Source organism: Paramagnetospirillum kuznetsovii (assembly GCF_003284725.1).
Classification (GTDB): domain Bacteria; phylum Pseudomonadota; class Alphaproteobacteria; order Rhodospirillales; family Magnetospirillaceae; genus Phaeospirillum; species Phaeospirillum kuznetsovii.
Genome location: NZ_PGTO01000001.1, coordinates 229,530 through 455,372 on the forward strand (window position 1 = coordinate 229,530; position 225,843 = coordinate 455,372).

The window sequence follows — 225,843 nt, forward strand, 5'->3', positions numbered from 1 at the left end:
GCTCCATCTTCGAGGGTCTGCCCAAGGACATGCAGGACGTGATCATGACTGTGGGCGCCGAGATGGAGAAATTCGGCACCGAGGCGGCCAAGGTGGACGATCAGGACGTCGCCCGGATCTACGCCAAGGCGGGCGCCCAGGTCAGCGACCTGTCGGCCGACACCGTCAAGCGCTGGCAGGACATCGCCCGCGAGACCGCCTGGAAGGACTACGCGGCGCGCAGCGACAGTTGCGCCAAGATCCTCAAACTGGCGGAGCAGGCCCTGTGAGCCACGCCGCGCCGCCGGAGGCGGCGCTCGATCCGACCGGTCCGGGCCTTCTGGCCCGCACCGCCCGGCTGATGGCCTGGATCAACAAGGCGGTGATGGGCCTGTCCATGCTGGCCATCGTCGCCGCCGCCCTGATCCTGACCGGCAGCGTGGTGCTGCGCTATTTCCTCAAGATTCCCACCGATTGGCAGGATGAGGCGGCGGTGTTCCTGCTGGTGGGGCTGACCTTCATGTGTGGCGCGGCGGTCCAGGCGGGGCGCGGCCATATCGGCATCCAGGCCTTGGCGGGCCTGCTTCCCGCCGGGGTCAACCGGCTGCGGCTGCTGGTTTGCGACGCCGCCTCGGGCGGGTTCTGCGCCTTTTTTTCCTGGAAGTCGTGGACCTTGTTCCACGAGGCCTTGGCGGACGGCCAGACCACCTCGTCCAGTTGGGGGCCGCCGCTGTGGATTCCCTATGGCCTGATGGCGACGGGGATGACGTTGCTGTCCTTGCAGATCGTCCTGCAGGTGGCCGCCGCCCTGGCGGCTTGGAGGCGGCCATGAGCGCCACCCTGGTCGGTAGCCTTTACGGCGTGGCCACCCTGCTGTTGATGTTCTCCGGCATGCCCATCGCCTTCGCCCTGGGCGGCGTGGCGGTGGCCTTCATGTACTTCTTCATGCCGGGGGCCTCGCTCGACACCGTCACCCAGAACGTCTACGAGGAGATGGCCAGCATCACCTTGCTGTCCATTCCGCTGTTCATCCTGAAGGGTGCCGCCATCGGCAAGTCGCGGGCGGGCGCCGATCTCTACGGCGCCATCCACGCCTGGATGCACCGCATTCCCGGCGGCCTCGGCATCGCCAATGTCTTCGCCTGCGCCGTCTTCGCCGCCATGGCGGGGTCCAGCCCCGCCACCTGTTCCGCCATCGGCAGCGCCGGTATTCCCGAAATGCGCATGCGCGGCTATTCGCCCGGCTTCGCCGCCGGAATCATCGCGGCCGGTGGTACCCTCGGCATCCTGCTGCCGCCGTCCATCACCATGATCCTGTTCGCGGTGGCGGCGGAACAGTCGCTCGGGCGGCTGTTCCTGGCGGGAATCTTTCCCGGATTGCTGCTGGTGGCGCTGTTCTCGGCCTATGCGGTGTGGAAGTTCAAGCGGGAATACGCCGCCGCCCTGGCCACCTGGCACGGCGGCGGCCATAAATCGGCCTATCTGGACGAGATGACCCTGACCTTCGCCGAGAAGACGCGGCTGCTGCCCCGGGTGATGCCCTTCGTCATCCTGCTGACCGGCGTGATGGTGGCGCTGTATGGCGGCTATGCCACGCCGTCGGAGACCGCCGGACTGGGCGGCATCCTGGCGCTGGTGCTGATCGCCTCCATCTACGGCATGTGGCGGCCCCGCGATCTGGCGCCGATCTTGGCCAGCACCATCCGCGAATCCACCATGCTGATGTTCATCATCGGCATGAGCTTGCTGTATTCCTATGTGATGAGCTATCTCCAGATCAGCCAGTCGGCGGCCCAGTGGATTGTGGGCATGCACCTGTCGAAATGGGTGCTGCTGACCGCCATCCTGGTGCTGGTGGTGGTGCTGGGCTTCTTCCTGCCGCCGGTTTCCATCATCTTGATGACGGCGCCCATCATCCTGCCGCCGCTCAAGGCGGCCGGTTTCGATCTGGTGTGGTTCGGGGTGGTGATGACCATCGTCATGGAGATGGGGCTGATCCATCCGCCGGTGGGGCTCAACATCTTCGTCATCAAGAACGTCGCCCCCGATATTCCCCTCAAGGACGTGTTGTGGGGGGTGATGCCCTTCGTCGGCCTGATGATCCTGGCGGTGGTCCTGCTGTGCCTGTTCCCCGGCATCGCGGTATGGCTGCCCGACGCGGTGATGGGGGCCAAGACGGTCTAGCCTATCTTTATGTCCCTCTGCCTGAGCGCCGCCTCCGGCGGCTTGGCCGCGGCCGCAATGGCCGCAGATCGTGCCGTGCGTCATAGTTGACGCACGGCACTCTAGAAAACGCAGCGCTGGGCGGGAAATTCCACCGTGATGGTGGTGCCCTTGTCCTTGGTGCTGTCGATGGCGAGGCGGCCGCCATGGGCCTCGGTCAGGGCCACCGCCAAGGGCAGGCCCAGCCCGATTCCTTCCTGCAAGCGGCTTTGGCTGTTCTCCACCTGGCAGTATTTGCTCAGGGCGCGCTCCATACCCGCCTTATCCATGCCGATCCCGGTATCGGCGACGATGAAACGGCCGGTGCCGTCCGATGCCAGATGGGTGGAAACGAGCACACGGCCACCATCGGGGGTGAATTTGACGGCATTGCTGACGATGTTGAGCAGAATCTGCCGCAGCCTCAGATCGTCGCCCCGCATGCGCAGGAAGGCGCCGTCGATCTTGGTCATCAGGGCGATGGACTTGGCGGTGGCCTTCAGCATGACCATGTGGCGCACCGCCTCCACCAGGGCGGCAATATCGACCTCCTGCTCGGCGAGTTCCAGCTTGCCCGCCTCGATCTTGGAAATGTCGAGAATATCCTCGATCAGCAACAGCAGGTGCCGCCCCGAGGCGAGGATATCCTTCACATAATCCTTGTAGCGCGGATTGTCCGGACCCAGGGCCTCCTGGTCGATCACGTCGGCGAAACCGATGATGGCGTTGAGCGGCGTGCGAAGCTCATGGCTCATATTGGCCAGGGCCTCCGACTTCTCGCGACTGGAGGTCTCGGCCCGCACGCGCTCATCGTTCAGCCGCTCGCTGACCAGCAGGGTGAAGGAGAAGGTCCAGCCGATGACGAAGATCAGCTGTCCCAGCACCACGGCGGCGTTGATGGCGCTGGGGGAAAAGATCTGGGCGGCGTTGGTCTGCGACAGCGCCGCCGCCGCGATGAGCGTGAAGGTCAGGGACAGCAGGCCGATGAACAGGGCCGCCGCCAAATGCGATACCAGGCGAACCTTTCGGTATTCCTGCAAAATTATGAATAACGCGAATGCCATGACGGCCGCGTAGTAAATAAGATAGAAGAACAGTCTTATATTATACTGGTTATTGACCATGAAATAATAGGTGAATTCAAAAGAATAACAAATAATGGCAATACATAAAACCGTGTTGCTGACGCGTCTCCTAAAGAATTTCCCAACCCCGTGGAGGATCAGCGTATAGCCGATGCAGACGATGATATTGGCGACGACGAAGGACAGGATCGGCGGCAATACGGCCCGTAGGGCGATCAGGGTGAGGCCGATGAATAGGAACGTATTGGAAAAGGCGAAGGAGCGGATGCCGGGAATGGAATGATGACCGATGGACAAAAACCAGACGAACATAGCCGCCATGGCGGCGACCACGACGAGGAGGGTGAAAAGAGTGGATATGTCCAAGGTCATAAGGCCTGAAAATCAATCAAATTGGCGCTAGTTTGGAATCACCCTAACCGAACCGGCCGATACTTCCAAGTACGGGTATCCGTAAGGGAATAAACCGAACGGAACCCCTACACGTTCCCCGGCACTTGATTACATATGCATGACGGAGGCGGGAAAGCGGGGACTGGCCGGTGCGACATGATTTCTCCATCACGTATTGGTGCGGGGTATTGGCCTGTCTGGCAATGACGGTGGCCGTTGGCGCTTGCCCGGATGCCGTCGCGGCCGACACGCTGACCATCGCGGTGGCGGCGCCCATGAGCGGCGGCGGCAAGCATATCGGTCCCGAGATCGCCAATGCGGTCCAGCTGCTGGCCGACGAGACCAATGCCGTCGGCGGCATCGGCGGGCGCTTGCTGACGGTGCGCCTGTTCGACGACGCCACCAGCGCGGACGTCGCGAAGACGATCGCCGCCGAGATCAGCGCCGGTCCCGCCCTGGCGGTGATCGGCCATGCCCACAGCCCGGTCGCCCTGGCCGCCGCGCCTATCTATCGCGATGGCGGCCTCGCCACCTTGTCCAGCGCCGCCGAGGGGGCCTTGACCAAGGATTTCGCCACCTTCTTCCGCATCATTCCGGCGCTTGACGCGCAAGGACGCGCCGCCGCCATCTATGCCCTGGAAGAATTGGGCCAGACCCGGACCACCATCGTCTATCGCGACGACAATTTCGGGCGCTCGCTGCTGCACGCCTATTCTGACCAGTTCACCAAGGGCGGCCGCGGCCGTGTTCGCGCCATGCCCTTGCCCAAGGGTCCGGTGGACTGGGCGGCGGTGGTCACGGATCTGGCGGCCGATCCGGGGCTGATCGTCATCGCCATGCAGGACTTCGACGCCAAGCATTTCCTGGCGGAAAAGCGGCGGCGCGGCAACGAAGCCCCGGTGCTGGGCTCGCAGGCCTTCGCCCGCGACGTCTTCATCACCCTGTTCAAGGACGAGCCGGAGGAAGCGGCGCGGCCGGGATACTTCGCCGAGGGCCTTTACGCCATGGCGCCGACCATCCTGGACACCGCCAACAAGGACACCTTGGATTTCGCCTTGGCCTACCGGGCGCGGTTCGGCGCCTCGCCCGGCTGGATCGGGGTCAAGTATTACGAGGCGGCCCGCGCCGTGGTCCAGGCCTTGGGGCGTGCCGCGATCGGCAATACCGCCCAGAGCCGGGACAAGGACCGCGCGTCGGTACGCCAGGCGCTGGCGGCGATGGACTCGCCATCCACGGCGGTCGGCGGCCTGACCGGGCCGATCCTGTTCGATGCCGAGCGCAACCGGGTGGATTCGTTCCGGGTCGGCCGCTTTCAGGGCGGCCGTTTCCTCTCGGCCCCGGTCCAACTGGTGCCGGTGGCCGATCCCCGCTCGGTGGACCTGCCCCGTGCCATGGCGGCCGATACCGTCCGCAAGATCGGCCAGGAGCATTTCTGGCGGCAAAGAATCGTCTATACCGGCATCCAGCCGGTCTCCATCGACAAGATCGAGACCAAAGACGGGTTCTTTTCCGCCGATTTCTATATGTGGATGCGCTTCGTCGAGCGCGAGGGAATCACCGCCGTCCAGTTTCCCGACATGATCCGGGGCGGCTACAATCCGGCCCAGCCGGTGGCGAGCCGCAAGGCCGACGGCATGACCTATCTGCTGTATCGGGTGAAGGGAGATTTTCGCAACGAATTCAACCTCGCGGATTATCCCTTCGACCAGCAGCAGCTGATCATCCGGCTGGCCAATACCCATCTGACCCGGGAAGAGGTGGTCTATGCGGTGGACGCCCTGCCGTCGGGGCGGGCCGATGCCGGGTCGTGGCGCATGCCGGGGCAATGGGATGGCCGCCAGGTGGACCGGTTCCGCGACGATCTGGTGTCCAAGGGGGCGCTGGGCGATCTCGACGCCATGCAATCGGGTCGGGCGCTGGAATTTTCCGGCTTCAAGGCGGTACTGATGGCGCAGCGCCAGGTCATGGTATTCCTGCGCAAGAACCTGCTGCCCCTGGGGCTGCTGACCCTGGTGGTCTATTCGACCCTGTTCTATCCGGAAAGCATGCTGAAGGAGCGCCTGACGGTGCCGGTGGCCGCCATGCTGGCCGCCTCGGTGCTGCTGTCGGGCGTCCAGGCCCGCCTGGGCGACATCGGCTATACCACGGCGGCCGAAGTGATCTTCTACATCTTCTTTTTCGCCGGCCTGATGGCCATGCTGTCGGCCCTGGTGGAGGAACGGTTGCGGCTGAGCAACTGGCCCCGCCTGATGATCATCGTGCGGCGGGGATCGCATATCCTGTTTCCGCTGACCGTGCTCGCCACCTGGATGGCGCTGTTCGTGCAGTATCGCGACCGCTTCTGAGCCGTCGCCCGTCCGGTGTCAGCGCGCGACGGCGCTGTCCTGATCGGCCATCCAACCGGTCACTTCGGCGCCCGGCATGGGCCGGGCGATGCCGTAGCCCTGGGCGACGTCGCAACCGGCGCGTTTCAGCCAGCCCAGCTCGGCGTCGGTTTCCGCACCCTCGGCCACCACCTTGAGCCCCAGCGCATGGCCGAGCGCGATGGTGGAGCGCACGATCTCGGCATCCTTGCCCGATTCCATCAGGGAGAAGATGAAGGCCTGATCGATCTTCAACTCGTGGACCGGCAGGGATTTGAGATAGGCCAGCGAGGCATGACCGGCGCCGTAATCGTCGATGGAGAGACGAACTCCAGACTCAGCCAACTGATTGAGGGTTGCCAGCGCCAGATCGGGGTCGTCCATCAGGGCGCTTTCGGTGATTTCCAGGCAAAGCTGCCCAGGGGGCAGGCCACTGGAAGCGAGCAGGCGCTTCACCAGCGGCGCCAGGCCGGAATGCAGCAGATCCAGGGTGGACAGATTGGCCGACACCACGAGGTTCAGGCCCTGGGCCCGCCAAGCCGCCGTGCGCGCCACCACTTGGTCCAGCAGCCAGGGGGTGATCTCGCGGATGAAGCCGGTCTGTTCGGCGAAGGGTATGAACTGCGCCGGGGGGATCAGGCCGCGGCTTGGGTGGCGCCAGCGCAGCAGCGCCTCGGCGCCGGTCACCCGCCCGCTCGCCAGATCCAGTTTGGGCTGATAGAACACCTCGAATTCCTGGCGGAGCAAGGCATCGCGCATCTCGCCGATTAGCGACAGTTGCTCATGAGGCGGCCCGGCGCCGATCTCCGACGCCAGGGCATAGCCGCGAAACTGCCGCTTGGCCTCGCGCACCGCCAGTTCGGTGCGCTGGAGCAAGGTATTGGAATCGGCGGCGTCTTGCGGCCAGAAACCGATGCCCAGGCTGCCGCCCACGTCGATTCGCTGGCCGTCCAGCAAGATGGGCTCCTGCAAGGCCGCGTGAATGGTCACCGACAGAGCGATGGCCGCCTCGGTATCGGTGCCGTCACGGACCACGGCGAATTCATCACCCCAAAGACGGCAGACCCCGATGCCTGGGGCGACGGTGGCGACCAGCCGGTCGCCCACCAGCCGCAGCAGGCGGTCGCCCACCGCATGGCCCAGGGCGTCGTTGATCAGCCCGAAGCGATCGAGATCGAGGATGAGCACGGCGCAGGGCGGCGTTGGGCCGGTTCGTCCCAGCCGATCCAGCAGCCATGTGCGGTTGGGTAGGCCGGTCAGACCGTCCTCATAGGCCAGCCGCAGGATCTTTTGCTCCCTGGCGGCGATGCCTTGGCGCATGCGGTCGAAGCTGGCCGCCAGTTGACCGATCTCGTCGGCCCCGGAATCCGGGACCGGCTCGTGATAATCGCCCGCCTCGATGCGCCGAGCCGCTTCGGCCAGGGTATTGACCGGCCGGGCGATGTGGCGGGCCAGCCGCAGGCTGCCCAGGATGAACAGCACTGCGCCGCCCAGGGCGATCACCGCCAGCGAGCGGTGAAGATCGCGAAACACCGCCTCGGCCTGATCGAGCGACAACAGCAGCACCGCCGTCGCCCTCTCGCTCATGGGCCGCGCCATGACGTGATGGCGCTGACCGTTCAGGGACATCAGGATCGGGATATCTGGCGGCGGCAGGGCCGAACGCTCGCCCAGGGCATCGCGCAATTCGGCGCTCAACGAACCGGCCGGCACCACGGTGCGGCCGTCGGATTCGGCCAGGACGGCGATGCCCAAGCCGCTCATGGCGGAAAAGCTGCGGGCCCAGGAATCATCCACGTTGAAGCCCATGGCGACCCAGGCGATCTGGCCCGGCGCCATGATGGGCACGATGGCGATCTGATAAAGGCGGCCGTCCATCTCGTCGAATCCGGCGCTTTGGCCGGTCGCCTGGGCGGCGCGCAACAAGCCGTCGAACGGCGCGGGTCGCGGTTTGCCGCCGGGGGCCAGGGTGTCGGCCATCACCATGCCGTCCAGCGACACCACCATCATGAAACCGGCGCCGATGCGCGATCCGTGATTGCGCAGCACCGACAGAACGGTGGCGCGATCCTGGGTGGCGATGGCTTCGCGGAAGCTGAAATCCCGCGCCAGCACCGAGGCGGCGGTTTCCATCTGGCTCTGGCTATAGGCAACCAGATAGTCGAAGGTTCGCACCCCGGCGCCCAGGCGGCGCTCGGATTCCCCGGAAACGACGCGGTCGTTGCTTTCGATCACCAGCAGCAGGGTCAGACTGGTCACCAAGGCCAGCAGTCCGACGAAGACCGCCACGATGCGCCGCTCGATGGATCGGAACACCATCAGTAATCGTCCTTGTCGGCCGGTGGCTTGCGCCGGGCCGTCCGTGGCGAAACCTCCATGGTCGCGTCGATTCGAATGGAGTCGGCCCCGTCCAGGACAAGCGGCCGCTCCGCGACGGCTTGCCGTTGCAGCGGATGCCACAGCCGCAACCGATGGCGCCCGGCCGGAAGATCGGCGATTTTCGCGCAGCCGTCGGGGCCGGTCTTGGCGAAATAGGGGGACTCGACCACCAGCACATAGGCTTCCATCCAATCATGGATGTTGCAGCCGATGGCGATGTCGCCGGTCTTGTCGAACAGCACCGGGGCGGCGGGCTTGCCCGCGTAAAGCTTGATCTCGAAGGGTTTGGCGGCGGAAAACGAATAGACGTGGTGCTTCAAGGGGTCGCGATTGGGAAATTCGATCTCGGTTCCCTGGCGCACGATGGTCAGAAACGGCACGAAGTCACGGTCGATCTGTTCGATGGCGGCCAGCGGCCTGGGCATGCGGGGATCCACGGTGGCGCCCTCGACCACCACCGCCGCGTCCGGGATCGGGCGCCCGGTGGGGCCGGTCACGCATGCGCTCAGCTCGGCGGCCGACGCTTCGGTGGCGCATGCCGCCAGGGCAAGGACGAAAAGTACCGTCCGGCGATGGATCATGGACCCGCTTTTATGGTTGGGTCGATCTGCCAGATTTCGGTGGCCAATTCGCCATCGCGATAGACCATCACATGCCAGACCTTCACCGGCGCCTTGCCGCCATATTCCGCCGAGGCCTCGATGGAGGCGCCCTTGGGATTGGCATAGGCATGCGGCTTGCTGAATTTGGCGGGACGCGGCTGGCCGTCGTTGTTGGCGATGAACTTGGTCCACACCGCCTGGATCTGCTCCTTGCCCCGATAGCGGCCGTCTAGACCGCCGCCCACCCAATCCATATAGGCGTCGGCGCTGTAATCACGCATCAAGACATCCAGGTTACCCGCGGCGACGGCGTCCAGATGCTCGACTGCCTTGCGCTCGTCCAGTGGTCCGGCGTCGGCCGGAACAGCGACGAGCAGAGCCAGGATCGCCAAGGCCGGGATCGTGACGGATCGTCTCATGACACTCTCCTCCTTCGCCAAAAGCTGACAGTTCCGGGGAAAATCCAACGGAAGGCAGCAGGGAGTTTCAACCTTGGTTCATCCAACCGTCAAGGGTGCTGCACATTAGATGATACCAGGGCGCGAGGTTTCAACACAGGTTCCTTGATCATCCCGATGATTGGCGGGATGACATGGCATTCTATGGCTTGGCGGGCGGGCAATGGGCGGCGAAGGAGGCTTCGCTGTCGGCCAGCGAGCGGACATAGCAGTCGTCGACCTTGGCGTTGCCGAGGGCGAGGGCGTCCAGATAGGCCCACAGGATGGCCTTGGCCTCCTGGCGGCTTAGGCCCGCCTTGGCGAGGGACGGATCGGGCATGGAGCCCGCCTTGGCGATCTTGTCCCAGCCCGGCGGCGAGGTCACCGAGACCATGGCGGTGGGGCTGTCCAGATTCTTGTAGGACCAGAAGCTCCAGCCGAAGCCGAATCGCTCGTTCAGGGCGCGGAAGGCCCGGTTCCACTGGTTGTTGAACTCGCCCGCCTCGCCCAGCAGGATCGGCACCCGGTGCAGCAGCGAGAAGTTGATGTAATCCTGGATGGCGTCGCGCTCGGTGGTCGACCAGAATTCGTGGAAGACATAGACCAGATCACGGGTGAAGGGCGGGCCGAACACCCCCATGTTCTGGCCCCATTGGGGCGAGGCCAGGAAGATCAGGTGGTTGGGATCGACCGCGCGGACCGCCTCGGTCAGCTCGCGGTAATAGGTTTCCAGGTGGGGATTGAGGACGTCCTCGTCATTATAGGTGGAAATGGGCTCGTTGAGCAGTTCGTAGCCCAGCACCGTGGGGTCGTCGCGGTAGCGCCGGGCGATCTCGCGCCATAGCTCTTCGGTGCGGCGGCGTTCGCGCGGGACGTAGAACACCAGCGGAAAGCCGGTGCTGTCGTCGTGATTGATGCCGGTCTGGCCGCCCGGCGCGGCATGCAGGTCGATGAGCACCTTCAGGCCGTCCTCGCGGCACCAGCCGATCAGGCGGTCCAGCAGGGCCCAGCCCGGACCTTCGAAGCTGGTCGGCCGCAGGCTGTCGGCGCCCAGGGGGTCGTTCTGGCCGAGGAACAACCCGTAATGCAGCGGCACCCGCACGGTGTTGAGGCCGGATTGCTTGATCAGGCGGATGTCGTTGCGACCCACATAGCGGTCGCGGAACAGTTCCCAGAACCGCTCGGCATCGTCGTGTCCGACCAGGGTCTCCACCAGGGCCGAGATCTGGCGCGGCGCCTTGGCCTTCTTGAACTTGAACATATAGCCTTCGGTCATCAGCCAGTTGCCCAGGCCGATACCCCTGATGGCGAACTCATTGCCGGACTCGTCTGCCAGGACGCGGCCTTGGGCATGGATGAATCCCTGCTGGGCCGCCGCCGGGGCCGCCCACAGGCACAGAGCGGCCATGACGCCGATGACGGAGTATCCTATTCCCATGGCAGACCTTGAAAACCGGAGGTTCCATCCTCGAATAAGCTTTCCCATGCCCAGGCGCAATGATAATAGCCAATCACGCAATCTCAGCGGATGGGGGGCGTCTTCTTGCCGGAAATGAAGGCCTTTTACCTGTTGGTCGTGATGGTTCTCGCGGTGATCGCCGCCGAGAAATACCGGGCCATGCCGTTTCTCGTCCTGGTCCTGGCCACCGGGATCTACGGCGTGGCGCAAGGCGGTTCGCTGCCCTGGACCGGCAAGGAATTCAATACCGGTTTCGGTCAGACCATGGCGGCGGCCGGTCTGGCTCTGGTGGCGGGCGCCATGGTGGCCCGGCTGGGCGCCGCCTCGGGCGGCGTGGCCTGGTGGCGACGGCGCGCCACCCGCCTGGGACTGCCGGGCATGGCGGTCCTTGGCGCCCTGGCCGGTCTCGGCGGCACCCAGCTCGGCGCGCTGGCGGTGCTCAGCCCCGTGGTGCAAGGCGCGCGGTCTCGCGCCCGCATCGGTCTCATGGCTTGCTTCGCCGTCAATGCCGGTCATGGCTGCCTGGTTCCCTCGCCCATACTCATCGCCGCCCTAGCCATTCTCGGCGGCGATTGGCGCCAAGCCCTGCTGTTCGGACTGCTGGTGGCGGGGGCGCAGTTGGCGGTCGGCTTGGTTCTGGCACGGCGTTGTTATGATATCGAAACAACTCCGAAAGACGAGGAGGCCCCGCCATCCGGCCGCGCCGGGCTGGGCCTGGGCTTAGCGATCGTGGTGATGATCGGCCTGATCATCGGCCAAAGCCTGGGCCAGATTCCCACCGAGCCGTTGGGCGGTGGTACGATCCGGGAGAATTATCTCGGCCTCGGCCGACCCATGATCCTGATCCTGGGCGGTTTGGGGGTGGCGTTGCTGGTGATGGGGCAACTGGGCCGCCACGCGCTCTCCGATGACGGTTGGGTCGGCCAGGGCGCCCGCTCCTGCGCCGGAATCCTGTTGGCCCTCGGCGCGGCGGGCGGCTTCCAGATGGTGCTGCACAACAACGGCATGGCCGATATGCTGGCCGAGCGGCTGCTCGACCTGCCGCCGGGTCTGGGGGTGGCGGTGCCTTTCGCGGTGGCGCTGGTGAACCGGGCCTTGCAGGGTTCGCCCTTGACCGCCGCCATCACCGCCGCCGGCATGATCCAGCCGCTATTGCTCCCGCTGGGCCTCGACGGCACGCCGGGACGCGCCCTGGCTGCCCTGGCGGTGGGGGCGGGGGTCACGGCGCTGCCCCATGTCAATGACGGCTATTTCTGGCTTTCCTCCCATCTCGCCGGGCTGCGGCCGCTGGAAGGATTACGGCGGATCACCCTGGGCTCTTTGCTCCAGGCCCTGGCCGGTCTGGCCACGCTGTCGCTGCTGGCGGCAATTTCATAAAATTTGATGCAGTTACAACAGAATAAATCTTTTGCCTCTGTGGGATATCTCACAGAGTAGGCCAAGTCTTGGTGGTAATGTTTGGTCATAGAGTTGAGGGGGCGGGAAAAACCGAAGTAAGCCCCAGTTCAGATCAAATAAAATGTCGCTCCCAATAGTGTGACGCGGCATGACAACCAAGGAGAGCCATCATGTTGAAGTCCATTCGCAGCCTGACCAGCAAGTACATTCGCAGCGAAAACGGCGCCACCGCCATCGAATACGGCCTGATCGCCGCCCTGATCTCCATCGCCGCCCTGACCGCCTTCCAGGCCATCGGCCCCCGTCTGCTGACCACCTTCGGCACCGTGAGCACCGGCCTCCAGTAAGCCCAACAGCAGTGCAAGACAACGAACGCCCCCCGATCCGGGGGGCGTTTTCATTCCTGGGTCAACGCGGTCCAGAAAACGCGAAAAGCCGCGGTTTCCCGCGGCTTTCATCGTGGTCCGATTGGAGCGGGCGAAGGGATTCGAACCCTCGACCCCAACCTTGGCAAGGTTGTGCTCTACCCCTGAGCTACGCCCGCTCAATTCGGCGTCTCCGAGCACCCGTGGGCGTCGGAGGCCCGGATAATACGAAAAGTCGCTGGCGACGCAAGACCTTTTTTGCCAAACCCGCCGTCAAAGGCGCCGAGTGGCTATATTCGCGGGTTTGCACTTGCCAGTGGGCGGGCGACGGTCCATCTATGACGGGTCGAATCGCAGACTACGGACGAGCAGCAGTCATGGATCTCATGTTCAATTCCGGGGCCAAGGGCCAGGGCGGCGGAACGCCCGGATCCGCTGGGGATCTGATCAAGGAAGGCCGCGCCGCCACCTTCGTCGCCGATGTGATCGAGGCCAGCCGCAAGACGCCGGTGATCGTGGATTTCTGGGCGACATGGTGCGGCCCCTGCAAGCAGCTGGGCCCCATGCTGGAAAAGGCGGTGCTGGCGGCCAAGGGCGCGGTGCGCATGGTCAAGATCGACGTGGACAAAAATCAGGAATTGGCGGGACAGCTCCGCGTCCAGTCGGTTCCCACCGTCTATGCCTTCAAGGACGGCCGTCCGGTGGACGCCTTCGCCGGCGCCATCCCCGAAAGCGAGATCAAGGCCTTCATCGCCAAGCTGACCGGCGGCGAGGCCGGCCCCAGCCTCGACGACTACGTGGCCGAGGCCAAGCAGATCCTGGCCGAGGGCGATGCCCAGACCGCCGCCGGTATCTTCCAGCAGGTGCTGCAGCATGATCCCGACAATGCGCCCGCCATGGCCGGGCTGCTGCGCTGCCTGATGGCGGTGGGCGAGCTGGATCAGGCCGAGGCCATGCTGACCCAGGTGACCCCCGACATGGCAAGGAACGCCGAGATTCAGGCGGTCAAGACCGCCCTGGAACTGGCCCGCCACGCCGGTTCGGTGGGCGAAAGCGCCGGTCTGCGCCGCCGTCTGGCCAATGATCCCGACGACCATGAGGCCCGCTTCGACCTCGCCTTGGCCTATTACGCCGCCAACGAGACGGAAGCGGCGGTGGACGAGCTGCTGGAACTGTATCGCCGCAACCGGACCTGGAACGAGGAAGCCGCCCGCAAGCAGCTGGTCAAGATCTTCGAGGTGCTGGGCTTTGCCCATCCCCTGGCCAAGTCGGGCCGTTCGCGCCTGTCCACCATGATGTTCGCCTGACATGGTCATGGCCCTCAAGCGACACATCAAGGCCGAGGAATTGCCCGGCACGGTGCCGGTCTTCGCGGTGTCGGGCGCCATCTTGCTGCCCGGCGGCACCATGCCGCTGATGGTGTTCGAGCCGCGCTACCTGGCGCTGGTGGACGACGCCCTGGGAGCGGGGCGCCTGCTGGCGCTGGTGCAGCCGCGCGACGACGAGGCCGGGCAGGCCTCGGGCCTCCACGATGTGGGAACCCTGGGTCGCATCACCGCCTTTGGCGAGACCGGCGACGGCCGCTATCTGATCACCATGGCGGGCCTCAGCCGTTTCAGGGTGGCGGGCGAGGTGGATATCCGCTCGGGGTATCGCCGGGTGCTGGCCGATTACAGCGACTTCCCGGCCGATCTGGCAGGCACCGACAAGGGTCCGGTGGATCGTCGGTTGTTGCTGGCCATGGTGCATACCTATCTGGCGGGACTTGGAATGGCCACCGACCTTGCCCAATTGGAGAAGGCGGACGATGCCGAACTGACCATCCGCCTCGCCATGGCCTGTCCATTCCGGCCCGAGGAAAAGCAATCCTTGCTGGAGGCCGCCGGTCATGCCGAGCGCTGCCGCCTGATGACCGCCTTGATCGAGCGGGAGCTGCTGCTGGAAAGCGCCGGCTCCTCCATTCACTAGGAGACTCCCATGCCCGAACGCGCCAGTACCTTTGACACCAAGCTGTTGGAGATCTTGGTGGCGCCCGGCACCCATGCGCCGCTGCGCTATGATGCCGAGGCCCAGGAACTGATCGACGACAAGGCCGGTCTCGCCTATCCCATCCGCGACGGCATTCCCATCATGCTGGCCGACGAGGCCCGCAGCCTGGACCAGGGAGCAACCCCATGAGCGAGGCGAAGCCCTGGCCGGAAGAAATCAAGGTCGATAAGGCGGCGCGGACCCTGACGGTGGTGTTCTCCGACGGCAAGACCTTCGTGCTGCCGGCCGAGCTGCTGCGGGTGGAAAGCCCGTCGGCCGAGGTCCAGGGGCACAGCCCCAGCGAAAAGAAGGTGGTGGCGGGCCGCATGCATGTGGGCATCATCGGTGTCGAGCCGGTGGGCAATTACGCCGTCAAGCTGGTGTTCGACGATCTGCATGATTCCGGCATCTATACCTGGGAATATCTCCATGCCCTGGGCGAGCAGCAGGATGCCGTCTGGGCCAATTACCTGGCCGAGCTGGAGGCCGCCGGTCTGTCGCGCGATCCGGTCCTGTCCAAGGCGCCGCCGCCCAAATCCGGCGGTTGCGGTTCGGGCAAGGCGGCGGGCAGCTGCGGCTGCAGCTGAGCCTATAGCGGCTCGCCCCGCAGCAGTCGGGGCAGGTCGCCCACCAGTCCCATGGCGTGGCGCATGAAGAAGCGCTTGGCGTCGGGCAGGCGGTCAACGGCGGCCAGGCCCAGGCGCCGGGCCAGTCGCAGCGGCTCCACGTCATTGGAGAACAGACGGTCGAGTCCGTCGGTCAGCCCCAGCATCAGAAGGGTGTCGAAGCGCCGCCAGCGCTGATAGCGCTCCAGCACGTCGGGACCGCCGGGGTCGAGACCCAGACGCCGGGCATCGACGATCACCTCGGCCAGGGCCGCCACGTCGCGGATGCCCATATTCATGCCCTGGCCCGCGATGGGATGCATGCCATGGGCGGCGTCGCCCACCAAGGCAAGGCGGTGGGAGATAATTGCGTCAGCGAAATGAAGCGTCAGCGGGTGGTGGAAGCGGGGACCGTCCAGCCTGATCTCCCCAAGGAATCCGCCGATCTTGCCAGCCAGTTCGGCGCGGAAGTCGGCGTCGCTCTGGCCGCAGATGGCGGCGGCGACGTCATTGGCCTCGGTCCACACCACGCCGGTCCGATTGCCTGCCAGCGGCAGCAAGGCGAAGGGCCCGGCGGGGAGGAAGCGTTCATGGGCGATGCCGTGATGGGGCTCGGAATGCTCGATGAAGCAGACGATGCCGCTGGCCCGATAATCGCGCCGGGTAATCTTGAGTCCGGCTCCGTCGCGGGTCTTGGAGCCGCGCCCATCGGCGGCGACCACCAGGGAGGCGCGCAGGATGCGGCCGTCGTCCAATTCCGCCTCGACCCGCCCGGCGGTGCGTTCCAGGCGGGCGACGCGGCGGGGCGCGAACAGCTTGGCGCTGGGCGAGGCCCTCAGACCGGCGGTGACCGAACGGCGGATGGCGGGATTGGGCACGATCCAGCCCAGCGGCTCGTCGCCGATATCCAGGTGATCATAGTGCAGGAACAGCGGCGAGGCATTGTCGGTGACGCGGATTTCCAGGATGGACCCGGCCTCGTCCCTCATGCCGTCCCAGGCGCCGGTGGCCTGGATGAGTTTCTGGGCGCTGTAGGCGATGGCGATGGCGCGGGCGTCGGAGCCGGGCCGCGCCAGGGCCTCGGGCGGGGCAGCTTCCACCACCGCCACGGTGACGCCCGCCTGGGCCAGCGATACCGCCAACAGACCGCCCACCGGCCCACTGCCGATGATCAGGACGTCGAAGGAAGTCGGTTCGGTCATGCTAGAGATTCAGTTTGGGCTTGGTGAATTTGGGGTCCTTGAACTCGAACAGCTTGGGATCGAGGCTCAGACCGCTTTGCGCCTCGAACAGCGAGACGGTGGTGATCTGGTTCTGAGCGTCCTTGACCTGCCACTGGCGCAGCAGGAAGGGGCGGTCGGAGAACACCAGGGTGATCTCGCCCGCCGCCGGATCCTCGACCCCCACCAGGGATACCCGCACCACGCCGGGCATGCGGGTGACGCGGGTCACCGCCACGTCGCCGCCGGTCAGCTTGACATTGGGCCGCACCAGAACCCCGGCCGGGGTGGAATTGAGCGGCAGCCAGCTCGGCTCGCCCAACTGGCTGTCATGAACGATCAGGAAGGTGCCGTCCGCCACCACCAGCAGCGGGCTGGGCGGATCGTATTGCAGGCGCAGCTTGCCGGGCCGTGACAGATAGGCGTCGCCCTCGACGCTGGCGCCGTTGGGCGAGACCTGCAGGAAGCGGGCCTTCAGGGTGGTGACGGCGTTCAGATAGTCCTCGGCGCGGGCCACATCGGCCTTGTCCGCCTCGGAGAGGGCGGCGCGCTTGGGCTCGGCCGCCTGGGCGGTCACGGCCCACAGGCCGAGAACCGCCGCTATCACCACTTTCATAAATCTGCTCATGGTCACTGGATCCTAGGCTTTATCGACAGTCGGGGAATGCGACCGATTTCGGGCCGGAACGCCTCTCCGGCGAAAATTTCAGCCACAGATGAACACAGATGGGCACAGATTTTCCTTATATCTGTGTCCCGCGTAGCGGGGATCCGTGTTCATCTGTGGCCCATTTCCCTAATACTCGACCCCGGTGCGGGCGAGAACCTCGCGTTTGCCCACATGGTTGGGCTTGCTCACCACGCCTTCGCTTTCCATCCGTTCGATGATGCGGGCGGCGCGGTTATAGCCGATCTGAAGGTGGCGTTGCACGAAACTGGTCGACGCCTTGCCCTCGCGGCAGACCAGGGCGACCGCCTGATCGTAGAGCTCGTCGCCCGAGCCGCCCGAATCAGAACCGGGCAGGCCGAATTCGCCGCCTTCCTCCTCGGTGACCGCCTCCACATAGGAGGGCTCGCCCTGGGAGCGCAGATGCTCGACCACCTTTTCCACCTCCTCGTCGGAGACGAAGGGGCCGTGGACGCGGGTGATGCGGCCGCCCGCCGCCATGTAGAGCATGTCGCCCTGGCCCAACAGCTGTTCGGCGCCCTGTTCGCCCAGGATGGTGCGGGAATCGATCTTGCTGGTCACCTGGAACGAGATGCGGGTGGGGAAATTGGCCTTGATGGTGCCGGTGATCACATCCACCGAGGGGCGCTGGGTGGCCATCAGGATATGGATACCGGCGGCCCGCGCCATCTGGGCGAGTCGCTGGACGGCGGCCTCGATGTCCTTGCCCGCCACCAGCATCAGATCGGCCATCTCGTCGACGATGACCACGATGAAGGGCAGCGCCTCCAGCGCCAGGGTCTGGTCCTCATAGGTGGGCTTGCCGGTGTCGGGATCGAAGCCGGTCTGCACCGTGCGGGTCAGCACCTCGCCGCGGGCCTTGGCCTCGCCCAGGCGCTGGTTGTAGCCGGCGATGTTGCGCACCCCCAACTGGCTCATGGCGCGATAGCGGTCCTCCATCTCGCGCACCGCCCATTTGAGGGCGACGACGGCCTTGCCCGGCTCGGTCACCACCGGGGCCAGCAGATGGGGGATGCCGTCATAGACGGAGAGTTCCAGCATCTTGGGGTCGATCATGATGATGCGGCACTCTTCCGGGGTCAGCCGGTAGAGCAGCGACAGGATCATGGTGTTGATGGCCACCGACTTGCCCGACCCGGTGGTGCCCGCGATCAGCAGATGGGGCATGCGGGCGAGATCGACCATGACCGGGCCGCCGCCGATATCCTTGCCCAGCACCAGGGTCAGCTTGGCGGGCGCCTTCTCGAACTGCTCGGCGGCCAGCAATTCGCGCAGGTAAACGGTCTCGCGCCGGGAATTGGGCAGCTCGATGCCGATCACCGAGCGGCCGGGAATGGTGGCGATGCGCACGGAGAGCGCGCTCATGGAGCGCGCGATGTCGTCGGCCAGACCGATGACCCGGCTGGTCTTGGTGCCGGGCGCCGGTTCCAGCTCGTAGAGCGTCACCACCGGGCCGGGCCGCACCTTCAGCACCTTGCCGTTGACTCCGAAATCCTCCAGCACCGATTCCAGCATCTTGGCGTTCTGGGCCAGGGCGTCCTGGTTGATCCGCACATTGCCCTGGTCGGGGGTCGGCGCCAGCAGGGTCAGCGGCGGCAGCTCGTAGCCCAGGCCGGGCGCCGTGCCCAGATCCAGGCTGCCCTGGCGGGCGGCGCGCTCGCGCTTGCCGGGCACGGCGGGCGGCCGTTTGGGCTGGACCAGGGAACCGGGGGGAGCGGGCTCGTCCTCGGCGGTCAGCGGCGGCGGAACGAAGGCGTCGTCATCGCCATCGTCATCGCTATCGTCGTGGAGGATCGCCGCCGCCGCAGGTCGCGGCCGCATGATCGGCTCGCTTCGCATGGGGCTCGGTTCCGCCTCGTCGGGGCCGTGGCGGCGCAGCATGGACGCGGCATCCACGGTGGCCGTCGCTATTCTCAGCGACCGGCGCCCCAGGCTGGCCCATTCTCCGCCGGTCAGGCCAAGGGCGAAGACCAAGGCGACCACACCGAGCACCGCCGCCGCCGGTCCGGCGATCCAGGCGATTTCGGGGGGCAGCGCAACTCCGATTCCCTCCACCATCAACTGGCCCAGGGCGCCGCCGATTCCGGCGGGCAATGCGGGCGCTCCCGGCAGCGGCAAGGCCGCCAGGGCCAGCGCCACCAAAATCATGGCGGGCGGCAGGGCGGCCAAACGCCAGGGCCACAGGCCCGGCGGCCGGATGCGGATCAGCACCAGCAAGCCCCAGGTCAGGCCCAGAAGGCCGGGCAGGACGGCGCCGCCGCCCACCGCCTGGAACAGGAAATCGGCCAGATAGGCGCCTGGCGCGCCCATGGCGTTGCCGATGGGGTCATCGGTGGCGTTGTTGAAGCTGCGGTCGTGGGAATCGGCGGTGATCAGGGCGGTCAACACCGCCAAGCCCAGCAGCAGGATCAAAAGCCCGCCCGCCTGGATCAGACGGCGGCGGACGAACTCCACCGCGCCCCGGGGCAGGAAGCCGTTGTTTATCTTGGCTTTGCGCGACGGTGCCGCCATCAGCCCCCCAGGACCGAAACGATCGCCTTCAGGGCGGTTTCGGTGGTGGCGAGGTCATGGACCAGGGCGACCCGGATATAGGGCTGGCCGGGATTGCCGTCCTCGGAATCCTCGGCCGCCAGATAGGCGCCGGGCAATACCCGGATATTGGCTTCGCGCCAAAGCTTGATGGCCGCCTGTTCGCCGTCGCCCACGTTCAGCCACAGGAAGAAGCCCCCGGCCGGACGGGTGAAGCCGAAACGGTCGCCCAGAAGTTTTTCCGCCATGTCCAGCTTGGCGCGATAGAGATCGCGGCTTTCCACCACATGGGTCTCGTCACCCCACAGGGCGGCGGCGGCGGCGGCGATGGGCAGCGGCGTGGCGGCGCCGCCATAGGAGCGCAAGCGGGAAAAGGCGCGGATCACCGCTTCGTCACCGATGACCACGCCGGAGCGCAGGCCGGGCACGCTGGATCGTTTCGACAGCGAGTTGAACATCAGGACATTGGCGAGGCCGTCGCCCAGGCTGGCGCAGGCGCCCAGCACGCCGGGCGGCGGCGCCTTGTCCCAGATCTCGGAATAGCATTCGTCCGAGGCCAGCACGAAGCCGTGCTTGCGCGCCGTCCGCACTTGCCGTTCCAACAGTTCGGCATCGGCCACCATGCCCTGGGGATTGGCGGGGGTGCACAGATAGGCCAGCGCGGTGCGGTCCAGCGCCTCGGCGGGCAGGGCGGAAAAGTCGGGCTGGCTGGCCGGTCCGGCGCTTCCCGGCACGAAGACCGGCTCGGCCCCCGCCATCACCGCCGCCCCGGCATAGACTTGGTAGAAGGGATTGGGCAGCAGCACCAGCGGGCGCTGGCCGCCACGGTCGCCGCATACCGTCTGGGCGATGAGATAAAGCGCCTCGCGGGTGCCCGCCACCGGCAGGATGGCCTTTTCCGGGTCGATCAATCCGTCGGGAAGGTCATAGCGCCGCTTGGCCCAATCGGCCACCGCCTGGCGCAGCTCGGCCGAGCCGTTGGCGGGCGGATACTTGCCCCACAGCGGCGCATTGGCCGACAGAATGTCGGCCACCACGGCGGGCGGCGTGTGCTGCGGCTCGCCGATGGACATGACGATGGAATCCGCGTTGGGCGGCGCGCCCAACAGCTTGGCCAGCCGGGCGAAGGGATAATCGGGCAGGGTGTCGAGACGGGCGTCGAGATTGGGCGGAATGATCATGTGGGTCGCGGCGGCCATGGGACAATTCATCGGGAAACTTTTGAGTTTTACCCCATTCCCCGCTTCGGCCCCAGGGGGAAGTTGCAAATCGTCAAACGGCGCCCGAGGGACAGGGATGGGATAAGACCAGTCGACATTCCGGCGTATAGGCCAGGACATGGGCCACAGATACACACAGATCCCCGCTGCGCGGGACACAGATGCAAGAGGATCTGTTCGCCTGAGGGACAAAGCAGGGAGCGCAGCGACTGGCGCATTGTCTTTAGACCCGGGCGGGCAATTGCCCGCAGGGAGCGCCCGCGCCTCGTGGCGCGAAAGCCAAGCTGCCGGAGGCAGCGCCCGGCGCCTGCGGGACATAAAAAAGGGCGCCGGGGTTTCCCCGGCGCCCCAATTTCGTCCCCCGCGCTGGCGGGAGAAGGCGGTCAGTGGACCGTTTCGCCGTGCAGGGCGAGGTCGAGACCCTCGCGCTCTTCCTCGGCGGTGACCCGCAGACCCATGACCATGTCGATCACCTTGAGCAGGATGAAGGACACGACGGCGGTGTAGACCAGGGTGATCAGGACGCCATAGACCTGGGTCATGACCTGGCCGCTATTGCCTTCCAGCAGACCGGCGGTGCCGCCGATCTTCTCGACCGCGAAGACGCCGGTCAGGATGGCACCGGTGATGCCGCCGATGCCGTGCACGCCGAAGGCGTCCAGCGAGTCGTCATACTTGAGGGCATGCTTGAGGCCGGTGGCGCCCCAGTAGCAGACCACGCCGGCGATCAGACCGATGATCAGGGCGCCCTTGGGATCGACGAAGCCGGAAGCCGGGGTGATCGCGACCAGACCGGCGACGGCGCCGGAGATGATGCCGAGGGCAGACGGCTTCTTGCGCAGGATCCACTCGGCCAGCATCCACGACATGGCGGCGGCGGCGGTGGCGATCTGGGTGACGGTCATGGCCATACCGGCACGGCCGTCGGCGGCGACGGCGGAACCGGCGTTGAAGCCGAACCAACCCACCCACAGGAGCGAGGCGCCGATGATGGACAGGCTCAGGTTATGGGGAGCCATGTTGTCGGTGCCATAGCCCTTGCGCGGGCCGAGAACCAAGCAGGCCACCAGACCGGCGACGCCTGCGTTGATGTGCACCACGGTGCCGCCGGCGAAGTCGAGAACGCCCATCTTGGCCAGGAAGCCAACGGCGCCGCCCTTCTCGTCGAGCATCCACACCCAATGGCAGATCGGCGCGTAGACGATCAGCAGCCACAGGGCCATGAACACCAGCATGGAGGAGAACTTCATGCGGTCGGCGAAGGCGCCGGTGATCAGGGCGGGGGTGATGATGGCGAAGGTCATCTGGAACATCATGAACACCGATTCGGGAACCGGGTTCGGCAGCGCCAGGGCTTCCTTGGTCAGGCCGTTCAGCAGGAAACGATCCATGCCGCCGACGAAGGCGCCCTCGCCGGTGAAGGCGAGCGAGTAGCCGATGACGGCCCACAGAACGGTGACGAGGCAGGTGACGGCGAAGCTCTGCATCATGGTGGCCAGCAGGTTCTTCTTGCGGACCATGCCGCCGTAGAACAAGGCCAGACCCGGAATGGTCATCATCAGAACCAGGGCGGTCGAGGTCAGCATCCAGGCGGTGGCGCCGGTGTCGAGCACGACGGGAGCCGCGGCGGCGGCGGCGGGCGCGGCGGCTTCCTCGGCCCAGGCCGCCGTGGCGGCAAGCGTAAGGCCGAGCGCCGGGCTTACGCTGGAAAGGATGGTCTTCAAACGATTGCTCATATTTACCCCCGAAGCGGCTCAGCGAGAGGACGTGCCAACCAAAGTCGGTCGGCTTGGCCCTTCCAGTAACAAGAACCGTGCCAACCACACGATTTCCAAGGATTCCCGAGGATTTACATCCCCAAGCCCAACCCACCGGCTCGGGGCCGCCGAGTCCATGACCTATTTTTAATCAGCCGATCCGGTGAGTGAGCAATTTTTGAGCAAATGCGAAAGCCCGCCATTCGGGCCCAAGGCTCAGACATGCAAGAGCCCGGATGGCATGCGCCATCCGGGCCCAAGGTTCAGATATGCAAGAGCCCGGATGGCATGCGTCTTCCGGGCCCAAGGTTCAGATATGCAAGAGCCCGGAAGACAACCGTCTTCCGGGCTCGGGGCTTGCACCGAAGGAAAGGGTCTTACAGCGCCTCGGCGTTGCTTTCGCCGGTGCGGATGCGGAAGGCCTGCTGGATATCGGTGACGAACACCTTGCCGTCGCCGATCTTGCCGGTGCGGGCAGCGGTCTGGATCGCCTCGACCACGCGGTCGGCCAGCTCGTCGTTGACCGCCACTTCGATCTTCACCTTGGGCAGGAAATTCACCACGTATTCGGCGCCACGGTAGATTTCGGTCTGCCCCTTTTGGCGGCCGAAGCCCTTGACCTCGCTCACGGTCAGGCCTTGAACTCCCAGCGGGGTCAGGGCCTCGCGAACTTCGTCCAGCTTGAAGGGCTTGATGATGGCCATGATCATCTTCATCTCTGGTCCCCATGCAATTCCATGGGCCCTACCTCCCGGTGCGGAACCCGCCGAGACTGTTCGGCGGGCCAGGAGATGGACCACGGTTGATCGGTCGCAAGCCGTCTTGCGAATGTTCCGCGCAGTTTCCCTTTCAAGGACCGTGCCGGATTGGCCAAACCACGCGTCTTCCGGGGATTTTTTCGTCAAGCCGTCCTTTTGGACAGCTTTGGGGCGGGGGGCGCTGCTCGATTTCTAAGCTGGAATCCCCCTGGTTTGCCTGTTTCCTGCGCTGGCGCCCCAGCCATGCGATAGGCGCATGGCTGCAATGCGTTGGCGTCGCCTGTCATGGAGGGGGGGTATGCCCCAAATCATCAGGAGGACGGCGGTGACCGCAACGGTCGCGCCGGTGGGGCGGTCTCCCCTGCCAGCCCCACGCTCCTCACGGAGCCAATAGAGCGCCCGGTTACCCCCCTGACCGGGCGCTCTTTTCGTGCTTAGTATGTCCCTCAATCGCCGGGCGGGCCACTTCCGTGGCCCTTGGCTCTCGCGCCACGCGGCGCGGCGGGCTTTGCCCTTGCCTCCGGGCTGGGTCGCCCGTCGGACGTGTTCGGAGTCATTCCCCTTGCGCCTTGTCACCTGGAACATCAACTCCATCCGCCTGCGCATGGGTCTTTTGCGCCAACTGACTTCGGTGATGGCGCCCGACATGATCTGCCTGCAAGAGATCAAGGTGGACGACCCGCTGTTTCCCCTGGCCGATTGCCAGGAACTTGGATATCCCCACGTCGCCTTCAGCGGCATGAAGGGCTATAACGGCGTCGCCATTCTGTCCAAGCTGCCCTTCGAGGACGTGACCAGCCTGTCGCGCTGCGGCCGCGATGATCGCCGCCATTTGGCGGTCAAGCTGGCGGGCGGGGTCCAGGTCCACAGCCTGTATATTCCGGCGGGCGGCGACATCCCCGATCCCGAGCAGAACGATAAATTCGCCCACAAGCTGGATTTCCTGCGCGACATGGCGGCGTGGTGCGCGGCGACGATCGGACCCGAGGACAAGGTGATCATCGCGGGCGATTTCAATGTGGCGCCGCTGGAAAACGATGTGTGGTCGCACAAGCAGATGGTGAAGGTGGTCAGCCACACACCGGCGGAGGTGGAGCTGCTGGAGCGCTTCCAGGCCTCGGCCGATTTCGTCGACGCGATGCGCCATTTCGTGCCGCCGTCTGAAAAACTCTTCACCTGGTGGAGCTATCGCTCGCCCGACTGGCAAAAGAACGATCGCGGCCGCCGCCTGGACCATGTGTGGGTGACGCCCGCCTTGCGCGCCGGTCTGCGCTCCACCCTGGTCGCCCGCGAGGCCCGGTCGTGGACCCAGCCGTCGGATCATGTGCCGGTGATGGTGGATTTGGACCTATAAGACCAACCGATAGCCGCCGTTTTCCGACAGCAGCAGGGCGGGCGCGCCCTTGGGTTCGATCTTGCGGCGCAGGCGGTAGATATGGGTTTCCAGCGTATGGGTATCCATCCCGGCACCATAGCCCCACACCTCGGCCAGCAGGGTCTCGCGCGCCACCGCTTGTCCCGCCGCCTGGGCGAGGCGGACCAGGATGGCGGTTTCCTTGTCGGTCAGGCGCAGCTTGCGCCCATCCGTCGCCACCAGGACGCGGCGACCGCAATCCACCAGCCAGGGCCCGATGCGCATTTCCTCCGGCTCGGCGCGGCGGCTCAGCAGCTCGGTGATGCGACCCGCCAGGGCCGATAGGCGCAGCGGCTTGGCCAGCACTCCATCGGCGGGGCAGCCGACGGGAAGCGAGGCCGAGGCGCTCAACAGCAGCAGCGCGGCGGCGCTGCCGTGGTCGCGCAAGGTCCGGCACATGGGCGCGAAGGCATCGTCGACCACGATCAGGTCGTGACCCTCCGCCTGGGCGATGCCGTTTTCCATGTCCTCGGCCTGGGACGCCGACATGGCGGCGGCGGTCTCCAGATGCTCGGCCATGGTCTGGCGCAGCATGGCATCGGCGACGACCAGAAGGATCCGCGAAGGGCCGGTCATGGGAAGGCTTTCGGAAACAGAACCCGATCCACCATATACGAACGGCGGAATGCGGCAAAGCGATGGCGGCCCGACTGCTGCCTCTTTTGCCCCCGTGGGAAAGCCTGTATGGTTCGGCCCTCGATTTTCCAGGATTCAAGCGTAATCAATGACGCGCCATCTCGACGTAACGCCAAAGCCGGAAGCACCGGCGCCCAAGCCCCTGGTGGCGGTGGACCGGGCCATCACCGAGCTGCGCCGGGGCGCGCCGGTGCTGGTGCGCTCGCCGGTCGGCCGGGTGCTGATGCTGGCGGCCGAGGCGGTGGGCGACGAGACCCTGGCGCGCCTCAAGGCCGATGCGGGTTCCGAGCCGATGCTGGCGCTGACCGGGCGGCGCGCGGGCGTGCTTGGCCTGACCGAGTCCGAAACCGGCGTGTTCCGGGTGGCCGCGCTGGATGGTTTTGATACGGAAACGATAGCTTTCCTGGTGGATCCCTGCGCCGCGAGCCTGGGTTCGCCCGACCTGAATCGCCTTCAGGTGGCGGCCGCCTCGGGCCTCGAGCCCGCCTGCGTGGCGCTGACCAAGCTGGCGCGGCTGCTGCCCGCGGCGGTCATGGCCGAGGCCACCAGCCATGCGCCTTTCGACGTGGTTCAGGTGGAAGCCGACGATATCACCGCCTATCAGGTCACCGCCGCCCAGACCCTGCGTCAGGTCAGCGAGGCCCGGGTGCCGCTGGAAAACGCCGAGAACGCCCGCATCGTGGCGTTTCGGCCCTCCGACGGCGGTATCGAGCATCTGGCCATCATCATCGGCGAGCCCGATCCCGATCAGGCCATCTTGACCCGGCTGCATTCGGAATGCTTCACCGGCGATCTGCTGGGTTCGCTGCGCTGCGATTGCGGCGACCAGCTGCGCGGCGCCATCGCCGAGATCGCCCAGCGCGGCAGCGGTGTCTTGCTCTATCTGGCGCAAGAAGGGCGCGGCATCGGCTTGGTCAACAAGCTGCGGGCCTATCAGTTGCAGGACGAGGGCTTCGATACCCTGGATGCCAATCTGCAATTGGGGTTCGACGACGACGAACGCATCTATCTACCGGCGGCGCAGATGCTGCGTCTGCTGGGCATCGGCCGGGTCAGGCTGCTGACCAACAATCCCGGCAAGGTGGAGTCCTTGGCCCGCCATGGCATCGAGGTGGCGGAACGGGTGCCCCATGTCTTCCCGTCCAACGACCACAATCAGGGCTATCTGCGCACCAAGGCCACGCGGGGCGGGCATTTGTTCTAGGCTGTATCGACAGTCAGGGAATTCGGCTGATTTTGGTTTGGAACGTCTGTCCAGCAGGAATTTTAGCCACAGATGAACACAGATAAGCACAGATGAAGTGAGAGATTTCCTTATCTGTGTCCCGCGCAGCGGGACTCTGTGTGCATCTGTGGCCCATGTCCCATCTATCCGCTTGAATGTCGATTGGCCCTGGCTTTCCGGGGCCTAATTTCACAGCAATCCGCCAACCGCAGCCAAGCCGCAGGCGCTGCCCTGGGGCAGGCGCATGGCCGTCTTTCCGTTCATTCCCCCCAAGGCCAGCACCGGCAGGCGTGCGCGGCGCGTCCAAAGACCAAAGCGAACCGGCCCGATGGGCCTCGCGCCGGGATGGCTGGCGGTGGCGAAGGCGGGCGACAGCAGGGCGGCATCCGCCCCTAACGCCTTGGCGCGGCCCAGCGCCCTGGCTGAATGACAGGCCACCGACAGCAAGACCGCCTTGCGGCGTCGCCATGCCAGGGCCGGGGCCAGGACGCCCCGGCGAGCCAGTCCCTCGGGCAGATGCAGCCCTCGCGCCCCCAGCCGGGCGGCCAGCCGCCAGTCGCCCGCCACCAGCAAGATCAAGCGCTTGCGCCGGGCCAGGGCGGCCACGGCCAGGGCCAGGGCGTCGCGGTCGGGGTGATCATAGTGACGCAGAAGAACGCCGCTTCCCGGCGCCAAGTGGGCGATGGCGGCCAGGGGATCGGGCAGCCGTTCGGAATCGGTGACCAGCAGCAGGGCTGGTCCCTTCCAGACGCGGTCGGACGTTGATTTCAGACGGCGGGCGGCCAGCGCCAGGGTCATTGCGATTCGGAAACGGATGCGGCGGAGCTTTGGCCTATTTTGGCATTGCGCTCGTATTTGCTCAATCCTTGCATCATGGCGCCGCTGAACCAATCACCCGAGGCGGCATTGGCCGCATTGGCGCTGGACTGGGCCTGGGCCATTTCCTGCACCATGGCGGGCGTGACCGGGGCGCGGTTGGGCCGGGCGCCGGTGATAGGGGTATTGGAGCGCATGCCGCCTTGCGAGATGGCGGTTCCCACCGCCGGTGGCGATTGGGTGGCGACGGGGGTGTTGCGCGACGGCACCGGCATCAGGCGCGGCTGGCGATTGCCCCATAGCGGCATGGCCTTGCCCTCGGCCGCCTCGACGGGCAGGGCGGCCACTTGTTCCGGCTTGGCAGTGGCCTGAACGGACTGGGCCACCGGGGCGGCTGGGGTCACGGGCGCCAAGGGCGCCGCCAAGGGCAGCGGCGGAGCGGCGGCGGCCAGGCTGGCGTCGTCACCCGCCATGTCGGGCAGCATCAGCGGTTTGGCGGCCGATAGCTGATCGGACAGAGGTGTCTTGGACGAATCAATCGCCTCGGCGCCGGGATTGGGCGCCTGCGCCGAGGCCAGGGCGGTGCCCGAGGACGGGGCTTCGTCATCCTTGAACAGCGCGATCAAATGGCCGCCCGCATCCTTGCCGGTGGCTTCTTCCAAGGTGGCGTTCAGCGCCGCCCCGATCAGGCCGATGGGCCCGCCGAACAGGGCGCCGCCCGCCAGACGGGCGCCGACGCCGATCTTGTCGCCGGTCAGCTCGCGGTAGATGTCGTTGACGATGGGGATGTGCTGAAGCGGATTGATGACATCGAGAAAGTCCTCGAAGGACGGCGAGTCGTCATCCGCCCCGAACATATGAAGATGCTTGGAACCGGGAGTGGACGGCGTCGCGAGTTCCGAGGGCAGCCGCGGCACAAGGGAATCGGGCGATTCGAATTGCAAGACGTTGGATACGGCTGAGACGGACATTGACGTCACCTCGGGTATGGACACAAGCTCCCACGCAATCGCCGTGCCAATGGCACCTCATTGATTTTCAAATGTTTTTTGGCCAAGCGACCCGGCAGAATCCGGTCTGTCGGCACCGAACGGGGAAAATTGTGCCCATGGACCCCGGTCATGTCTGACGATAGGCTGCCTCGGGATCAGAGTTGGAGGTCTGTGTGCTGCCCACCATCGACGAGGTGCTCGCCCGTCATCGCGCCGGGATGCTGCCCGAGGCGGAGCGCCTCTATCTACAATTGCTGGAGGCCGAGCCCCATAACCCGCTGCTGTTTCACCTCCTGGGCGTGGTGGCCTATCAGACCGGCCGCAAGGAACTGGCGGCCGAGCGCATCGCCCGGGCGGTGGCGTTGAAGCCGGATTTCGCCGAGGCGCACTCCAATCTCGGCAATGCCCTGAAGGATTTGGGCCGGATCGATGCGGCCATGGCCAGTTATGGCCGCGCCACGGCATTGAAGCCGGACTTTGCCGACCCCCATTTCAATCTGGGCAACGTGCTCCATGAACTGGGGCGCAAGGACGAAGCGGTGGTCTGCTACCGCGAGGCCATCCGGCTGCGTCCCGATTACGTGGATGCGATCTCGAACCTTGCCATGTGTCTGCGCGATCTTGATCACACCGACGAGGCGGTGAATCTGCTCCACCGCGCCATCGGGCTGCGCCCTGATCATGCCGACGCCTTGTCCAATCTCGGCCTGATCCTGCTCAAGCAGGAACGATTTTCCGAAGCCGTCACCATTCTCCGCCGAACGTTGGCCGCCCATCCCCGCCATGTGCGGGCAAGCGCCAATCTCGGCCTGGCGCTGGAGGGGCTGGGCGAGACCGAGGAAGCGGCCGCCTGTCACGAGCGGGCCATGGCGCTGGACCCGAATTTTGTGGAACCCTTGCCCAATCTGTCCCATTTGCGGCGCAAGATGTGCCGATGGGAGCGCTTCGCCGAGGACGACGCCAAACTGCTGGACGCGGTGAGAAGCCGCCGCTTCCGCATCGCGCCCTTCATGGTGCTGCATGCGGCGGGGGCCACCGCCGCCGACCATCTTGGGGCGGCGCGCCGCTGGGCCTCGGAGATCGCGCCGCCGCGCGGCCAGGCCTTCCGGCACCGGCCGGGTCCGCCCAAGCCCCGGATTCATGTGGGCTATCTGTCCGCCGATCTGCACTGCCATCCGGTGGGCTTCCTGTTGGGTGAGCTGATCGAGCGCCATGACCGCGCCCGCTTCACCGTCAGCGCCTATTCCTACGGCGAGGATGATTCCAGCCCCATGCGGCGGCGCCTCGAGACCGCCTTCGACCAATTCGTCCATATCCGCGATCTGGACAACGCGACGGCGGCGACCCGCATTCGTGACGACGGGGTCGACATCCTGGTGGATCTGACCGGCTATACCAGCGGCGCCCGCACCGCCATCCTGGCGGCGCGGCCCAGCCCGATCCAGGCCAATTACCTGGGCTTCGCCGGTTCCATGGGGGCCGACTTCGTGGATTACATCATCGCCGATCCGGCCATCGCGCCCATGGACCAACAGGGCTGCTTCCACGAGCGCATCGTCCATCTGCCCGGCAGCTATCTGCCCTTCGATACCCGCCGCGCCGTGGCGGAACGCACGCCGAGCCGGGCGGAATGCGGCCTGCCCGAGGACGGGCTGGTGTTCTGCTGCTTCCACAATTCCTTCAAGATCACACCGCCCTTCTTCGATGCCTGGATGCGTCTGCTGAAGGCATTGCCCGGCAGCGTGCTGTGGTTGCTGGATTCGGCCAAGACCACGGCGGACAATCTGCGCCGCGAGGCGGTGGCGCGTGGCGTCGATCCCGAGAGGCTGGTGTTTTCCCAGCGGCTCGAGGTCGGCGACTATCTGGTGCGCCACCGGCTTGCCGACCTTTATTTGGACGTCCTGCCCTATAACGCCCATGGCTCGGCCATGGATGCATTGTGGATGGGGCTGCCGGTGCTGACCTGTAGCGGTCCGACCTTTCCCGGTCGGGTGGCCGGGCGGTTGCTGGAATGCCTGGGGCTGGACGAGCTGGTGACCCGCTCGCTGGCGGATTACGAGGCGACGGCGCTGGATCTGGCCCGCGATCCCGCCCGGCTGGCCGGGTTGCGGCAACGGTTGGCGGCGGCTCGCGACACCTCGGCGTTGTTCGACATGAACGCCTTTACCCGCCAGTTGGAAGCCGCCTATGAGCGCATGTGGGAGACCTGGAGCCAAGGCTGCCCGCCGGAGGGCTTCGCCGTCAGCCCTTGGGGGCCTTCACCGGCACCTTAGCCGGTCCCCGGAACAGGTAGCGGCTGGCCATGGCGTAGCCGTGCCCGTCTGTGGCTCTGTTGAATCAGCTCGTTGGCGCGCCACCCGCTCGACGTTCCCTCGGATTCGCGCTAAGAAGAACCCCATGAAACAGGTCATTCAAAGCGCCAAGTCGGGCAAGCTTTCGCTTCGCGAAGTCCCAGAGCCCCGCGTGCGCGCCGGGCATCTGCTGGTGGAAACCCGCGCCTCGCTCATCAGCGCGGGCACCGAGCGCATGGTCATCGACTTCGCCAAGAAGAGTCTGGCGGCCAAGGCCCAGGCCCGGCCCGATCTGGTGCGCAAGGTCATCGACAAGGCACGGCGCGACGGTCTGGTCTCCACCTTCAAGGCGGTGATGGCCAGGCTCGACGAGCCGCTGCCGTTGGGCTATTCCGCCGCCGGGCGGGTGGTGGCGGTGGGGTCCGGCCTGGAAGGCCTCTACCGGGTCGGCCAGCGGGTCGCCATGGCGGGGGCCGGTCTGGCCAATCACGCCGAACTCAACGTGGTGCCGCGCAATCTGTGCGCCCCCATTCCCGACGATGTTTCCGACGATGAAGCCGCCTTCGGCACCTGCGGCGCCATCGCCCTTGCCGGGGTGCGCACCGCCGGGGCGCAATTGGGCGACGTGGTGGCCGTGCTCGGCGTCGGATTGATCGGCCAATTGGCGGTGCAGCTGCTGTCCTTGCAGGGCGCCCGCGTCGTCGCCATCGATGTCAATGCGCAACGACTGGCCCTGGCCAAGGCCTTGGGGGCTGAATTGGTGTGGAGCCTGGGCGAGCCCGGCCTGATGGAGGCGGTCGCCGCCCTGTCCGGCGGTCTGGGCTGTGACGCGGTGGTCATCGCGGCGGCCACCGAGTCGTCGGAGCCCCTGGCGCTGGCCGCCGAGCTGGCCCGCGACCGGGCAAAGGTGGTTCTGGTGGGCAAGACCGGCACCGAATTCGACTATGCCGCCTATATGAAGAAGGAGCTGACCCTGACGGTGTCGCGCTCCTACGGGCCGGGCCGCTATGACGAGGAATTCGAGTCTCGCGGCGTCAAGTATCCGGTGGGCTGGGTCCGCTGGACCGAGACCGAGAATCTGCGCGAATGCGTCCGCCTGATGAGCCCGTCGCTGCCCCGCCGCCTCGATGTGGGGGCCTTGATCAGCCATCGTTTCGGCTTCGACCGGGCGGAGGACGCCTACCGGCTGGTGACCGAGGGCGGCGAGCCCCATCTCGGCGTGGTGCTGCGTTATGAGGGCGTCGCCCCATCCGCCGCCCCATCCGTCGCCAAGGTGTTTCCCGCCCCCAAACCCGCCACGGGAAAATGCGTGCTGGGGGTCATCGGCGCCGGAAATTTCGCCCGCACCGTGCTCTTGCCCGAACTGGCCCGCATTCCCGGCGTCGAGATGCGCACCATCTGCACCCAGCGGGGCGCCAGTGCCGAGCACGGCCAACAGACGTTCGGCTTCGCCCAAGCGGTGACCGACGCCGAAGCGGTGCTGAACGATCCCGCCATCAACGCGGTGCTGGTGGCGACCCGTCACGGCAACCATGCCGAAATGACGGCCCGCTGCCTCGCCGCCGGCAAATCCGTGCTGGTGGAAAAGCCGCTGGCCTTGGACCGCGCCCAACTGGCGCAGGTGGAAGACGCAAGGGCGGCGTCGGCCGGATTCTTCACCGTCGGCTTCAATCGCCGCTTCGCCCCCATGACCGTCAAGGCTTGCGCCCATCTCGCCCGCCATGCCGGGCCCAAGGTGCTGATGCTGCGCGTCAATGCAGGCGCGCTGCCCGCCGAAAGCTGGATCAATGCCGTCGAGGAAGGTGGCGGACGCATCCTGGGCGAGCTGTGCCATTTCGTCGATCTCGCCCGCGCCCTGGCCGGCGCGCCGATCCTGACCGTGCTGGCCGACGCCGCCCGCGTCACCCATGGCGGCTGCGACGATCTGTCGGTCTCGCTGACCTTCGCCGACGGCAGTCTGGCCACCATTGTCTACACCGCCCAAGGCGATACCGCCGCCAGCAAGGAGCGCTTTGAGTGTTTCGCGGGCGGAACGGTCGTTGCGCTGGACAATTTCCTTAGTCTGTCGGTCACCCAGGGCGGCAAGACCAAGGTGGAAAAGGCGCTGGGCCAGGACAAGGGCCATCGCGCCGAGTTGGAAGCCTTCGTCAAGGCGGTTGCCTCGGGAGGCCCCGCCCCCATCCATGAGGCGGAGCTGTTGGAAACCGGCCTTGCCACCGTCGCCGTGTTGGAGTCCCTGGCGGACGGGCGGCGGGTCAGCCTGAGGGACTAGCGTGGAGATCGCCCTCGCCTTCGCCCTCGCGACCCTGATCGCCAGCGTGGCGGCCACGCGAGGGGTTCTGGCCTGGCTGCGTCATAAGCAGATACTCGACCATCCCAATGAACGGTCCAGCCACGCCCTGCCGACGCCGCGCGGCGGCGGGCTGGCGGTGACGCCGGTCATGGCCGCCGGTCTGGTGCTGGTGGCCTTCGTCGCGCCGGGCTATGTCACCGTGCTGGCGGCGGGCGCCCTGATCCTGATGGCGGTGTCCTGGCTGGACGACCGCCGGGGGCTGCCGCCGCTGCCCCGATTCCTGCTGCAAGCCGCCGTCATCGCCGCCACCCTGCTGGGGCTGGACACCCATATTCTGGCCTTTTCCGGCCTGTTGCCGCTGTGGGCCGACCGCCTGTTGGTGGGGTTGGGCTGGCTGTGGTTCGTCAATCTGTACAATTTCATGGACGGCATCGACGGTATCTCCGGGGTGGAGACCGGCGGCATCGGCATCGGCATCGCACTGGTCGCCCCCAATCTGGCGCCCCAGGCCCTGATCGTGGCCGCCGCCGGGCTGGGTTTCCTGGCCTGGAACTGGCATCCCGCCCGTATTTTCCTGGGCGATTCGGGGAGCATTCCGCTGGGCTATGTGCTGGGCGGCTTGCTGGTCATGCTGGCCGGGCAGGGGGAATTGGCCGCCGCCCTGATCCTGCCCGCTTATTACGTGGCCGATTCGACCATTACCCTGCTGTGGCGGCTGAAGGACGGCGAGAAGATCTGGCAGGCCCATCGCCGCCATTTCTACCAGCGCGCCGTCCAGGGCGGCAAAAGCCATTCCCAGGTCTCGCTGGCCATCGCCGGGGGCAATATCTTGTTGATGGGCTGCGCACTGGTGGCCGGGTCCGGCTGGATCTGGGCGGGAGCGGTGCTGGCCGTGATAGTGGTGGCGGGAATGCTGGTCCTGTTGACGCATTGGGCGCGGCCATGAAGATCCTGGTCACCGGCGCCAATGGCTTCGTGGGCCGTCCGCTTTGCGCCCGGCTGCGGGATTTGGGCCATGGGGTGGCGGGCGCGGTGCGGCCCAACGCCGTCCTGCCCGAGGGCGTCGAGCCGCGCAATGTCGCCGGATTGACCCCTACCACGGATTGGAGCGCGGCCTTGGATGGCTGCAAGGCGGTGGTGCATCTGGCCGCCCGCGTCCATGTCATGCATGACCGCTCCCATGATCCGCTGGCTGAATTCCGCGCCGCCAATGTGGCGGGAACCCTGCGGCTGGCCGAGCAGGCGGCGCAGGCGGGGGTGGGGCATTTCGTCTTCATGAGCAGCATCAAGGCCAATGGCGAGGAGACTTTCGGCACCCCCTTCGGTCCCGACCATGCCGCTCCGGTGGATGCCTACGGCATCTCCAAGCGGGAAGCCGAGCAAGGCTTGGCGGAGATCGCCGCCCGGACGGGCATGGCGGTCACCGTGCTGCGGCCGCCGCTGGTCTACGGGCCGGGGGTGAAGGGCAATTTCCGCTCCTTGATTTCCCTGGTGGCTCGCGGCGTGCCGCTGCCGCTGGGCTTGGTGGACAATCGCCGCTCGCTGATCGGCATCGGCAATCTGGTGGACGCGGTCCGTGCCTGCCTGGATCGCCCCGCCGCCGGACAAGCGCGCGTCTTCACTCTGTGCGATATCGAAACGGTGTCGACGGCGGCGCTGGTACGGCGCTTGGCGGCAGCCCTGGGCCGTCCGGCGCGGCTGCTTCCCATTCCGGTGGGTCTGATGCGTCTGGCCGGGCACTTGGTCGGCAAGGCGGCGGCGGTGCAGCGGCTGACCGCCTCGCTGGAGGTTGATTTGACGGCCATCTCCGACACAATCGGCTGGACACCGCCCGACAGCTTGGAGTACGGCCTTGAATTGACCGCCCGGTGGTGGCGCGACAGGGAGCAGGACTTATGACCCAAATCACACCGGTTATTCTATCCGGCGGCGCCGGAACCCGGTTGTGGCCGCTGTCGCGCGAGCTGATGCCCAAGCAGTTGCTGAAGCTGACCGGCGAGCGCACCTTGTTGCAGGAAACCGCCTTGCGGGTCGCCGAGCCGTCGGTGGTGGTGTGCAATCACGAACACCGTTTCATCGTCGCCGAGCAACTGCGCGAGGTCGGCTTGGAGCCCAAGGCGGTGGTGATCGAGCCGGTGGGGCGCAACACCGCCCCGGCGGCGGCGGTGGCGGCGCTGATGCTGGCCGAAACCGATCCCGGCGCCCTGATGCTGCTGATGCCGTCCGATCACCTGATCGCCGATTCCGAGGCGTTCCGCCGTGCCGTGGCGGTGGCGACGCCGCTGGCCCAAGATGGCCGCATGGTGACCTTCGGCATCCAGCCCACCGGTCCCAATACCGGCTATGGCTATATCAAGGCGGGTGCCGCCCTGGGCGGCGGCTTCACGGTGGAGCGCTTTGTCGAGAAGCCCGACCTTTCCACCGCCGAGACCTATGTGGCCTCGGGCGCCTACACCTGGAACAGCGGCATCTTCCTGCTGCCGGTGGGGCTGTTCCTGGCGGAACTGGACCAGCACGCGCCGGGCATGGTGGCGTCGTGTCGCGCCGCCCTGGCCAAGGGCCGCAGTGATCTGTTCTTCTTTCGGCTGGATGACGAGACTTTCGCCGGACTCAAGGGCCAGTCCATCGACTATGCCGTCATGGAGCATTCCGACAAGGTGGCGGTGGTGCCCGTCGACATGGGCTGGTCCGATATCGGCTCGTGGTCGGCGCTGTGGCAGGAATCGACTCGCGACGAATTCGGCAATGCGGTCAAGGGCGACGTGCTGGCCATCGACACCCGCAATTGCTATCTGCGCAGCCAGGATCATCTGGTGGCCGCCGTCGGCCTGCGCGATCTGGTGGTGATCGCCACCGACGACGCGGTGCTGGTGGCCGATAAAAGCCGCGACCAGGAGGTCAAGGCGGTGGTGGAGGCCTTGAAGCGCGACGGGCGTCCCGAGGCGACCCAGGGCACCCGTGGTTGGCGCCCCTGGGGCTGGTTCCAGACCATCGAGCAGGGCGAGCGCTTCAAGGTGAAGCAGATCCATGTCGATCCGGGGGCGAAACTATCCCTGCAAAAGCACTGGCATCGGTCCGAGCATTGGGTCGTGGTCAAGGGCACCGCATTGGTTACCCGTGGCGAGGAGTCCTTCGTGCTGCGCGAGAATGAATCCACTTTCATCCCCGCCGGGACGGCCCACCGGCTGGAAAATCCCGGCAAGGTGCCGCTGCGCCTGATCGAGGTACAGTCGGGCGAATATGTGGGCGAGGACGACATCGTCCGGCTCGAGGACGTCTACGGGCGGTGAACCCCGTGGGAGCGCTACTCTTGGAGCGCGGCCGTCCCGGCCGCATTCCACAAGCGTCTTCTCATCGGCCGAGCGGACCTATTCCTTCTTGGGCCGGTTGGCCAGATAGTCGCTGAGTTCCTTCAACTTGGCCTGCCATTCGTTTTCTTCGTAGCGCTCGCGGTCCAAGATGTCGGGGTGCTCGCGCGCTTGGCGCAGATAGCGGATGGTATAGGGGATGTGCTGCTCGCGCTCGGCCTCGCTGCGTCCCAGATTGCGGGCGAAATTCTCCAAAAAGCCGGTGGTGATGCGCGGGAACACCCGGTGGCAGGCCAGCACCATGAAATCCACCCATTCCGGCGGAAATTTGGTGAAGGCGTTGAGCAGATTGTCGCGGAAGGCGCCTTCGCGGGCCTTTTGCTGGAAGATGCGGGGGTCTTTTTCCTGCTCGTAGAGATCGTGGCAGATGCGCCAAGCCCGCTCCAGGTAGTCCCACCAGTCGTTGGTGGGATCCAGCAGCGACTTGAAGGTATCGATCTCGCGATTGGTGATCTTGGGAATGTCGTAGGCCGAAGCGCTGGACGGGGCCAGCATCTCGCGCAGCGCCTTGGTGTTGTCCTTGACCTGGAAGACCTTGAGTCCGTCCTTCTTGGTCTCCACCAGCTTCAGATCGTCCCAGCCCTGGGTCCAGCCTTGCAGGATGCAAGCCTCCAGCGGCCGAGTGACATGGGCCCAGAAGCTGTCGGTGTCCTCCTCGGCCCAGGCGAAGCTGGTGGCCAGCACCCGGATCTGGCGGCTTTCCCAGATGACCGGAACGATGAACTTGGCGATGGCCTGGTGGAATTTCTCGGCGAATTCCGGTGAAGCCAGGAAGAAGGTCGGCAGTTCCAGGTTCAGCTCGGGATTATGCCGCTGGAAGAACACCAGCACCTTGTCGACCCGGCCACAGATGGCGGCTTCGACGAATTTCTCGAAGCTCTCGAATCCCTTGGCGGGCTGTGGCAGCTGCGGCACCACGTATTCGATGCGCTTGAGCAGATGGGCCAGATTGGGCGGCAGGTCGTATTCGACGTCCTTGTTGCGCGCGTCCATGCGGGCCTTGCGCTCGGCCGCCAATTCGGCCTCGGTCGGTTGCGGCAGCCCCATCTGCAGGTCCGATCCCGCAGGCGGCGCGGGCGGCGGCGCCTTCTTGGGGATCAGCGGCTTGAACTTCATGTCCTGCTTCAAGATATGATCGATCAGCCACTCGTTCAGCACCTTGATCAGCACCCCGCCGCAGGTCTTGCGGCCGTCGTCACTGGTGGCGGTCTTGAACTTGTCGTGCAGCAGCTTGGCCTTCATGGCCAGCGCTTCGTGATGCTTCTTATGGGCCTCGGCCTCGGGGAATTTGATGGCGGACTGCACCGCTTCCTCGCGGGCGAAATGGTCGCGCACATAGACCAGCAGGTCGGTGATCACCGCGCCGACCTGCGGCCAGCTTTCACGGCTGACCCATTCCTCGGCGAGGTTGAGCAATTCGATCAGTTTTTTATGGTCGGCGTCGAGGGCCGGGGAGCCCACCGACATGGCGTCGCGCCACGAAATCATAACCAGCCCCTTCCCGGTACGCCCCATGCCCGTTCGAAAGGCATAATCCTTCTAGATTGAGGTCTTCCCGCCCGTTGTCAACTCCCAAACCAAGGTCATATCACTGGTTATCGGCGAGTATCGTTCCGGCCAGGTACAGGCTACCGCAAACGAGGATGCGGGCAGGGCCTGAATTGGCGGCGATCAGTTGGCGTATGGCGACCTCGACGCCGGGCGTCGGCTTGGCGTCCAGGCAGAAATGCCGGGTGGCGGCGGCAGCGGCGTCTTCCGCCGACAGGCTGGCCGTCTCGCCGGGAATGGCAATGGTGCGCAAGGTGTGAAAGCGGGCCGCCAGCGGTTCGAGAAAGCCGTCCACATCCTTGGTGGACAAGATACCGAACACCCCCATCAGCGCCTTGTCGCGCCAGCTTCGCGTGTGTTGGGCGATGGCCTCGGCGGCATGGGGGTTATGGCCGCCGTCCAGCCAAAGCTCCCAACCCTCGGGCAGCAGATCCACCAGCGGTCCCTTGCGCAGGCGTTGCAGCCGGGCGGGCCATTCCACCGAGCGAATGCCCAGGGCAAGGGCGCCATCGGGAAAGCCGGGGAAGACCGGCGGCGTCTCGATCCGCGACAGCCGTTCGACCGCCGCCAGGGCCAGGGCGGTGTTGCGGGCCTGGAAGCTGCCGACCAGATTGGGGGCGGGCAGGCTCCATTCCACCGTCTTGCCGCGATAGATCAAGCCGCCGTCGGCGGCGGTGCGAACGAAGAAGTCCTCGCCCTCCCGGATCAGCGGCACGCCCAGCTCGCCCGAGCGGGCCTCCAGCACCTTGATGACCTTGCGGCCCTGCTTGGCGGTGATGCAGGCGATTCCCCGCTTCATGATACCGGCCTTCTCGGCGGCGATGGCCTCGATGCGACCGCCCAGGAAGTTCTGATGATCCATGGCGATGGGTGTCAGGATGGTGAGCGCCGGTCGCGCCACCACATTGGTGGCGTCCAGCCGCCCGCCCAGGCCGGTTTCCAGGATGCAGACATCGGCGGGGCTGCGGGCAAAGGCCAGCAAGGCCGCCGCCGTGGTGATCTCGAAGAAGGTGATGGGGGCGCCGCCGTTGGCCGCCTCCACCTCTTCCAGCAAGGCCAGCAGCTCGGCATCGTCGGGCAGCGCGCCGGCGATGCGGATCCGCTCTGCGAAACGCACCAGATGGGGCGAGGTGTAGACATGCGCCCGCAGACCGGCCGCCTCGAAGATGGCGCGAAGGGTGGCGACGGTGGAGCCCTTGCCGTTGGTGCCCGCCACATGAATGACCGGCGGCAGCTTGTCCTGGGGATTGCCCAACGCGTCCAGCAACCGCAGCACCCGATCCAGCGACAGGTCGATGACCTTGGGATGCAACCGGGTCAGGCGCTCGAGAATGGAATCGATCAATCCTGGTCCACGTCGTCGGGGGTGTCGATGGGCAGGGCGACCAGCTCACCCGCCGGGGCGCGGTTGCGCAGCAGCGACAGCACCCGGATCATGGTGGCGCGCAGGTCGCGGCGCGGCACCACCATGTCGATCATGCCGTGTTCCAGCAGGTATTCCGCCTTCTGGAAGCCTTCGGGCAGCTTCTCGCGGATGGTGCTTTCGATGACGCGGGCACCGGCAAAGCCGATCACCGCGCCCGGCTCGGCGATGGCGATGTCGCCCAGCATGGCGAAACTGGCCGAGACGCCGCCGGTGGTGGGGTCGGTCAGCAGCACGATATAGGGCAGCCGCTTGTCCTTGACCTTGTCCACCGCCACGGTGGTCCGGGCCATCTGCATCAGCGACAGGATGCCTTCCTGCATGCGGGCGCCGCCCGAGGCGGGAATGACGATCAGCGGCGCGTCCTGCAACACCGCCAGTTCGGCGGCGGCGACGATGCCCTCGCCCACCGCGATGCCCATGGAGCCGCCCTGGAAGTCGAAATTAAAGCAGGCGACGACGACGTTCAGCCCGCCCATGCGGCCATGGGCGACCACGATGGCGTCGTGCTCTCCGGTCTTGGAACGGGTGTCCTTCAAGCGGTCGCTATAGCGCTTCTGATCCTTGAACTTCAGGGGGTCGTCGACGACCTTGGGCAGCTCGATTCGCTGGTAATGGCCGTCGTCGAACAGCATGCCGAGGCGCTTCTTGACCGTGAGGCGCATGTGATGGCCGCAATGCTGGCAGACGTTCAGCGCCTTATCCAGATCGCGGTGGAAGATCATGTGACCGCAGCCCGGGCATTTGTGCCACAGATTGTCGGGCACCTCCTTCTGGGTGACCAGACCCTTCAGCTTTTCCTTCAGGCTGGGACGGACGAAGTTGGAAAGCCAGTTCATAGAGAGTCCCCACGATCAACGAAGAATATATTGGCCACAGATGAACACAGATGGGCACAGATAGCTGTCACAGAACCAACCTTTTGTATTCGATCCGGGGCTTGCCGAAATTGAGGAGCAGCCCCGTCTTGAGCCCACTGGCCCTGAGATAATTCAGGCATTGCGCGGTATGAGCCGGATTAAGCGCTTCCACGGATTTGAGCTCAACCACAACCTGTTCGTCGACCACCATATCGGCGATATAGGTTCCGATATCGGCACCCTTATAAATCACCTTGAACACTTTTTCACGATCGACGGTCATGCCCGCGAGGATCAATTCATGGACCAAGGCCTTCTGATAGACGACCTCAAGAAATCCATGACCCAGGGAATTGGACACTTCGAAAGCAGCGGCCAGAATCCGGTGCGTTAGGGGATCCTTGCCGTCCATGCCGCTCATCTGTGCCCATCTGTGTTCATCTGTGGCCCAAATACCTTACCTCCGCGCCTCCCGAACGCCGACCGCGAGTTCCTTGACCAGGGCCAGCGGCGCTTCTGCCGACTTGGTTTCGGCCAGCACCGAGACGATGGCCGAGCCCACCACGGCGCCTTCGGCCAGCCGTGCCACCTCGGCCGCCTGATCGGGCGTCTTGATGCCGAATCCGACGCAGACCGGCAGGTCGGTATGGTGGCGGATGCGGCTCACCGCTTCCTCGATGGCCGATTTGGTGGCCGAGCCGGTGCCGGTGATTCCGGCGATGGAGACGTAATAGACGAAGCCCGATGCATTGGCGAGCACCACCGGCAGGCGGGCGTCGTCGGAGGTGGGCGTGGTCAGCACGATGAAGTCGATGGCGGCCGCGCGCAGATGGGGGACCAGTTCCCCCGCCTCTTCCGGCGGCAGGTCGACGATGATCAGCCCATCGACCCCGGCCAGGGCGGCGTCACCGGCGAATTTCTCCGCGCCCCAGGCATAGATGGGGTTGTAGTAGCCCATCAGGATGACGGGGGTGTCCTTGTCGGTCTTGCGGAACTCGGCCACCATCTCCAGCGTGCCCCTGAGCGAGCCGCCCGCCGCCAGGGCCCGCTGCGCCGCCAATTGAATGGCGGGGCCGTCGGCCATGGGATCGGTGAACGGCATGCCCAGCTCGATGAGATCGGCACCGGCGGCGGGCAATCCGTTCAGAACCCGCTGGCAGGTGGCGCGGTCGGGATCATTGGCCATGATGAAGCTCACCAGACCGGCGCGGTTCTCGGCCTTCAGGGTAGCGAAGCGCTTGGCGATACGGCTCATGGCATCGGCCTCCGGACAACCCCTCTCCCAGCGGGAGAGGGTGCCCGTAGGGCGGGTGAGGGAGAATGGTCGCCAAGGGCGTGGATGGCCGACATCCCCCCCTCACCCCGACCCTCTCCCTCGAGGGAGAGGGGGAATCGCCGAATCTCGCTCATACCAGCCCCCCCAGATGCACATCGCCCAAGGCCTTGGCGATGGTGGACACATCCTTGTCGCCGCGACCCGACAGATTGATCACCATCAGGTGGTCCTTGGGCAGGTTGGGCGCGATCTTGCCCGCATAGGCGATGGCGTGGCTGGATTCCAGCGCCGGGATGATGCCTTCCAGGCGGGTGCACTGCTGGAAGGCTTCCACCGCCTCGTCGTCCTTGATGGAGACGTATTCGACCCGGCCGCTCTCGTGCAGCCAGGAATGCTCCGGGCCGATGCCGGGATAGTCCAGCCCGGCCGAGATGGAATGGGCCTCGGCGATCTGGCCGTCGCCGTCCTGCAGCAGATAGGTGCGGTTGCCGTGCAGCACGCCGGGCTTGCCGCCGGTCAGCGAGGCGGCGTGCAGCTTGTCCAGCCCGTGACCGGCCGCCTCGACGCCGATGATGCGCACCGACGGCTCGTCCAGGAAGGGATGGAACAGGCCCATGGCGTTGGAGCCGCCGCCGATGCAGGCCACCAGCGAGTCGGGCAGGCGGCCTTCGGCGGCCATGATCTGGGCGCGCACTTCCTCGCCGATCACCGACTGGAAATCGCGCACCATGGCGGGATAGGGATGCGGCCCGGCGACGGTGCCGATCAGGTAATAGGTGCTGTCCACGTTGGAAACCCAATCGCGCAGCGCGTCGTTCATGGCGTCCTTCAGGGTGGCGGCGCCGCTGGTCACCGGCTTGACCTCGGCGCCCAGCAGCTTCATGCGGTAGACATTGGGCATCTGCCGCTCGATATCGGTGGAGCCCATATAGATGACGCATTGCATGCCGAACAGGGCGCAGACGGTGGCGGTCGCCACGCCGTGCTGCCCCGCGCCGGTCTCGGCGATGATGCGCTGCTTGCCCATGCGCCGCGCCAGCAGGATCTGGCCGATGCAGTTGTTGATCTTGTGGGCGCCGGTATGGTTGAGGTCTTCGCGCTTCAGGAAGATCTTGGCGCCACCGAACGCCTCGGTCAGGCGCCGCGCGAAATACAGCGGATTGGGACGGCCCACGTATTGGGCCAGCAGCTCGCGGAACTCGGCCTCGAAGGCAGGATCGGCCTTGGCGGCGGCATAGGCCTTCTCCACCTGGAGAATCAGCGGCATCAGGGTCTCGGCCACATAGCGGCCGCCGAAAATGCCGAAATGGCCGCGCTCGTCCGGTCCCGCGCGGTAGGTGTTCAAGCTTTGCATCTGAATCCGATGATCGGTGGCGCGAAAGGCGGTCAATAAAGCACGAAGGCGGCCATTAATCCATTCCCTCTTGCCGCTCGCGTCCCACCGGCCGAGGCGATAAGCTGGCGCCATGGATACCGTGATCGAGCCGGGGATGGAAATCCGGGTCGAGGGCCTGTGCAAGGCGTTCGACGACCGCGCGGTGCTGCGCGGAGTCGATCTCGCCATCCCGTCGGGCAATTTCGTCGCGGTGGTCGGAGGCTCCGGCTGCGGCAAGACGGTGCTGCTCAACCATGTGCTGGGGCTGCTGCAACCCGACCGGGGCCGCGTCCTGGTGGCGGCTCCCGATCTTCCGGGCTGTCCGCTGGTGGATCTGGCCGATCTCGGTCCCAACGATCTCGACGATCTTCATACCCATTGGGGAGTGGTGTTTCAGCGCAACGCCCTGTTCTCGGGCACGGTGCTGGACAATATCGGCCTGTGGCTGGAAGAAGTCCGCCATCTGGGCGAGGCGGCCATCGCGGACATCGCCGCCGAGGTGCTGGGCGCGGTGGGCCTGCCCGCCGGTCGCGACTTCCTGGACAGCCGGGTCGACAGCCTGTCGGGCGGTATGGCCAAGCGCATCGCCATCGCCCGCGCCCTGGCCATGAACCCGCGCTGCATGTTCTTCGACGAGCCCACCACCGGGCTGGACCCGGTCACCGCCGCCCAGATCCAGGATCTGCTGCTGTCCACCCATGGCGATGCCGCCTCGGGCCTGCGCACCACGGTGATCATCACCCACGACAAGGACTTGCTCAGTCGCCTGCGGCCCAGGGTGGTGATGCTGCACGACGGACAGGTGTCGTTCGACGGCCCGTTCGAGGCGTTCGAAGCCTCCGAATCCCCCATCATCCGCCCCTATTTCGAACTGATGCCGGTGTTGCACCAGCGGGGGGCGGGGGGATAGGGGGCGAGAAGCGATCTGGGGCAAGGAAAGCGGCGGGCGAGGAGGTGTAGAATGCCCACACGGAGAGTATCACACCCAAAGGCAGCCCGACGGCCATGAGAACGACCATAGAGCGCATCGAAGCGGGGCGGCTGCTGCCGACAGAGGATTTGCTGCGGCTTGGGCTTGCGCCGCGCCGCGTGCTGCGGGTCATCCTCGAGACCGTCGATGACGACGACGAGATTTCGATCACGCAGATGAACGCCCAAGGCGGGGCTTTCGCGCATCTTACCGATGAGCCCGATCTCTATAGCGAGTCCGACCTGATCGAACGCAATGAAGATTGATATTACAATATCACCCACCGGGGTGGGACTGGCGTATTCGCGTCTCAAATAGGCAGAAAAGGTTCTGAGCAACACGCCAAAACATTGACATCGTAGCAACAGCCAAAAAAATCCACGAAGATACAAGATAGTTTGTTAAAGAAAATTGCTCATAAGGCAGAGGCTTTATTATCATAAATGGGATCGTATATATTGCAAATACAAACCCGTATATTATACCATGCTTAATGTACATTAAAAATGTATCGAATGTAGTTGAGCCACGTATTTTTTGTATGAATCCCTCCGTGATAGACTGGACTGTCCCATAAAATCCAGCCAAAAATCCTGTTGTTATTGAGCAAAACCCGAACATTGATTCGAAGATTTTTGCAAACTCGCAAAGAACGTCGCGCCCACAATAACTGGCAAACTCGTGGCCGAACGCTAACCAACTCAGCGCTGCAGCTGAGCCGAGAACGAACGGATATGACCGTTGCCAAGTAAGTGCAAAGTCCATTTTAGATTACATAGCAGCCTGATCGTATAGCCGTCGAAGAACATCGAGATGATCACGATAGACTTGACGTACGAAAGCTTCGCGGATAGCAAAATTCCTATCTGGGTCATCCGGGGGAAGGTCAAGCGTTTGATTTCCCCCAAGATGGTAGCTTAGCAGATTGAGCCACCGAGCCGAACTGCCATCTTCAATAACCTTAGCCCCCAATTTCGAAATGCCGCCTCGGTCCTCGGAACGTTCCCGCCATAGCCAGCGCATAATATTTAATGCACTGCGGTTGTCCATATCATGATCTCCACGCCCCATACCGAACGTCGCCTCAACGTATGTGGTGTCTACAGCCGCTTTCATCGCCTGCAATCCATCCTTAATGGTGGTGTGACGAGGTTCTACGGCAACTAGGTTAGCGGGACTCGCGACACGTAATAGAACAGCTCTTACATTGCCTCGTTGCAATGCAGCCCAACCCTCTTCCGTTGGGATTGGGTAGCTTTGATACCCGGAAAGATTTAAAATATTAGACACGTAGAGCATGACCCTCATGGGTGTCACGCCGTTTCGCGCAAGCTGAAGCGCAATAATCGACAAATCTGGATTGTAAGCAAATGCGGTTGAGTGGCCGATTGAGTCTACACCTAGCCTTGAAATGGGTTCGCCATGAGGAGCTCTTGAGGGCAAGTTTTGAGTCTGTCGACGTACAAACTCACCGCTGATCATTCCTCGCTCATCTCTCAACTTTTCCAGGCGAAGGATTACTTCTGGCTCGACCTCTAACTCCCTGTTAGCGAGGTCCATGATTCCTGCAATTTGCCGCAGAGCGTCGCCGAATCTAATGGCGTTGTTTCCTGAGCGCTCAACTGTAAAAAAACGGACACAAATATTTCGATCCATAATAAACCCCTCGGCAGATAAATCGCCAAAAAGTTTATGATGCTATGGTCGATTTGTCCATGCGGACTCTTATTGCCGTAGCTTTCAACACCACGAAAATGTGAGGTCCACGAAACCGGTAGGAAAGCGGGGCGGGGTCAGGGGCTACGTAACGGCACTTGCCTATGAGCCTAGGCATCACCACCATGAACGGCATCTCCGTGAGTTTACAGTTTCGGGCGAAGGATAAAGTGCGGCGGATTTCCATCTCATTCGTCATGCGCGGGCTTGTCCCGCGTATCCACGCTCATCCGCCTGAGCCAGTGTTTCCAATGACATTCATACCGATCCGCGTGGATGGCCGGGACATAGCCCGGCCATGACGATTGAGTGGGAGAGATTGGGAGCCCCCCTAATCCATCCCCACCAGCGATTTGGCGAAGGCGTCCGCCTCGAAGGGGCGGAGGTCGCCCGCCTGTTCGCCGACGCCGATGGCGTGGACCGGCAGGCCGAATTTCTCGGCGAGCGCCACCAGCACGCCGCCCCGCGCGGTGCCGTCCAGCTTGGTCAGCACCAGACCGGTGACAGCGACCATGTCCTTGAAGATTTCCACCTGGGAATGGGCGTTCTGGCCGGTGGTGGCGTCGAGCACCAGCAGCACGTCGTGGGGCGCGGTGGGATCGATCTTCTTGATGGAGCGCACGATCTTGGCCAGTTCGGCCATCAAATCGGCCTTGTTCTGCAAGCGCCCGGCGGTGTCGATGAACAGCAGGTCGCAGCCCTGCTTCCGGGATTCGGCGATGGAATCATAGGCCAGTCCGGCGGCATCGGCGCCGTCTTCGCGCCAGATCACCGGACAGCCGGTACGCTCGCCCCAGACCTTGAGCTGCTCGACGGCGGCGGCGCGGAAGGTATCGCCGGCCGCCAGGGTGACCGACAGCCCGGCATCCTTGTTCTGCTTGGCCAGCTTGCCGATGGTGGTGGTCTTGCCCGATCCGTTGACGCCCACCACCAGCACCACATGGGGCTTGCGGCTGGGGTCGATCACCAGCGGCCTGGCCACCGGTTCCAGGATGCGGGTGATTTCCTCGGCCAGGGTCTGCTTGATATCGGCGGAATCCACATCCTGGCCGAAGCGGGTCTTGGCCAGATGCTTGGTGACCTTGGCGGCGGTGGCGACCCCCAGATCGGCGGTGATCAGCAGGTCTTCCAGATCCTCCAGCGCCTCGTCGTCCAGCTTGCGCTTGGTGAACAGGTCGCCCAACCCTTGCGTCAGCTTGGAGGAGGATTTGGACAGGCCGGATTTGAGGCGGCCGAACCAGCCCTGCTGCTCCTCGGCCACGGGAGGGGGGGCGGGAGGGGGAGAGGGTTCGGGGGCATTCTTCTTGCCGAAACCAAAGAGGCTCATATCACGTCACCCATCAACACGCCGTCCACGATCCCGGTGATGCGCACCGCCAGGATGGTCCCCGGCTCGGCGGCGCGGCCCGTGATCCGCACCGGCAGATAATGCCCGCAATGGCCCTGGCCGTCTCGCTCCATCAGCACCCTGGCATCCTTGCCGATTCGGCCGGTCATGAAGGCGGCCAGGGCGGCCTCGCCCTTGGTGCGCAGCGCGGCGGCGCGGGATTTGACCACCTCGCCGCGCACCTTGGGCATCTTGGCCGCCGGGGTACCGGGCCGGGCCGAGAAGGGGAAGACGTGGAGATGGGTGAGGCCCGCCTCGTCCACCAGATCCAGCGAGCGGGCGAACATGGCGTCATCCTCGGTGGGGAAGCCGGCGATGATGTCGGCCCCCAGGGCGGCGTCGGGCCGGAGATCGCGGATGCGATCGGCCAGTGTGATGACGTCGGCGCGCAGATGGCGGCGCTTCATGCGTTTCAGGATGGTGTCGTCGCCCGCCTGGACCGACAGGTGGAAATGGGGCATCAGCCGCTCTTCCTCGGCCATGGCGGCCAAAAGCGCGGCATCCACCTCCACCGGGTCCAACGAGGACAGCCGCAGGCGGGGCAGTTCCGGCACGGCGGCCAGCAGGCGGCGGACCAGTTGTCCCAGCCCCGGCTTGCCCGGCAGATCGGCGCCATAGGCGGTGACATCGACGCCGGTCAGCACCACCTCGTTATAGCCCGATGCCACCAATTCCCTGATCTGGTCAACCACCCGGCCCATGGGCACCGAGCGGTTGGGGCCGCGCCCGAACGGGATGATGCAGAAGGTGCAGCGGTGGTCGCAGCCTTGTTGGACCTCGACGAAGGCCCGCGCCCTGCCCTCGAAGCCGGAGACGAGGTGCGAGGCAACCTCGCGCACCGCCATGATGTCGCCCACCACGATCTTTTCGAGCGGCGGCGCGGCGAAGATGTCGGGGCGCATCTTTTCGGCATTGCCCAGGATCTGGTCCACCTCGGGCATGGCATCGAAGGTCTCGGGATGGGCTTGCGCCGCGCAGCCGGTGACGACGATGCGGGCGTCGGGGCGTTCGCGGCGGATCTTGCGGATGGCCTGGCGGGCCTGGCGCTCGGCCTCGGCGGTGACGGCGCAGGTATTGACGATCACCGTCTCGATTCCGGTCTCGGCAGCCTTGGCGTGTTCCTTCATCACCTCGGATTCATAGGCATTGAGCCGACAGCCGAAGGTGAGAATCTGGGTTGTATTCGTTTGTCCCTCAAGCGCCGGGCGGGGCCTCGCGGCCCCTTGGCTCCTCCGCTGAAGCTCCGGGTCGCTCAACGCTCCCGCGCTTACCTTCGGCTCGCTCATGGCAGTAGGGTCGGGTCCAGCGTCCCGGCGAAGCTGGTGGCCACCGGGCCGGTCATCAGCACATGGTTGTCGGGCAGCCATTCGATGGTCAGCGTGCCGCCGTCCAGCACGATCTCGGCCTTGCGCGGGCTTAATCCCCGCCGCGCCGCCGCCACCAATGTGGCGCAGGCGCCGGTGCCGCAGGCCATGGTGATGCCGGTGCCGCGCTCCCACACCCGCATGCGGATGCGGCCCAGGGCGGCGTCGGGGGACGACAGCATCTGCGCCACCTCGATATTGGCGCGTTCGGGGAACAGGGCATGGTGTTCCAGCACCGGCCCCACGGTGGAAAGCTCCACCGCCTCGGCGTCATTCACGAAGAACACCGCATGGGGATTGCCCATGCTGACGCCCACCGGGTCGGTCAGCGCGCCAACCTTGATGCCGAGATGCAGGGTATCCACGGCCTGGGCCAGCGGAATCTCGCGCCAGTCCAGGCCGGGGCGGCCCATATCCACCGCCACCAGCTGCGCGCCCCGGCTCTCGGCGTCCAGCAGACCGGCGCGGGTCTCGATCACCGCCGACTCGGCGCCGGATTCCGTCATCAGCAGCCAGGCGACGCAGCGGGTCGCATTGCCGCAGGCCGCGACTTCCGAGCCGTCGGAATTATAAATCAGCATGGTGGCGTCGCTGACCTGACCGTTGGGCGGCGCGATCACCACCAGCTGGTCGCAGCCGATGCCGGTGCGGCGGTCGGACACGGCGCGGATGCGCTCCGGCGTCAGGGTCAGGGCACGCGACCGGGCATCGAGGACGACGAAGTCGTTCCCGAGGCCATGCATCTTCACAAAGGGCCAGGCGGTGCCGTGGGTCATGATCGGGTTATATGGGCCGCCGGGGCTGGGAGTCCAGCCTGGATCACGAAAACAGAATTTCCCGGATGTTCCGGCGCAGAGCCTCGGGATCAGCGGACTCCAGGCGACCGAGGGTCCGGATCACCAGTCCCTGTTCCAGGGTGGCGAAGATCGGCTTGATGACCGAGGGCTTGAGCAGTCCCGCCGACTGCCAGTCGCCGATGCCGGTTTCGCGAAAATCCGGCACGGGTCTGAGCTGACTTGTCACGGCCATCAGGACCAGATCGGGCCGCGCTAAATTGTAACTCCGCGAACTGACGACCACGGCCGGTCGCTTCTTGGAGGCCGCATGGCTGGTGAAGGGAAACGGGACGAGGACGATGTCGCCGAACTCAAAGGGCATCGTAGGCATCGTCCTCGGGATTGTTCCACACGGCGGCGAAACTGGCGGCGCTGGCTGAAGCGGCAGCCCGGACAATCACTGAGTCGCTTTCCCGTTGGCGGATAAAATCGACGAAATCCTCCACCTCGGCCATCCGCTCGGCGGAAAGCGAGGTGATCTTGGCGAACAAGGCTTCGGCGTTCATCGTCATGACGGGCGGCCCGGAAAAGAGCGGATCAGGGTGATCCTATCATGATCTTGGAGGTTTTGTCCCTCGGTCCCGGTTCAGAACAGCGCGTACTGATTGGCCGGGGTCGGCTTGGCGCGGCTGGCGGCGCTGTGGGGGGCGGCGCGGCGCGGCGGCGGCGCTTCGACCTTGGATTTTGCTTCGATTCTGGCCATGGGCTCGGGCCGGGCGATGGAATCGGGGCGCAAGGTGGGGGTGGGCAGGGGGTGAATGCGGTCGGCCATGCGCTCGTCCAGCTCCGCCTTCACGGCCGAGGCCACCAGGGTCAGGCGGCGATTTTCCGCTTCCAGCCGGTCGTTGCGGCTTTTGATCTCGCCGTATTGCTCGGTCAGCCGCTCCATGGCGGCGATGGCCTGGGTGAGGTCGGCCCGCAGCGCCAGTTCGGCCGCTTCGGCATCGGCGCGGTGACGGGCCAGGGTCTGGCGCGCCGTGTCCAACTCCACTTGCAGGCGAAGCGTCGCGGCGGCATCGGCCAGATTGGGGGCAGCGGGCGCCGCCACCGGCTGGCCCTGGCGCAGCCTCTCGTTCTCGGAGCGCAGATGGCGGATTTCGTTGCGCAGATCGAAGACGGCGTCTTCCAGATCCTCCACCCGCGACGACGAGGTCATGGGACCGGCGGCCGACATGCGCTCGGCCAGGGCGACGAAGTCCAATCCGGCATTGTCCAACAGGCGCTTGGCGGTGCGCACGGCATGCAGCGCCTCCGCCTCGTTGTCCGAGGCGGCCATGGCCAAAACTTTCGCGAGTCGTTGAACATCCATGCGCGACCCCTTGGAATCGCGGGATTCTGACGCAAGCGGAGTCCGGGGGCAAACTATATTTTGTGGTAACGGATTGAAATTACCCCAATTTGGCCTGTTTGCCGGATTGGGGGGCTTCGGGGTCGCGCAGCACATAGCCGCGTCCCCACACCGTCTCGATATAGGATTCGCCGCCCGTGGCGGTGGCCAGCTTCTTGCGCAGCTTGCAGATGAAGACGTCGATGATCTTCAGTTCCGGCTCGTCGATGCCGCCGTAGAGATGATTGAGGAACTGTTCCTTGGTCAGGGTCTGGCCCTTGCGCAGGCTCAGCAGTTCCAGGATGCCGTATTCCTTGGCGGTCAGATGCAGCGGGTCGCCGGACACCGCGACGGTGCGGGCATCCAGGTTGACCGACAGCTTGCCGGTGTCGATCACCGACTGGGCGTGGCCCTTGGAGCGGCGCACGATGGCCTGGATGCGGGCCACCAATTCGCCCTTGTCGAACGGCTTGGTCAGATAATCGTCGGCGCCCGAGCCCAGGCCCTTGATCTTCTTGTCGGGCTCGGTCAGCCCGGAAAGGATCAGGACCGGCGTCTCGATGCGGGCGGCGCGCAGGCGGCGCAGCACCTCGTAGCCGTCCATGTCGGGCAGCATCAGATCCAGCAGGATGATGTCGTAATCATACAGCTTGCCGATCTCCAGGCCGTCCTCGCCCAGCGCCGTGGTATCGACCACCATGCCCTCCGCCTTGAGCATGGTCTCGATGACCTTGGACATCATCTTGTCGTCTTCGACCACCAGCACGCGCATGGCAAGGTTCCCAGCCCATCCCGTCTCTACGATATATTAACCATAAGGGGGTATTCTGACCAGTTCAAGGCGGCTAGACTCTTAATCGGTCGAAAGTCGGGGAGAGCCCTTGCGTTGAAATTCCTGGTCCGCAACCTGATCAATGATATCGAGCGTGTTTCCAATATCCAGGTTTACGGCCGGATTGCGGCGGTCCAAGGCATGCTGCTGGAAGCGGGCGGCATCCAGAAGACCATCTCGGTGGGCGATCGCTGCAACGTGGTGGCCCGCGACGGCCGCAAGGTAATCTGCGAGGTGGTGGGCTTCCGCCAGGGCCGCGCCCTCTTGATGCCGTTCTCCGCCATCGAGGGAATCGGGCTGGGTTGCCGCACCGAGGTTCAGGATGCCGAGCCGGTGATCTATCCCGACATGGGCTGGCTGGGCCGCTGCATCAACGGCTTCGGCGAACCGGTGGACGGGCTGGGGCCGCTTCCCAGCGGCGATACCGCCTTCCCCATCCGCAATCCGCCGCCGCCCGCCCATTCGCGCTCCCGCGTGGTGGGCAAGATCGATCTGGGGGTCCGCGCGGTCAATTCCTTCCTCACCTGTTGCCGTGGCCAGCGCATGGGCATCTTCGCCGGGTCGGGCGTCGGTAAATCCTCGCTGTTGTCCATGATGGCCAAGAACACCTCGGCCGATGTCTCGGTGATCGGGCTGATCGGCGAACGCGGCCGCGAGGCCCGCGAATTCATCGAGGACGATCTGGGCCCCGAGGGCATGAAGCGCGCCGTGGTGGTGGTGTCCACCTCGGATGAAAGCCCGCTGATGCGCCGCCAGGCAGCCTACGTGACCCTGGCGGTGGCGGAATTCTTCCGTGACCAGGGGTTGGACGTGCTGTGCATGATGGATTCGGTGACCCGCTTCGCCATGGCCCAGCGCGAGATTTCGCTGTCGGCGGGCGAGCCGCCCGCCTCCAAGGGCTATACCCCCACCGTGTTCGCCGAACTGCCGCGCCTGCTGGAACGCGCCGGTCCGGGGGTGGGCAAGGGCTCCATCACCGGCCTGTTCACTGTCTTGGTGGATGCCGACGACCACAACGAGCCCATCGCCGATGCGGTGCGCGGCATCCTGGACGGTCATATCGTGCTGGATCGCGGCATCGCCGAACGCGGCCGCTATCCCGCCATCAACATCCTGCGCAGCGTGTCGCGAACCATGCCCGCCTGCAACAACGAGCAGGAAAACGACCTGATCCGCCGCGCCCGCGCCCTGCTGTCCACCTACGAGGACATGGCCGAGCTGATCCGCCTGGGCGCCTATCGGCGCGGCACCGACCCGGCGGTGGACGAATCCATCCACTATTACCCGGAGCTTGAGGCCTTCCTGGGCCAGCGCAAGACCGAGGCCAACGATCTTGCCGCCTGCTATGCCCTGCTGGCCGAAATTCTCGGCATGCCATTCGATGGCGACGGCATGGGCCGCCCGCCGCCGCCCGCGCCGCCCGCTGAGGACGTCGCCTGATGGCCCAGAAAGGCCTGAAGACCCTGATCCGCCTGTCCAAATGGAATGTGGACGAGAAGCAGCGCATCCTGGTGGCGCTGCAGGGTCGCGAGGACGAGATCCTGTCCTGGATCAAACAGTCGGAAGAGCAGTTGAAGGAGGAACAGCGCATCGCCGCCGAAGATTCCACCGGCATCGGCTTTTCCTACGGCAATTACGCCAGCGCCTGGCTGAACCGGCGCGAGCAGTTGCTGGCCATGCTGGACATGGTGCGCGCCGAAATCGTGCGCGCCCGCGACGATCTGGCCGACGCCTTCAATGAGCTGAAGACCTACGAGATCACCCAGCGCGAACGCGATCGTCGCGCCCAGGCCGAGCGCGACAAGAAGGAACAGACCTTCCTCGACGAAATCGGTCTGAACATCCACCGCAGACGGGAAAAGCAACCCAATTAAGGGCCGACGAGGATCCCGCCTTCTGATGGGTGGGATCCTCGTCGCCCGTGGCGGCTTCGCGCTCCAAATGGGGGGAGGGGCGCGCGAAAACCGGCCTTTGCGCCGCCGTCTCCCTGAGATTGGAGGGCGGGCGATCAAGAACCGAATCGGCGGAGTGGGGGGGAGCCGAGGCGGTTGCTGACTGCGGCCTAGAATAGTTCAACATCAAAAAATCAGCAAGATTTTTGAACTGTTCTAATACCCACATAATCTATGTGGACCTATGTCCAAATGCAGGTGGTCGGCATGCAGTCGATTGTGGTTCGGAGTCAGCACCACGTTGAAATGATCGCAGGACGCCCGCGCCACCTCCTGCAGGAAGTCGCTGCGCTTGCCCGCGCCGCGCCAGTCCTTCTTGACCGAGATGACGGAGCCATCGGCCAGTTCGAAGCCGCCGATATCGATGGCTTGGCCCTTGGCATGCTCGGACAGGCGGCCTCCGGCACTACCATTTTTATTGCCATTGCCCGCCGAGGCGGTGGTGGTCTCGGTGCGGCGGGTGCGGCAGTCGAAGGTTCCCATATGGACAAGGCGCACCACCCGCTGGCCGAGAATCCTGGCGGCGGCGGGCGCCACCACTTGGGATTCGAAACGGTCCACCGTGCGCGCCATGGCGCAGGACATCACGCCAGGCCGGTTCCAGTTGGCTTGCGAATCACCCGAGACCTTGACCGGATTGGGGACGCTGCACGCGCCCGGCGGGCTGGGCGCTTGCGGCTCGAAGGCGACGTGGCGGTCGCGCAGATCCTTCAGGCAGGCGGCGTCGGGGTCGAGAATGGGCGGCGGCGCGGCAACCTTGGGCGGCGGCGGCGCGGCGCAGGCCGCCAGCAGCAACAGACCGAGCAAGGTGATGAGAGATCGAAAGGGCACGGCCGCGATTCCGCTGGTACAAACCTTATCTATCTAGCGGAACAACAGTCAAAAAGTCACTATTTTTCTGCGAGTTATGCGGAAATACTAAGCTTGGGAATTAAGAAATCCTTAACTAGCCCAGCTTGACGGCGGTGCCATTGGCCGAGACGATCAGCATGGTCTTGTGATCGCCGCCCACCACTTCGTAATCCAGGTCGATCCCCACCACCGCGTCGGCGCCCAGTTCGGCGGCGCGGGCCTTGAGATCGGCCAGGGCGGCGTCCTTGGCCTCGGCCAGCAGCTTTTCGTAGGAGCCGCTGCGGCCGCCGACGATGTCGCGCACGCTGGCCATCATGTCGCGGAAGATGTTGGTGCCCATGACGGCGTCGCCGGAGACGATGCCCAGATAGGCGGCGATGGCGCGGCCGTCGATCGCGTCGGTGGTGGTGATGATCATCACGGGTCTCTCCAGCAATGGATCGCGCATCATAGCCTTGACCGGAGCGGTTGGCTGTCCCCAAACTCGCGCCCCCGCGTGAAATTTTTTAGGACGCCCGCCATGACCCAGTCCGTGCCCCCCAATCCCGTGCCGATCGGCATCGTCACCATTTCCGACCGCGCCAGCCAGGGCGTCTACGAGGACAAGGGCGGCCCCGCCATCCATGCCGAGCTGACCCGCTTCCTGTCGACGCCGTGGCGGCCGGTGGCCCGCGTCATCGCCGACGAGCAGGCGGTGATCGAGGCGACCTTGACGGAACTGGCCGATGTGGAGGGCTGCGCCCTGATCGTGACCACCGGCGGAACCGGCCCGGCGCCCCGCGACGTGACCCCCGAGGCCACCGAGGCGGTGTGCCAGAAAATGATGCCGGGCTTCGGCGAGCTGATGCGCACCGAAAGCCTGAAGGTGGTGCCCACCGCCATCCTGTCGCGCCAGACCGCCGGGATCCGGGGCCAAAGCCTGATCGTCAATCTGCCGGGCAAGCCGTCCGCCATCGCCGATTGCCTGGTGGCGGTGATGCCCGCCATTCCCTATTGCATCGACCTGATCGGCGGGGCCTTCATCGACACCGATCCGGCGGTGTGCAAGGCCTTCCGCCCCAAGGCGAAGTAGGCTTGACGGGGCTCAAGGCGCCAGTGGGGGCGGGCGGCTTTGATGCGGGCAACCGAAGGAGCCCCGCGCCATGACCATCCAGACCCCCATTCTCGCCAGGACCGAGCTGCTTGATCTGATCCATGAGGCGGTCGCCGCCCATGCCAATGTGGTGCAGGTTCGGCTGGACGCCGACAAGGCGGTGGTGGAGACCCTGGCCGCCGGGCGTGTCGCCGCCAGCCGCGACTGGTCCCTCGACCATTGCCCCCAGGCTTTGGCCTCTGCTTTCGCCCTGTGCGACGGTCCCGACGATTATCAATACGGCAGCTCGCGCAGCGGCCGCATGACCGGCGAGAAGGCGGAACTGCCCAAGGGTGTCACCATGGTCTTCGTGCAATTCTTTCCGCCTCGCGACGGCCAGCGCCATCTGGTGGCGCGCATCACCTACGATTCCGATACCTGCTGCGGCACCTGCGGGGGGTAATGCCGTTCGTTATTTGACGTGACCCGTCCGGCGGGCGAGACGCCCGCGCTCCCAATGGTGCGCTATTTTCGGAGCGCGGCCGTCCCGGCCGCTTTCCACGCGAGTCACTTCATTGGTCAAGCGCCTTAGGCTACTTCTTGACCACGAAGGGGGGAACCCGGCCGAACAGGGCTTCCAGCATGACCAGTTCCTCGTCGGTATGGTTGGCCATCTGATATTTTTCCATCACCGGGCCGTTGGGGCCGGGACGGACGATCCTCGGCGTTTCGTGATGGTGGTTGTTCACCTCCTCGCTTAGCTGGGGGGCACCAACGGGCGTCATCACGGCGCGGCCGTAGCAGACGCACATATTCATGGAGTCCGGCCCGCTCTCCAGATAGGCGGCGGTACCCCGGATGCTCACATTGGCATGGGGGGTCTTCAGGGCGATCTCCTTCTTGCCGAAGACGGCGAGGACACGACCGCTTTCCAGGTCCATCTCGCGGGTCATGCCGCCGCCTTCCATCTCGCGCATGGCGTCGCGGATGACCACCTGGCTGTTGGGCCGCAGCAGGAAGCCGTCGTCGCCCACCACGAAGATGGCCTCGCCGTCCGTGCCGGTGGAAACCCGGTCGCCAAGCGCCACCGGCGTTCCCACTTCGGCCGCGATGCCGTTGATCATGACCAGCCCCTTGCTTTTGTGAAGCGCGCTGTCCGGCAGGCCCGGCGTGGTGGATTGCATGGCTTGCGCCGGTCCGCCGCGCCACAGGCTTGCCGCCACGCCCGCCAGGACGAGGCGGCCCAGCCAGATCCGGCGGGCCCAATTCACCTTGGTGCGAAATGTCATGGCGATTTCCGATTCACCAGCCAGATGCCGACGCTGACCAGCAGCATGGCGAGGCCCAGCATGGGGGTTATGCGCTCGCCCAGCAAGAGCGCTCCGAACAGCATGCCGAACAGCGGCGTCAGGAACGAGAAGGCCGACAGCTTGGTGGCGGGATAGCGGGTGATCAGCCAGAACCACGCCAGATAGGAGGCGAAGGCGACGCCGATGGTCTGGAAGGCGAACAAGGCCCAGGTCAGCGGGGTGGGATCGGTGAAGCCCGTCTCGCCCAGTGCCAGCGAGGCCAGCGGCAGGGCCACGGCCGAGACCGCCAGCTGATAGAACAGCGTTTTGTTGGCGCTGATCGCGGCGAGGCGTGATTTGCGCACCAACACGGTGGTGGCGCCCCAAGCCAAGGCCGCGCCCAAAAGCATGGCATCGCCGATCCATTGGCGGCCGGTGGGTAGCGTCAGGGTCTCGCCGAAGGCGGCGATGATGCCGCAAAAGGCGGCGACCAGCCCCAGGGTCTGGGCGCGGTTCAGCCGTTCGGCGGGAACCAGGACATGCATGCCCACGGCCACCACGAAGGGCGCGGTATAGAGGAAGACCACGGCGCGCGATGCCGGGGTATAGGTCAGCCCCCAGAAGATCAGGGCGAATTCAGCAGCGAACATGAGCCCCGCCGCCAGACCGCGCCACAAGGTGCCGTCCCGCTCGAACAGGGGAATTCCCCGCCATGCGGACCACAGCCACAGCAGCGGCGCCGCACCGGCCGAGCGTAACCCCGCCTGAAGGACCGGCGAAATCCCGGCATTGGCCAGCTTGGCCGCCACTTGATTGAGGCCCCAGACGGCGCACAGCCCCACCATCAGGGTCATGGCCAGGGTGTCGAGATGGGTGTGGCGTTGGGTCATGGGGCAGATGCGGCCGGGACGGCCGCGCTCCGGGCTGGCTTGTCTTGGAGCGCGGGCGACCTCGCCCGCATGCTTACGCCACCTCCAGATCGAAGGCGGCGGCCATCAGCGCCTTGGTATAGGCGGTCTGGGGGCTATGGAACAGGGCGTCGGCGGGGCCGGCCTCGACCACCTTGCCGTCCTTCATCACCATCAGCTGGTCGGCCAGGGCGCGCACCACCCGCAGATCGTGGCTGATGAACAGATAGGCGATGGCATGCCGCGCCTGGATATCGCGCAGCAGATCGACGATCTGGGCCTGGACCGAGACGTCCAGCGCACTGGTGGGTTCGTCGAGGACGATGAATTTGGGCTTCAGCACCAGGGCGCGGGCGATGGCGATGCGCTGGCGCTGGCCGCCGGAGAATTCGTGGGGATAGCGATGGCGCGCGGCGGGGTCCAGACCGACCTCCTCCAGGGCGGCGACGATGGCGGCGTCGCGCTCGCCGGGGCCGGTGGCGAGGCCGTGCACCTCCAACCCCTCGCCGACGATCTCGCCCACCGACATGCGGGGCGACAGCGAACCATAGGGGTCTTGGAACACCATCTGCATCTCGCGGCGCAGCGGCCGCAGTGCCCCGGCCGACAGGGATTGGATGGCGGTGTCGCCGAACACGATGGCGCCCTCGCTGCCCAGCAGGCGCAACAGCGCCAGCCCCAGGGTGGTCTTGCCGGATCCGGATTCGCCCACCACTCCGATGGTGCGGCCGCGCCGCACCGCCAGGCTGACGCCGTCCACCGCCTTGATATGGCCGATGGTCTTGTGGAAGAGACCGCCCTTGATGGGGAACCAGACCTTCAGGTCTTCCGTCGCCATCACCACCGGCCCGTCCGCCTCGGCATGGGCGGGGCGGCCCTTGGGCTCGGCCGCCAGCAGGCGCTGGGTATAGGGATGGGCGGGGGCGTCGAACACCCGGGCCACCGCACCGGATTCGACGATCGCGCCCTGGCTCATGACACAGACCCGGTCGGCCATCTTGCGCACGATGCCCAGGTCGTGGGTGATGAACAGCATGGCCATGCCGAAACGGGCCTGCAAATCCTTGAGAAGCTTCAGGATCTGCGCCTGGATGGTGACGTCGAGGGCGGTGGTGGGCTCGTCGGCGATCAGGATATCGGGGGTGTTGGCGAGCGCCATGGCGATCATCACCCGCTGGCGCTGGCCGCCCGACAGTTCGTGGGGCAGGGCGTCCAGCCGCTGGGCGGCGTTGGGGATGCCCACCAGATGCAGCAGCTCCAGCACCCGGGCCTTGAGCGCGGCTCCGCGCAGTCCTTCGTGGATCTCCAAGACCTCGCCCACCTGCTTCTCGATGGAGTGCAAGGGGTTCAGCGAGGTCATGGGCTCCTGGAACACCATGGCGACGCGGGCGCCGCGCACACGGCGCAGCACCGGCTCGGGGGCGCCCACCAGCTCGACTCCCTCCAAGGCGATGCTTCCCCGCGGATGATGGGCGCGGGGATAGGGCAGCAATTGCAGGATGGACAGCGCGGTGACCGACTTGCCGGAGCCGGATTCGCCCACCAAAGCCAGGGTCTCGCCCCTGGCCAGGGTGAAGGAGACGCCCTTGACCGCGTCCACGGGTCCAAAGCTGACCGCGAGGTCGTCGACGACCAGGAGGGGTGCGTTGTTTTCCATCATGTGGTTTTCCTGGGGTCGAAGGCGTCGCGCACCGCCTCGCCGACGAAGACCAGCAGCGACAGCAGGGTGGCGACCACGATGAAGCCGGTCAGGCCCAGCCAGGGGGCTTGCAGGTTGTCCTTGCCCTGGCGCAGCAGGTCGCCCAGCGAGGCCGAGCCCGGCGGCAGGCCGAGCCCGAGGAAATCCAGGGCGGTCAGCGACACGATGGAGGAGTTGAGGATGAAAGGCATGAAGGTCAGGGTCGCCACCATGGCGTTGGGCAGCACATGGCGGAGCATGATGCGGGAATCGCTCATGCCCAGGGTGCGCGCCGCCCGCACATAGTCGAAATTCCGCGCGCGCAGGAATTCGGCGCGCACCACGCCCACCAGATTGGTCCACGAGAACGCCACCAGCACCAGCAGCAGGCTCCAGAAGCCCGGCTTGATGATGGAGGCGATGATGATCAGGATCAGCAGTTCCGGCAAGCCGCCCCAGATTTCCAGGAAGCGCTGGAACAAAAGGTCGGTCTTGCCGCCGAAATAGCCCTGCACCGCCCCGGCGGCGACGCCGATCACCGTGCTGACCAGGGTCAGCGCCAGACCGAAGGCGATGGACAGCCGCAGCCCGTAGATCAGCCGCGCCAGCACGTCGCGGCCCTGATCGTCGGTGCCCAGCCAGTTGGCGGCCGATGGCGGCGCCGGATGGGGCCGGGTGCTGTCGTAATTGATGGCCTTGTAGTCGAAGCGGATCGGTGGCCAGACGGCCCAGCCGTGCTCGGCGATCTTGCCCAGGATGTAGGGGTCGCGGTAGTCGGCATAGGTCTTGAAGTCGCCGCCGAAGGTCACTTCCGGGTAGTTCTTCACGATGGGCGAATAGAGCGCGCCGTCATAGCGGATCAGGATGGGCCGGTCGTTGGCCACCAGTTCGGCCGCCAGGGTCAGTATGAAGACGGCCAGGAAGATCCACAGCGACCAGACGCCACGGCGGTTGCGGCGAAAGGCGTCCAGACGGCGTTGGTCCAGCGGCGTCAGGCGCATGGAGCCCTCCATCTTTCGCCGTGCCTGCGGACTCGACGGGCTTGAACCACGAAGGCGCGAAGGCACGAAGGAGTCGTGAAGACGACGGAGGTGACGGCTCCGGTGGAAGCGGAATGGTCGGCGTTCCTTCCTCCCTCTTCGTGTCTTCGTGCCTTCGTGGTGAAATCCATCGTCTGGACCAGCACAAGCGCGGAGGATCTTGAGAGAATCATCCCCCCCTCCCTTCGAAGTCGATGCGGGGATCGACCCAGTGATAGGTGAGGTCGCTGACCAGATTGAGCACCAGGCCCAGCAGGGAAAAGGCGTAGAGGGTGCCGAACATCACCGGATAGTCGCGGTTGCTGACCGCCTCGAATCCCAGCAGGCCGATGCCGTCCAGCGAGAAGATGATCTCCACCAGCACGGAACCGGTAAACAGGATGCCCACCAGGGCGCGGGGGAAACCGGCGACGATCAGCAGCATGGCGTTGCGGAAGATGTGACCGTAGAGCACGCGGGACTCGCTCAATCCCTTGGCCCGGGCGGTGACCACGTATTGCTTGTTGATCTCTTCCAGGAAGGAGTTCTTGGTCAGCATGGTAAGGGAAGCGAAGCCGCCCACCACCAGGGCGGTGACCGGCAGGGCCAGATGCCAGGCGTAATCAAGCGCCCGCGCCCCCAAAGACGCGCCCTCCATGCCCGAACTGGTCAGTCCGCGCAGCGGAAACCACGCCAGATACTGGCCGCCCGCGAAGACAACGATCAGGGCGATGGCGAACAGGAAGCCGGGCACCGCATAACCGATGATCACCGCCCAGCTCGTGGCGATATCCAGCGTCGATCCGTCGTGGCGCGCCTTATGGATGCCGAGCGGGATGGAGACCAGATAGATGATCAGGGTGCTCCACAGCCCCAGCGAGATGGAGACCGGCATCTTCTCCATCACCAGACCCACCACCGAGACATCACGGTAGAAGCTCTTTCCGAAATCGAAACGAATATATTGGCCCAGCATCTGAAGGAAGCGCTCGTGGGCGGGCTTGTCGAAGCCGAACTGGCGCTCGATCTCCTTGATGAAGGTGGGGTCGAGCCCCTGGGCGCCGCGATAGGCGCCCTGATTGCCCTGGTTGGAATTGGCGCGGGCAACCTTGGGGGCGGCGGTCTCGCCGCCAGCCCCGGAAATGCGGGCGGCGGCATCCACGTTGGTGCCCTGCAGCTTGGAGATCATCAGCTCCACCGGCCCGCCGGGGGCGAACTGCACCACGGCGAAATTGACCAGCATGATGCCCAGCAGGGTCAGCGGGATCAGCATCAGACGGCGCAGCGCATAGGCGATCATGGCTTGACCCACCAGGTCAGGAACTGGGTGCCGTTGGACGGCGAGACCTTGGGGCGGCCGAATTTGTCCCACCAGACAAGCCGGTCGGTGCCCAGATGCCAGTGAGGAATGACGTAGTGCCCCCATAGCAGCGCCCGGTCCAGGGCGCGGGTACGCGCCACCAGGGCATCGCGGTCGGGTGCGCTGATCACCTGATCGATCAGGGCGTCGATGGCGGGTGACTTGATGCCGGCCAGATTCTGGCCGCCGGGCTGGTCGGCGGACTCGGAACCCCAGAAACTGGCCTGCTCATTGCCCGGCGACTGGGACTGGCCCCAGACATGGACAATCATATCGAAATCATAATGATCAAGCCGGTTCTTGTATTGGGCGGTGTCCACCGTGCGCACATTGGCCTCGATGCCCAGCCGCGCCAGGGCGCGGGCGAAGGGCAGGGTGATGCGTTCCCACACCGGCTGGACCAGCAGGATCTCGAAGACGAAGGGTTGGCCGTCCTTGACCAGCTTACCGTCCACCACGTCCCAACCGGCCTCTTCCAGCAGTTTCATGGCGGCGCGCAGATTGGGACGGATATTGCCCTCGCCGTCGGTCATCGGCGGCCGGTAGGCCTCGGTGAAGACCTCGGGCGGCAGTTGGGCGCGCAAGGGCTCCAGCACCGCCAATTCCAGCGGACCCGGCAGGCCCTCGGCGGCCAGTTCCGAATTGGCGAAATAGCTGGCGGTGCGCTTGTACTGGCCATAGAACAGGGTCTTGTTGGACCATTCGAAATCGAAGGCATAGGCCAAGGCGCGCCGCACCCGCACGTCCTGGAACAGCGGGCGGCGCAGATTATAGGCATAGCCCTGCATGCCCGCCGGTCGGCGGTGGGGAATGGCCTCCTGCCTGCCCCGGCCGTCCTTCAATCCCTGCCAGTCCTTGTAGCCGGTGGCCCATTTGCGGGCCTCGTTCTCCAGGCGCCAGTCGTATTCGCCCGCCTTGAACGCCTCCAGCGCCACCGTGGTGTCGCGATAGGAATCGTAACGGATACGGTCGAAATTGTTCATGCCCCGGCGCACCGGCAGATCGGCGCCCCAATAGTCCTTCACCCGCTCATAGGTAATGCTCCGTTGGGTCTCGAACGTGGCGATCTTGTAGGGGCCGCTGCCCAGCGGCGGCTCCAGGGTGGTCAAGCCGAAGTCGCGGCCCTGCCAGTAATGTTTGGGCAGGATGGGCAGCTGGCCGATGATCAACGGCAATTCGCGGTTGTCGCCCGGCTTGAAGGAGAATTTCACCCGCCGCTCGGCCAGTTTTTCCACCTTGTCCACCGCCGCGTAATAGAAGCGGTAGCGGGGATGGCCCTTGGCCTTCAGGATCTCGAACGAGAACACCACATCGTCGGCGGTGATGGGCTTGCGGTCATGCCAGCGGGCCTGGGGCCGCAAGGTGTAGATCACCCAGGAGCGGTCGGCGGGAGTCTCCACGGTTTCGGCGATCAGCCCGTATTCGGAAAAGGGTTCGTCGGCGGAACCGGTCAGCAGGGTCTCGAACGGCAGGTCGGACCCGGCGGCGGCCTCGCCCTTGACGATGAAGGGGTTGAGCGAGTCCCAGCCGCCGATCTCGGCGAGGCGCACCTCGCCACCCTTGGGGGCGTCGGGGTTCACATAGTCGAAATGCTTGAACCCGGCGGGATATTTCAAGGCGCCGTGCATGGCCAGCCCATGCCCGGTCTCGGCCAGGGCCGGAAGGCTGAACAGCAGGCAGAAGATGAAAAGTAGGGCATGCATCACGTCGGAGTGTGGCGGGAACCGCGGCCGGGGGCAAGGGGCGGTGTTCCATCTCGCGATTCAGCGGATTTTCATTGCGCCTTGCCCGCGCTATAATGAAAAAGGGGAATGGGCTCTGGTCCGGGGAGAGGTAAAGAGTGCGCAAGATGGTCTCCAAGAAGATTGGGGCCTCTCGGTGGCGGCTGGTCGCCCTGCTGCTCTTCATCAACGCCGCGATCCTTGCCCTCGTTTGGCTCTCTTTGGATTCCAGCTACCGCCAATACGTCGATCGGGCAGCGGCGACGTCACGCAATACCAACCGCCTCGTCTCCCAAAGCATCGCTGGCGATATCGATCTGGTCGACATGGCCCTGCGCGCCGTGGTCGAAGAGGCCGAGCGCCTGCGTGGCGCCCGGGAGAGTCTGGACTCGCGGAGTCTGGACCCCTTCCTGACCCGCCTTCAGGCGCGCCTGCCCATGGCCGACGGCCTGCGCTTAACCGACAGGGACGGAATAACGATCGCGGGCTCTGGCGGCGTGGCGCCGGGCATCAGCATTTCCGACCGCGACTATTTCCGCCGGTTGCGCGAGGACGCGAAATCGGGGCTGGTCATCTCCGCGCCGGTCCTGGGGCGCATCAGCGGCAAATGGGTGCTGATCTTCGCCCGCCGCCTGACTCTCGCCGACGGCGGTTTCGGTGGGGTGGCATATGCGGCGGTGACCATCGAGTGGTTCGAGCGGAAGTTCAATGATCTGGAGGTCGGCCCCAAGGGCACCGTGGTCATGCGCGGCGACGCCAGCCGGAATTTCGACCTGCTGGCCCGTTTCCCCCATGCCGGATTCGTCGGCCAGACCACGGTGTCGGACACCTTCAGGGCACGGATCACCGCCAACCCCCAGGGCGGCACCTATGAGGCCTCGGCGGGGGCCGACAATATCCACCGTACCTTCTCGTATCGGCCCATCGCCGACTATCCGCTGATCACCCTGGTGGGCATGGCCACCGAGGATTATCTCGGCGAATGGCGGCACGAAGCCATCAAGGTCGGGGCGCTGGCCGCCGCCTTTATTCTTGTCACCACCCTGGGCGGACTCGGCATGCTGAGGGCTTGGCGGGACTTGGAGAATCGCACCGAGGAGCTGGGGCGCTCCAACGCCGATCTGGAACAGTTCGCCTATGTGGCGTCCCACGATCTCCAGACCCCGCTGCGCAATATCGCGGGCTATGCCCAATTGCTGGCGCGCCGCTACAAGGGTCGTCTGGACAGCGACGCCGACGAGTTCATCGATTATATCGTCGGCGGGGCCAAGCATATGGCGGCCATGATTCCCGACCTGCTGGATTATGCCCGCGTCTCGACCAGCCCGCCGGAACTGGGGCCGGTGGATCTCAACCGGGTGCTGGATGCCGTCCTCGCCAGGCTGGGCCCCGACATCAAGGCGGTGGAGGCGCAAATCAAGGCCGCCACCCTGCCGGTCATCCTGGGCGAGGAACGCCAGGCCGAAAGCCTGCTGCAAAACCTGATCGAGAACGCCCTGACCTACCGCAATCCCGACCACGCCCCCCATATCGAGGTCGACGCCCAGACCGATGACGACGGCTTCTGGCGCATCACCGTCCGCGACGACGGCATCGGCATCGAGCCCAGCTATTTCGACAAGATCTTCATCATCTTCCAGCGGCTGGAACCCATGAAGTTCCCCGGTGGCACCGGCATCGGCCTCGCCTTGTGCCGCCGCATCGTCGATCGCTTCGGCGGCACCATCTGGGTGGAATCGGAACCGGGCCGGGGTGCCTCGTTCTTCTTCACCCTGCGCGCCGCTTCGGCCGTGACGACCTGATCCCCCACGAAAAAGCCCCCTCCCGTCGCCGGGAGAGGGCTATGTCGGCTACGGATTTTAGTAGCGGTAGGTATCGGGCTTGAAGGGGCCTGCCACCGCCACGCCGATATAGTCGGACTGCTTCTTGTTGAGCGTGGTCAGCTTGACGCCCAGCTTGGCGAGATGCAGCGCCGCCACCTTCTCGTCGAGATGCTTGGGCAGCACATAGACCTTGCGCTCGTACTTGCCGGGATTGCAGAAGATGTCCAGCTGCGCCAGCACCTGATTGGTGAAGGACGCGCTCATGACGAAGCTGGGATGGCCGGTGGCGCAGCCCAGATTCACCAGACGGCCCTCGGCCAGCAGGATGATGCGCTTGCCGTCGGGGAACTCGACCTCGTCCACCTGCGGCTTGACGTTGTGCCACTTGAAGTTCTTCAGGCCCGCAACCTGTATTTCGCTATCGAAATGACCGATATTGCAGACGATGGCGCGGTCCTTCATGGCCCGCATGTGATCGACGGTGATCACGTCCACATTGCCGGTGGTGGTCACGAAGATGTCACCGCGCGGCGCGGCCTCTTCCATGGTGGTGACCTCATAGCCTTCCATGGCGGCCTGCAGGGCGCAGATGGGGTCGATCTCGGTGACGATGACGCGCACGCCCTGGGAGGCCAGCGATTCGGCCGAGCCCTTGCCCACGTCGCCGAAACCGGCGACCACGGCGACCTTGCCGGCCATCATGACGTCGGTGGCGCGGCGGATGCCGTCCACCAGGGACTCGCGGCAGCCATACTTGTTGTCGAACTTGGACTTGGTGACCGAGTCGTTGACGTTGATGGCGGGCCACAGCAGGGTGCCCTTCTTCTCCATCTCGTAGAGACGGTGCACGCCGGTGGTGGTTTCCTCGGTCACGCCCTTAATGGAGGTGCCATTGCGGGTGTAGAAGGTCTTGTCGGTTTCCAGCTTCTTCTTGATGGAGGCGAACAGGACTTCCTCTTCCTCGCAGGTGGGGTTGGCGAGGACCGAGAGATCCTTCTCGGCGCGCATACCCAGATGGATCAGCAGGGTGGCGTCACCGCCGTCGTCCAGGATCATGTTGGGGCAACCGCCGTCGGCCCATTCGAAGATGCGGTGGGTGTAATCCCAATACTCCACCAGGCTCTCGCCCTTATAGGCGAAGACCGGGATACCGGCGGCGGCGATGGCGGCGGCGGCGTGGTCCTGGGTCGAATAGATGTTGCACGACGCCCAGCGGATGTCGGCGCCCAGCGCCTTCAAGGTCTCGATCAGCACGCCGGTCTGGATGGTCATGTGGAGCGAACCGGCGATGCGCGCGCCCTTCAGCGGCTGCTTGGGGCCGAATTCCTCGCGGATGGACATCAGGCCGGGCATCTCGATCTCGGCGATGGTCAGTTCCTTGCGGCCCCAATCGGCCAGCTTGATATCGGCAACGTGAAAGTCGGTCATGATCGCCCCTTAGGCAATGAATGGCGTTTGGCAGGGTGCTGTGTAACAGCCTGTCGCGCAAAACGCAACATGATATAAAGATATCTTTATGTGGGCATGAGGTTTGCAATTTGACTTTGATAGGGCAGCGCCCCAAATTCCTCTAATGAGAGGAAGACAAGATGCTTGTTTTGATCGATGAGAGTGGCTGTTCCGGATTTAAGCTCGAAACTGGATCTACAAAAATTTTTGTCGTGGCGATGGTGGTTTTCACAGATTTTATCGAAGCGGAAAAGACAAGTGCCGCCATTGCGGAGCTGCGCAACAAGCAAAAAGTGAAGCCAGAGTTTAAATTTTCAAAATCATGTGACAATGTAAGAGATCATTTTTTCGACGAAATAACTAGGCATAACTTTACCGTCAGAGCACTTGTCGTTAAGAAAAATATAATTCATTCTAGACGGTTAGTTACAGACTCTGCAAGCTTCTATAATTATTTTGTAAGGTCTCTTATGAGCCACGATGGTGGGCGCCTTGAGCACGCTCGCATAAAAATTGATGGATCAGGCGACAAGGAATTTCGGCTTGCGCTTGATGCTTATCTGCGCAAGCAAATTGAACCTGGGAAAATCCACAGCATTCGTTTCGCGGATTCTCGCCGGGATAATTTGGTTCAACTCGCCGATATGTGTGCCGGAGCGATCGCACGATCCTATAACAGTGAAACCCGCGGCAACGCGGACCGCTGGCGGGCCAAGCTCAGGCCGAGAATAGAAAATATTTGGGAATTCAAATGAAGGGCGCTCCCGCGGTCTAGTCTGGGGACCAGACAAGCACACCCTACGGAGACGATTCGATCCGCAGGAGCTATGTGGATCCAGCCTACGAATATTCCACAGCCTTGTCAAGCAACAAGAACAAACAGGGAATCACCCATCGATCTTGAACCCATCCACCAGGGCGGCGATGCGGCCGCCGTCGTTTTCTTCCATGATCTGGCGGGCCAGCGCGGTGACGGCGGCGAGATCGATGCCGCGCACCTGGCTCTTGACCACGGGAACATTGGAGGTGGCCATGGACAATTCCCGGATGCCCAGGCCCAGCAGCAAGGCGGTATAGCGGGGGTCGCCCGCCATCTCGCCGCAGACGCAGACCGGGATGCGGGCCCGCGTCGCCGCCTGGACGGAGAACTGGATCAGGCGCAGCACCGCCGGGTGCAGCGGGTTGAACAGATGGGCCACCGCTTCATCCGAGCGGTCGATGGCCAGGGTGTACTGGGTCAGGTCATTGGTGCCGATGGCGAAGAAATCCGCGTGCCAAGCGATGGAATCCGCCGATAGGGCGGCGCCTGGGATCTCGATCATGGCGCCCAGCGGCGGCAGGGGATCGGCCAGGACGACATCTTTCTTGCGCAGCCTGCGGATGACCCGGTTCATGACCTCGCGGGTGGCGCGCAGTTCGCCCACCGTGGCGATCATGGGAATCAGGATGCGGATCGGCCCATGGGCGGAGGCGCGCAGAATGGCGGCCAGTTGGGCTTCCAGCAGATCTTGGCGGGCCAGCCCCAGACGGATGGCGCGCAGGCCCAGGGCCGGGTTGGGACCGATGGCGCAGCCCAGGGCCGGGGCCAGCTTGTCGCCGCCCGCATCGAAGGTGCGGATCGTGACGGTGCGGCCGCCCATGCGTTCGACCACGCCGCGCAGAATGGCGTATTGCTCGTCTTCCGACGGCATGTCGGGGCGGTTCATGAACATGAACTCCGAGCGCAGCAGGCCGATGCCCTCGGCGCCCGATTCCAGGACGGCCCCCACCTCGTTGGGCAGTTCCATATTGGCCTGCAGCGAGATGCGGGTGCCGTCGCGGGTGACGGCGGGCACCTCCTTCAGGCGGCCCAATCGCCGCCGGGTCTTGAGGAAGGCGGCCTTTTCCCGGCGATAGAAGGCCAGGGTCTCGGGCAGCGGATTGACCACCACCAGGCCGTTGGAGCCGTCGATGATGGCCGTCTCGCCGCCCTTTATGCGCCCCAGCAAATCGGCGATGCCCAGCACCGAGGGCAGGCTCAGCGAACGGGCCATGATGGCGGTATGGCTTTCGGCGCCGCCCACCACGGTGGCGAGCCCGGCCACGGTGGTCGGGTTCAGCAAGGCGGTGTCCGCCGGGGTCATTTCCTCGGCGAAGATGACCGCGTTCCTGGGCAGGGCGGTGAAGGGCCGGTAATCGGCATTGGTGAGGTTGCGCAGCAGGCGGCGCCCGATATCGCGGATATCGGCGACGCGAGCGGCCAGATAGGCGTCGTCCATGGCCTCGAAGCCGCGCACGATGTCGTTGATTTCCTGCTGGACGGCGGCCTCGGCGTTGATGCGCTCGCCTCGGATGCGGGCCTCGACACCCCGGATCAGGCGCGAGCCGTGCAGCATCTGGCGATAGGCATCCAGCAGATAGCCCAATTCCTCGCCAGCGGAACCGCCCAGCTCGCCCGCCTTGGCCTGCAGCAGCTCCACCTGCCGGATGGCCTCGCTCGCCGAGGCCTGGAAGCGGCTGCATTCGGCATCCAGCCCGTTGGCGGCAAGGCGACGCTCGCGCACCACGATGGTGCCGGAATCATGGAGATAGACGGTGCCGATGGCGACGCCGCGCGAGACCCCCAACCCGTCGAGAACGATCTCTCCCCGGCTCTGCCCGGAACAGGTCCGGTGGCCGTGGGGATGGTTCTGTCTATGGCCGGCGCGGGAGGTCAATGGTCACCTCGGCATGGTCAAAACAGCGCTACGCTCAGTCTTCGTCGAATTTGCGGTCAACCAGATCGCATAGGGCGTCCAGCGCCTCGACCGCCTGGGTGCCGCTGGCCTTCAATTCGATGCAACAGCCGGGCGCCGCCGCCAGCATCATCAGGCCCATGATGGACAGACCCGAAACCTCGGTGCCGCGATGGCCGACCAATATCTGGGCGTCGAAGGTGGCGGCCAGCTTGACGAATTTGGCCGCGGCGCGGGCATGCAGGCCGCGGCGGTTGGCGATGGTGGCGTCACGGCGCAGGCCGCCGTCATCCATATGGTCGGGTTGGGGATGGGCGTCCGTGCTCATTTGCGGTCCTGGGTCAATAGCTTGGAGGCCACGTTGATGTATTTGCGCCCCGCCTCCTGGGCGCTGGCCACCGCGTCGGCCAGGGGCTCGGTATGGCGCACGCTGGCCAGCTTGATCAGCATGGGCAGGTTGACGCCCGCGATCACCTCGACCTTGGCCTTGTCCATGATGGAGATGGCCAGATTGGACGGCGTGCCGCCGAACATGTCGGTCAGCACCACCACGCCCGAACCGTCGTCGCATTTGGCGACGCTGGCCAGGATGTCGTTGCGCCGCTGCTCCATGTCGTCGTCCGGCCCGATACAGACGGACCCGACGCTGGGTTGCGGCCCGACCACATGTTCAAGCGCGGCGACGAGTTCATCGGCGAGCCGCCCATGGGTCACGAGAACCAGTCCGATCATCTCAATCCCCTCATCATGATCCCCCTTCGTCGAGTTCGCGGTGGCGCAACTCGACGCGGCTGCCGTGCTCCCTCAGCCAGCCTGCGATGCGCTCGGCGATGGCGACGGACCGGTGGCGGCCGCCGGTGCAACCGAAGGCGATGGTCAGATAGCTCTTACCCTCGGCGGCGAAACGCGGCAACAACGGTTCTAACAAATGGGTCACGGAGTCCATGAAATTCGCGAAGGCGGGATCGGCGGCCACGTAATCGGCCACCGCCTGATCCTTGCCGGTCAGCGGCTTCAGCTCGGCGACATAATGCGGATTGGCGAGAAAACGGGCGTCCAGCACCAGATCCGCCTCGCGCGGCAATCCATTACGATAAGCAAACGATGTCACGAAGACCACCAGACCACGGTCGCCCTCCAGTCCGAAATGGCCGGTCAGCACCCGCTTGAACTCGCCCGGCGGCTGGCTGGTGGTGTCGATCAGCAGGTCGGCGCGGGCCCGCAGGGGAGAGACCAGGGTGCGTTCGTGGTGAATTCCGTCCAGCAGTGGCCGGTCGGCCGCCAGCGGGTGACGTCGCCGCGTCTCGGTGAAGCGGCGGCACAGCACGTCGTCGTCGCAATCAAGGAACAGCAGCCGCACATCCAGGCCGCGTTCCGCCATCAGCCGGTCGATGGCCGCCAAAACCGATTCGACCCCGAAATCACGGGTGCGGATATCGACGCCGATGGCGAGCGGGCGCGGCACCCCCTCGCCGGGGCGGACCAGACTGCCCACCAGCGACAGCGGCAGATTGTCCACCGCCTCCCAGCCGAGATCCTCCAGCGCCTTCAGCGCCAGGGTCTTGCCTGCGCCCGACATCCCGGTGACGATAACCAAGCGGTTGCCGCCGCCGACGGAAGCGGCCGGAATCCGGTCAGGCCTCGAAGTGGTGCGATCAGTCTTCACGAAGACATTATATCCCGCTTTGCCGAAGCCACCGCAAGGCGAACCTTCGCTGCCGCCGAGACCTGGAAGGGGGCAAGGTCGAGGCGCGGAAGCGCCACCCCGAGAAAGTGGGCATAGGCCGGTTCGGGCAGGCGTTCGATACGGCTTTCGTCCACCAGATCCACCACCAGCGCCAGCGGCGCCCAGGATCGCGGCACGACCTTGACGATCCCAAGCCCCCGGACTTCCAGCAATCCGGCGATGGTGTCGGGAGCGCGGGCGACGATCTGGTCATCTTGCAACGACAATTCGGTCTGGTCGTCGGCCACCAATTGGGCGCCGCCATCCAACAGGCGCAGTGCCAGATCGGACTTGCCGCTGCCCGAGGGGCCGCGAATCAGCACTCCCTGGCCGGTGATCTCAACCGTGGTGGCATGGACGAGAAGCATGGAAAAAGCGTGGCGGCGCGCGGCGCCGGTGTCAATCAGTTCCTGGGGTAGTCCAGGGCAACCGGGCTGACTTTGGACCTGACGGACTCCTTGCTCCGACCATGGATCACCGCTTTCGCGGGGATGACGAGAGGAGGGGCGGCACCGTCGATCAGTTCTTGCCCGACGTCTTGCCCGACTGGGGATCCTGGCCGAGATAGCGCGGCCATTCGCCCGAGGCCACCGCCTCCAGGGTATCCGAGCCTTGGCCCAGGCGGCTCTGATAGACCCAATAGCTGCTCATCACCCGCTGGACGAAGACGCGGGTTTCCCGCGACGGCAGGCTTTCGGTGAACAGCAGCGGATCGTCGCCGTGGCGGATATTTTGCAGCCAGCGTCCCAGATTGCCGGGTCCGGCGTTATAGGCGGCGGCCATCATCATGACATTGCCGTTGACCGGCTCGTCGGCCAGCAGCCGGGCGACATAGCGTTGCCCCAGGCCAAGATTGACTTCCGGATTGCTCAGCCTGTCGCGGGCCAGTCTGCCGCCGGCGACGGAAGCCGCGGTGGACGGCATCAACTGCATCAGGCCGACGGCGCCAGCGCCGCTGCGTGCCGTGGGATTGAACGAGGATTCCTGACGGACCAGGGCATAGACCAGCGCCTTGTCGATCTGCCAGCCGCCCTGGGGCGTCCAGTCGGGCACCGGGAAGGCGGCGGCGTCGTGGACGCGCCCGTTCTCGCGGGGCAGCGAGCCGCCCAGCCGCACCGCCAAGGCGGGCATCCGGCCCGCATAGGCCAGCGCCAGCATGGACTGGCGCAGCGCCTTGCTGGCGTTGGGGTAGAGGCGGCGCAGCTCGTCCTCGGCGGTCTGGGCGTCGCCCAGTTGCAGCAGGGCAAGGGCGCGCCGGGCACCGGCCACCCGCATCAGCAGCTCGGTGTCGCCCTCGGTGAAGGGCGGGGTTTCCCACGAGAATTGGGTCTGATAGCCCAGCTCGGCGCGGGCCAGCATGCCGTAGAAGGTGCGCGAATAGGTCGAGGCCACTTCCAGCCAGTGATTGACCGCTTCCGGCCGCTTGACCACCAGATTGGCGCGGGCGGCCCAGAAGGCTCCGGCGGAGGCGAGCCAGTCCTGGCCCTCGGGGGCATTGGCGGTGGCCTCGAAATGACGGCGCGCCTGTTCGGGCTTGCCCATGCGCCACAGGGCGAGGCCGCTGATCCAATGGGCGGCGGTCAGCTGATCGCCCGAGCGTTCGGCCGAGGCGGAGGCCAAGGCGGCGGCGGGCTCGTCGCGGCCGCCCGCGAAATGATCGGCCGCCACCATCAACCGCAGCCGGTCGAATTCCAGCGCCGTCATGGCCTGGGCCTCGGGGCTGGCCAACATGGCTTCGGCCCTGGCGCTCTCGTCGTCGCGCAGCGCCTGGCGCAGCTTGGCCTTGAAGGCGCGGACCCTGGTCGACGAATCCTCGGCGTTGAAGGCGACTTCTTCCCACATGGCGCCATCGGCCTCGGTGTCGATACCGGTGCCCTTGAGGGTGCCGCGCTGTGGCGCGCGCAGGCCCTTGGCCCCCTTGGCCGAGGCCGCCAGCTTGTAGACCGCTTCCGCCTGGGGCAGGTCGGAATAATCGGCCAGCCAGGCCTTCAATTCCTGGAATTTCGCCTTGGAGCCCGAGGCCAGCAGGCGTTGCGCCAGCACATGGCCCTTCAACAGCTCGTCCTTGACCTTGCCCAGCTCGCGGTCGGCGGCGGCGGTCTGGCCCTGGGACTGAAGATGGAGAACCCGCTTGTACACTTCGAGATCGGAGGCCGACAGCGGCTTGGGAAGTGCTGCGACATGGGCCTCGCGATTGGAACCGGGCAGGAGGGCGGCGGTCATCTGACCGTCGGCGGCGGCCACTTGCACCGCGGCGCCGCGCGGCGCGTCGCCCGCCAGGGCGGGGGATGTCGTTGCCAGGACGGCCAGCAGGGCGGCCGGAAGGAGTCTGTCGCGCAAAGCCATTCTCCCGCCTGGGGTTATCGACAAAACCAATCACGGTCCCCGGTTTTATAAATGACCTGAGGTTCCCGGGGCAACCAAAAAACATCCCCCTGTTACAAAAAAGTTTTGTAAATACAATATAAAACAATGAGTTATGGAGAGTCATCTAAGCCAATCTGGCATCAAAACCCCGTAAGGTTCATAATGTGGCAATGATCGTCTCCGCCAGTTATCGCACCGATATTCCCGCCTTCTACGGACGCTGGTTCATGAACCGGTATCGGGAGGGCTGGGCCAAGGCGGTCAATCCCTATGGCGGCCGCGTCTCCACCATCCCTTTGCGGGTGGGGGTGGACGGCTTCGTGTTCTGGACCCGCAACGTCGCTTCCTTCCTGGATGGGCTGGCGGAGATCCGGCGCGGCGGCACCCCGTTCGTCGTCCAGTACACCGTCACCGGCTATCCCCGAGTCCTCGAACCCTCGGTGGTGGAGGCCGAGCGTTCGCTGGCCATGATCCGTCATCTGGCCAAGATCTTTGGGCCGCGCGCGGTGGTGTGGCGCTATGATCCCATTCTCGCGACCTCGCTGACGCCCGCGTCCTGGCATCGGGACACTTTCGCCCGACTGGCAGAGCGGCTGGAAGGCGCGGTGGACGAGGTCTCGGTGTCCTTCGCCAATATCTACCGCAAGACCGGGCGCAATCTGGCCGCCGCCGCCCGCGCCCACGGCTTCACCTGGAGCGATCCCGACCCCGAGGAGCGCCGAAGCCTGATCCATGGTCTCAGTGAATTGGCCGCCCAACACGGTATCACGCTGACCGTCTGCGCCCAGACGGACTCCCTGGCCGGTGCCGCCCTGCCGTCGCGCTGTGTCGATGCCAGACGGCTGGAAGACGTGGCCGCCGCCTGGGGCCTGCCCCGACCGGTTGTCGCCAAGGAGAAGGGCAACCGCCCCGGCTGCCTGTGCCACGAAAGCCGCGATATCGGCGATTACGACACCTGCCCCCATGGCTGTGTCTATTGCTATGCCGTCTCCACCCGAGGGCGGGCCAAGCGGCGTTACGCGGCCCATGACCCGGATTCGGAATTCCTCTTCGCACCGACCGGGCCTGCCGAGGAGGCGGGGCCACAGACCCAAATGTTCATGAAGAGTTGAAGACTCTCGTGGACTCCGGCTTGACCATCACGGGGCGGAACATCACATAACCACTTGTGAAAGGTGCGTTTTTGCGGCGCACAAATATTTGTGCATTGCAATAAAACCGAGATGGTCAAGGGCCTGATACCAATGCAAGTCTGTCAAATCTTTCGTTTATGCTGTAGGGTGACTCTTATGACGTCATCAGGATGGGCGACATCCTCTAGACTAGGGGGGCATCATGGGATCGAGCGTGGTTTCACCTACCCCTGACCGCAGCCAGTTGCGCGACGTGGCACGCCGCGCCGTCATTCATGCCGCCAATATGATGAACGTAAATCCCCGTTCGCTGTTCGCCGACAACGCGGAACCCCCCTTGGACGAGGTCATGGGAGATCCCATGGTCCGCGATCTGATGGCGCGCGACGGCGTCGCCGAGGATTCCCTGCGCGTGCTGATCGACAGCGTCCGCATCCGCCTGCGCTAAGGTTTCAACACCCATGAAAAAGCCCCCGCGAGGGGGCTTTTTTGTTATCGGCGCGATGACGGCGGGCTGAGCGGTTCCGACCGGATGCCGCCCGACGGCGCCGAGCGCGGCATGGGCGAGGAGTCGTAGCCGCCGCCGGATGTGATGCCGGGATCGGACTGCTTGGGGGCGACGGTGACCGAGACGGTGGTGCCGTAGACGGTGCGGCGCTCCACCTGGACGGTGGCGGCGCGGTCGCCGCGCAGATAGGTCAGCACGCTGGTCTCCGAGGTCACGCTCATCATGGGCTGCCAGCCGAAATTGGGCATCTGCGACTGGTAGAAGGCGGTGACCTCGTTGGCGGAATTGGACAGCGTCATCACCACCCGGCCGGTCCAGCGGTCGCGGTCGGACAGGATCAGCGAGCGGTCGTTGTCCATGGTGGCGCCGGTGGGAATGGGGATATCGGTCACCAGCTGGAAATTGGCGGGCTGGTCCGACGCCGCGCTGGAATTGGCGGGCAGCATGGTGCCGCGCGAACAGGCGGCCAGCGCCAGACCGGCGATCACGGGAAGGGCAAACCGGAAGAGCTGCGGCATCATGGGTCAGAAAATACTGTGAAGCCGACGGGCGAACAAGGGAATGTTCAGATTAGGGGTGTCGGCCCCAAGGGATAGCGTTCCAGCACGTCATATTCGGGGCCGTCGCGATGGAGCACGCTGCGGAACAAGGCGAAGTCCGAGATCGGTGTTCGCGCCCGGAACACCGGAGCCTCGGAAATGAAGGATTGCAGGCGGGCCGGATCGGCCTCCTTCAACCGCGCCAGACTCACATGGGGGGAGAAGCGGCGCGGTTCCGGCTTGCACCCGGCCCGGACCACCGCGCCGTCGACCAGGCGGGCCAGCAGGCCCAGCGGCTCCGACGTCTCCACACCCAGCCATAGGGTATGGGCGCGGCGGCTGTCGCCGAACAGGCCCAGCCCGGTCAGGGTCAGGTCGAATCCGGGAACGTCCAACCGGGCCAATCCGTAGTGGATCTCCTCGGCGGTGTCCTCGTCCACCTCGCCGATGAAGCGGAGCGTCAGATGCAGATTGCGGGCGGGCACCCAGCGGGCGCCGGGCAGGCCGACGCCCAGCGCGGCGATGCGCTCGTCCAACGCGGGCGGCAGGTCCAGGCCGACAAACAGCCGGATCATTTATAGAGCCCCTCAATCGCCGGGCGGGCGCTTCCAGCGCCCTTGGCTTTCGCGCCATGTGGCGCGGCGCGCGTTGCGCTTGCCTCCGAACGCATATCTGCGTTCGTCGGATTCATTCGTCCCCTCCGGGAATGACCGTCAGCACGCCGGTGAAGCCGTAGAGCCGGTCGCGGCTGATTTCGCCATTGGCGAAGAAGCCGAGCAGCGGGAACTCGCCCAAGGTCTCGCGCAGCAGGGCGGCCTCGGCGCCCTCCTCGCCGAACATGTGGGCGCCGCGCCCGGTGCACGACACATAGATGCCTGCGCGGATGGGGCGGTTGCCCAGCCGGGCCTTGATATCGGCCAGCATGCGCTTCAGATCGGCCTGGGCGGAATTGGCGTCGCGGCGCACGAAGATCAGCGGATCGCCCACATCGGGGCGGTCGCCCATGGCGATCCAGCCATGGGTGGGGTCGATGCCGATCAGGGTCCGCACCTGATAGTCGGGCGTGTCGGAATCGGTCACCGGCAGGCCCACATGGATATATCCGGCGATGCGCCGCAGGTCGCGGGCCAGCAATTCGCCCACATCCTGCTTCAGCACCTCCAGGGCCGGGCGGTCGTCCAATCGCATCACCACGCCGTCCCAGACCTCGGTGACGGTGTGGACCGGTCCGATGGGGCTGCAGCCCTGGGTCATGCCGGTCAGCGCCGGGATGCCGGACTCCAGCAGGATGCCGCTCAATCCCCCCGCCATGACCTGATCGGCCAGTTGGGCGGGCGGACCGCTGGCCGACAGCAGGCCGCCCGCCAGGAAGCCGGCACAAGCGGCCAGATCCTCCACCGAATCCATCAGGCCGGGATCGCGGGGGTCGCCGTGGACCAGACCGAGGCTGGGAAAGTGCTCCTTGGGCCAAGTTCCCCAATCGCCGCCGAACACGTGGAAAAGTTCGGGCGGCAGATGGCCGACCATCACGCCGAGGGCGCCGCCGGTGCCGGGGAAATCGCCCCGATATTCCGATCCGTCGACGAAAATTCCGGGCGCCACGCCGCCCACCCAATGCGCGATGCGGGTGGTCTCGCGCAGGAAGGTGAGGATGGACGACAGATCGGCGGAAAAGCCCTCGTTGGCGTAAAGGAAGCCCAGATTGGCGGCGGCGGGGGCGTTCCCCAGTCCGTCGAGGCAGGCCTTGGCCGCCAGGCCCCAATGACTGGCGCGGGCGTGCGCGGTGGTGAAGGGAGCATCACTCATGGCTTTTTCTCCGGCCGGGCGCGGCGGTCCAGAAGGGTGCGGACCGAGGGCAGGATGCGTTGGACGATGACGTCCACCCCCTTGGCGGCGGGATGCAGGCCGTCGGCCAGATTGAGGCGGGCATCGCCAGCGATCCCATCCAGGAAGAAGGGGTAGAACACCACGTCGTGATCCGAGGCCAGCCGAGCGAAGGCCGTCTTGAACTCGGCCTGATAGGCGGGACCGTAATTGGCGGGCGCCAGCATGCCAGCCAGCAGGACGCCGATGCGGTCCTGCTTCAGCCGCTTGAGGATGGCGTCCAGATTGGCGCGCATCAATTGGGGGTCGAGACCGCGCAATCCGTCATTGGCGCCCAGCTCGACGATGGCCAGATCGGGCTTTTCCGCCAAGGCCCAGCCCAGCCGCGCCAGACCGCCCGCCGTGGTATCGCCCGAAACACCGGCATTGATGACGCGGACGTCGCGGCCCTCGGCGCGGAGCGCCGCCTCGAGGCGGGCGGGAAAGGCCTCCTCCGCCTTGAGGCCGAAACCGGCGGTCAGCGAGTCCCCCAAGGCCAGAATTCGGACCGGCGCGGCCATGGCGTCCCCTATGATGGCGTTGACAAGCAGCAGCACTGCCCCATATCGCAGAACGACCCTGAAGAGGAATTCCATGCAGCCCAGCCCTCTCGTCCCCGAGCCCCTCGTCCGATTGGAGGCGCTCCATCTCAAATTGGCGAGCTTGGCGGGCGAGGTCAATGTCCTACGCGGCGTCGATTTGACCGTCGGTGTCGGCGAGACCCTCGGCGTGGTCGGTCCCTCGGGGTCGGGCAAGTCCACCTTGCTGATGATCATGGGCGGGCTGGAACGGCCCAGCTCGGGCCGCGTCGTGGTGGCCGGCCGCGATCTGGCCGGTCTCGACGAGGACGGACTGGCCCGCTTTCGCCGCGACAGCGTGGGCATCGTCTTCCAGAGCTTTCACTTGATTCCAGCCATGACGGCGCTGGAAAACGTGGCGGTGCCGCTGGAACTGGCCGGTCGCGCCGATGCCTTCGAAGCGGCGGAAGAAGAACTGGCCGGGGTCGGTCTCGGCCACCGGCTGCACCACTATCCCGGCCAATTGTCGGGTGGCGAGCAGCAGCGGGTCGCCCTGGCGCGCGCCTTCGTGGCGCGGCCCCGGCTGTTGCTGGCCGACGAGCCCACCGGCAATCTGGACGGCGCCACCGGCCGCGCCGTGATGGATCTGCTGTTCCGCCTTCACCGGGATTACGGCACCACCTTGGTGCTGGTCACCCATGACGACGGCCTGGCCGGTCGCTGCGGTCGGCTGGTCCGGGTGGAGGATGGGCGGGTCGGGGATGGGCGGGTGGCGACGTGAGCGACAACACATCATCTCGTCACCCCCGCGAAAGCGGGGGTCCATGGTGGGACCAGTTTATGCCCAAGCCGCTGAAACTGGATCCTCCGGACACATGGATTCCCGCTTTCGCGGGAATGACGATGGGAGAGAGGAATGCCTAATCTCTCTCTTGCTGTCCGCCTTGCCCGGCGGGAATTGCGCGGCGGGTTGAAGGGCTTTCGCATCCTGGTGGCCTGCCTCGCCCTGGGGGTGGCGGCCATCGCCGCCTCGGGCAGTTTGCGCGCCGCCGTGGATCAGGCCCTGCACGAAGATTCCCGCGCCCTGCTGGGCGGCGATCTCGATCTGCGCCAGTCGCATCATCGGCCCGAACCGGACCAATTGGCCGCCTTGAAGGCCATGGGACGGGTGACCGAAGGCGTCGAGATGCGGGTCATGGCCCATCTGGACGGCAATCGCGACCGTGCCCTGGTGGAACTGAAGGGAGTCGATGGCGCCTATCCGCTGGTGGGACGGCTGGAGCTGTCGCAGCCCGGGGGCGATGCCGTCTTCGCCTTCCGCGACGGCGCCTGGGGGGCGGTGGCCGAGGCCAATCTGCTGGACCGGCTGGGCCTTGGAGTGGGCGGGCGGCTGCGGGTGGGCGAGGCGGATTTTGAAATCCGCGCCGTCATCGTCAAGGAGCCCGACCGGGTCGCCACCGCGCTGTCCTTCGGTCCCCGCCTGATGACCGCCACGGAGGGCGTCGCCGCCACCGGCCTGATCGCTCCGGGCAGTCTGGTGCGCTACACCGTCCGGCTGGCGCTGGACAACGGCATGAGCGCCGCCGAGGCCAAGGCCGATCTGGCCAGGCGTTTTCCCGACGCGGCCTGGCAGATGCGCGACACCTCCGACGCCGCGCCGGGCGTTGGACGTTTCCTCGATACCCTGGCCGCCTTCCTGACCCTGGTGGGGCTGACGGCCTTGCTGGTGGGCGGCATCGGCGTCGCCAACGCGGTGAAGGCCTATCTGGACGGCAAGATCGCCACTATCGCCACCCTGAAATGCCTGGGCGCGCCTGCGGGGCTGGTGCTGCGGGTCTATCTGCTGCTGGTGGGGTTGCTGTCGGCGGCGGGCATCGTGATCGGACTGGCGCTGGGGGCGGCGCTGGTGCCCGTGGTGATCGGGCTGGGCGGCGACGGATTGCCGCTGCCCGCCCGGTCCGGCCTGTTTCCCACCGCCTTGCTGAACGCCGCCGGGTTCGGGGCGCTGGCGGCCCTGGTCTTCACCCTGTGGCCGCTAGCCCGCGCCCGTATGACGCCGCCCTCGGCCCTGTTCCGCCATCTGACGGTGACGGCGGCGGGCAGGCCCGACGCCGCATCCCTGGCGGTGCTGGCGCTGGCGGCTTTGGGTTTGGCGGCGCTGACCATTTTGTCCTCGGGCAATCGGCCCCTGGCCGCCTGGTTCGTCGGCGCCGCCGTGGCGACCCTGATTCTGTTCCGTGCCCTGGCCTGGGGCCTGTCGCGATTGGCCGCCCGCTTGTCCTTGCATCACGGCCGCGCCGTCGGCCCCGCCTGGAGGCTGGCCCTGGCCAATCTCCACCGGCCCGGCACGGCGGTGGTCAGTCTGGTGCTGTCGCTGGGTCTGGGCCTGTCGGTGCTGGTGACCATCGCTTTGGTCGAGGGCAATCTGGCCGCCCAGTTCGGCGAGCGTCTGCCCGCCCAGGCGCCGTCTTTCTATTTCATCGACGTGCAGCCCGATCAGGTGGCGGCGCTGGACGAGGTGGTGCGCGCCACCGATCCGGGCGCCACCTTGGAGCGCGCCGCCATAGTGCGCGGCCGCATTTCCTCCATCCGGGGCGTCAGGGTGGGCGAGGCCAGGATCGCCCCCGAGGCGGAATGGGCGGCGAGGGGCGACCGCGGCCTGTCGTCCGCCGCAGCCCCGCCGCCGGGCTCCAAGCTGGTGGAGGGGCAATGGTGGCCCGAGGATTACCGGGGGCCGCCGCTGGTTTCGGTGGATGCCGCCGTGGCCAGGGGGTTCGGCCTCAGGCCCGGCGACCGGCTGGGGCTCAACGTGTTGGGCCGCGAGATCGAGGTGAGCGTCGCCAATCTGCGCCAGATCGACTGGTCCAGCCTGTCCATGAATTTCGCCTTCCTGCTGTCGCCGGGCGCCCTGGACGGCGCGCCTTATACGGTGATCGCCACGGTGCGGGCCGAGCCCCGCTTCGACGCCGCCCTGGAAAAGGCGGTCACCGACCGGCTGCCCAATGTGTCCTCCATCCGGGTCAAGGAGGCGCTGGAATCCGTGCGTGCCATCATCGCGCAGGCCGATCTGGCGGTGCGTCTGGCCGGTATGGTGACCCTGGCGGCGGGGGCGATGGTCCTGGCCGGAGCGGTCATGGCGGGGCATCGCCGCCGGGTATGGGAGGCGGTGGTTCTCAAGGTGCTGGGCGCGGTGCGCGGCCAATTGTGGCGGGCCTATCTGGCCGAGTTCGCGGTAATCGGCCTTGTGACGGGCTTTGCCGCCGCCGGGGTCGGCTCGCTGGCGGCCCGCGCCATCCTGCTTTACGTCATGAAAGCGGAGTGGGTGTTTCTCCCCGGAATCACCGCCGCCACCCTGGCCGCCTGCGTGGGGGCCAGTTTGGCCGCCGGTTTCGCCGGGACATGGCGGGCGCTGGGTGTCAAATCGGCGCCGTTATTGCGCGGCGAATAACCACGCCTAAAATACGGTAACTTGATTCCTTCCAGGACTGCTCCATATTGATGTCAGTCTTCCCCTTACCGAGTCAGAGGAACCATCATGGCTTTCGGATCAGACCCCAGATACATGACCGCCGCCCAGGCCGAAGCGGCTCATATCGACGTGGGCCTGCGGCAGTACATGCTCAGCGTCTACAATTACATGGCCTCGGCCCTGGCGCTGACCGGCATCGTCGCCTGGGTCATCGCCAGCGTTCCGGCCTTGACCGCCATCGCCGTCTATTCCCCGCTGAAATGGGTGTTCATGCTGGCTCCGCTGGGACTGGTGTTCTTCATGGGCGCCAAGATCGACAGCATGCGGGCCTCGACCGCCTCGACCCTGTTCTGGGTCTATGCCGGTCTGATGGGCGCTTCGTTGGCCTCGGTCTTCCTGGTGTTCACCGGCGCTTCGGTCGCCCGGGTGTTCTTCATCACGGCGGCGGCTTTCGCGGGCCTCAGCCTCTACGGCTACACCACCAAGAAGGATCTGTCGGGCTTCGGCAGCTTCCTGATCATGGGCGTGTGGGGCCTGATCATAGCGGGCATCGTCAACATCTTCCTCGCCAGCCCCATGCTGCATTTCGTGATGTCGGCGGCCGGCGTGCTGATCTTCGCCGGCCTGACCGCCTATGACACCCAGTCCATCAAGCAAATGTACTGGGAAGGCGACGACAGCGAAGTCGCCGCCAAGAAGGCGGTGTTCGGCGCTCTTCAGCTCTACATGGACTTCATCAACCTGTTCATGTTCCTGCTGCAGTTCATGGGCGTGCGCCGCGACGACTAAGCGGCTGTTGAAACGAAGAAGATCCCCTCGCGAGAGGGGGTCTTTTTGTTTGTAATACGGTGATTAATTAAGCATAGAGACTATTTTAATTTCTTAGGCGGGCTTGTTATGCCTGACTTAAGGCGCCGCCCCACTTTTGCAATGTCCTCGGCCGGAGGTAAATTCTCTGGCATTGTTCCGCCCAGTTCGGCAATTGCTTTTCTTACAGTACGTCCGACATCATAGTGGGTGGTGTTGGCGGCAATCTTTCCTTTCACGTTATCCCGGCGTAATTTTTCCTCTGTCTGAGTGGCTCGGAAAAGGTTTGCAGCAAGCTCGGTGCTTCCCATGTGGTCGAGAATAGGCTGTTGTGCATTCAATCCTTTCTTTCGCTGAATTCCCGCACGGTCAAGGCCACCATACAGTCCCTTATAGCCATGAGTTTGAAAGATAGCATAGTCACGAGGCTCGATGACTCCTGCACCTTTGGCGGCACTGGCAAGGTTCTTGTTGTGCTCTTTGATCTCTTCCCGCAAGAGGACGCGCTTTTGATCTTCGGAGAGAGGAACATACTGGGACGATTCATCGTCGATTATCTCTTGACGACGCGTTTGGATTGCAAAGTATGTTTGTGCGAATGCAACAGATTTCTTCCGGGGATCTCCATTTTGTGCAGTAAGATAGCACGCATAACGTGTCAGGCGTATGTCGTCGACTTCGCGCTCGGCCCCTTTGCCAATTTCGATCATATCGGTGACGTCAACGAAATGATCGGGCACCTCCTGACCGCTATTGGTGCAGGCGCTTTTCGCCTTCTCGACAATGTTTGAGAAGTTTCTATAGTCTGAATACTCCAATAGTCGAGCAAGATCTCTGGCGCTCCAGAACGGCGTCCCATTTTCATCGGATCGTCCTGCATCCTCAAATGCGGCAACCAATTGCTCAATGGCTCCATCTTGCACGGATAAGTTAGGGGGCGCGGCCTGTGCGAGAGCCTTCTTAAAAGCCATTTCTGCTAATTTTGAAGAATTGCTCGGTTTATCGTTCATGTGCTTGGTACCTTTGAATATATCGGTTGGCCCCGGTCTCATATTGAAGAGAGCCATTCATACGCCGATCAAGGCATCCCATTGGCCGAGTATAGTTGAAAATTAACTTGCTTGGGTCGCATTTTATGGCGACACGCTTTCTCAAGAATCATATCAATTCATTAACCGATCAACGGTGTGTTCCCCTACAGCAGATCGCGCAGGAACTGCATGGCCTGATTGAGCTGGCTCATGCGTTCATGGTCGCCGTGATTGCTGTCGGGATGGTGGATGGTGGCCAGCATGCGGAACTTTGCCCGCAGCGTGCGGGCGTCGGGGAACTCGCCCGGCGCGAAGCCGAGGACATGAAGCGCGTCGGCGCGGGTCTGGATACCTTCGGGCAGCGGCTCGAAGGCCAGCACGCTGATGATGGCCCGCAGCCGGTCGATTTCCTCGCTGACCGCTTGAAGCTTCTGGTTCTGCTCACGGGTGCCGCGACGGCGTTCCACCTTGGGAAAGGCCTCTGCGGCCGGTGGTGGTGGTGGCGGCGGCGGTGGCTGGGGCGGCGGCGGCGGTTGCGGTTGCGGAGGTGGGGCCGAGGGGTCTTCCAGTCGGACCCGGATGGCGCCTCGGTCCAGGGATAGCGCCAGCCCCAGCGCCCGGCGGATGCTGTCCACCTCGTAGCCTGGCGCCATGCGCACCTGCAGCCGGGGCTTGCGCCGCCACGGTCGCCCCTGGGCCGGTCCCGACTTCAAGATGACGGTCTCGCGGTCGTCCGGGGCGGGCTCGCCGGGATCGGGGTAGGCGGAAATGGTGTCGCCCGGTACCACCAGCAGCACCGAACGGGCGATATCGCCCACATTGACCTTGCGGCGTTCGGCCAGCCGCTCGACCGCGTCGCGGAAGACGCTGGAGCAGGGCACCGTATAGGAGTGCTTGATGGTGGTGGTGCCGGATTCGGCGGTGTCTCTCATGGGGCGCGGCCAAGCTGTCCGGGTTTCGAAATGGGCGAACCGCCCATGCTTTCAAAACGAATAAGCCCAACCGCCGGATTCAGTCAACTGCCAATGTTGGCCGTTGAGAAGAAACATCAATAACCAGGATCGAACGCATTGAAATAACGACGAAACTATGACGGGGTCGCCATCATCCAATTGGGTGTCAAAGGCTTCAGATCCATGCGGCGGCGTTCGCTCAGCATCTGTCCCATGGCCTCGGCCGGCAATGGACGCGAGAAGAAATAGCCCTGGATCTGATCGCAGCCCAGGGTGCGCAGGAAGTCGAGATGTTCCTGATTCTCGACGCCCTCGGCCACCACCTTCAGCTTCAGCGCCTTGGCCATGGCGACGATGGCGTCGACGATGGCGGCGTCGTTGGGGTCGGTGGTGATGTCCATGACGAAGGAACGGTCGATCTTCAGCTTCTGAATGGGGAAGCGCTTGAGCACGGACAGCGAGGAATAGCCGGTGCCGAAATCGTCGATGGAACAGCCGATGCCCATTTCCTTGAGCTGATTGACCACGGCAATGGCGTTGTCGGCGTCGCGCATGGCCGAGCTTTCGGTCAATTCCAGTTCCAGCCAGTGGCTGTCCAGATCGGTGACGGACAAGATGCGTTCGCAGGCCGACAGCAAGCGCCGGGCATATTGGAATTGGCGGCCCGAGACGTTGACAGCCACCGGAATGGTCATCAGCCCCTGCTTCTGCCACTCCTTGTTCTGGGTGGCGCAAACGTCGAGCATGAATTCGCAGATGCCGTCGATCAGGCCGGATTCCTCGGCGACAGGGATGAAGTCGGCTGGCGAGACCATGCCCAGATCGGGGCTGTTCCAGCGGACCAGCGCTTCCATGCCGATGATTTCGCCGCTGCCCAGGTCCACCTGGGGCTGATAGTGGGCGGAGAGCTCGCCGTGGTCGATGGCCCGACGCAGCCGGTTTTGCAGCGACAGGGTCTTGGCGGCCCGGGTGCTCATTTCCTTGTTGAACATCTGAAGGGTGGCCGGTCCCTGCGCCTTGGCCCGCTGCAAGGCGGCGTCGGCGTTCTTGATCAGGGTTTCGGCGTCCTCGCCGTCGCGGGGGAAGATGGAGACGCCGACGGCGGCCGAGATGTCGAATTCCTGGCCATCGACGCTGACGGTGGATTGGGCGCTCTGATGCAGGCGGTCCAGCGCGTCCTGAAGATCCTTCTTGGCCTCGAAGCCGGTCAGCAGCAGCAGGAAGCGGTCGCCCGAGGCCCGCGCCATGACGTCGGCGGCGCCGATGGCGGCGCGCACCAGATCGGCGGCGGCCATCAGCACCTGATCGCCGATGGCGTGGCCCATGGTGGCGTTGATCATGCCCAGACGGTCGATGCCCATGCTGACCACCGCCAGCAGGGTGGCGCGGCTTCTCGCCCCCTCGGCGGCGAAGGCAAAGCGTTCCAGGAAGGCGACCCGATTGGGCAGGCGCGTCAGCGGGTCGTGGAAGGCCAGGAAGGACAGGCGCTGTTCGGCGGTCTTGCGCTCGGTGACGTCCAGCATGACGCCGTCCCACACCACCACGCCCTCGGCGCGCAAGGTCGGGCGGGACTGGCCGCGCAGCCAGCGCCGACGGCCGTCGGGGCCGGGCACCGACATTTCCTCGTCGAACGGCTCCATGGTGCGGGCCGAGCGTCCCAGGGCGGCCAGGAAGTCGCGGCGCTCCGTGGGCGGCAGCATGGCGAGAAAACGGTCGGAATCGGCCATCAATTCCTGTGGCCCGATCCCCATGATGGTGCGGCAGCCTTCGCTGACATAGGCGAATTCCAAGGTGCCGTCGGGACGCAGCACCCGCTGGAACACCATGCCCGGCATGTTGGCGGCGATGGCGCGCAGCCGTTGCTCGGTCTCGCGGAGCGCCGTCTCGGTCTGGCGCCTGCGCGTGATGTCGCGGCCGATGCCGACGAACAGGCGCTGGCCTTCCAGCCGGACCTCGCTGGTGGAGAGTTCCAGATCGAAGGTGGTGCCGTCCTTGCGCAGGCCGGTCAATTCGCGGGGGCCACCGCCCACCAGCGAGCGCGCCGAGCTTTCCGGCGCGTCGAGCAGATCGTCGTGACGCAGCTCGGCGGGCAGCAGGATGGCGAAGGGCTGGCCGATCATCTCGGCGGCGGCGCGGCCGAACAGATGCTCGGCGGCGACGTTGACGGTGTCGATACGGCCCATGGCGTCCAGCACCACGATGGAATCGTCGGCATGGTCCATCAGCATGTCCAGCCGCAGCTCGGCGCGGCGGCCCTCGCTGACATCGACGATGACGCCGTCCCAGATGACCGTACCGTCGGCAAGGCGACGCGGGCGCGACGCCCCGCGCAGCCACCGCACCTCGCCGCTGGCGGTAATGGCGCGGAATTCGTCGCGACAGGTGTCCAGCGCCTTGGCGGAGCGCAGCACTTCCTCCATATGGGTGTCGCGGTCGGCCCAGTGGATGACGTGCAGGCAGCCCTTGGCGTTGACCTCCATGGCCGAGGCGGAAAAGCCCAGCAGGACGGTGACGCTGTCGCTGATCCAGGGATAGGCGATGACGCCGTCGGGGGTCATGCTTCTTTGAAAGATGAAGCCGGGCAGATTGGCCGATAAGCCGTTCAGGCGCGCTTCGGCCTCGATCAGCCGCGGCAGCACGTCATCAGGCGCGCAGGGCACATGCGTCGCCGCCCCTTTGGTCGGCAACGGCCCGGTGCCGTGTTCTGAGGAAAGGGTATCGTTTGTCACACTCTGAATTTCCGACCTCACGCAGGCCTCCCCCCGGGTGCCTATGCACGTCGATAGTATCGGCAACACCCATCCGAGGCAACCGCTCGCGGCTTCGCGGCCACAAGAAATCACAAGCGAGACGTCGGACTGGAATATGGCGGAAATTGCCTTACATTCGTTGCCGCCGTCACCACCTAGCCGAGGTTCTTCGCCATGGAATGGCTTTCCAATCCCGATATCTGGCTCAGCCTCGCGACATTGTCGGTGCTGGAAATCGTTCTCGGCGTCGATAATCTGGTCTATCTGGCCATCGTTTCCAACCGCCTGCCCGAGGCCATGCGGCCGCTGGGGCGGCGACTTGGCCTGGCCTTCGCCCTGGTCACCCGCATCGCCCTGTTGGGGTCCATTAGTTGGGTCGCCGGTCTGGTGGATCCGGTTTTGGTGGTGTGGGATCACCCGGTCAGCTGGCGCGATATGATCATGATCGGCGGCGGCGTCTTCCTGGTGGCCAAGGCCACCCACGAAATCCACGCCAGTCTGGAAGGCGAGGGCGCCGACATGTCGGCGGACGCCAGCGCCCCGGCGGCTCCGACGGTCCAGGCGACGCTGGGCGCCGTCATCGCCCAGATCGCCGTGCTCGATATCGTGTTCTCGTTGGATTCGGTCATCACGGCCGTGGGCATGGCCAGCAATCTGTGGGTCATGATCGCGGCGGTCATCCTGGCCTCGGGCGTCATGGTGGTCGCGGCCGATCCCCTGTCCGCCCTGATCGAGCGTCACCCCACCATCAAGATGCTGGCGCTATCCTTCCTGCTGCTGGTGGGCATGACCCTGGTGGCGGACGGCACCGGCTTCCACGTTCCCAAGGGCTATCTGTATTTCGCCATGGGATTTTCGCTGGGCATCGAGGTGCTCAACCTGCTGGCGCGGCGTTCGCGCCGCGCTCCGGTGAAGCTGCGCAGCCCGGCGCCATGAAATTGGCGAGGGAATATCCCTTTTGGGACTAGGGTTGAGCCCGCACCGGGGCTGTGGTATCGCTTCGGCCGGAATTCCGCCCAGGCGGTTGTAAAAGGATACTGGAGAGAGGCATGGCCTACGTCGTCACCGAGAACTGCATCAAGTGCAAATACCAGGATTGCGTCGAAGTTTGCCCGGTGGACTGCTTCTACGAGGGTGAAAACTTCCTGGTGATCAATCCCGACGAATGCATCGATTGCGGCGTCTGCGAGCCCGAATGCCCGGCCGAGGCGATTTTCCCGGATTCCGACCCCAAGGCCGCCGACTGGGCCGACGCCAACCGCAAATACGCCGCCGACTGGCCCAACATCACCCGCAAGGGCGACGCTCCGGCCGATGCCGACGCGTGGAAGGGCAAGCCCGGCAAGAAGGATCTGCTGTCGTCCAAGCCCGGCCGCTGATCCCGGTTTCCCCACCCACGCTGCATTGCGGCATGGGTGGGATTTTCTCTGTTCTTCACGGAAGCTCCTGTGCTATACAGGGCACGTCCGTCGAACTGTGCCGACGGGCGGCTTTTTGGCAAAAGGCCATTCCGGGCGGGGTTCGCCCACCAAGACAAGCAGTCGAAATTAGCCGGCCCACGTGAGAGCGTGGCTGGTGGAAATTTTGCGCTCGCCAGGGAACGCAACGGGCAACACCGTCGGCGCCGTCGATACTCAGTCGTAGGGAATTCGAAAAGATGACGATCGTTTCATTCACCCAGGGCGATTATGTGGTCTATCCCACCCACGGAGTCGGCCAGGTTGTTGCCGTCGAGACCCAGGAAATCGGCGGAATGAAGCTTCAGCTGTTCGTCATCACCTTCGATCGCGACCGTATGACGCTGCGCGTTCCCGTCACCAAGGCGCAGAAGTCCGGCCTTCGCAAGTTGTCGCCCCGCTCCGTCATGGACACGGCGCTGTCAACGCTGAAGGGGCGCGCCAAGGTCAAGCGCACCATGTGGAGCCGCCGCGCCCAGGAATACGAGGCCAAGATCAATTCCGGCGACCCGGTGTCCATCGCCGAGGTGGTGCGCGACCTGCATCGCAACGCCAACCAGCCCGACCAGTCCTATAGCGAGCGCCAGATCTACGAGGCGGCGCTGGAGCGTCTGGCGTCGGAACTGGCGGCGGTGGAACGCATCGACACCCAGGCGGCGACTGAAAAGCTGCAAGGATTGTTGGAAGCGGCCTGATCATCCTGTTATTGACGTTCCCCCCCACGGCTGCAACCATGTGCGCCCGGCGGGAAACCCGAGCAGCAAGATGAACGCGGAAGCCGACAGGCCGTCCACCAGCCAAACCGAACCCAATATCTTCGCCACCCTGCGCGGCGGCGGACGCATCTGGGCGGTCGCCGCCATTCGCGGCGAGCATGGCCGCCTGCATGCCCTGCACGGCCGTCTGGCCGCCGAGTGCAAGCCCGGCGATCAACTGGTCTATCTGGGTGATTATCTCGGCTATGGCTCGGCGGTGCTGGAAACCGTCGATGAACTGCTGAGCTTTCGCCGTCGCTTCATTGCCATGCCCGGGGTCGAACTGGACGACGTGGTCTATCTGCGCGGCGCTCAGGAAGAGATGTGGCAAAAGCTGCTGCAACTGCAATTCGCCCCCAATCCGGCCGAGGTGCTGCGGTGGATGGTCGATCACGGCATCGGCTCCACCATCGCCGCCTATGGCGGCAATGTGGACGAAGCGCTGATCTGCGTGAAGGAAGGCATCCTGGCGCTGACCCGCTGGACCGGGCAATTGCGCCAGAACATGCGCGCCTATGATGGTCACACCACCTTGATGAGCGTGCTCAAGCATGCCGCCTTCACCGACGACAGCCAGTTGTTGTTCACCCATGCCGGGCTGGACCCGACCCGGCCGCTGTCGGCGCAGATGGACGCGTTCTGGTGGGGATCCTCGGACTTCGCCGACATGGCGGAGCCTTACCCCGGCTACAAGCTGGTGGTGCGCGGCTCGGACCGCCGCCATCGCGGCGTCGTGCTCGGTCCCCATATCGCCACCCTGGATTCCGGGTCGGGCCAAGGGGGCGCGCTGACCGCCGCCTGTTTCGGCTCCGACGGCAATATCCTCCAACTGCTCGAGGCTTGATCATGTCCCATGCCGTGAAAGCCGTCGCCATTGCCGCGACGATGATGCTGGCCGCCCCCATTTTCGCCCCCTCCGTTCAGGCTCAGGGCGGGCTGATGGATCTGGGCAAGGGCATGCTCAAGGACCAGATGGAGCAACGGGCGGGCGGCGGCGGTTCGGCCGGGTCGCTGGGTGCCGGCCTGTCCACCTCGGAGATCGGTTCCGGTCTCAAGGAGGCGCTGCGCACCGCCGCCGAGAAGGTCACCGGCCAATTGGGCCGCGCCGACGGCTTCAACGCCGATTCCTTGGTGCATATTCCGCTGCCCGACAAGCTGCAGACGGTGAAGAAGGGCCTTGCCATGGCGGGCCAGTCGGGTCTGGTGGACGATCTTGAGCTGAAGCTCAACCGCGCCGCCGAGGCGGCCACCCCCCAGGCCAAGCAGATCTTCTTCGACGCGGTCGGCAAGATGACGCTGGACGACGCCAAGGGCATCCTCAATGGCCCCAACGATGCCGCCACCCAGTATTTCAAGAAGACCATGACGCCCGATCTTAAGACCGCCATGCGGCCGGTGGTGGATCAGACCGTCTCCCAGTCCGGCGCGGTGCAGTCCTACAACGCCATGGCGGGGGCGGCGAAGACCCTTCCCATGATCGGCGGCGCCCTGCAATCGGGACCAGGCATGCTGACCGACCATGTTCTGGAAAAGGCGCTGGGCGGCATTTTCAGCTATCTGGGTCGGGAAGAAGCCGATATCCGGACCAACCCGGCAAGCCGGTCCACCGATCTCCTGAAGAAGGTGTTCGGGAAGTAATAAAGCCCATAAAATTTTATGGAAATACAATTAAAACAAATATAATTAGGCCGTTGGTCTAGTTGTGTGACGTTGTTCATTGTGTCTTCATTGCTGGGACGACCTCAGGATGATATGCCATGATGTACAGCGAGATCAGGGCGCTTGTTATCGACGACAAGCCATTTTCGCGGACGATGACCGTCAGGGTGTTGCGGGCCATGGGAATCCGCAAGATCGCCGAAGCGGTCGACGGCGCCGCCGGGCTGGAATCCTATGCCTCCCTTTGGCCCCATGTGGTGATCTGCGAACCGGAGATGCGGCCGGTGGACGGCATGGTGTTTCTTCAGACCCTCAACGCCGAAAGAAAACATCTGGTGCGTGTCGCTCCGGTGATCTTCCTGTCCGCCGAAGCCAACGAGAGCCTTGTCGCCCAGGCGAGTCAACTGGGCGCGGCGGGCTTTTTGCGCAAGCCCATCTCGGCGTCGTCCCTGCAACGGCATGTGGACAAGGCGCTGACGCAGCACGGCGATATTTACGGTCAGACCATGCAGCCCACCGACATGGCGGCGCAGGCCATGACCTCCGCCCAGCCCCACCGCTGATCCGGTTTATGTTTGTCCCTCGGCCGAGAGAGCCGCGCGTCATACGTGACGCATGTCTAGGAAAATAGATAGGGCACGAAGCTGCGGTTGTTCTCGTCGACGCTGATATGGCTGCCGATGGGGGGAAAGGCGCGCTGGCGGCAATTGTCGCGCTCGCAGATGCGGCAATTGACCCCAATGGGCACGGCGGCCTGTTCGTGGGCGAGGTCCAGGCCGGCGGAATAGACCACCTCGTTGGCATAGGCGATCTCGCAACCCAGGCCGACGGCGAACTGGCGGTCGGGCTTCAGGTAGGATCCGCCCCGCTTTGACGCGGTGCGCGCGATGCAGATATAGGAAATGGCGTCGGGCATGCGGGCCAACTGCACCAGGATCTTGCCGGGCTGGGCGAAGGCCTCGTGGACGTTCCACAGCGGGCAGGCGCCGCCGAATCGGGTGAAGTGGAAGCGGGTGGCCGAGTGGCGCTTGGTGATGTTGCCCGCCATGTCGACCCGGACGAAATAGAACGGCACGCCGCGGGCACCGGGGCGTTGCAGGGTGGACAGCCGGTGGCAGACCTGCTCGAAGCTGGCGCCGAAGCGGCTTTGCAACTGTTCGATATCGTGGCGCAAGGCCCGGGCCTGTCCGGCGAAGGCCATATAGGGCATCACCAGGGCACCGGCGAAATAATTGGCCAGACCGACCCGGCAGATGGAGCGCGCGTCGTCGGAGGCCAGCTTGGCGCCGGTCACCACCTCCTCGATGGCATCCTGATAGGCCAGCAAGGCCACCTGATGGGCCAGATGGAAGGTGCGCGACGGCACCGACAACAGCGCCGACAGCGACAGCGAGCCGCTGACGGGGTCGAAGGTGCGCATGCCGGTGCCTTCATCCTCGGCATTGACCCGGACCCGGACACCGTGGCGGCTTTCCAGATAGGCCACCAGATCGTTGTGCATCTGGCCGAGGCGGAAGCCTTCCTTCTCCACCAGCTGCTCCGCCGCTTCGTCCAGACCGCCGAAATAGTTGTTGCAGTAGTAGAAGAAGTCGCGGACCTCCTCGTAGGGGAAATGGGGATTGCTGCCCCGCTCCTCGCCGGTGGCCGCCGACAGGTTCTCGGTCAGCGACTGCAGGCGCTCGTCCAACTGGCGGAAGGCCTGATACAGGGTCAGCACCCTTTTCGCCAGTTCCGGCGAGGCCGAGGCGGCATTGCGCAATTCCGACAGGCCGATATTGCCGCTGCCGAACACCGGATCATTCATGGCTTCCCGCAGATCGGCCACCAGACGGGATTCCTCGTCCTCCACCAAGGTGGCGAGATCCACGTCCAGCACCTTGGCGATGCGCAGCAAGACCGGCACCGTCAGCGGCCGCTGGTTGTTCTCGATCTGATTGAGATAGCTGGGAGAGACCTCCAGCAAAACCGCAAGGGCCGCCTGCGAAAGCTTCTTTTGCTCCCGCAGGCGGCGCAGCTTATAACCGAGAAACAGCTTCTTGCTCATGGCCTTAGGCTTATACAGCCCCCCGGCCCCCTTCGCAAGATTCGCAAATTCACAATGCGACGTTGCGAATCCGTTCGCATCACCGCCCTTTTCCAGCGGCTTGTTGTTGCTTCCCAGGGGGCTTTGCGAATATGACAGCATCGACCTGTTAGTCGTCCCAATCGGAGGTATGCTGAAATGCACGAGATCATTCGCCAGCTTGAGGAGAAGCGGGAGCGCGCCCGGCTTGGCGGCGGCGAGAAGCGGATCGCGGCGCAGCATTCCAAGGGCAAGCTGACGGCCCGAGAGCGCATCGAGCTGCTGCTGGATCACGACTCGTTCGAGGAATGGGACATGTTCGTCGAGCATCGCTGCCACGACTTCGGCATGGCGGAGCAGACGACGCCGGGCGACGGCGTGGTGACCGGTTACGGCACCATCAACGGTCGCCTGGTTTTCGTGTTCAGCCAGGATTTCACGGTGTTCGGCGGCTCGCTGTCGGAAGCGCATGCGGAAAAGATCTGCAAGATCATGGACAAGGCGGTCCAGGTGGGGGCGCCGGTGATCGGTCTGAACGATTCGGGCGGTGCCCGCATCCAAGAAGGTGTCGCCTCGCTGGCCGGTTATGCCGAGGTGTTCCAGCGCAATGTGGACGCCTCGGGCGTGGTGCCGCAGATTTCCATGATCATGGGCCCCTGCGCCGGCGGCGCGGTGTATTCCCCGGCCATGACCGACTTCATCTTCATGGTGAAGGACTCGTCCTACATGTTCGTGACCGGTCCCGACGTGGTCAAGACGGTGACCCACGAGACGGTGACGGCGGAAGAGTTGGGCGGCGCCATCAGCCATTCCACCAAATCCGGTGTCTGCGATCTGGCCTTCGAGAACGATGTGCACGCGCTGTTGCAGCTGCGTCGCTTCATGGATTTCCTGCCCGCCAGCAACCGCGAGAAGCCGCCGTTCCGCCCGACCTCGGACAATCCCGAGCGCATCGAGATGAGCCTGGACACGCTGATCCCCGACAACGCCAACAAGCCCTACGACATGAAGGAGCTGATCCTCAAGGTCGTGGACGAGGCGGATTTCTTCGAGGTGCAGCCGGGCTATGCCGGCAATATCATCGTCGGCTTCGCCCGCATGGAAGGCCGCACGGTGGGCATCGTCGCCAACCAGCCCATGGTGCTGGCGGGATGTCTCGATATCGCCTCTTCCATCAAGGGCGCGCGCTTCGTGCGCTTTTGCGACAGCTTCAACATCCCGATCCTGACCTTCGTGGATGTGCCCGGCTTCCTGCCCGGCACCGCCCAGGAATACGGCGGCATCATCAAGCACGGCGCCAAGCTGCTTTACGCCTATGCCGAATGCACCGTGCCCAAGATCACGGTGATCACCCGCAAGGCCTATGGCGGCGCCTATGACGTCATGAGCTCGAAGCATCTGAAGGGCGACGTCAACTTCGCCTGGCCGACGGCGGAGATCGCGGTCATGGGCCCCAAGGGCGCGGTGGAGATCATCTTCCGGGGCGATATCGGCGATGCCGACAAGATCGCCGCCAGGACCGAGGAATACCGACAGAAATTCGCCAATCCCTTCATCGCCGGGCATCGCGGCTTCATCGACGACGTCATCATGCCCCATTCGACCCGCAAGCGGATCTGCCGCTCGTTGGCCATGCTGAAGGACAAGAAGCTGGAACGGCCGACGCGCAAGCACGGCAACATTCCGTTGTAATGGGATTTATCCACGAATGAACACGAATAGATAAGACATCATCTGTGTTCATTCGTGGACTTAAAATAAACTCTTCGCGCCGGGCGCGGCTCTCCAATGAGGGGATAGACTGATGTTCAAGAAGATTCTGATCGCCAATCGCGGCGAAATCGCCTGCCGGGTCATCAAGACCGCCCAGAAGATGGGCATCAAGACGGTGGCGGTCTATTCCGATGCCGATAAGGACGCGCTGCATGTGTCCATGGCCGACGAAGCGGTGCATATCGGTCCGGCCGCTTCGGCGCAAAGCTATCTGGTGATCGAGAAGATCGTCGCCGCCTGCGTCGCCACAGGGGCCGAGGCGGTTCATCCCGGCTATGGCTTCTTGTCCGAGAAGCGCGACTTCCAGGAAGCCCTGGCCAAGGCGGGCGTCAAGTTCATCGGCCCCGACGCCCATGCCATCTTCGCCATGGGCGACAAGATCGAATCCAAGAAGCTGGCCCGCGAGGCGGGCGTCAACACGGTTCCCGGCTATCTGGGCGTCATCAAGGACGCCGACGAGGCGGTCAAGATCGCCAAGGAGATCGGCTATCCGGTGATGCTGAAGGCATCGGCGGGCGGCGGCGGCAAGGGCATGCGTCTGGCCTGGAACGACGCCGAGGCCCATGAGGGCTTCACCAGCGCCACCAACGAGGCCAAGACCAGCTTCGGCGACGACCGGGTCTTCGTGGAAAAGTTCATCGAACAGCCGCGCCATATCGAGATCCAGGTGCTGGCCGACGGCCAGGGCACCACCTTGTATCTGGGCGAGCGCGAATGCTCGATCCAGCGCCGCCACCAGAAGGTCATCGAGGAGGCGCCCTCGCCCTTCCTCACCCCCGAAACCCGCAAGGCCATGGGCGAGCAGGCCTGCGCCCTGGCCAAGATCGTGAACTACAAGTCGGCGGGCACGGTGGAATTCATCGTCGGCGGCGCCACCGGCGAGTTCTACTTCCTGGAAATGAATACCCGCCTGCAGGTGGAGCACCCGGTCACCGAAAAGATCACCGGTCTCGATCTGGTGGAACAGATGATCCGCGTCGCCTATGGCGAGAAGCTGTCCATCACCCAGAACGACGTCAAGCTGACCGGCTGGTCCATGGAAGCCCGCGTCTATGCGGAAGACCCCTTCCGCGGCTTCCTGCCCAGCACCGGCCGCCTGACCCGCTATCAGCCCCCCACCGAAACCAACCATGTGCGGGTGGATACCGGCGTCTATGAAGGCGGCGAGATCAGCATGTTCTACGACCCCATGATCGCCAAGCTGATCACCTACGGACCCACCCGCGAGGCCGCCATCGCCCATATGCGCCAGGCGCTGGACGAGTATTACATCCGCGGCGTCACCCACAATATCCCGTTCCTGGCCTCGCTGTTCGCCAAGGACCGCTTCGTCAAGGGGGCGCTGACCACCAATTTCATCGCCGAGGAATATGCCAACGGCTTCTCGTCGGATGATCTGCCGTCGGACGATCCCACCACCTTGATCGCGGTGGCCGCCGCCATGAAGCGGCGCATCGTCGAGCGCAACCACAAGATCTCCGGCCAGTTCCCTGGCCACGAGATGAAGCCGAGGGTGCACTGGACGGTGCTGCTGGGCGGCGTCTATCACGACGTCGACATCCATCCGGCCCCGGGCGGCTATGCCGTGGTGGTCGGCGGCGAGGCCATCGAGGTCAAGACCGACTGGCAGATCGGCGATCCGCTGATCCGCGCCAATGTGGATGGCCGCATGGTCTGCGTCCAGGTGGACCGTACCGGCGTTTCCTTCCGCCTGTCCCATTCGGGCGTCCAGGCCGAGGTGTGGGTGCTGACCCGCCGGACCGCCGAGCTGCACCGCCTGATGCCCTTCAAGGCGCCGCCGGATATGAGCAAGTATCTGCTCTCGCCCATGCCCGGCCTGCTGGTCAAGCTGCTGGTCGAGGAGGGCCAGGAGGTCAAGGCCGGTGAATCCATCGCCGTCATCGAGGCCATGAAGATGGAAAACATCCTCAAGGCGGAACGGGATTCCAAGGTCGCCAAGATCCACGCCGCCGCCGGTGATTCCCTGGCCGTCGATCAGAAGATCGTCGAGTTCGCCGGATGACCAAGGTCTTCGGGGTCGATCGTCTGCTGGCCAATAACCGTGCCTGGGCCGAAGAGGTCGAGCGCACCAAGCCGGGCTTTTTCGCCCATTTGGCCCAGCAGCAGACCCCGGGATATCTTTGGATCGGCTGCGCCGATTCCCGCGTTCCCGCCAACGAGATCGTGGGATTGGAACCGGGCGAGCTGTTCGTTCATCGCAATGTGGCCAATCTGGTCCAGCATGGCGATTTGAACGGGTTGTCGGTGTTGCAATTCGCCGTGGACGTTCTGAAGGTGAAGCATATCATCGTTTGCGGCCATTACGGCTGTTCCGGCGTGCGGGCCGCTCTTCAGGACATGCGTCTGGGGGTGGCCGAGCACTGGATCAGGCCGGTGCGCGATGTCTGCGAGCGTCATCGTCATGAACTGGACATCCTGCCCACGGAATCGGCGCGGGTGGACCGGCTGTGCGAGTTGAACGTCATGCAGCAGGTGCGCAATCTGTGCCGGACGCCTATCCTCCAGGACGCCTGGCGGCGGGGCCAGAAGTTGGCGGTGCATTCATGGGTCTACGGCCTGGAAGACGGGCTGGTGCGGCCGCTGGGACCGGTGGTGGCCGGGTTGAAGTCGTTGGATGAGCTGGGCGCGTCCTATCTGATGCGCGGCGCGTTTTAGCGCTCCAGCGGTTGATGGTATGTGGAATTGGAGCGCCGCGACTGGGCCATTGAGGCCCCGCGAGCGCGTGCGAGCGAGAGCCAAGCCGCCGGAGGCGGCGCCCGGCGATTGAGGGCAATAAAGGAGATAAAGATGAGCGAGTTTCCCAAGAAGACCCTTGCCGACTGGGACGCGCTGGCCTCCAAGGATCTCAAGGGCGCCTCGCCCGAGACGCTGAGTTGGGAGACGCCGGAAGGCATCAAGGTCAAGCCGCTCTACACCGCCGCCGATCTGGAAGGCCTCGACCATCTGGGCAGCCTGCCCGGCTTCCCGCCCTTCACGCGCGGGCCGCGCGCCACCATGTATTCCTTCCGGCCCTGGACCATCCGTCAGTATGCGGGCTTCTCCACCGCGGAAGAGTCCAACAAGTTCTACCGCGCCAATCTGGCGGCCGGGGGACAGGGCCTGTCGGTGGCCTTCGATCTGGCCACTCATCGCGGCTATGACAGCGACCATCCCCGCGTGGTCGGCGACGTGGGCAAGGCCGGTGTCGCCATCGATTCGGTGGAAGACATGAAGATCCTGTTCGACGGCATTCCGCTGGACAAGATGAGCGTGTCCATGACCATGAACGGCGCCGTGCTCCCCGTGCTGGCCGGTTATATCGTCGCCGCCGAGGAACAGGGCGTGTCCCAGGATAAGCTGTCGGGCACCATCCAGAACGACATCCTGAAGGAGTTCATGGTCCGCAACACCTATATCTATCCGCCCGCGCCCAGCATGCGGATCGTGTCGGACATCATCTCCTACACCTCGAAGAACATGCCCAAGTTCAATTCCATCTCCATCTCCGGCTACCACATGCAGGAAGCCGGGGCGACGGCGGTCCAGGAACTGGCCTTCACCCTGGCCGACGGTCTGGAATATGTCCGCACCGCCCTGGCCAGCGGGTTGAAGATCGACGATTTCGCCGGGCGGCTGTCGTTCTTCTGGGCCATCGGCATGAACTTCTTCATGGAAGTGGCCAAGCTGCGCGCCGGGCGCCTGCTGTGGGCGCGCATGCTCAAGCAGTTCAATCCGACCAATCCGGCCTCCATGGCGCTGCGCACCCATTGCCAGACCTCGGGCGTCTCCTTGACCGAGAAGGATGCCTATAACAACGTCATCCGCACCACCATCGAGGCCATGGCGGCGGTGCTCGGCGGCACCCAGAGCCTGCACACCAACGCGCTGGACGAAGCCATCGCCCTGCCGACCCCGTTCTCGGCCCGCATCGCGCGCAACACCCAGTTGGTCATCCAGGAAGAGACCGGCATCACCCATGTGGTCGATCCGCTGGCCGGATCCTATTACGTGGAAAGCCTCACCGCCAGCCTGGCCGAGGAAGCCTGGAAGCTGATCTGCGAGGTCGAGGAACTGGGCGGCATGACCAAGGCGGTGGAATCCGGCATGCCCAAGATGCGCATCGAGGAAGCCGCCGCCCGCCGCCAGGCCCGTATCGATCGCGGCGACGAGGTGGTGGTCGGCGTCAACAAGTACCAACCCAAGGAAGAGACCGCCATCGAGATCCTGGACGTGGATAACGCCATGGTCCGCGAGGCCCAGATTGCCCGTCTCAACCAGATCAAGTCCTCGCGCGATGCCGCCAAGGTGACGGCGGCGCTCGCGGCGCTGTCCGACGCCGCCGCCTCTGGCACCGGCAATCTGCTGGAACTGGCGGTCAATGCCACCCGGGCGCGGGCCACGGTCGGCGAGATTTCCGACGCGCTGGAAACCAGCTTCACCCGTCACCGCGCCGTCAACCGTACCATTTCCGGCGTCTATGGCGGCGTTTATCAGGGCGACGAGGGCTTCGCCAAGCTGAAGGCCGATATCGACGCCTTCGCCAAAACCGAGGGCCGCCGCCCCCGCATCCTGGTGTGCAAGATGGGCCAGGACGGCCATGATCGCGGCGCCAAGGTGATCGCCACCGCCTTCGCCGATCTCGGCTTCGACGTGGATATCGGACCGCTGTTCCAGACCCCGGAGGAAGCCGCCCGCCAGGCGGTGGAAAACGACGTCCATATCGTGGCGGCGTCGTCGCTGGCGGCCGGCCACAAGACCCTGATCCCCGCCCTGATCGCCGATCTCAAGGCGCAGGGCGCCGGTGACATCCTGGTGGTGGCGGGCGGCGTCATTCCGCCCCAGGATTACGACTTCCTCTACAAGGCGGGGGTGGCGGCGGTCTATGGCCCCGGCACCAATATCCCGACGGCGGCGGCCGAGATCCTGGAACTGTTGAAGAAGCGCGGCAAGGCCGCCTGATCCGAGCGCGGAAGCGAGGCGGCGCCCGGCGTTTGAGGGACATGAAACCGACGAGCCCATGGGCTCGGAGTTGCGGGCAAAGCCCGGCGCGCCCCATGGCGCGAAAGCCAAGCCGCCGGAGGCGGCGCCCGGCGTTTGAGGGACATGAATAACTCAACTCAATCCCCCGGAGTTCTCTCCGGGGGATTTTCTCATTCACCACCGCCGTAGAAGCTTTGGAACACGCTGAGACCGTTGTTGAGCATATTGGGGTCGAGCAGGTTGGACGAACCACGCGCGCTCGATCCGCCCAGGGAATTGCGATCCATCCGGAACTGGGCCAATTGGTTACCGGCGTTGATGGAATCGGCGGCGTTCTGGGCCATGCCCTGCAAGATGGCGTCGGATGATCCGCCGTCGCCGCCAACGCCCCAGGCGCCCATCTGGGCCCGCGCCGTGGCCTGCTGCTGGTCCAGCAGATCGCGTTGCTGCTTTTCCTGCTGTTCCTGCTGGGCGGCGATCATCTGATTGCGCCGCTCGACCGCCTGATCCTGGGCATCGGCGGCGTCGGAGGCGGCATTGTCCTTTTGAACGGAACTGGCGATAGAGCTGGCGGCAGCCACCGCCATGGGAATAAACGCTGCAAATCCACCCATGATATTCTCCTGTGGTTGGGGGCCGCTCACAGCAGCCCGAGATTGGAGCCGAGGCTCCGGGTAAAGTCGGTGGGGTCGGTGGTGTCCATGACCTGGGCGAAGGACTCGGTGGTCTTGGGGCCGATCCAATTGTCTTCCGTCAGGGGCGGCCCACCGTTGCCGCCCAGCTTGTTCAGCGTCGCCTGCAACACCCCGTTGGGGGCGTCGGAGCCGTTGTAGAGCGGTCCGAAGACATCCTTGGTGGCCTGATCCAGACCGTCGGCGGAGCCCTTGGCCTTGGCCTCCTTGGCGAAGATATCGAAGCGCCCCAGCGCCATTGCGTCATCGGCCTTGGCGGCGCCATGGCGGGACAGCACGTCCTTGAGGGCGAAATCGGTCTTGGGGCCGTAATCGCCGTCCTCGGCCAGGGGCGGCTGTTTGGTGTAGTCGCCCCAGGCGGGCGAGCGTTCCGGCAACGGATTGGCGTCGTTGAGCAGGTTGAGGCCGCGCTGCAGCCCCTTGACCGCCTTGCCGTAGCCATCACGCTCGGCGGCCTTGGCCAGTGTGTCGCCCATGCGGGCGGAGGCCTGCCACAGATCCTCGCCCTGGGGCGTGACGGGGGCGAAGGACTCGTCGGGAATGGGGCGGATCGCCCGCGGTTCCACCGGCTTGCCGCCGTCATATTGCTGCTCGCCATCGCCGTAATGGGTGGTGTGCCAGTCCTGGACCCGCTCGTACAGATGGGCCTTCAGCGGATCGCCCGACTTCCAGCCGGTGAAATCCTCCCCGGCGGAGCGCAGCACGTCCTTCATCTCGCCCTCGGTCCAATTCTCCACCGGCTTCAGCAACACTGAGCGGGCAGGGTCAAGGATGGGCGCGGCGGCCCGCTCGCGCAGGGCGGCGATGCGGGGGTCGGCGCTGGCCGTTTGTTCCGCTTCGTTGGCGAGGCCGCCGATGGATGGGTTCTGGTCCATATCCGAGGCATCGGAGGTTTTGTCGGATGGTTTGTAGCCGGGACGCAGATTGCCGTTTTTCAGATCGGCATCCACCGAACGCTTGGCGTCCGCTTCGGAAATGCCCTGGGCCTCGGCGCGGTTACGGGCGAGGCGCTTCGTGTTGTAAGTCCACCGCTCCTGATCATCCTTGCTGTGAAAATCGACGTTCTTGCCGATCACCTCGGCATTGCCGTCCTTGATGGCCTGTTTCAGCTTGGGAAACTCCGCCAGGCTGCCATTGGCGTAATGCACGTCGAGCACGGCGGTCTTCTGGCCATCGGACAGACGCTCCCAATTGGCGGCGCCGACCTCGGTCTTGATCTTCGCCTCGCGGGCGGCGATCTCCGAGGCCAGTTTGCTATCCATGTCGGATTTGGTCAGGATGAAGGCTTTGCCATCCTTAACCTCACCATCCAGTTGTTTCTGGGGAAGTGAGTTGATGCGGTCAAATTCGGCCCGTTTCTCATCCTCGGTGGCGGGCCGCATCTCGCCGCTTTGGCCGTCCCGGACCTGGAAGGGCAGTTTGGCGAAGGTGTCGGCATTATCGACCTTGAATCCGTAACCGGCGGTGAGCAGTCCGGCGCTATCGCGATAGGAGGCGGGACTCGTGCCTTCGTTTAAGATGATGTGCTGACGCATGCGCTGAAAGAGATTGGCATCCATGATATTCTCCATTGGTTGATCTGATGGGGAGACAAGCCAATGCGATGGCTCGTGGTGTTGGTGGCAATCCTGGTGATCGCCGCCAGTCCTGCCTGGACGGCGGAGTGGGATAAGCCGGGTAGTTCCGATTGGCCGCCTATTCCCGGCAATGTCGGCATGACAGGCTTCCTGGGGGAGTGGGACCCCCAGTGCAATAATGGGGCGTATCTAGAGAATGGGCGGATGACCGTGCATGCCGATGGGCGGATCGGCTACGCCCTGAAAAATCCCTATCTTCCCACGCAATACCGGCTGATCGAGGAAACGGCGTATTATGTGCTCTTGATGGTGCGGTCGCCGCCTGTGGGCAAATATGGGGAAAGCTTCGGCTTCGCCATATTCCGTCCGGAAGGGAAGTTTGGCGATCCCATCCCGCTCCGGCTTCATACATGTTGGCCAGAACAGAAGGAGCTGAGCGGCTTTTCCTGGAATGATGGCGACCAGGGCGCCCGTCGGGTTTGGCAGGGGTCCAAGTCCTGCAATCCCGCACTCAGGAAACTGACCGAGCGTGAACCGTTTTTCGGTGAGGGCGTGCGCGGCTGGGACCAGCCCTGTAATTATGATCGGCCGATCCGATAACCCATCCGCTGGAAGAGATTAGCATCCATGATACTATCCTTTGATTGTCGTGGCGGTGGAGGCAAGCCAATGCGATGGCTCGCGGTGTTGACGGTGGTTTTGGTGCTCGCCGCAGGGCCTGCCTGGACGGCGGAGTGGAATAAGCCGGGCAGTTCCGATTGGCCGCCTATTCCCGGCAATGTCGGCATGAAAGGCTTCCTGGGGGAGTGGGATCCCCAGTGCAATGATGGTCTGTATATTGAGGAAGGGCGGATGACCGTGCATGCCAATGGCCGGATCAGCTATGCCCAAAAGAATCCCTATCTCCCCACCTTCTATCGTGTGGTCGAGGAAACGGCATTTTACGTACTGCTGATGACGCGAGCCGCGCCCAGGACAATAGACGGCCACCGCTATGACGAAGACTTCCATTTCGTCTTGTTGCACCCCGAAGGGGGCTTTAGCGATAGAGATCTATCGGCGTTCCGGCTTCACAAATGCTCGCCTGACAAGAAGGACGTTGCAGGCTTCTCCTGGGATGACGACGACCAGACCGCCCGACAAATTTGGCGAAATTCCAAATCATGTAATCCCACATTCAGGACATTGACCGAGCTTTCGCCATTTTTCGGCGAGGGTAGTCGCTTTTGGAGTCAGCCATGCAACTATTGGCGGCCGATCCAATGATGTGACCGCCCCCTCACGCCACCCAATCCGGGGCGACCTTCTCCGTTTCCGTCAGGACCCTCCGCCAACCGAGTTACAGATCGAACTCCGCCGGGGCGACGACACCGCCGGTTCCGGGGCGCCAGTCGGCCTCGCGGGTCTGCCTGGCCAGCGGCCGCGACAACCGCACCGGCTGGGACAGCAGACAACCGGCGACGGCATCCAGACCATCGTCGCGGCATTTGTTCCCCGGCCGCCATTCGCGCATTTCGGCGATGAAGGGGGTGGTCCAGACGCTGCGGTGGGCGTGCAGCGCTCCGGCCGCCAGCACCGCGTCGAAGGCGTCGACGATGCGCTGGTCCTTGGCCCGTTTCGATGTGATCTCGATCACAGCGCAGCTCACCGCCGCCGCCGCCAGTTCGCGCCGCAGCAGGCCGGGCAGGAAGCGGCCCAGGCCATTGGTTTCCAACTGCACCGCGGGCAGATGCAGCTCGGCGGCGAATTGGGCGACCTGACGGCACAGCTGGGTGGCCTCGTCGGTATCGGTGCGCGCCGGGTCGTGTTCCAGATAGCGGATTCGGTGCAGCCAGTAGAAGCCCTCGGCATCGGTGAACAGGGCGGCCACCACCGAGGAATCGCCCTTGCCCGGCGCGCCATAGGCGGGATCCCACCAGCAAGAGACCGAGACCATGCGGCGCTCGCCCAGGCTCAGCAGCGGCACGCCATTGCCCTCGGCATAGGCCAGCTCGGTCTCGTAGAAGCGCAGCCGGTCGGGGTCCAGGCGGCCATCGGCGATATTGACCGGGCGCAGCATCATCTGGCTGTCGAACTTGTTGGGGCCGGACCGCTTGCGAATGGCGCCGATGCGTTCAAGGGGAAACCTCTCGGGCCAGGCCGAACGACCCTTGCCGTCGATCAGCGGCAGTTCAAGGCGGGAAAAACCGTCGAGGAAAGGACGGGTCTCGCCGCTTTCCAGCCGGGGGCGGTCGGCATAGATGGTGTAGAAGGAATGCGGCGTGCCCACGTAAAGCTGGGTGCCACCCGGCACCATCACATAGTCGATCTCGCCCAGCCTTTCGCGCAGATCGGCGCGCTTTGGCGCCGAATCGCAGGTATTGGGAACCTCGACGTCGTCGCAGATGACGATTTCGGCCCGCGAGCCGGTGATATTGGCGCCGATGCCCTTGGCCACCATGGACGGGTCGCGCAACTCGCCCGGCCGGTTGACGGTGAACTGGTCGGCGGCCCATTGGTCGCGCCGCTTGGGCTTGAGGCCGGGAGTCAGGGGGTGGCGCTCGATGATGCGCTTGACGTTGCGCACCATCTTCTTGGCCAGGGCCAGATCGGCGGCCAGCACCATGATGCGCAGATCAGGATCGCAGGCCAGCACCCAGGCGCAGAACAGGCCGACGATGGTGGACTTGCCGGAAGCGCGGAACGCCATCAGCAGCAGTTCACGCTCGCGGCCGTGCCAGCGGGCCGCCAGCCAGCGCGCCATGCGCAACTGATGGTGCGGCGTGCCGAGGCCTTGGCGCTGGTTCCACACCCAGACGAATTCGGGAAAATTGGCGGTCTTCATGTCTGCTCCTCCGGCTCGTCGTCGTCCAGGGCGTCCAAAGCGGCGCGGGCCTGGGACAGCAGGCGCTCGACCCCGTCGCCGTCCTCGGCGGAGTCGGACGATCCTTCCGCCCAGCGCGCCAGCTTGACCAGCAGATCCACATGGGCCAGCGCCGCCTTGGCGGCGGCATGCCAGGCGGCGAAACCCTTGGCGTCGCTGGGCGGCTCGGCGCCGGTGAACTCCTCGTAGCCCGCCAGGGCGGCGGCGATGCGGCCGGGCAGGCTGGCGGCCAGCCGGTGGCGCAGACCGGCGAGATCCTCGGCCATGCTTGGTCTCCTGTGATGAGGGGGGCAAAAAAACCCCCGCCGGTCGGGATGACCGGCGGGGGGAAGGGGTGGTTAGCGGGCAATCTTGTAGACGGACACTGAGCCACCGGCCATGGTGGTGCCATCCAGATAGAAGCGGAGTCCCGTGACGGCAGAGGCGCTGTTGTAGAAAAAGCGGCCACTTCTCGTGTCGAAATACGACCCACCATAATACTGAGCTGAGTCGTAATACCCGGTCGCATAGCCGACTGCCGGATTGGTGATGCGGAACCGACCGCTGACGCCATTCTGAGCAGAGAAATAGACCGGCTGCCCAATCTGGATATAGGTGTTCGGGCTTCCGTCCACGGTTCGATTTTGCATCATGCTGTGGCCGGAATAGTCAGTGATATACAGGGCGTCGTAGGTGTACCCGGATGTGACCCAGGTCGATCCGCCGGTTTGCAGCCGGATCGCGACATAACCCTGGGTGCTCGACGCATAGACGTGATCGAACACCAACTCGTAGTCATAACCGGCGACAAGGCCCGTCACGTCGAAGGACGATCCGGAAACCGTGCCGCTGCTGATCAGCGTCATGGCGCCGGTGCTGGCCACCACCGAAATGCCGGAGGCTCTCTGATAGCTGGTGCAGACCCAATTGCCCGAGCCCAGGGAAACGAACTCGGCGATGTCACCGGCAGCCGCGACAATGTTGGCCGAACCGGGCAGGATCAGGCTGGTGGCGTTGTGGGTCAGAGTCGGCGTTCCGGTGAACTGGACGATGCGCCGGGTGCCCGATTGAACCGTGCCCAGGCCGGTGATGGTGGTGGTGCCGGTGACCTTGACGAAATTGCCGGTGGCCGCCCCGATATCGGTGGTGGTCGCGGCGGCGATATCACTGCCCTGGGCTTCGTTGAGGGCGCCGCTCAGGGCGCCGCCGGTCCTGGCCAAGGCATAGGCCTTGACCGCCTTCTGGCTGGCGATCTTGGAGTCGCTGTTGGCGGCCAGGGTGGTGTCGGTATCCACATCCAGCGCGGCGGCGGTGCCCAGCATGGGCTTGCCCGACAGATCGGCATAATTGCCGCTGGTGGCGACGGCGGCCAGACCGGTGACATCCGAAGCCGACGGCTGGGCCGCCACCGGGATGCCGTCGGTGCCGATGCCGGTGAGGAACTTATGGGTCTGCGGCGCGAAGGATTCGACGCCACCCAACGAACTGGCGCTCGGATTGGGCAGACGGGCGGGGCTGATGGTGCCGCTGGTGATCTTGGCGGCATCCAGATTGGGAATCTGCGAGGCCTGAAGATTGATCAGCTGCGAGGCATCCACGGCGGGCAGCTTCGCACTGCCGTCCAGTTCCACCACCTGATTGGCGCCGGTGCCCACATCCAGGGCGGCGGCGGTGCCCAGCGTGGGCTTGCCCGACAGATCGGCATAGTTGCCCGAACCGGCGACGGCGGCCAGGCCCAGATTGGTCCGCGCCTGAGCCTTGTCGGCGAGGTCGGCCAGATTCTGCGACTTCAGCAACACGTTCGACGTATCCACCTGGGCGATATTGACCAAAGCGTCGGCGGACCCGTTCCAGCCCAGCAGTTTGCCGGCTTCCGGGTTGGGCAGGTCGAGAGCGACGGCATGCGCCAGATCGGCCGACAGTGGCCGCTTGATGGCGCGGTTGATATCCTCCGCCAGTTCCTGGATGGCGGCGACGGTCTGATCGACGGCGTCATTCAGTTCATGGGGGGTGGGGGCGCGTTCGTCGACAAAGCCGTCGTCGCGGGCATAGACCTGCTTGCGGCGCAGGGTGACGCGCGCACCGCCGCCGGGGGCGGTGGCGAACACCACGGCGCCGCCCTTGGTAGAGCCCGCGCCGAACACGGTAAAGCCGCTCATCATGGCGGTGGAGCCGACCAGCACCTCCACATCGCTGTCGCGGAAGATGGGGAAGGGAAAGGCGAAAACCTTCTGGCCGGTCTCGGCGGTGACCTGGATCACCGGGCTGATAGCGGGAATACGGGGGTGGGAAATCATGATGCTGTTCCTTTTCAGGCATGAAAAAACCCGCCGGTCGGAATGACTGGCGGGTCGGGGTTTCCCTTTGGGGGAATGGGTTGCGGGCTTACTTCCACTGCATCCAAAGGCCGTGGACGCGCTGTTCCTTGGTGTTGAAGGTCTTGATCCTCCATTTGAGGCTGGTGCCCGACGGCTGACCCGCCGCCGAGGCGGAGCCCTTGAGGACGCGGGCGCCGGAAATGGGGCTGGGACCGAAGTCGGTCATGGTGACGGCGGTCCAGGTGGTGCCGTTGTCGCGGCTGACCTCGAAGGTGATGTCGGTGTTGATCACCGCCGTTCCGCTGATGTCCTGGTATTCCGCCACCAGCGAAAGGGTGGAGGGAGCGGACTGGGCGGTATAGGCGTTGGATGCCACCGTCATATTCGGCGGGTTCGCGACTTCATAGAATCGCGCTTCGGCACACCGGATCTCGGATCCCGAGACGGTTGGTACCACGTAGAGCCTGACATAGCTGTAGGCCGTTGCCGTATCGCCGCTGGTCACGGTTACGCTGGTCGGGTAAGTCACCGCGCCGTCGGCGCTGCCCAAAGTCGTCCAGCTTGATCCGTCGTTTGAACCCTGAAGATAGACCGTTGATGCGGTCGGGCCAGCAACCATGTTGCCGTCAGCTGGAACGTAGTAGATGCCCGAAGCGATACGATGCCCGGTACCCAGGTTTTTACCAATATAGGAATTGGTGGCGCTGCTCTTGGTGGCACTGGCCGTGACAGACTGGCTTGTCACGCCATCGAAAGCCCCCGCCAATCCTCCGCCTCCCGTCATGTCCCCAATGGCGGTGCCGGTGGCCTGCGCGATCATGGAGGTGCTACCCGGATTGCTCAGATACCCACTCGATACCGTGCCACCGCCCAGGCTGGCGATACCCGACGCCGCATCGAATTCGTCGGCCACTTGGGTGCCGCCCACATTGGGGCTGGTGGGGGTGTCGAGACGGGCCACCGCCAGATAGAGCTGACCCACATCGGGGGTCAGATCGGGGCCGGAATTGGCCGCCACATAGGCCTTCACCGCCTTCTGGCTGGCCAACCTGGAGTCGCTGTTGGCGGCCAGGGTGGTGTCGGTATCCACATCCAGCGGCGATGCCGTTCCCAGGTTGGGCCTGCCCGACAGATCGGTATAGGCGCCGCTGGCCGCCACGGTGGCGAGGCCGGTCACCGAAATGCGCAAACTCTCATCGGCGCCGGGATTGAGCACCGTGAGCGCGATGTTGCTGCCCGCCGTCAGGGTATTGGACAGATAGGCCGAGGTCGTGTCGCTTCCCGAGACCTTGACGGCGCCGCCCGAAGCGGCGGCCGAGGCGACGGCGGCACTGGCGGCGGCGGCCACTTCGCTGGCATGGGCGGTGGTCGCCGAACCGGCGGCGGCGGCGGCACTGGCGGCGGCGGCGGCGGTGTTGGTGGCCACGGTGGCTTTGTCTGCGGCCACGGCGGCGCGGTCGGCGGCGGTGGCGGCGGCATCGGCGTCGCAGGCGGTTCTGGCCGTGGCGGCGGCGGCGGCGCTGCTCGCGGTGGCGAGCTTGTCGCTGGCCACCGTGGCTTGGTCGGCCGCGACGATCGCCTTGTCCAATACGACGGCGGCGCGGTCGGATGCGGTGGCGATGGCATCGGCATCGCAGGCGATCTTATAGCCGAACGCCTGGGTGGCGCTGGCCTGGGCGGTCGCCGCCTGGGTCGAAGCGGTCGCGGCGCTGGCGGCGGCCTGGGCGGCCTGGGCGGTCACGGTGGCGGTGCAGGCGGCGAATTCGGCGGGATCATTGGTCAGCCCGCTGCCGTCGGCATTCCAGCCGATGGCTTTGCCCGGTTCCGGCTCGGGCAGGGTGAGGTCGGCGGAACTGGCGCTGAGGAAGGAGCGCTTGGCGGCGCGTCCGACATCCTCGGCCACCTGCTGCAGGGCGGCGGTCTGGTAATCCAACTCGTCGTTCAGCACCTTGGCGCGGATGATGCCGTCTTCCTGGTAATCGGACGTCCGGGCGATGGAAAGGCGGCGGCGAAGGGTTACCAATGCCCCCGGCACCGGCGGCGCGGCGAAGAGCACGGTGCCGCCGCTGGAGATTCCCACACCCGAAATGGAATAGGCGGGCGTGGTCTGGCGAGTCTGGTCCAGCCAGACCTCCAGATCGGCGGCGGTGAAGACGGGAAACGGAAAGGTGAAGGCGGTCTGGCTGCCGCTGGCCGCGTATTGGATGCGCGGCGCCGCGTCGCCGACCTGGATATGGTCGGTCATGATGGGAACTCCTGGGATTGAGAGACGGTTGGGACGGATTTGTCATCCCGAGCGGTTGCGAGGGATCTCCGTCTGGAACGTTGGTGTCCGTTCTGAAAAGCCGCGTCAGGACGAGATCCCTCCGTCCGATGGACGTCGGGATGACAGGTCGGTTCTATTCGGCGGTCTTGATCTGGGCCGAGACCGACAGGATGGTGCAGGGCATGGGCACGTCCTGGCTGATACGCCACAATGGCCGCATGGGGTCTCGGCTCCAGCCGATGGCGCGCACGCGGACATCGCCGGAAAAGCTGGGAGGCTCGGCGCCGAACCGGTCGGAGCCGAAGCGGCGGAACGGAATGGGGATGGCCCCGCGTCCGGTATCGATGTGCAAGGCCTTGGTGTCGAGCACCCGAAACGTCGCCTGGACCAGCCGAATCAGTTGGCCTGGACCGGATTGGCCGCCCAGCGGCGGCAGCGGCTCGATGACATGGACATAGGGCAGTCCCACCTGGATGGTCTTGGCCGGTTGGGCCAAGGTGACGTGGCCGTCCGCGACCGAATGGTCGGCGACGGCGCCGCCATCGGCCAGAACGCGGACCGTGCGTCCGTCCAGATGATCGAGTCCGTTCCAATTGGCCGAGGCGGTCTCCTTCGCGCCGGTCAGGGCGCAATCCAGGTTCAGCGAGTCGTCGAAGCGCTCGATGAACACTTGGCCGTCGCGCTCCACCAGGACGAAGACCTCGCCCTCCATGGCGGCCACCGCCAGGAAGCGTCCGGCGGTCTCGATGACGCTCCAGGCGGTGACCTTTTCCGAGCGGTAAATGGTCAAGGTCGCCAGCGACCCGTCCTCCATGACCACGTGAAACAGCCGGTGGACCGAGTCGTAGTCCTGATCCACCGGCCCTGTCATGACATGCTTGGCGATCATGGCCAGATCGGCGGCCTGATAGGCCTGCTCCACGTCGGCATAGAGGAATTCACGCAGGTCGCGGAGATTTCGCGAGATGAAATGGGTGGCGCCGTCCACGTCGCGGGGCGGGATCATGCGGAGGGTGGGCGAGCCGATGCGGGTCTGGCGGGTGACCTGGATCTTGGTCGGCGTCAGCGGCGTGCCGGTGACCATGTATTCGGCGCCCGAGGTGAAGACCTGGAGATGACGGCCGGAAAACACGGCGCGGACGGCGTTGACCTGATCGGACAGCATGGAAAACTCGATGGCCTCGTCGTCGAGCCCGGTGCCCAGATCGAAATCGAACAAGTCCATGCTCTTGGACAGCCACAGCCGGTTGGGCAGGTCGCGACTACCGCCGATCACCAGGCGGCCCTGGTGAAAGCAGACCGAAACCGGCCAGCCGCGCAGGACGGAGAAGCTTTGCTCCTCCCAATCACTGGTGGCCTCGGTGCCGGTCAGGGTCTCCTTGACCTCGGCGCTGGCCGAACTGGCGGAGGCCACGGCGGTGATCAGCACCTGCTTGGCGGCCAGGCGGAAGCGCAATCCCACATGACCGGCCTGGAACACGGCGGCCGAGGCGGTCAGCGTGATGGTGCCCGATGTGCCGCTGGCGGTCAGGGTGACCTCGTCGGCGGCGAATTTGTGGTGGGGCAGATAGAGGATGCCATCCTCCTCGTGGAAGCTCCACTCGGCCATGCTCCAGCCGTCGCCCGTGCGGGTGATCTTGCGTGGAGGAACGTCGGGATGGACCACCAAAAGCGTGTCGGCGCTCTGGGTCCAGGCCAGTTGCGGGATTTGGTCGGCGGTCCACGGCGTGTCCAGATGGGCGACAGGACTATCGTCGGCATAGATGTCGAGATGAAGATGGCTCACCACCATCAGATAGGTCTGTTCGGTGTTGAACTCGAAGGCGATCAGGCGGCCGGGACCACGGGCCTTGTCCACATAGCGCAATCCGGCCCGGCGGCCGACGCCGCCGGTCGGCGCCACGATGACGTTGCGCAGGCGCCGCGCTCCGTTGGCGAAGGCGCCGAGATCGCCGCGCCCCAGCATGGCGGTGTCCAGCTCGCCCGCGGTGAAGCTGGTCTTGGTGATGGTGACGAGGCCGCTCATGACCGCACCTCCACCAGGGGGAAATCGGAAATGGCCGGCGGCGTGTGCTGCTGGCCGTCGATCAGCTTGGCGCGGCGGAATTCGTCTTCCGCCAGGCGAAACAGGAACTGCGCCCGCGTGGTGCTCTCGGTGATGGGAATGCAGAACTCGGCGGTGAGCCGCGCGATCAGCATCTGGTCGAAGAACGGCGGGAAGCCGCTCTCGTCCGGGCGGAAGACATAGGTCAGCACCACCTCGTCGGCGTCGCACAGCAGGCGGTTCTCGGCGATGCGATAGGTCAGGCCGTGGCCGCGACCGCTGGGGCCGGCCGACAGCACGCGCAGGAAATCGGCGGGCAGCTGATAGGCATGGCCGTAATCGGCCAGGGGCTCGCCCGCCAGCCGGGGCAGGGTTGCCTGCGCGGTGGCGAAGCTCCACGGATGCGAGCTCAGCACCGCGTCGCGCAGCGGCGGATACAGATTGGCGGCCACTTCCGATTCGGCGGTGCCGTCGTCGAAACTGGCGATGGTGGTGGCTCCGACACGCAGCAAGGCACGCGAACAGAGCGCGATGGCGGACAAGGCCATGACGGTTACTCCTGATGGGGTGGGGGTGTGAAAAGACGGACTGATAAGGAGGGGCGAGGGCTACAGCAGCCCCATCTCCGCGCCGAAGTCTTGGCTGAACGCGTCGGGGTCGGCCGCCTCGCGGGTGAAGATGTTGAAGCGCCCCAAGGACAAGGCCTTGTCCACGTCCTCGGTTCCGTGCCGGGTCAACGCGGCTTTCAGGGCGAAGTCGGTCTTGGGGCCGTAATCGCCGTCCTCGGCCAGGGGCGGCTGTTTGGTGTAGTCGCCCCAGGCGGACGAGCGTTCCGGCAACGGATTGGCATCATTGAACAGGTTGAGGCCGCGTTGCAGCCCCTTGACGGCGGTGCCGTAGCCATCACTCTCGGCGGCCTTGGCGATCTTGTCGCCCATGCGGGCAGAGGCCTGCCACAGATCCTCGCCCTGGGGTGTCACATGGGGCGAGGCCTGTTCGGGAATGGCGCGGATGGGACGGGGCTCCACCGGCTTGCCGCCGTCGTATTGCTGCTCGCCATCGCCGTAATGGGTGGTGTGCCAGTCCTGGACCCGCTCATACAGATGGGCCTTCAGCGGATCGCCCGACCTCCAGCCGGTGAAATCCTCCCCGGCGGACCGCAGCACGTCCTTCATCTCGCCCTCGGTCCAATTCTCCACCTGCTTCAGCAACACTGAGCGGACCGGATCCTCGATGGGCGCGGCGGCCCGCTCGCGCAGGGCGGCGATGCGGGGGTCGGTGTTGGCTGTTTGTTCCGCCCCGTTGGCGAGGCCGCCGATGTCGTGGTCGCCATCGGGACTATCCCGGGATGCGGAAGCAGGCTCATCACGTGGATCCGCGCTGGTGGCAGCGACGATATCCGGGGCCGTCATGATCAAATTTTGGATCTCACCCTTGAGTGTTTCGAGATGTTGCGACAGGTCGTTATAATTTTGGATCTCTCTGTCCTTGGCTGGGCCTTCCGGCATATTCTCTATGCGACCCTTCATCTTACTCAATTGGCGTTGAATTTGATCGCGGACTTGGCTGAAGTTGCGAATTTGACCATGTATCTGATCGACGCTATTTCGATCCAAGCCTTTCCTGCTTGGAAATATCCCGATATCCCCTGGCGATGGAACCGGGCGGATAATCTCGGAATCGACCGTCCAAGTGTCGCTCTTTTTGGAATTTGGCATGACAGGACTCTTTCGTGTTTGAGTTCATTTCCGACTTATTGAGGTGAGACATGCGGTTTGCATGGTCTGTGGCGGTGGTTTTATTGGTGTCCTGGTTCGCTTCACCCAGTACGGGCGCGGCCGCGGATCCCTGGTCGCGGATGGAATCCAATCCGGATATCCTCGCCTTGGAAAAGAAGGCGTGGAGCGGTGATTATCTCGCACTTCGCGATCTCGGCTTGGTCTACCGCAACGGGTTAGGTGTCGAGCGCAGGCCGGATGTGGCGAACGTCTTCTTCGACATGACGGAGCGTCGCTATCTCGAAATCGCCGAGCGCGTTGGGGAGAAAGAGGACGAAGCTGAATTCGCTATTGGCCAGCTTTTCTACTCTTTGGAGAATGCGCGGGGTGAGAATGCCCGCGCCGCCCACTGGTTTGCCCTGGCGGCTGAAAAGGGCAACGTCAATGCCCAGTATTACCTCGGAGGTTTGTATGCCTCCGGTGATGGTATTGCTGCCAACCCCGACCTAGCGGCTCGATGGATACTGGCAGCGTTGAGGCAAGGAGAAAGGAACGCCCACGAACTTTACTGCCGTTGGATAGGGCAAGGTAAGGTAACGCGCGATGAGGCAGAGGCGTCACGCTGGTGTTCGCCGTCGCCCAATAAGCCGTGAAACGGGTCGTTCAACACGGAAATGAATTCAAAGACGGTATCTCCCACAGCCCCCCAACGATGAAATCGGGCCAGTATTCAATTTATTCTGGTTCTGGTTGCTGGAGATTATCCATTCCCCGCCCCCGCCATGGAAGGGGACATGGCGGAGGCGGGGCGGCGGCCAGCGCTCGAGGGCGAGGCGAGGGGGAAACTCGCCCAAGCGCCGGGGCCGAAGGGGAAACGGAATCAATGAAAATGGGATGGGGCGGAAGCGCGTCCCCTCTCTCTCGTCACCCCCGCGAAAGCGGGGGTCCATGGCGAGGCCAAGGCCTTGCATCCCGCGTGGAGCGGGAACGCGGATGCATGGAGTCCCGCTTTCGCGGGACTGACGAGACAGACGGAGAACGGCGTTAGCGCGTATCGGCGGACCCGATCTGGGTCATGTCGTTGACATCGACCACGCCGCCGGAATTGGCGGAGACCAGGAACATTCCGCCTTTCAGGGCGCCTGCCGTATCGACGTTGGCGACGATGATGTCGCCCAAGCGCAGCATGGTGGACGCGGCGTTGAAATAGCCGCTGGTGTCCACCGTGGCGGCCACATCGGCGGTGGTGTAGTGCCACAGCGTGAAGCCGTTGGCATAGGCCAACACGCTGAGATCCTTGGACTGATAAGCCATGGGGGCCTCCTTAGGATTCGAGGCAGCGCATGGAGACGATGCCGGCGGCATCGACCAGTACACTGCCCTGGGACATGAAGTTGTTGATGAACCAGGCGGCGCGATCGCCCTGATAGGTGATCTCGGTCTTGACCTCGGCGCCGCAGGCGTGGCCGATGGCGGTCTTGTGGTACCAGTAGCAGTAACGGACGCTGCTGCTCTTGGTCAGGCCCGAATGGGGCATCCACAGGGTGCCCAGCCACTTCTTGGCCTGGGTGCCCTTCCACGGCAATTCGTCCGGGCCGACATAGTCGGCATGGGCGAATTCGGTGATGTTCATCAGGTCGGACCACTGCTTCCAGCCGACCACGGCATAGCGCTCGCCGTCATCGGGGACATCGGCGTCGCCCAGCATCTCGAAGGCGTCCAGCACCTTGGCCTTGGTCAGGCCGGTGGTGCCGTCCAGCGCATAGTTGGTGGACTTGTCCAACTCGGCGATGATCAGCTCATCGGTCTTGCGGCCCAGCGCATAGGCCCCGGCATTGGTGAGAACGGCGCGTTCGTTGTGCTCGATCTTGAGGTCGTCCAGCTTGTCGAGCCAGTCGCCCGCATAATAGTCGAACAACTGGCATTCCACCGCCGCGTGATCGACGTTCATCACCGGCACCTTGCCGTGGCGGGCCTTGGTGCTGGCGGTGCCCTTGCCGACCTTCTGGAACACCGCGATGGCGCCCTTGACGTCGTTGCGCACCCGCACGGTGTTGCGCAGCTTGGTGCCCATGCGCTGATAGGCGTCATGGACCTCGTGGCCATACTGCTTCGAGTAGGCGTTGATGACACTTGTGGACATGATTTGTTCCTTTTGTGGTGATGGGTCTGGAGGGAATGGCGCCCGCCATCGCGGTTATGATCGGGTCATCGGCTTGGATGCCCATCGCCGGACGAAGCAGGCGCAAGCCCTTGGGCCGGATTTTGACCGGTTGTCCTTCGGGCATGACTGTGGTGTGGGTGATAAGAAACTAACCCTATTATAGGAATAACGTCAAGATAAAAATTGAGGGTGGCTTTTAATATCCCAACTCAGGGCGGCGAAGGCCGGGTGGCTTCTTGACCCGAGGCTATCCGCGCCGCCATGCCGAATATGGGATGCGAAATTCACGCTGTCAGAGGATTGGAAAGTCGCTATCATCTGGCCGTTTCCAGTTCCGCGCGCTGATTTCGGGGGTGTCTTGTCCATGAATCTGGTGTCGACTTCGGGGCGCGCCCAGACCTTGCGCACCGACCGCATCGAAGCCCGCGCCAATGGTCTGCTCGGTGATTGCCGCCGGGCCTTTCACGCCTTCGGCGACTTGGACGAACTGGCCGAGAACCTGCGGATTCTATCTTTGAACGCTGAACTGGCGGCCGGGCGGGCCGGTGATAAGGGGCGCGCGGTGCGGGCGCTGACCCAATACACCCGCGAACTGGTCAACCGCCTGGCCCAGATTCAGGGCGAGATGAATACCCTTCGCGGCCACACCTTCGCGCTGTCATCGACCATCCTGCGCGGCATGAGCCAGTTGGCCCTGTTCGAGCGCGCCTGCGAATTGATCAATGACGGCCAGCACGATTCGCGCGCCTGTTCCATGGCCGATCGCGCTTTCAACGACATCATGCGGATGCTGGTCGACACGCTGGATTCCATGGCTGGCGCCGTCAAGGATCTGGCGCGGCGCACCCATGGGGTGGAAGAGGTGGTCAGTCAGTCCGATTCCATCGCCACCAACATCGCCATCGAAGCCGCCGCCGCCGGTGTCCACGAAAAGGAATTCCGCACGGTGTCCGATACCATGCGCCGTTATGTGGACGATCTGCGCACCATGATCGACGAGGCCTCGGATGCCGTTCGGCGGGCATCGGAAAAGGGCGATGCCCTGCGCAGGCTCGGACTCGACAGTCTCGACGACAGCGAATTCAACGGCTAGAGAGCGACCCATGAAGTGCGTCACCCTATTCCGCGACAATGATCATTGCTGGCAGGCCTTTGGCCAGGATCCGGACAAGCCGGCCAATGTGATCGACACCAACCAGTACATGATCCGCTCCGGCGATTCGGCCATCCTGCTGGACCCCGGCGGCATGGAGGTGTTTCCCGCCATGCTGTCGGCGCTCAGCCGCGAGATTTCCGTCGACGACATCAAGATGCTGTTCCTGTCCCATCAGGATCCGGATATCGGCTCGTCGCTGCCGCTGTGGCGGCGGGTATGCCGGTCGGATGTGAAGATCTATCTGTCCTGGCTTTGGGCCGGTTTCACCGCTCATTTCGACCGCGACGCCGCCTTCACCACCATTCCCGACGAGGGCATGGAGATCGCGCTTTCCCATGACGTGAGGCTGCGCTTCGTTCCCGCCCATTACCTGCACTCCTCTGGCAATTTCAATGTCTATGACCCCAAGGCGCGGATCTTGTTTTCCGGCGACATGGGCGCTTCGCTGGTGCCGCCCGACAAGACCAACGGTTCCATGTTCGTCAGCGATTTCGCTGGCCACATCCAATACATGGACCTGTTCCATCGCCGCTGGCTGGCCTCGACCCGGGCGCGCGACGCCTGGGTGGCGCAGGTCTCCAAGCTGGATATCGATATTCTGGCGCCACAGCACGGCTTGATCTTCAAGGGCGACGACGTCAAGCGCTTCCTCGACTGGATCGCCGGTCTGGAGATCGGCACCGGCGTCAACGCCATGAACCGCTGATCAAGACGGCTTCTCGAACGCCTCCGGCGGCTCATGCCGCCCGATCCGAGCGATCTTCCTTGGTGTCTTCTGGAATAGCCGGGCGAGCGGAGGCACCGCCGGGGGGTGGATCGAGATCGGGTTCGGCGCAGGGATCCGTGGGAACAACGCCGGGCACCGCGCGGCGATAGGCGGCCATGGCGTCGGCCTTGTTGGCCAGCAGGCGCTGCAGCGCCGCCTGATCCGCCGAATTCCAGATGCTGGGATGACCGCAGGCAAGTCGGGCTTCGGCCAACCGCCGCCAGGCGATGCCGGGACGGGCGGCGCCATTGCTGGGCGGATTGGTGTTGCAGGCGATTTCGAACCACAAGGTGGCGCGCTCGCCGCTCACCAGGGCGCGGCTGGCCTTGGGCGTGGGGCGGCCGATTCCGATGTTGAAGCGTACCGAGGCCAGTCCCACCTCCTGGGCGGAATGGACGTAACCGGCCGCGATACGCTTGGCCTCGTCCAGGCCATAGCCCTGCGCCGTGGCCTCGGCCAGGATGTCGCCGAGCACGGCGCGGCGGGCGGGCTCCCATTTGGTCAAGGCCATGGCCCGCATGCGGGAATCGTCCAAGGTGAAGCCGAAGCGGTTGCGATCAGGGGTTTCCCGGCGGGAATCGAAGGGCGGGATCAGCGCCTGGGCACCCGGCACGTCGCCTTGGCCGAGGGCGCGCAGGCATTGAAGCAGGCGCTGGCGCTCCTCCAGGGTGAAGACATAAGGCTGGGCGGAATCGCCGCTGATCTCCGCGCCAATCTCGCCCCAGGGGCGCAGGCGCCAGCCGGCGGGACCGCTGACCGCCAGGGCGATGCCGGTGCCCATGGTGGGGACACCCTTGCAATCGGTATAGATGCGGCCGATCACGCCTTCGAACCGCTTCAGGTGCTCCCAGACCAGCCGGTCATGGCGATCGGCGGCGATGGGGATGGGGGGCAGGGGGCTGGACATGTGGGATCTCCCATGAAAAAGCCCGCTCCCTCGCGGGACGCGGGCGTGGTGATCGTAAGCAAACTGCAGCGACGGCTTGCCACCCGGCGCGGATGGGGTAACAATACAGCCGGATCGGCATGCCCTAATTCGGTACTCCAATACCGAATTAAATCTTGACGTGCCGGTCCCCCGCCGATACCCTTTCGACCCACTCCGATGAAGCATTCAAGAGGCGCAGATGGGCTATTCCCTGGCAGAATTCCTGGCACATGCGATCGCACTCGAGCAGGAGGCCGCCGAGCGCTATCTCGAACTGGCCGACATGATGGAAGCGCACAACAATCTGGAAACCGCCGAGGTCTTCCGGGACATGGCGCGGTTCTCCACCATGCATGGCGACGAGATCAAGAGCCGCGCCCGGGCGATGGAACTGCCCAAGCTGCTGTCGTGGCAGTACCGCTGGAAGACGCCGCCGGAAGTGGGCGGCGACGACGAGGTCCACTACCTGATGACCCCCTATCACGCGCTGCGCTATGCCCGCGACAACGAGGTCCGGGGCATGGAGTATTACCGCGAGGCGGCCGCCAACAGCGCGGACAACGAGGTCAAGCGCCTGGGCAAGGATTTCGCCGACGAAGAGGCCGAGCATGTGGTGGCGCTGGACAAGTGGATCGAAAAGACTCCACGTCCCTCCATCACCTGGGCCGAGGACGCCGACGAGGCCCAGAGCGTCGATTAAGTTTAAGGTTTGATGCCTGACTTCAGCATGGCCAGCGGTCCCTCCGAAAGGGGGGCGCCGCTGGCCAAAGCTTTGTCATGGCTGCGCTTGACCACCGACACGCCCAGCACGGCCAGGGCGATGCCCCAGATGGGCGAGGTGTTGACCAGGGCGGCGATGATGGAGGGTGCCTGGGCGGGCTGTGCGACGATGGCCCAGGACACCGACGCCATGGTGGCGGTCCAGGTGATGGCCATGGCATAGCCGAAGGTGGGTCGCCAGCGGCGCACATAGGCATCCTCGGCCAGGGCTTCCACCCGCATGGTGGCGTTGATCTCGGCCAGTTGACGCGATTCCTCTTGAACCAGGGCCAGTTCGTGGCCCATCCAGGCCTGTTGCAGTTGAAGCGCCAGGGCCGGGTCGGCCTTGACGGCGGCCAGGGCGTCGGCGCCGGTCTGGGTGCCGGTCACCGCCTTGGCGAGGCCGACCACCTGATCGGCCACTTTCGCCGCCTTGGCGTCGTCGTCGCCGGAAATCCAGCGGATCAGGCCGGGCACCACTTGGGCGAGACCGAGGGCGATGGTGATGGGGTCCATGATGGGCTTCTCCTAAGATTCCGTCCGAGGCACGCGCCCGGCGATTGGGGGCATGATTTATTTTACGCAGCCCTGGCAGCCGTCCAACTTGGCTTCGATGCGGACCAGGTGCTCGGTCAGGCGGTGCTCCACATCCTTGAGATAGCCGGTGGTGGCGTAGCTCTTGGCCACTTCCAGCTTATAGGCCGACAGGGCGTCGCGGGCCTGGCCGAGGCCGATTTCCAGCCGGTGCTCCAATTCATCGACGCGGTGATCGGTCTCCTGGCGGGTGCGCCACAACAGCATGGCGAGGCCGCCGAGAACCGGCAATTCCACGGCGGTCGTCCACCAGCCGGGATCGAAGACGGTATGGTCCATGTCAGGTCTCCTGATGGGGCGCTTTCAGTCGCCCGAGATTGGAGCCGAATCGACGGCGGTTCGGGGTGGCCGCCTTGGCCACCCCGTTCCCAATTCAGCCCTCGCCGTAGAGACGGGCGAAACCGGCGGTCACCTTGGTCATGAAGGCGGGGTCGCGGGTCTTCCAGTAGCGGGGATCCTGGATCATCTTCTTCAGACTCTCCTCGGTGGGGGCCTCGTCGGCGGCGCCGGTGGCGGGGCCGAGATTGGGCTCGCCGCCGGCCATCAGGCGGTGCAGCGCCTTGACGCCATCGGCGGACGAGGCCAAGGCCTTATAGGCGTCCGGAGGCAGGTTCTTCTTGCCCCAGGCGGCCAGTTGCGGAGCGATCACCCGCCAGCGGGATTCGCCGCCGAAATGCTGGCACAACTGATCCATATGGGCCTTCTGGTCGGACTGTCCGGCCAGATCCTGCAACAGCGGCAGCAGGCATTCATGGGCCAGGTCGTAGACCAACTGGGCCTGATCCTGGCTGAATCCGGCCGCGTGCAGGCGCTGGTTCACCACCGGGCTGCCGACCAGCATGGGATGACTGTGGTCGATCCGGTAGAGTTCGGGCGAGGCGGGAATATCGGACGGCTTGGCGGGCACGAAGGCGCGGCGTTCCAGATCGCGATAGGCGCGCAACAACGCCTCGACCCGGATTTCGCCCTTGGTGGGATCCCAGAATTTCTCGGGGACATTGGTGGGACGCGGGGCTGACACGGGGGCGGCGGGCGCACCCAAATCGGCGCCGGTATCCTTGGAATCTTCGTAATGCATGGTGGTCTCCTTTAGGGATGATAGGCGGGCTAGATTCCAGTCCGGCCGCGGGCGACCAGGGTCTGGAGGTGGAGGACGAGGTGGCGCTGGCCTTCCAGATGGCGCAGCGCGGCGTCGCCGCTGTCGGGGCCAAGGCAGCGGTCCAGCGTCATCTCGCGGAGATGGGCCAGAACCGCCTCGCCGTCGGCGGTGGCGAACAGCCGCGCCGTCTGGCGGGCCAGGGTGAGGCCGGATTCGTCCTCGGTCGGCCGGGCGGCGGGGTCGAACCAGGTCCAGCCGGTTTCAAGGCGTGGCATGTTCGGTCTCCGTCGCGGCGGGTTGGGGGTGTTCCGGCCGCATGATCTCGGCGGGAACGTTGAAGGTGCGCCCCAGCCAGCGGGCGCAAGCGACGAGGTCGATGGCCTCGGTCGCGGCGGGGCCTAGCTGGTTCAGCGAGCCCAGCCAGGTCAGCACGTTGCGGGCGTCGCGCTGGGCCTGGTTCTGGGCCAGCGGCGAGCGGTACTGGAGATCGACGGTATGGCCGTCCACCACCAGATCGGGAAGCTCGCCGCGACGGCGCAGGATATGGACGGCGCGCATGACCAGCGGCGTCAGCAGCTCGCTTTGCAGCCGACCATAGGTCGCGCCCAGCAGCCGCGCCATCTGGGCGGAGCGTTCCAGCACCTCGGTGGCCGTCATCTTCGGCGTGTCCACCTGCGCCAATCGGTCGGCCATCAGGGCATGGCGGATGCGGCCGCGCAGATCGTCGAGCACCAGTTGCGAGGTGTCGAAGCGGCCCGGCGCGGAAAGCGGCTGTAAACCGGCCGAGCCCACCGCCTTGGGGATGATGGTTCCGGGCACCAGCTTGATATTGGCGGGATTCAGCACGCCGTCGTCATCGGCCTGCCAGATGCCGGTCACCGCGATGGTGGCGTTCTTCAACACCAATTCCACCACCTTGTTGGCGGTTTTGATATCGGGCAAGGCCTTCATGACCGGCGAACGGCCATAGACTTCGCCCGGCGCCTTCAACCACCGGAAATTGATGAAGGGCGACATCTCGAAGCGGCCCGAGGCCAGCACGGTGCCGTCGCAATCGGCATCGAATTCCAGCACGGCGGCATAGGAATAGCCGTGCTCCAGCGGCGTCACCGCCTCGATCACGCCAAGGCGCAGATCAGGATCCTCGGCGGCCGCCTTGACGAGCTCTTCCGGCGGCAGGGCGGCGGGAAAGCGCGATCGCAAGGCCGCCCAAGTCACCTCGGAGCGGCGAAAGGTCACGTCGGGGCGGCCTTGCGGCCCTTCCTCCAGCACCACCTGGCCCAACGGTACGGCGGTGAAGCGGAAGGCGGAGGCCTCGCCCGGCGGCGCTTCCTCGAACAGCAGCGAGGCGGTGCCGCCGGTCACCACGTCCAGATAGCACTGATGCATCTCGACGGCGAAGTTGGAGCGGTCGAAATGGGACTGGACCACGGCGCCGAACCGCTCCAGCGCCGGGGCGGCCCGCTCGCGCTCGTCCTGGGGCAGATGGTCGCTGGCGGTCAGGCCGAACCATTGCGCCCAGGGCGGCGTCAGTTCCGACAGCAGGCTGGCGGCAAGCTGATCCACCGCGTCGGGGGCGGTGCCGTCGAACAGGCGGTCGGCCTTCTTTTCTCCCGGCGTGCCCTGGCCCAGGATGCCGTCGCGCAGCGGCAGGGCATAGTCGTAGCATTCCTGCCAGTGGGATTCCCACACGGCACGGCGTTCCTTGGCCTTGCGGTAGCGCTTGACCAGGGTGGCGGGATCGTCGTTGGCGGGGCCGAGCGGCTGTTCGCCTCGGGCCGCCGCGTCGGCGTCCTCAATGGGGGGGGATGGCATGCTCAGTCTCCCAGCAAGGTTTTTCCGGTCGAGGTGGCGGGCTGCAAGACCCCCGCCTCGGAGGTGGCGATGGTGCCGTATAGGCCGCGACGGTTACGCTCGATGGTTTCCAGGCGTTGCTGGGCGGCATCGGCTTGGGTGTCGATCACCGGGGCCGGGGGCGGCGATGGTGGCGGGCTCGGCGGGTCGGGGGCGAAAAATCCACCCATGGGGCTCTCCTGTGCTTGAGGGTTGGTCATGTTTTGTTCTTGTGGTGTCACGCAAAAATCCGCCGGTTGGAAGCGGCGGGATGCAGGCGCAACTGTGGTGTGGGTGAACGTGACCCTACGCGACCAAGCCGGGCGGCGTCAAGGATTATTTTCTGCATTGCCGCAAAAACCGGTATAATTGCCAGGGAGTGAGGATGGTACGGGCTGTGATTCCTAAAAGACGTTTGACCTCCTCGACGCAGGTATAGGGTCGCCAGCCCAGCGGCCGTCGAGGTGGCTCCACCGGCTTGGTCGCCACCGTGATCAACCCTTGGCTGTGATACCAACCGGCCAGATCGAACTCGGCCGTAATGGGCAGGACCGAGACTTCGGTGCGATGAGCCATGGGATTGACGCAGATCCAGCCGCCATCGCCGCCCAGCGCCACGAAGCAATGGCGGAATCCGGGGCGCAGCAGACGAAGCCAGCCGAGATCGGTGGCGCCGGAAAAGACCACCAGGGCACGCTGCCATGTGGCTGTGTCGACACCGGCCGGGCTCATCCGACGATTCCCTTGTTGCGCAAGGGGGTCGTCAGCCGGTCCAGCGCCTCGTCCCACAGGATCGCCTCGCCTTGGCCATCGCCGCCATGGGGGTTGGGGGGCGTCAGCTGACGGCCGAATCGGCCGAGAACCGTAAGATGGGACCGGCGCAACACGCGGACCCGGTATAATCGCTGGACCTCGCGGACGATGTCGTCCGGTTCGCACGGCCGGGCGACATCGCCCCTGCCCAAATGGAAGCGGACGCCGTCGTCACGGGCGATCTGACAGCGGGCATACCACAGCCATGCCTCCTCGGCGGTTGTAAACGGTTCGGTGTCGCCGACGGTGGAAATTCGGCTGGTATATTTAATGCGGGCCATGTTTGTTCTCCATAAATAGGAACGAACGCAGCACAGCTTTGCCGAATTGCGGAACAAATGTCAATGGTTGCGGCTTATTTTCCTGCTGCGGCGAGGCGCGAATTGCGAGACAATCTTCCCATGCTGAAGCATGCCGACATCTGGGCCGCTATTGACGCGCTTGCCCGAGACAATGGGTTGACGGCCTCGGCGCTTGCCCGCAAGGCCGGGCTTGACCCCACCACATTCAACAAAAGCAAGCGCATTACCCGCGAGGGCAAGGCGCGTTGGCCATCCACCGAAAGCGTGGCCAAGGTCTTGGAGGCCACCGGTGCCACCATGACCGCCTTCGTCGGCTATATCGAAGGCGTCGCCGGCGGCCTGCCGGTGTCGACCATCCCGTTGATCGGGTTCGCCCAGGCGGGGGATCGGGGATTCTTCGATGACGCGGGCTATCCCGCCGGGGCCGGCTGGGATGAAATCCCCTTCCCCGAGGTCGGCGATCCCCACGCCTATGCCCTGGAAGTCAGCGGCGATTCCATGGAGCCGCTCTATCGCGACGGCGACATCGTCATCGTGTCGCCCACCGCCAATGTGCGCCGGGGCGACCGGGTGGTGGTGCGCACCACCGAGGGCGAGGTGATGGTCAAGCAGCTGGTCAGGCTGTCGGCGCGCCGCATCGAATTGGCCTCGGTCAATCCGGCCCATTCCGGCCGGTCTTTGGCCTCGGAAGAGGTGGGTTGGATGGCGCGCATCCTATGGGCCAGCCAGTAGCGGAATAAATTCCTTGACGAAGTGTTCCTGTCATGTTCCTCTGGCGCGAGGAGGATGCCATGCAGCCGTCATGGGCCGGTGTCGGCCGGGACAATGATGAACGCCGCTTCGACGGACCCATCGCCAACGACGATCCGGCCGCCCGGCCCTTGGGTCTTGCCCAGGGGCGGGCCCGGTTGTTCCAGCGGCTGGCGCAGGCGCTACGCCACGACCTGGCCGTGGTCCGCCGCGGCATGACCTGGGGGCAGGCCATGGCCGACCGCAGGCTGACGCGTTGGCAGCGCGGTCTTGTCTTTTATCGTGATCACGGAGTTTGGTGGTGGAAGGAGCGGCGGAATTGACCCGCCGCTCCCTCGAACCCTCAGCCCACGATGTGGGCGCCGCCGTCGATGAATAAGGTGGTGCCGGTCACCGACTTGGCGAGATCGCTGACCAGATAGGCGGCGAAGGAACCGCAGTCGTTGATGTCGGCCAGCTGGTGGGTGGGGGCCTTGGAGGCCGCTTCTTCCATCAGCTCGTCGAAGCGGTCGATGCCCGACGCGGCGCGGGTCTTCAACGGACCGGGCGACAGCGCCAGCACGCGGATGCCCTTGGGGCCCAGTTCATGGGCGAGATATTTGGTGGTGCTTTCCAGCGCCGCCTTGACCGGTCCCATGACGTTGTAGTGCTCGACCACCTTGCGGCCGCCATAGAACGAGACCGTCATCAAGGTGCCGCCATTGGTCATCAGCGGCTCGGCCAGCTTGGCGCAACGCACGAAGGAGAAGCAGGAAACATCCATGGCGAGCGAGAAGCCGTCGCGCGAGCAATCGACCACCCGGCCGTGCAGATCCTCGCGATTGGCGAAGGCGATGGAATGGATGACGAAATCCAGGCGGCCCCACTTTTCCTTGATGGCGTCGAACACCGCCTCCAGCTCACCCTCGTTGCGAACGTCGCAGGGCATCACGATGGGGGCATGCATGCCCTCGGCCAGCGGGCGGACGTATTTCTCGCCCTTCTCGTTGAGATAGGTGATGGCCAACTCGGCGCCGTAGGCATCGCAGTGCCGGGCGATGCCATAGGCGATGCTCTGCTCATTGGCGATGCCGATGATCAGGCCCTTCTTGCCGCGCAGGTCGAGAAGCTGCAGGGGGGCCTTGGTGGGGGCATTGACGGTCTGGTCCATGAGTCACGACTCCGAAGAAAATATTGCGCTGCAGCATAGACCATATTTTTCTGGAGTCTCAAGCGGTATGACCAATAAACATGCCGATTTCGTATTTCGGTCACATTCCAAATTTAGCATGTGCGAGGCCGGATCGGATCGGTCTTGACGCTCGGCGCGGCGGGGCGCTATGAATTTTGCGTGGTGATTTGTCCGACCGGATTGCGGCCACGTTAAACAACCCGCTAAAGAGGTTCGCGCTCGACCCCTCCGAGCCCCGGCCCCTGTTGCGAGGTTGGGGCTTTTGTGTTTTCAGGAGACGAGAGATGGGCAGCGACGATTCCAAGACGACCCGGCCCAACGCCGCCCAGCCCAAGATGGCGGGCCAATGGCGGCCCCGCACCCGGGCGGTGCGCGCAGGCCTTGCGCGCACCGGCTTCAGCGAGACCTCGGAAGCCCTGTTCCTGACCTCGGGCTATGTCTATGGCAGCGCCGCCGAGGCGGAGGAAAGCTTCGACGGCACCCGCGACCGCATGGTCTATTCCCGCTTCAAGAATCCCACCATCGCCACGTTCGAGCAGCGTCTCGCCCAGTTGGAGGCCGCTCCCGCCGGTTTCGACGTTGGCTGCCGCGCCACCGCCTCTGGCATGGCGGCGGTGCATGCCGCCCTGCTGTGTCAGTTGAAGGCGGGCGATCGGGTCGTCGCCTCGCGCGCCCTGTTCGGGTCGTGCCAGTGGATCATCAACGAACTGCTGCCCCGATTCGGTATCGAGCGGGTCTTCGTGGACGGCCCCGATCTGGAGGCCTGGGCCAAGGCCTTGTCCAAGCCCACTGCCTGCGTCTTCCTGGAGACCCCGGCCAATCCGACCCTGGAAATCATCGACATCGCCGCCGTGGCGGACCTCGCCCACAAGGCGGGGGCCAAGCTGGTGGTGGACAACGTCTTCGCCACTCCCATCCTGCAAAGCCCGCTCATGCTGGGCGCCGATATCGTGGTCTATTCCGCCACCAAGCATATGGACGGCCAGGGCCGCTGCCTGGGCGGCGCGGTTGTCGCCGATCAGGCCTTCTGCCAGGACGTGCTGGGGCCGTATCTGCGCAATACCGGCCCGACGCTCAGCCCCTTCAACGCCTGGGTGCTGCTCAAGGGATTGGAGACGCTGGATCTGCGGGTGGAGCGCCACTGCGCCAACGCCCTGAAGGTGGCCCGCTTCCTGGAATCCCACCCCAAGGTCGCCCGCGTCCTCTATCCCGGCCTGGAAAGCCATCCCCAGCACGCCCTGGCGGCGCGGCAGATGTCGGGCTGGGGCTCCATCCTCGCGGTGGAGCTGAAGGGCGGCAAGCCGACCGCCTACAGCTTGTTGGACCATCTGGAGCTGATCGACATTTCCAACAATCTGGGCGACGCCAAAAGCCTGATCACCCATCCCTGGACCACCACCCACCAGCGGCTATCGCCCGAGGACAAGCTGGCCATGGGTATTTCCGAGGGAATGCTGCGCCTGTCGGTGGGCATCGAGGACGGCGACGATCTGGTGGAGGATCTGGACCGGGCGCTGGGCGGCTAAATTTTGGAATCCTTTTAATTCCGCCGTCGCCATCCTAAGATGATGGCCGCAGAAACGAGGTTTCGAGGTCTGTCGCATGTATAGCCAAACCACCCGCGACATCGTGGTCACGGTCAAGCCGTTCTATCTGGACGACCAATCGTCGCCGACCGACAACCATTATGTCTGGGCCTATCGGGTCAGGATCGAGAATCGGGGCGGCCGCACGGTGCAGCTGATGAATCGGCACTGGATCATCACCGACGGCATCGGCCGTGTCCAAGAGGTCAAGGGGCCCGGCGTGGTGGGGGAACAGCCGGTGCTGCGCCCCGGCGACGGCTATGAATACACCAGCGGCACGCCGCTGCCGACACCGTCCGGCATCATGCACGGCACCTATGAGATGGCCGACGAGGACGGGTCCACCTTCGACATCGTCATCCCCGCCTTCTCCCTCGACAGCCCCCACGACCGCCCCAGGCTGAACTGATTCCCTTGCATTTGGTGCGATGCGGCGCCAAATGGCGTAGGGTTGATCAGAGTGAGGTGACGCCGTGACCACCAAGGACGCCAGCATGACCCTGCCCAAGGAACTGGTCCCCGACGAGCTTTCAGCCCGCGTTCGCCCCTCGCGCTCGGAGGCCGAGGCCGCCGTTCGGACCCTGCTGCGTTGGGCGGGCGACGATCCCGACCGCGAGGGACTGATCGGCACGCCCGACCGGGTGGTGCGGGCCTATGAGGAATTCTTCGCCGGTTACGACCAAGACCCCACCGAGATCCTGCACCGCACCTTCGAGGAAACCGACGGCTACGACGAGATGGTGCTGTTGCGCGATATCCGGCTGGAAAGCCATTGCGAGCACCATGTGGTTCCCATCATCGGCAAGGCCCATGTGGCCTATCTGCCCGACCGCCGGGTGGTGGGCATCTCCAAGCTGGCCCGGGTGGTCGAGATCTATTCCCGCCGCTTGCAGATCCAAGAGAAGCTGACCGCCCAGATCGCCAATACCATCAACGACGTGCTGCAGCCCAAGGGCGTGGCGGTGGTGATCGAGGCGGCCCATCAGTGCATGACCACGCGCGGCATCCACAAGCCCGGCGTCACCATGGTGACCAGCCGCATGCTGGGCGATTTCCGCGACAATCCGGCGACGCGGCGCGAATTCATGGCCCTGATCCACAACCAGCACAGCGGCGGCTTGTCCAACGTGTGAGGCAGGCCCTGTAAATTGACGGGTCTTCCGCTATTTCCCCTCCCTCACCCCATCATGGTGTCGGCGCCCAGCAGCTTGTCCGACAGCAGGGGATAGCGGTCGCGGGCCAGCGGCAGTTGGTAGTGCCACCATTCATGTCGGTTGTACTCCCATCCGGCGGCGGTCATGAGTCCCAGCAGGACGAGCCGGTTGCGCTGGGCCTCCGGCGACACATCCGTCCGGGCGTGATGGGAGCGGGGCGTGAATTCGTCGAAGCCGGTGCCCATGTCCAGCACCGCGCCGCCCGCCATCTCCATCAGGTCGAGATCCACCGCCACGCCGCGCGAATGGGCCGACCCCGATCTTGGATCGGCGAGGAATTCGGGATCGGGCGTATGGGCCCACAGCGCCCATTGCGCCTCGGTCGGGCGATAGGCATCCAGCAGCCGCAGCCGAAGGCCCAGCGGATGGGCAAGCTCCACCGCCCGCGTCAGCGCCCGGGCCGCGTCGCCGTGCAGCCAGCAGGCGGCATCGGGGCGATAGACCGGTCGTGTGGTGAAATTATCGGCACTGGCGTAGGCCAGGGCGACCTCGACGCCGAAGGCCTCGGCTTGTATTCGGACCAGCGGGAACATCTTCTTACTTTCCTTTATGGAACCCTCGCAGTATAGCGGCCCCATGATCGTTCTCGCCATGGACACCTCGACCTCTGCCTGCTCCGTCGCCTTATGGCGGGACGGAACCGTTGTCGCGCACCGGCTGCGCCGGATGGCGCGCGGCCAAAGCGAGGCCTTGATGCCCATGGTGGCCGAGGTGATGGCGGAAAGCGGCCTTGAATTCGCCGGTGCGATCAGCGGCCATTGCGGCCGCGGCCAAGCCGCCGGAGGCGGTGCCCGGCGAGGGGCAAGGATAAGCCTGGACCTGCTGGCGGTGACGGTGGGGCCGGGGGCCTTCACCGGATTGCGCATCGGACTGGCCGCCGCCCGTGGGCTGGCGCTGGCCTCGGGCCTGCCGCTGGCGGGCGTCTCGACGCCGCTGGCGGTGGCGGCCGCCGTGCCGGGGGAAGAGCGACGGGGGCGCACCGTGCTGGCGGTCATCGATTCGCGGCGTGACGAACTTTGGGTCCAGGCCTTCGCCGAGGATCTGACTCCACTGGGCGAGGTGGCGGCGCTGCTGCCCGCCCAGGCGGCCCGATTGGCGGACGGCCCGGTGGTGGTGGCGGGCGACGCGGCTTCCGCCGTCTTGGACCATTGCGCCGACGGGGTCGCCTCCTTGTCACCCGGTTGGCCGGACGCCGCCGTGGTGGCCGCCTTGGCGGCGGAACAATGGGCGAAGGGGACTTCGCTGGCGGCCGAACCGCTTTATCTGCGCCCGCCGGATGTCACGCTGTGAGCGGCATAGAACTGCTGCCCGCCGGCTTGGTGCATGCCGAGCTGCTGGCCGGAATGCATGCCGTCTGTTTTGCCGAACCGTGGAGTGCTGCGTCCATGGCCGATGTCTTGGCCATGACCGGCGCCCAGGGATTGATCGCGGTCGGTGACGGCGACGGCCCGCCCGGTCCGGCCGGGCTGGTTCTGTGGCGGGCGGTCCTCGACGAATCGGAGATCCTCACCATCGCGGTTCTGCCGCCTTGGCGCCGCCGGGGGCTTGGCGAACGGCTGCTGGGGGCGGCCATGATTGCTGCCGCCGAAGCCGGGGCATCGTCCATATTCCTCGAGGCCGCCGCCGACAACGGCCCCGCCCTCGCGCTGTACGGGCGCTGTCAATTCCAGCAGATAGGCCTGCGTAAGGGATATTACGGAGGTATCGACGCCGTCGTCATGCGCCGAGGACTTGACGCCACGGCAATTCCCACCGCGTGACAAGAAATATCCACGGTCCGGGAAAGACCCTATTTCTTGCGAACCAGGAGACGATGGATGCCGTCGGCTCCTTCGCCGTCCTCGCGGACGGTCGAGATGATTTGGTGCCCCAGTTCGGCCAAGGATCTGGGAACATTGGCGAGCGGTTCGGCGCCTTTGAGTCGGACTTCAACCATCTCTCCAGACGGCATACGTTCCACTAGTAACTTTGTCTTGACGAAGGTCATTGGGCAGACCTCCCCAGTGATGTCAAGGCTGTAGTTTGGCTTCTCAGTCATGCGATTTTTGTCACTTTCAGTCTAACTAATGGTTATTGCCACGGGGGATTGAAAGTTTTATATAGGGCCATCCGTTGAATAGGGAGGCATGCTCTAAATGTCGGAGCGCTCGAGCACCAGCGACCTGCTTTCGCTTACCACTGAAATCGTGGCTGCGCACGTCGCCAATAACAGCGTGGCGGTCAGTGACCTCCCCCATCTGATTCAGGAGGTCTATCGGACCTTGTCGTCCGTTGGCAATGTGCCGGTCGCCCCCGAGCGCCCGCAGCCCGCCATCGCGGTGAAGAAGTCGGTGACCCCCGATTACATCATCTGCCTTGAAGACGGCAAGAAGCTGAAGATGCTGAAGCGTCACCTCAAGACCGCCTACAATATGAGCCCGGAAGAGTACCGCGACCGCTGGGGTCTGCCGGCCGATTATCCCATGGTGGCCCCCAACTACGCGCAGCATCGCTCGACCCTGGCCAAGAAGATCGGTCTGGGCACCAAGCCGCGCAAGCGCAAGCGGACCGTCTGAGTGTATTTAATGCTCGGGTCGGCGTCTTGCGGGGCCTTCGGGTCGCGTGACTCCGCCGACCCGGAAATCCCGTTCTCTCCTCGTCCGCTGATGGATTGACCATGGTTTCCCGCATCGAGCAGCGTTGCATCGACAAGGGTATGAAGATGACGGACCAGCGCCGGGTGATCGCCCGCGTGCTGTCGGAATCGGTCGACCATCCCGATGTGGAAGAGGTCTATCGTCGCGCCGCCGCCATCGATCCCCATATCAGCATCGCCACCGTCTATCGCACCGTTCGCCTGTTCGAAGAGGCCAACATCCTGGAGCGTCACGACTTCGGCGACGGCCGCGCCCGCTACGAGGAAGCGGCGGGGGATCATCACGACCATTTGATCGACATGCATTCCGGCAAGGTCATCGAGTTCAGCAGCACCGAGATCGAAGCCTTGCAGCGTGAAATTGCTCGGCGCTATGGCTTCCGGCTGGTGGGACATCGGCTTGAACTGTATGGAGTCCCGTTGACTTCCGGTGATAAACCGGAAGACAAATAGGCTTGGCGGCCCGCCTGACGGGCTGGTGTTACGGAACCAAGGGAACCATGCAACCCGCTCCCCTGACCGGCGAGGGTTCGGACGGCCTGGAAGTCAGGCTGGCGGAGTCCGCCCAAGAAGTCGCGGCAGCCCAGGCGCTGCGCTATCGGGTATTCTATGACGAAATGGGGGCCAAGCCGTGCGAGGCCATGCGGGCGCGGACCTCCGATTTCGATGAATTCGACGAAATCAGCGACCATCTGCTGGTGATCGACCGCGCCAAGGGCAAGGGTGCCGCCGGGGTTGTCGGCACCTATCGCCTGATCCGCCGTTCGGTGGGGGAAGCCTTCGGGCGGTTCTATACGGCTGGCGAATACGACATTTCCAATATTCTCGCCAATGGCGGCAATTTCATGGAACTGGGTCGGTCCTGCGTCGATGCCGATCACCGCACCGGCGCCACCATGAAGAAGCTGTGGGACGGTATCGCCGTCTATGTCTTCGATCACGGCATCGAACTGATGTTCGGCTGCGCCAGCCTGCCGGGAATCGATCCGGCACAACTTTCGCCCCATCTCAGCTATCTTCACCACAATCATTTGGCGCCAATGGAATTGCGGCCCCGGGCCTTGCCCGAGCTTTATGTCACCATGGACCGGGCGCCCAAGGACAGCCAGAACCCCAGACGGGCCTTGGCGGAATTGCCGCCGCTGATCAAGGGTTATCTCCGCCTCGGCGGTTTCGTCGGCGACGGCGCGGTCATCGACCACCAGTTCAATACCACCGATATCTGCGTCATGGTCAAGACCGACCTGATCACCGCCAAGTATCGCGCCCATTACGACCGCGCGGCGCGCGACCCTTCCGCCGAGGACCAGTCCGCCTGATGATCATGATTTCCCCCGCTCTCGGCATGGCGCGTTTTGCCGGATTCGTTGTCTGGACCTTGCTGGCGCTGCTGCCATTCTTGGCGCTGCGGGTGATCCGCGACGATCTGTCCTCGGCCTATACCCGAGGATACTGGGCGGTGGTGATGCGCCTCATCGGCTATTCGGTGCGGGTGCGTGGCGTCCCCCTGGAAGGCCAGGGACCGGTGTTGTTCCTGCCCAATCACGCCAGTTATCTGGATATCATCGTGCTGGGAAGCCTGCTGCGGGCCTTTTTCGTGGCCAAGGGCGAGGTGGCTGGCTGGCCGGGTTTCGGATTTCTGGCGCGCATCTCGCGGACGGTGTTCATCGACCGCCGTCCCGGCGCCTCGGCGCGCGAGCGCAATCATGTGCGCGAGCGGCTCGATGCCGGGGATTCGCTGGTGCTGTTCGCCGAGGGCACCAGCAACGACGGCAATCGCGTCCTGCCGTTCAAGAGCGCCTTGCTGGCGGTGGCCGAAGGCGAGGTTGGCGGTCGGCCGCTGCCGGTGCAGCCGGTCACCATCGCCTATAGCAAGCTGGACGGCTTTCCCATGGGCCGGGCGCTCAGGCCGTTCTTCGCGTGGTATGGCGACATGACCCTGGCCGGGCATCTGATCGCCGCCCTGGGGATCGGACGCGTCACCGTCGAGGTGGAATTCCATCCGCCGGTGACCCTGGCCGAATGCGGCTCGCGCAAGGAGCTGGCCATTCACTGCAACCGCGCGTCGGCCAACGGCCTGACCCGCATTCTGGCGGGGCGGTAGAATCTTTCATGTCCCTCAGGCGCCGGGCGCCGCCTCCAGCGGCTTGGCTTTCGCGCCACGAGGCGCGCCGGCCGTCGGCCGCCACTCCTCGCTTCGCTCGTCGGCTTCGTCGCTCGGGTTCTATTCCGCCGCCTTGACCGCCGCCGCGACCGGCGGCTCCAGCGCCTTCAGCAAGATGGCGCGAATCTGTTCCAGCTTGCGGTCATGCTCGACCTTATGGCCGAACACATCCTTCACATAGAACACGTCGACCACCCGCTCGCCATAGGTGGAGATATGGGCCGAGGAGATCTGTAGGCCCAGATTGGTCATGGCGTTGGTCAGATCATAGAGCAGGCCGGGGCGGTCGCGGCCATTGACCTCGATGACGGTGTGCGAGCGCGACGGCGTGTTGTCCACCAGGGCGCGCGGCGGCACCTTGAACACATGGGCGCGACTGGGCAGCTTGCCCTTGCGGGCCGCCAGTTCACGGTCGAGGCGCATGCGGCCCGACAACACCTGCTCGATGCAGGCCGACAGCTTGGCCAGCTTGGCCGGGCTGTCGAAGGCGCCGCCTTCGGAATCCTGGATGCAGAAGGTGTCCAGCGCCATGCCGTTGGCCAGGGTGATGATCTTGGCATCGACGATATTGGCCCCCGAAACGGCCATGGCCCCGGCGATCTGCGAGAACAACCCCGGATGGTCGCCGGTATAGACGGTGATCTCGGTGACGGCGCGGTGGGTATCGACCCTGGGTTCCACCGTCAGGGGGGCGCGCACCGCCTCGGCCTCGCGCACCAGGCGGGCATGGCGCATCTGGATGGCGGTATCGTAGGTGGTCCAATAGCTGGGATAGCCGCGGGCCAGATGGGCCTCGATCTCCTCGGCGGGCCAGCCGTGCTTGGCCAGTTCGGCGCGCAGCTTGGCCTGGGACGCCTTGACGCGGGTGGAATGGGCCACGCTGGACAGGCCGCCGGTCATGACGTCGAGCGCCCGCTGGTACAATTCGCGCAGCAATCCCGCCTTCCAGGCGTTCCACACCGTCGGCCCCACCGCCCGGATATCGGCCACCGTCAGGCACAGCATCAGCTTGAGGCGTTCCGGCGATTGGACCAGGGCGACGAAGTCCTGGATGGTCTTGGGATCGTCGATATCGCGCTTGAAGGCGATGCGGCTCATGGACAAATGCTCGCGCACCAGCCAGGCGCTGGACTCGGTTTCCTCGTCGGTCAGGCCCAGGCGGGGGCCCAGCTTCATGGCCACGTCGGCGCCCAGGGTGGAATGGTCGCCGCCGCGTCCCTTGGCGATGTCGTGCAGGAAGGTGGCGACGTAAAGCGCCCGGCGCGAGGCGACCTGATGGATGATATCGCTGGAGGTGGGGGCCTCCTCGGTCAGCTTGCCCGCTTCCAGCGAATGCAGCACGCCCAGGGCCTGGACGGTGTGCTCGTCCACGGTGAAGACGTGATACATGTCGTACTGCATCTGCGCCACCACCCGCCCGAAATCGGGAATGAAGCGGCCCAGCACGCCCGCCTCGTTCATGTGGCGCAGCGCCACTTCCGGGTTCTTGCGCGACGTCAGCATCTCCATGAACAGGCGGTTGGCCTCGGGATTGTTGCGCAGGCCCGCGTCGATGCGCTTCAGCGAGCGATGCACCCGGTCCAGCGCCTTGGGGTGGATGTCCACCTCGTGGTGCAGCGCCGTGTGGAACAGCCGGATCATGGCGACCGGATCGGTCTCGAACTGGTCCTCGGTGGTGACGTCCAGACGGCCGCCGTCCAGGATGAAGCCCGCCACCGAGGTGGGGCGCGAGAACAGTCGGCTCAGATTCAGTCGGCGCGGCTTGCGCTTGTGCTGTTCCTCGGCCAGGGCACAGAACAGGCGGGTCAGATCGCCCACATCCTTGGCGATCAGGAAGTAATGCTTCATGAAGCGCTCGACGCCGCGCGCGCAGGGACGGTCGGCATAGCGCATGCGCACCGCCATCTCGGGCTGCACGTCGAAGGTCAGGCGGTCCTCGGGCCGGTCGGTCAGGTAGTGGAGGTGACAGCGAACCGTCCACAGGAAGTTCTGCGCCTTGACGAAGCGCCGCGCCGCCTGGCGCGAGATGATCCCGGCAGCGGCCAATTCGCCGATATCGGTAATGCGATACATATACTTGGCGATCCAGTACAGGGTGTGCAGATCGCGCAATCCACCCTTGCCTTCCTTGACATTGGGCTCCAGCACATAGCGGGAATCACCCATCTGGGAATGGCGCGAATCGCGCTCGGCCAGCTTGGATTCGACGAATTCCACCGCCGTGGTCGCCATGATCTCGTTGCGGTAGCGGTTGCGCAGATCGGCGAACAGCCCCTGATCGCCCCACAGCCAGCGCGCCTCCAACAAGGCGGTGCGGATGGTCAGATCGCCCTTGGCGTTGCGGATGCACTCCTCGGCCGAGCGAGTGGAATGCCCGACCTTGAGCCCCATATCCCACAGCATGTAGAGGATGTATTCCACCACCTGTTCGTGATACGGCACCCGCTTGTAGGGCAGCAGGAACAACAGGTCGATGTCGGAATGGGGTGACAACTCGCCGCGGCCATAGCCGCCCACCGCCACCAGACTCAAGGCCTCGCCCGAGGTACGCACACCTTGCTGGAACTCGTGATCGGCGGCGAAATCGTGGACGAGGCGCACCAACTGGTCGATCAGGAAACAATTTTCCCGCACCGCCTGGGCGCCATCGCCCTTTTCCTCGAAGCGGCGGCGGACCTCGGCGCGGCCCAGGGTCAGCAATTGCTTGAACAATTCCAGCACTTTGGACCGGCGCTTGTTCTTGGGCAGATCCTCCGCCGCCAGCTCGGCCAGCCGCGCGATGACCGCCCGGCGGTCGATGATGGCGCGTTGATTGGTGATTTTTGTCATGGCGGCGGGCACGCGATCAAAAGCGACGGGAGAAGGAGAGTATGGCGGCGGCGGCGGCGCATCGCCAGACCAATTCGATAAAGCTTTGGGCAGATCGGCGAGTTGCCCGATCCTTGCGCATTCAGAACTCCACCCCCTTCTGGGCCTTGATGCCGTCGCGGAAGGGGTGTTTCAGCATGGTCATCTCGGTGACCAGATCGGCGGCCTCCACGATGGCGGGCAGGGCGTTGCGGCCGGTCAGCACCACATGCTGGCCCTCGGGGCGGGCGCGGACGGCGGCCAGGACGGTCTCCACCGGCAGGTAGTCGTAGCGCAGCGCCACGTTGATCTCGTCCAGGATCACCATGGCATAGGCGGGATCGGCCAGCAGGGACGAGGCTAGCTCCCAGGCCTTGGCGGCGGCCTCCATGTCGCGGGCGCGGTCCTGGGTCTCCCAGGTGAAGCCCTCGCCCATGGCGCGAAAGGTGACCAGATCGCCGAAGCCTTCCATGACCCGCCGTTCGGCGGTATCCCAGGCGCCCTTGATGAACTGGATGATTCCCACCTTCATGCCGTGGCCGACGCAGCGAATGGCCATGCCGAAGGCGGCGGTGGACTTTCCCTTGCCGGCGCCGGTATGGACCAGCATCAGCCCCTTGGCTCCGGTTTTCCTGGCCATCAGCTTATCGCGCGACGCCTTTTTCTTGGCCATTTTCTCCCGGTGGCGCAGGTCGGTCTCTTCGGTCATGCTGTCTCTCTTCGCGGGCTTAGGGTGCTTGAGGGTAATATGGGAGGTGGCGAGGGAATTCGCCACGACACAAAAGCTTCATCCTTTTTAAATTGCGTATGCCCCGAGCCCGGATATAACCGGGCTCGGACTCCCAGGGAATTCATCATGCCAGACGCCAAGATGACCGCTCGTAGCCTCAGTGTCCGTTACGGCGACAAAGTGGGCTTGAACGAGGTCGACCTCGACCTGCTGGCGGGGCAGGTAACCGCCTTGATCGGGCCATCCGGCTGCGGCAAGTCCACTTTCCTGCGCTGCCTTAACCGCATGAACGACACCATCGATGGCGCCAAGGTCAGTGGTCAGGTGGCCCTGGATGGTCAGGAGATCTATGGGGCGAGCGGCATCGATCCGGTCTTGCTGCGGGCCCGGGTCGGCATGGTGTTTCAGCGGCCCAATCCCTTCCCCAAATCCATTTACGACAATATCGCCTTCGGGCCGCGCCTGCATGGGCTGGTGGCCGAGGGCGCGGCCATGGACGAGGTTGTCACCAAGAGCCTGGAACGCGCGGGCTTATGGAAAGAGGTCAAGGATCGCCTGGGCGAGCGCGGCACCGGCCTGTCGGGCGGCCAGCAGCAGCGCCTGTGCATCGCCAGGGCCATCGCGGTCGAGCCGGAAGTGATCTTGATGGACGAGCCGTGTTCGGCGCTGGACCCCATCGCCACCGCCCGGATCGAGGAACTGATCGACGAGCTGAGTCACAGCTTCACCATCGTCATCGTCACCCACTCCATGCAGCAGGCGGCGCGGGTCTCCAACTTCACCGCCTTCTTTCATCTTGGCCGCGTGGTCGAGGTGGGCGCCACCGAGCAGATCTTCACCGCGCCCAGTCATGAACTGACCCAGGGCTACATCACCGGCCGATTCGGCTAAAGAGCGAGGAGCTGCCGTCATGCCGCATATCGTCAAGTCATTCGACGTCGAACTGGGAAAGCTGGAAGAGGGTCTGGCCCGCATGGGCGGCATGGCCGAGTCCCAATTGACCGGGGCCATCCAGGCCCTGGAGGGCCGCGACAGCGAACTGGCCGGTCGGATCATGGCCGATGACGACAAGGTGGACGGTTACGAAACCTTCATCAACGAGCAGGCCATCAAGCTGCTGGCGCTCCGGGCGCCGGTGGCCGATGATCTCCGCATGGTGCTGGCGGCGCTGAAGGTGGCGGGCGAGATCGAACGCATCGCCGATCTGGCCGCCAATGCCGCCAAGCGCTCCCTGGTCCTCAATCAGTTGCCATTGGTGGCGCCCATGCGCTCGCTGATCCGTCTGGGGCGGCTGGCGCAGATCATGGTCAAGGATGTGCTCGACGCCCATCTCGGGCACGATGCCGAACGCGCCTTGGCGCTGCGTGACCGCGATCAGGAATTGGACGACGTCTATTCCGCCCTGTTCCGCGAGATTCTCACCTATATGATGGAGGATCCGCGCACCATCACGTCGTGCACCCATCTGATGTTCATCGCCAAGAATCTTGAGCGCATCGGCGACCACGCCACCAATATCGCCGAGCTGACCCATTACCGGGTGACCGGAAAGACCGTGCTGGAAGCGCGCACCAAGCGGGATGTGTCATCCTTCATCGGTGTCGGGGGCGATTTACCAGATCCAGGTTGAGATGCCGTAGAACAGCGCCCCGATGGAGCCTGCCGCCGGGATGGTGATGACCCAGGCGATGACGATGTTGGCGGCGATATGCCAACGCACTCCGGACACCTTGCGCACCATCCCGACGCCGATGATGGAGCCGGTGATGGTATGGGTGGTCGAGACCGGTATGCCGAGATAAGTGGCGCCGAACAGGGTGACGGCGCCCGAGGCATTGGCGCAGAATCCGTGGATCTGCTTCATATCGGTGATCTTCGAGCCCATGGTCTTGACGATGCGCCAGCCGCCGAACAGGGTGCCCAGGCCCATGGCAAGCTGGCACAGCACCGCCACCCACAAGGGCACGTGAAAGTCGCCTTCCATCAGTCCCTGGCTGTAAAGCAGGGCGACGATGATGCCCATGGTCTTCTGGGCGTCATTGCCGCCATGGCCCAGGGAATAGGCGGCGGCGGAGAAGATCTGCAGGAAGCGGAAGCGGCGATCGACGGCGAAGGGCGAGGTGCGCCGACACATCCAGGTGACCACGAAGATCAGAATCACGGCCAGCACAAGGCCGATCAAGGGCGACAGCACGATGGCCGAGCCGGTCTTGATGAAGCCGACGGGAACCAGCGCGGAAAAGCCCGCCTTGGCGATGCCGGCGCCCGCGATGCCGCCGATCAGCGCATGCGAGCTGGACGACGGAATCCCCAAGGCCCAGGTGATGACGTTCCAGGCGATGGCGCCCATCAGGGCGCCGAAGATCACATGGGTATCCACCAGACCGGGCTCGACGATGCCGGTGCCGATGGTCTTGGCGACGCCGGTGGTGAAGAACACCAGGGCGATAGTGTTGAAGAACGCCGCCCAGGCCACCGCGTATTTGGGTGACAGCACACGGGTGGACACCACCGTGGCGATGGAATTGGCGGCATCGTGCAGGCCGTTCATGAAATCGAACACCAGCGCGACGACCACCAGGAAGATGATGATCGGCAGGGCGACGGAACCGTCCATGGCCAGTGCCCCTAGACCTGTTCGATGACGATGGTCTCGATGACGTTGGCCACGTCGTCGAAGCGGTCCGAGACCTTCTCCAGCCGCTGATAGATCTCCTTGCGGGTGATCAGGGTGACGGGGTCTTTTTCACTGGCGAACAAGGTGCGCAGGCCTTCGTGCTGGCGCTTGTCGGCGGCGCTCTCCTGGCGGCCGATGGCGTCGCACAGCTCGTTGATGGCACCGGCATTGCGGCTGACTTCGCGCAGCAGCGGAATGGATTTGGTCAGCAGATGGGCGCATTCAACGATGCCGGTGGCCAGCGCCCGCATGTCGGGGGTGAAGGTCCGCACTCCGTACAGGTCGATGCGCTGGGCCGCTTCCTCGATGCTGTCCACCGTGTCGTCCATGGTGGTGATCAGGCGATGGATCTGGTCGCGATCGAATGGGGTGATGAAGCTGCGGTGCAGGGCTTGCAGGGTCTGGCGGGTGATCATGTCGGCCTCGCCCTCGAAGGCGCAGATGGCCTTGAAGTGCCGATCCATATCGGCGCCGTCGGCCATCAACAGCTCCAGTTCCTTGGCCGCCGCGTGAATCTTCACCGAGTGCTCGATGAAAAGTTCGACGAATTTCTCTTCCTTGGGCATCAAGGAACGGAAAAGGCGGAAAAACATGAAGATGGCCCCCGGCAGTTTCGCTGCTGCCGTCCTGATACCATGGATGACAGTTTTGTTACATGGGGAGTTTTATTGGGGGGGAGTTTTATTGGGGTGAGTTTTAGCGCGGCCGCCTGCGGAACAGGAAAAAGGTAGGGTGCTTGCTGGCGAGGCATTTCTGCTCGTAACGGGTGGCGGGCCAATCGGCTGGCAACAGCGAGCGGTCGGTGGTGGCCAGTACCCTTTCGAAGGCGGGATGGGCGTGCAGGTGGCGTCCGGCCCAGTCCACATAGACGGGATCGTCGCTGGCGACCCGCAATTGGCCGCCGTCGGACAGCAGCCGGGCCAGTTGGTCAAGGATGTCGGGGCCGATGAAGCGCCGCTCGGCATGCTTGGTCTTGGGCCAGGGATCGGGAAACAGCACGAAGACGCGGCCCAGCGACGCCTCGTCCAGGACAGGCAGCAGCAGGCGGATGTCTTCGGGGAAGATGCGGATATTGTCCAGGCCGCGGCCCTGGATGTGGGCCAAAAGGCTGGCGACGCCGTTGCGGAACACCTCGGCGCCGATCAGGCCGTGATGGGGATGGCTTTCGGCCAGTTCGGCCAGATGCTCGCCGCCGCCAAAGCCCACTTCCAGCCAGACCTCGCCGACGGGTCCGGAAAACATCAGCCGGGGGTCGACATGGTCGTTGGGTTCGGGAATGGCGATGGCGAGGCGGGGCAGCAGCCCGTCGATCAGGCCGAGCGCGTTGCGGCGCAGGGTCTTTCCCCGCCGTCGACCGAAAAAGCGCGGCCGCAATGCGGCCGCGCTCTCCGTATGGTCGTTCTTGCTCATGATGACCCTAGAAAGCCTTCTTGAGGCTTTCCACCAGATCGGTCTTCTCCCACGAGAAGCCGCCGTCCGCGTCGGGGCTGCGGCCGAAATGGCCGTAGGCGGCGGTGCGGGCGTAGATGGGCTTGTTGAGACCCAGATGGGTGCGGATTCCGCGGGGCGTCAGGTCCACCAGCTTTTGCAGCGCCAGCGACAGCTGATCCTCGTCCACCTTGCAGGTGCCCGAGGTATCCACATAGACCGACAGCGGCTTGGAGACGCCGATGGCATAGGCCAGCTGGATCACGCATTTGTCGGCCAGACCGGCGGCGACCACGTTCTTGGCCAGATAGCGGGCGGCATAGGCGGCCGAGCGATCCACCTTGGTGGGATCCTTGCCGGAGAAGGCGCCGCCGCCATGGGGCGCCGCGCCACCATAGGTGTCGACGATGATCTTGCGCCCGGTGAGGCCGGTGTCGCCGTCGGGGCCGCCGATGACGAAGCGGCCGGTGGGATTGACGTAGAACTGCTCTTCCGGCGGGAACCAGCCTTCGGGCAGCACGTTCTTCACATGCGGGCGGACGATTTCCTTGATCTCGGCCTGGGACAGGCCGTCCACATGCTGGTGCGAGACCACCACCGAGGTGGCGCGAACCGGCTTGCCGTCGCGGTATTCCAGGGTGACCTGGCTCTTGGAATCGGGCAGCAGCTGCGGGGCGGCGCCGGAATGGCGGGCCTCGGCCAGGCTTTTCAGGATCTCGTGCGAATAGTAGATGGGGGCAGGCATCAGGGTCGGGGTCTCATTGACGGCATAGCCGAACATGATGCCCTGGTCGCCCGCGCCTTCGTCCTTCTCGGCCCCGGCGTCAACGCCCTGGGCGATGTCGGCGGACTGGGAATGAACATGGTTCAGCACGGTGGCGTTCTTCCAGTGGAAGCCGTCCTGCTCGTAGCCGATATCCTTGACGGCGTGGCGGGCGAGCTCTTCCATCAGCTCCTTGGTGACCGAAGCGGGGCCGCGCACTTCGCCGGCCATCACGATCAGATTGGTGGTGACCAAGGTCTCGACGGCAACACGCGCATAGGGGTCCGCGCCAAGGAAGGCATCGACGACGGCATCGGAAATCCGATCCGCGACCTTGTCGGGATGGCCTTCGGAAACCGATTCACTGGTGAACAGAAAATTCTTCTTGGACACGGGCAAGCCCTCCTAGATCCAATCAAAGTGGGACCTGGGGCATCAGAAGCTCGAGAACGCCATCGTGATGCACCCACTTAGCCGGTTTTACGTGGCGGCAAGCGGTCAAAATCTCCACGGGAACCTGACTTCAGGCTCCGGGTCGTTCTTCTGACAGGGGGCGGGCGGACTCGTCAAGACTTATCGGGTGAATCCGGCAAAACACTTGATCTGTAGGGTTATTTCTTGGTTTCGCTGGTGGCCGCCAGGGCCTTGGCCAACTCGTAAACCCGCTTGCGGATTTGCGGGTCGGAGATGCTGTAATAGGCGCGAACCAGTTCCAGCGTCTCGCGCCGCGTCAGCGGGTCGACCTCGTATCCGGCGGGCTCCTCCGCCAGGCCGACCGAGCCATGGGCGATGGCCAGCGGGCTCATGCCCTTCACGTCCTCGGACATGTCGTCGTAGAAGAACGACACCGGCACGTCGAGCACCCGAGACAGATCGAACAGGCGCGAGGCGCCGACCCGGTTGGCGCCGCGCTCGTATTTCTGCACCTGTTGGAAGGTCAGGCCGATGGCCTCGCCCAGCTTTTCCTGGCTAAGCCCCATCAAGGTTCGCCGCAGCCGCACCCGTGCGCCCACATGGATATCCACCGGATTGGGTTGTCCCGACGGCAAACGGCCGCGACGTGACGAGCCGGAGGGCCTGTTTGGCTTAACGCGAGTTGGTTGCTTCGCCATGGGCATATCCTAAAGGTGAGCCTTCATCGGCGAGCAATAACCGATGATTGAACCGCACCATAGCGCCAACTTTGTATACAAGTCAACACGTGATAAGGGTGTCGCGAATTAGGTGGACTTGCGCCGCCCGCTGCCCAGATGCAGGCAGATCAGCATCAAGATGAAGGCGGTGGCATTGCCGTAGCGGCCATAGGGCGGCGGCTCGATGGGTTTCGGCAAGGGGGCGTCGACCACGCCCTTGACGCCGAGCGCCAGCCGGGCGACCTCGCGGCCATAGGGATCGAACACCGCCGAGATGCCGGTATTGGCGGCGCGCACCAAGGGCAGCCCTTCCTCGATGGCCCGCATGCGGGCGGCGGCCAGATGCTGATACGGTCCCGCCGACATGCCGAACCAGCCGTCATTGGTGATGGTCAACAGCCATTGCGGCCGCTCGGCGTCGGGATCGACCACGGCGGCGGGGAAGATGGCCTCATAGCAGATCAGCGGGCTGAAGGGCGGCAGGCCCGGCACGGTCAGGGTGCGTGGTCCCGGCCCGGCGGAGAAATCGGTGCCGCCATGGGTGATCTTGGCGATGGGCAGGATGGACTTGAACGGCACGTATTCGCCGAAAGGCACCAGATGGGCCTTGTCGTAGACCCCGACGATCTCGGCCCGCGCGGTGACCGCGAACAGGCTGTTCCAGATCTGAAGGGGTTCGACTCCCTTAGGCGTGATGCGCGGCGCCCCGGTCAGCAGATGACCGCCCACCGGCGCGGCGGCGGCCGCGATTTCCCGGTGCAAGGTATCCAGGTCGAGGAAATAAGGCGCGGCGGTCTCGGGCCACACCACGGTGGTGACGGAGTCGACGCCCGGCGAGCGCGACAGCGCCACATGCTCGCGCAGATTGGCCTCGCGCAGGTCGTCGCGCCACTTGTTGCCCTGGGCCATGACGGCTTGGACAAGGCGCAGCTTGACGCCGGGCACATAGGTTTCGGCGGCGGCCAGATCGGGCGCGCCGCTCAGACGGATAGTTCCGCCGATCCAACCCGCCACCGGCAGCCCCAGCACCATGGCAAGGATGATCGCCCGGCCCTTGCGGCCGGACTGCTCCGCCAGCAGGGCCGGAAGCATGACGACGACGGCGCTCAGCAGGCCGAGACCCCAGATTCCGACCACCGCGCCCGCTTGCAGCACCGGCAGCGAGATGTCCCACACCGAGCCCAGGGGGTTCCATGGGAAGCCGGTCAGCACCCAGGACCGCAGCCAGTCGGCCAGGGTCCAGGCCACCGCCAGCAGGGCGATGCGGCCCGAGCCCTGAACACCGAGGGCGCGGACGGCGAGGGTGGCGGCGCCGAAAAAGGCGGCCACCAGACCGGACAGGCCGAAAATGGCGAAGGGGATCATCCAGCCGAACTTGGCCACATCGGTCAGCAGGGCGTTGCTGATCCAGTAGAAGCCGACGGAGAACCATCCCATGGCCCACCACCAGCCGGCGCCATAGGCGGCCTTCCGGCTCTGGGAGGCATCGAAGATCCACACCAATGCGGGAAAGGCGATGAACACCGTGGGCAGGGCATGGACCGGCGGCAGCGCCAGGGCGGCGAGACAGCCCAGCAGGAACAGCGCGAGGCGGCGACGCCATCCGCTGAGTGCCTTGAGGCGGAGGGCGGCGGTGGAGATGAAGGACATGCTTATTCGCTTCCGTCTTCCTTGGGCGAGGCCATGCGCCGCACGCGGACGCGTTTGACCCGGCGGGGGTCGGCGTCCAGCACCTCGAATTCCAGCCCGGCGGAATGGGTGATCAACTCGCCGCGCGACGGTACCCGACCGGCCACGAAGAAGACCAGACCGCCCAGGGTCTCGACCTCTTCCCGCTCTTCCTCGGTCAGCACATCGCCCATCTTTTCCTCGAAATCGGCGATAGGGGTTCGCGCATGGGCCTCGATGGCGCCGTCGGGCAGGTCGATCATGTCGGGCTCTTCGTCCAGGTCGTGCTCGTCCTCGATCTCGCCGACGATCTGTTCCACCAGATCCTCGATGGTCACAAGGCCGTCGATGCCGCCGTATTCGTCCACCACCAGGGCGAGATGGGCGCGCTTCAGGCGCATTTCCAGCAGCAGGTCGGTGACCCGCATGCTGGGCGCCACGAACTGCACCCGGCGCACCATGCGCGGCAGGTTGAAGGGCTTGCCCTGGCCCAGAACCTCCAGCAGATCCTTGATGTGGACCATGCCGATGACGTCGTCCAGGGTGCGGCGATAGACCGGCAGCCGCGAATGGCCGCATTCGATGAACAGGGCGATCAGGTCGTTGAGGGGCGTGCGCGATTCCACCGCGATGATATCGGCGCGGGGAATGGAGACATCGGCGGCGGTGACGTCGCGCAGATGCAGGATATTGCCCAGCAACTGGCGTTCGTGGTCGTCGATGGGAATTTCGGCGCTTTCCCGATCCTCGATCAGTTCTTCCAGCGCGTCGCGCACCGTTTCGCCGCCCCGTGGGCGACGGCGCGATTTCAACCAGCCGCGAACCGTCTTGATCAGCGATTCGTCGTGGCCGTTGGTTGATTTCCGCGATCCGGCCCCGCTGTCGCGAGGCGGACTACTGCCGCCAGGGTCGTTCATGGCCCTTCGTCTTCCTCTCCATAGGGATCGGGGATTCCCAATGCCGCCATCAGGGTGGATTCCAAGGCTTCCATTTCCACCGCTTCGTCCTCGTCCTCGTGATCGAAGCCTAACAGATGTAGCACGCCGTGGACCACAAGATGGCTGAAATGATCGGCGAAGGGCTTGCCTTGCTCCTTGGCCTCGGCCGCCGTTGTCTCATAGGCCAGGATCACGTCGCCCAGCATCAGCGGCGCGCCGGGCACCAGCGGCGCGTCCTCGTCATCCAGGGCGGCGAAGGACAGCACGTTGGTGGGCTGATTCTTGCCGCGCCAGTTACGGTTGAGATCCTGCACGATGGCGTCGTCGGCCAGGACGATGGACAGTTCCACCACTCCGTCCGGCAGTTCCACCGCTTCCAGCGCGGTGGCGGCGAGGCGGCCACAGCGGGCTTCCGCGTCGGGCAGCGCCTCGATCCAGGCCGGGCAGTCCATGCGGACGTCGATTTCGATGGTGGTGGTCACGGTGTTGCCTTGTCCTTGCGAGCCCGCTCTACCTTATCGTAAGCGCGGACGATGCGTGTGACCAGATCGTGACGAACCACGTCCTTGTCGGTGAAGCGTATGAAGCTGACGCCCTCGATGCCGTCGAGGATCTCCATGGCGTCGGCGAGGCCCGAGCGCGTCCCGGGCGGCAGGTCGATCTGGCTGGGGTCGCCGGTCACCGCCATGCGGGAATGCTCGCCCATGCGGGTCAGGAACATCTTCATCTGCATGGTGGTGGTGTTCTGGGCCTCGTCCAGGATGATGAAGGCGTTGGTCAGGGTGCGGCCGCGCATGAAGGCCAGCGGCGCCACCTCGATATCGCCGGACAACAGCTTCTTGGCCACCTGATCGCCCGGCAGCATGTCGTGCAGGGCGTCGTAGAGCGGCCTTAAGTAAGGATCGACCTTGTCCTTGAGATCGCCGGGCAGGAATCCCAGGCGCTCGCCCGCCTCCACCGCCGGACGCGACAGGATGATGCGGTCCACCTCGCCCGCCACCATCATGGCCACCGCCTTGGCCACCGCCAGATAGGTCTTGCCGGTCCCGGCCGGGCCCAGGCCGAAGGTCAGGGGCGAGCTGTCCAGCGCCCGGATGTAGTCGGCCTGCATGGGGGTGCGCGGCGCGATATGGCGCTTGCGGGTGCGGATCACCAGGGGACCGGCGGGCTCGGTCGGCTGACCGGCCATGCGCATGGCGCTGTCCACGTCGGCGGTCTCGATATGGCCCTGGCGCCGCGCCAGATCATAAAGCTGATCCAGCACAGCGGCCGCCTCGGCGGCCAGGTCCGGCGTGCCGGAAATGGTGACGGTATTGCCGCGGGCATCCAGCGCCACGCCCAGCCGGGCCTCGATACGCTCCAGATTGGCGTTATGGGGGCCGAACAAAGCCTGGGCCAGGGCGTTGTCCTGGAATTCGCGGATCAGCGGGCTGGTAACCTTGCTCACGCCGTCACCGCCTCCAGGGAATTGGGATGCACCTTGACGATGCGCAGCCGCGCCACGGTGCCGATCAGCGGGGCGGCGGCCTTCACGTGGACCGGCTGCATATAGGGCGAGCGGCCCACCAACTGCCCGGCATGGCGGCCGGGGCGGTCCAGCAGCACCTTCATCTCGCGCCCGACGCAGGACTGGTTGAAGGCCATGGTCTGTTCCAGCAGGAGGGCCTGGACCTGGGCCAAGCGCTCCTCCTTGACCTTTTCCGGCACCTGATCGGGCATCAGGGCGGCGGGGGTGCCGGGGCGCGGGCTGTATTTGAAGGAATAGGTCTGGACGAAGCCGACCTCGCGGATCAGGGCCATGGTGTCGGCGAAATCCTGGTCGGTCTCGCCGGGAAAGCCGGTGATGAAGTCCGACGACAGGGCCAGATCGGGCTGCGCCGCCTTCAGCTTCTCGGTCAGGCGCAGATAGGTGTCGCGGTCGTGGCCTCGGTTCATGGCCTGCAGAATGCGGTCGGAGCCCGACTGCACCGGCAGGTGCAGGAACGGCATCAGTTCCGGCAGCTCGGCATGGGCGGCGATCAGCTCGTCATCCATGTCGCGGGGATGCGACGTGGTGTAGCGGATGCGCTCGATTCCGTCGATCGCCGCCACTTCGCGGATCAATCGACCCAGGGTCCAGCCGTCGTCATGGCGCCAGCCGTTGACGTTCTGGCCCAGGAGGGTCAGCTCGCGCACGCCCTGGGAGGCCAGGGCGCGGGCCTCGGCCAGCACGGCGGCGGCCGGGCGGGAATATTCGGCGCCACGGGTATAGGGCACCACGCAGAAGGTGCAGAACTTGTCGCAGCCCTCTTGGACCGACAGGAAGGCGCTGGTGCCCTCGGCGCGGGATTCGGGCAGGAAGTCGAATTTGGGCTCGGGCGGGAATTCGGTGTCCAGCACGGCGCCACCGGCGCGGGCGGCCTGGGCCACCATCTCGGGCAGGCGGTGATAGGTCTGCGGCCCCAAGACGATATCGACGAAGGGGGCGCGGCGCAGGATTTCCGCGCCCTCGGCCTGGGCGACGCAGCCCGCCACCGCCAGGATCATGCGCGATCCCGCCTCGGCCTTGGCGGTCTGCAGCTTCCGCATGCGGCCCAGTTCGGAGAACACCTTCTCGGCGGCCTTCTCGCGGATATGGCAGGTGTTGAGGATGACCATGTCGGCATCCTCGGCACTCTCGGCCGAGGCATAGCCCAGCGGCGCCAGGACATCCGCCATGCGGGCGGAGTCATAGACGTTCATCTGGCAGCCGTAGGTTTTGACGAAGAGTCGTTTTGCCAAGGTCGTCCGCGGGCGGTCATCCGCTCCATGCATCGGGAGGGAAAGCTAGGCATCGCGCACGCGAGAGTCAAGGATTCCCGTCACCGCGACCGAGTCTATCCCTGCAACGCCGCCGCTCGCCGGATGGTCCCGACGCAGGATTGAATTCTCGTCGCCGCCTTTTGGTCGAGGCGCTTCTGACTTGGTCCCATTCCTGTCCATGCGCCGACCATGGCGTCGAGGACGGATGCGCGGGATCGGGTGTCGGAGGCAAGGCCGTCGATGATGCGCAGGCAATCGGCAACACAGATGATGAGATCGGGAGAAACGTAGAGATCCCCCGTCCAGGTCGATGCGGCGGACAGATGGTCGGCCACCGCGATGTCGACCCGCGTGTTCCGCTCGATAATGCGAGAGGTTATGGTGAAGACGGCGGCGTCGAAACGATCCTGGGTCGATGCATGGTCCCAGGGAATGTCGATGGGCCTTCCCGCGGCCGGTCGCTTCCAAAGGCCATCCATGGTGGTTTCCCTTTTCAGCGCGACGGCGAATTCGGCCGGGCCGAGATAATTCCGTGGAATATGGCCAGGGCGACCGCCTGGGCGCGGGTGGTGGCCCCCAATTTCTTCATGGCGTTATTGACATGGAAATTGGCCCCGCCAACGGAAATCGCGAGGCAGCGTGCGATCTCCTTGCTGCTTTTCCCCTGGGAGATCAGTGACAGAACGTCGCGCTCACGATCGGTCAGCAGCTCTTGATGGACGGACTCTTCCACTCAACACCCTAAGAATGAACACCTATCCTTAGAGAATAGTTGGGGTGTGGACGTCCGATCAAGTAACATATCAGCACCTAGCCATTTAACTAGGAGTGGATAGTTCGTGGGAATTAGGCTGTTCCATCTCTAAAGTAACTTAACTGCATATTCCACGCGCAATCGGATTCGTATGCGGCATGAATCTCATTACAATCTCATACCGATGCAGCATTTATATTTACAAATGTCAAAATTTCTCCGTAACGTTAAGTACTAGACTGGCTCTGGATTGTAACATTTGTTATATGAGTAATACCCGCTATAGCAGCAGCTCCACTCGCGGCCCCTTGCCGGTGGCGGCTTCAATCTCGGGGCGGCACGAGAACACGCGGGCGGCATCGATGCCGGCCACTTCCACTAGAAATTGCTTGGCCGCTTGGGCCCTGAATTCCGCCAACCGGGCCATGAGGTCGCGATCCATGTCGCCGGGCTTGCGTTCGACGCCCACCAGCCGTTCCAGCCGTGATATCAGCGGCTTATCCTCGGCGCGGCGGCGTTCGGCCAGGACGGGCCAATCGGCGGAATCCGCCTTGCCGCACAGGGTCAGCTTGAGGCTTGGGCGGCCCTTGAGCAATTGGCCGACATCCTCCAGGGTCTTGCGGTGGTCGGGCGACAGAGCCGTGCTGCCGGGGGCGAAGGCCAAGGGCGCCAGGGTCAGGCGTCCCTGCTGGTCTTGCGCATCCACGGCCATTTCGATCAGTGCCGCCACCGGGAAGGCCAGCTTCAGGGTGGTCAGCAAGGTGGACTTCAGGGCGCCCGCCACCGCCTGGGCGACGGCGTCGCTGATGTCCAAATCGGGCTTGGTCAGATCACCCCGAACCGGCAGGGTCAGGCGAATGCGGTCATCGCCGTCGCGCAGCAGGTCCAGCACGGTGTCGACGGGCATCTCCATCTTCTTGGCCACCGGCGCGTTGGGATCGGGTGGCGCGATGAACAGATTGGCCAGTTCCACCTCCAGCCTGCCGTCCAGGGCGCCCTTGCTGGAGGTGCCGGTAAAGCTGCCGCTGAACTGGCCGGTTTGCAGATTGACCCCCAGTGCTTCCGCCAGATAGGGCGATAGCGGCGGCAGGTCCAGGGCCTTGATGCGTCCGTCCAGGCGCCCGCCGCGGGAATCCGCGAAGGGCCGCGCCACGCCGCTGAATTCGCCGGTGGCCTCGCCGACGGTGGCCCGCAGGCTGAAGGGGCTGTCGCGGTCGGGATGCTCGCTGTCCAGGTCCGACAGCGAGATTTCCACCGGCCGGGCTTCCAGCCGCACGGTCTCGCCCAAGGTGAGGTCGCGGAACACCACCCGGCTGTCGCCGCTTACCGTCAGCCGTCCCAGTGTTATATCGGGCGGGTCGGATTTGGCGGGGGACGGATGATTGGCCTGCGGCAGCGACGGGGGCATGCCAAGCAATCCGTCCTTGCCCCGCGTGATGCGCAAAGTCAGCCCGTCGAGCTGGATATCGGCGACGTCCACATCGCCGTCGGCATCCAGGCTCGGCCGGTCCATGCGGATGGATTTGGCCTCGACCCGCCAGGGATAGGAGGTCTTGCCGTCCTGGCGCAGCGCCGTCAGCCCGGCGGCGGCGACACGACCGGCGGACGCGGCCCCGTCGAATCCCAGGGCAAGCTCGTTCGCCTCCACATGATCCAGCGCCAGCCAGTCCAGGCCGATCACCGTATTCCGCAAGGACAGCCCGTCGCCGCTGAACTTGACCTTGGCGGCGACGGGTAGCTTTCCCGGTTGGCCGAAATCCAATCGACCCTCGGCGACGGCGCGCTTGTGGCCATAGGCGTGATCAAAGCCCTTGAAGGCCAGCGACCCCAGGTCCAGCCGCCCTTCGGCGCTGCCCACGGCATTGGAATCGACGGTGAAGCGGCCGTTCCAGTTGACCGCATCGGGCGTGGCCTCGACGCCGGGGGCGAGAATGCGGGCCTTGCCCAGGGACAGGCGGCCTTGCCAGTCCAGCGTGCCGTCCCAACTCAGGGTGGCGGCGTCCAGCATCAGGGCGGCGGCGGAGCCGGACCCCTCGGCATTGCCGCCGGCCAGGGTGGCGGCGTCCAGCTTGGCCGTCAGGTCCAGGCGATGGCCGTCCCAGCCGAGCTTGGCGAGATCGAATTTCAGACTGGTCGCCGAGCCGAAGCCGTGGGGCGATTTCACCGACAGCGCCGACGCCTCGGCCAGGGCGGCAAGGTCCAGGCGGTCCCCGGTCCATTGGACGCCGCGCAGGTCCAGGTCCAGCTTGGCGGCCGAGGCATGGATGGGGGCGGACATGGCGGCATCGAGCAAATGCAGCGTACTGGATCCTTGCAGGGTCATGGACGGTTTGCCCATGGTGCCGGTCAAGGACAAGGCCAGATCCGCCCGACCGGCCAGCCCGGCCAGTCCCACCTTGGCCACGGCGGCATCCATGGTCTTGAGGTCCAGTCCGTCCAGGCGGGCTTCCAGGGAAAATCGCGGCTCGGCGGCGAAGGGCAGGGCGGAGCCGGACATGGCGACGGCGGCGCCGTTCAGCGAGCCTTGCAGCCGCACGCTAAGCGGCCGGGCCGGATTGCGGCTGTCCAAGTCCTCCATCACCATGCGGGCGACGGCGATATTAGCGGTGAACGCGCCGTCGGTCAGCAGCAGGCTGCTGTCGGTCAGTTCCAGGCTGGCGACGTCGAAGCCCCACGGCGTCGATCCGTCGGGCGTCGATCCGTCGGGGGCTTCGGGCGCGCTTTCCGCCACCGCCATGGGCAGGCCGTCGATGATGAAGCCCTTGCCGTCGGCGCGGCGGGTCACATGGATTTCCACCCCCGCCAAAACCACCCGGTCGATGACCACTCGCTTGCTCAGGAGCGGCGCCCAGCGGAAGCGCAGCGTGACGTCCTTGACCCCCAGGCTGGCGCCCAAGGCCGGTCGCGCCACCATCTTGCGCACCACCAGACTGCCGTCGAACAGCGATAGATCGGTGTCGGAGACACTGACCTCCACCATGCCCAGGCCGCGCAGCGCCTTGATCAGGCCCCAGCGCAGCCCCATATCGGGAAGGATGGAGAAGGCGGTGCTCAGCGCCACGGCGCCCGCCAGCAGCGCCGCCGCCAGGATGTGGCGGCGGCGGATTTCCATGCCGAACAGATGCATTCCTATAAGCGCCACGGCATCGCCTCCTAGGCTTTCGATCTTCCACCAAGAGGCATGGTCGCGACAAGGGCCGGTTTCATGGAACCATCACGAAGAGGGGTATGGATTAACCCCATGGAATACTATATTTTGCGGTAACCCACAGTTGGGAGAGACGATTGGTCGCGTTCGACAGTCATCCTGCCCTGGTGCTGAATGCGGATTTCAGGCCGCTCAGCTACTTTCCGCTGTCGCTGTGGTCATGGCAGGAGACCATCAAGGCGGTGGTGGCCGACCGGGTGACGGTGGTTTCCGAATACGACCGGCTGATCCATTCGCCGCGCCATACCATGCGGCTGCCCAGCGTCATATCGCTAAAGGAATATGTTCCGACCTCGCGGCGGCCCGCCTTCACCCGCTTCAACGTCTTCCTGCGCGATCGCTTCAGCTGCCAGTATTGCGGCCATCCCTTTCCCACCCAGGATCTGACCTTCGACCATGTGGTCCCCCGGTCCAAGGGCGGCAATACCAGTTGGGGCAATGTGGTGACCGCCTGTTCGCCCTGTAATCTCAGGAAGGGCAGCCATTTGCCCCGCGAGGTGGGCATGGCGCTGCTGACCCGCCCGGAACAGCCGTCCACGTTCCAACTGCAGGAAAACGGCCGGGCATTTCCGCCCAATTACCTGCACCAGTCGTGGCGCGACTTCCTGTACTGGGACAGCGAGCTGGAGCCGTTTTAGGGCCAATCGACATTCAAGCGGATAGATGGGACTTGGGCCACAGATGCACACAGATTCCCGCTGTGCGGGACACAGATAAGGAAATACCTCAATTCATCTGTGCGCATCTGTGTTCATCTGTGGCTAAAATTCCTACCGGACAGGTGTTCCGGCCAGAAATCAGCCGAATTCCCTGAATGTCGATACATCTAACTACTTCCCCTCGCCGGCCATCAGCGGCGCGTAGCGGGCGACGATGCGGTCGTATTCGCCGCTGGCCCTCAGCTTGCCCAGACCGCGATTGAAGGCGTCGCGCAGGTCGGGGTCGCGGAAGGCGACCCGGTATTCGGTGGGCGGGAACAAGGCGTGCAGCCGGATAGGCTGCGTGGTGTCGGTCTTGGCGGTCACCTCGGGCAGGCGGGAAAACCACGCGAAGATGTTGCGGTCGGCGATCACCACGTCGATCCGGTCATGAAACAGCATGGTGGGTTGGATGATCTGCCGGGATTCCTCGCGATAGGTCGGGTTGGCGTCGGCGATGGCCTTGAAGTCGGGCCCCAGATAGGTGGCGGCGCGCTGGAAGGCGAGGATGGACTTTCCCGTCAGATCAGCCAGCCGGTCGATCTTCAGATCGCGCGAGGCCAGGGTGATGGCGTAGTTCCGATAGGTGATGTAGACGTCGGAATAGCTGGCGCTCTTGATGCCGGTTTCCATGCGCTGGGTCAGGGCGGCGTCGGTCTGCCCGGCTTCCAGCTCCTTCAGCAGGCGGCCCAAGGGGCCGTAATGGGGAAGCATGACATGGCCCTCCAGGGCCAGCGCCTGCTTGGCGATGTCGAACTCCATGCCGCGATTTTCTTCGGGAATCACATAGGGCGACAGCGACAGGCCGATGGCGACGTTGACGTCGCGGGCCTGGGCGATTCCGGCCGTCCAGGCGAACGCCATCATGGCGACGGCGGCGGTCTTGATCCAAATGCGGCGGGGAAGAGGTGGGAGACCGGACAACGACCCGGACCGAAAATCGTTACGGCTGCTTCCTTCCGGACCTGACCGGGTTGGCGACAAGTCCGTCCGTCGCCGATCTCCCGCCGGGAAAATACGGACTCCGGGGCCCATATTGCAAGCCCAATACCGACGCACCGATGAAATCTTCATCGGCGCGGAGTTGCGGGCAAGGCCCGGCGCGCCCGTCGGCTTCGCCAACATACGAATGTTTGCACGCCTGCGCGTGCGTGGCGCGGGAGCCAAGCTGCCGGAGGCAGCGCCCGGCGATTGAGGGGCGGTGAAATCAGATTCCAAAGGACTGCCCCAAGAAGCGAAGCGCCAGTTGGGCGCCGTGGCCGTCGATGCCGTGGCCGAGGCCGGGGCGCAATTCGGTCAGCACCGGCACGCCCACGGCGGTCAATGCCTTTTCCGCCGTCGGCAGGCTGGCGGGATTGACGACCTCGTCGTCCTCGCCATGCACCAGCAGGACACGCGGGCGGGCGGTGATTTCGTGGGGAAGCGAGGCGGCGTCCACCAGGGCGCCGGAAAATCCCACCACGGCGGCGGGCGCCTTGGCGCGACGCAATGCCACGTGCAGCGCCATCATGGTGCCCTGGCTGAATCCCACCAGGGCCAGATCGGACTCGCCGACCCCCCATTTGACCAGTTGATCGTCGATGAAGGCGTCCAGGATGGGGGCGGTGGCGCGCACGCCGTCGGCGATCACCGAAGGGGTGCGGTCGGACAGGCTGAACCATTGGCGGCCGAACGGCGCCATGTCGAATTCCTGGGGCGCGTCGGGCGCCACGAAGGCGGCGTCGGGCAGGATGGAGGCGAAGAACGGGGCCAGTTCGATCAGGTCGCTGCCATCGACGCCGACGCCGTGCAGCAGGACCACCAGTTGCGCTGCCGGGCCGCCCGAGGCGGGTTCCACGCTGGGGCCGGTCAAAGGGGCTGAATTCGGCGGCATGGGGCCTCCTGTGGAACTAGAACGAGTCGAACATTATGATAAGGTAGGACCACTGTCACCAACCCATTCGGCAAATGGCCGTGATCATTACCCGCTTTGCTCCCAGTCCCACCGGCGCGTTGCATCTCGGCCACGCCCATTCCGCCCTGTTCGCGCATCAGGAGGCGAGGCGAGCCGGTGGGCGGTTCCTGCTGCGGATCGAGGATATCGACCCGACCCGCTGCCGTCCCGAATTCACCCGCGCCATCCTGACGGATCTCGCCTGGCTGGGACTGGACTGGGAGGAGCCGGTGCGGATTCAGTCGGAGCATTTCGACGATTACCGCACCGCCCTGGCGCGGCTGGACGAGGCGGGGCTGCTCTATCCCTGCTTTTGCACCCGCAAGGACATCGCCCGCGAGATCGAGGGCGCCGGTCACGCTCCCCATGGCCCCGATGGAGCGGTATATCCTGGCACCTGCCGCGCCCTGTCGGCTTCGGAGCGGGCCGAGCGCAAGGCGGCGGGAGAAACATACGCCCTGCGGCTGGACATGGCCGAGGCCGTTCGGCGGAGCGGAGACCTGCACTGGCGCGACCGCAAGGCGGGAATCGTCACCGCCCGGCCCGATCTGTTCGGCGACGTGGTGCTGGCCCGCAAGGACAGCCCGGCCAGCTATCATCTGGCGGTGACGGTGGACGACGCCCTGCAGGGCGTGACCCTGGTCACGCGGGGCGAGGATCTGTTCGACGCCACCCATATCCACCGCATACTGCAATGGCAGTTGAGGCTCGCGACCCCTGATTACGCCCATCATCCGCTGCTGGTGGACGCGTCGGGACGGCGCTACGCCAAACGCGACAGGGCGCTGACGCTTGGGGCTTTGCGCGCGGCGGGCAAGACGGTGGACGAGGTGCGAGGGATGGCGAGGATGGATTAGAGAGAGGAGCGGCGCCCTTTTCCTGTTCGTCATTCCCGCGAAAGCGGGAATCCATGTGCCCACGGGCTCTCTTTATCGGTCGGTGCAGGGTATTGCCGACCATGGACCCCCGCCTTCGCGGGGGTGACGATGTAATGGGGCCGTTGCGCCTGATTATTTCAGGATCAGCAGCGCCGCCAGGATAGCGGCCAGGATCCAGGGCAGCATGGCGCCGCCGGGCGTCTTGCGCCGCTGGTCGCCGAACATGGTCTTGACCGTGTCGGGATGCAGTTTCAGGCCCTGATTGACCAGCATGGAATAGGTCTTCTCGGTATCGGCCAGCAGGCGCGGCAGGCGTTCCAGCGAATAGACCACATTGGTGACGGTTTCCCGTACCTTGGCCTGGGGGCCGAGATTCTCGCGCATCCAGCCCTCGATCAGCGGCTGGGCCAATTGCCACATATTGATATGGGGGTCGAGGATGCGGCCCACCCCCTCGGCCACCAGCATGCTCTTTTGCAGCAGCAGCAACTGGGGCTGGGTCTCCATGGCGAAGGTCTCGGTGACCTGGAACAACTGCCCCAGCAGTTTTGCGATGGAAATCTCGTGCAGCGGGCGGCCCAGGATCGGCTCGGCGATGGAGCGGCAGGCCTGGGTGAAGGAATCGATGCTCTGGTCGGCGGGCACGTATCCGGCGGCGAAATGAACCTCGGCCACCTTGCGGAAATCGCCCGACAGGAAGCCCAGCAGCATTTCGCCCAGGAAGCGCCGGGTGCTTTGGTCGACCCGGCCCATGATGCCGAAATCCACCGCGATCAATTCGCCCTTGGCGCCGATGAACAGATTGCCGGGATGCATGTCGGCATGGAAGAAGCCGTCGCGGAACACCTGCTTGAACATGGCCTCGGCCGCCTTGGCCAGGATGCCCACCGGGTCGTGTCCGGCATCGCGCAGGCGGTCCACCTCGTCCACCGGAATGCCCGCCACCCGCTCCAGGGTCAAAAGGCGCTTGCCGGTGCGCAGCCAGTCCACCTCGGGCACCATGAAATTGTCGTCGCCCATGAAGTTTTCCGCCAGTTCGGCCGCCGCGGCGGCCTCGAAGCGCAGGTCCATCTCCAGGGTGACGGAATCCTCGAAGGTCTTGACGGTTTCCACCGGCTTCAGGCGGCGGATGCGCGGCAGGGCGAACTCGGCCCATTCCGCCAGCCAATACAGCAGGTCGATATCGCGGTGGAACTTGGCCTCGACGCCGGGGCGCAGCACCTTGACCGCCACCTCGCGGCCCTCGGTGGTGATGGCGAAATGGACCTGGGCGATGGAGGCCGCCGCCACCGGAGTGTCGTCGAAGGCGGAATAATGCTGGGCGACCGGGCCGCCCAGGTCTTCCTCGATGATCCGGCGCGCCTCGTGGGCGGGGAAGGGTGGCAGCTTGTCCTGCAGGCCGGACAGATCGGCCGCCATCTCCTCGCCCAGCAGGTCGGCGCGGGTGGACAGGGCCTGGCCCAGCTTGATGAAGGAAGGGCCAAGCTCGGTCAGGGCGTCGGCCAGACGCTGGCCGGGGCGACCGGTGCTTAAGGAGGGCTTGCCGCCGCGCAGCAGCGACGACAGATGGCGGGCCATGGGCACCAGCTCTTCCAGCAGGAACAGCGCGTCGTGGCGCGCCAGAACCCGGCCGATGGTGAGCAGGCGGTTGAGATTCTTGACAGACCGGATCACAGGCGCCAACCGGAATGAATGGCGGCGATGCCGGCCGACAGGTTGCGCACCGTCACTTGGTCGAACCCCGCCTCGCGGATCAGGGCGGCCAGTTCCTCCTGGGGCGGGAATTTGCGGATGCTTTCCACCAGATACTGATAGGCGTCGCGGTTGCCGGTGACCATCTCGCCCACCTTGGGCAGCAGATTGAAGGAATAACTGTCATAGGCCTGCTTCAGCCCCGGCACGATGACATGGCTGAATTCCAGGCACATGAAGCGCCCACCCGGCTTGAGCACCCGGAAGGCCTCCTTGATGGCCCGGTCCCAATGGGTGACGTTGCGCAGGCAGAAGGCGATGGTGTAGCGGTCGACGCTACGGTCAGGCACCGGCAGGGATTCGGCGTTGCCGCACACCCAGGTCAGCGGGCCTTGAATATTGCGGTCGATGGCGCGGTCGCGCCCGACGGCCAGCATCTCGCGATTGATGTCGCAGACGGTGACCGGGCCGCCGCCGCGCTTCTTCCAGCCAAAGGCGATATCGCCGGTTCCTCCCCCCACGTCCAGCAGGGTCTGGTTGGGCTGGGGCCGCAGGGCGTCGAGGAAGGCGGCCTTCCACAGACGATGGACGCCCATGCTCATCAGGTCGTTCATCAGGTCGTATTTGGACGCCACCGAATCGAAGACGCCGCGCACCAGCGAGACCTTCTCGTCCTCCGCCACGGTGCGGAAGCCGAAATGGGTGGTGCCGTCGGAGTGATGCTGCTGTGTCGTCATGGCCGCGCACCTTAGCCCCGATTGTCCGGGCTGTCACGTCCGTCCCATCGCCAGCGCCCGTCAAGCGCTCCCCAGGACGGGCAGCCCAGTTGGGTGAGCGTGCGGCGCAGGTCCGACGCCAGCAATTCCACCGCGCGGGCAGCCCCCGCCTGGCCTCCGGCGGCGGCGCCGTAGTAGAAGCTGCGGCCGCTGAACACGAAATCGGCCCCCATCACCCGGGCGCGGGCCATGTCCTCGCCGGACCGGATGCCGCTGTCCATCACCACCACCGGGCCTGGGCCGATTTCCGCCCGAATGGCGGCCAGGGCGTCGATGGCGGCGGGGGCGGAATCCTGCTGGCGGCCACCATGGTTGGACACCCAGATTCCGTCGGCGCCCGCGTCCAGCGCCAGGGCGGCGTCCTCGGGGGCCAGGATGCCCTTGATCAGCATCTTGCCCGGCCATAATTGGCGGAAATGGCGGATGTCGTCCCAGCCGAGGTCGTCCTTGATCTGGGACGAGATGAAGGCGGTCAGCGTCTGGCCGTCCACTTCGCCCGAATAGCGGGCCAGATTGGGAAAGCCGGGCGAGCCGTGACGGGCGGTGGCCAGCGCCCAGGCGGGATGGGTCAGTACCTCCCAGGCGAAGCGCGGGCCGGGGCGGAACGGCAGGACGAAGCGGTTGCGAACATCGCGACGGCGGTCGCCCGCCATGGGCACGTCCACGGTCACCGCCATGACCCGGATACCGGCGGCCCAGGCGCGTTCCAGCAGGTCGCGGTTGATCTCGGGCTTGCGCGATGCGTAAAGCTGGAACCAGGCGTTGCCCCCAGCCGCTTGCGCGATGTCTTCCAGCGCGGTGGTCGAGACCGTGCTGGCCACCATGGGGAGGTCGTGGCGTTTGGCCTCGGCCGCCAGGGCGAGATCGGCCCCCGGCCACAGCAAGCCGCCCATGCCCACTGGGGCGATGCCGAAGGGCTGGGCGTAGCGGCGGCCGAACAGCTCGGCCGAACAGTCCGGCCTGACGCCGGTGCAAAAGCGTGGCTTCAGCAGCACGGAGTCCAGCCGTTCCCGATTGCGGCGCAGGCCGCCTTCCTCGCCCGAGCCGCCGTCCAGATAGCCCCAGGCGAAGGCGGGAATGCGGCGCTTGGCTCGCCGGGCCAGGTCATGGATGCAGCTCAGGGATCGCAACGGCGCTTCTCCTCGCGGGATTCTCCGCACCATGGTTCCTACCCGCCCCGGTCCCGTCTTGCAATGGGGGGATAGGCCAGCGTCCCGTGTGCGGCTTTTCTACCCTTGGCATTCGGTATATGCTGTTTTGGTGGGACGATCAGACCGTCAGGCCAAAGTCCGACGCTCGTCGCAAGGAGTTGATCGGTTTATGCCTGGAATTCGCGGTGAACGGCGATTTCCGCGTCGGGTCTGGCTGACCGGGGCGATCATGGCCGCCTTCGTCATTTCGTTCGGGGTCTATGTCTATTCGGAAAAGCAGATCGATCGCGCCAACGAGCAGCGCTACCAGTCCTACAAGCTGGCCGATGAATTGCGGCAGTCGTCGGACGATCTGACCCGTATGGTGCGCACCTATGTGGTGACCGGCGATCCTGCCTACAAACAGGCATTCCTGGACATTCTCGACATCCGCGAGGGGCTTCGGCTCAGGCCCGAGACCTATGGCGGCATCTATTGGGATTTCGCCTTGCTTGATCCTCGGTTCGTCCGGCCCGCCAAAGGTCCGGGAATCTCACTGTTGGATATGATGCGCCAAGTCGGCTTCACCGAGGACGAACTTCGCAAACTGGGCGAGGCCAAGGCCAGTTCCGACGACCTGACCAACCGCGAGTTCGAGGCCATGGCCCTGATGGAATCCGCTGAATCGGAAGAAGGGGCCGACCGCATGCGCGCCATCGCGATGGTGCATGACGAAACCTATCATCGGGCCAAAATGGCCATCATGGATCCCATCAACGCGTTCTACGACATGGTGGAGCGGCGGACCCTGGCCAATGTCCAGCGGGCCGAGGTGGTGGCGGTGATCATGCGATTGGTGTTCGTCGCCTTCACTGTCGCGGTCGTGGTCTTTCTCTGGCGGACCTACGCGGAATCGCGGGCCATCCTGGGCGGCTCGGTCCAGGATGTTCATGCCCGGATCACCAGGATCGGCGAGGGTGATTTCTCGGTTTCCGACACCGATGTCCAAGACGGCAGTGTGGTGGGCGGTTTGGCCCGGATGGCCGCGAGATTGGAAGCCACCGAGGCCGATCGCCTGCGCGCGGCCGCCGAGTTGAAGGACAGGAACGACGACCTGCGGCGATCCAACGCCGATCTCGAGCAATTCGCCTATGTGGCGTCGCACGATCTGCAGACGCCCCTGCGCAACATCGTGAGCTATACCCAGTTGCTGGAGCGTCGCTACAAGGGGCAATTGGATGCCGATGCCGACGACTTCATCGGCTTTGTCGTCGACAATACGAAGAAGATGACGCGGCTGATCCGCGATCTGTTGGAGTATTCGCGCGCGTCCCGTCAATCGGAACCACTGACGCTCATCTCGGCGGACGTGGCGATGGCCGAGGTGTTGGCCATCTTCAAGCCGGATGTGGAGCGGGCGGGCGTCCAGGTCGAGGTCGGGCCGCTTCCGTCGGTGATGGCGGTGCAGTCCCATTTGGTCAGCCTGTTCCAGAACCTGCTGGGCAATGCCATCAAGTATCGCGCCGACGACCGGCCGTCGCGGATTTCCGTCATGGCGGAACGGGTGTCCCCCCATCAATGGCGCTTCATCATCGCCGACAACGGCATCGGCATCGAGGCGCAGTATCACGACAAGATCTTCGAGATCTTCCAGCGACTCAATCCCGCCGCCGAGACCGAGGGCACCGGAATCGGCCTGACCCTGTGCCGTCGAATCGTGCATCGCTTCGGCGGTCAGATCTGGGTGGAGTCCGAACCGGGTCAGGGCACCAGGATCGTGTTCATCCTGAAGGGCGGCTGAGTGGCCAGGGTGCATCAGCTTCAAGCTGACGCACTCTGGGATTCCGTCTGTACGAAAAAGCTTTGCTTTTTCAGGGCTCAAGCGCCGCTCGGGCGTGCGCGTTTTTCGACTTTCCGATTCAGCTTTGGTGCGAAAAACTCTAGATGATGTAATCGTCGGCCAGGGCCAGGGGCTGCCGCAGGGTGAATTGGCCCTCCAGCAGATCGGCCAAGGTCCGCAGATCGGCCAGCACGTCCAACAACACGCTTTCGGCGCCGCCGCCCAGCAGGACGCCGAATCCCCATTGGCCGCGCCACAGCTCCAATCCGGTGCGGCCGATCTCGTCGATGGTGTCCTGGGGTTCGTCCACCTGATAGCTGATCATGTAGGGGATGCCCATGGTGTCGAGCAGGATGGCGGCGTCGATGGCGTAGCCGGGGCCGCGATGATCGTCCAGCGGCGGATCGATGAAGATGAAGTGGGGGCGGTTGCTCATGCTGATGCGGTTGCGCAGGAACAAGAACCAGTCATGGCTCCAAAACCGCACCCAGCCGTTCTCGCGATGCGCCTTCGCGGCCTCGATCAGGGCGGGGTCGAGATCGTTGACGTCGGCCTCGAACACCACGCGGGGCAATTCGGCGATCACCCGGCTCGCCAGCACCCAAGAGCCGGGATAGGTCTCGGATGCGGCGACGGCATCGAGAAAGGCGCGATTGTGAAAGCCCGCCGAAGCCGCCAGTACCGTCTCGATGGCGCCGGTGCGCCGAAGGCGGCCGCCGCCCGCATGGGTATCGGCATAGGTGAAGGCGATTTCGGTCTCATGGGCGGGCGCGCGCTCGGCCACCGCCCTGGCGCAGCGGGCCACCGCCGCCGCCAGGATGAAATGGGTCCATATGCCGCCACGCCCGATCATGGTTTAGATACTGTCCCTCAGTCGCCGGGCGGGCGCTTTCGTGCCCCTGGCTTTCGTGCCCCTGGCTTTCGTGCCCCTGGCTTTCGTGCCCCTGGCTTTCGTGCCATGGGGCGCGCCGGGCAGTAAAGCATGATCATGGCCGCTCAGCTATCCTCGTCGTCGTCGTCCCTGCCGCCGCAGCGATCAGCGTAGAAGCGGGTCTCCACCGGCCAGGGGCCACTGCCCGACTTGGCATCCAGCGCCTTCTTCTGGGTCTCGGACAAGGTGGTGAAGAAGCGCAGGCCCGTGACGGCCTCGACGGCGGCGACGGTGGTGGCGTAATGGCTGAGATCGTATTTGGACTGCGGCGTTCCGGCGCATTTGCGATAGGCGCCGCGCTGGTCCTCGTCGGCCTGGGGGAACAAGAAGGCGCGGGCCTCCACCTTGCCCGCGGTCTCCACCGCCAGAATCTTGAACAGGGCATGGGGAATGGCCACCGGCACGGTGCCGGGCTGGCCGATGGTGTCCACCTCGCGGTCATGCTCGAACACCGGCCCCGCTATGGTCCAGACCCGGCCGAACTTGTTGGCCGCCGCGATGGCGTAATTCTCCAGCGCCAGCCAGTCGCCCTGGTTCATGTCGGCGTATTGCGGCAGGGCGTTGACGAAGACATGGGTGTTGCACCCTTCCTGCCAGGACAGGCGGTTGGCGTGATTGCGGGCCGCCATATGGCCGCGATTCCAGAACACCGCGAAGCCGCGATAGGCGGCGTCGATGCCTTTCTTGCGGATGTCGGGCTTGTCGCTCCACAGATAGGAGGTCTCGGCCAGTTCGTACCACTTGGTCGGCCGCTTGGCGCCCTGGGGATGGATGGGCTTGCCGTCGGTTCCCATCAGGGCATGCATCTCGTAGGACACCCATTTGGGAATGCCCTTGTAGGGGCTGTCGGCCCGGTCGTCGTCGGCGGTCTCGAACGAACTGGTGAAGGGGCCGTAGCGGAACATCAGGCTCTGGGGCTGGGTCGCGAAGCGGTCGTGGTCGAAGCCCGGCGGAATTTCCGATTGATAGGGCAGGGCCAGCGACCCGGCCTGGCCCGCGCAGGCCAAGGCCTGGTTGGCCTGCGTGGGAGGGGTCGCCACGGCCAAAAGCGCGGCCGTGGCAACCAATGCGATATATATTCTATGAAGAACTGTCATATTACACCCATGCATCGATGAGATTACCCGCATGGTGCCCGGCACGTCTGGAAACAGCAATACCTATAAGTTGCATACAATATTCGTATTATCCTCTGGGGTCGCATCCGCAGTCCTAAGCGGCGCGACGTCCCAGAAGCGCTTCCAGATGGGCGAGCACCTGGGCGGCAGTCTCGGGGTGAGCCAAGGCGGCGTCTATGATGGCTTCCACGTATCCCGCCTTGTTGCCGCAGTCGTAGCGGGTGCCCATGAAGCGGGCGCCGTGCAGGCTGATGCGGTCCAGGGTGCGGGCGATGCCGTCGGTCAACTGGATCTCGCCGCCCGCTCCGCGCTGGCGCAGTTCCAGGGCGTCGAACACAGCCGGGTGCAGGATGTAGCGGCCGATCACCGACAAGGTGGAGGGCGCGTCCTCGGGCTTGGGCTTTTCCACCATGCCCCGCGCCCGGGCCAGACGGCCCTTTTCCTCGATGACGTCCAGGATGCCGTAGCGGTTGACCTGATCGGCCGGGACGTTTTCCACGGCGATGACATGGCCGCCCACCTGATCCCAGACGTCGACCAATTGCTTCAGGCAGCCGGGACGGCCCAGGATAAGGTCGTCGGGCAGCATCACCGCGAAGGGCTCGTCGCCCACGGCGGCACGGGCGCACAGCACGGCATGGCCCAGGCCCAGTGGCGCGGGCTGGCGCACGGTGGTGATGGTGACGCCCTTGGGGCAGGTGGAGCGCGCGATGTCGAGCAGTTCCAGCTTGCCGCGCTCCTCCAGCGAGCGTTCCAGCTCGGGATGACGGTCGAAATGGTCGGTCAGCATTTCCTTGCCCTTGGCGGTCACCAGGATGATCTCGGTGATACCGGCCTCGGCGGCTTCCTCGACGGCGTATTGGATCAGCGGCTTGTCCACCACCGGCAGCAATTCCTTGGGCAGCACCTTGGTGGCGGGAAGAACGCGGGTGCCCATGCCGGCGACGGGCAGAACGGCTTTGCGGATCATGATGCTCGGTCTCGCGAACAGAAGTTGTCGATGGCGGGGATCATGGCGGCGCTCTTTGGCGGCCTTAAGGCGCGATTGCGGCGGAATCGGGGCGACGCCGTTTGTCATCCCGAGCGAAGCCCACGGCAATCCGGTTTAAATTAGGCAACATAGTTCGCGACGGCCGGGGGTACTGACCACCAAGGCACCAAGGACACCAAGAGGACGACACGGTTTTTTGCCTTCCGTCATGCCCGTGCTTGTCCCGCGTATCGACGCCCATCCATCTGGATTATCGCCTCATAATGCTTTCAAGCGGAACCACGGGACACGTCCGGCCAAAACGAACGACTTGGCCGTTTGCTCCGCCCTCTTGGTGTCCTTGGTGCCTTGGTGGTCAATCGGCTTTCGAGTTCCATATGAGGGCCGCCATTGCGCGGGAAAAGCAGATCAAGTCCTGGCGTCGCTCGAAGAAGGATGATTTGATCCGGGCCGCCAATCCAACCTGGCGTGATCTGAGCGAAGACGTCCGTTGACTCCGCCTGATCCGGCGTTTCCAGCTTGGATGCAACATGCCAGGATGAGATCCCTCGGCTGCGCTCGGGATGACAGGAAAAGCAGGGTCATGAGTCTGTTCCGCTCCATCGCCACCGTCGGCGGGTTCACCATGATGTCGCGCGTCACCGGGCTGATGCGCGAGATGATGATCGCCCATTATCTGGGGGCGGGCGCGGTGGCCGATGCCTTCTTCGTGGCCTTCCGCTTTCCCAACCTGTTCCGTTCGCTGTTCGCGGAAGGGGCGTTCAACGCCGCCTTCGTGCCGCTGTTCACCGGCAAGCTGACCGCCGAGGGACGCGAGGAGGCCCGCCTTTTCGCCGAACGCGCCCTGGCGGTCCTGTTCGTGGCCCTGGCGCTGTTCGTGGCGGTGATGGAAGTGTTCATGCCCTGGGCCATGCTGGGCCTTGCCCCCGGTTTCGAGGCGACGCCGGGCAAGATGGATCTGGCGGTGGAGTTTTCCCGCATCTGCTTTCCCTATCTGCTGTTCATCTCGCTGACCTCGTTGCAGGCGGGCGTGCTGAATTCCCTGGGCCGATTCGCCGCCGCCGCCGCCACGCCGGTGCTGCTCAACCTCACCTCCATGGCCGGGCTGTGGCTGCTGGTCGGCCATACGCCCACCGCCGGGCACGCCATGGCCTGGGGCACCTTCGCCGCCGGGATCATTCAGTTCGCCTGGCTGTTCCTGGCGGCCAGGCGGGCGGGTATGGGGCTGTCGCCCCGAAGGCCGCGCCTGTCGCCCGAGGTCCGGCTGCTGTTCAAGCGCATCGTGCCGGGCGCGGTGGGGGCCGGGGTCTATCAGGTCAATCTGGTGATCAACACCATGATCGCCTCCATGGTGGCCGACGGCGCCGTCAGCTATCTGAATTACGCGGACCGGGTGAACCAGCTTCCGCTGGGCGTGGTGGGCATCGCCATCGGTACCGCCTTGCTGCCGCTATTGTCGCGCCAACTCAAGGAAGGCGCGGTGGAAGCGGCCAAGACCAGCCAGAACCGCGCCATGGAGTTCGGTCTGATCCTGACCCTGCCGGCGGCGACGGCGCTGATGGTGATCGCGGTGCCGGTGATCCGGGTGCTGTTCGAACGGGGCAGCTTCGGCCCCCACGAGACCGAGGCCACCGCGTCGGCCCTGGTGGCCTTCGCCCTGGGCCTGCCGGCCTATGTGCTGGTCAAGGTGCTGACCCCCGCCTTCTTCGCCCGCGAGGATACCGCGACGCCGGTGCGGGTGGCGGGCGCCACCATGGCGCTCAACGTGGCGCTCAATCTGGCCCTGGCCCCTGTCCTGGGCCATGTGGGCATGGCCCTGTCCACCGCCCTGGCGGCGTGGTTCAACGTGGCGGCGCTGGCCTTCCTGTTGAAGCGGCGGGGCTTCTTCGCCATGGACGAGCGGCTGCGGGGCAAGGCGCCCCGCATCATCGCCGCCTGCGCGGTGATGGGCGCGGCGCTTTGGGCGGGTAAGCTGGTGCTGTGGCCGCTGGCCCAGGGTCAGTGGACGGCCCTGGCCGTGCTGGCGGGACTGGTGGTGGCGGGCGTCCTTGCCTTCGCGGTGGCCGCCCAATTGCTGGGCGCGGCGTCGCTGGCCGACATCAAATCCATGATGCGGCGCAAGGGCTAGACCATCGAGCGTCAATTGTGATGACGCACGGATACTCTGGAGCGTGATGCATTAAATATGCATCACGCTCCAGCTTCATTTGTTTGCCCCTCTGCCTAAGCGGGCGCCTCCGCGCCCTTGGCCGCTCGCTCAATGCCAGAGCGCGTCGCCTCATATTTGAGATACGCGCTAAGGTCTTATCCCGCTCGGTCGATCCAGGCCTGCAACATCAAGGCGTGCCAGATCTCGTTGCGCCGCGACTTGGCGCCGCTGCGCTGCTCGCGCCAGCACGCGGCCACCTTGGGCGCGTCCAGCCAGCCCTGATGCCGCAGCCGATCCTCGGACAGCAGATCGTCAGCCCAATCCCCCAGCTTGCCCGCCAGCCAGCGCCGCAGCGGCACCTCGAATCCCATCTTGGGCCGGTCCACCAGGGCGCGGGGCACATGGCGATAGAGCAGATCGCGCAGCACCGCCTTGCCCACCCCGTCGCGGATCTTCAGGGCGGGCGGCAGGCTCCAGGCGAACTCGGCGATGGCGGGATCGAGGAAAGGGAGCCGCGCCTCCAGCGAGGCGGCCATGGTGGCGCGGTCGGTCTTGACGCACAGATCGTCGGGCAGATAGCCCAGCGTGTCGAGCAGCATGACGGCCAGCGCCGGATCGCGCACATCGGGAGTCGGACCGCTGAACAGGGTGGCGGCGGACTTGGCGCCCAGCACCAGCTCCGGCATGCCGCGCCAGCGCGAATAGTGCAGCCCCACCAGTTCGGCCAGGCTGCCCGCGCCCAAATGCTCGGCGGCGCGGCCCAGGCGATGGCCGGGATGGCTGCGCCGGGCGGTGAATTTCCCCGCCAGACCGGCCAGGGACTCGGCCGGACCGGCCAGCAGCCGCGCCCCCAGGGCCGCCGTGCGCCGTAGGGCCTGGGGCATGGCGTTCAGACTCCGCCAGTCCTTGGGAATGGCGCCATAGATGCCATAGCCGCCGAACAGCTCGTCGGCGCCGTCGCCCGACAGCGCCACCGTGACGTCGCGCCGGGTCACCTGGGCCAGCAGGCAGGTGGGCAGGGCGGCGTAGTCGCCGAACGGCTCGTCATAGATATGCGGCAGGCGGGGTACCAGATCCAGCGCCTCGGCATCCGAGATGCGGACCTCGGTATGAATGGTGCCGAGATGATCGGCCACGGCGCGGGCATGGGGGCTTTCGTCCAGTCCCGCCTCGTCGAAGCCGATGGTGAAGCTGTGCACCGGGGTGCTGGACAATTGCCGCATCAGGGCGGCGGTGATGGAAGAATCCACCCCGCCGGACAGGAACAGCCCCACCGGCACGTCGGCCTGCATGCGCAGGCCAACCGAAGCCCGCAGCAGCTCTTCCAGCCGATCCGTCGCCTGTTCCACCGTCCCTGTGAAGCTGCCTTCCACCGCGCGGGCGCGCTCCACCGCCGACCAGGTGCGGGTAACGGTCCTCTCGCCCGCCCGGACGGTCATCACCGTGGCCGGTTCCAGTTTCTGGACACCGGCATAAATGGTGTGGGGGGCGGGAATCCATCCCAGCCGCAGGAACAGCGCCATGGCGTCGCGGTCCAGGCCGCCGTCCCATTTCGGATGGGCCGCCAAGGCCTTCAGCTCCGAGCCGAACAGCAGCGAGCCGCCCAGCTCGGCCCAATAGAGCGGCTTTTCGCCGAAGCGGTCGCGGCCGAGATGCAGCACCCGCTCGGCGCGGTCCCAAAGGGCGAAGGCGAACATGCCGTCGAATTCGGCCACCGCCTTGTCCACCCCCCAGGCCGCCACCGCTTCCAGCAGGATTTCGGTGTCGGAATGGCCGCGCCAGGCAATGGCGGGATCAAGGCGCGCCTTGAGGGCGGCGTGATTGTAGATCTCGCCGTTGAAGCTGACCACCCAGCGCCCGTCATGGGACGCCATGGGCTGATGGCCTTGGGGGCTCAGATCCAAAATGGCGAGACGGCGAAAGCCCAGCGCGATCCCCGCGGAATCATCGGTCCAGACGCCGTCGTCGTCGGGACCGCGATGGATCAGCGTCTGCGCCATGGCACGCGCCACCGCGGCCCGGTCGGGAGTGGCGGTGCCTAGATCGAGAAAACCGGCGAAGCCGCACATGAAACGCTTTGTCCTGGCAAGGGTCTGGCAGGAAGGTAGCGGCCCGATGGCATCCGAGCTAGCCCTTTCGCAACACCGCCACCAGGCCGGGGACTTCGACGCCGCCGTCGTTGCGGGTGACGGCGGGCTCCATCAAGGCCACGGCGAAACCCGCCTCGGCGGCGCGGGCCTCCACATAGTCCGGGGCATGGGCGTAACGGTTCTTGGCGCCCAGCACATAGGAGGCGCAGTCCTCCGCCCGCTCTACCGTGAAGGCCAATGTCCCCGTGGGGCGCAATGCGGCGGCGGCGGCGGCCAGAACCGGCCCCAATTCGCCGAAATAGACGAAGACATCGGCGGCCACGATCAGGTCGTATCGGGCCGGTCGGGTGGTCAGCACCGATTCCAGCGCGTCCACGGTCAAGTCGTCATACAAACCACGAAGCCGCGCCTTTTCCACCATGGCCGAGGACAGATCGACGCCGTCGAGCCTCGCCGCCAGGGGCCGCAGGATCGGAGCCGCCAGACCGGTGCCGCAGCCGATATCAAGCACGTCGAGACCGCTTTTGCGGTCCAGGGTGCGCGCCAAGGCCTCGGCCAGCAGTCTGGGGGCGCGATAGGCCAGCTTGTCCACCAGGGCGGCGTCGAATTGTTCCGCATAGTCATCGAACAACTGCCGGACATAGGCGTCGGGCGCCTTGCCAGGCGTGGGCGCGGCGCCCATCTGGGCCAGCCCCAGGGCGGCGCCGTGGCGGTCGGCGGGATCAAGCTCCAGGCATTTGCGATAATGGGCGGCCGCCTTGTCCTTCTCGTCCAGGCTTCGCCGCGCCTCGGCCAGACACCAATGGGCATCGACGGATTTCGGATCGGCGGTCACGGCGCGCTCGAACGCGGCGGCGGCGCCTTCCGGCATGCCCTGAAGATTGCGGATCAGGCCCAACTCCATCCATCCAGAGGGATCGCCCGCCGCCAGCTTGGCGGCACGCTCGGCCTGGGCGCGGGCCTCGTCGAGACGCCCCAGGTCGCGCAGCGCCCCGGCCAGATTGGCCCTGGTTCCGGCGTGATCGCGCCGCAATTCCACCGCGCCCGACAAAATGGCGACGGCGCGTTCGCCCTGCCCCAGCCGACGCAGCACCAGACCGTAATTATGCAGCGCCGCCCCCCAGTCGGGTCGTTGCGCCAGGGCGCCTTCCAGATATTTGGCGGCGTCCTTGTCCTCGCCCCTTTGATGCAGCAAAGCGCCCAGCGAGCACAGCGCTTCGGCATGGCGCGGATTGACGGCGATGGCCTTGCGGCAATGATGGATGGCCTCCTCCACCTTCCCGCTGCGGCCCAGCAACTCGCCCAGCCTTGCGTTGGCCTCGGCGTGATTGGGGTCGGCCGCCAGAATGGCCCGGTATTGCAGGACGGCGGCGTTCAGGCTGTCCTGGGCTTCCAGCGCCCGGCCCAGCGCCAATCTCGGCACCGGCTGCGACGGATCGGCGGCGACGGCGCGGGCCAGATGCTCGGCCGCCTTGCGCGGCTGCGCCTGGCCCAGCGCGATGGCGCCCAGCAGGTAATGGGCGCCGCCGAAGGTCGGGTTGGACTCGATGATCTGGCGCGCCAGCCGACGCGCTTCGGCAACGTCACCCTCTTCCCAGGTCCGCATGGCCCTGGCGAAGGTATCGCCGACAGTCATGGAAACTTGCTTAACCATGGCCCCCCGACCGGTCTATGCCAAATGACGGCCCCTGGGGGCTTCCCACAGGGTTGAATTTCCGCCACAGGCTCACGCTTAAAGCGTACTGCGCTCCATCCCGGTTGGCTAGCATCCTCGGCACATGACAGACAAGCGAATTTCAGCGACACTGGCAATCATGCGACCGCCCGGCCCCACCATCCGCACCATTCCCGACGGCGACGACCGCGAACGTCTGGTCTGTGGCGATTGCGGATTCGTGGTTTATGAAAACCCCAAGGTCATCGTCGGCGCCATCTGCACCTGGGACGACCGCTATCTGCTGGTCAAGCGCGCCATCGAGCCACGGCTGGGCTTTTGGACCATGCCGGTGGGCTATATGGAACTGGGCGAGACCACCGAGCAAGGCGCGGCCCGCGAAGTGTGGGAGGAGGCGCGCTCTCGGGTGGAGATCGATGGCTTGCTGTCCATCTACTCCATCCCCGAGATCAGCCAGGTCCACATGATCTACCGCGCCCGCATGCTGACGCCCGACCACGCGGCGGGCGCGGAAAGCCTGGATGTGGCCTTGCTGCGTTGGGACGAGATCCCGTGGGACCATCTGGCCTATCCCAATGTGCGCTGGTCGTTGGAATACGAACGCGAGATGAAGGGCCAGACCGGCTTCGCCCCGCGCGGTCGGCCGGAGCGATAGAGTCTTTTCATAGTCCCTCAGTCGCCGGGCGCTCACTCCCCGTCGGGAACCGCCACCCGTGAGAAACCTTCCGCCACCGGCAGGTAGGAACGGCGCTTGACCTTGGCGTCGCGCAGGCCGCTGCCGGCATAGATCTGCTTGGCGGCCTCGACGATGATGACGCCGCCGAAGGTTTCGAACCAGCGCCGCCCGATCTCTTCCACCGCCGGAGCCGAGCGCAGCAGCATGCGCGACTGGGTCGGCGGCAGGAACAGGGCGGAGGCCCGCGCCACCGGGGTGAACATGTTGTCGCGCAACAGCCGGTTGAGCTGTCCCATGGTGTAGGGCCTGCCATTGCCGAAGGGCGTGCGTTCCAGCCGCGCCCAGATGCCACGCCGGTTGGGCGCCACCACCATCAGCCGCCCGCCGTCGGCCAAGACGCGCCAGGCTTCGCGCATCATGGCGCGGATCTGTTCGGTGGATTCCAGGGCATGGATCAGCAGCAGCCGGTCGATGGAGCGGTCGGGCAGCGGCAGGTCGGTCTCGTCGGCCAAGGTGGTCAGGCCGGGGCCTTCCGGCGGCCAGGGCAGCACCCCCTGGCTGGCGGGCATCACCGCGATGACCCGTTCGGCCTCGCCCAGGAAGCTGCGCAGATAGGGGGTGGCGAAGCCCAGCCCCAGAACCCGAAGGCCCGAGACATCCGACCAAATCTCGCGGATCTGGCGGCGGATCAGCCGTTGGGCCACTTGCCCCAGGCTGGCGCCATAGAAGTCGCGCAGATCGACCACGTCGGTCCACATGGCCGGATAGGCGAGGTCGCGATTCACGGAGACTCCTTGAGTTTCGCTTCAATCATAGGCGTTTTGGGGCTTTGGCGCTACACTTCGGGACCAAGTCAGCGAGGCCGCCATGGCGAAGATCGTCGTCGAGCAGATCCCGGTTCTGTCGGACAACTACATCACCCTGGCCCACCATCCGGCCAGCGGCGCCACCGCCGCCATCGATCCGGCGGTGGCCGAACCGGTGCTCGAACGTCTCAAGGCCAAGGGCTGGACGCTGACCCATATCCTCAACACCCACCATCACGGCGACCATACCGGCGGCAACATGGACCTGATCCGCCACACCGGCTGCGCCGTGGTGGGCGCCGCCAAGGATTCCGAACGCATCCCCGGCATCTCCATGGAGGTGAGCGAAGGCGATACCTTCCTGTTGGGCGGCGCCGCCGTCATGGCGCTGGAAACGCCGGGCCACACCTCCGGGCACATGGCCTATTGGTTTCCCGACAGCCATGTGCTGTTCGCGGGCGACTGCCTGTTCTCGCTGGGCTGCGGCCGCCTGTTCGAGGGAACCGCCGAGGAGATGTGGGCCAGCCTGAAAAAGCTGCGTGATCTGCCGCCCGACACCCAGGTCTATTGCGCCCATGAATACACCCAGTCCAACGGACGCTTCGCCCGCATGGTGGAGCGCGACAACCAGGCGCTGCTGACCCGGCTGGAACAGGTGGACAAGCTGCGCGCCAAGGGACTGCCCACCATTCCCACCACCATCGCCGACGAGCGCGTCGCCAACCCCTTTCTGCGGGCCGACACCAAATCCGTGGCCAAGGCGGTGGGCATGGAGCCGGGAAGCGATCCCGCCAAGGTCTTCGCCGAACTGCGCCGCCGCAAGGACGTGGCGTGAGGGACAGGGGGGCGCGGGCGTTCCGCCCGCTAACCCTTCGCTTGGACCGGCTTCTCGCCCACCGGGCCGCCCGCGTCCTTCCAGGCGCGGAAACCGCCTTCCACATGGGCGACGGGGCCAAGCCCCATCTCCTGGACCGCCTTGGTGGCCAGGGCCGAGCGCCAGCCCGACTGGCAATAGAACACGAAGCGCTTGCCCGATCCGAACACCGCCTTGAAATAGGGGCTGGTGGGATCGATCCAGAATTCCAGCATGCCGCGCGGCGCGTGGAAGGCGTCGGGCACCATGCCCTCGCGCTCCAATTCGCGGGGGTCGCGCAGATCCACGAACACCACGCCTGGATCGCCGTGCAGGTCGATGGCGTCGATGGTCGGAATGGTCTCGACCACCGCGTTGGCCTCGTCGATCAATTGGCGATGCGTCTTCATCAAAGCCATCATGCCGCTCCTTTTTTCATCCAGCGTTTGATCATGGCCCGCAGTTCGCTGCGGCTTTGAAACAGCGGCAGCTTGGGCTTGTCGAAAATGGTCGGCTCCACCGCCAGCCCGATTTCCGAGATGACGTCGTCCCAGTCCATGCTGCGCACGATCAGTTCCACCTCGCCCAGCCCGACGCGGTCGCCGATGCCGGGCTCGTGGCCCAGTTCGCGCACCACCCACTGGGCCAGGGTCAGGGCGAAATCCTCCACCGGCACCGGCAGGCCGTAGGAGATGGCCAATTCCTTCATGTGCGTTTCCGGCGCCAGGGCGAAATCGCCGAAGAACTGCCGGTCGGCCTCGGCGGCCGGGGCGGCGCTGGCGAACAGCCGGTCCAGATAGGGCACCCGTTCCGGCCGGGCGAACAGATAGGCGGTGTCGCCGGGCTTCAGGTGACCGGCGGCGTGGGCGCTGTAGGACTTGTCGTCGCGCACCACCAGCGACGGCTCGGCCCAGCGCGGCAGCCGGTGGCCGCGCGCCACCAGGGAATCGGCGACGATGCGGTAGGCCACCAGTTCGTGGCGGGCACCGGGGATTTCCAGTTCCATGCGCTCCACCGGGCCGATGCGCTTGGGCACGATCTGGCCGAGGAAGCGGGCCACCGCGCCGATGGTCCAGCCCTGTAGTCCCAGGCTGACCAGCACCACCAGGAAGGCCAGGATGAAATAGTCGCGGCCATGGGCCAGACCCGCCACCATGGGCACGATGGACAGCAGCACCGAGACCGAGCCGCGCAGCCCGACCCAGGCGACGAAGGCCGTTTCATTGCGGTTGAAGCCGAAGGGCAGCAGGCACAGCCACACCGCCAGCGGCCGGGCGATGAAGATCAGCACCGCCGAGACGGCCACGGCCTCGAGCGCGAAATCGGAGAATTCCGACGGCGTCGCCAGCAGTCCCAGGGTCAGGAACATGACGATCTGGGCCAGCCAGGTCAGTCCATCTTGGAACCGGCGCATGGTCTCGGGGGCGTTGATACCGGCATTGCCCGCGATCAGCCCGGCGATATAGACGGCGAGAAAGCCGCTGCCGTGCAGGGCGCCCGCGGTTCCGAACACCACCAGCGCCAGCGAGATGGCGGCCAGCGGCTGCAAGCCCCGCTCGAACCCCATCTTGTTGAGCGCCAGCACGATCAGCCCGCCGCCGAACATGCCGATCACCGCGCCCACGCCGAATTCGGCGACGAATTCGGTCAGGACATGCAGTCCCGACACCTTGCCGCCATCGGCCAGCAAGGCCACCAGGGTCAGGGTCAGGAAGATGGCCATGGGATCGTTGCTGCCCGATTCCACTTCCAATGTGGCGCGCACGCGGTCGCGCACGTGGATGCCGCCGACCCGCAGCAGGAAGAACACCGCCGCCGCGTCGGTGGAACTGGCGATGGCCCCCATCAGCAGGGATTCCAGCCAGCCGAAGTCCAGCAAGGCATGCACCGGCACCGCCACCACGGCGGTGGTGACGAACACCCCCAGGCTGGCCAGCGCCATGGCGGGCCAGGCGGCGGCGCGGAACGCCTTGACGCTGGTATGAAAGCCCGAGTCGAACAAGATGACGGCCAGCGCCACATTGCCGATCAGATAGGCGGCGTCGACATCGTCGAAGGCCAGCCCGCCCAACCCGTCCTCGCCCGCCACCAGCCCCACGCAGAGGAACACCAGCAGCAGCGGCGCCCCGATGCGGAAGCTGAGCAGGCTGGAAAAGATGGAGAGCGCCACCAACCCGGACACGATCAGGATGGAGGCGTTCATTGTTTCGAGCATGGGCCGCTTTTCTCCCCGTCTCCTTCGTACATAAGCGGTTTGAGGGCCGCTGTCGAACCCTCCCATTCGGATTTATCGGTTTGGCAGCCATGCGCCTTGGCCTAATATGCGCGACCCTCTCGCCGCCAAGCTCAATCCTGTCGAGGTTTCCATGAAGTCGTTGTGGTCCGATGCCGATGCCGAGTCCTATGTCGCCAAATACGCTCCCCAGGGAGTGAACCGCGATCTGGCGCTTCGGGTCTATACCACCCGGCTGTTGGGTGGCGATCCCCGGCTGGTGCTGCACGGCGGCGGCAATACCTCGTGCAAGACCACGGTCGACGACCTGCTGGGCGAAGCGGTCGAGGTGCTGTGCGTCAAGGGATCGGGTTGGGACATGGGCGATATCGAACCGGCCGGACTGCCCGCCGTGCGCCTTGCCCCCCTGCTGAAACTGCGAAAGCTGGAGCAATTGTCCGACGAGGACATGGTGGATTTCCAGCGCGGCAATCTGATGACCTCAAGCTCGCCCAATCCGTCGGTGGAAACCCTGCTGCACGCCTTCCTGCCGCACAAATTCATCGACCACACCCATTCCACCGCCGTGCTGTCGCTGACCGACCAGCCCGACGGCGACGCCATCTGCCGCGAAGTGTTCGGTCGTAAGATGGGCTATGTCCCCTACATCATGCCCGGCTTCGCCCTGGCCAAGAAGGCGGCCGAGGTCTACGAGCAGGATCCGTCGGTCGAGGGGCTGATCCTGTTCAAGCACGGCATCTTCACCTTCGCCGAGACGGCCCGCGACGCCTATGAACGCATGATCGCCCATGTCACCTCGGCCGAACAGCGACTGGAAAAGGGCCGCAAGACCCTGGTGGCCGCCGCCGGACTGCCCAAGGCCCCCGCCGCTCTCGCCGAGGTGGCGCCCGTGCTGCGCGGCTTGCTGGCCCTCGACCGGGGCGATGGGGAATTCAAGCGCTGGGTGATGGATTTCCGCGCCAGCCCGGCCATCCGCGCCTATGTGGACGGCGCCGAGCTGGGACGCTATTCCCAGCAGGGCGTCGTCACCCCCGACCATACCATCCGCACCAAGAACTGGCCGGTGGTTCTGCCCGCCCCCGAAGCCGGCAAGATCGCCCCATGGGCCGAGGCCGCCAAGACCGCCATCGCCAATTTCCAGGCCGGATATCACGCCTATTTCGCCCGCAACAACGCCCGCTCGGCGTCCAAGAAGACCGAGCTGGACCCCATGCCCCGCGTCGCCCTGGTGCCCGGTCTCGGCCTGTTCGGCATCGGCGCTTCGGCCAAGGATGCGGCCATCGCCGCCGACATCGCGGTCAACACGGTGGAATGCATCTCCGACGCCGAGGCCATCGGCAGCTTCCAGCCGGTCTCCGAGGATCACCTGTTCGACCTGGAATACTGGTCGCTGGAACAGGCCAAGCTGGGCAAGGGCGGCGAAAAGCCGCTGGCCCGCCGGATCGTGGTGGTCACCGGCGGCGGCTCGGGCATCGGCGCCGCCACCGCCAAGGCCTTCGCCAGGGAAGGCGCCGAACTCGCCGTGCTCGACCGCGATCTCGCCGCCGCCCAGGCCACCGCCAAGGGCTGCGGCGGCAAGGCCCTGGGGCTGGCCTGCGATGTCACCGACGCCCAGGCGGTGCGGGCCGCCTTCGATTCGGTGGTGGAGCGTTTCGGCGGCGTCGACGTGGTGGTCAGCAATGCCGGTGCCGCGTGGCAGGGCACGGTGGGCGAAGTGGACGACGCCGTGCTGCGCCAGTCCTTCGAGCTGAACTTCTTCGCCCATCAGAGCGTCGCCCAGAACGCGGTCCGCGTGATGGCCGCCCAGGGCACCGGCGGCGTCCTGCTGTTCAACGCCTCCAAGCAGGCGGTCAATCCGGGCAAGAATTTCGGCCCCTACGGCCTGCCCAAGGCGGCCTGCCTGTTCCTGATGAAGCAATACGCCCTGGACCACGGCAAGGACGGCATCCGCTCCAACGCGGTCAATGCCGACCGCATCCGCTCGGGCCTGCTGACCTCGGACATGATCGCCAGCCGGTCGGCGGCGCGCGGCCTGACCGAGAAGGATTACATGGGCGGCAATCTGCTGGGCCGCGAGGTCACCGCCGACGATGTGGCCGACGCCTTCGTCTGGCTGGCCAAGGCGTCCAAGGTGACGGCCTGCACCATCACCGTGGACGGCGGTAATATCGAGGCCAGCCTGCGATAGGGCGCTGCTTAGATCGACTGCATCTGTGGATCGGAGGTGCCGCCGCGCCGCAGCCGCAGGATCATGTCCAGGGTTTTGCGGGCCATTTCCACGGTGAGCGAGGCATAACGGTCGGGATTCTCCACCACGATCAGGGCCTCGCCCTCGATCTGATCCATCACCTCTTCATCGAAGGGCTTGTGATCGCCAGTGGTCAGATGCATGCCGAACATGACAGAGCAACCCATTTCGTTCCGATGGGTTAGTCTGTATCATACCTTAGGGTAAGCAATCTACTCCTTTTGCGCTTTCTGCTTCGTTGGTATTAGGCTGCTGCCCGACTCCCCCAGCAGATCCAGCGCCGACGCCGGGTCGATGCGGACCTCCAGCCATGACATCCCCCAGTGAAGATGAGCGCCGGTGGCCAGTCCGGTGGCGCCGATGGCGCCGATGACCTCGCCCCGGCCGACCTTGCGCCCGGGCGCGACATCCAGGCGCGACAGATGAGCGTAGCTGGACATCAGACCCAGGCCATGGTCGATCATCACGGTCTGGCCGGTCAGGAAGAGGTCGGGCGCCGCCAGCACCACCACGCCATCGGCGGCGGCGCGCACCGGCTCGCCCTTGGCGGCGGCGATATCCAGGCCGGAATGGGGCGCCCCGGCATTGCCGTTATAGACGCGCTGGCTGCCGAACACGCCGGAGACGATCCCTGTCGCCGGTCGGGACAGTCCCGTCAGGAACAGGGCCTCGCCGCTGACCTTGGCGCGCAGGGCCCGCAGCAAGTCGGCTTCCGTCTTGATGCGGGCGACGGCGACGGGGTCGGGCTCCGCCTTGTCGCGGGGCAGCCCTTCGATGCGCTGAACCGGCCAGTCGCGCCTGGCGATGACCAGGGGGTGCGCTTCGATTGTAACGCCCCGGCGGATTTCCAAAATCGCCGCCGGTGCGGCGTCGCGGCCGAAACCCAGCAAGAACGCACCGCCGGAATCCACCGGCACCGGCCGACCGTCAATACTGACACCGGAATCGGGCGGGACATGGCCCATGACCAGACCACCTTGTTGAAGGCGGCCGGTCAGTTCCATCTCGGCATGGGCTGGCCAGGCGAGGACGGCAAGGACGACGCAAAGCGCCCTATTTCGGCGCCCACATGATGGTGGCATCGCCATCGTCCTTGTTGCACAACTCGGTGATGATGGCCGACGACACCCGGGTGGGGGTGACGCCGTTGACGCTGAGAAGGCCCTTCTTCACCAGCTTCATGCCCGAGGCGGCGCAAATGCGCGGCGGTACTTTTTCGGCGATCACCACCGGCACGCCGCCCATGGAGGTCACCTTGAGGGTGCCTCCGAACATATGGGTGGCCGGCGGCTCGCCCTGGGTCGCCTGGATTATCTGTTCAACGAATTTGGTGGTCTCGGAGCCGTCGGAATTGGGGGTTTCCTTACCGCTCCACCATGCCAGGCCACCGGCCGCCAGCAAGAGAACCACGACGCCGACCACGATCTTGACGACCTTGGCGTTGGACATTTCCGCATCCTTGGGCGGATGCGCGGCATGATGGGGGTGATGGGCGGCGTGATGGGGATGGGGGGCATTGCCCGGCGGGCGCGGCTTTCGCTGTTCCTTGGCCACCCGCAGCACCAGGATGCAATCCTTGGCGGCCGTGGCCATGGCGGCCGCGGTTTCTTCCGGGGTATGTCCGGGTTCGACCTTGGCGATGATCGCCTTGATCTGGCGGGCAAGCTCCTCGCGCAAATCCTTCGACGCCTCGCGCCGCAAGGTCATGGACAGGCCCAACAGGGCAAGCTCCTCCAGCTTGTCGGCGTGGTGAACCATCGGCATCTTCCCGATGAGTTCCTGGAAGAAGGCCTCGTGCTGCTCTGGACTTAAGCTTTGCTCCACGGATGGTTCCAGTCCTGAAAGACCTACCCGGACCCCAAGCCCATGCTAGCCCCGCCCGGTTAAAGACCCGTTAGCGTGACCGCCGCGAAGCCCTTTTGCCCCCAGGCGGGAAATCTGCTAAGAACCGCGACAGTTTTCGTAGAGCCAAGGTAAGCCATGTCCGTTCTGGTGCCCGTGTCGTGGGGCGAGATCATCGACAAGATCACCATCCTCGAGATCAAGGCCGAGCGATTGGCCGACGCCGCCAAGCTGGCCAATGTGAACAAGGAGCTGGGGGAACTGGTGGCGGTGCGCGAACGGGAGTTTCCCGCCCATGCCGGTCTCGCCGCCCTGTCGGCCGAGCTCAAGGCCATCAACGAGAAGCTGTGGGTGATCGAGGACGATATCCGCGACTGCGAGCGCGCCAAGGATTTCGGCGCCAAATTCGTCGAACTGGCCCGTGCCGTCTATTTCACCAATGACGAGCGCGCCGCCGCCAAGCGCAAGGTCAACGACCTGCTCGGTTCGGCCCTGGTGGAAGAGAAGTCCTACGCACCTTACTGACAGGGCCGAGGGGGGGGAGATTCTTGAAGCTGCACCGCCTGACCGATCCGGTCGTGGGATTGGAACGCCGCCTGTCGCGGCGGGGGGGGGCGGCTTCGGGCGTGCTGTTGCTGTCTGCTGGCGGTCTTGGCGACACCGTGCTGTTCTCGCTGGTGCTGCCCCGCTTCGCCGGGCTTGCGCGGGCGGGCGAGGCGGTCACGGTGCTGCTGCGCTCCGACGCCGCCAAGATGAGTTTCCTGTTCGCGCCCGCCATCAAGGTTCTCACCGTCGATTTCGCGCGGCTGCGCCAGATCGGCTATCGCCGCCGGATCATGGCCGATCTCTACCGCTCCCATTATCGGCTGGTGGTCTCCACCGATTTCCTGCGCCATCCCGATCTGGACGAGGCCCTGGCCTTCGCCTGCGCCGCGCCGGAGACGGCGGCCATGGCCCCGCGCCCCTGGCCCAAGCACGACCGCCGCCTGAATGCCAATCGCCGCCTTTGGGGCCGGGTGTTCGATTCGGGAGAAGCCCGCCAGGACAAGCTGATCCGCTGGTCCCGCTTCGCCGATGCCCTGACCGGCATCGCCGCGCCGCCGCCGGTGGTGACGCTGCCGCCCGAGCGCATGCCCGAAGTCGTTCCCCTGGCGGCTCCCACCGTGTTCATCCAGCCCTTTTCGGCGGTGAAGGCAAAGCAAAGCAGCCCCGATCTGTACCGCGCCATCATCGCCGCGCTGCCCCCCGGCTGGCAGACTCGCATCGCGGGCCATCCCAGCGATCTCGACAAGAACCCGGACTATCGGTCTTTGCTGGATCTTCCGGGCGTGGCATTCGAACCGGCGCCCTTCGCCGCCCTGGCCGGGCTGCTGCGCTCGGCGCGGCTGGTGATTTCGGTCGATACCGCCTGCATGCATCTGGCCGCCGCCCTGGGCGTACCGACTTTGTGCTTGGCGAGCGCCGCCTATGTGGGTGAAATCGTCCCCTATGCCGAGGCGGTGACACCCGCATCGGTGAAATTTTTGTGGAAGAGCATGGACTGTGCCGGTTGCCTCGGTGATTGCCGTTTCCAACCGGTGGACTCCATGTATCCTTGTGTGGCGGGCTTGGATCGCGCCGCGGTGTTGAACGAAGTGGAACGGATCACCCAATCGGGCGGATAACGGAGATCGGATCATGAAGATCGCTGCGTTGCTGGACCCCGTCCTGCGCATTTACCTGCGCTACAAGCATCGTCGCAAGCGGGCGGACGGCATCTTGCTGGTCAGTTCCCGTGGCCCCGCCGAGATGGTGTTCCTGTCGGCGGTGCTCAGCCGGTTCATGCGGCTGGGTGGCCTGGACGAGACGGTCACCCTGCTGTGCCGCCCCGATGCCGCCGGGATGTCCTTTCTGTTCCCCCGCCTGTTGAAGCTGCGGCGCCTGGAGTTTCGCCGCCTCGACGAATTGGAATATCGGTGGCAGGCTTTCACCGAGCTGCACGCCCAGCACTACCGGATGATCGTGTCGCTGGATTACGTTCGCGAACACGATCAGGACGAGGCGCTGATCCTGGCCGCCGACCCGGCGGAGACCGCCGGTATGGTGCCGCCCCCCTATAAGCGCAACTACCATCAACGGCTGGAAGAAAGCGAGAAGGTGTTCGACATCTTGTTCGATTCTGGACCATTGCGTCAGGACAAGATCCTGCGCTGGTCCAAATTCGCCGACGAGATCCTGGACGACCGGCAGCAACCGGCCCTGGCCCTGCTGCCCGACAGCCAGTTGCCCGCCGCCGAACATCTCAACGCCAATGTGATCGTCTTCTTTCCGTTTTCCGGTATCAAGCAACGGCAAATCCCCGCCGATATTTGGCGCCAGATGGCCGAGGCGGTGCCCGAAAGCTGGAAGATTCTGGTGGCCGGTCATCGCAATGACTTCGACCGCAATCCGGAATTCATGATCCTGATGTCGCAGCCCAACGTGACCATGGAGACGTCCGGATTCGAGCGGTTGGCCTCCATCTTGATGGGCGCGCGCATGGCGGTGGGTGTCGATACCGCGGGCCTGCATCTCGCCGTCCTGCTGGGCATTCCCACCCTGTGCCTGGCCAGTGCCGCCTATGCCGGGGCCGGTGTGCCCTATGACGAGATGGTCGCGCCCGATAATGTCCAGTTCGTCTATGTCCCCATGGATTGCCAGGGTTGCCTCGGGCGCTGCAAGTTCCCGCTGGAAAACGGCATGTATAAATGCGTCGCCGAGATCGATACCAGCGGCGTCATCGATTATATCCGCGCCTCCACCGGCGGAGGGGTGCTTTGAGGGGCTTTCCGCGCGGCATGCGGCGGCGCTGGTGGCTGTTTCGCCCGATCGACGCGCTGGTGGCGCTGTGGCCGGTTCGCAGGCGGCGCAAGGGCGTGCTGGTCGTCCGCATGGACGGCATCGGCGACATGGTCATGGTCCGCGCCGCGCTGGAACATTATCCCGCCGCCTTCGGGGTGGACAAATCCGACATCACCATCTTGGGCTGCCAGTCGTGGAAGTCCCTGGCCGACGTGATCTTCGCGGGCTTCAAGGTGGTGACCATCGACGAACACGCCTTGGAAAAGAAGTGGTTCTATCGTCTGAAGGTGGCGCTTTGGGTGCGGCGGCAAGGCTACAAGACGGCGGTTTGCGACATGTTCATGCGCAAGACCCTGACCGCCGACACACTGGTCTGGGCCAGCCGCGCCGATCAGAGAATCGTGTGCGCGCCCTTCATCACCGATCGCACGCGGGCGGAGTTTTCCTGGTATCTGGACAAGGCCACTCGGATCATCGACACCGGGCCTTATCCCACCCATGAGGGCTTGCGCCATTTCACCTTCTTGCAGGCGCTGATGGGAACCCGCATGCCCCCAGAGGTTCCCTATATTCCCTGGCGAGAGTTGGCGCCCCTGATCCCGCCCGGCGGCCCCTATGTGGTTCTGAATTTCGGCTCCAACGAGCCGGGGCGCCGCTGGCCGTTCGAACACTTCATGGAGTTGGCCCGGCGCTGCCTTGACGCCGGAATGCGAGTCGTCTTCGTCGGGGCTGACCAGGAGGCCTTCGCCAAGCCCGTCCTGGCGGCGCTGGCCCATCCCGGCGTGATCGACACCATCGGCAGCCTGCGCCTGGCCCAACTGGTCGATGTTCTGAAACATGCGGCCTGCGTGGTGAGCAATGACACCGGTCCCGGCCATCTCGCCATCGGCGTCGGAGCCCCCACCGTTCTGTTGGCGGGCGGCGGTCATTTCGGCTCCTTCGTCCCCTATCCCGACGCCATCCGGCCCGAGACGGCGGTTTTTCTCGCCCATCCCATGGAGTGCTATCACTGCTTGTGGCGGTGTAGCAAACGAAGTTCGCCGCAAGACGCTTTTCCCTGTGTCGCCGGTATCTCCGTTGACAGGGCATGGGCGGCGATCGGCACTTTATCTCACATTTCATAACCAATTGCCTATGCAAGGCCTTCGACCAAGGGTGGTACAGTTCGCTTGATCGGCGCGGGGGCGCTGTGTGAATTTCCCGGGGGCATGCGACGTGGAAGGCATACTGAACGATCTGAAGATGTCGATCTTCGAAGTGGGGAAGGTCAGCGAAAAGGAAGTCCAATGGATCAGGGATTCCATCGCCCGCTTCGGCGTGAACGAGCGGACCGCCACATTCCTGCTGGATGTCAACAATCTGCTGTCCGGGCATGTGCCACCGTCATTTCATGACGTCTTCTTGGACTCCTTGACCACATTCGTGCTGGACGAGCAAAAGGTCATTACGCCGGACCGGTGGTCCTGGCTGAAGGGCAATTTGCTGAAGGACGACGTCATTGACGGTGTCGAGCGCGAATTGCTTGGGCGTCTTCGGGATGCCGCCCGCGGCATGCCCGATGAAATGCGGTCCTTCGGTTCGTAGGGAGTCCAATCCATGCGGGTCGTGGCCAGGATTGTTCTCGCACTGGTGCTTTTGGTTGGCGTTCTGCCGACGGTCGTCTGGGCGCAGCCCGTTCCCAAGCAGGGCGACGTGGTGCGTGTCGCCACCCGCGTCCTGCCGCCCTTCGTGGTTCAGGACGCCAATGGAAAGTTAGGCGGCTTTTCCATCGAGCTATGGGAGCGACTGGCCGAACGGACCGGCGTGCGCACCGAATACATCATCAAGCCCAGTTTGTCCGAACTGCTGGGGGTGGTTAGGGACGGCAGCGCCGACCTTGCCATCGCTGCCATTTCCATTACCGCCCAGCGTGAGTCCAGTTTCGATTTTTCCCACCCCATGTACGATTCCGGGCTGGCCATCCTGGTTCCGGAAGGGGTGTCGCAGGTTTCCATGCTGAGTCTGCTCCTCCAATGGTCGTCACAACTTCTTCCGGCGCTCGGGCTTGGCCTGTTTCTCATTTTCGTGCCGGCCCATGTCATCTGGTTCGTGGAGCGGCGAGGCGGGTCTCCCATTGATATTTCCCAGTCCTATTTCCCCGGGATCTTCAAGACCGCGTTCTGGGTCGCGTGCTTGATGGGGGGGCAGGCGGAGGGCTTTCCCAAGCGGGCCTTCTCTCGCGTGATCAGCATCATGGGGATCTATATCGGTTTGGTCTTCGTCGCCTATTTTACCGCCTTCGCCACTTCGACCCTGACCGTGCAACAGTTGAAGAGCGGCATTTCCTCGCCTTCCGATCTTGCGGGCCGGGTCGCATCGACGGTGGAGGGCAGTACCGCCCATCGCTTTCTCAACACCCTACAGGTGGAAAGCGTGACCTTCCGCACCGTTGCCGAGGCCATCGCGGCCGTTGAACATGGCAAGGCCGCCGCTGTGGTCTATGACAGCCCCATTTTGCGCTATTACGTTTTGCATGAGGGACGGGGCAAGGTCAGGTTGGCCGGACCGACCTTCCGTCAGGAGAAGTACGGCATTCTGTTTCCGCAAGGCAGCAATTTCCGCAAGCGGGTCAACGAGGAATTGCTGCGGCTGCGCGAAGACGGCACTTATCAGGAAATTCAACTGCGCTGGTTTGGCTCCGAGGAAACCTCGTAACATCATCGGGCTTGAAACAGCAAAGCCCCCCTTGGCATCCAAGGGGGGCTTTTTCGTCTCTCTCACTTATACCGCTCGTCCAGAGTCCGATCAGTCCTCGGTGGGGGTGCCGTCCAGATCGCCGGGGCCGGCGGCCAGGGCGTCGGAGATAAGACCGGCATTCTGGCGAATGGCGCCCTCGATTTCCGCCGACATGGTCGGGTTGTCGCGCAGGAACTGCTTGGCGTTCTCGCGACCCTGGCCGATGCGGGTGGAATTGTAGGAGAACCACGCGCCGGACTTCTCGACCACATTGGCCTTGACGCCCAGATCGATCAGCTCACCCATCTTGGAGATGCCCTCGCCATACATGATGTCGAAATCGATCACCTTGAAGGGAGGCGCCAGCTTGTTCTTGACCACCTTGACGCGGGTCTGGTTGCCCACCACCTCGTCGCGGTCCTTGATGGCGCCGACGCGGCGGATTTCCATGCGCACCGAGGCATAGAACTTCAGCGCGTTGCCGCCGGTGGTGGTTTCCGGATTGCCGAACATGACGCCGATCTTCATGCGGATCTGGTTGATGAAGATGACGATGGTCTTGGATTTGGACACCGAGCCCGTCAGCTTGCGCAGGGCCTGGCTCATCAGACGGGCATGCAGGCCCATATGATTGTCGCCCATCTCGCCTTCCAATTCGGCGCGAGGCACCAGGGCGGCGACCGAGTCCACCACCAGCACGTCGATGGCGCCGGAACGCACCAGCGTGTCGACGATTTCCAAGGCCTGTTCGCCGGCATCGGGCTGGCTGATCAGAAGTTCGTCCAGGTTGACGCCCAGCTTGCGGGCATAGGATGGGTCCAGGGCGTGTTCGGCATCCACGAAGGCGCAGGTGCCGCCCTTCTTCTGGGCCTCGGCGATGATGTGCAGCGCCAGGGTGGTCTTGCCCGAGCTTTCCGGCCCATAGACCTCGATGATACGGCCGCGCGGCACGCCGCCGATGCCGAGCGCCACGTCCAGGCCCAGCGAGCCGGTGGAGACCACCTCGGTCTCGACCACCGAATCCTTCTGGCCCAGCTTCATGATGGAGCCCTTGCCGAATGCCCGCTCAATCTGGCTGACGGCGGCTTCCAGTGCCTTCTGTCTATCCATGGTGTCCTTGTCCACGAGACGCAATGCAGCCTGCGACATGGCAGTTCCCCTTCATCTATCCCGAACCGGGCGGTCTTGCAATGACCAATAAAGTACACCTTCCGTTCCGGAACACAAGCGGAATGTTCGCGTATGTTCTCATTGTGTTTGCGTGGCGTCCCGCGCCGACCGGTCAGAGATTGTAGACTTCCACCGCGATCCGGCGGATATGGTGGCGGGTCTCCGCTTCGGCCGCGTCGGCGTCGCCACGGGCCACCGCGTCGACGATGCGTTCGTGCTCGTCGACCCGGGCATCCAGGATGGCCGACTTGGCCTCTGGGCGGATGCACATGGCCTTGGTCTGGTCCCACAGCCGACCGATCAATTCGGTCATGACCGAATTGCCCGCCAATTGGGCCAGGATATGGTGAAACCGGGTGGCCTCGTCGGCATAGGCCTGTTGGCTGGGGTGATCGACCACCGCCCTTTGCCTGGCGATGGAATGGCGAAGCTCGCTCACCGCTTCGGGCGTCGATCGCTCGGCCGCCAAGCGGGCGGCGGCGCCTTCCAGCACTTCGCGCACCCCAAAGATCTCCAGCAGCCTTTCGCGGTTGAAGCCGATGAAGAACACGCCTTGGCGCGGTCGCACCTCGATGATCCGTTCCGCTTCCAGGCGGGCGATGGCCTGCCAGACCGGCGAGCGGCTGACGCCGAGGCGACGGGCCAGATCCTCGACGCTGATCTTGTCGCCGGGCTGCACATGGGCGCCGTCCAGCAGCATCTGGTGGATGACCGTATAAGCCTGTTCGGCGAGATTGGTCTTTTGCAGGGCTTTCATGGTCTTGGTCTTTCGTGGGCGCAGTCTTTTGTCGTTTGGTCGATCCTGAACGAGCTTGCGATTCGGTGCAAACCGGAATAACGTATCACGTAACATGAAATACGAAAACAATCCCTGACCGGCAGGCCATCATGTTCCATTCCCTGACTTTTCCTCGGCTGGTTGCGTGGCTCGCGTTGGTCGGCGGCCTCGCCGTCCTGGTCATCCAGCCGCTGAGCTCGGAGGAGAGCCGGGCGCTGGCGCTGGTTATCGCCGCCATCGGCCTTTGGGCCACCAGTGTGATCCCCGAACCCATCACGGCGGTGTTCTTCTTCACCGCCGCGATGTTGTTGAAGGTGGCGCCCGCCTCGGTGGTGTTCGGGGGGTTCGAATCGGCCGCGTTGTGGCTGATCTTCGGCGGTCTCGTCATGGGTGTGGCGGTCAAGAGCACCGGCCTGGGCGAGCGCATCGCCACCCGGCTGAGCCGCGCCTTCGGCGGCACCTATGGGGGCGTCATCACCGGCGTGACCCTGGTGGGGGTCACCATGGGCTTCCTGATGCCGTCCTCCATGGGGCGCGCCATCCTGTTGATGCCCATCGCGCTCAGTCTCGCCGCCCATTACGGTTTCAAGCCGGGTTCAAACGGTCATCTCGGTGTGGTGCTGGCCGCCGCCCTGGGCTGCCATGTGCCGACATTTTCCATTCTCCCGGCAAATGTTCCCAATCTGGTGCTGGTGGGCGCGGCCGAGACCCTGTGGCACTACACCCCCAGCTATGGTCAGTATTTGCTGCTGCATTTCCCGGTGCTGGGCTTTCTAAAGACGGCGGTCATGATTCCGCTGATCATCAAATTGTGGCCCGACACCCCCAAGCCCGTGGAGGAGGCCATCAAGGCGCTTGGCCCCGTCACCGCCGCCGAACGGCAATTGTCGTTGCTTCTGGGCGCCGCATTGCTGCTGTGGGCCACGGACTTCCTCCATCATGTCAGCCCAGCCTGGATCAGCATGGCGGGCGGCGCCATCCTGTTAATGCCGGGTATCGGGCTGGTGGGGCGCAAAGCCTTCAACGAACAAATCAATTTCGCATCGATGTTCTATGTGGCGGGCATTCTCGGCCTGGGTGCGGTTGTGGACAAATCCGGATTGGGGGCCTTGCTGGCCCAGGCCATCCTGACCGTCCTGCCGTTGGAACCCGGCCATGCCGCCACCAATTTCGCCAGCCTTGCCGCCATGTCCACCGTGGTGGCCATGTTCACCACCCTGCCCGGCGCGCCAGCGGTGCTGACTCCCCTGGCGGGAGAGATGGCCAAGGCGTCGGGCCTGCCCATCGAAGCGGTGCTGATGAGCCAGGTTCTGGGCTTCTCCAATCCCATCCTGCCCTATGAATCAGCGCCGCTGGTGGTGGCCATGCAGTTGGGGGGCGAGCGGCTCGGCCCCGCACAGACCATGTGCCTGTGGCTGGGGGGCATCACCATCTTCGTCCTGTTGCCGCTGGACTTCTTGTGGTGGCGCCTGCTCGGATGGATTTGAACATCGGGAGACCGATCTGGTAAGTGACTTACTCACACAGGGCGGCGCAGACCCCGCATGTGCGATTCGTCCGAGACTTTTCCATCCGAATTTCATATTGTCTTAGTCTAATATAAATTCGGGAACAGAAGCCATGGACAGCTCGGCCGCCACGGACGCACGCCCCTTGCACAAGGGCGAAGTGCCCGTCTACATGGAAACCGGCAAGGCCTATCCCCGCGCCGTAAAGGGAGTCTTCCGCTCCTTGAAATGGTGGGCCATGACCCTGACCCTGGCGTGGTGGCATCTGGCCCCCTTTCTGCGCTGGGACCGGGGGCCGGGTGCTCCCGACCAGGCCATCCTGATCGATATGCCAGGCCGCCGGGCCTATTTCCTGTTCATCGAGATCTGGCCGCAGGAGGTCTATTACCTGACCGGCATTCTGGCCATCGCCGCCATTGCTCTGTTCCTGATGAGCGCGGTGGCCGGGCGGGTGTGGTGCGGCTTCATCTGTTGGCAAACCGTCTATACCGACCTGTTCGTCTGGATGGAAAAGCAGATCGTCGGCGACCGCAACGCCCGCATCGCCTTTGACCGCCAGCCGTGGTCGGCCTCCAAGCTGGCCAAGACCGCCCTGGTCAACCTGTCGTGGATCGTCATTTCGCTGGCCTGCGGAATCGGCTTCACCTTGTGGTTCGGCGACGCCTTCGAGATGATCCGCGACATCTTCACCGGCAAGGCCTCCACCGCCGCCTATGGTACCATCCTGGTGAGCGGCGGTTTCTGCTTCCTGCTGGCCGGCTATGCCCGCGAGCGGGTCTGCGTCTATCTGTGCCCCTATTCGCGCTTCCAGTCCGCCATGTTCGACGAGCATTCGCTGATCGTCACCTACGAGGCATGGCGCGGCGGCAAGGGCGAACCGGCCATGAAGGGCCAGAGCTTCGAGGGCCGAGGCCATTGCGTCGATTGCCGCGCCTGCGTCCAGGCCTGTCCCACCGGCATCGATATCCGCAAGGGCAATCAGCTGGCCTGTATCGGCTGCGCCCTATGCATCGACGCCTGCAATTCGGTCATGGATCGCTATGGCCTGCCCCATGGCCTGATCGCCTATGACTCCTCCACCAATATCGAGGCCCGCGAGAAGAGCTGCTCGACCGGCTACAAGATCGTTCGGCCGCGCACCTTGATCTATGGCGGCATCATGGCGCTGGTGGCGACCATCATGCTGGCCCGCCTTGTCTCGCGTCCCGACGTGGACGTCAACATCCTGCACGAACGCGCCCCGCTTTATGTCCAGATGTCCGACGGCTCCATCCGCAACGGCTATGTCTACAAGGTGCTGAACATGAAGTCGGAGGACCGGACCTTCAAGCTGCGCCTGCAGGGCCTGGACGGCGCCACCATCGACGTGGTTGGTGGCGATTCGGGCGTCACCCAGGCCGAGCTTCAGGTCAGCCGCGACAGCGTCGGCAGTTTCCGCATCTATGTCACCGCGCCCGCCGCCAAGCTCGGTTCCAAGAGCGTGCCGGTCAGCTTCGAGCTGGACGGACCCAGCCGGGTGGTGCGCACGGAAAGCCTGTTCGCCGGGCCGGAGAAGTAACGAGAGGCGGCCGGGACGGCCGCATTCCACAAGAGTCTTTTTGTCGGCCAAGCGGTATTACAGCGGCGCGACGCCGATATTGTCGATGAGGCGGGTCTTGCCCAGACGGGCGGCCACCAGGATGCGGACCGGCCGGTCCAGCAGTTCGGCGGGGGCCAGGGTCTCGGCGTCGCGGACCTCCATGTAATCCACCGAGGCGAATCCGGCCTTGATCAAGCCATCCACCGCCTTGGGGCAGAGGTCCGAGGCCTTGGCCCCGGCCCTGAGGCCGTCGGCCACCCCGGTCAGTGCCCGGATCAGCCAGGGCGCCACGGCGCGCTCGTCCGTGCTCATATAGGCGTTGCGCGACGACATGGCCAAGCCGTCATCCTCGCGCAGGGTGGGCGCGCCCAGTACCGCGACCGGAATATCCAGATCGCGCACGAAGCGGCGGATCACGGCCAGTTGCTGATAGTCCTTCTCGCCGAACACCGCCACATCGGGCAGGCATTGCAGCAACAGCTTGGTCACCACCGTGGCGACGCCGGAGAAATGGCCGGGCCGCACGTCGCCGCACAGGCCCTCCGAGACTCCCGCCACCGTGATGGCGGTGGCGAAGCCGTCGGGATACATCTCGGCCACGGTGGGGGCGAACAGGACATGGCAGCCCGCCTGATTCAGCAGTTCGGCGTCGCGCTCCTCCTGGCGGGGATAGCGGGAAAAATCCTCGTTGGGGCCGAACTGGGTGGGATTGACGAAGACCGAGGCCACCACCCTGTCGGCGTTCTCCAGGGACTTCGCGACAAGCGACAGATGGCCCTGGTGCAGCGCCCCCATGGTGGGAACCATGGCGACCCGAAGGCCCTGGTCGCGCCAGTACCGCACGCGGGTCCGCAAGTCCGCCACCGTGCGGATGATGTCGAGGTCGCCACTCACGTCTTGGGAAGCCCGAAGCAGTGTTCCGGACCGGGGAAGGCGCGGGTCTTGACCTCGGCGGCATAGGATTCCACCGCCGCCGTGATGATCGGGCGCAGATCGGCATAACGCTTGACGAATTTCGGAGTGAAATCGGCGAACAGGCCCAGCACGTCGTCGATCACCAGCACTTGGCCGTCGCAGGCGGCCGAGGCGCCGATGCCGATGGTGGGAATGGCGATTTCCGCCGACAGGGCGCGGGCCACCGGCTCCACCGTGCCTTCCACCACCACCGAGAAGGCACCGGCGGCGTCGATGGCGCGGGCGTCGGCGCGGATGGCCTCGGCCTCGGCGTCGACCCTTCCCTGGGCGCGGAAGCCACCGGCGGCGTGCACCGCCTGGGGCTTCAGTCCCACATGGGCCATGACCGGAATGCCGCGATCGACCAGGAAGCGGATGGTCGCGGCCATCTCGCGGCCACCCTCCAGCTTGACGGCGGCGCAGCCGGTCTCGGCCATGACGCGGGCGCAATTGCGGAAGGCCTGTTCCGGGCTTTCCTGATAGGAGCCGAACGGCATGTCGACGACGACGCAGGCATGGGTGGACGAGCGCACCACGGCGCGGCCGTGATTGATCATCATGTCCAGGGTGACGCCCAGCGTGGTCTCCATGCCATAGACCACCATGCCCAGCGAATCGCCCACCAGCAGGATATCGCAATGGGGATCCAGCAGCCGGGCGATGGGCGCGGTATAGGCGGTCAGCACCACGATGGGCTCGGCCCCCTTGCGGGCGCGGATGTCACGGGTGGTGACCCGCTTGATCTTCACTTCGACGCTCATGGATGCCTGTCTTTCCGGTTAGGCGCCTTCGGCCAGATCCTTAAGTGCCCGCCAATCGTTCAGCACGCAATGCCCCGATGCGGGAAGGCCGATGTAATTGTCGCGCTTCAACTGGGTGAAGGTGCGGCTGACCGTCTCGATGGTCAAGCCGAGATAATCGGCGATATCGGCGCGGCTCATGGGCAGGGCCACCGAACTGGTGGGCATGCCCGCCTTCTCGGCCCGCAGCGACAATTGGATCAGGAAGGTGGCCACCTTCTCCTTGGCGGTCTTGCGTCCCAGCAGCAGCATCTGTTCCTGGGCCGCCACCAGATCCTTCACCGCCATGGAGAACATCCGGCGTTCCAGCCGGGGAATCTCCTCCAACAGCGAATCCAGCTTGCGATGGGTGAAGCGGCACAGATGGGTCGGCGTGATGGTCTCCGCCGTGTAGCAATAGCCGTCATGGGTTCCCAGGCCGAAGATATCGCCGGAAAACAGGAACCCGATGATCTGGCGCCGCCCGTCGGACAGCAGCTTGTACAGCTTCACCGCGCCGTTGGAGATGGAATAGACGTGATCGACCACGTCGCCTTCGCGGAAGATGGTGTAGGAGGCGGGAAGCGCCGCATGGCAGCGCACCGTCGCCAATCGCTTGACCTCGTCCTGGGACAGATCGGCGCAAAAGGCGATCTCGCGCACGATGTCGCAATTGCGGCATTGCGGCGACTTCAGGTCCGCCACGTGGTCGAGCTTGTGTCCTTCGAAGTCGAGAGGGGGCATGTGCAGGCTACCCATCACGGTTCAGACCTTGCGTTTGGGCTGGTCGTCGTCGTCGAACAAAATGCGGTGGGCGGCGCCGTCCAGGTCGTCGAACTGACCGGACTTCATGGCCCACAGGAAACCGAGTAACCCCAAGAACCCCAGACCGAGGGCCACGGGTATCAGCATCAGAAGATTGTCCAAAAGCCTCTCCGGCTTAGCCTCTCCGGCGGGATAGACGCAGAGCGTTGCCAATTACTACCAGTGACGAGGTGGACATAGCAATCGCGGCGATGAGAGGGGTCACCAGTCCCGCCACCGCCAGGGGCACCGTGAAGATATTATAGCCCAGCGCCAGCATGAAATTCTGTTTTACTAATGTACGAGATTTCCGCGCCACCGCCAAGCATTCCACCACCGGGGCCAATCGGCCGCCCTGGAACACCACGTCGGCGGCGGTCTGGCTGACATCCACCGCCGAGGACGGCGACATGGACACATGGGCCGCCGCCAAGGCGGGCGCATCGTTGAGGCCGTCGCCGATCATCAACACCTTGCGGCCTTGCGCGGCCAATTCGGCCAAGCGGGCGCATTTGGCCGCCGGGGCGCAGCCCGCTCGCCACTCGGCGATGCCCAATTGCGCCGCCACCGCCGAAGCGGTCGCCGGTCGGTCGCCCGACAGCAGTTCCACCGTCAGGCCCATGCGCGTCAGCTCGGCGACCACCTGGGCCGCATCGGGGCGCGGCGCGTCGGAAAAGGCGAAGCGCAGCGGCGGCCTGCCCGGCTGCGCCAGCCACAGTTCCGGCCCAAGCGCGGTCTGGTCGTCTTCGATGCCGACAAAGGCGCGACTGCCGAGACGGATGCCGCCGGATACGATCTCAAGACCTTGGCCCGGCACCTCCGTCACCCCATCGGCCAGCCGAGCGGCGGGTGCGGCGGCGGCCAGGGCGCGGGCCAGGGGATGCTTGGACGCCAAGGCCAGCGAGGCCGCCTCGGCCAGATCCGCCGCGGTCCACTCGCCCTCGGCCAGGGTCGGCTTGCCGAGCGTCAGGGTGCCGGTCTTGTCGAACACCACGTGGTCGGCATCGGCGAAGCGTTCCAGCGCGGTGGCCGACTTGACCAGGATGCCCTGGCGCAGCAGGCGGCCAGAGGCGATGACCTGGACAACCGGCACCGCCAGCGCCAGGGCGCAGGGGCAGGTGATGATCAGCACGGCGACGGCATAGAGCAGCGCCACCTGCCAGGGAGCGTCGCCGAACAGGGTCCAGCCGGTGAAGGTGAGCAGCGCCGCCAGATGCACCACCGGGGCGTACCAGCGCGACACCCGGTCGGCCAGGGCCACATAGCGGGCGCGGCCCTGTTCCGCCACTTCCATCATGCGCACGATCTCGGCCAGCAAGGTGCGCTCGCCCACCGCGCCGACCACCAGGCGGAGCGGCGCCGACAGATTGATGGTACCGGCGAATACCCGTGTCCCCGGCTGGACTTGGACGGGCACGCTCTCGCCGGTCAGCAGGGCGGTATCCACGTCGGAACGCCCATCGGTGATATCGCCGTCGACGCCGATACGCTCGCCCGCCGCCACCAGAACCGTGGCGCCCGCCGCCACCTTGTGGGGCGGCATCAGGCGCTGGGTGCCGTCGTCGTCCAGCACCGTGACCGCCGTGGCATCCAGGGCCAGCAGGTGCTCCACCGTGGTGCGCGCCCGTCCGCGCGCACGGGAATCCAGATAGCGCCCGATCAGCAGGAAGAACAGCAAGGTGATGGCGGAATCGAAATAGGCGTATTCGCCGCCGTGGATGGTCTCCCACAGGCTCATCAGGCTGGCCAGGGTGACGCCGATGGTGATGGGCACATCCATATTGGTGCGCCCGGCCCGAAGCGCCGAGACGGCGGAACGGGCGAAGGGACGGATGCACCACGCCACGGCGGGCAGCGCCACCAGGGCGGAGACCCAATGCATCAACCCCCGCGTCGCCGGTCCCATATAGGAAAAGTGCCCGGCCCAGACCGATACCGACAGCAGCATGACATTGCCGGCGGCGAAACCGGCGATGGCCATGGCGCGCAGCAATTCCTTCTCCTGGCGTTGGGTCTCGTCGCCCAGCCGCTCGGGGTCGTAGGGCACCAGCCGGTAGCCCACCGCCAGCACCGGCGCCAGGATGGCGCCCGGCTCGGTCTCGTCGGCCCGCCAGCGGACCACCAGACGCCGCGTCGTCATGTTGACCCGGGCCCAGGTGACGCCCGTCTGCTTGGTGAGCAAGGCCTCGATCAGCCAGATGCAGGCGCCGCAATGCAGGCCTTCTATCATCAGGTGGAGGCTGGCCTCGCCCTTGTCGTCGAGGCTGACATGGGCGGTGAAATCATGGGCCTGGGTGGCGCCGTCCTCGGGACGCAGCAGGCGGGCGGCGGGATCGACGCTGCGCCGGGCGTAATATTGTTCCAGCCCCAGACCCTGCACCAGGGCATAGGCGCCCTCGCAGCCGCGACAGCAGAAGCCGCCGTCCAGCCCTTCGGGGATGGCGCCGCCGCAATGGAGGCAAGTGGTGGTCCGCGCGTCTTTCACGGCACGATGAGGCGACGGGACAGTCCGTAGGAAACGTCCTTGCCCTCGGCGGAGACACTCATGTCCCAGACACCTTCGAGCGGAAGTTCCTGGTGGGTGGCATAGGTGCCGGGCGATACGCGGGCCAGGGAGACCGTGCGATCGACTCCCTTGGCGGTGGGCCGCACCAGCTGCGCCTTGACCGTCAGTTCCTCCACCGGGCGACCGTCGCGGTCACGGTAGCTGACGGTGACATGGATCCCGTGATTGGCTCCCAACTCGACCTTGTTATCGACGGTCCAGCCCATCTCGTCCTGCTTGCGAACGGCTTCGATGGTCTTGTTATAGGCCAGACCCTTCTCATAGGGGCGCTCGGTCGCCAACCCCGAGAACGTGGAGGTGGCGAAATAGGCCATGGTGAAGTTCACCAGCATCACCAATACGAAGAAGGCGACGAAGATATAGGGATACCACCAGCCGGGTCTGCGTTCGCTAGCCATGAATCCTCACTTCTCGGGTGCCGCGAACAGGGAATCGGCGCGGGTGACGTGGCCTTCCTTGTCCTCGCGCAGGGCGAAGACCAGCGAGGTTCGGTTGCCCGACAGCTTGTTGACCGGCGCGTTGACGAAGACGTTGAAGGTGCCGATGGCATCGGGCGCGATGGTCAGATGCGCCTTGGCGCCGCTGGCCTCGCCGCCGATGACGCTCAGGCTGGCGCCCTCGATCCCCTGGACCTCCAATTCATAGCCGCGATCCTCGCGGACCATGTTGGACACCTTGACCACATAGCCGTTGCGGATGGACCCGTCCGACATCTGGACATAAAGCGGCGAACGTTCGTGAATGACCTTCACCTCCGTGGTCGCCCGCGATGCCAGCGAACCGACGATCAGGCTGCCCACCAGGGTGATCAGCACGGTATAGACGATGGTGCGCGGCCGGATCAGCCGCACCTTGCCCGGCTCGCCCTTGGCATGGGCGGCGACGTTGGAGATGGAATCCCACACGATCAGGTCGCGCGGCAGCTTGAACTTGTCCATCATGGTGTTGCAGGCGTCGATGCAGAGCGCGCAGCCGATGCAGGCCATCTGGATGCCGTCGCGGATATCGATGCCGGTGGGGCAGGCGGTGACGCACATCTTGCAATCGATGCAATGGCCGCGATTATCGAAGGTCTCGGTCTTGCGCGCGGGCTTCCTGGGTTCGCCCCGCCAGTCCTGATAGGTGACGATCAGCGAGTGCTCGTCGAACATGGCCGATTGGAAGCGGGAATAGGGGCACATATAGAGGCAGACCTGCTCGCGGGCATAACCCGCCAACAGGAAACAAGCACCGCCCACCACGCCGATGGCGCTATAGACCGCCGAGCTTTCGTTGCCGGTGAAGATATCCACCAGCATGGTCGGCGCATCGCCGAAATAAAGGGTGAAGCCGACGCCGCACGACAGCGCGATCACCAGCCAAACCAAGTTGATCACCACCTTCTTGGCCAGTTTGTCGGCCGACCAGGGCGCGCGGTCCATGGCCATGCGCTTGGCCCGGTCGCCCACGACCAGACGCTCGACGAACATGAACAGATCGGTATAGACGGTTTGGAAGCACAGGAAACCGCACCAGACCCGACCGGCCAGCGAGCTCATGAAAAACAGCGAGATGGCGGCGATGAACAGCAGGCCGGTGATGTAGTAGACCTCCTGCGGCCAGATCTCCAGGAAGAAGAAATAGCCGCGGCGCCCCGCCATGTCGGCCAGGATGGCCTGATTGGGAGCACCCGGCCCGCGATCCCACCGCAAGAACGGACCGATATGGTAAATGGCCAACAGAACGGCCATGGCCGCCCATTTCCAAGTCCGGAAGATGCCTTTGACCGTGCGGGGATGAATCATCACCGTTTCGGCATACAGCGGGCCACCGCCATCGCCGGATGCCGGTTTCTTCAAGGTTGGGTCGATCTTGGGAGTGGACATGGGGCGAGGGTGCTTTGCTGGATTTCCGAAGGAACGCAGTCTAGACGTCCGCGCGCCGATTCGGGTGTTCTAAATCACGGGGCGACATCACCGCCGACGCAAACCTGCCCCGACGCGCCGTGATTGATAAGTGAAAAACCGGCAATGTTGAACGTTTCTTTCGGTCCGACCCGAATTTCATGGGGCCGGAAAGCCATTGGGGTGCGCTGCCCGCTTGGGCAGCGCACCCCTTTGGTCCCCCCTTAAGATCTTACTTGCCGCCGCCCAGATTATGGACGTAGACCGCAAGCATCTTAATCGTGCTGGCGTCCAGACGCTCAGCCCAAGCCGGCATGGAGCCGTGCTTCGGGTTGTTCACCTGGGCGGCCACGCTCTCCTTGTTGCCCTTGACGAACAACCAGATCTGGTTGTTCAGCGCGGGCGCGCCGAGAGCAGCTTGGCCGCTGCCGTCTTCGCCGTGGCAAACGGCGCAGTTTTCGGCAAAGACCGTCTCGCCGGCCGAACCCTTGGCCGGGGCCTTGTTGGCCATGGACACGACATAGTCGGCCACCGCGGCGATCTGGTCCGCCTTCAAGACACCGTCAACGCCGAACTTGGGCATCTCGCTGACGCGGGTGTCCTTGTTGGCGTTGCGGACGCCGTACTTGATGGTCTGTTCGATGTCGGCCAGCGTGCCGCCCCACAGCCATTCGTCATCGGCCAGGGTCGGATAGGCGCCGGCGACGCCGACGCCACCGGCACCGTGGCAAGGAGCGCAGTTCTCATTGAACGCGATCTTGCCACCCGCCATGGCGTAACGCAGCAGGTCCTTGTCCTTTTCGATGGCGCCCGTGTCGGACGCCTCGATCTTGGACAGCCAGGTCGAACGCGCCTTCTTCTGCGCGTCGAGCTCCATGGCCAGTTCGCCACGCGACGAATAGCCCAGCGAGCCCTGGGTGTAGCCGTTCAGCAACGGCCACGCCGGATACATGAACCAATATCCAATGGCCCACACGACGGTGGCCCAGAAGACATAGACCCACCACTTCGGCAAAGGAGTATTCAACTCCTTAATGCCATCCCACTCATGCCCGGTGGTGTTTTGACCGGACACCGAGTCCTTTTCAACGGTCGCCATAGTTAGCGCTCCTCATTGTCGTCCTTCAAAGGGATGTTTCCGTAGTCTTCCAGCCGATCCTTGTTCTTCGGCCGATAGGCATAGAAAACAATCCCCGTGAAGACCATGATCACCCACAGTACCCAGAAGGGACGGAGTACGTTGTCGACGAATGCGACGAGCAAACTCCATACTCCTTACCGGCGGATCGCCTTTTCATCGACGGTCTTGAAGTCGACCATCGTTCCAAGCACCTGCAGATACGCCACCAGGGCATCCATCTCGGTGACCGCCTTGGGATCGGCGTTCGTCAAGCTGATGCTGGCCTTGCCGATATTGGCCTTGGGGTAGCTGGCGGCGACGGCCGGCTTGGCAGCCGGATCGGCGAACACCTGCTCTTCAAGGTCTTTCTTGGCACTGGCGATCTGAGCGTCCGTGTAGGGCACGCCGACCAGGCGGTTCACCTTCAGGTGAGAGCCGATGTCGGCATAGTCCAACTTGCGGACCAGATGCTTGTAGCCCGGCATGATGGATCCGGGGACCACGTCACGCGGGTTGATGAGGTGGCGAACCTGCCAATCGTCGGTGTACTTGCCACCAACGCGGGCCAGATCCGGACCGGTACGCTTCGAGCCCCACTGGAAGGGGTGATCGTACTTGGACTCAGCCGCGAGGCTGTAGTGACCATAGCGTTCGACCTCGTCCTTGAACGGACGGATCATCTGGCTGTGGCAGTTGTAGCAGCCTTCGCGGATATAGATGTTGCGACCCGCCAGCTCCAGGGGAGTGTAGGGACGAACGCCGTCCACCTTCTCGATCGTGGATTCGATCGAGAACAGCGGAATGACTTCAACCAGACCACCGACGACGATCGTGAGAAGGATGCCGACAGCCAGGAAAAAGATGTTGGTTTCGAGTTTTGCGTGATGCTTGAACATGGCTCGGGTCTCCTCAGCGAGCGCCGCTGGCGGCGGGCGAGAGCGCCTCGTCAGCAACGTCGCCCTTGATGGTCTTGTAGACGTTATAGACCATCACCAGCGAGCCGATCACGAAGAGCAGGCCGCCGAGAGCGCGGATGACGTAGTAAGGACGCATCGCTTCCACAGTTTCGATGAACGAGTACTGGAGGAAGCCCAGGTTATCATACGCACGCCACATGAGGCCCTGCATGATGCCCGAGATCCACATCGCGGTGATGTAGAGCACGATGCCGATGGTGGCGACCCAGAAGTGAACGCCGACCAGCTTCAGCGAGTACAGTTCCTTGCGGCCCCACAGCTTGGGGATCAAGTGGTACAGAGCGCCGAAGGAGACGAAAGCGACCCAGCCCAGGGCACCGGAGTGCACGTGGCCGATACCCCAGTCGGTGTAGTGCGACAGGGAGTTCACCGCCTTGATGGACATCATCGGACCTTCGAAGGTCGACATGCCGTAGAACGCCACCGAGGAGACCAGGAAACGCATGACCGGATCGGTCCGCAGCTTGTCCCAGGCACCCGACAGGGTCATCAGGCCGTTGATCATGCCGCCCCAGGAGGGCATCCACAGCATCACCGAGAAGGTCATGCCAAGGGTCTGCGCCCAATCGGGCAGGGCGGTGTAGTGCAGGTGGTGCGGACCGGCCCAGATGTACAGGAAGATCAGCGCCCAGAAGTGCACGATCGACAGACGGTACGAATAGACCGGACGCTCGGCACGCTTCGGCACGAAGTAGTACATGATGCCGAGGAAGCCGGCGGTCAGGAAGAAGCCCACCGCATTATGGCCATACCACCACTGGGTCATGGCGTTCTGCACGCCGCCGAACACGTTGTAGCTCTTGGTGAGCGACACCGGAATGGCGATGTTGTTGCCCAGGTGCAGCATCGCGATGGTCAGGATCATCGCGAAGAAGAACCAGTTGGCCACATAGATGTGGGGTTCCTTGCGCTTCATGATCGTGCCCGCGAAGGCGATCAGGTAAGCGACCCAGATGACCGTCAGATAGAGGTCGAGGGCCCATTCCGGCTCGGCGTATTCCTGGCCCTGGGAGAAGCCCAGGACGTAGGACAGCGCCGCCAGCACGATGAAGGACTGGAAGCCGTAGAAAATGAAACCGCCCAGGCCGTTGCCGCCGAACAGGCTGGCGCGGCTGGTGCGCTGCACGATGTACAGCGAGGTGGCGAAAAGAACGTTGCCGCCGAACGCGAAGATCACCGCGGAGGTGTGCACCGGACGCAAGCGCCCGAACGACGTCCACTCAAGATCAAGGTTCAGAACGGGTAAGGCCAACTGCCAAGCGATGAAATCGCCCGCCAGGAAGCCGATAACGCCCCAGAACACAGCCGCGATCGCGAACTTCTTGATCACGTCTTCGCAATAGGGCGTGGCTTCGGTATTGATGCTCATGCCGAACTCCTGTTTCGACCGGAAAAGGGTCAACCTGAAGCGTCCAGCCGGATCCATGGCGACACCATGCCCCCGGAGCCGATGGTCGGCCGGACGGTTCTATGCTCCAAGCGTGCGCACTATGCAGACTGCCGGGCAGTCCGCCATTGATATACATCAAAGACAGAAAATTTTAGAGATGCTGCACGATTGGAAACTTTGAATCTTTCCGCCCTTGGCGACGGCCGCGCAGGGCCCTAAAGTGCCGCCCATGACACAAGCAATCCCCGACTCCCCCACCACCCGCCCTCTGCTCCGTCTCGCCAAGGGCCGCTCGAAGCGGCTGCGGGCGGGCCATCCCTGGGTGTTCTCCAATGAAATCGAGATGACGCCGGAGGCCAAGGCCTTGCCGCCGGGCAGCCTCGTCACCCTGGTGGATGCCGGTGACGAGAAGCTGGGCGTCGCCACCTTCAATCCCCATTCGCTGATCGCGGCCAGGGTGCTGTCGCGCCGCGCCGCCGACACGGTGGACGCGGACTTCCTCGCCGCCCGCCTGGGCGCCGCCGTGGCGCTGCGCGACACCCTGTTCGACGCTCCTTATTATCGCCTGATTCATTCCGAGGCGGATCAACTGCCCGGCCTGATCGTCGATCGCTATGGCGACGTGCTGGCGGTCCAAACCAATACCGCGGGCATGGAGCGCCTGTTGCCCGATCTGACGGCGGCCTTTGCCCAGGTGCTGGCCCCCAAGGCGGTGGTGCTGATCAATGACAGCCCGGTTCGCAAGCTAGAAGGCCTGGAGTTGGACCACCGGGTGTTGTCGGGCGAGATCACCGGGCCGGTGGAATTGGTGGAGAATGGTTGCCGCTTCGTCGCCGATCTGGCTGACGGCCAGAAGACCGGCTGGTTCTTCGACCAGCGCGACAACCGCGCCTTCATGGCCCGGCTGGCCAAGGGCCGCCGGGTGCTGGACGTCTATACCTATGCGGGCGGCTTCGCCATCGCCGCCGCCATGGCCGGTGCCGCCGAGACCATCGCGGTGGACCGTTCGGAGCAATCGCTGGACCTGGCCAAGCGGGCGGCGGCGCTCAACGGCGTCACCGTCGAGACCGTCCGCGCCGAGGCCTTCGCCGAGTTAGAACGACTGGCCGCCGCGGGCGAGCGCTTCGGCGTGGTGATCACCGATCCGCCCGCCTTCGTCAAATCCAAGAAGGATCTGGGGGCGGGCGCCAAGGGCTATCGCAAGATGGCCCGCCTCGCCGCCGCCTTGGTGGAACCGGGCGGTTTCCTGTTCTGCGCGTCGTGCTCGCATCACATGCCGGCCGAGCAATTCGCCGAGGAAATCAGCCACGGAATCCACCTCGCCGGTCGGTCTGGCCGGATTCTGCGGCTGGCGGGCGCGGCGCCCGACCATCCCCTGCACCCGCTGCTGCCGGAAAGCGCCTATCTCAAATCCATGGTGCTGCAACTGGATTGAGGCGCCCCCTCCCTGCGGCCGGGACGGCCGCGCTCCGACCTTAACTGCGGCCGGGACGGCCGCGCTCCGACCTTAACTGCGGCCGCGCTCCGTGTCGTGTTCCGGAGCGCGGGCTTCCAGCCCGCTCTTTCAGCGCCGTGCCACCATGAACAGCCGCCGGAACGGCAGCAGGGTCTTGCCGTCGGAACGCGGCCGGTAGGCTTGGGCGATGCGGGCGGAATAGTCGGCCAGGAAGCCGTCCCGCCATTCGGGATTATTCTCCACCGCCGCCAGCAGCGGCCTGAGCGCCGTGCCCATGGTCCAGGCCACCACCGGGTTGTCGCCCTCCAGCACGTGGAGGTATTCGGTCTCCCAGATATCCAGCGACGCGGCCAGGGGCGACAGCAGGTCGTAATATAAGGAAGGCTCACCCACCGGAAAGCGCCCGGCCAGGGGCGACAGCACGTCGCGCCACGGCCCGGCCGCCGCCGCCTCGGCCATCAGGGCGTGGGAGGCGGCATAGTGGTTGTGGGGCACCTGCACCGCCAGGGTGCCGCCCGGCGCCACCATGGACATCAGGCGGGGAAACAGGGTGTCGTGGCCGCCCAACCAATGCAGGGCGGCATTGGAGAACAGCACGTCCACGGGGCCTTCGGCCCGCCACGCCCCCATGTCGCCCAAATGGTACGCGACGCCGCCACCGCCGTCGCGGGCGGTCGCCAGCATCTCCGGCGAGGAATCGATTCCGGTCACCTGGGCGCCCGGCCAGCGCTGCTTGAGCAGGCGGGTGATATTGCCGGTGCCGCAGCCGAGATCGACCACCCGGGAGGGAGACTCGGTTTCGATACGGCTCATCATGTCCAAGGCGGGGCGCAGCCGGGGCTGGGCGAAGGCGGAATACAGCTTGGGATCCCAGGCCATGGGGGCGCTCCGTGAGATTGGGGAATGCCATGATAACCGTGCATTGACTCTGTTGTCGCGTGGCCTTATACACGTCCGCTCGTTTTCAAGTCCCGTTCGTATCGGAGAATTCCCGTGAAGCGTACCTTTCAGCCGAGCAAGATCGTCCGCGCCCGCCGCCACGGCTTCCGCGCTCGCATGGCGACCGTCGGCGGCCGCCGGGTCATCAACAATCGCCGCCGCCAGGGCCGCAAGAAGCTGTCCGCCTAGGACTGTCCCAAGGCCATGGCGACGCGTCTGGATCGGCTGAAGCAACGGGCCGATTTTCTGCGCATCGCCGCCTTGAGACGAAAATGGGCGGCGCCGGGCCTGATCCTTCAGGCCGCGCCCGGTACGGAAACGGACCCGCAAGCCGACTCGCTTCGAGTCGGCTTCACCGTTTCCAAGAAGGTGGGAAACTCGGTCTGCCGCAATCGCGCGAAGCGGCGCCTGAGGGCGGCGGTGGACGCGATTTTCCCCTCCCAGGCCGCCTTGGGATTGGACTATGTGGTGATCGGCCGTCGCGAGACGCTGGAGCGGCCATATTCTCTTCTCTTGCAGGATTTGCAGGCCGCGTTAAAACGTGTTGGCGGGCTTCGGACGGTTCCCGAGACTCCGCCCAAGGAAACGCAGGGAGAGGCATGAACCCCGTCGGCCTGGCTTTGCGCGGTTTGATCCGCGCCTACCAATTGCTGGTTTCGCCGGTTCTGCCCGCGAGCTGCCGGTTCACGCCGTCATGCTCGTCCTATGCCATGGACGCCATTCACACCCATGGGCCGCTCGGCGGATCGATCTTGGCCGCCAAGCGGCTGTGCCGCTGCCACCCCTGGAATGACGGGGGTTACGACCCCGTTCCCGAAAAGACGACATGCGGCGACAAGGCTCGGCCGTATCATCATGCCGGATAGGATGTCATGAACGATCAGCGCAACCTTTTCCTCGCCATCGCCATTTCCGTCGCGATCATGATCGGCTGGCAGTATTTCGTGCCGGCCAAGCCTCCGGTGCCTCAGGCGACCGAGCAGAAAGCCGCCGACGGCAAGCCCTCGGCCGCCACCGCTCCGGCCGCCGCGCCGGTGCCGCAGGTTCCTGGCGTTGCCACCGTGGCCCCCGCCGCAGCGGCCGCCACCGCCGCCGAATCCCGCGACGGCGCCCTGACCAAGAGCCGCCGCGTCGCCATCAGCACTCCTTCGGTGCATGGCTCGCTCAATCTGACCGGCGCCCGCATTGACGATCTGACCCTGGCCAAGTACCGCGCGACCACCGACGGCAACAGCCCCGAGATCAACCTGCTGTCCCCGGCCGGCTCGCCCGAGCCCTATTGGGCCGAGTTCGGCTGGGTGGCCAGCGACCCGGCGGTCAAGGTGCCCGGCCCCGACACCGTGTGGGCGGCCCAGTCCACCGCCCCGCTGACCCCGGACGCGAAGCTGGTTCTGACCTGGGACAACGGCGATGGCTTGCGCTTCGTGCGCACCGTCTCGGTGGATTCCAACTACATGTTCACGGTGGACGAGCGGGTGGAGAATTACGGCGGCAAGCCGGTCTCGCTGCACCCCTATTCCCTGCTGGCCCGCACCGGCACCCCGGCGGTGGCCGGAATGTATATCCTTCACGAAGGTCCGCTGGGCGTGTTCGACGGCACCTTGAAGGAAATGAAGTACGAGGATTTGAAGAAGGAAGGCACCGCCCGCTATGACACGGTGGGCGGCTGGGCCGGCATCACCGACAAGTACTGGCTGGCCGCCCTGGTGCCGCCCGCCAAGACCAAGGTCACCGGCCGCTTCGTTCATCAGCGCATCGACAATTCCGAACGCTATCAGGTGGATTACCTGGGTGCTGCGCGCATCGTCGAGCCGGGCAAGGCCGAGGCGGCGGACTTCCACCTGTTCGCGGGCGCCAAGCAGGTCAGCTTGCTGGACGGCTATTCCGAGAAGCTGGGCATCGACCGCTTCGACCTCGCCATCGATTTCGGCTGGTTCTACTTCCTGACCAAGCCGTTCTTCTATCTGCTGCAGATGCTGCACGACGCGCTGGGCAATATGGGTCTCGCCATCCTGGCGCTGACCGTGGTGCTCAAGCTGATCATGTTCCCGCTGGCCAACAAGTCCTATGTGGCCATGAGCAAGATGAAGAAGCTGCAGCCGCAGATCCAGGGGCTGCAGGGCCGCTTCGGCGACGACAAGGTCCGCCTGCAACAAGAGATGATGGCGCTCTACAAGGCCGAGAAGGTCAATCCGGTCTCGGGCTGCCTGCCCATCCTGGTGCAGATTCCGGTGTTCTTCGCGCTCTATAAGGTGCTGTTCGTCACCATCGAGATGCGCCACGCCCCGTTCTATGGCTGGATCACCGATCTGTCGGCCCAGGATCACACCAATATCTTCACCCTGTTCGGGGTGATCCCGTGGGATCCGCCCCATCTGCTGCACCTGGGTATCTGGCCGATCATCATGGGCATCACCATGTATCTGCAGCAGAAGCTGAATCCGCAGCCGACCGATCCGGTCCAGGCCAAGATGATGCAGTTCCTGCCGCTGATCTTCACCTTCATGCTGGCCAACTTCGCCTCGGGCCTGGTGATCTACTGGGCTTGGAGCAACACGCTGTCCATCTTGCAGCAGTGGGTCATCATGAAGAAGGCGGAGGCCTCGTCCTGAGCGGACCCGATCCCGAGCAGGCCAGCCTCGTCGAGGCTGCCCAACCGAGCCATGAGCAGGCCAGCCTCCTGGAGGCTGGCCGTCTGCTGTTCGCCCGTGAATGCACCTTCATGCTGGGGGTCGCCGCGCTGAGCGGCCTGCCCGCCGCCCGCCTGCCGGAAGTGGCCTTCGCCGGGCGCTCCAATGTGGGCAAGTCCAGTCTGATCAACGCCCTGACCGGCCGCAATACCCTGGCGCGCACCTCCAACACGCCGGGCCGCACCCAGGAGCTGAATTATTTCGACTTGGGGGGGCGGCTGGTTCTGGTGGACATGCCCGGTTATGGCTTCGCCAGCGCCCCCAAGGGGCTGGTGGAGAAATGGACCCGGCTGGTCAACGGCTTCCTGAAGGGGCGCGCCGTGCTGCGCCGCGCCATCGTTCTGGTGGATTCCCGCCACGGGCTCAAGGACAGCGACCGCGACATGATGGCCATGCTGGATAAGGCGGCGGTGGTCTATCAGGTGGTGCTGACCAAGGCCGACAAGATCAAGCCCGCCGAGTTGGAATCGGTGCGCGAACGCACCGCCGCCGAACTGAAAAGCCGGGTCGCCGCCCATCCGGTCATTATCGCCACTTCGTCCGAGACCGGGTTCGGCATTCCCGAACTCCGCGCCGAACTGACCACCCTCAGCCAAGGAGCGTCCCCATGAGCGCCCCCCAATCCCCCGATATCCTGCATGATCGCAAGGCCTGGCTGGAGCGCGCCAAGACCCTGTCCGAGGCGCTGCCCTTCATGCGCCAGTTCTCCGACGAGACGCTGGTGATCAAGTTCGGCGGTCATGCCATGGAATCCGACGATCTGGCCCGGCTGTTCGCCCGCGACGTGGTTCTGCTGAAGCAGGTGGGCATCAATCCCATCGTCGTCCACGGCGGCGGGCCGCAAATCGACGCCATGCTCAAGCGGCTCGACATCCAGACGCCCCGCGTCGACGGACTGCGCTTCACCGACGAGGCCACCGTCGAGGTGGTGGAAATGATCCTGGCGGGCAAGATCAACAAGCAGATCGTCTCGGCCATCAACGAGGCGGGCGGCTTCGCCGTCGGCCTGTCGGGCAAGGACGGTCACCTGATCCGCGCCCGCAAGCTGCGGCGCACCGTCAAGGATCCGGACTCCCAAATCGAGAAGGTGCTGGACCTGGGCTTCGTCGGCGAACCGGCGGAGATCACCCCCCATATCCTGGATTTCTTCCGCGAATCCGACATCATCCCGGTGATCGCTCCGGTGGGCATGGGGCCAGCGGGCGAGACCTACAACATCAACGCCGACACCGCGGCGGGCGCCATCGCGGGGGCGACCAATTCGCGCCGCCTGCTGATGCTGACCGATGTGGCGGGCGTGCTGGACAAAACCGGCAACCTGATCCCGGAAATGACCGCCTCCCAGGTCAAGGCCTATATCGCCGACGGCACTATTTCTGGTGGAATGATTCCAAAGGTCGAAACCTGCCTCCAGGCGGTCGAAGGCGGCGTCGACGCCGCGGTTATTTTGGATGGACGGGTTCCGCACGCCATACTGCTGGAACTGTTCACCCCCCATGGTGTCGGCACCCTGATCAAGGCCGAATAGGCCGGTTTTCCCAGTTTATCGACCTGTCATCAAGCGCCGTGGCGGCCTTCGCCTCGGCGCTTTTGTCCATTCAAAGACCCTGGGTTCCATGCGTGAAATACAGAACCATCCTTTAGTTATACAATAAGCGCATCAGTCGAATAGCCCGTACCCAGAGGCTTGTGGCCAGTGACCAACAAAGAAGAGTGGAAAGCACCCACGTCCAAACGGTTGCCGAAAGTACAAGGCTTGATTCCGTGTTTGTGTATTGATAGGCATCTACATAGTTTTTCCCTTATTTCGCGTGCTTTTTCCCGCTTGCCTTTGCATAACTACTGGGCAAGTATTGGGCAATTCATGAATACAGAGGGAACCATGCCCCGCAAAAAGGCAAACCGAGGTCGGACGCCCGCAGGAGCGCCCAATCCGATTGATGTCCATGTCGGCTCACGCATGCGGCTGCGTCGCACCCTTTTGGGGCTCAGTCAGGAAAGGCTGGGCGAAATGATCGGCCTCACCTTTCAGCAGGTTCAGAAATATGAACGGGGCGCCAACCGGGTGAGCTGTTCGCGGCTGTTCGATCTGACGCGGGCGCTGGAAGTTCCGGTGTCGTATTTCTTCGACGACATGGCCGACTCGGTCAGCGCCATGAGCCCGGTGCAAATGGGGCGTGAACCGCCCTTGGAGGAGCCGGTTCCGGCCGAGGCCGATCCCAGGCTGCGTCGGGAAACCCTGGAACTGGTGCGCAACTACTATTCCATCACGGACCCGGATGTGCGTCGTCGTATTTACGACCTGGCCAAGGCCCTGAGCAGTCGCGACGACGCCGAATAGGCCGCCGCGCTTTCCAGCCGGGCGGGCCCGGAAAGCGCATATGACCTCTCATGTCTCCGCGGGTGGATGGATCGGCAGGGGATAGGCGGCTCGCGGCGGCAGCCGGTGAATCAGTACCGCCACCACCACCAGGATGACGGCGCCCAGCAGGACCGGCATCAGCAAGAAGCCCCATCCGGGGTGGGCCATCATGATGACCAGCGGGTCGCCCCCGGCCGGCGGATGGGTCAACCGCAATGCCGCCAACGTCACCATCACCGTCGCCACCGACAGCGCCATCATCGCCCAGCCACCTGGAAGAAAATGATCGAATGCCAGCCCGATCAATGTGGCGATCACATGGCCGCCAACCACATTGGCCGGTTGCGACATGGGAGATTCCGGCATGCCGAAAACCAGCATGGCCGAGGCTCCCAGCGGCGCCGCCAACAGGGGGGCGCCTCCCATGTCGTCCAGCAGGGAAATGATTCCGAGGGAAATCACCGTGCCCAACGCGGCCTTGAGCCAGCACGGCATGCAAGCGGCGTTCTGATGACGAAAGACAAAACGGCGTGGCATCAGATGTCCCTTGTGTCGAGAAGATGCCCATTATATGCGCCTTCAGGCGTCGCGCTTGCAATACCGCTCCCATAAATCTCGCGCGTCCCATATGGGGCCTGACGAACGCCCCGCGCTGTCTTATAGTGTCGCCATGCCCGAACTGCCCGAAGTCGAGACCGTTGCCCGTGGCCTGTCCAAAGTGTGGGAAGGCCGCCGCTTCGCGTCGGTCGTCTGCCACCGCGCGGGCCTGCGCATCCCCTTTCCTGCCGACATGGCGCGACGACTGACCGGCCGTCGTGTCGACAGCGTCGGCCGTCGCGCCAAGTATCTGGTGACCCGTCTTGACGGCGGCCTCGTCATGCTGGGCCATCTTGGCATGTCGGGGCGCATGGTGATCTCCGGCCTGCGCAATACGCCGCCCGGCCGCCATGACCATGTGGAATTCATCACCGAGGACGGCGTACTGGTCACCCTGACCGATCCGCGCCGTTTCGGGCTTTTGACCCTGTGCGACGCCGCTGAAATGGACAGCCATCCCCTGCTGAAGGATATGGGGCCGGAACCGCTGGAGCCCGGCTTCGACGCGGGCGTTCTTGCCGCCGCGCTGATGGGAAAGGCCACTCCCATCAAGTCGGCCCTGCTGGACCAGACCCTGGTGGCGGGTCTCGGCAATATTTATGTGTGCGAGGCGCTGTTTCGCGCGGGCATTTCGCCCCAGCGCGAGGCGGGGTCTCTCAAGCTTGGCGAAATCGCGCCGCTGGTGACGGCTATCAAGAATGTCTTGCAAGACGCCATCGCGGCGGGCGGGTCGTCGTTGAAGGATCATGTGCGGCCCGACGGCGAACTGGGTTATTTCCAGCACGAATTCAAGGTCTATGGCCGCGCGGGCCAGCGCTGCCCCGATTGCCCCGGCGCCCCCCGCTGCCCTGGCATCCAACGGATCGTCCAGGCCGGACGCTCCACTTTCTATTGTGCAGAGCGGCAAATGTGATGGTATAGCGTTCGTCATGGCTTTTATCCGGCATGCCGTTACCGCTTTGTTGATTCTCCTCGCCGCCCCCGCGCTGGCCGAGGGGTTCCTGAGCGCCTACGAGGATCTGCCGCTGGCCCCAGGCCTTGCCGAGGCGGTGGGGTCCGGCGTCGCCTTCGATTCCCCCGGGGGCCGCATCGTCGAGACCTATGCCCGGGGCAGCGTCAAATCCGCCGATGTCCTGAGATTTTATGCCGCCACCCTGCCGCAGTTGGGCTGGACCCGCGAGAGCGACACCGTCTATCGCCGCGAGGCCGAGGTGTTGCGGCTCGACCCCACCACCCAGGGGCGCGTGCTGACCATCCGTTTCGCCATATCACCGGAATAATCGCTAAGGAAGGATCCGAACTCATGGCTTTCGAAAACATCTCCGTCGAGACCCGCGGCAATGTCGGTCTGATCGCGCTGAACCGGCCCCAGGCCATGAACGCGCTCTGCGCCGCCCTGATCTCCGAGTTGGGCCAGGCCCTGGACGCCTTCGAGGCCGATGACGGCATCGGCGCCATCGTGCTGACCGGTTCGGACAAGGCCTTCGCCGCCGGTGCCGATATCAAGGAAATGGCCTCTCGCGGCTATATGGACGTGTATCTGTCCAACTTCATCACCAATGGCTGGGAACAGATCACCAAGTGCCGCAAGCCCATCGTGGCGGCGGTGGCCGGCTTCGCGCTGGGCGGCGGCTGCGAGGTCGCCATGATGTGCGACTTCATCCTGGCGGGCGACAACGCCAAGTTCGGCCAGCCCGAGATCACCATCGGGACCATCCCCGGCGCTGGCGGCACCCAACGTCTGACCCGCGCCATCGGCAAGTCCAAGGCCATGGAAATGTGCCTGACCGGCCGCATGATGGATGCCGCCGAGGCCGAGCGCGCTGGCCTGGTCAGCCGCGTCCTGGCGGTGGCCGATCTGGTGGAGGAAGCGGTCAAGGTGGCGGGCAAGATCGCCAATCTGTCGCGCCCCATCGTCATGCTGTGCAAGGAATCGGTCAACGCCGCCTTCGAGACCTCGCTGAGCATGGGCATCACTTTCGAGCGCCGCCTGTTCCACTCCACCTTCTCCACCGAGGATCAGAAGGAGGGCATGGCCGCCTTCGTCGAGAAGCGCAAGCCGGCCTTTAAAAACCGCTAGATGTGGGGACGGAGCCTGGTTCTCCACCGGGCTCCGATTCATCTCTTGACGAGGCAGGCGCGGGGACATATAACCGCGCCTTCGATTTTGCATCCCAGTTCCAAGGTTCCAATCCATGGCCCATCATCAGTCGGCTAAGAAGCGCATCCGCCAGACCGAGCGTCGCACCGAGGTCAATCGCGCCCGCGTGAGCCGCATCCGCACCTTCGTCAAGAAGGTGGAACTCGCCATCACCGCCGGTGACGCCCCGGCCGCCAAGGCGGCCTTCCTGGAAGCCGAGCCGCAGCTGATGCGCGGTGTCCAGGCTGGCGTGATTCACAAGAACACCGCGTCGCGCAAGGTTTCCCGCCTCGCCGCCCGCGTCAAGGACATGAAGCCGCTGGCCTAGGCCAAAAGGCTGATTGCATTGATGTTTTAATCGGCCGCGTCCCTTGGGCGCGGCCGATTTCGTTGTGAAACTCAACAAAATCCGCGAGTCGTGAAATGCAAGCGAAAAATTTTCGCTGTTCGCGTTCCGATCACGTTGCGAGTCACGCCGCACATCGGTAGAGTCACCCACCTTGGTTGGAAATTCAAATAACCTCCAAGAAATCACTATAATTTTATCTTTTTTATACTTTGCCGGACTCACGAGGTTTGTGAATTCGGCCACAGACCGTTTGTAATATTTTGTAATAACACGGGCGGGCGTGTTTACAGCCTTGCCCTCAAGGGAGTATGACTCCCTGCGGCGGCTTCACCCGGCCCATGACATGGGGATGTCATGAAAGGGGAAGGCGTTGCAGGGATCGGCATTCCGGGCGGGAGGCCGATTCTTCACCTGTTTCGGTCGGCCCATTGGGGAATCGGGGCGATCCGCGGTCGCACAAAGACTTGGCGACGGCCAGCGGGTGAATGGCAAGAATGTGGGGATGGAAATGGTCAAGACTGAGTGGGATAAGGTGAAGGTCAGGCTGCGGGACGAGGTGGGCGACGCCGCCTATCGGTCCTGGCTGCGCCCCATCACCTTTCACGGAGTCAATGGCGGCGACATCAAGCTGGCGCTGCCCACCCGCTTCATGCGCGACTGGGTCGCCACCCACTATGCCGAGCGTATCCGCACTCTGTGGGGGGCCGAGAATCCCGGCGTCCGCACCGTGGAGATCGTGGTCGGCGCCACCCGCGCCACCGCCGCCCCAGCCCCAATTCCAGCCCAATCGGCCCCATCCCCGGTCGCCACCCAGCCCGCTCCCGTCAAGGCGGTGGCGGCCAAGCCCGCCGTTTGCGCTCCTGCCGCCGTGGTCAACGGTTCCGCCGAGGCCGACGAGTTGGGGGCGCAGCTCGACCCTCGCTTCACCTTCAAGAATTTCGTGGTGGGCAAGCCCAACGAATTCGCCTATGCCGCCGCCAACCGGGTGGCCGATGCCGACACGGTCTCGTTCAACCCGCTGTTCCTCTATGGCGGGGTCGGCCTGGGCAAGACCCATCTGATGCATGCCATCGCCCACCATATCCGCGAGCGCAATCCCGGCCGCACCGTGCTCTATCTGTCGGCCGAGAAATTCATGTACCGCTTCATCCGCGCGCTGCGCCATCAGGACACCATGTCCTTCAAGGAGCAGTTCCGCTCGGTGGACGTGCTGATGATCGACGACGTCCAGTTCATCGCGGGCAAGGACGCCACCCAGGAAGAGTTCTTCCACACCTTCAACGCCCTGGTGGACCAGGGCCGCCAGATCGTCATTTCGGCCGACAAGTCGCCGTCGGACCTGGAAGGCATCGAGGAGCGCCTGCGCTCGCGCATGGCCTGCGGTCTGGTGGCCGACATCCACGCCACCACCTACGAGCTGCGCCTGGGCATCTTGCAGTCCAAGGCCGAGCAGATGGGCGTCATCGTGCCGCAGAAGGTCATGGAGTTCCTCGCCCACAAGATCACGTCGAATGTGCGCGAGCTGGAAGGCGGGCTCAACCGCGTCGTCGCCCATTCCCAGCTGGTGGGCCGCGCCATCACCTTGGAAAGCACCCAGGAGGTGCTGCAGGATCTGCTGCGCTCGTCGGATCGCCGGATCACCATCGAGGAAATCCAGAAGAAGGTGGCCGAGCATTTCACCATCAAGCTGTCGGAAATGTCCTCGGCGCGCCGCTCGCGCCAGGTGGCCCGGCCGCGCCAGATCGCCATGTATCTGGCCAAGCAACTGACGTCCCGCTCGCTGCCCGAGATCGGCCGCAAATTCGGCGGCCGCGACCACACCACCGTCATGCATGCGGTGAAGAAGGTCGAGGAGCTGAAGGACAGCGACCAGAATTTCGCCGAGGACGTGGAACTGCTGCGACGCATGTTGCAGGGATAGAGGTTCCATTGCGGCGCCTTATGGACCATAGTGGGTGACATCTATCGGAGGTCGCCGTGGCCATCAACGTTAAGCTCTCGGAATCGTTGGTCGAACAGGCCAAGCGCCATGCCTTGACCGAGCACCGATCCGTTCCCAAGCAGATCGAATATTGGTCCATGATCGGCAAGGCCGCCGAGGAAAACCCCGACCTTTCCTTCTCCATGATCCGCGATATCCTGATTGCCCGTCAGGAAGAGGCTGTCGAGGAATACCGGTTCGGCTGATGCGCGTTCTCGTCACGCCAACCTTTGCGCGGGCGGCGAAGAAGCTGCACGCGGCACAGAAACGACACCTTGATCAAGCCGTCCAGGCGGTCTTGGCAAGCCCTGAGTCCGGTGAGGCCAAGGTTGGAGATTTGGCGGGCGTGCGCGTCCTGAAGTTCCGAATAGGCGCCCAGCTTTGGCTTGTGGCTTATGCCGTCACGGAAGACGCCATCACCTTGCTTGCCTTGGGTTCCCACGAGAACTTCTACCGCGACCTGAAGCGCTGATCACCCCTCTTGAAAACGCTTTTGGACTCTCCAGCCTGTGATATACTGCCCAGCCCTGCCTAAGGGGGGCAGTCATAGATCACATCGGGTAGTCAGCAAACCGCCATGAAACTGACCATCGAGCGCGCCGCGCTATTGAAGTCGCTGGCCCACGTCCAGAGCGTCGTCGAACGCCGGACCACCATTCCGATCCTGTCGAACGTGAAGCTGGAAGGCCGTTCCGGCGCGCTTTCGCTCAACGCCACCGACATGGATCTCGACATCATCGAAGCGGTCCCGGCCGACGTGGTGCGCCCCGGCGCCACCACCGCCCCGGCCCACACCTTCTACGAGATCGTGCGCAAGCTGCCGGAAGGCAGCCAGGTGGAAATCGAATATTTCGCCGATGACGGCCAACTGACGCTGCGCTCGGGCCGATCCAAGTTCTCGCTGGCCTGCCTGCCGGTGGAAGACTTCCCGGTGCTGTCGGGGGGCGATCTGCCGTTCAGCTTCACCCTGGCCGCCGCCGAGTTGAAGATCCTGATCGACCGCACCCGCTTCGCCATCTCCACCGAGGAAACCCGCTACTACCTCAACGGCATCTATCTGCATGCCGCTGTCGGGGCGTCGGGCGAGGTGCTGCGCGCCGTGGCCACCGACGGCCATCGACTGGCGCGGGCGGAAATCACCCTGCCGGTCGGCGCCTCGGGCATGCCCGGCATCATCGTGCCGCGCAAGACGGTGGCCGAGATCCGCAAGCTGATCGACGAGACCGACAGCGAGATCACGGTGTCGCTGTCCGAGACCAAGCTGAAATTCGCCTTCGGCGATGCGGTTTTGACCTCCAAGCTGATCGATGGAACCTTCCCCGATTACGAACGGGTGATCCCGGCCGATAACGACAAGGTTCTGATCGTCGACTGCAAGAGCTTTGCTCAGGCGGTGGACCGCGTGTCGGCCATCTCCACCGAGAAGAGCCGCGCCATCAAGCTGGCGCTGGAAAAGGGCACCGCCACCCTGTCGGCGTCCAGCCCGGAAAACGGCAGCGCGGTGGAAGAAATCGAGGCCAACTACGATTCCGGCCCGCTGGAAATCGGCTTCAATTCGCGCTACCTAATGGATATCCTGGCGCAGGTGGAGGGGGATGTCGCCCGCTTCGCCATGGCCGATGCCGCTTCGCCGACGGTGGTCCGTGAATTGAGCGACGGCAGCGCCATCTACGTGCTGATGCCGATGCGGGTGTGATCGGCGGGGCGGGTGTGATCAGCGGAACCGGACCCGGTCGGCTGGCGATCCGCCGTCTCAGCCTCGCGGATTTTCGCTGCTATTCCCAGCTGCGGCTGGACACCCAGTCCCGGCCGGTAGTTCTGACCGGTCCCAACGGCGCTGGCAAGACCAACCTGTTGGAGGCGCTGTCCTTCCTGGTCCCCGGACGGGGAATGCGCCGCGCCAGCCTGGGCGAGATCGCCCGCCACGGATCTGGTGACGACGGAAGCTGGGCGGTGGCGGCGGTGCTGGAGGACGGCGGCGAGATCGGCACCGGCCGCGAGGCAGGCAATGAGCGCCGCTCGGTCCGCCTCGACGGCCAGCCCGCCAAGCCCGCCGATCTGGCGGCAAGACTTTCGGCGCTGTGGCTGACCCCGGCCATGGACCGCTTGTTTTCCGAGGGGGCGGGAGGCCGACGGCGCTTTCTCGACCGTCTGGCCTTCGGCATCGCGCCCGGCCATGCCCGCGAGGCCAGCGCCTATGAGCACGCCATGCGCGAACGCTCGCGGCTGCTGAAGGTCCGGCGGGAAGGGGGCGCTGGCGACCCGTCGTGGCTGGCGGCGCTGGAAGACGGCATGGCGCGGCACGGCGTCGCGGTGGCGGCCAATCGTGTCCGGGCGGCGACGCTGCTGGATGAAGCCTGTCGACGGGGCATCGGCCCCTTTCCGGCGGCGCGTCTCGCGGTGGTCGGCGAGGTCGAGGGATGGTTGGTCGAAGGGCAGGAACCGCCCCAGGCCGAGGACGGATTGCGGAGCGCTCTTACGCGCGCGCGCGCGAGGGACGAGGCGGCGGGATGCGCCACCATGGGGCCGCACCGCTCGGATCTGGCGGTGCGCCACGCCGCCAAGGACTTGGCCGTGGGGCAGTGCTCCACCGGCGAGCAGAAGGCGGTGCTGGTGGCCATCGTACTGGCGCAAAGCCGGGTGCAGGCCGCATTGACCGGGCGGGCGCCGCTGCTGCTGCTGGACGAGGTGGTGGCGCATCTGGACCAGGTCCGCCGCGCCGCGCTGTTCGACGAGCTGTGCGTCCTGGGGGCGCAGAGCTGGATGACCGGAACCGACGAGCTGCTGTTCGACGGCTTCGGCGATAGGGCACAGTTTTTCCGGGTCGCGGAGGCCTCCGTGACCCCCAGAGAGGTTTAACGTTGATGAGCACCGAACCGCTCCCGCAGGATTCTTCCGTCCCTCCGGTCATTCCCGAGGAGTATGGCGCCGGCCAGATTCAGGTGCTGCGCGGCCTGGAAGCCGTGCGCAAGCGGCCGGGCATGTATATCGGCGACACCGACGACGGATCGGGCCTGCATCGCATGATCTACGAGGCGGTGGACAATGCCGTCGACGAGATCATGAACGGCTACGGCGATCGCTGCGACGTGGTCATGAACGCCGACGGCTCCATCCGGGTCACCGATAACGGCCGCGGCATTCCCACCGACATCCACCCCGAGGAAGGCATTTCGGCGGCCGAGGTAGCGCTCACCAAGCTGCATGCCGGTGGCAAGTTCGACCAGAACTCCAACCGCATCTCGTCGGGCCTGCACGGGGTCGGCATTTCCGTGGTCAATGCCTTGTCGGAATGGCTGGAATTGCGCGTCTGGCGCCAGGGCAAGGAGCATTTCATGCGCTTTCGCCACGGCGATCCCGAATCGCCGCTGGTGGAAGTGAGCGATTGCGGCGACCGTACCGGCACCCAGGTGATCTTTCTGCCGTCCAAGGGCACCTTCTCGCACACCGATTTCGATTTCGACACCGTGGAACACCGGCTGCGCGAGCTGGCCTTCCTCAATTCGCGGGCGACTCTGACGCTCACCGACGAGCGCCATGCCGAGACCCGCTCGGTGGAACTGCATTACGACGGCGGGGTCGAGGCCTTCGTGCGGTGGCTCGACCGCTCCAAGGAGGCGCTGCACGCGCCGCCCATCGTGGTGGCCGCCGAGCGCGACGTGGTGCGTCTCGAGATGTCCATGGAATGGACCGACAGCTATCACGAGACCTGCCTGTGCTTCACCAACAACGTGCCGCAGAAGGACGGCGGCACCCATCTGGCCGGATTTCGCGCCGCCCTGACGCGGACCGTCAACGCCTATGCCAATGAAACCGGCATCGCCAAGAAGGAGAAGGTGGCGCTGTCGGGCGACGACATGCGCGAAGGCCTGACCTGCGTGCTGTCCATCAAGATGCCCGACCCCAAATTCTCGTCCCAGGCCAAGGAGAAGCTGGTCTCCTCGGAAGTGCGGCCGTTGGTCGAGGGACTGGTCGGCGAAAAGCTGGCCGAATGGTTCGAGGAACACCCCGCCGAGGCGCGCAAGATCATCGGCAAGGTGGTGGAAGCCGCCGCCGCCCGCGAAGCCGCCCGCAAAGCGCGCGAGCTGACCCGCCGCAAGGGCGTGCTCGACATTGCCACCCTGCCCGGCAAGCTGGCCGATTGCCAGGAACGCGATCCCGCCTTGTCCGAACTGTTCATCGTCGAGGGCGATTCCGCCGGCGGCTCGGCCAAGCAGGGCCGCAACCGCGCCAATCAGGCGATCCTTCCCTTGCGTGGCAAGATCCTCAACGTGGAGCGCGCCCGCTTCGACAAGATGCTGGGCTCGGCCGAGATCGGCACCCTGATCGCGGCGCTCGGCACCGGTATCGGCCGCGAGGATTTCAACGCCGACAAGGCGCGCTACCACAAGATCATCATCATGACCGACGCCGATGTGGACGGCAGCCACATCCGCACCCTGCTGCTGACCTTCTTCTATCGCCAGATGCCGGAACTGCTGGAACGCGGTTTCCTCTACATCGCCCAGCCGCCGCTGTATCGCGCCAAGCGCGGCCAAAGCGAGGTCTATCTGAAGGACGACCGGGCGTTGGAGGAATACCTTATCGACGGCGGCCTGTCCGACGCGGTGCTGCGCATGGCGGGCGGCACCCAGGTGGCCGGAATCGATCTGCGGGCGCTGACCGAACAGGCCCGCACGGTCAAGACCTTGCTGGCGCCGCTGTCGCGCCGGGTACCCATGAAGGTGGTGGAACAAGCCGCCATCGCCGACGCCCTGGACTATACCGTGCTGAGCGATGCCGAGCGCGGCGCCAAGGTGGCGGCTGCCGTGGCCACCCGCCTCGACGCCTTGGAATCCCATCTGGAACGGGGCTGGCAGGGCCGTTGGATCGAAGGCGACGGCTTTGCCTTCACCCGCACCCTGCGGGGCGTCACCGAGACCCACAATCTCGACGCCGCCATCATCCGCTCGGCCGAGGCACGGCGTCTGCACGATCTCGCGGCAGTGCTGCGCGAGACCTTCCAGGACGCCGCCGCCCTGGTCGCCAAAGACAAGGAAACCCCGCTGTCCGGTCCCGTGGCCCTGGTCACCGCCGTCATGGAACAGGGCCGCAAGGGCATCGCCATCCAACGCTACAAAGGCTTGGGCGAGATGAACCCGGAACAGCTGTGGGAAACCACCCTGGACCCGCAGGCGCGTTCGCTGCTGCAAGTCCGCGTCGCCCAGGCCGACGACGCCGAACAGGTGTTCTCCACCCTGATGGGCGACGTGGTCGAACCCCGCCGCGACTTCATCCAGACCAACGCGCTGAAGGTCTCGAACCTGGACGTTTAGACGGTTGTCGGGTGACGCATAAAGCGCAAACGCGACCCGTAACGCGCTAATTCTTGACGCGTAAAATGCAAAGGCCGCTCCGGATGGGGCGGCCTTTGGTGTTTCTTGAGACAACATCGCTGGGGATGGAGGAGGCTTCCTGCTCTTGCGATTTTGGAAGGCCGGATTGGGCCGAAAGCGGATGGGCGGCTATCGAGCGTGGAAATTGGGGAAGCAGCAGCACGAGGTGAAAGCCGGTGAGGAGGCGGATCGTCGCATTACTTTGAAAGGTGGCCCTCCGGTCCACATGGCGAGAAGATGATCTCTCGCATTCCCCGGGAGCGTGCATGGCAACCTCGGAAAATTAGTTTTCCGCCACATACCATCAGCGTACTGTGGTCGGAGCCTCGCGGAATTGGGGGCTATTCTGGCACGGGGCTTGCCGCTTTCGTGGGGGTATTCGATCTATGCCGCAAAAGGTTGATCTGTCCGAGGTCATGGCGATTGGCGGCGATGTATGTGCCCGGGAACCGATCCATTGTCCGGCCCAGATCCAGCACCACGGATTCCTGATCGGCCTTGATCGCCACACCCTGGCGCCGGTGACCCGCAGCGCCAACCTCGATAGCGCATTCCATCCGCCGCCCGCGGTTCTGACCGCCTGCGCCTCATTTGACCCCGACGGGCCGAACGAGCGGGTGGTGGTGGCTACTCTTCCCGACCTCGGCGAAGTGGAGTTTCACTGCTTTCTGGGCGGCAGCGTAATCTTCGTTGAATTCGAAAGAGTGCCGCCGGAAGTGGGGCCGGCGGCGGTCCCTGTGATCCTCGATGAGGCGATGACCCGCATGCTGGTTATCGCCGATCTCGTCGAATTGTCCGCGGAAGTGGCCGCGACGGTACGCCAAGTCTCGGGGTTCGAACGGATTCTGGTCTATCGCTTCGACGAGGATGGCAGTGGTGACGTGGTCGGCGAAAGCCTGGTGGCAGACTGGACGCAATCCCTGCTGGGTCTGCGCTTTCCCAGCAGCGACATCCCGGCCCAGGCCCGCGCCTTGTACCAGCGAACCCGCGATCGCTGGGTTCCGATGCGCGACTACCAGCCGGTAGATTTGGTTCCGCCCGTCGCCGGCGATGGTAAGCCGTTCGATCTGTCGTTCAGCCGCTATCGCAGCGTTTCAGCCATCCATCGCCTGTACCAGAAGAATATCGGCGTTGACGGCGCGATGTCGGTTTCCATCCTGCGCGACGGCCGCCTGTGGGGATTGTTGATCGGACATCACCGGCGCCCCCATGTGGTCGGGCCATCGACCCGTCGCCAAGTGGTGGCCCTGGCCCAGTCCTTCGCCATGCGCCTAGATGCTTTGCTCAGCGTCGAGGAGCGCTGCGCCCACGAGCGCGACATGCGGACGTATTCGGCCATGCTGCGCAAGCTGGCGGGGGCCGACGATTTCCTTACCGCCCTCACCGAGGGGACGCCCAACATCGTCGACCTGCTGCCCGGGTGCTGCGGCGCGGCGGTGGTATGGGATGATGACCACGGGGCGGTTCATGTCAAGACGGTGGGCACCACCCCGCCCGACGGCCGCATCGCGGCGCTGACCCAATGGATACGCTCGGTCGGCGAGGCGCCGGTGTTTGCTACCGATTGCCTGTCCGCCCGCTATTCCGATTTCTCCGCCTATTGCGACATTGCCAGCGGGGTGCTGGCCAGCTTCTTCGATGATTCCCGCCATCCAGCGCTGCTGCTGTTCCGGCCCGAGCTGATCCGCTCGGTAGCCTGGGCCGGCAAGCCGGAGAAGGTGGCCGGGCCGGATGGCGTACTCAACCTTCCGCGCCATTCCTTCGACCGCTGGGTGGAGATCAAGCGGGGGCACTCGCAACCCTGGCTCGGATGGGAATTGGACATTGCCGCCACCATCGCCACAACGGTCAGCGAGGTGATCATCCGCCAGATGCGGCGCATTCACGACCTGGATGCCGAGGTGGAGCGCTTCTCGCAGGCCCTCAACCTCAGTTCGACCACGCTTTATCATCAGGATCGCGACCTGCGGTACATCTGGGTTCACAATCCCCATATCGGTTTCGCCACCAAGGTTGTCGGGCTGACCGACCCCGACCTCTATCCCTCCGAGCTTGCCGAGGTCCTAGTCGCCATCAAGCGACGGGTGATGGCAAGCGGGGAGGGGGAGCGGGTGGCCCTGCCATCGCGTCGCGACGATTCCGACGCCGAGTGGTTCGACTTGTCGGTCGAGCCGCTGAGGGGGGGCGACGGCCAGATCGCCGGTGTCTCCTGCGCGGCGGTGAAGATCACCCAGTACATCCGCACCGAGGCGGCCTTGCGGCGCAGCGAGGCCCTGCTGCGCGAGGTGCAGCAGATCGCCCACCTCGGCCATTATGTCTACGACTTCGCCCAAGACCGCTGGGAAAGTTCGCCGACGCTGGATTCCATCCTGGGGATCGGGCCCGATTTCGTGCGCGATTCCGCCCACGGATTCCTGCTGGCAGCCCCGGGGACGGAGGCGGAAACCAAGGGCCTTCTCGAGCGCCTGGCCACCGGAGTGGTGGATCACTTCGACATGAACTTCCGCATCCGCCGTCATGACGACGGGGCGGAGAGATGGGTGGCCAGCATCGGCCATGTGGAATGCGACCCCGTTGGCCGCCCGCAACGGCTGATCGGCAGTATCCACGACGTCCACGACCGCATCGAGGCCGAGCAGCGCCTGCGCGACACCCACCGGGAACTGGAGCGTTCCAATGCCGAACTGAAGCAGTTCGCCTATGTGGCGTCCCACGACCTGCGCCAGCCGCTGCGGACCATTACTAGCTTCCTGGGCTTGTTGGTGCGCAAGTTGGGGCCCCAGGTGGACGGAGAGGTTCGCGAATTCGTCGATTTCGTCCAGGCTGCCGCGCGACGGATGGATCGATTGATCGTCGATCTGCTGGAGTATTCAAAGGTCGGGCATGATCGGGTGCCGCCGGGACCGGTCAACCTCGAAGAGGTGGTCGGCGAATGCCTGCATGCGCTGGAGGCGGCCCGTGCCGAATCCGGTGGCGGGATCGCCATCGTCAATTTCCTTCCCGTCGTCAAAGGGTATCGCGGCGAGTTGGTGCGTCTGTTCCAAAATCTGATCGGCAACGCCCTGAAATACCGAGATCCTGAACGCCGGCTGGACGTGGAAATCGGCTGCGCTCGCAACGCCGATGCCTGGGAAGTGTCAATCAGCGACAATGGCATTGGCATTGCGGCGGCGGACTACGACCGGGCGTTCGGCGTCTTCCAGCGGCTGACCGGCTCGGACGGATATGAAGGCACCGGGATCGGTCTGTCGATCTGCAAGAAGATTGTCGAGCATCATGGCGGCCAGATATGGATCGAGTCGGAGGTCGGCGTCGGTTCCCGCTTTCGGTTCACGCTTCCCCCTGTGACGGAGGATCGGGCGTGAGCCTGCGCGAATTTCTACGCGCCGCGACACGGCCCGCCCATGCGCGTATCGATCATCATCCGTTGATGGCGAGGTTGGTTCGCGGGCGGCTCAATGCCGAGAACTATGGGACGGCGCTTTCCGCTCTCTATGCTTTGCACGCGCCGATCGAGAAATCCTTCGGCACCTACTTGTCCGCCCCGGATTTCGCACCGCCGCGCCGCAGCGTCGATCTGGCCTTGGACTTGGCCGAGCTGGGTCTTGACGCCTCGGCTGTGGCTCCGTTGTGGGTCGGTTGCCAGCCGGACAGTCACGCCGCTTATGTGGGCATGCGCTACGTCATCGAGGGCTCGGCGCTGGGCGGGGCGGTGATTGCTCGCCAGTTGGACCAGCGACTGCCTGTCGCCCTGATGGCCGCGACCCGATTTTATTGCCGATCGACGGAGGCAGAGGAATGGCCGCGCTTCTGGGGGCTGGTGACGCGGTTGGAGCCCATTGATGCCGATCTTGCATGCCGACGCGCGGTCGGCCTGTTCAGCGAGATCGAGGCCCTGTGGGACGCGCATCTGGGAGGCGACATCTCCCAAAAATAGTTCTCGTGAACACCAAGGCCACAGCGGGGCGACGGAGGGGCGCTCAGCCCTTCTCGCTATCCCTACCCTGGCCTATGGTGCGGCCTCGGACCTTCTCCCATCATTCTGCTGTTGGCTTCGCATACCCCGCGCGCTTAATGGCGCAGTTCAACAATCGGCAAGCCCTGCCGCTTCCACATAGCGCTTGAAATTGATATCGGCCCTAGTGTCCTGATTCCGAAATTCGCATCAAACTTGCCTCTGCTCGGCCAGCGTTCTTGTGCAGAACCGCTGGATCGAGGCGAGGATATCGTCGGCGGATTTGGTCCATCGAAACGGCTTCGGATCGGCGTTATTGGTTTCGATGAAGGTGTGGATGGCGGCTTCCAATTCGGCGGTGGACCGATGGATGCCGCGCCGGAGTTGGCGGTCGGTGAGAAGAGCGAAGAATCGCTCGACCTGACTGATCCACGACGACGACGTCGGGGTGTAGTGGGCGTGCCATCGTGGACGCTTTGCGAACCAGTCACGGATGAGCTTGGTCTTGTGGGTTGAGGCGTTGTCCATGACGACGTGAATGTCGAGATCGGCGGGAACGCTGGCTTCGATGAGATCGAGGAATTTACGGAATTCGGCCGCCCGGTGTCGTTGGAAGCAACGGCCGATGACGTTGCCCATGGCGACGTCCAGGGCGGCGAACAGTGAGGTGGTGCCGTGGCGCTTGTAATCGTGGCTCCGCCTCTCCGCCTGACCAGGACGCATCGGCAGCAGGGGTTGGGTGCGGTCGAGGGCCTGGACCTGGGTCTTTTCGTCGACGCACAGGACCAGCGCCCGTTCCGGCGGATTGAGGTACAGGCCGACAATATCGCGGACCTTCTCGACGAACTGCGGATTGCTCGACAATTTGAACGTTTCGGCCCGATGCGGCTGTAAGCCAAAAGCGCGCCAGACTTTATGGACGGTCGAGGGCGCGATGCGTGCCGCTCGGGCCATCGTCCGCACACTCCAATGGGTAGCGTCGGGGGGCGTCGTTTCCAGCGTCTTCTGGATCAATTCCGCGATGGCCTCGTCGGACACCGAGCGTGGCGCCCCCGGACGGGGCTCGTCAGATAGGCCGTCGAGGCGATCACGGGCAAATCGCTCACGCCATTTCCCGACCGTGTGCGGGCCGATCCCGAGTTCCTCGGCAATCACCCGATTCAGCACCCCATCCGCAGCCCTGAGGACAATCCGAGCCCGAAGCACCGCGCCTTGTGGTGTTGTCCGCCGTCGAACCCACCCTTCGAGTTCAACCCGCTCCGCTTCACTCAGTTCGATGGAAGATGCCCTGCCACGCGCCATCTCTGCCTCCCCCCTCAATACGGGGGTGAAGAATGACACTGATTTCAAAAACAGGACAGTAGGGTGCGTTGACATTCATCTGGACCAAATGAACGCGCTGACCGCAATGGGACGTCGAACAGGTTAAGCGGGAGCTCGATCATGGTGCGCCGGTCACAGCCACTCCAACGGCAATAATTCCCAAGCCCTCCGAGAAAAATCGACCTGCCCCGTAACTTCCGTGTGGCGGGCGGCGAAACCGCTACAGACGCCACGCTGAACGACAGCGGGTGTCCTCGGGAATTTCAAGGAGAATCGCCGTGCAGACTCTGTCGTTCGCGAAGCCCCGGTCGATGATGGTCGCCGTCTTTCTCTTGGCCGTGCCGCAGGTGGTTGAAGCCGGGCAGGCTTATGATTCCAACGCGTTCGTCGCCGCCCAGGAAGCCGGCAAGAGCATCCTGGTGGATGTGACCGCGCCCTGGTGTCCGACCTGCGCCAAGCAGAAGCCGACCGTGCAGGGCTTGGAGATGTCCCAGCCCAAGCTGGTGGTCTTCGACGTGGATTTCGACTCCGCCAAGGACGTGCTGAAGCAGTTGCGCGTCACCAGCCAAAGCACCCTGATCATGTTCAAGGGCAAGGCAGAGATGGGGCGTTCGACCGGCGAGACCGATCCCGCCGCCATCGCCGCCCTGGTGGGCAAGGGGCTTTAGGCGGAGATGACCGCCGCCAACCTCGCCTTCGGCTTTCTGGCCGGTTCGCTGTCGACGCTGTCGCCCTGCGTTCTGCCGCTATTGCCGGTCCTGTTGGGCGGGGCTTTGCAACAGCATCGGCTGGCGCCCCTGGCCTTGGCCGGTGGGCTGGCCCTGTCCTTCACGGCGGTGGGGTTGTTCGTCGCGACGCTGGGCTTCGCCGTCGATATCGACGGCGGGGCCATTCGGTTGGTCGCGGCGGGGCTGATGGTGGCGTTCGGCGCCGTCCTGGCCAGCCCGCGCCTGCAACGCCTCTTTGCCCGAATGGCTGGACCGCTGACCGGCGGCGCCAACGGCATACTGGCGCGGATGTCTGGAGACGGGCTGGCGGGACAGTTTCTGCTGGGCGTGCTGCTGGGGGCGGTGTGGTCGCCTTGCGCCGGGCCGACCCTTGGCGCCGCCATCGGTCTCGCGGCCCAGAGCGGCGCCGCCCCCCAGGCCGCCGCCGTCATGGTCATGTTCAGCATCGGTGCCACCGCGCCCATGCTGGCCTTGGGCTATGGGTCACGCCAAGCCTTGTTACAGCGCCGCGCCGCCCTGGCCCGGCTGGCCGATCTGGCCAAGCCGGTCCTGGGCGCGGTGCTGCTGCTGGTCGGACTTCTGATCCTTTCCGGGCTCGACAAGACGGTCGAGACCCGGCTCACCGACACCATGCCGCCTTGGCTGGTGAACCTGACCACGCGGTTATAACGCGTTTGGTCGTCAACATGGAGACTCGCATGCTCACGTCACTCCGGACTCTCGCCTTTACCATCGCCGTCGGCTGTTTCGTGGCTCTGGGCAGTGCCGGGGCCTATGCCCAGGCCGCCAATCCCTGCGCCGCCAAGGCGGCCAACCCCTGTGCCGCCAAACCCGCCAATCCCTGCGCCGCCAAGAAGGCCATGGATGACAAGGCCATGATGGACAAGAAGCCCGCCAATCCCTGCGCTGCCAAACCCGCCAATCCTTGCGCCGCCAAGAAGATGTAGCGGCCGATGGTCGGCCGGACCGTATCCCGGCCGACCATGCTCCGCTCTGCCCCGAGGAGGCGTATATGAGCTTAGTTCCCTCCAGGCGTTGGATCATGGTGCTGGCCGGGTTGGCGATGCTGGTCGTTGCCATTCCACCCGGACGGAGCGCCGGCCACCGGGTCAAGCTGACCGGCGAGGTCATCGATTCCTGGTGCCAGACCACCGGTATCATGTACGCTCTGGGCACCGCCCATCATCAATGCGCCGTCTGGTGCGCCGTCGGCGGCATTCCGGTGGGCCTGCGCACTCAGGACGGCACCCTCTACACCATCCTCAAGGTCGACAAGGATAAGGCGAACGTCGCCAATCCGCGCCTTCTCCGGCTTCAGACCCACGAGGTTTCGGTCGAGGGCGACCTGATCGAACGCGATGGGCTGCGTTATCTGCTGATCGATCAGGTGATGGACGATCATGGCATCGTCAACCAGACCCACGCCGATTACGCCATCCAGCCGTTCGGGGAGTGAGGATCATGCGCGGACTTATTGTCATCCTCTCCCTGTTGCTTTGCTTTCCCGCCGTGGCGGCCGAATCCTGGGGCCTGCCGGGCGAGCAGGAAGCCAGCTTCGACGGCAAGGTGGTGGATATCCAATGCGCCCTGACCGGCGATTGCCCCAAGGATTGCGGCGCCGGGCGCCGTCAGCTCGGTCTTCTGAAAAAGGATGGTACGTTGATCCTGGCCATGAAAAATGCCGATCCATTCGCAGGCGCCACCCGTGATCTGCTGCCCTTCTGCGGCAAGCCGGTCACGGTGGACGGGCTGTTCACCAGCAACGAGGGCGTGCGCGCCTTCGCGCTTCAGCGGGTCAAGCCGCCCGGCGGCGATTGGATCGCCGCCAATGGCTTTGCCCGCGACTGGGCCAAGGCCCATGAGCTTAAGCCCGGCTCGCCCCAGTTGGAGGAATGGTACCGCCATGACGAAATGGTCGCGGCACGTATCAAGGCCGAGGGCAAGCTGGGCCTGGGGCCGGAAAAATGAGCGTGGCGGCCATCGGCGGAGTCTGGGTTATCTCGGTGCGCGGCTGGCTTGGCGGCTCGCTGGCCGTGCTGTGCGCCTTCCTGGCGGGGGTGTCGGGTTTCATTCTTTACGAGCTGGACTTGCGCAAGCACGACTACCAGATCCTGAATCTGGCGGGACAGATGCGGGTGGTGGCCTCCTCCCTGGAACAGCAGGCCAATGACGTGCTCAGCCAGAGTGTTTTGCAGGGCCGTTCCCTCGATCAGAGCTTCGGACTGTTCGAGCGCACCACAGCGGAACGGATCAGCCTCTACGAACAGATCATCACCGGTTTCGCCAATCGCGAACTTCCCGCCGCTCTGACCGGGCGTGACGAGGCCCTGCGCTGCAATTGGGACAAGCCCTCCACCAACCAGTTGGATATCTCGGTGGCGCAGTGGCAGCGCTACCGCAGCGGTCTGGCGGCGGCGCGCGGCCC

222 protein-coding genes, 1 tRNA gene, 1 other RNA gene and 1 riboswitch (2 of these 225 running past the window's edge) are annotated in these 225,843 nt (G+C 64.8%); of the genes, 101 read left to right on the plus strand and 123 right to left on the minus strand.

What is annotated here, in order from left to right; translation table 11 throughout:
• The 3 genes in view from dctP to CU669_RS01085 are tightly spaced (each overlapping or abutting the next) and all read left to right on the plus strand, a layout consistent with a single transcriptional unit that may run on beyond the window.
• Positions 1-269, plus strand: partial view of a TRAP transporter substrate-binding protein DctP gene (gene dctP, locus CU669_RS01075; RefSeq protein ID WP_112141958.1) — the 3' end only. It extends 760 nt beyond the left edge of the window; 269 of the gene's 1,029 nt are visible here — the last part of the coding sequence; its start codon lies off the left edge, out of view; the stop codon is at positions 267-269.
• Positions 266-811 carry a TRAP transporter small permease gene (locus CU669_RS01080; protein WP_205119354.1) on the plus strand — a complete coding sequence of 182 codons (546 nt, stop codon included), beginning with the start codon at positions 266-268 and terminating at the stop codon, positions 809-811. The genes dctP and CU669_RS01080 overlap by 4 nt, the downstream gene beginning before the upstream one ends.
• Positions 808-2,163, plus strand: coding sequence for a TRAP transporter large permease (locus CU669_RS01085; protein WP_112142228.1), 1,356 nt, complete (start codon positions 808-810; stop codon positions 2,161-2,163). Before CU669_RS01080 ends, CU669_RS01085 begins: the two co-directional genes overlap by 4 nt.
• Before the next feature lie 101 nt (positions 2,164-2,264).
• Here CU669_RS01085 and CU669_RS01090 read toward each other — a convergent pair whose 3' ends face one another.
• A complete protein-coding gene (locus tag CU669_RS01090) occupies positions 2,265-3,638 on the minus strand; it encodes an ATP-binding protein (RefSeq protein WP_112141959.1) in 1,374 nt (457 codons plus the stop codon).
• 224 nt (positions 3,639-3,862) lie between these two features.
• Here CU669_RS01090 and CU669_RS01095 point away from each other — a divergent pair, with 224 nt between their 5' ends.
• Positions 3,863-6,004 carry an ABC transporter substrate-binding protein gene (locus CU669_RS01095; RefSeq protein WP_112141960.1) on the plus strand — a complete coding sequence of 714 codons (2,142 nt, stop codon included), beginning with the start codon at positions 3,863-3,865 and terminating at the stop codon, positions 6,002-6,004.
• Positions 6,005-6,022: 18 nt separating this feature from the next.
• Here CU669_RS01095 and CU669_RS01100 read toward each other — a convergent pair whose 3' ends face one another.
• The 4 genes from CU669_RS01100 to CU669_RS01115 all read right to left on the minus strand — a co-directional run bounded on the left by CU669_RS01100 (position 6,023) and on the right by CU669_RS01115 (position 10,878).
• Entirely contained in the window at positions 6,023-8,341 is a 2,319-nt protein-coding gene (locus CU669_RS01100) for a putative bifunctional diguanylate cyclase/phosphodiesterase (RefSeq protein WP_112141961.1), read from the minus strand.
• Positions 8,341-8,982: a methylamine utilization protein gene (locus CU669_RS01105; protein WP_112141962.1), complete on the minus strand. Its 642-nt coding sequence runs from the start codon at positions 8,980-8,982 to the stop codon at positions 8,341-8,343. Before CU669_RS01105 ends, CU669_RS01100 begins: the two co-directional genes overlap by 1 nt.
• Positions 8,979-9,422, minus strand: a complete 444-nt coding sequence (locus tag CU669_RS01110) for a nuclear transport factor 2 family protein (RefSeq protein ID WP_146747633.1) — start codon at positions 9,420-9,422, stop codon at positions 8,979-8,981. Before CU669_RS01110 ends, CU669_RS01105 begins: the two co-directional genes overlap by 4 nt.
• Before the next feature lie 181 nt (positions 9,423-9,603).
• Positions 9,604-10,878 (minus strand): glycoside hydrolase family 5 protein, encoded by a 1,275-nt coding sequence (locus tag CU669_RS01115; protein ID WP_161539554.1) that lies wholly within the window; start codon positions 10,876-10,878, stop codon positions 9,604-9,606.
• Between the two features lie 114 nt (positions 10,879-10,992).
• Here CU669_RS01115 and CU669_RS01120 point away from each other — a divergent pair, with 114 nt between their 5' ends.
• Together CU669_RS01120 and CU669_RS01125 are read left to right on the plus strand one after the other, a co-directional pair.
• Positions 10,993-12,276 (plus strand): GntT/GntP/DsdX family permease, encoded by a 1,284-nt coding sequence (locus tag CU669_RS01120; RefSeq protein ID WP_239988493.1) that lies wholly within the window; start codon positions 10,993-10,995, stop codon positions 12,274-12,276.
• Positions 12,277-12,467: 191 nt separating this feature from the next.
• Positions 12,468-12,644 (plus strand): Flp family type IVb pilin, encoded by a 177-nt coding sequence (locus tag CU669_RS01125; RefSeq protein ID WP_192884561.1) that lies wholly within the window; start codon positions 12,468-12,470, stop codon positions 12,642-12,644.
• Between the two features lie 122 nt (positions 12,645-12,766).
• Here CU669_RS01125 and CU669_RS01130 read toward each other — a convergent pair.
• A tRNA-Gly gene (locus tag CU669_RS01130) sits at positions 12,767-12,841 on the minus strand.
• A gap of 198 nt (positions 12,842-13,039) precedes the next feature.
• Here CU669_RS01130 and trxA point away from each other — a divergent pair.
• From trxA to CU669_RS01150, 4 genes are read left to right on the plus strand one after another with little or no spacing between them, the layout of a single operon-like run.
• On the plus strand, positions 13,040-13,969 hold the full coding sequence (gene trxA / locus CU669_RS01135) for a thioredoxin (RefSeq protein WP_161539556.1): 930 nt from the start codon (positions 13,040-13,042) through the stop codon (positions 13,967-13,969).
• A 7-nt stretch (positions 13,970-13,976) separates the two neighbouring features.
• Positions 13,977-14,630, plus strand: coding sequence for an LON peptidase substrate-binding domain-containing protein (locus CU669_RS01140; protein ID WP_112142230.1), 654 nt, complete (start codon positions 13,977-13,979; stop codon positions 14,628-14,630).
• A gap of 9 nt (positions 14,631-14,639) precedes the next feature.
• The gene (locus CU669_RS01145; protein WP_112141967.1) at positions 14,640-14,840 is read left to right on the plus strand and encodes a Trm112 family protein; all 201 of its coding nucleotides are present in this window, start codon (positions 14,640-14,642) and stop codon (positions 14,838-14,840) included.
• A complete protein-coding gene (locus tag CU669_RS01150) occupies positions 14,837-15,277 on the plus strand; it encodes a gamma-butyrobetaine hydroxylase-like domain-containing protein (RefSeq protein ID WP_112141968.1) in 441 nt (146 codons plus the stop codon). The genes CU669_RS01145 and CU669_RS01150 overlap by 4 nt, the downstream gene beginning before the upstream one ends.
• A 2-nt stretch (positions 15,278-15,279) precedes the next feature.
• Here the strand turns inward: CU669_RS01150 and CU669_RS01155 are convergent, their stop codons facing one another.
• From CU669_RS01155 to CU669_RS01180, 6 genes are all read right to left on the minus strand, one after another.
• Complete coding sequence (locus CU669_RS01155) at positions 15,280-16,497, minus strand: UbiH/UbiF/VisC/COQ6 family ubiquinone biosynthesis hydroxylase (protein WP_112141969.1); 1,218 nt, start codon at positions 16,495-16,497, stop codon at positions 15,280-15,282.
• 1 nt (position 16,498) lies between these two features.
• Positions 16,499-17,143: a LolA family protein gene (locus tag CU669_RS01160; RefSeq protein WP_112141970.1), complete on the minus strand. Its 645-nt coding sequence runs from the start codon at positions 17,141-17,143 to the stop codon at positions 16,499-16,501.
• Positions 17,144-17,311: 168 nt separating this feature from the next.
• Positions 17,312-19,714, minus strand: coding sequence for an FtsK/SpoIIIE family DNA translocase (locus CU669_RS01165; protein WP_112141971.1), 2,403 nt, complete (start codon positions 19,712-19,714; stop codon positions 17,312-17,314).
• A complete protein-coding gene (locus CU669_RS01170) occupies positions 19,714-20,931 on the minus strand; it encodes an aminotransferase class I/II-fold pyridoxal phosphate-dependent enzyme (protein WP_239988465.1) in 1,218 nt (405 codons plus the stop codon). Before CU669_RS01170 ends, CU669_RS01165 begins: the two co-directional genes overlap by 1 nt.
• A gap of 404 nt (positions 20,932-21,335) precedes the next feature.
• Positions 21,336-22,688 carry an ammonium transporter gene (locus CU669_RS01175; protein WP_192884562.1) on the minus strand — a complete coding sequence of 451 codons (1,353 nt, stop codon included), beginning with the start codon at positions 22,686-22,688 and terminating at the stop codon, positions 21,336-21,338.
• Positions 22,689-23,086: 398 nt separating this feature from the next.
• Complete coding sequence (locus tag CU669_RS01180; protein ID WP_112141972.1) at positions 23,087-23,425, minus strand: P-II family nitrogen regulator; 339 nt, start codon at positions 23,423-23,425, stop codon at positions 23,087-23,089.
• Between the two features lie 604 nt (positions 23,426-24,029).
• Between CU669_RS01180 and CU669_RS01185 the strand changes: the two genes are divergently transcribed.
• Positions 24,030-24,821, plus strand: a complete 792-nt coding sequence (locus CU669_RS01185; protein WP_112141973.1) for an exodeoxyribonuclease III — start codon at positions 24,030-24,032, stop codon at positions 24,819-24,821.
• Here the strand turns inward: CU669_RS01185 and CU669_RS01190 are convergent.
• Positions 24,816-25,457 (minus strand): response regulator transcription factor, encoded by a 642-nt coding sequence (locus tag CU669_RS01190; RefSeq protein WP_112141974.1) that lies wholly within the window; start codon positions 25,455-25,457, stop codon positions 24,816-24,818. The two genes, CU669_RS01185 and CU669_RS01190, sit on opposite strands and share 6 nt — an antisense overlap.
• Positions 25,458-25,605: 148 nt before the next feature.
• On the opposite strand from CU669_RS01190, the gene ribA reads away from it, so the two are divergent.
• Positions 25,606-26,721 (plus strand): GTP cyclohydrolase II, encoded by a 1,116-nt coding sequence (gene ribA / locus CU669_RS01195; protein ID WP_112141975.1) that lies wholly within the window; start codon positions 25,606-25,608, stop codon positions 26,719-26,721.
• A 210-nt stretch (positions 26,722-26,931) separates the two neighbouring features.
• Here ribA and CU669_RS01200 read toward each other — a convergent pair whose 3' ends face one another.
• Positions 26,932-27,540 (minus strand): thiamine phosphate synthase, encoded by a 609-nt coding sequence (locus CU669_RS01200; RefSeq protein WP_112141976.1) that lies wholly within the window; start codon positions 27,538-27,540, stop codon positions 26,932-26,934.
• Positions 27,537-28,529 (minus strand): hypothetical protein, encoded by a 993-nt coding sequence (locus CU669_RS01205; RefSeq protein ID WP_112141977.1) that lies wholly within the window; start codon positions 28,527-28,529, stop codon positions 27,537-27,539. The genes CU669_RS01200 and CU669_RS01205 overlap by 4 nt, the downstream gene beginning before the upstream one ends.
• Before the next feature lie 194 nt (positions 28,530-28,723).
• Here CU669_RS01205 and CU669_RS01210 point away from each other — a divergent pair, with 194 nt between their 5' ends.
• From CU669_RS01210 to CU669_RS01230, 5 genes are all read left to right on the plus strand, one after another.
• On the plus strand, positions 28,724-30,823 hold the full coding sequence (locus CU669_RS01210; protein WP_146747635.1) for an O-linked N-acetylglucosamine transferase, SPINDLY family protein: 2,100 nt from the start codon (positions 28,724-28,726) through the stop codon (positions 30,821-30,823).
• 124 nt (positions 30,824-30,947) lie between these two features.
• Complete coding sequence (locus CU669_RS01215; protein WP_112141979.1) at positions 30,948-33,113, plus strand: bi-domain-containing oxidoreductase; 2,166 nt, start codon at positions 30,948-30,950, stop codon at positions 33,111-33,113.
• Between the two features lies 1 nt (position 33,114).
• Positions 33,115-34,080, plus strand: coding sequence for an MraY family glycosyltransferase (locus tag CU669_RS01220; protein WP_112141980.1), 966 nt, complete (start codon positions 33,115-33,117; stop codon positions 34,078-34,080).
• Positions 34,077-35,033: a UDP-glucose 4-epimerase family protein gene (locus CU669_RS01225; protein ID WP_112142233.1), complete on the plus strand. Its 957-nt coding sequence runs from the start codon at positions 34,077-34,079 to the stop codon at positions 35,031-35,033. The genes CU669_RS01220 and CU669_RS01225 overlap by 4 nt, the downstream gene beginning before the upstream one ends.
• Positions 35,030-36,424: a mannose-1-phosphate guanylyltransferase/mannose-6-phosphate isomerase gene (locus CU669_RS01230; RefSeq protein WP_112141981.1), complete on the plus strand. Its 1,395-nt coding sequence runs from the start codon at positions 35,030-35,032 to the stop codon at positions 36,422-36,424. Before CU669_RS01225 ends, CU669_RS01230 begins: the two co-directional genes overlap by 4 nt.
• Before the next feature lie 78 nt (positions 36,425-36,502).
• Here the strand turns inward: CU669_RS01230 and CU669_RS01235 are convergent, their stop codons facing one another.
• The 6 genes from CU669_RS01235 to trpB all read right to left on the minus strand — a co-directional run bounded on the left by CU669_RS01235 (position 36,503) and on the right by trpB (position 42,963).
• Entirely contained in the window at positions 36,503-37,990 is a 1,488-nt protein-coding gene (locus tag CU669_RS01235) for a bacteriohemerythrin (RefSeq protein ID WP_112142234.1), read from the minus strand.
• A 100-nt stretch (positions 37,991-38,090) separates the two neighbouring features.
• Positions 38,091-39,395, minus strand: a complete 1,305-nt coding sequence (locus CU669_RS01240; protein WP_112141982.1) for a bifunctional folylpolyglutamate synthase/dihydrofolate synthase — start codon at positions 39,393-39,395, stop codon at positions 38,091-38,093.
• The gene (gene accD, locus CU669_RS01245) at positions 39,392-40,312 is read right to left on the minus strand and encodes an acetyl-CoA carboxylase, carboxyltransferase subunit beta (protein WP_112141983.1); all 921 of its coding nucleotides are present in this window, start codon (positions 40,310-40,312) and stop codon (positions 39,392-39,394) included. The genes CU669_RS01240 and accD overlap by 4 nt, the downstream gene beginning before the upstream one ends.
• A 67-nt stretch (positions 40,313-40,379) precedes the next feature.
• Positions 40,380-40,754 (minus strand): GxxExxY protein, encoded by a 375-nt coding sequence (locus CU669_RS01250; protein WP_205119356.1) that lies wholly within the window; start codon positions 40,752-40,754, stop codon positions 40,380-40,382.
• Positions 40,755-40,790: 36 nt separating this feature from the next.
• Positions 40,791-41,588, minus strand: coding sequence for a tryptophan synthase subunit alpha (gene trpA / locus CU669_RS01255; protein ID WP_112141984.1), 798 nt, complete (start codon positions 41,586-41,588; stop codon positions 40,791-40,793).
• A 151-nt stretch (positions 41,589-41,739) separates the two neighbouring features.
• Complete coding sequence (trpB, locus tag CU669_RS01260) at positions 41,740-42,963, minus strand: tryptophan synthase subunit beta (protein WP_112142236.1); 1,224 nt, start codon at positions 42,961-42,963, stop codon at positions 41,740-41,742.
• Between the two features lie 112 nt (positions 42,964-43,075).
• On the opposite strand from trpB, the gene CU669_RS01265 reads away from it, so the two are divergent.
• Both CU669_RS01265 and CU669_RS01270 read left to right on the plus strand, forming a co-directional pair.
• Positions 43,076-43,894: an ABC transporter ATP-binding protein gene (locus CU669_RS01265; protein WP_112141985.1), complete on the plus strand. Its 819-nt coding sequence runs from the start codon at positions 43,076-43,078 to the stop codon at positions 43,892-43,894.
• Positions 43,895-43,989: 95 nt separating this feature from the next.
• Positions 43,990-44,220 carry a hypothetical protein gene (locus CU669_RS01270; RefSeq protein ID WP_112141986.1) on the plus strand — a complete coding sequence of 77 codons (231 nt, stop codon included), beginning with the start codon at positions 43,990-43,992 and terminating at the stop codon, positions 44,218-44,220.
• A gap of 505 nt (positions 44,221-44,725) precedes the next feature.
• Here the strand turns inward: CU669_RS01270 and CU669_RS20985 are convergent.
• From CU669_RS20985 to ctrA, 8 genes are all read right to left on the minus strand, one after another.
• Positions 44,726-45,610: a hypothetical protein gene (locus CU669_RS20985; RefSeq protein WP_146747636.1), complete on the minus strand. Its 885-nt coding sequence runs from the start codon at positions 45,608-45,610 to the stop codon at positions 44,726-44,728.
• Positions 45,611-46,001: 391 nt separating this feature from the next.
• Positions 46,002-46,997, minus strand: a complete 996-nt coding sequence (ftsY, locus tag CU669_RS01275; protein ID WP_112141987.1) for a signal recognition particle-docking protein FtsY — start codon at positions 46,995-46,997, stop codon at positions 46,002-46,004.
• Positions 46,994-48,343, minus strand: coding sequence for a tRNA (N(6)-L-threonylcarbamoyladenosine(37)-C(2))-methylthiotransferase MtaB (gene mtaB, locus CU669_RS01280; RefSeq protein WP_112141988.1), 1,350 nt, complete (start codon positions 48,341-48,343; stop codon positions 46,994-46,996). Before mtaB ends, ftsY begins: the two co-directional genes overlap by 4 nt.
• Positions 48,340-49,197, minus strand: a complete 858-nt coding sequence (dapF, locus tag CU669_RS01285; RefSeq protein WP_112141989.1) for a diaminopimelate epimerase — start codon at positions 49,195-49,197, stop codon at positions 48,340-48,342. The genes mtaB and dapF overlap by 4 nt, the downstream gene beginning before the upstream one ends.
• A gap of 43 nt (positions 49,198-49,240) precedes the next feature.
• On the minus strand, positions 49,241-49,579 hold the full coding sequence (locus tag CU669_RS01290) for a type II toxin-antitoxin system PemK/MazF family toxin (RefSeq protein WP_205119357.1): 339 nt from the start codon (positions 49,577-49,579) through the stop codon (positions 49,241-49,243).
• Positions 49,569-49,769, minus strand: coding sequence for a toxin-antitoxin system, antitoxin component, Xre family protein (locus CU669_RS01295; RefSeq protein ID WP_112141991.1), 201 nt, complete (start codon positions 49,767-49,769; stop codon positions 49,569-49,571). Before CU669_RS01295 ends, CU669_RS01290 begins: the two co-directional genes overlap by 11 nt.
• Positions 49,770-49,843: 74 nt before the next feature.
• Positions 49,844-50,566 carry a metalloendopeptidase gene (locus CU669_RS01300; RefSeq protein WP_112141992.1) on the minus strand — a complete coding sequence of 241 codons (723 nt, stop codon included), beginning with the start codon at positions 50,564-50,566 and terminating at the stop codon, positions 49,844-49,846.
• Between the two features lie 79 nt (positions 50,567-50,645).
• Positions 50,646-51,356, minus strand: coding sequence for a response regulator transcription factor CtrA (ctrA, locus tag CU669_RS01305; protein ID WP_112141993.1), 711 nt, complete (start codon positions 51,354-51,356; stop codon positions 50,646-50,648).
• A gap of 114 nt (positions 51,357-51,470) precedes the next feature.
• Between ctrA and fliI the strand changes: the two genes are divergently transcribed.
• Together fliI and CU669_RS01315 are read left to right on the plus strand one after the other, a co-directional pair.
• Positions 51,471-52,856: a flagellar protein export ATPase FliI gene (gene fliI, locus CU669_RS01310; RefSeq protein WP_112141994.1), complete on the plus strand. Its 1,386-nt coding sequence runs from the start codon at positions 51,471-51,473 to the stop codon at positions 52,854-52,856.
• Complete coding sequence (locus CU669_RS01315) at positions 52,856-53,290, plus strand: flagellar export protein FliJ (protein ID WP_112141995.1); 435 nt, start codon at positions 52,856-52,858, stop codon at positions 53,288-53,290. Before fliI ends, CU669_RS01315 begins: the two co-directional genes overlap by 1 nt.
• A 234-nt stretch (positions 53,291-53,524) precedes the next feature.
• Here the strand turns inward: CU669_RS01315 and CU669_RS01320 are convergent, their stop codons facing one another.
• On the minus strand, positions 53,525-54,199 hold the full coding sequence (locus CU669_RS01320) for an extensin family protein (RefSeq protein WP_112141996.1): 675 nt from the start codon (positions 54,197-54,199) through the stop codon (positions 53,525-53,527).
• A gap of 115 nt (positions 54,200-54,314) precedes the next feature.
• Positions 54,315-54,638, minus strand: coding sequence for a YbjQ family protein (locus tag CU669_RS01325; RefSeq protein WP_112142237.1), 324 nt, complete (start codon positions 54,636-54,638; stop codon positions 54,315-54,317).
• 102 nt (positions 54,639-54,740) lie between these two features.
• On the opposite strand from CU669_RS01325, the gene mog reads away from it, so the two are divergent.
• Positions 54,741-55,292, plus strand: coding sequence for a molybdopterin adenylyltransferase (mog, locus tag CU669_RS01330; protein ID WP_112141997.1), 552 nt, complete (start codon positions 54,741-54,743; stop codon positions 55,290-55,292).
• A gap of 70 nt (positions 55,293-55,362) precedes the next feature.
• Complete coding sequence (locus CU669_RS01335) at positions 55,363-55,755, plus strand: hypothetical protein (RefSeq protein ID WP_112141998.1); 393 nt, start codon at positions 55,363-55,365, stop codon at positions 55,753-55,755.
• 130 nt (positions 55,756-55,885) lie between these two features.
• Here CU669_RS01335 and CU669_RS01340 read toward each other — a convergent pair whose 3' ends face one another.
• The 6 genes from CU669_RS01340 to CU669_RS01365 form a co-directional block, all read right to left on the minus strand.
• Positions 55,886-56,581, minus strand: a complete 696-nt coding sequence (locus CU669_RS01340) for a FecR family protein (RefSeq protein WP_112141999.1) — start codon at positions 56,579-56,581, stop codon at positions 55,886-55,888.
• Positions 56,578-57,471, minus strand: coding sequence for a DMT family transporter (locus tag CU669_RS01345; protein WP_112142000.1), 894 nt, complete (start codon positions 57,469-57,471; stop codon positions 56,578-56,580). The genes CU669_RS01340 and CU669_RS01345 overlap by 4 nt, the downstream gene beginning before the upstream one ends.
• A gap of 73 nt (positions 57,472-57,544) precedes the next feature.
• Positions 57,545-59,146, minus strand: a complete 1,602-nt coding sequence (locus tag CU669_RS21960) for an ABC transporter ATP-binding protein (RefSeq protein ID WP_112142238.1) — start codon at positions 59,144-59,146, stop codon at positions 57,545-57,547.
• Positions 59,146-60,168 carry an ABC transporter permease gene (locus tag CU669_RS01355; protein WP_112142239.1) on the minus strand — a complete coding sequence of 341 codons (1,023 nt, stop codon included), beginning with the start codon at positions 60,166-60,168 and terminating at the stop codon, positions 59,146-59,148. The genes CU669_RS21960 and CU669_RS01355 overlap by 1 nt, the downstream gene beginning before the upstream one ends.
• A 208-nt stretch (positions 60,169-60,376) precedes the next feature.
• On the minus strand, positions 60,377-61,486 hold the full coding sequence (locus tag CU669_RS01360; RefSeq protein ID WP_112142001.1) for a microcin C ABC transporter permease YejB: 1,110 nt from the start codon (positions 61,484-61,486) through the stop codon (positions 60,377-60,379).
• The gene (locus tag CU669_RS01365) at positions 61,483-63,249 is read right to left on the minus strand and encodes an extracellular solute-binding protein (RefSeq protein WP_112142002.1); all 1,767 of its coding nucleotides are present in this window, start codon (positions 63,247-63,249) and stop codon (positions 61,483-61,485) included. Before CU669_RS01365 ends, CU669_RS01360 begins: the two co-directional genes overlap by 4 nt.
• A 146-nt stretch (positions 63,250-63,395) precedes the next feature.
• Here CU669_RS01365 and CU669_RS01370 point away from each other — a divergent pair, with 146 nt between their 5' ends.
• Complete coding sequence (locus CU669_RS01370) at positions 63,396-65,069, plus strand: sensor histidine kinase (RefSeq protein WP_112142240.1); 1,674 nt, start codon at positions 63,396-63,398, stop codon at positions 65,067-65,069.
• Between the two features lie 57 nt (positions 65,070-65,126).
• Here the strand turns inward: CU669_RS01370 and ahcY are convergent, their stop codons facing one another.
• The gene (gene ahcY / locus CU669_RS01375) at positions 65,127-66,518 is read right to left on the minus strand and encodes an adenosylhomocysteinase (RefSeq protein ID WP_112142003.1); all 1,392 of its coding nucleotides are present in this window, start codon (positions 66,516-66,518) and stop codon (positions 65,127-65,129) included.
• Positions 66,519-66,679: 161 nt separating this feature from the next.
• On the opposite strand from ahcY, the gene CU669_RS01380 reads away from it, so the two are divergent.
• Entirely contained in the window at positions 66,680-67,294 is a 615-nt protein-coding gene (locus CU669_RS01380; protein WP_112142004.1) for a DUF3800 domain-containing protein, read from the plus strand.
• A gap of 132 nt (positions 67,295-67,426) precedes the next feature.
• On the opposite strand, the gene ptsP is transcribed toward CU669_RS01380, so the two are convergent.
• The 6 genes from ptsP to CU669_RS01410 form a co-directional block, all read right to left on the minus strand.
• The gene (gene ptsP / locus CU669_RS01385) at positions 67,427-69,235 is read right to left on the minus strand and encodes a phosphoenolpyruvate--protein phosphotransferase (RefSeq protein WP_112142005.1); all 1,809 of its coding nucleotides are present in this window, start codon (positions 69,233-69,235) and stop codon (positions 67,427-67,429) included.
• A gap of 34 nt (positions 69,236-69,269) precedes the next feature.
• Positions 69,270-69,581: an HPr family phosphocarrier protein gene (locus CU669_RS01390; RefSeq protein ID WP_407671526.1), complete on the minus strand. Its 312-nt coding sequence runs from the start codon at positions 69,579-69,581 to the stop codon at positions 69,270-69,272.
• Positions 69,578-69,985 (minus strand): PTS sugar transporter subunit IIA, encoded by a 408-nt coding sequence (locus tag CU669_RS01395; RefSeq protein WP_112142006.1) that lies wholly within the window; start codon positions 69,983-69,985, stop codon positions 69,578-69,580. Before CU669_RS01395 ends, CU669_RS01390 begins: the two co-directional genes overlap by 4 nt.
• A gap of 13 nt (positions 69,986-69,998) precedes the next feature.
• Entirely contained in the window at positions 69,999-70,919 is a 921-nt protein-coding gene (gene rapZ, locus CU669_RS01400) for an RNase adapter RapZ (RefSeq protein ID WP_239988466.1), read from the minus strand.
• Positions 70,916-71,347, minus strand: a complete 432-nt coding sequence (locus CU669_RS01405; RefSeq protein ID WP_112142007.1) for an HPr kinase/phosphorylase — start codon at positions 71,345-71,347, stop codon at positions 70,916-70,918. The genes rapZ and CU669_RS01405 overlap by 4 nt, the downstream gene beginning before the upstream one ends.
• A 151-nt stretch (positions 71,348-71,498) precedes the next feature.
• Positions 71,499-73,319, minus strand: coding sequence for a lytic transglycosylase domain-containing protein (locus CU669_RS01410; RefSeq protein WP_112142243.1), 1,821 nt, complete (start codon positions 73,317-73,319; stop codon positions 71,499-71,501).
• Positions 73,320-73,516: 197 nt separating this feature from the next.
• Between CU669_RS01410 and CU669_RS01415 the strand changes: the two genes are divergently transcribed.
• Both CU669_RS01415 and CU669_RS01420 read left to right on the plus strand, forming a co-directional pair.
• Positions 73,517-74,458: a DUF1848 domain-containing protein gene (locus CU669_RS01415; protein ID WP_112142008.1), complete on the plus strand. Its 942-nt coding sequence runs from the start codon at positions 73,517-73,519 to the stop codon at positions 74,456-74,458.
• Between the two features lie 223 nt (positions 74,459-74,681).
• Positions 74,682-74,927: a hypothetical protein gene (locus CU669_RS01420; protein ID WP_146747637.1), complete on the plus strand. Its 246-nt coding sequence runs from the start codon at positions 74,682-74,684 to the stop codon at positions 74,925-74,927.
• A 44-nt stretch (positions 74,928-74,971) separates the two neighbouring features.
• Here the strand turns inward: CU669_RS01420 and CU669_RS01425 are convergent, their stop codons facing one another.
• The 4 genes from CU669_RS01425 to CU669_RS01440 all read right to left on the minus strand — a co-directional run bounded on the left by CU669_RS01425 (position 74,972) and on the right by CU669_RS01440 (position 77,910).
• Positions 74,972-75,508, minus strand: a complete 537-nt coding sequence (locus CU669_RS01425) for a hypothetical protein (RefSeq protein ID WP_239988467.1) — start codon at positions 75,506-75,508, stop codon at positions 74,972-74,974.
• Positions 75,509-75,552: 44 nt separating this feature from the next.
• Positions 75,553-76,101 carry an RNA 2',3'-cyclic phosphodiesterase gene (gene thpR / locus CU669_RS01430; protein WP_112142010.1) on the minus strand — a complete coding sequence of 183 codons (549 nt, stop codon included), beginning with the start codon at positions 76,099-76,101 and terminating at the stop codon, positions 75,553-75,555.
• A gap of 112 nt (positions 76,102-76,213) precedes the next feature.
• Positions 76,214-77,332 carry an FIST signal transduction protein gene (locus tag CU669_RS01435; protein ID WP_112142011.1) on the minus strand — a complete coding sequence of 373 codons (1,119 nt, stop codon included), beginning with the start codon at positions 77,330-77,332 and terminating at the stop codon, positions 76,214-76,216.
• Positions 77,329-77,910, minus strand: a complete 582-nt coding sequence (locus tag CU669_RS01440; protein WP_239988468.1) for an arylesterase — start codon at positions 77,908-77,910, stop codon at positions 77,329-77,331. The genes CU669_RS01435 and CU669_RS01440 overlap by 4 nt, the downstream gene beginning before the upstream one ends.
• Before the next feature lie 73 nt (positions 77,911-77,983).
• On the opposite strand from CU669_RS01440, the gene CU669_RS01445 reads away from it, so the two are divergent.
• From CU669_RS01445 to CU669_RS01455, 3 genes are all read left to right on the plus strand, one after another.
• Positions 77,984-78,688 carry an ABC transporter ATP-binding protein gene (locus tag CU669_RS01445; protein WP_112142013.1) on the plus strand — a complete coding sequence of 235 codons (705 nt, stop codon included), beginning with the start codon at positions 77,984-77,986 and terminating at the stop codon, positions 78,686-78,688.
• 135 nt (positions 78,689-78,823) lie between these two features.
• A complete protein-coding gene (locus CU669_RS01450) occupies positions 78,824-81,355 on the plus strand; it encodes an ABC transporter permease (protein ID WP_112142014.1) in 2,532 nt (843 codons plus the stop codon).
• 87 nt (positions 81,356-81,442) lie between these two features.
• Positions 81,443-82,165: a Bax inhibitor-1/YccA family protein gene (locus CU669_RS01455; RefSeq protein ID WP_205119359.1), complete on the plus strand. Its 723-nt coding sequence runs from the start codon at positions 81,443-81,445 to the stop codon at positions 82,163-82,165.
• Positions 82,166-82,245: 80 nt separating this feature from the next.
• Here CU669_RS01455 and dinD read toward each other — a convergent pair whose 3' ends face one another.
• From dinD to CU669_RS01475, 3 genes are all read right to left on the minus strand, one after another.
• The gene (gene dinD, locus CU669_RS01460; protein ID WP_205119361.1) at positions 82,246-83,193 is read right to left on the minus strand and encodes a DNA damage-inducible protein D; all 948 of its coding nucleotides are present in this window, start codon (positions 83,191-83,193) and stop codon (positions 82,246-82,248) included.
• A gap of 185 nt (positions 83,194-83,378) precedes the next feature.
• Complete coding sequence (locus CU669_RS21270) at positions 83,379-84,146, minus strand: J domain-containing protein (protein WP_161539557.1); 768 nt, start codon at positions 84,144-84,146, stop codon at positions 83,379-83,381.
• Between the two features lie 155 nt (positions 84,147-84,301).
• A complete protein-coding gene (locus CU669_RS01475; protein WP_239988469.1) occupies positions 84,302-86,896 on the minus strand; it encodes a sensor domain-containing protein in 2,595 nt (864 codons plus the stop codon).
• 195 nt (positions 86,897-87,091) lie between these two features.
• On the opposite strand from CU669_RS01475, the gene CU669_RS01480 reads away from it, so the two are divergent.
• The 6 genes from CU669_RS01480 to CU669_RS01505 all read left to right on the plus strand — a co-directional run bounded on the left by CU669_RS01480 (position 87,092) and on the right by CU669_RS01505 (position 91,351).
• On the plus strand, positions 87,092-87,853 hold the full coding sequence (locus CU669_RS01480; protein WP_112142019.1) for a TerC family protein: 762 nt from the start codon (positions 87,092-87,094) through the stop codon (positions 87,851-87,853).
• Between the two features lie 113 nt (positions 87,854-87,966).
• The gene (gene fdxA, locus CU669_RS01485; protein WP_112142020.1) at positions 87,967-88,296 is read left to right on the plus strand and encodes a ferredoxin FdxA; all 330 of its coding nucleotides are present in this window, start codon (positions 87,967-87,969) and stop codon (positions 88,294-88,296) included.
• A gap of 278 nt (positions 88,297-88,574) precedes the next feature.
• Complete coding sequence (locus CU669_RS01490) at positions 88,575-89,069, plus strand: CarD family transcriptional regulator (protein WP_112142021.1); 495 nt, start codon at positions 88,575-88,577, stop codon at positions 89,067-89,069.
• A gap of 70 nt (positions 89,070-89,139) precedes the next feature.
• Positions 89,140-89,973 carry a hypothetical protein gene (locus CU669_RS01495; protein WP_112142022.1) on the plus strand — a complete coding sequence of 278 codons (834 nt, stop codon included), beginning with the start codon at positions 89,140-89,142 and terminating at the stop codon, positions 89,971-89,973.
• 2 nt (positions 89,974-89,975) lie between these two features.
• Positions 89,976-90,767, plus strand: coding sequence for a DUF4197 domain-containing protein (locus tag CU669_RS01500; protein ID WP_239988470.1), 792 nt, complete (start codon positions 89,976-89,978; stop codon positions 90,765-90,767).
• A gap of 119 nt (positions 90,768-90,886) precedes the next feature.
• On the plus strand, positions 90,887-91,351 hold the full coding sequence (locus tag CU669_RS01505; protein ID WP_112142023.1) for a response regulator: 465 nt from the start codon (positions 90,887-90,889) through the stop codon (positions 91,349-91,351).
• A 56-nt stretch (positions 91,352-91,407) separates the two neighbouring features.
• On the opposite strand, the gene CU669_RS01510 is transcribed toward CU669_RS01505, so the two are convergent.
• Complete coding sequence (locus tag CU669_RS01510; protein WP_112142245.1) at positions 91,408-92,832, minus strand: helix-turn-helix domain-containing protein; 1,425 nt, start codon at positions 92,830-92,832, stop codon at positions 91,408-91,410.
• 177 nt (positions 92,833-93,009) lie between these two features.
• Between CU669_RS01510 and CU669_RS01515 the strand changes: the two genes are divergently transcribed.
• The 4 genes from CU669_RS01515 (at position 93,010) to scpA (ending at position 99,582) form a co-directional block, all read left to right on the plus strand.
• Complete coding sequence (locus CU669_RS01515) at positions 93,010-94,542, plus strand: acyl-CoA carboxylase subunit beta (protein WP_112142024.1); 1,533 nt, start codon at positions 93,010-93,012, stop codon at positions 94,540-94,542.
• Positions 94,543-94,654: 112 nt separating this feature from the next.
• Entirely contained in the window at positions 94,655-96,646 is a 1,992-nt protein-coding gene (locus CU669_RS01520) for an acetyl-CoA carboxylase biotin carboxylase subunit (protein WP_112142025.1), read from the plus strand.
• A complete protein-coding gene (gene can, locus CU669_RS01525) occupies positions 96,643-97,299 on the plus strand; it encodes a carbonate dehydratase (RefSeq protein WP_112142026.1) in 657 nt (218 codons plus the stop codon). The genes CU669_RS01520 and can overlap by 4 nt, the downstream gene beginning before the upstream one ends.
• Positions 97,300-97,431: 132 nt before the next feature.
• Positions 97,432-99,582 (plus strand): methylmalonyl-CoA mutase, encoded by a 2,151-nt coding sequence (gene scpA / locus CU669_RS01530; protein ID WP_112142027.1) that lies wholly within the window; start codon positions 97,432-97,434, stop codon positions 99,580-99,582.
• Positions 99,583-99,773: 191 nt separating this feature from the next.
• Here the strand turns inward: scpA and CU669_RS01535 are convergent, their stop codons facing one another.
• Entirely contained in the window at positions 99,774-100,217 is a 444-nt protein-coding gene (locus tag CU669_RS01535; protein WP_239988471.1) for a hypothetical protein, read from the minus strand.
• A gap of 26 nt (positions 100,218-100,243) precedes the next feature.
• Entirely contained in the window at positions 100,244-101,854 is a 1,611-nt protein-coding gene (locus tag CU669_RS01540) for a hypothetical protein (RefSeq protein ID WP_146747639.1), read from the minus strand.
• Between the two features lie 39 nt (positions 101,855-101,893).
• Between CU669_RS01540 and CU669_RS01545 the strand changes: the two genes are divergently transcribed.
• Both CU669_RS01545 and CU669_RS01550 read left to right on the plus strand, forming a co-directional pair.
• Positions 101,894-102,472: a hypothetical protein gene (locus CU669_RS01545; RefSeq protein ID WP_112142030.1), complete on the plus strand. Its 579-nt coding sequence runs from the start codon at positions 101,894-101,896 to the stop codon at positions 102,470-102,472.
• 69 nt (positions 102,473-102,541) lie between these two features.
• Positions 102,542-103,138, plus strand: a complete 597-nt coding sequence (locus tag CU669_RS01550) for a hypothetical protein (protein WP_112142031.1) — start codon at positions 102,542-102,544, stop codon at positions 103,136-103,138.
• A gap of 73 nt (positions 103,139-103,211) precedes the next feature.
• On the opposite strand, the gene terL is transcribed toward CU669_RS01550, so the two are convergent.
• The 7 genes from terL to CU669_RS01585 all read right to left on the minus strand — a co-directional run bounded on the left by terL (position 103,212) and on the right by CU669_RS01585 (position 112,754).
• A complete protein-coding gene (gene terL, locus CU669_RS01555) occupies positions 103,212-104,696 on the minus strand; it encodes a phage terminase large subunit (RefSeq protein WP_112142032.1) in 1,485 nt (494 codons plus the stop codon).
• Positions 104,693-105,001 (minus strand): hypothetical protein, encoded by a 309-nt coding sequence (locus CU669_RS01560; RefSeq protein ID WP_112142033.1) that lies wholly within the window; start codon positions 104,999-105,001, stop codon positions 104,693-104,695. Before CU669_RS01560 ends, terL begins: the two co-directional genes overlap by 4 nt.
• Positions 105,002-105,073: 72 nt before the next feature.
• Complete coding sequence (locus CU669_RS01565; RefSeq protein WP_146747640.1) at positions 105,074-107,011, minus strand: hypothetical protein; 1,938 nt, start codon at positions 107,009-107,011, stop codon at positions 105,074-105,076.
• An 88-nt stretch (positions 107,012-107,099) separates the two neighbouring features.
• Positions 107,100-109,277 carry a discoidin domain-containing protein gene (locus CU669_RS01570; protein WP_112142035.1) on the minus strand — a complete coding sequence of 726 codons (2,178 nt, stop codon included), beginning with the start codon at positions 109,275-109,277 and terminating at the stop codon, positions 107,100-107,102.
• Between the two features lie 154 nt (positions 109,278-109,431).
• Positions 109,432-111,324 (minus strand): hypothetical protein, encoded by a 1,893-nt coding sequence (locus CU669_RS01575; protein WP_112142036.1) that lies wholly within the window; start codon positions 111,322-111,324, stop codon positions 109,432-109,434.
• Complete coding sequence (locus tag CU669_RS01580; RefSeq protein ID WP_112142037.1) at positions 111,321-111,890, minus strand: hypothetical protein; 570 nt, start codon at positions 111,888-111,890, stop codon at positions 111,321-111,323. The genes CU669_RS01575 and CU669_RS01580 overlap by 4 nt, the downstream gene beginning before the upstream one ends.
• Before the next feature lie 60 nt (positions 111,891-111,950).
• Positions 111,951-112,754 carry a hypothetical protein gene (locus CU669_RS01585; RefSeq protein ID WP_161539558.1) on the minus strand — a complete coding sequence of 268 codons (804 nt, stop codon included), beginning with the start codon at positions 112,752-112,754 and terminating at the stop codon, positions 111,951-111,953.
• Between the two features lie 36 nt (positions 112,755-112,790).
• On the opposite strand from CU669_RS01585, the gene CU669_RS20995 reads away from it, so the two are divergent.
• Positions 112,791-113,102, plus strand: coding sequence for a hypothetical protein (locus tag CU669_RS20995; protein ID WP_146747642.1), 312 nt, complete (start codon positions 112,791-112,793; stop codon positions 113,100-113,102).
• Positions 113,103-113,110: 8 nt separating this feature from the next.
• Entirely contained in the window at positions 113,111-113,713 is a 603-nt protein-coding gene (locus CU669_RS01590) for a tetratricopeptide repeat protein (RefSeq protein WP_112142039.1), read from the plus strand.
• Between the two features lie 391 nt (positions 113,714-114,104).
• Here the strand turns inward: CU669_RS01590 and CU669_RS01595 are convergent, their stop codons facing one another.
• Together CU669_RS01595 and CU669_RS01600 are read right to left on the minus strand one after the other, a co-directional pair.
• On the minus strand, positions 114,105-114,374 hold the full coding sequence (locus CU669_RS01595) for a hypothetical protein (RefSeq protein ID WP_112142040.1): 270 nt from the start codon (positions 114,372-114,374) through the stop codon (positions 114,105-114,107).
• Between the two features lie 10 nt (positions 114,375-114,384).
• Complete coding sequence (locus CU669_RS01600) at positions 114,385-115,203, minus strand: phage capsid protein (RefSeq protein WP_112142041.1); 819 nt, start codon at positions 115,201-115,203, stop codon at positions 114,385-114,387.
• 385 nt (positions 115,204-115,588) lie between these two features.
• On the opposite strand from CU669_RS01600, the gene CU669_RS01605 reads away from it, so the two are divergent.
• Both CU669_RS01605 and CU669_RS01610 read left to right on the plus strand, forming a co-directional pair.
• Positions 115,589-116,317, plus strand: coding sequence for a methyl-accepting chemotaxis protein (locus tag CU669_RS01605; protein WP_112142042.1), 729 nt, complete (start codon positions 115,589-115,591; stop codon positions 116,315-116,317).
• 10 nt (positions 116,318-116,327) lie between these two features.
• Positions 116,328-117,086 carry an oxygen-binding di-iron domain-containing protein gene (locus CU669_RS01610; protein ID WP_112142043.1) on the plus strand — a complete coding sequence of 253 codons (759 nt, stop codon included), beginning with the start codon at positions 116,328-116,330 and terminating at the stop codon, positions 117,084-117,086.
• Positions 117,087-117,117: 31 nt separating this feature from the next.
• Here the strand turns inward: CU669_RS01610 and CU669_RS01615 are convergent, their stop codons facing one another.
• Positions 117,118-118,053, minus strand: coding sequence for a hypothetical protein (locus CU669_RS01615; RefSeq protein WP_112142044.1), 936 nt, complete (start codon positions 118,051-118,053; stop codon positions 117,118-117,120).
• Positions 118,054-118,273: 220 nt separating this feature from the next.
• Here CU669_RS01615 and CU669_RS01620 point away from each other — a divergent pair, with 220 nt between their 5' ends.
• The gene (locus CU669_RS01620; protein WP_112142045.1) at positions 118,274-118,774 is read left to right on the plus strand and encodes a ferritin-like domain-containing protein; all 501 of its coding nucleotides are present in this window, start codon (positions 118,274-118,276) and stop codon (positions 118,772-118,774) included.
• A 2-nt stretch (positions 118,775-118,776) separates the two neighbouring features.
• Here CU669_RS01620 and CU669_RS01625 read toward each other — a convergent pair whose 3' ends face one another.
• From CU669_RS01625 to CU669_RS01660, 8 genes are all read right to left on the minus strand, one after another.
• Positions 118,777-119,349 carry a 3TM-type holin gene (locus tag CU669_RS01625; protein WP_112142046.1) on the minus strand — a complete coding sequence of 191 codons (573 nt, stop codon included), beginning with the start codon at positions 119,347-119,349 and terminating at the stop codon, positions 118,777-118,779.
• A gap of 57 nt (positions 119,350-119,406) precedes the next feature.
• The gene (locus CU669_RS01630) at positions 119,407-119,706 is read right to left on the minus strand and encodes a hypothetical protein (protein WP_112142047.1); all 300 of its coding nucleotides are present in this window, start codon (positions 119,704-119,706) and stop codon (positions 119,407-119,409) included.
• A 94-nt stretch (positions 119,707-119,800) separates the two neighbouring features.
• Entirely contained in the window at positions 119,801-120,505 is a 705-nt protein-coding gene (locus CU669_RS01635) for a capsid assembly protein (RefSeq protein ID WP_112142048.1), read from the minus strand.
• A gap of 29 nt (positions 120,506-120,534) precedes the next feature.
• Complete coding sequence (locus tag CU669_RS01640; RefSeq protein ID WP_112142049.1) at positions 120,535-120,801, minus strand: Bbp19 family protein; 267 nt, start codon at positions 120,799-120,801, stop codon at positions 120,535-120,537.
• The gene (locus CU669_RS01645) at positions 120,788-122,341 is read right to left on the minus strand and encodes a portal protein (protein WP_112142050.1); all 1,554 of its coding nucleotides are present in this window, start codon (positions 122,339-122,341) and stop codon (positions 120,788-120,790) included. Before CU669_RS01645 ends, CU669_RS01640 begins: the two co-directional genes overlap by 14 nt.
• A 2-nt stretch (positions 122,342-122,343) precedes the next feature.
• Complete coding sequence (locus CU669_RS01650) at positions 122,344-122,550, minus strand: hypothetical protein (protein ID WP_112142051.1); 207 nt, start codon at positions 122,548-122,550, stop codon at positions 122,344-122,346.
• A gap of 145 nt (positions 122,551-122,695) precedes the next feature.
• Entirely contained in the window at positions 122,696-123,091 is a 396-nt protein-coding gene (locus CU669_RS01655) for a hypothetical protein (protein ID WP_112142052.1), read from the minus strand.
• Positions 123,088-123,453, minus strand: coding sequence for a hypothetical protein (locus CU669_RS01660; protein WP_112142053.1), 366 nt, complete (start codon positions 123,451-123,453; stop codon positions 123,088-123,090). Before CU669_RS01660 ends, CU669_RS01655 begins: the two co-directional genes overlap by 4 nt.
• Before the next feature lie 120 nt (positions 123,454-123,573).
• On the opposite strand from CU669_RS01660, the gene CU669_RS01665 reads away from it, so the two are divergent.
• Together CU669_RS01665 and CU669_RS01670 are read left to right on the plus strand one after the other, a co-directional pair.
• A complete protein-coding gene (locus CU669_RS01665; protein ID WP_112142054.1) occupies positions 123,574-124,206 on the plus strand; it encodes a S24 family peptidase in 633 nt (210 codons plus the stop codon).
• Positions 124,207-124,265: 59 nt separating this feature from the next.
• Positions 124,266-124,547, plus strand: a complete 282-nt coding sequence (locus tag CU669_RS01670; RefSeq protein ID WP_112142246.1) for a hypothetical protein — start codon at positions 124,266-124,268, stop codon at positions 124,545-124,547.
• A 20-nt stretch (positions 124,548-124,567) separates the two neighbouring features.
• Here the strand turns inward: CU669_RS01670 and fabI are convergent, their stop codons facing one another.
• The gene (gene fabI / locus CU669_RS01675; RefSeq protein ID WP_112142055.1) at positions 124,568-125,374 is read right to left on the minus strand and encodes an enoyl-ACP reductase FabI; all 807 of its coding nucleotides are present in this window, start codon (positions 125,372-125,374) and stop codon (positions 124,568-124,570) included.
• Positions 125,375-125,544: 170 nt separating this feature from the next.
• Positions 125,545-125,623, plus strand: a riboswitch (SAM riboswitch).
• Positions 125,624-125,679: 56 nt separating this feature from the next.
• On the opposite strand from fabI, the gene metZ reads away from it, so the two are divergent.
• From metZ to folE, 3 genes are all read left to right on the plus strand, one after another.
• The gene (gene metZ, locus CU669_RS01680; RefSeq protein WP_112142056.1) at positions 125,680-126,921 is read left to right on the plus strand and encodes an O-succinylhomoserine sulfhydrylase; all 1,242 of its coding nucleotides are present in this window, start codon (positions 125,680-125,682) and stop codon (positions 126,919-126,921) included.
• A 76-nt stretch (positions 126,922-126,997) separates the two neighbouring features.
• On the plus strand, positions 126,998-127,390 hold the full coding sequence (gene apaG, locus CU669_RS01685; protein ID WP_112142057.1) for a Co2+/Mg2+ efflux protein ApaG: 393 nt from the start codon (positions 126,998-127,000) through the stop codon (positions 127,388-127,390).
• A gap of 85 nt (positions 127,391-127,475) precedes the next feature.
• A complete protein-coding gene (folE, locus tag CU669_RS01690) occupies positions 127,476-128,114 on the plus strand; it encodes a GTP cyclohydrolase I FolE (protein ID WP_112142247.1) in 639 nt (212 codons plus the stop codon).
• A 44-nt stretch (positions 128,115-128,158) separates the two neighbouring features.
• Here folE and ddpX read toward each other — a convergent pair whose 3' ends face one another.
• A complete protein-coding gene (gene ddpX / locus CU669_RS01695) occupies positions 128,159-128,728 on the minus strand; it encodes a D-alanyl-D-alanine dipeptidase (RefSeq protein WP_112142248.1) in 570 nt (189 codons plus the stop codon).
• A gap of 43 nt (positions 128,729-128,771) precedes the next feature.
• Between ddpX and tsaB the strand changes: the two genes are divergently transcribed.
• Positions 128,772-129,485: a tRNA (adenosine(37)-N6)-threonylcarbamoyltransferase complex dimerization subunit type 1 TsaB gene (tsaB, locus tag CU669_RS01700; protein WP_112142058.1), complete on the plus strand. Its 714-nt coding sequence runs from the start codon at positions 128,772-128,774 to the stop codon at positions 129,483-129,485.
• A complete protein-coding gene (locus CU669_RS01705; RefSeq protein WP_239988472.1) occupies positions 129,482-129,955 on the plus strand; it encodes a GNAT family N-acetyltransferase in 474 nt (157 codons plus the stop codon). The genes tsaB and CU669_RS01705 overlap by 4 nt, the downstream gene beginning before the upstream one ends.
• A gap of 29 nt (positions 129,956-129,984) precedes the next feature.
• Here CU669_RS01705 and CU669_RS01710 read toward each other — a convergent pair whose 3' ends face one another.
• Entirely contained in the window at positions 129,985-130,233 is a 249-nt protein-coding gene (locus tag CU669_RS01710) for a sulfurtransferase TusA family protein (protein ID WP_112142060.1), read from the minus strand.
• A gap of 97 nt (positions 130,234-130,330) precedes the next feature.
• Here CU669_RS01710 and CU669_RS01715 point away from each other — a divergent pair, with 97 nt between their 5' ends.
• From CU669_RS01715 to CU669_RS01730, 4 genes are all read left to right on the plus strand, one after another.
• On the plus strand, positions 130,331-130,750 hold the full coding sequence (locus CU669_RS01715; protein WP_112142061.1) for a MucR family transcriptional regulator: 420 nt from the start codon (positions 130,331-130,333) through the stop codon (positions 130,748-130,750).
• Positions 130,751-130,851: 101 nt separating this feature from the next.
• Positions 130,852-131,283 (plus strand): Fur family transcriptional regulator, encoded by a 432-nt coding sequence (locus CU669_RS01720; RefSeq protein ID WP_112142249.1) that lies wholly within the window; start codon positions 130,852-130,854, stop codon positions 131,281-131,283.
• A 47-nt stretch (positions 131,284-131,330) separates the two neighbouring features.
• A complete protein-coding gene (locus CU669_RS01725) occupies positions 131,331-132,149 on the plus strand; it encodes a GNAT family N-acetyltransferase (RefSeq protein ID WP_112142250.1) in 819 nt (272 codons plus the stop codon).
• A complete protein-coding gene (locus CU669_RS01730) occupies positions 132,149-132,934 on the plus strand; it encodes a lysophospholipid acyltransferase family protein (RefSeq protein WP_239988473.1) in 786 nt (261 codons plus the stop codon). The genes CU669_RS01725 and CU669_RS01730 overlap by 1 nt, the downstream gene beginning before the upstream one ends.
• Positions 132,935-133,054: 120 nt before the next feature.
• Here the strand turns inward: CU669_RS01730 and CU669_RS01735 are convergent, their stop codons facing one another.
• Together CU669_RS01735 and cobO are read right to left on the minus strand one after the other, a co-directional pair.
• Complete coding sequence (locus CU669_RS01735; RefSeq protein WP_112142062.1) at positions 133,055-135,823, minus strand: [protein-PII] uridylyltransferase; 2,769 nt, start codon at positions 135,821-135,823, stop codon at positions 133,055-133,057.
• 121 nt (positions 135,824-135,944) lie between these two features.
• On the minus strand, positions 135,945-136,550 hold the full coding sequence (gene cobO, locus CU669_RS01740) for a cob(I)yrinic acid a,c-diamide adenosyltransferase (RefSeq protein ID WP_112142063.1): 606 nt from the start codon (positions 136,548-136,550) through the stop codon (positions 135,945-135,947).
• Between the two features lie 147 nt (positions 136,551-136,697).
• On the opposite strand from cobO, the gene pstB reads away from it, so the two are divergent.
• Both pstB and phoU read left to right on the plus strand, forming a co-directional pair.
• Complete coding sequence (gene pstB, locus CU669_RS01745; RefSeq protein ID WP_112142064.1) at positions 136,698-137,462, plus strand: phosphate ABC transporter ATP-binding protein PstB; 765 nt, start codon at positions 136,698-136,700, stop codon at positions 137,460-137,462.
• A gap of 19 nt (positions 137,463-137,481) precedes the next feature.
• Positions 137,482-138,201: a phosphate signaling complex protein PhoU gene (phoU, locus tag CU669_RS01750; protein WP_112142065.1), complete on the plus strand. Its 720-nt coding sequence runs from the start codon at positions 137,482-137,484 to the stop codon at positions 138,199-138,201.
• On the opposite strand, the gene CU669_RS01755 is transcribed toward phoU, so the two are convergent.
• The 13 genes from CU669_RS01755 to CU669_RS01815 all read right to left on the minus strand — a co-directional run bounded on the left by CU669_RS01755 (position 138,184) and on the right by CU669_RS01815 (position 151,855).
• Positions 138,184-139,188, minus strand: coding sequence for an inorganic phosphate transporter (locus CU669_RS01755; RefSeq protein WP_112142066.1), 1,005 nt, complete (start codon positions 139,186-139,188; stop codon positions 138,184-138,186). The genes phoU and CU669_RS01755 overlap by 18 nt on opposite strands.
• Positions 139,189-139,199: 11 nt before the next feature.
• Entirely contained in the window at positions 139,200-139,841 is a 642-nt protein-coding gene (locus CU669_RS01760; protein WP_112142067.1) for a DUF47 domain-containing protein, read from the minus strand.
• Between the two features lie 103 nt (positions 139,842-139,944).
• A complete protein-coding gene (gene trmB, locus CU669_RS01765) occupies positions 139,945-140,658 on the minus strand; it encodes a tRNA (guanosine(46)-N7)-methyltransferase TrmB (RefSeq protein ID WP_112142068.1) in 714 nt (237 codons plus the stop codon).
• A gap of 7 nt (positions 140,659-140,665) precedes the next feature.
• Positions 140,666-141,832 (minus strand): methionine adenosyltransferase, encoded by a 1,167-nt coding sequence (gene metK / locus CU669_RS01770; protein ID WP_112142252.1) that lies wholly within the window; start codon positions 141,830-141,832, stop codon positions 140,666-140,668.
• Positions 141,833-142,050: 218 nt separating this feature from the next.
• A complete protein-coding gene (locus tag CU669_RS01775) occupies positions 142,051-142,551 on the minus strand; it encodes a helix-turn-helix domain-containing protein (protein ID WP_112142253.1) in 501 nt (166 codons plus the stop codon).
• 108 nt (positions 142,552-142,659) lie between these two features.
• Positions 142,660-144,222 carry an apolipoprotein N-acyltransferase gene (gene lnt / locus CU669_RS01780; RefSeq protein ID WP_112142069.1) on the minus strand — a complete coding sequence of 521 codons (1,563 nt, stop codon included), beginning with the start codon at positions 144,220-144,222 and terminating at the stop codon, positions 142,660-142,662.
• Positions 144,223-144,224: 2 nt separating this feature from the next.
• Positions 144,225-145,157: a hemolysin family protein gene (locus CU669_RS01785; protein WP_112142070.1), complete on the minus strand. Its 933-nt coding sequence runs from the start codon at positions 145,155-145,157 to the stop codon at positions 144,225-144,227.
• Positions 145,154-145,660 (minus strand): rRNA maturation RNase YbeY, encoded by a 507-nt coding sequence (ybeY, locus tag CU669_RS01790; protein ID WP_112142071.1) that lies wholly within the window; start codon positions 145,658-145,660, stop codon positions 145,154-145,156. Before ybeY ends, CU669_RS01785 begins: the two co-directional genes overlap by 4 nt.
• Complete coding sequence (locus CU669_RS01795) at positions 145,657-146,625, minus strand: PhoH family protein (protein ID WP_112142072.1); 969 nt, start codon at positions 146,623-146,625, stop codon at positions 145,657-145,659. Before CU669_RS01795 ends, ybeY begins: the two co-directional genes overlap by 4 nt.
• Positions 146,622-147,938: a tRNA (N6-isopentenyl adenosine(37)-C2)-methylthiotransferase MiaB gene (gene miaB, locus CU669_RS01800; protein ID WP_112142254.1), complete on the minus strand. Its 1,317-nt coding sequence runs from the start codon at positions 147,936-147,938 to the stop codon at positions 146,622-146,624. Before miaB ends, CU669_RS01795 begins: the two co-directional genes overlap by 4 nt.
• Before the next feature lie 95 nt (positions 147,939-148,033).
• A complete protein-coding gene (locus CU669_RS01805) occupies positions 148,034-148,438 on the minus strand; it encodes a hypothetical protein (RefSeq protein WP_112142073.1) in 405 nt (134 codons plus the stop codon).
• 14 nt (positions 148,439-148,452) lie between these two features.
• Positions 148,453-148,692, minus strand: coding sequence for a helix-turn-helix domain-containing protein (locus tag CU669_RS01810; protein ID WP_112142074.1), 240 nt, complete (start codon positions 148,690-148,692; stop codon positions 148,453-148,455).
• A 301-nt stretch (positions 148,693-148,993) separates the two neighbouring features.
• Positions 148,994-151,855, minus strand: coding sequence for a DUF748 domain-containing protein (locus CU669_RS01815; protein ID WP_112142075.1), 2,862 nt, complete (start codon positions 151,853-151,855; stop codon positions 148,994-148,996).
• 143 nt (positions 151,856-151,998) lie between these two features.
• On the opposite strand from CU669_RS01815, the gene CU669_RS01820 reads away from it, so the two are divergent.
• Positions 151,999-152,559: an HNH endonuclease gene (locus CU669_RS01820; RefSeq protein WP_112142076.1), complete on the plus strand. Its 561-nt coding sequence runs from the start codon at positions 151,999-152,001 to the stop codon at positions 152,557-152,559.
• Between the two features lie 192 nt (positions 152,560-152,751).
• Here CU669_RS01820 and CU669_RS01825 read toward each other — a convergent pair whose 3' ends face one another.
• The 3 genes from CU669_RS01825 to CU669_RS01835 form a co-directional block, all read right to left on the minus strand.
• Positions 152,752-153,486, minus strand: a complete 735-nt coding sequence (locus tag CU669_RS01825; protein WP_112142255.1) for a substrate-binding periplasmic protein — start codon at positions 153,484-153,486, stop codon at positions 152,752-152,754.
• Between the two features lie 40 nt (positions 153,487-153,526).
• Positions 153,527-153,625: signal recognition particle sRNA small type (gene ffs / locus CU669_RS01830), an RNA gene on the minus strand.
• A gap of 201 nt (positions 153,626-153,826) precedes the next feature.
• The gene (locus CU669_RS01835) at positions 153,827-154,492 is read right to left on the minus strand and encodes an alpha/beta hydrolase (protein ID WP_112142077.1); all 666 of its coding nucleotides are present in this window, start codon (positions 154,490-154,492) and stop codon (positions 153,827-153,829) included.
• A 74-nt stretch (positions 154,493-154,566) separates the two neighbouring features.
• Here CU669_RS01835 and gluQRS point away from each other — a divergent pair, with 74 nt between their 5' ends.
• Positions 154,567-155,409, plus strand: coding sequence for a tRNA glutamyl-Q(34) synthetase GluQRS (gene gluQRS, locus CU669_RS01840; RefSeq protein ID WP_192884563.1), 843 nt, complete (start codon positions 154,567-154,569; stop codon positions 155,407-155,409).
• A gap of 153 nt (positions 155,410-155,562) precedes the next feature.
• On the opposite strand, the gene ubiB is transcribed toward gluQRS, so the two are convergent.
• The 3 genes from ubiB to CU669_RS01855 are packed head-to-tail and all read right to left on the minus strand — an operon-like array spanning position 155,563 to position 159,028.
• A complete protein-coding gene (ubiB, locus tag CU669_RS01845) occupies positions 155,563-157,104 on the minus strand; it encodes a 2-polyprenylphenol 6-hydroxylase (RefSeq protein ID WP_112142078.1) in 1,542 nt (513 codons plus the stop codon).
• Complete coding sequence (ubiE, locus tag CU669_RS01850) at positions 157,101-157,859, minus strand: bifunctional demethylmenaquinone methyltransferase/2-methoxy-6-polyprenyl-1,4-benzoquinol methylase UbiE (protein ID WP_112142079.1); 759 nt, start codon at positions 157,857-157,859, stop codon at positions 157,101-157,103. The genes ubiB and ubiE overlap by 4 nt, the downstream gene beginning before the upstream one ends.
• Positions 157,860-157,870: 11 nt before the next feature.
• The gene (locus CU669_RS01855; RefSeq protein WP_239988474.1) at positions 157,871-159,028 is read right to left on the minus strand and encodes an alpha-hydroxy acid oxidase; all 1,158 of its coding nucleotides are present in this window, start codon (positions 159,026-159,028) and stop codon (positions 157,871-157,873) included.
• A gap of 190 nt (positions 159,029-159,218) precedes the next feature.
• Here CU669_RS01855 and CU669_RS01860 point away from each other — a divergent pair, with 190 nt between their 5' ends.
• Positions 159,219-160,829, plus strand: a complete 1,611-nt coding sequence (locus tag CU669_RS01860) for a sensor histidine kinase (RefSeq protein WP_112142081.1) — start codon at positions 159,219-159,221, stop codon at positions 160,827-160,829.
• Between the two features lie 139 nt (positions 160,830-160,968).
• Here CU669_RS01860 and CU669_RS01865 read toward each other — a convergent pair whose 3' ends face one another.
• The 3 genes from CU669_RS01865 to galU form a co-directional block, all read right to left on the minus strand.
• Positions 160,969-161,721: a hypothetical protein gene (locus CU669_RS01865; protein WP_112142082.1), complete on the minus strand. Its 753-nt coding sequence runs from the start codon at positions 161,719-161,721 to the stop codon at positions 160,969-160,971.
• A gap of 143 nt (positions 161,722-161,864) precedes the next feature.
• Positions 161,865-162,839 carry a DNA/RNA non-specific endonuclease gene (locus CU669_RS01870; RefSeq protein WP_239988475.1) on the minus strand — a complete coding sequence of 325 codons (975 nt, stop codon included), beginning with the start codon at positions 162,837-162,839 and terminating at the stop codon, positions 161,865-161,867.
• A 172-nt stretch (positions 162,840-163,011) separates the two neighbouring features.
• Entirely contained in the window at positions 163,012-163,887 is an 876-nt protein-coding gene (gene galU, locus CU669_RS01875) for a UTP--glucose-1-phosphate uridylyltransferase GalU (protein ID WP_112142257.1), read from the minus strand.
• A 604-nt stretch (positions 163,888-164,491) separates the two neighbouring features.
• On the opposite strand from galU, the gene murJ reads away from it, so the two are divergent.
• Positions 164,492-166,036 carry a murein biosynthesis integral membrane protein MurJ gene (murJ, locus tag CU669_RS01885; protein WP_112142084.1) on the plus strand — a complete coding sequence of 515 codons (1,545 nt, stop codon included), beginning with the start codon at positions 164,492-164,494 and terminating at the stop codon, positions 166,034-166,036.
• 176 nt (positions 166,037-166,212) lie between these two features.
• On the opposite strand, the gene asnB is transcribed toward murJ, so the two are convergent.
• Together asnB and CU669_RS01895 are read right to left on the minus strand one after the other, a co-directional pair.
• Positions 166,213-168,126 (minus strand): asparagine synthase (glutamine-hydrolyzing), encoded by a 1,914-nt coding sequence (gene asnB / locus CU669_RS01890; protein WP_112142085.1) that lies wholly within the window; start codon positions 168,124-168,126, stop codon positions 166,213-166,215.
• Between the two features lie 58 nt (positions 168,127-168,184).
• The gene (locus CU669_RS01895) at positions 168,185-169,783 is read right to left on the minus strand and encodes a tetratricopeptide repeat protein (protein ID WP_239988476.1); all 1,599 of its coding nucleotides are present in this window, start codon (positions 169,781-169,783) and stop codon (positions 168,185-168,187) included.
• A 178-nt stretch (positions 169,784-169,961) separates the two neighbouring features.
• Between CU669_RS01895 and CU669_RS01900 the strand changes: the two genes are divergently transcribed.
• Complete coding sequence (locus CU669_RS01900) at positions 169,962-170,477, plus strand: NUDIX hydrolase (protein WP_112142087.1); 516 nt, start codon at positions 169,962-169,964, stop codon at positions 170,475-170,477.
• A gap of 32 nt (positions 170,478-170,509) precedes the next feature.
• Here CU669_RS01900 and CU669_RS01905 read toward each other — a convergent pair whose 3' ends face one another.
• Positions 170,510-171,283 carry a class I SAM-dependent methyltransferase gene (locus tag CU669_RS01905; protein ID WP_407671531.1) on the minus strand — a complete coding sequence of 258 codons (774 nt, stop codon included), beginning with the start codon at positions 171,281-171,283 and terminating at the stop codon, positions 170,510-170,512.
• 82 nt (positions 171,284-171,365) lie between these two features.
• Between CU669_RS01905 and gloB the strand changes: the two genes are divergently transcribed.
• Positions 171,366-172,139 carry a hydroxyacylglutathione hydrolase gene (gloB, locus tag CU669_RS01910; protein WP_112142088.1) on the plus strand — a complete coding sequence of 258 codons (774 nt, stop codon included), beginning with the start codon at positions 171,366-171,368 and terminating at the stop codon, positions 172,137-172,139.
• Positions 172,140-172,168: 29 nt separating this feature from the next.
• On the opposite strand, the gene CU669_RS01915 is transcribed toward gloB, so the two are convergent.
• The gene (locus tag CU669_RS01915) at positions 172,169-172,579 is read right to left on the minus strand and encodes a rhodanese-like domain-containing protein (RefSeq protein WP_239988477.1); all 411 of its coding nucleotides are present in this window, start codon (positions 172,577-172,579) and stop codon (positions 172,169-172,171) included.
• The gene (locus tag CU669_RS01920; RefSeq protein ID WP_112142089.1) at positions 172,576-174,372 is read right to left on the minus strand and encodes a potassium/proton antiporter; all 1,797 of its coding nucleotides are present in this window, start codon (positions 174,370-174,372) and stop codon (positions 172,576-172,578) included. Before CU669_RS01920 ends, CU669_RS01915 begins: the two co-directional genes overlap by 4 nt.
• 106 nt (positions 174,373-174,478) lie before the next feature.
• On the opposite strand from CU669_RS01920, the gene CU669_RS01925 reads away from it, so the two are divergent.
• The gene (locus tag CU669_RS01925) at positions 174,479-176,578 is read left to right on the plus strand and encodes a bifunctional aldolase/short-chain dehydrogenase (protein ID WP_239988478.1); all 2,100 of its coding nucleotides are present in this window, start codon (positions 174,479-174,481) and stop codon (positions 176,576-176,578) included.
• 8 nt (positions 176,579-176,586) lie between these two features.
• Here CU669_RS01925 and CU669_RS01930 read toward each other — a convergent pair whose 3' ends face one another.
• From CU669_RS01930 to CU669_RS01940, 3 genes are all read right to left on the minus strand, one after another.
• Positions 176,587-176,790 carry a hypothetical protein gene (locus CU669_RS01930; RefSeq protein WP_112142090.1) on the minus strand — a complete coding sequence of 68 codons (204 nt, stop codon included), beginning with the start codon at positions 176,788-176,790 and terminating at the stop codon, positions 176,587-176,589.
• 60 nt (positions 176,791-176,850) lie between these two features.
• Positions 176,851-177,603, minus strand: coding sequence for a M23 family metallopeptidase (locus CU669_RS01935; RefSeq protein ID WP_239988479.1), 753 nt, complete (start codon positions 177,601-177,603; stop codon positions 176,851-176,853).
• 88 nt (positions 177,604-177,691) lie between these two features.
• A complete protein-coding gene (locus tag CU669_RS01940; protein ID WP_239988480.1) occupies positions 177,692-178,396 on the minus strand; it encodes a hypothetical protein in 705 nt (234 codons plus the stop codon).
• 222 nt (positions 178,397-178,618) lie between these two features.
• Here CU669_RS01940 and CU669_RS01945 point away from each other — a divergent pair, with 222 nt between their 5' ends.
• From CU669_RS01945 to CU669_RS01970, 6 genes are all read left to right on the plus strand, one after another.
• Positions 178,619-179,005 carry a DUF6165 family protein gene (locus tag CU669_RS01945; RefSeq protein WP_112142093.1) on the plus strand — a complete coding sequence of 129 codons (387 nt, stop codon included), beginning with the start codon at positions 178,619-178,621 and terminating at the stop codon, positions 179,003-179,005.
• A 23-nt stretch (positions 179,006-179,028) separates the two neighbouring features.
• On the plus strand, positions 179,029-180,144 hold the full coding sequence (locus tag CU669_RS01950; protein WP_112142094.1) for a glycosyltransferase family 9 protein: 1,116 nt from the start codon (positions 179,029-179,031) through the stop codon (positions 180,142-180,144).
• 13 nt (positions 180,145-180,157) lie between these two features.
• Positions 180,158-181,279: a glycosyltransferase family 9 protein gene (locus CU669_RS01955; protein ID WP_112142095.1), complete on the plus strand. Its 1,122-nt coding sequence runs from the start codon at positions 180,158-180,160 to the stop codon at positions 181,277-181,279.
• On the plus strand, positions 181,276-182,424 hold the full coding sequence (locus CU669_RS01960; RefSeq protein ID WP_239988481.1) for a glycosyltransferase family 9 protein: 1,149 nt from the start codon (positions 181,276-181,278) through the stop codon (positions 182,422-182,424). The genes CU669_RS01955 and CU669_RS01960 overlap by 4 nt, the downstream gene beginning before the upstream one ends.
• 118 nt (positions 182,425-182,542) lie before the next feature.
• Complete coding sequence (locus CU669_RS01965; protein WP_161539559.1) at positions 182,543-182,884, plus strand: hypothetical protein; 342 nt, start codon at positions 182,543-182,545, stop codon at positions 182,882-182,884.
• 12 nt (positions 182,885-182,896) lie between these two features.
• Positions 182,897-183,994 carry a transporter substrate-binding domain-containing protein gene (locus CU669_RS01970; protein ID WP_112142098.1) on the plus strand — a complete coding sequence of 366 codons (1,098 nt, stop codon included), beginning with the start codon at positions 182,897-182,899 and terminating at the stop codon, positions 183,992-183,994.
• A 90-nt stretch (positions 183,995-184,084) separates the two neighbouring features.
• Here the strand turns inward: CU669_RS01970 and recA are convergent, their stop codons facing one another.
• Both recA and CU669_RS01980 read right to left on the minus strand, forming a co-directional pair.
• Entirely contained in the window at positions 184,085-185,164 is a 1,080-nt protein-coding gene (gene recA, locus CU669_RS01975; RefSeq protein WP_112142099.1) for a recombinase RecA, read from the minus strand.
• A gap of 133 nt (positions 185,165-185,297) precedes the next feature.
• The gene (locus CU669_RS01980) at positions 185,298-185,942 is read right to left on the minus strand and encodes a GntR family transcriptional regulator (protein WP_112142100.1); all 645 of its coding nucleotides are present in this window, start codon (positions 185,940-185,942) and stop codon (positions 185,298-185,300) included.
• 131 nt (positions 185,943-186,073) lie between these two features.
• Between CU669_RS01980 and CU669_RS01985 the strand changes: the two genes are divergently transcribed.
• Positions 186,074-187,450: an SLC13 family permease gene (locus CU669_RS01985; protein ID WP_112142101.1), complete on the plus strand. Its 1,377-nt coding sequence runs from the start codon at positions 186,074-186,076 to the stop codon at positions 187,448-187,450.
• A gap of 133 nt (positions 187,451-187,583) precedes the next feature.
• Positions 187,584-189,029: a cytochrome c oxidase accessory protein CcoG gene (gene ccoG, locus CU669_RS01990; RefSeq protein ID WP_112142102.1), complete on the plus strand. Its 1,446-nt coding sequence runs from the start codon at positions 187,584-187,586 to the stop codon at positions 189,027-189,029.
• 57 nt (positions 189,030-189,086) lie between these two features.
• Here ccoG (CU669_RS01990) and panC read toward each other — a convergent pair whose 3' ends face one another.
• The 11 genes from panC to ccoN form a co-directional block, all read right to left on the minus strand.
• The gene (gene panC / locus CU669_RS01995; protein ID WP_112142103.1) at positions 189,087-189,944 is read right to left on the minus strand and encodes a pantoate--beta-alanine ligase; all 858 of its coding nucleotides are present in this window, start codon (positions 189,942-189,944) and stop codon (positions 189,087-189,089) included.
• Positions 189,941-190,765, minus strand: coding sequence for a 3-methyl-2-oxobutanoate hydroxymethyltransferase (panB, locus tag CU669_RS02000; protein WP_112142104.1), 825 nt, complete (start codon positions 190,763-190,765; stop codon positions 189,941-189,943). The genes panC and panB overlap by 4 nt, the downstream gene beginning before the upstream one ends.
• A gap of 18 nt (positions 190,766-190,783) precedes the next feature.
• Positions 190,784-191,527, minus strand: a complete 744-nt coding sequence (locus CU669_RS02005; protein ID WP_112142105.1) for a cyclic nucleotide-binding domain-containing protein — start codon at positions 191,525-191,527, stop codon at positions 190,784-190,786.
• A 21-nt stretch (positions 191,528-191,548) separates the two neighbouring features.
• The gene (ccoS, locus tag CU669_RS02010) at positions 191,549-191,710 is read right to left on the minus strand and encodes a cbb3-type cytochrome oxidase assembly protein CcoS (protein WP_112142106.1); all 162 of its coding nucleotides are present in this window, start codon (positions 191,708-191,710) and stop codon (positions 191,549-191,551) included.
• Between the two features lie 13 nt (positions 191,711-191,723).
• Positions 191,724-194,072, minus strand: a complete 2,349-nt coding sequence (locus tag CU669_RS02015) for a heavy metal translocating P-type ATPase metal-binding domain-containing protein (protein ID WP_112142107.1) — start codon at positions 194,070-194,072, stop codon at positions 191,724-191,726.
• On the minus strand, positions 194,069-194,551 hold the full coding sequence (locus tag CU669_RS02020; RefSeq protein WP_112142108.1) for a FixH family protein: 483 nt from the start codon (positions 194,549-194,551) through the stop codon (positions 194,069-194,071). The genes CU669_RS02015 and CU669_RS02020 overlap by 4 nt, the downstream gene beginning before the upstream one ends.
• 6 nt (positions 194,552-194,557) lie before the next feature.
• On the minus strand, positions 194,558-196,018 hold the full coding sequence (gene ccoG / locus CU669_RS02025) for a cytochrome c oxidase accessory protein CcoG (RefSeq protein WP_112142109.1): 1,461 nt from the start codon (positions 196,016-196,018) through the stop codon (positions 194,558-194,560).
• Positions 196,019-196,268: 250 nt separating this feature from the next.
• On the minus strand, positions 196,269-197,135 hold the full coding sequence (ccoP, locus tag CU669_RS02030) for a cytochrome-c oxidase, cbb3-type subunit III (RefSeq protein WP_112142110.1): 867 nt from the start codon (positions 197,133-197,135) through the stop codon (positions 196,269-196,271).
• A 2-nt stretch (positions 197,136-197,137) separates the two neighbouring features.
• A complete protein-coding gene (locus CU669_RS02035) occupies positions 197,138-197,299 on the minus strand; it encodes a cbb3-type cytochrome oxidase subunit 3 (protein ID WP_112142111.1) in 162 nt (53 codons plus the stop codon).
• A gap of 12 nt (positions 197,300-197,311) precedes the next feature.
• Entirely contained in the window at positions 197,312-198,052 is a 741-nt protein-coding gene (gene ccoO, locus CU669_RS02040) for a cytochrome-c oxidase, cbb3-type subunit II (RefSeq protein WP_112142112.1), read from the minus strand.
• A 13-nt stretch (positions 198,053-198,065) separates the two neighbouring features.
• Positions 198,066-199,502 carry a cytochrome-c oxidase, cbb3-type subunit I gene (gene ccoN, locus CU669_RS02045; protein ID WP_112142113.1) on the minus strand — a complete coding sequence of 479 codons (1,437 nt, stop codon included), beginning with the start codon at positions 199,500-199,502 and terminating at the stop codon, positions 198,066-198,068.
• 250 nt (positions 199,503-199,752) lie between these two features.
• On the opposite strand from ccoN, the gene CU669_RS02050 reads away from it, so the two are divergent.
• Positions 199,753-200,958, plus strand: a complete 1,206-nt coding sequence (locus tag CU669_RS02050) for a class I SAM-dependent rRNA methyltransferase (protein ID WP_112142114.1) — start codon at positions 199,753-199,755, stop codon at positions 200,956-200,958.
• Between the two features lie 129 nt (positions 200,959-201,087).
• Here CU669_RS02050 and CU669_RS02055 read toward each other — a convergent pair whose 3' ends face one another.
• Positions 201,088-201,858 (minus strand): methyltransferase domain-containing protein, encoded by a 771-nt coding sequence (locus tag CU669_RS02055; protein ID WP_112142115.1) that lies wholly within the window; start codon positions 201,856-201,858, stop codon positions 201,088-201,090.
• 114 nt (positions 201,859-201,972) lie between these two features.
• Here CU669_RS02055 and rpmH point away from each other — a divergent pair, with 114 nt between their 5' ends.
• The 7 genes from rpmH to CU669_RS02090 all read left to right on the plus strand — a co-directional run bounded on the left by rpmH (position 201,973) and on the right by CU669_RS02090 (position 206,949).
• Positions 201,973-202,107, plus strand: coding sequence for a 50S ribosomal protein L34 (gene rpmH / locus CU669_RS02060; protein WP_112142116.1), 135 nt, complete (start codon positions 201,973-201,975; stop codon positions 202,105-202,107).
• A 15-nt stretch (positions 202,108-202,122) separates the two neighbouring features.
• Positions 202,123-202,521, plus strand: a complete 399-nt coding sequence (rnpA, locus tag CU669_RS02065) for a ribonuclease P protein component (protein ID WP_112142117.1) — start codon at positions 202,123-202,125, stop codon at positions 202,519-202,521.
• Positions 202,518-202,784, plus strand: a complete 267-nt coding sequence (gene yidD, locus CU669_RS02070; protein WP_112142118.1) for a membrane protein insertion efficiency factor YidD — start codon at positions 202,518-202,520, stop codon at positions 202,782-202,784. Before rnpA ends, yidD begins: the two co-directional genes overlap by 4 nt.
• Before the next feature lie 6 nt (positions 202,785-202,790).
• The gene (yidC, locus tag CU669_RS02075) at positions 202,791-204,530 is read left to right on the plus strand and encodes a membrane protein insertase YidC (protein ID WP_112142119.1); all 1,740 of its coding nucleotides are present in this window, start codon (positions 202,791-202,793) and stop codon (positions 204,528-204,530) included.
• Positions 204,494-205,219 carry a ribosome biogenesis GTP-binding protein YihA/YsxC gene (yihA, locus tag CU669_RS02080; RefSeq protein WP_407671532.1) on the plus strand — a complete coding sequence of 242 codons (726 nt, stop codon included), beginning with the start codon at positions 204,494-204,496 and terminating at the stop codon, positions 205,217-205,219. The genes yidC and yihA overlap by 37 nt, the downstream gene beginning before the upstream one ends.
• Positions 205,216-206,136: an acetylglutamate kinase gene (argB, locus tag CU669_RS02085; protein WP_112142120.1), complete on the plus strand. Its 921-nt coding sequence runs from the start codon at positions 205,216-205,218 to the stop codon at positions 206,134-206,136. The genes yihA and argB overlap by 4 nt, the downstream gene beginning before the upstream one ends.
• Before the next feature lie 432 nt (positions 206,137-206,568).
• Complete coding sequence (locus tag CU669_RS02090; RefSeq protein ID WP_239988482.1) at positions 206,569-206,949, plus strand: helix-turn-helix domain-containing protein; 381 nt, start codon at positions 206,569-206,571, stop codon at positions 206,947-206,949.
• Between the two features lie 48 nt (positions 206,950-206,997).
• Here the strand turns inward: CU669_RS02090 and CU669_RS02095 are convergent, their stop codons facing one another.
• Positions 206,998-207,507 (minus strand): HPP family protein, encoded by a 510-nt coding sequence (locus CU669_RS02095; RefSeq protein WP_112142122.1) that lies wholly within the window; start codon positions 207,505-207,507, stop codon positions 206,998-207,000.
• A gap of 133 nt (positions 207,508-207,640) precedes the next feature.
• On the opposite strand from CU669_RS02095, the gene mutM reads away from it, so the two are divergent.
• The 12 genes from mutM (at position 207,641) to CU669_RS21000 (ending at position 221,349) form a co-directional block, all read left to right on the plus strand.
• Positions 207,641-208,480, plus strand: a complete 840-nt coding sequence (gene mutM / locus CU669_RS02100) for a bifunctional DNA-formamidopyrimidine glycosylase/DNA-(apurinic or apyrimidinic site) lyase (RefSeq protein WP_112142262.1) — start codon at positions 207,641-207,643, stop codon at positions 208,478-208,480.
• 16 nt (positions 208,481-208,496) lie between these two features.
• Positions 208,497-208,847 carry a hypothetical protein gene (locus CU669_RS02105; protein ID WP_112142123.1) on the plus strand — a complete coding sequence of 117 codons (351 nt, stop codon included), beginning with the start codon at positions 208,497-208,499 and terminating at the stop codon, positions 208,845-208,847.
• Between the two features lie 23 nt (positions 208,848-208,870).
• Positions 208,871-209,647: an enoyl-CoA hydratase gene (locus tag CU669_RS02110; protein ID WP_112142124.1), complete on the plus strand. Its 777-nt coding sequence runs from the start codon at positions 208,871-208,873 to the stop codon at positions 209,645-209,647.
• 115 nt (positions 209,648-209,762) lie between these two features.
• A complete protein-coding gene (gene rpsT, locus CU669_RS02115; protein WP_112142125.1) occupies positions 209,763-210,035 on the plus strand; it encodes a 30S ribosomal protein S20 in 273 nt (90 codons plus the stop codon).
• A 523-nt stretch (positions 210,036-210,558) separates the two neighbouring features.
• Entirely contained in the window at positions 210,559-211,977 is a 1,419-nt protein-coding gene (dnaA, locus tag CU669_RS02120) for a chromosomal replication initiator protein DnaA (protein WP_112142263.1), read from the plus strand.
• Between the two features lie 56 nt (positions 211,978-212,033).
• The gene (locus tag CU669_RS02125; protein WP_112142126.1) at positions 212,034-212,243 is read left to right on the plus strand and encodes a TA system antitoxin ParD family protein; all 210 of its coding nucleotides are present in this window, start codon (positions 212,034-212,036) and stop codon (positions 212,241-212,243) included.
• Positions 212,243-212,509 (plus strand): type II toxin-antitoxin system RelE/ParE family toxin, encoded by a 267-nt coding sequence (locus CU669_RS02130; protein WP_112142127.1) that lies wholly within the window; start codon positions 212,243-212,245, stop codon positions 212,507-212,509. Before CU669_RS02125 ends, CU669_RS02130 begins: the two co-directional genes overlap by 1 nt.
• 105 nt (positions 212,510-212,614) lie before the next feature.
• On the plus strand, positions 212,615-213,733 hold the full coding sequence (gene dnaN / locus CU669_RS02135; RefSeq protein ID WP_112142128.1) for a DNA polymerase III subunit beta: 1,119 nt from the start codon (positions 212,615-212,617) through the stop codon (positions 213,731-213,733).
• A 14-nt stretch (positions 213,734-213,747) separates the two neighbouring features.
• Complete coding sequence (gene recF, locus CU669_RS02140; protein WP_239988483.1) at positions 213,748-214,896, plus strand: DNA replication/repair protein RecF; 1,149 nt, start codon at positions 213,748-213,750, stop codon at positions 214,894-214,896.
• A 5-nt stretch (positions 214,897-214,901) separates the two neighbouring features.
• Positions 214,902-217,352: a DNA topoisomerase (ATP-hydrolyzing) subunit B gene (gene gyrB, locus CU669_RS02145; protein WP_112142265.1), complete on the plus strand. Its 2,451-nt coding sequence runs from the start codon at positions 214,902-214,904 to the stop codon at positions 217,350-217,352.
• A 446-nt stretch (positions 217,353-217,798) separates the two neighbouring features.
• Positions 217,799-220,777 (plus strand): ATP-binding protein, encoded by a 2,979-nt coding sequence (locus tag CU669_RS02150; protein ID WP_112142129.1) that lies wholly within the window; start codon positions 217,799-217,801, stop codon positions 220,775-220,777.
• Positions 220,774-221,349 carry a biliverdin-producing heme oxygenase gene (locus tag CU669_RS21000; protein WP_161539560.1) on the plus strand — a complete coding sequence of 192 codons (576 nt, stop codon included), beginning with the start codon at positions 220,774-220,776 and terminating at the stop codon, positions 221,347-221,349. The genes CU669_RS02150 and CU669_RS21000 overlap by 4 nt, the downstream gene beginning before the upstream one ends.
• A gap of 228 nt (positions 221,350-221,577) precedes the next feature.
• Here the strand turns inward: CU669_RS21000 and CU669_RS02160 are convergent, their stop codons facing one another.
• A complete protein-coding gene (locus CU669_RS02160; protein WP_112142266.1) occupies positions 221,578-222,669 on the minus strand; it encodes an IS630 family transposase in 1,092 nt (363 codons plus the stop codon).
• Between the two features lie 299 nt (positions 222,670-222,968).
• Here CU669_RS02160 and CU669_RS02165 point away from each other — a divergent pair, with 299 nt between their 5' ends.
• The 6 genes from CU669_RS02165 to CU669_RS02190 form a co-directional block, all read left to right on the plus strand.
• On the plus strand, positions 222,969-223,358 hold the full coding sequence (locus CU669_RS02165; protein WP_239988484.1) for a thioredoxin family protein: 390 nt from the start codon (positions 222,969-222,971) through the stop codon (positions 223,356-223,358).
• Positions 223,359-223,364: 6 nt separating this feature from the next.
• Complete coding sequence (locus CU669_RS02170; protein WP_112142131.1) at positions 223,365-224,087, plus strand: cytochrome c biogenesis CcdA family protein; 723 nt, start codon at positions 223,365-223,367, stop codon at positions 224,085-224,087.
• Positions 224,088-224,116: 29 nt separating this feature from the next.
• Complete coding sequence (locus tag CU669_RS02175; protein WP_146747644.1) at positions 224,117-224,365, plus strand: hypothetical protein; 249 nt, start codon at positions 224,117-224,119, stop codon at positions 224,363-224,365.
• 65 nt (positions 224,366-224,430) lie between these two features.
• Entirely contained in the window at positions 224,431-224,874 is a 444-nt protein-coding gene (locus CU669_RS02180; RefSeq protein WP_146747645.1) for a hypothetical protein, read from the plus strand.
• Between the two features lie 5 nt (positions 224,875-224,879).
• Positions 224,880-225,386: a hypothetical protein gene (locus CU669_RS02185; RefSeq protein ID WP_112142134.1), complete on the plus strand. Its 507-nt coding sequence runs from the start codon at positions 224,880-224,882 to the stop codon at positions 225,384-225,386.
• On the plus strand, positions 225,383-225,843 hold the 5' portion of the coding sequence (locus CU669_RS02190) for an HD-GYP domain-containing protein (protein ID WP_112142135.1). It continues 1,435 nt past the right edge of the window; 461 of the gene's 1,896 nt are visible here — the first part of the coding sequence; it begins with the start codon at positions 225,383-225,385; the stop codon falls past the right edge of the window. The genes CU669_RS02185 and CU669_RS02190 overlap by 4 nt, the downstream gene beginning before the upstream one ends.

Bases quoted from the DNA above. Each gene is read 5' to 3' on its own strand.
- CU669_RS02150 (WP_112142129.1), top strand. From the start codon at position 217,799: ATGCCGCAAAAGGTTGATCTGTCCGAGGTCATGGCGATTGGCGGCGAT.
- CU669_RS01610 (WP_112142043.1), top strand. From the start codon at position 116,328: ATGAAGTGCGTCACCCTATTCCGCGACAATGATCATTGCTGGCAGGCC.
- CU669_RS01915 (WP_239988477.1), bottom strand. From the start codon at position 172,579: ATGATGGCTTTGATGAAGACGCATCGCCAATTGATCGACGAGGCCAAC.
- CU669_RS02160 (WP_112142266.1), bottom strand. From the start codon at position 222,669: ATGGCGCGTGGCAGGGCATCTTCCATCGAACTGAGTGAAGCGGAGCGG.
- pstB (WP_112142064.1), top strand. From the start codon at position 136,698: ATGCCAGACGCCAAGATGACCGCTCGTAGCCTCAGTGTCCGTTACGGC.
- CU669_RS01390 (WP_407671526.1), bottom strand. From the start codon at position 69,581: ATGAGCACGGACGCCCATCCCCAACCCGACCATATGGATGACGGCGGC.
- yidD (WP_112142118.1), top strand. From the start codon at position 202,518: ATGAACCCCGTCGGCCTGGCTTTGCGCGGTTTGATCCGCGCCTACCAA.
- CU669_RS01170 (WP_239988465.1), bottom strand. From the start codon at position 20,931: ATGGCCGCCGCGACCCACATGATCATTCCGCCCAATCTCGACGCCCGT.
- CU669_RS01650 (WP_112142051.1), bottom strand. From the start codon at position 122,550: ATGGGTGGATTTTTCGCCCCCGACCCGCCGAGCCCGCCACCATCGCCG.
- CU669_RS01120 (WP_239988493.1), top strand. From the start codon at position 10,993: ATGAAGGCCTTTTACCTGTTGGTCGTGATGGTTCTCGCGGTGATCGCC.
- CU669_RS01115 (WP_161539554.1), bottom strand. From the start codon at position 10,878: ATGGGAATAGGATACTCCGTCATCGGCGTCATGGCCGCTCTGTGCCTG.
- trmB (WP_112142068.1), bottom strand. From the start codon at position 140,658: ATGAGCAAGAACGACCATACGGAGAGCGCGGCCGCATTGCGGCCGCGC.
- yidC (WP_112142119.1), top strand. From the start codon at position 202,791: ATGAACGATCAGCGCAACCTTTTCCTCGCCATCGCCATTTCCGTCGCG.
- mtaB (WP_112141988.1), bottom strand. From the start codon at position 48,343: ATGAGCGAGCCGAAGGTAAGCGCGGGAGCGTTGAGCGACCCGGAGCTT.
- CU669_RS01560 (WP_112142033.1), bottom strand. From the start codon at position 105,001: ATGGCCGAGGATCTCGCCGGTCTGCGCCACCGGCTGGCCGCCAGCCTG.
- recA (WP_112142099.1), bottom strand. From the start codon at position 185,164: ATGTCGCAGGCTGCATTGCGTCTCGTGGACAAGGACACCATGGATAGA.
- CU669_RS01455 (WP_205119359.1), top strand. From the start codon at position 81,443: ATGGCTTTCGGATCAGACCCCAGATACATGACCGCCGCCCAGGCCGAA.
- thpR (WP_112142010.1), bottom strand. From the start codon at position 76,101: ATGATCCGGCTGTTTGTCGGCCTGGACCTGCCGCCCGCGTTGGACGAG.
- ccoG (WP_112142109.1), bottom strand. From the start codon at position 196,018: ATGTCCACTCCCAAGATCGACCCAACCTTGAAGAAACCGGCATCCGGC.
- ahcY (WP_112142003.1), bottom strand. From the start codon at position 66,518: ATGACCGACTTTCACGTTGCCGATATCAAGCTGGCCGATTGGGGCCGC.
- ccoN (WP_112142113.1), bottom strand. From the start codon at position 199,502: ATGAGCATCAATACCGAAGCCACGCCCTATTGCGAAGACGTGATCAAG.
- CU669_RS01290 (WP_205119357.1), bottom strand. From the start codon at position 49,579: ATGCCCTTTGAGTTCGGCGACATCGTCCTCGTCCCGTTTCCCTTCACC.
- CU669_RS01370 (WP_112142240.1), top strand. From the start codon at position 63,396: ATGGTCTCCAAGAAGATTGGGGCCTCTCGGTGGCGGCTGGTCGCCCTG.
- asnB (WP_112142085.1), bottom strand. From the start codon at position 168,126: ATGTGCGGCTTCGCCGGTTTTCTCGATCTAGGCACCGCCACTCCCGAC.
- ftsY (WP_112141987.1), bottom strand. From the start codon at position 46,997: ATGAGCCTCTTTGGTTTCGGCAAGAAGAATGCCCCCGAACCCTCTCCC.
- CU669_RS01980 (WP_112142100.1), bottom strand. From the start codon at position 185,942: ATGAAAGCCCTGCAAAAGACCAATCTCGCCGAACAGGCTTATACGGTC.
- rpsT (WP_112142125.1), top strand. From the start codon at position 209,763: ATGGCCCATCATCAGTCGGCTAAGAAGCGCATCCGCCAGACCGAGCGT.
- CU669_RS02005 (WP_112142105.1), bottom strand. From the start codon at position 191,527: ATGCCCCCTCTCGACTTCGAAGGACACAAGCTCGACCACGTGGCGGAC.
- CU669_RS01435 (WP_112142011.1), bottom strand. From the start codon at position 77,332: ATGAGTGATGCTCCCTTCACCACCGCGCACGCCCGCGCCAGTCATTGG.
- CU669_RS01590 (WP_112142039.1), top strand. From the start codon at position 113,111: ATGCGGTTTGCATGGTCTGTGGCGGTGGTTTTATTGGTGTCCTGGTTC.
- CU669_RS01670 (WP_112142246.1), top strand. From the start codon at position 124,266: ATGCAGCCGTCATGGGCCGGTGTCGGCCGGGACAATGATGAACGCCGC.
- CU669_RS02170 (WP_112142131.1), top strand. From the start codon at position 223,365: ATGACCGCCGCCAACCTCGCCTTCGGCTTTCTGGCCGGTTCGCTGTCG.
- CU669_RS02055 (WP_112142115.1), bottom strand. From the start codon at position 201,858: ATGGCCTGGGATCCCAAGCTGTATTCCGCCTTCGCCCAGCCCCGGCTG.
- trxA (WP_161539556.1), top strand. From the start codon at position 13,040: ATGGATCTCATGTTCAATTCCGGGGCCAAGGGCCAGGGCGGCGGAACG.
- CU669_RS01920 (WP_112142089.1), bottom strand. From the start codon at position 174,372: ATGCTCGAAACAATGAACGCCTCCATCCTGATCGTGTCCGGGTTGGTG.
- CU669_RS20985 (WP_146747636.1), bottom strand. From the start codon at position 45,610: ATGGATCGAAATATTTGTGTCCGTTTTTTTACAGTTGAGCGCTCAGGA.
- CU669_RS01200 (WP_112141976.1), bottom strand. From the start codon at position 27,540: ATGACCCTGGCGCTGGCCGCCCGCCGTCTGAAATCAACGTCCGACCGC.
- CU669_RS02090 (WP_239988482.1), top strand. From the start codon at position 206,569: ATGCGGCTGCGTCGCACCCTTTTGGGGCTCAGTCAGGAAAGGCTGGGC.
- CU669_RS01720 (WP_112142249.1), top strand. From the start codon at position 130,852: ATGGTTTCCCGCATCGAGCAGCGTTGCATCGACAAGGGTATGAAGATG.
- CU669_RS01480 (WP_112142019.1), top strand. From the start codon at position 87,092: ATGGAATGGCTTTCCAATCCCGATATCTGGCTCAGCCTCGCGACATTG.
- CU669_RS01775 (WP_112142253.1), bottom strand. From the start codon at position 142,551: ATGGCGAAGCAACCAACTCGCGTTAAGCCAAACAGGCCCTCCGGCTCG.
- CU669_RS01500 (WP_239988470.1), top strand. From the start codon at position 89,976: ATGTCCCATGCCGTGAAAGCCGTCGCCATTGCCGCGACGATGATGCTG.
- CU669_RS01155 (WP_112141969.1), bottom strand. From the start codon at position 16,497: ATGACCGAACCGACTTCCTTCGACGTCCTGATCATCGGCAGTGGGCCG.
- lnt (WP_112142069.1), bottom strand. From the start codon at position 144,222: ATGTCCTTCATCTCCACCGCCGCCCTCCGCCTCAAGGCACTCAGCGGA.
- CU669_RS01090 (WP_112141959.1), bottom strand. From the start codon at position 3,638: ATGACCTTGGACATATCCACTCTTTTCACCCTCCTCGTCGTGGTCGCC.
- CU669_RS01365 (WP_112142002.1), bottom strand. From the start codon at position 63,249: ATGCATGCCCTACTTTTCATCTTCTGCCTGCTGTTCAGCCTTCCGGCC.
- mutM (WP_112142262.1), top strand. From the start codon at position 207,641: ATGCCCGAACTGCCCGAAGTCGAGACCGTTGCCCGTGGCCTGTCCAAA.
- CU669_RS01095 (WP_112141960.1), top strand. From the start codon at position 3,863: ATGACGGTGGCCGTTGGCGCTTGCCCGGATGCCGTCGCGGCCGACACG.
- panB (WP_112142104.1), bottom strand. From the start codon at position 190,765: ATGAGCGTCGAAGTGAAGATCAAGCGGGTCACCACCCGTGACATCCGC.
- CU669_RS01930 (WP_112142090.1), bottom strand. From the start codon at position 176,790: ATGTTCGGCATGCATCTGACCACTGGCGATCACAAGCCCTTCGATGAA.
- CU669_RS01580 (WP_112142037.1), bottom strand. From the start codon at position 111,890: ATGGCCTTGTCCGCCATCGCGCTCTGTTCGCGTGCCTTGCTGCGTGTC.
- CU669_RS01710 (WP_112142060.1), bottom strand. From the start codon at position 130,233: ATGACTGAGAAGCCAAACTACAGCCTTGACATCACTGGGGAGGTCTGC.
- CU669_RS01645 (WP_112142050.1), bottom strand. From the start codon at position 122,341: ATGCCATCCCCCCCCATTGAGGACGCCGACGCGGCGGCCCGAGGCGAA.
- CU669_RS01725 (WP_112142250.1), top strand. From the start codon at position 131,331: ATGCAACCCGCTCCCCTGACCGGCGAGGGTTCGGACGGCCTGGAAGTC.
- trpA (WP_112141984.1), bottom strand. From the start codon at position 41,588: ATGAGCCGTATCGCCAAGCGCTTCGCTACCCTGAAGGCCGAGAACCGC.
- CU669_RS01395 (WP_112142006.1), bottom strand. From the start codon at position 69,985: ATGATCGGACTGGTTCTCGTGACCCATGGGCGGCTCGCCGATGAACTC.
- CU669_RS01325 (WP_112142237.1), bottom strand. From the start codon at position 54,638: ATGATCATCACCACCACCGACGCGATCGACGGCCGCGCCATCGCCGCC.
- dnaN (WP_112142128.1), top strand. From the start codon at position 212,615: ATGAAACTGACCATCGAGCGCGCCGCGCTATTGAAGTCGCTGGCCCAC.
- ddpX (WP_112142248.1), bottom strand. From the start codon at position 128,728: ATGTTCCCGCTGGTCCGAATACAAGCCGAGGCCTTCGGCGTCGAGGTC.
- CU669_RS01515 (WP_112142024.1), top strand. From the start codon at position 93,010: ATGCACGAGATCATTCGCCAGCTTGAGGAGAAGCGGGAGCGCGCCCGG.
- CU669_RS01495 (WP_112142022.1), top strand. From the start codon at position 89,140: ATGAACGCGGAAGCCGACAGGCCGTCCACCAGCCAAACCGAACCCAAT.
- CU669_RS01640 (WP_112142049.1), bottom strand. From the start codon at position 120,801: ATGCCACGCCTTGAAACCGGCTGGACCTGGTTCGACCCCGCCGCCCGG.
- CU669_RS01735 (WP_112142062.1), bottom strand. From the start codon at position 135,823: ATGACAAAAATCACCAATCAACGCGCCATCATCGACCGCCGGGCGGTC.
- CU669_RS01345 (WP_112142000.1), bottom strand. From the start codon at position 57,471: ATGACCCAACGCCACACCCATCTCGACACCCTGGCCATGACCCTGATG.
- CU669_RS01205 (WP_112141977.1), bottom strand. From the start codon at position 28,529: ATGTCCGTCTCAGCCGTATCCAACGTCTTGCAATTCGAATCGCCCGAT.
- CU669_RS01540 (WP_146747639.1), bottom strand. From the start codon at position 101,854: ATGGATGCCAATCTCTTTCAGCGCATGCGTCAGCACATCATCTTAAAC.
- CU669_RS01860 (WP_112142081.1), top strand. From the start codon at position 159,219: ATGCCTGGAATTCGCGGTGAACGGCGATTTCCGCGTCGGGTCTGGCTG.
- CU669_RS01405 (WP_112142007.1), bottom strand. From the start codon at position 71,347: ATGCTTCTCGTCCATGCCACCACGGTTGAGATCACCGGCCAGGGAGTG.
- ccoO (WP_112142112.1), bottom strand. From the start codon at position 198,052: ATGTTCAAGCATCACGCAAAACTCGAAACCAACATCTTTTTCCTGGCT.
- can (WP_112142026.1), top strand. From the start codon at position 96,643: ATGACCAAGGTCTTCGGGGTCGATCGTCTGCTGGCCAATAACCGTGCC.
- CU669_RS01835 (WP_112142077.1), bottom strand. From the start codon at position 154,492: ATGCCGCCGAATTCAGCCCCTTTGACCGGCCCCAGCGTGGAACCCGCC.
- CU669_RS02105 (WP_112142123.1), top strand. From the start codon at position 208,497: ATGGCTTTTATCCGGCATGCCGTTACCGCTTTGTTGATTCTCCTCGCC.
- phoU (WP_112142065.1), top strand. From the start codon at position 137,482: ATGCCGCATATCGTCAAGTCATTCGACGTCGAACTGGGAAAGCTGGAA.
- CU669_RS01620 (WP_112142045.1), top strand. From the start codon at position 118,274: ATGGGCTATTCCCTGGCAGAATTCCTGGCACATGCGATCGCACTCGAG.
- CU669_RS01100 (WP_112141961.1), bottom strand. From the start codon at position 8,341: ATGGTGTTCCGATCCATCGAGCGGCGCATCGTGGCGGTCTTCGTCGGA.
- CU669_RS01180 (WP_112141972.1), bottom strand. From the start codon at position 23,425: ATGAAGATGATCATGGCCATCATCAAGCCCTTCAAGCTGGACGAAGTT.
- CU669_RS01510 (WP_112142245.1), bottom strand. From the start codon at position 92,832: ATGAGCAAGAAGCTGTTTCTCGGTTATAAGCTGCGCCGCCTGCGGGAG.
- CU669_RS01420 (WP_146747637.1), top strand. From the start codon at position 74,682: ATGGGATCGAGCGTGGTTTCACCTACCCCTGACCGCAGCCAGTTGCGC.
- CU669_RS01630 (WP_112142047.1), bottom strand. From the start codon at position 119,706: ATGGACCATACCGTCTTCGATCCCGGCTGGTGGACGACCGCCGTGGAA.
- ctrA (WP_112141993.1), bottom strand. From the start codon at position 51,356: ATGCGCGTGCTGGTGGTCGAAGACGACAAGATGATGTCCAAGGTCATC.
- CU669_RS01360 (WP_112142001.1), bottom strand. From the start codon at position 61,486: ATGATCGCCTATGCGCTGCGCCGTCTGATGCTGATCCCGCTGACCCTG.
- CU669_RS02095 (WP_112142122.1), bottom strand. From the start codon at position 207,507: ATGCCACGCCGTTTTGTCTTTCGTCATCAGAACGCCGCTTGCATGCCG.
- gloB (WP_112142088.1), top strand. From the start codon at position 171,366: ATGGCGAAGATCGTCGTCGAGCAGATCCCGGTTCTGTCGGACAACTAC.
- CU669_RS01380 (WP_112142004.1), top strand. From the start codon at position 66,680: ATGCTTGTTTTGATCGATGAGAGTGGCTGTTCCGGATTTAAGCTCGAA.
- CU669_RS01755 (WP_112142066.1), bottom strand. From the start codon at position 139,188: ATGGACGGTTCCGTCGCCCTGCCGATCATCATCTTCCTGGTGGTCGTC.
- CU669_RS01270 (WP_112141986.1), top strand. From the start codon at position 43,990: ATGAGAACGACCATAGAGCGCATCGAAGCGGGGCGGCTGCTGCCGACA.
- CU669_RS02180 (WP_146747645.1), top strand. From the start codon at position 224,431: ATGAGCTTAGTTCCCTCCAGGCGTTGGATCATGGTGCTGGCCGGGTTG.
- CU669_RS02050 (WP_112142114.1), top strand. From the start codon at position 199,753: ATGACACAAGCAATCCCCGACTCCCCCACCACCCGCCCTCTGCTCCGT.
- CU669_RS01940 (WP_239988480.1), bottom strand. From the start codon at position 178,396: ATGGTTCACCACGCCGACAAGCTGGAGGAGCTTGCCCTGTTGGGCCTG.
- tsaB (WP_112142058.1), top strand. From the start codon at position 128,772: ATGATCGTTCTCGCCATGGACACCTCGACCTCTGCCTGCTCCGTCGCC.
- metZ (WP_112142056.1), top strand. From the start codon at position 125,680: ATGGGCAGCGACGATTCCAAGACGACCCGGCCCAACGCCGCCCAGCCC.
- CU669_RS01175 (WP_192884562.1), bottom strand. From the start codon at position 22,688: ATGAGCAATCGTTTGAAGACCATCCTTTCCAGCGTAAGCCCGGCGCTC.
- rnpA (WP_112142117.1), top strand. From the start codon at position 202,123: ATGGCGACGCGTCTGGATCGGCTGAAGCAACGGGCCGATTTTCTGCGC.
- argB (WP_112142120.1), top strand. From the start codon at position 205,216: ATGAGCGCCCCCCAATCCCCCGATATCCTGCATGATCGCAAGGCCTGG.
- CU669_RS20995 (WP_146747642.1), top strand. From the start codon at position 112,791: ATGTTGCGACAGGTCGTTATAATTTTGGATCTCTCTGTCCTTGGCTGG.
- CU669_RS01415 (WP_112142008.1), top strand. From the start codon at position 73,517: ATGATCGTCTCCGCCAGTTATCGCACCGATATTCCCGCCTTCTACGGA.
- CU669_RS02130 (WP_112142127.1), top strand. From the start codon at position 212,243: ATGCGCGTTCTCGTCACGCCAACCTTTGCGCGGGCGGCGAAGAAGCTG.
- fabI (WP_112142055.1), bottom strand. From the start codon at position 125,374: ATGGACCAGACCGTCAATGCCCCCACCAAGGCCCCCCTGCAGCTTCTC.
- CU669_RS01570 (WP_112142035.1), bottom strand. From the start codon at position 109,277: ATGACCGACCATATCCAGGTCGGCGACGCGGCGCCGCGCATCCAATAC.
- CU669_RS01865 (WP_112142082.1), bottom strand. From the start codon at position 161,721: ATGATCGGGCGTGGCGGCATATGGACCCATTTCATCCTGGCGGCGGCG.
- CU669_RS01520 (WP_112142025.1), top strand. From the start codon at position 94,655: ATGTTCAAGAAGATTCTGATCGCCAATCGCGGCGAAATCGCCTGCCGG.
- CU669_RS01665 (WP_112142054.1), top strand. From the start codon at position 123,574: ATGCTGAAGCATGCCGACATCTGGGCCGCTATTGACGCGCTTGCCCGA.
- CU669_RS01215 (WP_112141979.1), top strand. From the start codon at position 30,948: ATGAAACAGGTCATTCAAAGCGCCAAGTCGGGCAAGCTTTCGCTTCGC.
- CU669_RS01655 (WP_112142052.1), bottom strand. From the start codon at position 123,091: ATGAGCCCGGCCGGTGTCGACACAGCCACATGGCAGCGTGCCCTGGTG.
- CU669_RS01295 (WP_112141991.1), bottom strand. From the start codon at position 49,769: ATGACGATGAACGCCGAAGCCTTGTTCGCCAAGATCACCTCGCTTTCC.
- dinD (WP_205119361.1), bottom strand. From the start codon at position 83,193: ATGAACGATAAACCGAGCAATTCTTCAAAATTAGCAGAAATGGCTTTT.
- ubiE (WP_112142079.1), bottom strand. From the start codon at position 157,859: ATGACGACACAGCAGCATCACTCCGACGGCACCACCCATTTCGGCTTC.
- CU669_RS01785 (WP_112142070.1), bottom strand. From the start codon at position 145,157: ATGAACGACCCTGGCGGCAGTAGTCCGCCTCGCGACAGCGGGGCCGGA.
- ribA (WP_112141975.1), top strand. From the start codon at position 25,606: ATGACGCGCCATCTCGACGTAACGCCAAAGCCGGAAGCACCGGCGCCC.
- CU669_RS01335 (WP_112141998.1), top strand. From the start codon at position 55,363: ATGACCATCCAGACCCCCATTCTCGCCAGGACCGAGCTGCTTGATCTG.
- CU669_RS01955 (WP_112142095.1), top strand. From the start codon at position 180,158: ATGAAGATCGCTGCGTTGCTGGACCCCGTCCTGCGCATTTACCTGCGC.
- CU669_RS01165 (WP_112141971.1), bottom strand. From the start codon at position 19,714: ATGGCGGCACCGTCGCGCAAAGCCAAGATAAACAACGGCTTCCTGCCC.
- CU669_RS01550 (WP_112142031.1), top strand. From the start codon at position 102,542: ATGCGATGGCTCGCGGTGTTGACGGTGGTTTTGGTGCTCGCCGCAGGG.
- gluQRS (WP_192884563.1), top strand. From the start codon at position 154,567: ATGGCCGTGATCATTACCCGCTTTGCTCCCAGTCCCACCGGCGCGTTG.
- CU669_RS01625 (WP_112142046.1), bottom strand. From the start codon at position 119,349: ATGGACCCCATCACCATCGCCCTCGGTCTCGCCCAAGTGGTGCCCGGC.
- CU669_RS02175 (WP_146747644.1), top strand. From the start codon at position 224,117: ATGCTCACGTCACTCCGGACTCTCGCCTTTACCATCGCCGTCGGCTGT.
- CU669_RS01340 (WP_112141999.1), bottom strand. From the start codon at position 56,581: ATGACATTTCGCACCAAGGTGAATTGGGCCCGCCGGATCTGGCTGGGC.
- CU669_RS01945 (WP_112142093.1), top strand. From the start codon at position 178,619: ATGTCCGTTCTGGTGCCCGTGTCGTGGGGCGAGATCATCGACAAGATC.
- CU669_RS01300 (WP_112141992.1), bottom strand. From the start codon at position 50,566: ATGGATGTTCAACGACTCGCGAAAGTTTTGGCCATGGCCGCCTCGGAC.
- CU669_RS01425 (WP_239988467.1), bottom strand. From the start codon at position 75,508: ATGATGCCGCAGCTCTTCCGGTTTGCCCTTCCCGTGATCGCCGGTCTG.
- CU669_RS01085 (WP_112142228.1), top strand. From the start codon at position 808: ATGAGCGCCACCCTGGTCGGTAGCCTTTACGGCGTGGCCACCCTGCTG.
- CU669_RS01615 (WP_112142044.1), bottom strand. From the start codon at position 118,053: ATGTCCAGCCCCCTGCCCCCCATCCCCATCGCCGCCGATCGCCATGAC.
- CU669_RS01190 (WP_112141974.1), bottom strand. From the start codon at position 25,457: ATGACCGGCCCTTCGCGGATCCTTCTGGTCGTCGCCGATGCCATGCTG.
- CU669_RS01595 (WP_112142040.1), bottom strand. From the start codon at position 114,374: ATGGCTTATCAGTCCAAGGATCTCAGCGTGTTGGCCTATGCCAACGGC.
- CU669_RS01605 (WP_112142042.1), top strand. From the start codon at position 115,589: ATGAATCTGGTGTCGACTTCGGGGCGCGCCCAGACCTTGCGCACCGAC.
- CU669_RS01145 (WP_112141967.1), top strand. From the start codon at position 14,640: ATGCCCGAACGCGCCAGTACCTTTGACACCAAGCTGTTGGAGATCTTG.
- CU669_RS02185 (WP_112142134.1), top strand. From the start codon at position 224,880: ATGCGCGGACTTATTGTCATCCTCTCCCTGTTGCTTTGCTTTCCCGCC.
- CU669_RS01760 (WP_112142067.1), bottom strand. From the start codon at position 139,841: ATGTTTTTCCGCCTTTTCCGTTCCTTGATGCCCAAGGAAGAGAAATTC.
- CU669_RS01125 (WP_192884561.1), top strand. From the start codon at position 12,468: ATGTTGAAGTCCATTCGCAGCCTGACCAGCAAGTACATTCGCAGCGAA.
- CU669_RS01355 (WP_112142239.1), bottom strand. From the start codon at position 60,168: ATGCGCCTGACGCCGCTGGACCAACGCCGTCTGGACGCCTTTCGCCGC.
- CU669_RS02110 (WP_112142124.1), top strand. From the start codon at position 208,871: ATGGCTTTCGAAAACATCTCCGTCGAGACCCGCGGCAATGTCGGTCTG.
- CU669_RS02020 (WP_112142108.1), bottom strand. From the start codon at position 194,551: ATGGCTAGCGAACGCAGACCCGGCTGGTGGTATCCCTATATCTTCGTC.
- folE (WP_112142247.1), top strand. From the start codon at position 127,476: ATGACCCTGCCCAAGGAACTGGTCCCCGACGAGCTTTCAGCCCGCGTT.
- dapF (WP_112141989.1), bottom strand. From the start codon at position 49,197: ATGACCCACGGCACCGCCTGGCCCTTTGTGAAGATGCATGGCCTCGGG.
- CU669_RS01575 (WP_112142036.1), bottom strand. From the start codon at position 111,324: ATGAGCGGCCTCGTCACCATCACCAAGACCAGCTTCACCGCGGGCGAG.
- CU669_RS01140 (WP_112142230.1), top strand. From the start codon at position 13,977: ATGGCCCTCAAGCGACACATCAAGGCCGAGGAATTGCCCGGCACGGTG.
- CU669_RS01160 (WP_112141970.1), bottom strand. From the start codon at position 17,143: ATGAGCAGATTTATGAAAGTGGTGATAGCGGCGGTTCTCGGCCTGTGG.
- CU669_RS01965 (WP_161539559.1), top strand. From the start codon at position 182,543: ATGTCGATCTTCGAAGTGGGGAAGGTCAGCGAAAAGGAAGTCCAATGG.
- CU669_RS01970 (WP_112142098.1), top strand. From the start codon at position 182,897: ATGCGGGTCGTGGCCAGGATTGTTCTCGCACTGGTGCTTTTGGTTGGC.
- CU669_RS01900 (WP_112142087.1), top strand. From the start codon at position 169,962: ATGCGACCGCCCGGCCCCACCATCCGCACCATTCCCGACGGCGACGAC.
- CU669_RS01565 (WP_146747640.1), bottom strand. From the start codon at position 107,011: ATGATTTCCCACCCCCGTATTCCCGCTATCAGCCCGGTGATCCAGGTC.
- scpA (WP_112142027.1), top strand. From the start codon at position 97,432: ATGAGCGAGTTTCCCAAGAAGACCCTTGCCGACTGGGACGCGCTGGCC.
- CU669_RS21960 (WP_112142238.1), bottom strand. From the start codon at position 59,146: ATGGAAAACAACGCACCCCTCCTGGTCGTCGACGACCTCGCGGTCAGC.
- CU669_RS01660 (WP_112142053.1), bottom strand. From the start codon at position 123,453: ATGGCCCGCATTAAATATACCAGCCGAATTTCCACCGTCGGCGACACC.
- CU669_RS01545 (WP_112142030.1), top strand. From the start codon at position 101,894: ATGCGATGGCTCGTGGTGTTGGTGGCAATCCTGGTGATCGCCGCCAGT.
- CU669_RS01235 (WP_112142234.1), bottom strand. From the start codon at position 37,990: ATGATTTCGTGGCGCGACGCCATGTCGGTGGGCTCCCCGGCCCTCGAC.
- CU669_RS01440 (WP_239988468.1), bottom strand. From the start codon at position 77,910: ATGGCCGCGCCGGTCCGAATTCTGGCCTTGGGGGACTCGCTGACCGCC.
- CU669_RS01535 (WP_239988471.1), bottom strand. From the start codon at position 100,217: ATGGGTGGATTTGCAGCGTTTATTCCCATGGCGGTGGCTGCCGCCAGC.
- CU669_RS01935 (WP_239988479.1), bottom strand. From the start codon at position 177,603: ATGGGCCATGTCCCGCCCGATTCCGGTGTCAGTATTGACGGTCGGCCG.
- CU669_RS01505 (WP_112142023.1), top strand. From the start codon at position 90,887: ATGATGTACAGCGAGATCAGGGCGCTTGTTATCGACGACAAGCCATTT.
- CU669_RS01895 (WP_239988476.1), bottom strand. From the start codon at position 169,783: ATGACTGTCGGCGATACCTTCGCCAGGGCCATGCGGACCTGGGAAGAG.
- CU669_RS01315 (WP_112141995.1), top strand. From the start codon at position 52,856: ATGGCCCAGAAAGGCCTGAAGACCCTGATCCGCCTGTCCAAATGGAAT.
- terL (WP_112142032.1), bottom strand. From the start codon at position 104,696: ATGAAGACCGCCAATTTTCCCGAATTCGTCTGGGTGTGGAACCAGCGC.
- CU669_RS01105 (WP_112141962.1), bottom strand. From the start codon at position 8,982: ATGATCCATCGCCGGACGGTACTTTTCGTCCTTGCCCTGGCGGCATGC.
- apaG (WP_112142057.1), top strand. From the start codon at position 126,998: ATGTATAGCCAAACCACCCGCGACATCGTGGTCACGGTCAAGCCGTTC.
- ccoP (WP_112142110.1), bottom strand. From the start codon at position 197,135: ATGGCGACCGTTGAAAAGGACTCGGTGTCCGGTCAAAACACCACCGGG.
- cobO (WP_112142063.1), bottom strand. From the start codon at position 136,550: ATGACCGAAGAGACCGACCTGCGCCACCGGGAGAAAATGGCCAAGAAA.
- CU669_RS01445 (WP_112142013.1), top strand. From the start codon at position 77,984: ATGCAGCCCAGCCCTCTCGTCCCCGAGCCCCTCGTCCGATTGGAGGCG.
- CU669_RS21270 (WP_161539557.1), bottom strand. From the start codon at position 84,146: ATGAGAGACACCGCCGAATCCGGCACCACCACCATCAAGCACTCCTAT.
- gyrB (WP_112142265.1), top strand. From the start codon at position 214,902: ATGAGCACCGAACCGCTCCCGCAGGATTCTTCCGTCCCTCCGGTCATT.
- CU669_RS01715 (WP_112142061.1), top strand. From the start codon at position 130,331: ATGTCGGAGCGCTCGAGCACCAGCGACCTGCTTTCGCTTACCACTGAA.
- CU669_RS01225 (WP_112142233.1), top strand. From the start codon at position 34,077: ATGAAGATCCTGGTCACCGGCGCCAATGGCTTCGTGGGCCGTCCGCTT.
- CU669_RS01925 (WP_239988478.1), top strand. From the start codon at position 174,479: ATGCGCGACCCTCTCGCCGCCAAGCTCAATCCTGTCGAGGTTTCCATG.
- mog (WP_112141997.1), top strand. From the start codon at position 54,741: ATGACCCAGTCCGTGCCCCCCAATCCCGTGCCGATCGGCATCGTCACC.
- ccoG (WP_112142102.1), top strand. From the start codon at position 187,584: ATGGACAGCTCGGCCGCCACGGACGCACGCCCCTTGCACAAGGGCGAA.
- trpB (WP_112142236.1), bottom strand. From the start codon at position 42,963: ATGCAAAGCTTGAACACCTACCGCGCGGGACCGGACGAGCGCGGCCAT.
- CU669_RS01150 (WP_112141968.1), top strand. From the start codon at position 14,837: ATGAGCGAGGCGAAGCCCTGGCCGGAAGAAATCAAGGTCGATAAGGCG.
- fdxA (WP_112142020.1), top strand. From the start codon at position 87,967: ATGGCCTACGTCGTCACCGAGAACTGCATCAAGTGCAAATACCAGGAT.
- CU669_RS01585 (WP_161539558.1), bottom strand. From the start codon at position 112,754: ATGACGGCCCCGGATATCGTCGCTGCCACCAGCGCGGATCCACGTGAT.
- CU669_RS01490 (WP_112142021.1), top strand. From the start codon at position 88,575: ATGACGATCGTTTCATTCACCCAGGGCGATTATGTGGTCTATCCCACC.
- dnaA (WP_112142263.1), top strand. From the start codon at position 210,559: ATGGAAATGGTCAAGACTGAGTGGGATAAGGTGAAGGTCAGGCTGCGG.
- CU669_RS01985 (WP_112142101.1), top strand. From the start codon at position 186,074: ATGTTCCATTCCCTGACTTTTCCTCGGCTGGTTGCGTGGCTCGCGTTG.
- CU669_RS01250 (WP_205119356.1), bottom strand. From the start codon at position 40,754: ATGAGCGGCATGGACGGCAAGGATCCCCTAACGCACCGGATTCTGGCC.
- galU (WP_112142257.1), bottom strand. From the start codon at position 163,887: ATGATCCGCAAAGCCGTTCTGCCCGTCGCCGGCATGGGCACCCGCGTT.
- CU669_RS01825 (WP_112142255.1), bottom strand. From the start codon at position 153,486: ATGATGGCGTTCGCCTGGACGGCCGGAATCGCCCAGGCCCGCGACGTC.
- accD (WP_112141983.1), bottom strand. From the start codon at position 40,312: ATGAACTGGCTTTCCAACTTCGTCCGTCCCAGCCTGAAGGAAAAGCTG.
- CU669_RS01600 (WP_112142041.1), bottom strand. From the start codon at position 115,203: ATGTCCACAAGTGTCATCAACGCCTACTCGAAGCAGTATGGCCACGAG.
- CU669_RS01230 (WP_112141981.1), top strand. From the start codon at position 35,030: ATGACCCAAATCACACCGGTTATTCTATCCGGCGGCGCCGGAACCCGG.
- CU669_RS01635 (WP_112142048.1), bottom strand. From the start codon at position 120,505: ATGCATTACGAAGATTCCAAGGATACCGGCGCCGATTTGGGTGCGCCC.
- CU669_RS01110 (WP_146747633.1), bottom strand. From the start codon at position 9,422: ATGAGACGATCCGTCACGATCCCGGCCTTGGCGATCCTGGCTCTGCTC.
- CU669_RS01805 (WP_112142073.1), bottom strand. From the start codon at position 148,438: ATGGATGGCCTTTGGAAGCGACCGGCCGCGGGAAGGCCCATCGACATT.
- murJ (WP_112142084.1), top strand. From the start codon at position 164,492: ATGAGTCTGTTCCGCTCCATCGCCACCGTCGGCGGGTTCACCATGATG.
- CU669_RS01265 (WP_112141985.1), top strand. From the start codon at position 43,076: ATGGATACCGTGATCGAGCCGGGGATGGAAATCCGGGTCGAGGGCCTG.
- CU669_RS01730 (WP_239988473.1), top strand. From the start codon at position 132,149: ATGATCATGATTTCCCCCGCTCTCGGCATGGCGCGTTTTGCCGGATTC.
- CU669_RS01450 (WP_112142014.1), top strand. From the start codon at position 78,824: ATGCCTAATCTCTCTCTTGCTGTCCGCCTTGCCCGGCGGGAATTGCGC.